Genomic DNA, 230686 nt, shown 5'->3' on the forward strand with positions numbered 1-230686 from the left:
GGGGGGCCGGCGGGGTGCGGGCCCCCCTCTTAAGCTTGCGTTTTACCATACCCCGTTGTCCCCGGGGTTGGGGGGGGGGCGGGGGGGGGCGCGCCCCCCCCCCCCCCCCCGCCACCGACCTTTTCCGCGAACATCCACTGCGCGCCCCGGCGTTGTGCCACCATGAGGACCCCTGAGGGGCAGGCCACCGCCGATCTCGGCCGTGCCGCCCTGCGCCGAACACGTCGAGCTGGGGGCGAGAAGTGACCGGGGGCTCGAACAGACCGGACCAGGCGTGCCCGGTCTGCCACCGACCGGACGAGGACGCCGAGTTCTGCCCGGACTGCCGGTGGCGGATCACGGGCGAGGTGTTCCTCGGCGAACCCGGACCGGACGACCTGCGCCGGGAGCAGGAGGCGCTCGCCGCGGGCCGCGCCGCCTGGGACGAACGGGCCGAGGCCATCGCGGCCGCCGGGCCCGAACCGGGCCCCGAACCGGGCGGGGCCTGGGACCGCCTGCTCGAGGAACTCGTCGAACTCCCCGGAGCCGTCCTCTGGTTCGTCGAACTCAGCGACGAGCGGGTCGGGCTGATCAGGGCCGAGGCGGACGCCAACGGCATCCCCCTGGTCACCGAGGCCGGCGGCGCCGCCTGGACCGACCTCCTCCCGGCCTTCGCCGAGGACCCCGAGCGGCGCGCCTTCCAGCTCGCCGGCGGGATCGGCGACCTCCCGCCGGTCGACCGCACCGCCCTCGACACCGCCGTCCGACGACTGCTGACCACCCTGCTGCCCACCGGCCCGCGCCAGCGCACCGTGCTGCTCGACCAGCGCCCCGACTGGCCGCTGCTGGCCAGGGCCGCCGCCACGGCCCGCACCCTGCGCGCCCCCGACGCCGAACTCGCCCCCGCCCCCGGCGGCGTCGCCGGGGTGCGCCGGCTGCTCCGGGGCGCACCGCTGCGCCGGGACCACGCGCTGGTGCTGGCCGGCGTGGACGCGATCAGCGGAGCCGTCCGGCCGGAGGCCACTCTGCTGTTCCCGGCCGGCGCCCGGCTGAGACCCGGGGAGACCGTCGCCGTGCCCGTCACCGTGTACGGCTCCATCGAGGCGGACACCCTGCTCACCCTGCCGGTGGTGACCGCCGGCCACGGCACCCGGCACGACGCCGTGTCCGCCCACGGCGTGCGCCTGCCCGCGCTGCGCGCCGCCAACCTCACCTTCGTCCTGCACGGCCCCGGCGAGGTGGAGGTGCTGCTGCCCGACGGCACCGCGGCCGAGCGGATCCGCGCCGACCTCGACACCCTGATCGAGGGTCTCCCGCGCAGCCTCGCCCGGCCGCCCCGGCTGCAACTCCTGCTCGCCGTCGAACTCTGCTACGCCACCTCCCCCGACGAGGTCGCGGCCCGCGTCCGCCACGCGCGGGAGCTCGTCACCGCCCTCGCCGACCCGGCCGCCTCCGCGGCCGGCGTGGACGTCGCCCTCGTCGGCTACTACGACCACCACATCCGCGAGAACCGCTACACGCCCCGGCCCACCCTGCTGGAGACCCTGCCGCTCGGCCCGCCGGCCGCCGCGCTCGCCGCACTCGACCGGTGGGAGCCGGTGCGCCGCGGCCAGGACACCGTCTCCGCCCTGGAGGACGCCCTGAAGGCGATCCGGCTGCAGGCGGCCACGCCGGCCTGGGCGGCCTCCGGCCGGCTCCGCCCGCAGCGCACCGTGCTCGTCCTGGGCGCCCGTCCCCCCGGCGAGCCCGCCCAGCAGGGCCGGGTGCCGGCCTGCCCGCTCGGGGTGGACTGGCGCACCGAGTTCACCGCCCTGCGCGACGCCGGCGTCCGGGTGCTGACCCGGCGCGACGGACCGGTCGGCCCCCGGCCCACCGACCGGTCCCGCCAGACGGTCTGGGACTACACCGAACTGAGCTGGTGCGCGCTCGGCGCCGACGGCGCCCTCCCGCCCGACCGGCCGCCCGCCGCCACCGCCCACGACCTGGTCCCGACCTGGCACGTCGACGGACCGCCCTGCCGGCTGGCCCTGGCCCGCTCGCTGCTCTGACCGACCGTCCCGCCGAGGAGACCGCCGATGTCCGACCACCCCACCGACCCCGTGCCCGGAAAGGGCCCGGTGCCCGACCGGGACGCCCCCGCCTGGGAGAGCCCGCGCGCCGCGGGCGCGCCCGGCCTGCGCTACGGTCCGCCTGCCCCGGCGCCGCAGCCGACCGTCGTCGACGGCCACGCCGCCGCCCACGGCGCCTTCCCCGACGGCTACCTGCCCCCGCTCGAGGTGCCGGTACCGCCCGGCCAGATCGGCCCCGACGGCCCCGGCGCCGTCCGGATCGGCCTCTGGGGGGCGCCACGCTCGGGCAAGACCACCTACCTCTCCGCGCTGCCCATCGCCGCCCTGCAGCACGCCCGGCACGGCAAGGGCCGCTGGGTCATCAGCGGCATGACCCCGGAGGCCGGCGACTTCCTCAACCGCGGGGTCCGCCTGCTCGCCGTGGACCGCGGCTTCCCCGGCGCCACCACCGGTGCGCAGGGCATGAGCTGGGCCTTCCAGGGCGAGGAGCCCCGGATGATCGGCGGCACCCGGCAGGTCGGCTTCGTCCTCGACATCCACGACGTCAGCGGCGAGTACTTCCGCCCGGAGCACCCCCAGCACGCCGCCATCGTCGACCGACTGGCGAACTCCAGCGGCCTGATCTACCTCTTCGACCCCCTGCTCGACCGCGAACGCGGCACCCAGAGCCTGGAGTTCTTCTACGCGACCCTGAACGCGATCACCAGCCGGGTCCGCGACCGGCGCGGCATGGCCGGCGGCCGGCTGCCGCACCACGTCGCGGTCTGCGTCGCCAAGTTCGACGACCCGGAGCTCTTCCGGCCCTCCGTGGACGCCCGCTGGGTCACCCAGGACGGCGTCGGCGCCAGGATCCCCCGGGTACCGGCCGAACAGGCCGCCGGCTACTTCGCCTGGATCTGCGACACCTTCCGCGGCTCGACCGCCACCCTGGTGCGCGACGCCCTGCACACCTACTTCCACCCGAACCGCATCACCTACTACGCCACCTCCGCCATCGGCTTCCGGCTCAACCCCGACGGCATCTTCGACTACCGCTTCTTCGCCAACGTCCAGGACGTCAACGGGCAGCCGCAGATCGCCACCTCGCCCAACCCGATCAACGTGCTGGAGCCGCTGGTCGACCTGGAGCGGCGGATCCGCACTCGCCGGGTCAAGCTGCGGTGACCGGAACGCAGCGGCCCGGCGCCGCCCCCGTGACCGTGCACTGGGCCGTCCTCGGCAAGTACCCCGGGCGGCCGATGGGCTACGAGATCCTCGGCACCAGCCTCGATCCGGACCGCGCCGGGCGCTACCTGTGGGGCGCCCAGACCGGCACCCCGGACGTCCGCCACCCCGAGGAGACCGGCGGCCTGCCCTGGCGGATCTTCCTCAGCGGCGTCGAGGGCGAACGGACCGCGGCCTGCGCCATGGTGGAACAGGACTGGGACCGCAGCAGCCGGGACGGCACCGGGGCGCCGATCATCACCTCCCGCCTGCTCCTGCTCGAATGGCCGCAGGCCGCGGGGGCCGGCGTCAGCTGGTCCGGCCTCGCCTCGGCCGCCGCCGGCGTGCGCTGGCCGCAGCCCGGCGACCCCCCGACCGGGCCGCCGCTGCAGCTCGGCCTCCACCCCGCCTCCGCCACCGAACTCGCCGCCGTCATCGAGGACGTGGGCTTCGACTGGGCCGCGTGCGTGGCCGCCCTGCTCACCGACGGGCACCACGTCACCCTCACCGGCGAGAGCCGCAACCTGCCCGGCCCGGAGCGGCGGGTGCGGATCGTCGACGCGATCGCCGCCCTGCTGCCCTACGGCTGCCGCAGCTGGCTCAGCGCCGCGAACTGGACCGGCGAGGCCGAGCACTGGGTCCAGCTCACCTTCGCCGAGACCGCGCGCACCGGCCGCACCGCCGTGCGCTACGGCCACCCCGCCACCCCGCCGACCGGCCACGGCGCCGCCGCCTACCTCGCCGAGCTGAAGCGCCTGCGCGCCAAGGGGCTGACGACGGCCGACCTGATCCGCCACCTGCTGGCCGCCACCACCCCGTTGCGGCGCGGCGACGGCCCCGAGATGCTGCGGGCCCTGCGCGAGCTGGACCTCGCCGAGGCCGTGCTCGCCGAGGTCCGCGAGGGCCGCGGCCGGATCGAGGACGTCGCGCGGGCCCTCGGCCTCGGCGGAGCCGCCCGGCTCGAACCCGAACACCGCCGGGAGCTCTTCCTCTTCCTCGCCCGTGCCGCCGCCCCCGTCGGCAAGACCCCGCGCGACGAACGGGCCGTCGACCTGCTGCACGCGCACCGGGCGCCGGAGCTCCCCGGGTGGCTGGCCCGGGCGGTGCTCGCCGACGCCGCCCACGGGTTCGAGCGGTGCTTCGCCTGGCTCGACCTGCTCCGCGAGCTGTACGGGCCCGGCTCGGCCGAGTTCGCGTCCATGTTCACCACCGTGATCGACCCGAGCGGGCCCGCGCCCGCCGCCGTGTCGCACTCGGCCTGGATCGCCACCGTCGTCCAACGGGCCCAGAAGGCCTACCGCGCCGAGGCCGAACCCGCCGCCCACGTCCTGGTCCGGTACCCGGAGCTCGGGCGGGCCTGGGCGCACACGACGATCGGCCACGGCGGCCCCGACCCGGACGTCCTCGTCCACCTGCTGCACGCCGCCGAGGGCGAACGGCTCCGGACCACGACCGGCTGGCTGCGCTTCACCGCCTACCTGTGCGGCATCCTCGACGAGCAGGGCCTGATGGGCCCCAACGACGCCGCGGACTTCGCCCGGGGGCTGCCCGCCACGCTCTGGCCGGCGATCCTCGAACTGGCCGTGCGGCACCACCGCCCGCTGACGCTGCTGCACCTGTGGGGCCCGTACTGGGAGGTGGCGCTCGGCCCCCGCGGCCAGGAGCTCGCCACCCTGCTGGCCCGGTACGCCGAGAGCCTGGAGGAGGACGCCGGGTCCTCGCGCGCCGTCTGCGCGGCGGACCTGGACCTGCTGCGGCTCGCCGCCTCCGACCACGAGGTCCCGCTCGGCGGGCTGGAACGGCTGCTCGCGCGGGAGCCCGTGCAGCCCGTCCCCCGCACCGGCGCCCTCGGCCGCGACGCCGGCTGGGCCGGCCGCTACGCCGGACGGCTGGCGGACCGGCTGTCCAACGCCGCCTCCGACCTGCTGTGGCAGCGGGTGGTGGAACAGGTGCTCGGCAACTGGCCCGACCCGGCCCGCTCCCCGGTGCTGCGGCGGCTGGTGGAGCGCCAGGCGCGGGGCGAGGAGGCCGTGGTGAAGGCCCTGGACAAGCGGCTCCTCACCGGCGACGCGGCCTGGTTCGACCTGGACCTGCCGCCCGCGGTGGTCACCGCGCTCGAACAGCGGCCCGGCAGCCGCTGGATCGTCCTCCTGACGAGGATCCGCCACGCCGCCCGCGGCCCGGCCGACCCGGACGTCCTCGCCGCCGCCCTGGTCGAGGCCCACCACGGCAGGTTCCCCGTCGACCTCACCGCCGAGGTGGTGCCCGCCCTGGGCGGCTGGAGCGCCCGGCAGGTGGACCGCCTCGCCGCCGAACTGTGGCGCCAGGCGCAGCCCCTGGCCGAGCAGCTGTACCAGGGCATGCTGCACACCACGGCGGCCGCGCGGCTGCGCGTCGGCCTCCTCGACCACGGCCACCAGGAGCTGCGGCGCCTGGAGTACGCGCAGGAGGTGCTGGCCTACGACGGCTACCGGCCGAAGGACCCGCCCGCCGGCCCGCCGCCCCAGCCCTCGCGGCCGCCCACCGACCGCCGCGGCCTCCTGCCCTGGAGGTTCCGCAGATGACCCGCAGCCCCGCCCCGACGCGCCGCCGGCCCCGCCGCTCTCCCCCGGGGTGCGCCGGATGACCCTCGCCATCGACGTCGGCACGCGGTTCGTCCGGCTGGCCCACCCGGGGCCGGACGGGCTGCCCGCGCTCGCCGACCTGCCCGGTACGGTGCCCGGCGAGGGCCTGCCCGTGCCGGTCGGCCAGGACCCGGCGCAGGTCCTGGCCGCCGCCTGCGCGGCCTTCCGGGAACGGCACGGCCCGCCCGCACAGGTCGTCCTGGTGGCGGCCGAGGCGATGCCGCCCGGCCACCTGCACCAGGTCACCGCGGCCTTCGGTGCCACCGCCCCGGTCCGCGAACTGCGGCCCGCCACGGCCGTCCTGGCGCTGCTGCGCCACCACGGGCCGGCGCCGGACGGCACCTGGGCGGTCTGCGTGCTCGGCACCGCGGCCGTCGAGGTCAGCGTGTGCGTCGTCGCCCCGCGCAGCGTGGGGGTGCGGCGCTTCGTCCGGCACACCCCGGACGGCGGGCTGGGCTCGGCCTTCGACGCCGCCCTGCTGGACGCCGCCGCCCCGGACGACGGGCCCGGCGGCGCCTCCGACGGCGGCGCCGGGCTGGAGGCCCTGCGGGTGGCCCGGTCCGTGCCCGGCGCCGCCGCCCGCTGGGACCGCACCGTCGCCCGGGCCGAGCGGCAGCCGGCGCGCTACGACGACACGCCCGTCCTGTGGATCGGCACCCGGGAGGTCCCGGCCGGGGCGGCCCGGCGGGCCCTGGCCGTCCTGCGCGAGCAGGTCGGCCACGCGGCGGCCGAGTCCGGGCTGGACGACCTGCCGGTGGTCGCGGTGGGCGGCCCGGCCCGGATCCCGGCGATCCGCCGCGCGGCCGCCGGGGCCGGCCGGGAGGCCGCGCTGCCCGCCGGGACGGATCCGGCCCTGGCCGCGGTGCTGGGCGCCGCCCTGGTGGCCGCCGGCCGCGTCGACCCCGCCGACCGCTACCCGTACGAGGTGCTGCTGGGGGCCCGGCTGGTCCGCCACGGCCGGCTCGCCGCGACCGAGGTGGTGCTCTGCGGCCCGGGCCGCCTCGTCCCCGGCGGCGCGACGGTCTTCGCCGAGCGGGACGGCCGCCGGCTGGCCGTCGGGGGCGCGGGCGCGCACGCCCGGGAGGCCGAGGTCCGGGTCCGCGACGCCACGGGCGGCCGGGCCGTCCGGGTCGGCGCCGTGACGCTGCCGGCGAGCGCGGAGGGCGAGCGGTTCCACGTCGGCATCGCGATGGCCGCGGGCGGCCGGACCCGGCTCGTGCTGCGCCCGGTGGGCGGCCACGGCGAACCGCACGAACACCCGCTCGGCGAACTGCCGGGCGTCGTCGAGGGAGAGTCCCGGTGAAGCGATCCGCACCCCTGGCCCTGCTGGCCGCCCTCCTGCTGGCCCTGCTGCCGGCGCTCGGCGCGCGGGCCGACGCCGCGGGCGGCAACCCGACGCGCGGCGAGATCTACCGGTCACTCGGCCTGCAGCACCAGCCGGCCGACCACATCGTCCTCGTCGACACCTCCCCGTCGATGGCCCAGCAGGGCCGCTACGAGACCGTCCGGCAGACGCTGCGCACCTTCCTGTCCGGACTGACGTCCGCCGACCACGTCGCCCTCTACACCTTCGACAGCACCGTGGTGCCCCGCTACATCGGCGCCGCCGACGACCCGGCCGCCATCCTGGCCCGGCTGCCCGCCGCCCCACCGGCGAAGGGCGACACCGACATCGGGGCGGCGCTCGACGCCGCCCTCGCCGAGCTCGAACGCGGCGACGCCCTGCCGGTCGCCTCCGTGGTGCTGATGACGGACGGCGAGAACGCTCCGCCGACCGGCACCCGCTACCCGACCGCCGGCACCACCGCCTGGACGGCCGCCCTGCACGAGCGCGCCGCCAAGCTCGCCGGCCGCACCGACCTGGTCGGCTACGCCCTCCCGCTGGCCACCGGGGCCACCGGCGCCGGGCTGCTGCGGCAGGTCGTCACGGACACCCGGGAGCTCGTCCCCGGCAGCATCCAGGACCTCGGCGCCTACCTGCAGCGGGCGGGCGACGACACCCGGCTGCGCCAGGCCCGCGCGATCCTGGCCGCCGACCTGGGCCAGGGCGTCGACGCCGCCTGGACCGGGCCCGACACCCTCGACCTCACGCACGGCGAGGTGGCCGGCGCGATCACCTTCACCTCGCACACCGGCCACCTCCCGCTCACCGTCGAGGGCCTGGGCGCCACCGTGTCCGGCGGGCGCTTCCGGGTGTCCGGCCTGCCGACGTCGCTCGCCCTGGAACCCGGCGCCGGCACCACCGTTCCGGTGCGGATCGGCGGCGGCTTCGACGACGGCCCGCTGACGCCGCGGCACGTCGCGCACGCCGACGCCGTCCTGCACCTGACCGGGGCGGTCGGCTCGCCCTGGCAGCCCGCCCTCGCCCCGGACCTCCCGCTCAAGGTGCCCGCCGCCCTGCTGCACCCGGACCTCCCGGTGCGGGTCTCCGCGCAGGTCGGCTCGGCCGCGGCGCTGCCGCTGACGGTCGGCGTGCCCCTGCTGGTCCTGCTGCTGCTCGGCCTCGCGTGGCTGCGGGTGCACCGGCCCCCGCTCGACGGCGTCCTGCTCGTCGAACCGGCCTTCGGCGGGCGGATCCCGGAGCGCATCGCGCTCTCCGGCCGCCGGGTGCGGCTGCGCCCGGCGGTGGGCGGGTCCGGGCTGGTGCGCGGCCGGCGGCGGCGCACCGGGCTCGGCTCCCGGATCGACCTCAGGATCCGCTACACCCCGGACGGCGACCCGGCCCGCGCCGGCACCGTCACCTGTGCCCCCGACGGCCGGGTGGTGGTCGCCGGGACGGCCTTCCTCTACCGGCGCAACGGGGCGCAGGGCCCGACGGCCGTCACCGAGCCGGCCGGGTGGCGGCCGTGAGCGGCACCGCTGCGCGGGTGAACGTCGCCGCCACCCGGGTCGGCACCCGGGCGCTCGGCCCGGGGCTGCGCTCGGTGGTGTGGGTGCAGGGCTGCCCCTTCCGCTGCGCCGGCTGCATGTCCCCCGAGTGGATCCCGGACCGGCCGGCCCGTCGCGTCGCCCCCGGGGACCTGGCCGCCGAGCTGCTGGCGGACGACCGGGTGACCGGACTGACGCTCTCCGGCGGTGAGCCGATGGCGCAGGCCGCCGCCCTCGCCGAGACCGTCGACCGGGCGCGCGAGCGGCGCGACGTCTCGGTGCTCTGTTTCACCGGGTACCGCCTGGAACGGCTGCGCGAGGCCCCGCCGAACCCGGGGGTGCCCCGGCTGCTCGACCGGCTGGACGTCCTGGTGGACGGGCTGTACGTGGCCGGGCGCAACGAGGGCCGCGGCCTGCGCGGCAGCGCCAACCAGCGGGTCCACCGGCTGCGCGGCCGGCCGGAGGAGGAGCCCTACGACTACGAGAACGGCCCGCGCAGCGCCGAGATCGCCGTCGAGGGGCCGTCGGCGCTGCTGGTCGGCGTCCCGCCGGAGGGCCTGCTGGCGGCCTTCGACACGGCGGTCGCGGTGGTGCGCCGGCGACTGCGGACGGCGGACGGCCGGCACGACGGGCACGACGGGAACGGGCACGACGCACGGCACGACGGGAACGGCAGGAGAGGGACGGGAGAGGGACGTGAGCGGTAGGAAGCAGATCCAGGTGGACGAGTCCCAGTGGTACCGGCTGCTGCGCAGCGCGGACGAGCTGAAGGTGGTCCGCCGGGACCTCCCCAAGCTGCTGCAGGGCGTGCGCGACCAGACCCGGGCCGACCTCGCGGGCGAGTTCGACGCGGTGCGGCGGCGGCAGGACCAGAGCGAGCAGGCCGTCCGCACGCTCAGCGCCCGCAACCGCGCGCTGGAGGAGGACACCAACCGGCGGCTGCGCGAACAGGCCGCCCGGACGCAGCAGCGGATCACCGAGACGGCCGGCCGGCTGCGGGCCGAGGCCCACGAGCAGCTCGAACGGCAGCGCCTCGCGTTCGCCGCCGAGCTCGACGGGGAACGCCGCGAGCGCCGCGCCGAGATCGCCGGACTCGCCTCCCGGGTCGAGGTGATGACGCAGGACCGGGAGCACGCCCGGGAGCTGTCGGCGGGCTGGCTGACCGACGCCGAGGCGATCGCGGCGCTCGTCGCGGACACCCTTCCGCACGAGCGCCACGCCCCCGGCGAGCTGGCCTCGCTCCGGGCCCGCCTCGACCAGGCCCGCGGCAACCACGACCTCGGCCGCTACGACGCCGCCCTGGCCGTGGCCCAGGAGAACTACCTCGGGCTCAGCGAACTGCGGGTCCGGGTCGAGCAGGCCGACCTGCACCGCCGGTCCTGGCAGGCCGAGGCCGTCCAGGCGGTGCTGCTGGTCGAGCAGCAGGTCCGGCGCAGCGCTCAGCTGCCCGTCCTCGGCCCGGACCAGCAGGAGATCCCGGACGTGGCGCTGGACGTCGACTACTGGTCCGCCGGCGGGCTGGCGGAGCTGCGCGAACGGCTCGACGCGCTGCTGGAGCGGGCCCGCGCCGAGGAGACCGCCGCCGAGGAGGCCGAACGGATCTGCCGGGAGGAGGCACCGGCCCTGGAGATGCAGCTGGCCGACACCGTCCGACGGGCGCGCCTGAGCCAGCTCGCCTCCCAGATCCGGGTCAACCTCGCCGACGAGGTGATCCAGGCGCTGGCCGAGACGGCCTTCTACAGCTACGTGGACGACGCCTTCGTCGACGCCGACGCCCGCGGGGCCCACATCACCCGGCTCCGGCACGAGAACGGCAACGAGATCGTCCTCGACATCGAGACCGCCGACCCCGCGTCCGGGCGCAACGTGATCCGGGTGATCTCCTCCGACCGCGACACCGAGTCGGAGGCCGACCAGCGCGCCCGGGCCGACGCGGTGCACCGGCTGCTCGCCGAGAACGGGCACCAGGCGCACGCCCCCGCGCCGCTGCCGCTGCCCCAGCCCGGCGCCCCCGACCTCAGGACCGACGACCCCCGCTACGACCTGACGGCGCAGCGGGAGCCCGGCCGCCGGCAGCCCGGACCGGGCGCATGACCGCAACCCCGCGCGGCGAGCGCTTCCGGGACCTGCGGCTGAGCACCGACGAGCCGTTCACCGTGCTCTACGGGCCCGGCGTCGACGACGTGTTCGTCGACCCGGACTACGGGGTGCGCGCCCTGGAGGAGACCCTGTGGGGGCTGCTCCGGTCCGAGGGATACCGGCGCATCGTCTTCTCCTCGCTCAGCCGCCCGCTGTACTTCCGCGATCCGGAGTCGCGTCGGCTGAGCCGCCCGGGCTGGGAACGGGCGGAACCGGACGGGCGGGGCGGCGCCGCCGAGAACGGGGCGGCGACCGGGAAGGGCGGGAGCACCGCGGGTGGGACCGGCGCCGCCCCCGCCACCGGCCGGATGCGCCGGCTCCGCGGCCCGCTCGGGACCGTCCGGCTGCCCACCGGACCCGGCGCCGGACCCGGCTCGGCGGACGCCGCGACCGCCCCGCAGGCCCGGCCGGCGAGCGCCGTCGCCGATCCGTTCGCCGTGATGACGCACCTGGGCCTGCTGCGCCGGCCCGAGCCCCGCACCGCCGTCGTCTACACCCAGGCCGAGGAGATCCTGCTGCACAACCAGGCCTCGCGGCAGCTGGCCGCGGCGCTGGCCGACCGGGCCCAGGACCGGCTCGGCCACAACCGGTGGATCTTCGTCTTCCGCGCGTCGACGCTCGAGGGGGTCGAACGGACCGTCGCCGACCGCCGGGTCTACCCCGCGCTCGCCGCCTTCCTGCGGGCCGAGCTCGACCACCCCGGCCGCGGCGGCGCCTTCCGGATCGGCTACCCGGACGAGGCCGAACTCGGCCGCCTCGTCCAGCACCTGCGCCTGCGGGACCGGCTGCGGATCGGCGACTGGCGGGAGCTGGCACCGCTGCTGCGCTCCTTCGCCGACCGCCCACGGCGGGCCTCCGCCTGGCGCGAGGACCTGCGCCGGCTGGCCGCCGACGGCACCCCGCTGGAGCGCCGGGCCGCCCTCGACCGCGGTCTGGTGACCTCGGTGACGACGGACGGCGAGAGCCCCTGGACCCGGCTCGACGCCATGCCCGGCCTGGCGCCGGTCAAGCGGCACCTGCGCCTGCTGGCCAACCGCATCGAAGCCGAACGGGCGCTCCCGGCGCGCCGCGACGCGGCCACCCAGCACCTGGTCTTCAGCGGCAACCCGGGCACCGGCAAGACGACGGTGGCGCGGCTGGTCGGCGAGATCTACCGCGACCTCGGCCTGCTGCGCCGCGGCCACCTGGTCGAGGCGGACGCGTCCGCCCTGGTGGCCGGGTTCGTCGGCCAGACCGCCGAACGCACCAACGCCCTGGTGGACCGGGCGCTCGACGGCGTGCTGTTCCTCGACGAGGCCTACGCGCTCCACGACCAGCGCGAGGGCTTCGGCCGGGAGGCGGTCACGGCGCTGCTGGCCAGGATGGAGAACGACCGCGGCCGACTGGTCGTGGTGCTGGCCGGGTACCCGGAACGGATGCGCGAGTTCATCGCGTCGGACCCGGGCCTCGACCGCCGGATCCGGGCGTGGATCGACTTCCCCGACTACGACCCGGCGACCCTGCACACCATCCTGCTCGGCATGCTGGCCGACCGCCGGATCCACCCGGCCCCGGAGACCGGGGAGTTGCTGTCCCAGGTCGTCACCGGCCTGCGCCGGGTCGCCGGCGAGGGGTTCGGCAACGCCGGCACGATGCGCCTGCTCGCCGACGACCTGTTCGACACCTGGGCCGGCCGGGTCCAGCGGCAGGTGCACCTGCCGCTGCTGCCGGCCGACCTGCCCGAACGCTACCGGGCGCACCTCCCCCGGCCCGTCCCCACCACCGGGGAACTGCTGGCCGAACTGGACCACCTGGTCGGCCTGCGCGACGTGCGCGAGTTCCTGACCGGGCTCACCGAACGGCTGGCGATGCGCCAGGCCCGCGGCCTGCCCGACACCACCGCCCCGCACCTGCTCTTCCTGGGCCCGCCCGGCACCGGCAAGACGACGGTGGCCCGCCTGGTCGGCCGGATCTGCCACACCCTGGGGCTGCTGCACACCGACGAGGTGGTCGAGGTGACCAGGGCCGACCTGGTGGGGCGCTACCAGGGCCACACCGCGGTGCGGACCAGGGAGGTGGTGCGCTCCGCCCTGGACAAGGTGCTGTTCATCGACGAGGCCTACAGCCTCGCCTCCGGGACGGACCAGGACGACTTCGGCCAGGAGGCGGTCGACACCCTGCTGCGCGAGATGATGGAGAACCCGGGACGGCTGGTGGTGATCGCGGCCGGCTACCCGCTGGAGATGCGGCGCTTCCTGGACGCCAACAGCGGGCTGCGCTCCCGCTTCGGCCAGACCCTGCACTTCGACCACTACCCGACCGCCGACCTGGTGGAGATCCTGCGCCGGCAGGCCGCGACGGAGCGCTACCTCCTGTCGGACGGGGCCGCGCAGCGCGCCGCCGCGTGGTTCGACGCCCAGCGCGCCGCCAGCCCGAGGGACTTCGGCAACGCCCGGGCGGTAGCCGGGCTGCTCCGGGAGATGGAGACCCGGCTGGCACGCCGGCTGGGGCCGGACGGCTGGGACGGCGCCGTCGGGGAGCCGATCACCTTCCTCGGCGAGGACGTGCCGCCGCCCCGCTGACCCCGCCGCGGGTGATCAGGCGTCGGTCCAGGGCAGGGCGGCGCGCTCCCGCCCGTCCTGCCGGTCGCGCTGATCCAGGAGGCCGGCGAGGATCCCGTCCACCCGGTCGAGCCTGGCGTCCAGCAAAGCCACCAGCGCCTCGGCCTCGGCCAGCGCCGTCCGGGCCTCCCCGGACCCGTCCGGGGCCGGGGAGGCCGGGTCGGGCCCGGCCGGGGCGAGCGCCCGCGCCAGCTCCACGTCGGCGCGGGCGTGCAGCCGCAGTGCCGCCAACTGTTCGACCCGCTGGGCGCGCAGCGCGTCCAGGCGGTCCCGCAACCCGGCCAGGCGAGCCTCGCCCTCGTCGAACCTCCGCTGTTCGACGGCCAGTTGCTCGTCCACCGCGCTCGCGCGGGCCAGCCCCTCGCGGGTCTGCGGGGCGAGCGCGGCCAACTGTTCCTCGGTCAGCCGGACCAGCCGGTCGGCGCTGGTGCGCAGGGCGTCCTCGACACCGGTGTCCTTGCCGCGCAGCACCAGCAGCCGGGCGGTGATCGCCTCCTGCTGGCGCGCCAGTGCGTCCAGCGCCGAGACGATCCGCTCCAGCCGCCGCAACTCGTCGACCTGGCGCCGGAGTCCGGCCAGTTCGGCGAGCCTGCGGCGCAGCTCCGCCTCGCGCCCGGCCAGCTCGTCGAGGGCCGTCCGCTCGGCGCGCACCGCGCGTCCGGCCTCGGCCAGCCGGTCGGCCAGCTCGCCGACGTCCCGGCGGACGGCCGCCCCGGCGAGGGCCGCGTCGAACAGCCCGGCGACGGCGTCCCCCAGCCCGGCCCCGGCGGTCAGCGCGTCGTCGAGCGCGTACACCGCCTCGAGCGCGGACACCCCGCCGGGGCCGGGCTCGATCCCGCCCAGCTCGGCGCAGACCCAGGTCAGCGCCGCCCCGAGGGCGTGCAGCGAGGCCGTGCCCGTGTCGCCCCCGGCCGCCTCCAGGGCCTCCGCGATGTCCCGCCTGGCCCGTTCCACTGCCACCCCCGACACCACGCCCACCCCCGAAGTCACGCCCTCCACCGGCCCGCACCCGGGCCCCGCCGGGCCCGATGGTAGCGGCGATCGCGCCCGGGGCACCCCGGTCGGGCCGCCGCGCGCCCGCGCCGCCCCCGCCGCCGCCTGCGGCCCCGGAAGCCGGGGCGGCGAGCTCTGCGAACAGCCGCCGCCGCTCCCCGCCCGGCGCTATCCTGCGGTCGTCGAGCCGACACACCGTATCGTCAACCGGGGGTCACCATGCCGGAGTTGCTTCGCTTCCAGGGTCCGGACGACTCCTCCCTGATCGTCGAGGTCGAGGACGACTCGCCCGGCATCGAGCTGGTCTCGCGGTCCGCGGAGGGCATCGCCGAGGCCGCGCACCAGCTCGACGACGCGCTCACCGCCTGCCGGCCCACCATCGAGTCCGTCCTGGCCGCGCTCAAGCACCTCAGGCCCGAGCAGATCGAGGTCTCCTTCGGCATCAAGCTGAACGCCGAGGCCGGCGTCGTCATCGCCAAGACCGCCGCCGAGGGCCACTTCGACGTCACCATGAGCTGGCGGTCCGCGCCGGCCGCCGACGAGAGCTGAGGGGCGGGAGCCGGGGGCGGGCGGGGTCGCGGCATGGCGCTCAACCCGGCCCGCGCGCCCTGGGTGGTCAGCATCCAGCCGCACGGGCGGAACCTCCCGGAGGGCGGCGGCACCCTGATCACCGACCGCCTGCTGCTCACCTGCGCGCACGTCGTCGACCCGGGCACCCCCGCGGCCGCCCCGACCGCACCGGTGCTCGTCCGCTTCCCGTTCCTGCCGCCGCACGAGCCGATCCCGGCCCGGGTGATCCCCGACGGCTGGCACCCGCCCCGGGAGTGGACCGGCGACATCGCGGTGCTGCGGCTCGACTCCCCCGCCCCGCCCGGTGCCGAGCCCGCGCCACTGCGCCGCACCGACGCCGACGTCTTCGGCCACACCTTCCGCTCGTACGGGTTCCCCGCCGAGCACAAGGTCGGCGGGGTGCCGATCCGCGGCGAGATCGTCGGCTACGCCGAGGGCGACTGGCTCCAGCTGGAGTCGACCGCGCAGACCGGCTGGGCCACCGAACCCGGCTTCTCCGGCGCCCCGTTGTGGAACCACACCCTGCAGGGCGTGATCGGCGTGATCGGCCGGCGGCAGAAGCCCGGCCGGGCCGACCGCCGGGTGGGCTTCGCGCTCTCCCTGGACCCGGTCGTCCGGCTCTGGCCCCCGCTGGGCCCGCTCGTCCGGGACGTCTCCGCGCAGGAGCGGCGCGAACGCCTCGCCCGGCTGCTCGCCGTCCCGCTCGCACCCAGCGGCGAACTGCCCCGGCTCGACCAGGTCGACCGGCACGACCTCGGCGTCAGCGAGTCCGTCTACACCGCCAACGGCTACGAGCCCTACGTGCAGCGCCCCACCGCGGACCGGGAGCTGGACGCGGCCCTCGCCGCCGGCGGCTTCGTGCTCGTCGTCGGACGGTCCAAGGCGGGCAAGTCCCGCACCCTGCACGAGCGGCTCGCCCGCGCCCACGGCGAGGCCCGGATCGTCGTGCCCAGGCGCGGCCGGCGGGACCTGGAGGCGCTCACCCGGGGCGCCCTGCCGCAGTCCGCCGGCCGGGTCGTCGTCTGGCTCGACGACCTGCACCACTACCTGCTCTCCGGGGCGCTCGACGCCCACGGGCTGGAGCTGCTGCTCCGCCACGACCCGCCCTGCCTGGTCGTCGGCACCCTCACCCACCGCCACCGCGAGGAACTGACCGGCCTGGACAACGAGGTCGGGCGGGCGACCCGCGAGGTGCTGCGCCGGGCCAGGGTGGTCCACCTGCCGCACGAACTGTCCGAGGAGGAACGGCGCAACGCCTCCGAGCTCTACCCGCAGGAGGACTTCTCGCTGCGCGGCATCGGCGAGATGCTGGTCGCCGCACCCGCGCTGGAGGCCCGCTTCGAGGCGGGCCTGGACAGCTGCCCGGAGGGCTGGCTGCTGGTCCGCGCCGCCACCGACTGGGCGCGCATCGGCGCACCCGTCCCACTCGACGAGCCCGCCCTGCGCGAACTCTTCGACCGGTACCTGCCGCACTTCCCCGCGCTCGACCTGGACCCGGGCGAGGAGCGGTTCCGCAACGCGCTCGCGTGGTCCCGCGACCGCGCCCAGGCGGGCATCGCGCTGCTCGTGCGGGCCCGGCTGGACGGCGGTCAGGGCGGATACCAGGTCTTCCCGTACCTCGCCGAGTACGCCGACGCCGCGCCCGGCGACGCCGCCGTCGCCGACCCGGCCTGGGAGACCGCCGCCCGGCTGCTCACCGCCCCCGAGGACCTGCTCACCCTCGGCATGGTGGCCGCCGTGCGCAACCGCCCGGACGTCACCGAGGCGCAGCTGCGCCGGGTCGTCCGGGAGGACCAGGACGAGGAGCTCACCGGCGCCGCGGCCCTGCTGCTCGGCACCACCCTGATCTACCGTCGGGAGTTCACCGAGGCCGAGACGGTGCTGTGGCACGCCGCGGACTCGGGGCTGCCCAGCATCTCCGAGCTGGCCCAGGGCGAACTGGCCACCCTCCTCTCGGCCCGCGGCGAGCACGAGGCGGCCCGGGCACTGCTGGAGCGGGCCGTGACCGCCCAGGACCCGGACGTCTCGCTGCTCGCCCAGATCGGACTCGCCGGCGCGCTCTGGCAGTCGGGGGAGGTCGAGCAGGCCGAGCGGATGCTGACGGCCGTGCTCGCCCACGGCGTCGAGGAGATCCCGCCGCAGGCCACGGCCCGGCTCGGGCAGGCACTGGTCGGCCAGGGCAGCGCGGCCGTGCTGACCGACGCGCCGGGCGTCGGCACGCCCGAGTACGGGAAGCGGACCCCGGCGCTGCGCGGCACCCCCGCCGGTGAGCCGCCCGCCGACCAGCCGTGGAGCCTGTCACGGGCCGTCGGGTCCTCCGTCGGCTCGTCGATCAGCGGCATGGCGCGGGCCGGCCTCGGCGGCATGCTGGTCCTGCGCGGCGAGCTGGACCGCGCCGAGGAGCTGCTGCGCTCGGTGCTCGCGGACGGCAATCCGGAGGCCCGGCCGATCGCCCGGGCCGCCCTGGGCGAACTGCTGATCGTGCGCGGCGACCACCGGGGTGCGGCGGAGCTGCTGGAGGTCGCCGTGGCGAACGGCGGCCCGTGGCTGGAGCCCGGGGCCCGGGTCTGCCTCGGCATCGCCCGCGTCCTGCTGGGCGAGACCGAGGAGGGCCTCGCGCACCTGCGGCAGGTGGCCGGCTCCGGCCACCCCGACCGGGGCCCGGAGGCGATGGCCGTCCTCGGCCACTGCCGGCTGGCGGACGACCCCGACGACGCCGCGCACTGGCTGCGCCGGGCCGTCGCCAGCGGCCACCGGGACTGGAGCCTGATGGGCCGGGCCGGGCTGGCCTGCCTGCTGTACACCCGGGACGGGGACGACGAGACCGCCTGCGAGCTGCTGGCCGACGTGGTCGCCACCGGCCACCGCGACCACGCGCCGCACGCGGCCGACCTGCTCGGGGACGTCCACGCGCAGGAGGGCCGTCGGTCGCCGGCCGCCCGGGCCTACCGGACCGCGATCGCCTCCGGTCACCACGCGTGGTCCTGGCAGGCCCGGGTGGACCTGGCGCTGCTGCTCGTCTCCGGGATCGGCGACGCCGGGCCCCCGGCCGTCGACGGGGGCGACGGCGGGGCCGACGAGGGCGAGGCGGACGGCTCGGGCCTTTCCGGTGGCCTCGAACTCCCCTACGGCGCGGGGGAGTCCGCCGTGCCGGAGGGCCTGGTGACCGACGCGGACGTCGCGGAGGCCCTGGCCCTGCTCGCCGAGACGGCCCGCTGCCCCCACCCCCACCTCGGCCCGCAGGCCGCCGACCTGCTCGGCGACCTCCTGACCGCCCAGGAGCGCTGGGAGGAGGCCGTCGACGCCTACCGGCGGGCCGTCGCGACGGACCACCCGGAGTGGTCCCTCGTCGCCCGCATCGACCTCGCCGTCCTGCTGGTGGACCTCGACCGCCCCGAGGAGGCGGAGCCGCTGCTGGTCGAACTGGTCGCCTCCGGCCACCCGGTGGCCGCCGGGATCGGCACGGCGCTGCTGGGCGTGCTCCTGGTGCTCACCCCCGGCCGCACCGCGGAGGGCGTCGCCCACCTGCAGAGCGCCGTCGACACCGCCGTCGGCCCGGCCCTGCAGCTCGCCCGCTTCCACCTGTCGATCCGGCGGATCGGGGCCGGGGACGACGCCGGTGCCGAGGAGTTGCTGCGCGCGGTGGTCGAGGACGAGCCCTCCGACGTCACCGGGTTCGCGCGGGCCCGACTCGCCGCGCTGCTGCTGGCACGCGGCGACGGGCCCGCGGCGGCGGACCTCCTGGTCGACCCGGAAAGCCCGGACGGCCCGGACGGAGCCGACGGCCCTGACGGTGCGGGCGGTGCGGGCGGTGCGGGCGGCACGGGCGACCCGGTCTCCGCCCACGTCGCGGCCGGGGAGCTGCTGCTGGAGGTCGGCGAGACGGAGCCCGCCGTCCTGCTGCTGGAGGCGGCACGGGCCCTGCCGCCGGGCCCCGACACCCCCCGCGCGACGGCCCTGCTCGGCATCGCGTTCCGCGCGCTGAACGACACCGTCCGCGCCCGGGACGTCCTGACCGAGGCCCTGGAGACCGCCGATCCGCCGCTCCACGACCTGGTCCGCCGGTACCTGGGCAGCACGCTGTTCCGCCTGCGCGAGTTCGCCCGCGCCGAGGAGGTGCTGCTCCCGGTCGCCGGGTCCCTGGACAGCCCGCACCTCCCGGAGGCGCTGCTGCTGCTCGCCCGGGTCGTCGACAGCGTGCCCGGCCGGGAGGAGGACGCCGCCGGCTGGTTCGAGGCCGCGATCCGCTGCGGCGACCCCGACGCCGCCGGGCGCGCCCGCGCGGACTACGCGGTGCAGCTGCAGCGCCGGGGCGAGGACGCCCGCGCCCTGGAGGTGCTCGCCGCGGCCGCCCCGGAGCCTGCCGCGGTGCCCGCGGAGCCTGCGCCGGCCGTCGGCTCCGGAGCGGCCCCCGGGGGCGCCCCCCTCGCCGCAATCGCGAAGCCGACGCCGGTGCCGGCCCGTGGGCGCCCCGCCCTGCCCGGTGGCGACCTCCCACCGGACGACGCGCTCCCGCCGGCCGTCCTGCTGCTCCTGGCCGAGCTGGCCGACGCCGAGGACGAACCGCTCGAAGCCGCCTACTGGCGCACTCGCGCCGAACCCGGCCGCTGAGCCGGCCCGTCCGGACCCGAACGACCGCCTGCCACCTGGACGTTCACCGGCCGCGGCCACCCGGGAGGGCGCTCCGCGGGCGCCGCCGCACGGCCGGGGGGAGCCCGAAGAAGGGCCCGCCATCAAGAAGATGATGGATTGTCATGACTGAAACAGCGCCCGGATGGGCATAACGCCGTCAGCCCACCGATGGGCCCGGCTGGCACTCCCCCACGAGGCCAACCGGACCCTGGCCGGCGACCGGGCCTGGACGTGACTCCCCCCACGGAGTGGCGACCAGGCCCGCATGCTGTTCAACCAGCGACACGCAGCGTACATGCCATATCAACGTACCGCTACTGCGCGGTGCCCCGACCGGGACCTCCGACCCCACCCGACGGACGGTTTCGGGACACACCACCGGTGCCCCGCCCGGGCGGCCCCGGGCACGGAACCGCAGGTGACGGCGGAGTCCGGGCACCCCGGCCGACGGGTTCAGCCGGTCGCGCCGCCGTCCGGATCCGGACGGCGGCGCCCACCGGCGCGCGCCCGTCCGGCCGGGCGCTCCGACGGCAGGTGACGGGTGAACAGCAGCGCGCCCGCCGTGATGCAGGTGCACCCGAGGATGGCCGCCTTGAGCCCCTGGATCTGTGCGTCCTGGTAGTGCTCGACCAGGACGGCCGCCTCCTCGGGCGGCAGCCCCGGCTGCTCCGCCAGCGCCGCCGCCACGTCGTCGGCCGGGACGAAGGACAGCCCCGCCTCGACCTTGATCCCGACCTGCTCGGCCACGGCCGTCGAGACCCGCGGGTCCTCGGCGATCAGCGTGGTGACGGAACTCGCGACCGCACCGACCAGGATCGCGCCGATCAGGGCCGTCCCCAGCGAGGACCCAAGGTTCTGCGCCGTGTACTGCAGGCCGCCGGCCTCGCTCCGCTCCTCCGACTCCACGCTGGACTGCACCGTGTTGCCCAACTGGGAGGCGAGCATCCCCATACCGAGGCCCAACAGGGCCATCGACGCGGCGAACGAGGCCCCGTGCAGCTCCGGCCCGATGGTGGTGATCAGCCACAGGGTGGCGGCGAACAGGACCAGCAGCCCCGCCCGGACGACGGTGCGCGGCGAGGCGATCCGCAGCAGCAGGGTGCCGCACATCGAGGCGACGAGCATCGCGGCGGACACCGGCAGCAGCTTCAGCCCCGTCTCGAAGGCGTCCAGGCCCTGGACGACCTGGAGGTAGAGCGGGATCACGAAGAACAGGCCCAGCAGGACGGTGTTCTGGTTGAACAGGGTCGCCAGGCCCGAACGCAGCGTCCGGTTGCGGAAGAGATCCAGCGAGACCAGCGGGCTGAGGCCCCGGCGCTCGCGCCGTCGTTCGTACCGGCCGAAGGCGTACACCAGCACGCCGCCGAAGCCGATGACGAACAGCGTCGGCGCGAACCCCAGGACGGTGAACGGCGGATTGCGGGGTTCCACCCAGCCCCAGGTGCCGCTCTGCAGCACCGCGAGGACCATCAGGGCCAGGCCCCCGGCGGACAGCACCACGCCGCCCGCGTCGAGCCGGGGCCGCTCGGCCGGGTCCGGCTCGTTCGTCGGCTGCGGCACCCAGCCCATCAGCAGCAGGATCACCACCACCAGCACCACCTCGCCGGCGAACACCAGCCGCCACGTCAGGTAGGTGGTGACCCAGCCGCCGAGCAGCGGGCCCACCGCGATGCCCGCGCCGGCGAGCCCGCCGATGACGCCGTACGCCACGGCCCGGTCGCGCCCGGTGTACGAGCCGGCCACCAGCGCGGCCAGGGCGGGCAGGACCAGGGCCGCGCCGAGGCCCTCGATCACGGACCAGCCCAGCGCGAGCACGCCCACCGTGGGCGCCACCGCCGTCAGGCCCGAGCCGATCCCGTAGACGACCATGCCGACCACGAAGACCCGCCGCCGCCCGAACATGTCGCCGATCTTGCCGCCGGTCAGCATGAAGGCCGCCATCACCAGCGTGTACAGGGTGATGACGGCCTGGATGGCGGTCACCTCGGTGTCGAAGTCCTCGACCAGCTGGCTGATCGACACGTTCATCACCGAGGCGTCGAGCACCATCAGGAACTGGGCGATCCCGAGCACGATCAGGGTCTTCCACCGGTTCACTGCGCCTCCCGGCCGTCCGGTGCGGCAACCGGGGCAGAGCGCCGGACCGCATGCCGCCGATGCTGCCAGCTACCGGGCGTCCGCGCCTTCCGGGCGGTGGACGCCTCCGGGTGCGGGAGCCGGCGCGCACCCGCGCAGCGGTGAGGCCCCCCGTACCGGGGTCACCCCAGTGGGGTAGCCCTGCTCGCCGAACGCCGCGCACCGTCCTTGGCTGGTGCAGTGGCGCCTCCTCTCCCGGCGCCGCCGTACCACCCGGGCCGTCCAGGACGAGGAGCACCGCCCATGCCGCCGACCGAGCCGGACCAGCCGCCGTCCGACGAGCCCCAGCCGGGCCGACCGCAGGCCGGCGAGCCCCAGCCGGGTCAGCCCCAGCCCGGCCAACCCCAGCCGGACCAGCCGCAGGCCGACCGACCGCAGCCGGGCGAGACCGTGCCCGGCGGGCCGCAGCCGGGGCAACCGGCACCGGGCCGGCCCCAGCCGGGCCGGCCGCAACCAGCACAGCCCCAGCCGGGCGGCGCCGAGACCGAGGAGCTGGCGACGCTGCACCGCCGCGTCGCCCAGCTGGAGGCCGACGCCCGGGCCAGGCCCCAGCACCACCGGCTGCGCACCACCGGTTCGGTCGTCCTGGCGATCGTCGCCTCCCTGCTGGCCCTGCTCTCCGTGATCGCCGTCTGGGCGCACGACGAGATCACCGACACCAACCGGTTCGTCTCGACGATGGCACCCCTGGCCAAGAACCCGGACGTGCAGAACGCGCTCGCCAACCGCATCACCACCGCCGCGACCGACCAGATCGACGTCAAGGCCCTCGTCAACGACCTCTCCCAGGCCGCCGCCGAACAGGGCGTGCCGCCCAAGCTCGCCCAGCTGCTGGGCGGACTGACCGGGCCGCTGGAGGGCGCGCTGACCAACCTCGTCCACAGCGCCGCCGAGAAGGTGGTCACCAGCGACGCCTTCGCCACCGTGTGGCAGGAGGCGGTGCGCGCCGGGCACGCCACCATGGTCAAGGCGCTCACCGGCCAGGGCGGCGGCGCGGTGCAGCTCAAGAACGACGAGGTGGTGATCGACATCGGGCCGATGGTCGACCGGGTCAAGACCTCCCTGGTCGACGCCGGCTTCGCGCCCGCGAGCAAGATCCCGCAGGTGCACACCGACTTCGTGGTCTTCTCCTCCCCCGACCTCGCCAAGATCAAGGGCGGCTTCCGGCTGCTGGAGATCCTCGGCCGCTGGATGCCGGTCATCACGGCGCTGGTCGCCGCCGCGGCCGTGCTCACCGCCTTCAACCGGCGCCGCGCCCTCGTCGGCACCGCCCTGGGCATCGCCGCGGCCATGCTGCTGCTCGGCATCGCCCTGACCGTCTTCCGCTCGTACTTCCTCGACCACCTGCCGTCCGACGCCTCCCCGTCCGCGGCGGCCGCCGTCTACGACGCCCTGGTGACCTACCTGCGGACCGGGGTCCGGGTGGTCGGCTTCCTGGCCCTCGTCGTCGCTCTCGGGGCGTTCTTCATCGGCCCCTCCCGCGCCGCCGCGACCGTCCGCTCGGTGTCCGGGCACGGCGTCGCGGCGCTGCGCTCCTCCGCCGACTCGGTGGGCTTCCGGGGCGGCCCGGTGGAGCGCTTCGTCCGCCGCTACAAGCGCTGGACGGGCGTCGCGATCCTGGTCGTCGCCGCCGTGATCTTCGCCTTCTGGGACCACCCGACCGCCATGGTGGTGTTCTGGTTCGCCGTGGTGGTGCTGCTGGCCTTCGCGATCCGCGAGTTCCTCGCCCCGGCCTACCCCGTCACCCCGGCGCCGCCGAAGGCCTCCGCACCGCCCGCGCCCCCGGCGCCGCCCGCTCCCCCGTCCGGTCCCGCCGGTCCGGTCGGTCCCGCCGGGAGCGCCTCCGCCTGACCGGGGGGACGGGTCCACCGTCCGGCGCCGGCCGCGCTCCGTCGACCGGCCGGCGCCGGTGGCACTCCGTCGACCGTCCGCGCAACCGCACGCGCACCGCGCGCGTCTACGGCGCTGTAGACGTTCACTCCCCAGCCGACTGCCGTTAACCTGAACGACCGGCCGGGGAGAGGACCCGTTCGCCACGGCGGCCCGCCAGCCGCCCGCACCCTTCGGAGAACAGCGCACCCATGACCACTCCCGCCCAGCTCGCCGCCCTCGACGGCGCGGGCATCGACGGCAGCCTCTACACGACGGTCACCGACTTCGCCCGGCACACCGCGTGGCTGAACGGCCCGATGACCGCCTACACCAGCTACGGCATCGGCCTGTTCGCGCTGTTCATGCTGGCCGGCTGGTGGACCGCCCGCCGCGGGAGCGACCGCGTCATGGCCGCCGCGCTCGCCGCACCCGTCGCCGCCGTCCTCGCCTACCTCGCGAACGACGCCATCAAGAGCGTCTTCACCGAGCCCCGCCCGTGTCGCGCCCTGCCGCACGACTTCCTCCTGGAGGCCTGCCCCGCCCCCGACGACTGGGCCTTCCCGTCCAACCACACCACCGTCGCGGCCGCCGTCGCCGCGGCGCTCGTGCTGGTCGACCGCCGGCTCGCCGCCGTCGCCGCGCTCGCCGCACTGCTGATGGCCTTCTCCCGGGTCTACGTCGGCGCCCACTACCCGCACGACGTCGGCGTCGCGCTCGTCACCGGCGCCCTCGTCTCGCTCGCGGTGACCGCCGCGGCCCGCAGCCTCGCCGCACCGGCGGTCGGCCGGCTGCGCGGCGGGGCGCTGCGCCCGCTCCTGCGGGCGGCCTGACGCCCGGCCCGCCCCCGCCGTCCGCACGCCGGTGCCCGGCCTGCTCCCCGTCGGGAGCGGCCGGGCACCGGCGTGCGCGGCCCCGCTACGAGGTGTCGCCGCGCCGGGGCGCGGGTGGCCGCCGCGCGGGTGCCTGCCGCGCGGGCGCCTCCGCCACCGGGAGGCGGGGCAGCGCGTAGGGGTGGTGGTCGCGCAGGTAGCCGATGAGGTGCTCGCGCAGACGGCAGCGGAGCTCGAACGCGTCGTCGGCGTCGGCCGCCGTGGCCAGCGCCCGGACGACGATCGTGGTGGGGGTGGTGTCGACGACCTGGAGGGCGCTGCCCCGGCCGTCCCACAGCTCGCTCTTGGCCAGGAACTCCTCGAACTCCTCCCGCAGCAGGCCCACCGGGGCGTGGTGGTCCAGGTGCAGCAGCGCCGTCCCGGTGATCCGGCTGGAGCGGCGGGACCAGTTCTCGAACGGCCGGCCGACGAAGTAGGACATCGGCATCACCAGCCGGCGCTGGTCCCAGGTCGCGATCACCACGGCCGTCAGGGTGATCTCCTCCACCGTCCCCCACTCGCCGGCCACCACCACGACGTCGCCGATCCGGGCCAGGTCCCCGAAGGCCATCTGGACCCCGGCGAAGACGTTGGCGAGCGTGCTCTGCGCGGCCACGCCCGCCGCCACGCCGACCAGCCCCGCCGAGGCCAGCAGGCTCGTCCCGACGACGCGGACCACCGGGAAGGTCATCAGGACGGCGCCCAGGGTCGCGACGGCGACGATCGCCTGGCCGATCCGGCCGAGCAGGCTGGCCTGCGTCCGGGCGCGGCCCGCCCAGGCCGGGTCGCGCCGGTGCACGGCGAGCCGGACGGCGCCGTCCACGAGGAGCACCACCAGCCGGGCGCACAGCCACCCGCCCGAGGCGATGGCGAGGATCACGCTCAGGTGCCGCAGGCCCTCGCGGGCGGCGGGCGGCGCGTCGATCCAGGGCTGCGCGGCGGCGAGCAGCAGGCACCCGGTGAGCGCCAGGACGGGCCGGCGGCACCTGCGCACCGTACTCAACACGCCGGTGGCGCTCCCCGGAGCCTCCAGGCGCCGCGCCACCACCCGCGCCAGCCGGTCGAGGCCGTAGGTGACGAGGGCGGCTGCGACGCCGACGACGGCGAGGCGGAGCAGACTCCACCACATCTCTCCTGCTCTCCTTCCCGCTCTGGTTCCCGCTCCGGTTCCCACGTCGGCGGTGCGGGCGGCTCGCCCGGCTCGGGCGGCTCGGGCGGGCGGCTCAGTCGGGCGGCTCGGGCACCCGGGGACGGACCGGTTGCGGCGTGTCCGGGCCACCGGGCCCCGGGGCCGGATCCGGCGGCGGCACCGGCGAGCCGGGCGGCGCCGGGGGGTCGGGCACCACCGGAGGGCCGGGCGGCCGGGTCGGTGCCGGGGGCTCCGGGGGCGGCGGCGGGAGGCCGGGCTGGGCGGGTGCGACGGTCATCGGGTGTTCCTCTCGGTGGTGCGGCGGGTCAGGCGGCCAGCAGGTCCGCCAGGCCCTGGTCCCAGTCGATCCGGGTGTGTTCCGACCCGGGCGGGACGACCCGGGCGGTCGCGGCCAGGAACCCGTCGACCGCGTCGACGGAGGCGGCGAGCAGGGCGATGCCCTCGGCGCCGGCGAGCGCGATCAGCACGCGGGTGTCGTCGAACAGCTCGATGTGCACGTCCCCCTCACCCGCGGGCGCCCGCAGGCCGGCGATGAGCAGGTCGCGGGAGAGCGTCCACACCGAGCTCGCCTGGTAGGAGCCGAAGTCCAGGTCCACGGTGTGCGGGGCGTCGGCCCGGAAGGACCAGTCGACGTCCAGGTCCCGGCTGCGTTCGTCGCCGGTCATCAACCGCATCGTGATCCGGGCCGTAAGACGTTCCATGGAGTGGGTTCCCCTTTCCCGGGTTCCGCCGGTCCGGGGCGGCCACGGACTCCCGTGACCGTCCCGGACCGGCCTTTCATTTCCGGCGCGTCCGGCGGGCCGCGCCGGGCGGGTGTGGCTCGTGGGCTGTGCATGCGGTCGTTCCGCGCGCCCGGCGCGCGTCACCGCTCCTCGATCACATGATCCGACCGCCGTAGAAGGGGTCGTAGTAGGCCCCGAAGCGTGCGCGGCTGTCGGCCTCCTGCTCGGGGCCGTCCTCGTCGATGTCCGGGCTGTTCTTGATCTCGTCCTTGGACCGGTCGACGTAGACCCGCTGCTCCGCGATCTCGATGCGCGTCACCGTGCCGGCCGGGAGCAGCACCCGCCGACCGAAGATCCACGGGCCGGTGTCGACCACCAGGTACTGCTCACCGACCACCTCGGACAGCTTGTCGACCTTGCCGATCGAGCCGTCGGTGGCCTCGACGTGGAAGCCGATGAGGTCGGTGCCGGCGGTGTGCCCGGCGGCGGTGCGGAACTCCCAGATGTCACGGCGCTCGGTCATGACTGCCTCCGTTCGTCTCCTCGCGGACCGGGCCGCCCTCGGCGGGCCCGGTGTGTCGTGACGGCTCGGCTGCCCCCGATCCCGCACTTCATGCCACCCGACTTCCGACGGCCCGGCCTCAGTCGCCCTGCGGCCCGGCCGCGGCCCGCTCGACGTGGTGCTTGAAGTCGTTCAGGTCGTCGATGACCCGGCGGTCGACGAAGCCCAGCGCTTCCGCCAGGTGCTCCCAGATCCCGTGCGGCTCGATCTCCAGCTGGAGCATCACCCGGGTCGTCCGGTCGTCCACGTGGTGGAAGGTCACCACGCCGCTGTGCCGCACCTCCCCGGCGCCGCCGTCCCAGGCCACCCGCTCGCCCTCCACCACCTCCGTCGTCACGGCCTCGAACTCCCGCCGGCCGGCCGCCGTCCCGACCACCCAGCTGCTGCTCCCGGGGCCGGACACGTCGACGCTCACCACGCCCCGCATGAACTGCGGGAAGTCCTCGCACCGGACCCACTGCCCGTAGACCTCGTCGAGCGGCGCCGCCACCTCGACCGACTCCTCGATCCGCCCCATCGTCGTCTCCTCCTCATCGGGAAACCGCTCCCCGCGGCCGCCGCCGACGCGACGGCCCGCGCGGGTCCGGGTGCCCCGATCCCCGCCCGGCATGCACGGAGCGCAGCGACTCCGTCACGCCCGCGACCGCCCGGCGCCCACCGCCCGCCCGGGCGCCCCGCCATGCACCCGCCCGATCGTCCACACACAATCCTCACACCCGGAAGACGCATGCCTCCGGCCTCGGCGGGTACCCAGGGACGGACCGTACGCCGAGGGGAAAGGACCGACATGGCCACGACCAGTGACGAACTCCTCCACCGCGTGACAGCCCCGGCCGGGAACGAGGCCCCCGCGGTCGACGTGCCCGGCGTCGCCGGATCCGGCGCCCGGGAACTCGCCGTCGCGCCGGAGCTCGCCGGGATCGAGGACCCGCGCAAGGTCGCACCCGCCGACGCGCGCGAACTGACCCGGGTCCTGCTGGCCCGGCTCGCCACGCTCGAGGAGGGCACCCGCGAGTACTCCTACGTGCGCGGCACCCTGATCGAGCTCAACCTGTCCCTGGTCCGGTTCGCGATCCGGCGCCTGGGCAACCGTCAGGAGCCTGACGAGGACCTGCTGCAGGTCGGCTCGGTCGGCCTGATCAAGGCGATCGACCGCTTCGACCCCGACTACGGCGCGGAGTTCACCACCTTCGCCCTGCCGACCATCCTCGGCGAGATCCGCCGGCACTTCCGCGACACCACCTGGGCCGTGCACGTGCCGCGCCGCCTGCAGGAGCTGCGCATCGACCTCGCCAAGGCGCGCGACGTGCTGGTCCAGCGCCTCGGCCGCGCACCGACGGTCCGTGAACTCTCCGAACACCTCGACCTGACCGAGGACGAGGTGATCGAGGGGCTCGCCGCCGCCAACGGCCACACCGCCGGCTCGCTCGACTCCCCCGCCATCGAGGGCGAGGAGGAGGCCAGCCCGCTCGCCCAGCGCCTCGGCCTGGAGGACACGCGGTTCGCCACGATCGAGAACCTGGTCGTCCTCAAGCCCCTCATCGCCGCCCTCCCGGAACGCGACCGGCTCATCCTGTCCATGCGCTTCGGCGAGGAACTCACCCAGTCCCAGATCGGCGCCCGCCTCGGACTGTCCCAGATGCACGTCTCGCGCCTCCTCAGCCGCACGCTGAGGAAACTGCGCGAGGACCTCACCACCAGCGCCTGAGCCGGAACGCGGTGCGAGAAGCACGCCCGACGCTGCGCACGTCACCCGGGGCCTGGCCGAGCCCCGGGTGACGTGCGTAGGCTCGTGGAGCACACCCGTGGAGGGGACACGACGACGATGCCAGCCGAGATGACGATGCCTGCAGAGAACGAGTCCACGACCGTGCCGGTCGCCGGCCACTACCAGCCGAAGGCCCTGTCCGAACCCGACCTGGACGTCCGGACCTGGCACACCGACGACCGGGCGGCCGTGTGCGCCCTCGCGGGCGACCTCGACATCGAGACCCTGGCGCCCGCCAGGGCGGCGCTCGACGACCTGCTGCGCGGCCACCCGCCGCTGCTCGTCGTCGACCTCGGACGGGTCGACTTCTGCGACTCCTCCGGCCTGAACCTGCTGCTGCAGTCCAGGATGGCGGCCACCACCGCGGAGGTGGAGTTCCGCCTCGCGGCCCCCTCGGCCACGGTGCTCCGGCTGCTCGAACTGACCTGCGCCGACACGGTGTTCTCCATCCACCCGACCCTCGACACCGCACTCACCGCACCGCTCTGACCGGCCCGCTCCCGATCGACACCGGCCCCCCCGGGGACGGAACCGGCCCACGACACGCATAATCCGTCAGTGACCGGGAAACCGAGCAGGCAACACGGACCACAGCGCCGACTCCGAAGGGGCCCCCGCACATGACGACGAGCCGGGCAACCCTGGACGACGACCGTCCGGACGCCGGCCCCACGCTGCCACCCGGCGGACAACGCCGGCGACTGCACCTGGCCGGGCTGCCCAAACCCGTCGCCCGCGCCAGGGCGTTCACGGCCCAGGCCATCGCCGACTGGTCGTGGCCGACGGACGCCGATGGCGCCGACGACATCGTCCTGCTCGTGGCCGAACTGGTCGCCAACGCCATGCTGCACGCCGGCGGCCCCGTGTTCCTGCTCCTCGACGCCTCCGAGACCCGTCTGCGCATCGAGGTCGCCGACGGCTCGACGACCCTGCCGGAGCCCCGCGTGCCCCACCGCCCCGGCCTGCCCGGCGGCCACGGGCTCTTCATCGTCCAGAAGGCCGCCACCCGCTGGGGCGCCGTCCCCCACGCCGACGGCAAGTCCGTCTGGGCCGAGATCGACGCCCTCCCCACCCCCTGACCCACCCGCCCCCCACCGGCGGGTCGCGGCGGGGGCTAGAGGTCCTCGCCCAGCAGGCGGTCGAAGACCATGCTCCACCAGCTGTCCGGTTCGGCGAACGCGCGAGGGTCCTGGGCGGAGAGATAGGTGCGGAGCTCCCGGGTGTACTCGTCCATCTGCTCGTCGGTGACCTTCCTGATGTGCTCCAGACGCAGGCCGACGCGGTACAGGAACTCCACGAAGTCCGCGAGCGTGCTGTTCACGACCTCGGCGGCGGGCTCCTCCCCGAGCGTCAGGAGGATGACGTAGCCGTCCTCGAGGTCGAGGCAGTACCGCATGTCCGTCGCCCCGGTGGGACCACCGAGGCACAGGACCTGCACCACCTGGTCGCCGGTGTCGATGGGCACCATGGAGAACGCCGACGGCTCCCCGGGCACGTCGAGGCCGAAGATCACGTCGAGCCGCGCCGGCAGACCCGTCCCGGCCAGCGTCTCCACGTCCGCGCCCGCGATCCCGTGCCGGACGGCCTCCCGCCGGTCGAGCCTGATCACCCCCTGCGGGCTGAACAGCTCGGCGAGTTCGGCATGCGTGGCCACGGGGCTCCTCGGTGGGTGGGAACGGTTCTGACAGGGGCGGTTGTGAAGACTACGCGGTGAGTCCGCCGAGCCTGAGCACCTGGTACCAGGGACACCGGGAGGTGGGGAGGTGGTTCTCGCCGCCCCTACGGGGTGGCGGGGGTGGACGCGGTCGACGGGGTGGAGGGGGGTGTCGGGGAGGGGCTGGTGGGGGTGGGGGCGACTTGGAGGCCGGTGATGTGGCCGTCGGCGGTGAGGAAGTACTGGAGGCCCGCGTAGCCCGGGGTGACGAGGATGCCCTGGGTCATCTTCGGCAGCTGGCTGGAGCGGGCGAGTTCGGCGCCGCTGCCGGCGTCGCGCCACACGACCTGTTCGGTGGTGTACTTCTTGAGGCCCTGGAAGAACTTGACGGGGATGTCGGTGCCGATCAGGACGCGCTGGTTCGTGGGGCCGAGCAGGGTGGTGAAGCTGAGCGTCGTCTGGTCCTGCGTCCAGGCGACCGACAGCATGCCGTTCGTGAGGTCGAGTCCGGCGAGCTTGCCCGCGCCCGCGTCCATCGCGTAGACCCGGTTGTTCTCGGGGTCGACCGAGACCATCGACGGGATGAAGCTGTTCTTGGTGCCGCTGTCGGCGAAGGGCTGGACGTTCGCCACCTTGGTCGAGTCGCTCCGGGAGACGGCGACCACGCTCATCGGGGTCGACGTCGGTTTGCCGCCGTTGGTCATCGCGACGACGTAGTCGTTGATGACGGCCATGGCGGAGGCGGCCGTCTGGCCGTCCTTGAGGTAGGACACCGGCCCCCAGCTGGGGTCGGGGGCGAAGGCGGCGTTCTGGTAGGTGTAGCGGTAGAGCTTGGTGGCGCCGGGCAGGTAGATCTCCTGGGTGCCGTTGAGCGTCGCGGTGGTGATCCGCCCGCCCATCATCTCGGGCAGGGTGACCTGGGAGACCACCTGGAGGCTCTTCGGGTCGATCGCCACCATGACCGAGGGCGGTGCGGACGTCGGGTCGGGGCAGTTCAGGAAGGCGCTGAACCCCTGTTCCGTGCAGCCGGGTTGGCGGTTCACGGTCTTGGCGACGATGGTGCCGTCGGGGAGCGCGTCGTAGCCGTTGTAGGCGGTGTCGCGGGGGGCCGACTGCCCGGTGGGGAGGGTGGTGCGGGCGAGGACGTCGCCGGTCGCCGGGTCGATCCGGGCGATGTGGTAGCCGTAGATCACCACCAGGCTGCCGTCGGCGAGGACGTTCAGGACGCCGGGGTAGTTCCATTCGTCGGTCGCGTTGGTGTTGATGAGGACGCTGCGCCAGACCTCGTTGTAGGTGCCGGGTTCGACCCGGGAGACGAAGGAGCCGGAGGCGCCCGGGTCGTCGCCGTAGCCGCCGCCGTAGACGTAGAGCTCGTCGGGGCCGCGGTCGACGATGTTGTACGGCGTGGCGTAGACCTGCTGCGAACTGTACGCGTACACCTGGTTCCCGGACGGCGCGCCGGTGTAGTGCGCACAGCCGTAGCGGTGCGTCCGGTTGGAGTCGTGCACCTCGAAGGCGGCGATGGTCGGGTACCAGGGGGCGTTGCCCTCCTGGGCGGCGCAGGACCGCTCGTCCTGGACGAGGGCGGGGTCGCCGACCAGCGGGCCGCCGGCGGCGGTCTCGTCGGCGGGCGGGGAGCTCCCGTGCGATCCGGCCGGGCGCGGCGCGGAGCCGGAACTGGAGCATCCGGAGAGCCCGAGGAGCACGGCCATGACGGCGGCGGCCAGCCGCGGGAGGGACGACCGGATGCGCAAGGGGGCTCCTGGAGTCGGATCGGGGTGCCGGTGTGCGGCCCGTCCGACACCTGGCCGCGGACCAGGCTCGCAGCGCGTCCGCGGTCGGCCGCACCGACACGCCGGGCCGCTCACCCGTGCGGGCGCGACGGCTGGCGCGGCGGCGGCGGTCGCGCGGAGGGCGCGCGGAGGGCCCGGGACGGCACGGGGCCGGGGCCGCCACCGGGTGGTGGCGGCCCCGGCCGTACCGGGCTCCTCGTCCGGGCCGACCGACGGCAGCCCGACCGACGGTGCGGGTGCCGGCCCTACGGGTAGGCCACCACGGTCGACGGCGTGGTGGAGGTCCCGGAGGTGGCGGCGCCGGTGCCGTCGATGACGTGGTTGTACTGGCCCTTGCCGCCGAGGGAGACGACCAGCAGGTCGTGGAACCGGACGCCGGCACGGGTCGGCGCCTCGAAGCCGTGGTCCATGCGGATGGTCGGGTCCACGTTGAAGTAGCAGTAGCTGCCGAGGCCCCAGCCCTCGTGGACGGTCACGTTGTCGTCGACCTTGTAGGCGGCGTAGCCGAGGGTGGAGCCGTTCTGGATCGAGGCCTGGTCGGGGGCGTCGTAGGCCTTCTCGTTCTGGAAGAAGACGGTGCGCCCGCGTTCGCCGGACCACTCGACGTCGTACTTCTTGAAGTGTTCGACGAACAGCCCGGTGCCGAGCACGTCGGCGCCGCGGACGACCAGGCCGTAGTCGGCGGGGTTGACGTCCCAGCCGACGCCGGTGCCGTGGTCGGCCCGCCAGATCCAGGTGTGGTCGACGATCACGTTGTTGCTGTTGACGACGATGCCGGTGGTGGTGGCACCGGCGCCGGCGCCGCCGACCCGGACGAACACGTCCTGGAGGGTGGTCGGGTCGGTGGCGTGGTTGCCCTTGGCCCCGTCGGGTCCGACCTGGACCAGGACGGAGGAGCGGACCGGGCCGGCGTCGACCAGCAGGCCGGCGAGCCGTACGCCGTCGACGTCGCCGACCTGGACGGCCGTCACCCCGTTGTCGGGCACCAGGGTGGCCAGGCCGAGGCCGAGCACCACGGTGTCGGGCCGGGTGACGGCGATCGGCCGGTCGAGGTGGTAGACGCCGGGGGTGAACAGCAGGTCGAGGCCCTGGGCGAGGGCCGCGTTGACGGTCGCCGCGGTGGCGCCCGGCTTCACGACGTAGAAGTGGCTGAGCGGGCGCGACTCGCCCTGGGGGGTGCCGTCCCAGGAGACGCCGCGGGCGTCGGTGCGCTTGGCCGGGACGAACACCTTGTAGTCGGCGCCGTCCAGGTAGAGGAAGGGCTTCTCGCGGGAGATGGGTGTGGTGTCCAGCGTGGTGTAGGGCGGGTCGGGGAAGCTCTGGGCGGGCGCGCCCTGGACGCCGGAGAACACCTGGTTCCAGACGCCGTTGGTGAATCCGCCGATCGCGCTGTCGCGGGTGTACCACTGCTGCTGGGAGTAGTTGCCGACGCTGCCGTCGATGCGGCTGTCGGCGATGTAGCCGCCGCTGGCCCAGCCGTAGCCGGCGGGCGAGAGGTCGAGGCCGCCCTTGACGTGCATCCGGCGGAACGGGGCCGCCTGGGCGACGGCCCAGCGGTCGGTGCCGTTGACCGGGTTGAGGGCGAGGTTCTCGGCGGAGCGCCAGAAGTTCTGGGTGGCGTTGCCGTTGAACCAGCCGGCGTCGACGGTGACGTCCCCGTTGACGGTGGTGTCGTCGGGTCGCAGGCCCAGGCCGGCGATGGAGGTGTAGAACCCGAGCTGGACGTTGAGGTTGCCGCCGTAGGTGCCGGGCTTGAACAGCAGTGCGTAGCGCTCGGAGCCGAACTGGTTGGACTCCTGCTGCTTGAAGACCCGGTCGACGGTGGCCTGGATGCCGGGCGTCGACGGGTCGAAGACGAGCACGTTGGGCCCGAGGTCCCCACCGCCCTGGACCGGCGGCACGTCGGAGGTGCCGACCTGGAGCTCCCACAGCGAGTAGCCCCAACCGGTGCCCCGGGCCTGGCCGTTCAGGCGGAGGTAGCGGCCGCTGCCGGTGACCGGGATGGTCTCGGTGCCGCCCTTGCCGCTGGTGGTGCCGTACAGGGTGCGCCAGGAGGAGCCGTCGTCCGACACCTGGATCTGGTACGAACTCCCGTACGCCGTCTCCCAGGCGAGGACGACCCGGCAGACCTGGCGGACCGCGCCGAGGTCGACCTGGAGCCACTGGGGGTCGGCGAAGGCGGAGGACCACCGGGTGCCGGGGTCGCCGTCGACGGCCGCGCCGGCCGGCGTGCCCGCGTTCTCGGTGCTGGAGGCGGTGGCGGGCCGGCCCTTGGCCGCGTTGTCGGTGCCGCAGTCCGCGCCCGCGGCAACGGGGGCGGCGGCGGAGGCGGCACCGGCGGCCGGGGAAACGGCGGCGGCCGGGTGGGCGGGGGTGGCGGCGGCCGGGGAGGGCACCGCCAGGGCTGACGCGAGGAACACGAGCAGGCCCAGGACGGCGCCCGGCAACGGGCGCCGGCGTGCTGAAGAATGCCTCATCGGCATGTCCCTTGGTGAGGTGGGTGGGGGTGGCCGGTGGCGCGCGGCCGCGGCACCGGCCCTTGGGCGGGCTCACCGGGCCACGGCGATGGGGGTCCACCGGCGGGACGGGTCGGGGGATCGCCCGGGCCTCTGGTCCGGGGACCGTCCCTGACGGGGAGTCTCCGGCCGCCGCAGCGCACTGTCAACCCGTCCCGCCCCACTTTCGTCATGGCGTGAACTATGCGCTGGCATCGGAGAGATGCGAACGATCCGGGGTCCGCCCGCCGGAATCCAGGAAGTCCGACAGCGGCAGGGTGGCGGCCCCCATGGTCACGGCCTCCGGCCCAAGGGTCCCGAGCACGATCAGGGCGTGCTCGTACGGGAAGCGCAGCGCGTACCCGGTGGCGGCGGCGCGGATGCCGGGGAGCAGCCGGGGCCCGAGCAGCAGTCCGGCCCAGCCGCCGATCACGATCCGCTCCGGGTTGAACAGGTTGACCAGGTCGGCGATCCCCGCCCCGAGGTACTCGGCGGCCTCGTCCAGCAGTCCGACGGCCGCCGGCTCCCCGGCCTCGGCCGCCGCGAGCAGCGCCGCCAGCCCGGCCTTCTCGTCGCCCGGCGGGGCCGCGCCCCAGCGTTCGACGAGGGCCTCGGCGCCGACGTAGGCCTCCAGGCAGCCGCGGGCGCCGCAGCGGCAGCGCCGCCCGCCGACGTGCACCTTGGTGTGCCCCCACTCCCCCGCGCTGCTGCTCGCCCCGCGGTAGCGCGCGCCGTCGGCGATGACGCAGGCCCCGACGCCGGAGCCGAAGAGCGCCACCACCGCGTGCCGGGCGCCGCGCCCGGCGCCGAACCACATCTCGGCCTGCCCGAGCGTCTTGGCGCCGTTGTCGACGAACAGCGGCAGCGCGGTGCCGGCGCGCAGCAGGCGGCCGAGCGGGACGGCGTCCCAGCCGACGGTCTGGCCGTGCACGACGACGCCCAGCCCGTCCGTGCCGGGGGCGCCCTGGTCGACGATGCCGGGCACGCCGACGCCGACGCCGAGCACCGCCCCGGGGGCGGTGCCGGTGCGTTCGAGCACGTCGGCGAGGCCGGCGAGGATCAGCTCCGCCACGTGGCCGGCGTCGCGGCCCCGGTCGGTGAGCGGCCGGTCGCTGGCGGCCAGTTCGGTGCGGGTCAGGTCGAACAGGCCGACCCGGACCTGGGTCTCGCCCACGTCGACGCCCACCAGTCTGGCCCGGCCGGCGGCGACCCGCAGCATGGTCCGCGGACGGCCGCCGTCGGAACCCACCGAGCCGCACTCCTCGATCAGGCCGTCGGCCAGCAGCTCACCGGTCACGTTGCTGACGGAGCCCGCGCTGAGCCCGGTGAGGGCGCCCAGCTCCTGCCGGCTGAGCGGCCCGTCGAAGTACAGCCTCCGCAGCACGGTGGACCGGCTGCCCCTGCGCAGGTCGCGCACCGTGTTCCAGCCTCGCCCGGTCACGGGCACCCCTCCTGACGATCAGTCACCGATTGTCCGATCCCTTGACGCGTGGCGACCCACGGCCTTTAAATCACGCCGTGAAGTAAGCCGCTGCACAGCGTACTTCCCTTCGTCTCCGGATCGCATTCCCTCCCCCGAACCCGTCCGAGAGGGGCGCCACCATCATGCCCATCAGCCGCACGGCCGCGGCCGCCTCGCTGGCCGCCGCACTGGTCCTCACCGCCACCGCCTGCGGCGGCCAGGGCGCCGGCGACAACAGCAGCCCCACCGCGCTCACCTACTGGGCGTCCAACCAGGGCACCAGCCTGGACGACGACCGCCGGGTCCTGGAACCCGAGTTGAAGAAGTTCGAGCAGCAGACGGGGATCAAGGTCAAGCTGGAGGTCGTCCCCTGGTCCGACCTGCTGAACCGGATCCTCGCCGCGACCACCTCCGGCCAGGGGCCCGACGTCCTCAACATCGGCAACACCTGGTCCGCCTCCCTGCAGGCGACCGGCGCCCTGCTGCCCTTCGACGCCGCCGCCCTCGACCGGACCGGCGGCAAGGACCGCTTCCTGCCCTCCGCACTCGCCTCCACTGGCGCCGCCGGGCAGGACCCGGCGGCCCTGCCGCTCTACTCGATGGCCTACGGCCTGTACTGGAACAAGCGGCTCTTCGCCGAGGCGGGCATCGACCACCCGCCCGCGACCTGGGAGGAGCTGGTGGCCGACGGGCACCGGCTCACCTCCGGGGACCGCTACGGCCTCGCCCTCGAGGGCGGCAACGTCTCCGAGAACGTCCACCACGCCTTCACCCTCGCCAAGCAGCAGGGCACCGACTTCTTCGACGCGTCCGGCCGGCCCGCCTTCGACAGCCCCGGCGCGGTGGCCGCGGTCAAGCAGTACGTCGGACTGCTCGGTACCGAGAAGATCGCCGCCCCGGGCAACGCCGAGTACGGCAACAACCAGTCCGTCACCGACTTCGCCACCGGCCGGGCCGCCATGCTGCTGTGGCAGTCCGCCGGGGCGAACCTCGCCTCGCACGGGATGAAGCCCGAGGAGTACGCCGTCGCCCCCGTCCCCGCGCCCGCCGGCGCCGCCGGGGCCCGGGCCACCACCTCCATGGTCGCCGGCATCAACCTCGCCGTCTTCCGCAACAGCCACAACGCCGACGGCGCGCTGAAGTTCGTGAAGTTCCTGACCGGCACCGAGGAGCAGGTCCAGCTCAACCGGGCCTACGGCTCGATCCCGCCGGTCAAGGAGGCCCAGGCCGACCCGGCCTTCGCCACGCCCGAGCTCAGGACCCTCGCCGACGTGCTCAGGACCAGCTCCGCGCCGCTGCCCCAGGTCACCGAGGAGAGCCAGTTCGAGACCCTGGTCGGCACCGCGGTGAAGAACCTGATGGGTGCCGCCGCCGCGGGCCGGCCCGTCACCGACGACACGGTGCGGGCCGAGCTCGGCAAGGCCCAGCAGCAGATGCCGGCCCGCTGACGTGTCCGGACCCGCCACCGCCCGCCCGTCCGCCACGCCGGCCGCCTCCCCCGCGCCCGCGCCGCCGCCGGCGGCCGGCCCCCAGCGCCCCGACCGGCGCGCCCGCCGCCGCGCCGCGCTGCCCTACCTGCTGCTCCTGCCGGCCCTGCTCCTCGAACTGCTCGTCCACCTGACCCCGATGGTGGTCGGCGCGGCGATGAGCTTCAAGCAGCTCACCCAGTTCACCCTCCGCGACTGGTCCGCCGCGCCCTGGTCCGGGTTCACCAACTACCGTGTGGCCGTGGACTTCCACGCCCCGGTCGGCCGGGCGCTGCTGCACTCCTTCTGGGTCACCTGCGCGTTCACCGTCCTGGCCGTCGGCCTCTCCTGGCTGCTCGGCACGGTGGCCGCCGTCCTGCTGCAGGACGCGTTCCGCGGCCGCGCCCTGCTGCGCGCCCTGTTCCTGCTGCCGTACGCGCTGCCGGTGTACGCGGCGGTCATCACCTGGTCGTTCGTGTTCCAGCGGGACACCGGCCTGCTCAACCACGTCCTCCACGACCAGCTCCACCTGGTCGACGACAAGCCGTTCTGGCTGCTCGGCGACAACAGCTTCACCGCCCTGGTCACCGTCTCGGTCTGGCGCAGCTGGCCGTTCGCCTTCCTGACCGTGACGGCCGGACTGCAGAACATCCCGCGCGAGCTCTACGAGGCGGCCGCCCTCGACGGCGCCGGCATCCGGCAGCAGATCCGCCGGATCACCCTGCCGTCGCTGCGGCCGGTCAACCTCGTCCTGGTGCTCGTGCTGTTCCTCTGGACCTTCAACGACTTCAACACGCCCTACCTGCTGTTCGGCAGGTCCGCCCCGGAGGCGGCCGACCTGGTGTCCGTCCACATCTACCAGTCCTCGTTCGTCACCTGGAACTTCGGCGCGGGCTCCGCCATGTCGGTGCTCCTGCTGCTCTTCCTGCTGCTGGTGACGGCCGGCTACCTGCGGCTCACCTCCCGGCGGGCGGCCCCACGACGGAGGAGTGCGCGATGATCGGGGCGTCCGCGTCCTTCCGGTGGCTGCGCCGGATCCTGCTCACCGTGCTGGCGGTGTTCGCCGCCACCCCGGTGCTGGTGATGCTCTCCAGCTCGCTCAAACCGCTCCGGGACGTCCAGGGCCCGTTCCGCTGGATCCCGAGCACGGTGACGCTCCGGCCGTACCTGGACATCTGGCACACCGTGCCGCTCGGCAGGTACCTCGTCAACTCCCTGATCGTGGCCGCCGGTTCGACCGTCTGCTCGGTGCTGGTCGCGATCCTCGCCGGGTACGCGGTGAGCCGGTACCGGTTCCGCGGGCGCCGGCTGTTCACCGTGACGGTGCTGTCCACCCAGATGTTCCCCGGGATCCTGTTCCTGCTGCCGCTGTTCCTGATCTTCGTCAACGTCGGCAACGCGACCGGGCTGCCGCTGTACGGCAGCCGCGGCGGACTGATCCTCACCTACCTGACCTTCTCGCTGCCGTTCTCGATCTGGATGCTGGTCGGCTACTTCGACTCCATCCCCCGCGACCTGGACGAGGCCGCCCTCGTCGACGGGTGCGGGCCGGTGCGGGCGCTGGTGCGGATCATCGTCCCGGCGGCGCGCCCGGGCATCGTGGCGGTCGCCGTGTACGCCTTCATGACCGCGTGGGGCGAGGTGCTGTTCGCCTCCGTCCTCACCGACGACTCGACCCGCACGCTGGCCGTCGGCCTCCAGGGCTACGCGACGCTCAGCGACGTCTACTGGAACCAGGTGATGGCCGCTTCCCTCGTGGTGAGCGTGCCCGTCGTCGCCGGGTTCCTGCTGCTCCAGCGCTTCCTGGTCGCCGGGCTGACCGCCGGAGCCGTCAAGTGACCGGAACCAGCCCCCGCCCCGGAGCCTCCTCCCGCCAGCCCGCCGACCCGCCGAAAGGCCGCCCCGTGACCGACCTCAGCGCCCTGCCCGCCGACTTCCTGTTCGGGGCCGCCACCGCCGCGTACCAGATCGAGGGCGCGGTGGACGCCGACGGCCGCGCACCGTCCATCTGGGACACCTTCTCGCACACCCCCGGCCGGGTCGCCGGGGGCGACACGGGCGACACCGCCTGCGACCACTACCGCCGCTGGCCCGAGGACGTCGCCCTGATGGGCTCCCTCGGGCTGGACGCCTACCGCTTCTCGATCGCCTGGCCGCGCGTGGTGCCGCTCGCGGACGGCCGGGTCAACCAGGCCGGCCTGGACTTCTACGACCGGCTGGTCGACGGCCTGCTCGCCGCCGGCATCGAACCCTTCCCGACCCTCTACCACTGGGACCTCCCGCAGGCCCAGCAGGACCGCGGGGGCTGGCCGGTCCGCTCCACCGCCGAACGCTTCGCCGAGTACGCGACGGCGGTCGGCGAGCGGCTCGGGGACCGCGTCACGCACTGGGCCACCCTCAACGAACCGCTCTGCTCCGCCTGGATCGGGCACCTGGAGGGCACCATGGCCCCCGGGCTGACCGACCTCACCGCGGCCGTCCGGGCCTCCTGCCACCTCCACCTCGCGCACGGCCTGGCGGTCCGGGCCCTGCGGGCGACGGCGCCCGGCGCGCGGATCGGCATCGTCAACAACCTCAGCCCGATCGAGCCCGCGACCGACGCGCCGGCCGACCTCGCGGCCGCCGTCCGCGCCGACGGCCACGTCAACCGCTGGTGGCTCGACCCCGTGCTCGGCCGCGGCTACCCGGCGGACATGCGGGCCGAGTACGGCGTCGACCTGCCGCTGCGGGACGGGGACCTGGAGCTGATCGCGGCGCCGCTGGACTGGCTGGGCCTCAACTACTACTTCCGCCAGATCGTCGCCGACGACCCGCACGGCCCGGCCCCCCGGTTCCGCCAGCTGCCCGGCCCCAACCCGCGCCACACCGCGATGCCCTGGGAGGTCCACGCCCCGGGCCTGGAGGAGCTGCTGGTGCGGCTGGCGCACGACTACGGGGTGCGGCGGATCTTCGTCACCGAGAACGGCTCCGCCTACCCGGACACCGTCGCCCCCGACGGCGCCGTGCACGACCCCGAGCGCGCCGACTACCTCCAGGAGCACCTGGCGGCCTGCGCCCGGGCGGCCGCCCGGGGGGCCGCGCCGGCGGGGTACTTCGCGTGGTCGCTGCTGGACAACTTCGAGTGGGCGTACGGCTACGACAAGCGCTTCGGCCTGGTCCACGTCGACTACCCGACCCAGCGGCGCACGGTGAAGACCAGCGGCCGCCGGTACGCCGACCTGATCGCCACCCGCCGCACCGGCGCGGGCCGGTCCGGCTGACGGCACCGGTGGACCCGCCGGTTCCCGGCACTCGCGGAGCCGGTCCCGCGAGGAGGACGCCCCGGGGGGCTGCGCCCCGGGTCCGCACCCGTGCTCAGCCCTCCCCGGAGCCGGCGCGGGTGCGGTGCTTGGCCAGCGCGGTGAGCGCGAGCACCACGGCGGCCCCGACCCCCACCGCGCCCCAGGCCGGCAGCAGGACGGCGGCCGGGGCCAGCGCCCCCAGGACGAGGACCAGGGCCGGCGCGTACCAGCCGAGGACGGTACGGGCCCGGTCCCCGTAGCGCAGCGAGATGGCCGCGTTGGCGGTGTAGAAGGCGAGGATCCCGCCGCACAGGGCCCAGCGGGCGCCCGGCGGCAGGGGGTGCCGGGGTTCGGCGACGGCCGTGCCGAGCGCGCCCGAGAGCACCGTGACACCGGCGACCAGCACGAACGGCAGGTACATCACGGTGTCCCGGATCGTCGTGTTGGCACCGCCCGCCTGGGCCCGGTCGAGCCCGCGGACGGCGGCCGACGTCCCCCAGCGGAAGAACGCCTGGGCCAGCTCGGCCACCACCACGAAGCCCAGCAGCGCGGCGGCGGCCGAGGCGGCGGTGAAGTGGTCGGCGAGCGTGGAGACCACGGTGAAGACGCTCTCGCCGAGCACGATCACCACGAAGAGGCCGATCCGCTCGACGAGGTGCTCGATCGACATCCGCTCGTAGAACTCCGGCGACACCCCGGCCCGGACGGCCAGCAGCACCGCCTCCAGGGCGATCCCGACACCCCACAGCACGAACCGCTCCGGGCTCGGCAACACCGCCGAGACCCCCCAGATCACGGCCGGCAGCAGGCAGTACGCCAGCGGGCGCCACAGCGGCAGCGGGGTGTCCCGGCGCCGGGCGTGGCCCCACCAGATGCCGAACAGGGCCAGCCGGACCCAGGCCGCGCCCAGCGCGTACGCCCACGCCCGCGCGCCGAGCCCCTCGGGTGCGGCGGCCGCCATCAGGCCGAGTCCGGGCATCGCCACGAGGAGGACGGCCTGCATCCGCGGCGTCGCCGAGCCGAACACGTTGACGGTCACCGTCAGGTTCGCCCAGGCCCACCAGGCCGGGAAGAACAGGACGAGGAACCTGCCGAAGTCCGCGGCGCCCGGGTCGCCGTGCAGGCCGTGGGCGAGCACGGCGACGGTGACCACGAACACCAGGTCGAAGAACAGCTCGAACCAGCCGGCCCGGTGCTCCTCGCCGTCGACCGGCACAGCGTTCTCACTCACGGGGCCACTCTGCCCCCGGGCGGCGGCTACTCCGCGGTTCCGGGGCCGCCGTGTCGCGCCCGGCGTCCGGCCGCCGGGCGGGGGCCGTTCGGGTCGGATCGGGGCGGTGGGCGGTTGGGGACGGCCGCGGGTGGGACGGTGACAGGTCGTCGACCGCTGTCCGGGCGACGGGCGGGCGCCGGGCCGCGCCGCCCCGTTTCGGTGTTTCGGTGAGGAGCTCCCGTGGATGACCGACCCTTGGACGAACAGCCCCGGAACGACGGGCCCGAGGGTGGCCGGGCCGGGGCCGCCCGGTCCTCGGCTGCCGCAGCCCCGGACGAGGGGCACTACGGCACGGACCTCTTCCCCCCGGAGGAGACCGGCGAGGGCGAGCGCATCGACTACGGCGCCCTCGCCTACGACGCGGTGACCCGGGCCAGGCTCACCGCCCTGGGTGTCGGGCCGGGGTGGCGCTGCCTCGACGTGGGCGCCGGCACCGGGACGATCAGCCGCTGGCTGGCCGGGGAGGCCGGCGTCGACGAGGTGCTGGCGCTCGACCGCGACCCGCGGTTCGTGAACGCCCGCCCGGTCGGCCGCCTGCACACGATGGCCGCCGACGTCACCGATCCGGCGCTGGCACCGGGCCGCTTCGACCTGGTGCACTGCCGCTTCGTCCTGATGCACCTGCCCCAGCACGCGGAGGTGCTGGCGCGCCTGGCCGACTGGGTGGCCCCGGGCGGCTGGCTGGTCGTCGGCGACGCCGTCGACCTGACGACGGCGGACTCCCCGCAGCTCGCCTACCGGCACACCATGGCGGCCATGTGGCAGGCCCTGCGCGAGCGGATCGGCACCGACGTCACCTGGGTGACCCGCTACCCGCAGGTGCTGCGGGGCCTGGGCCTGCGCGAGGTCGGCGCGGAAGTCCACGTGCCGCCGCTGACCCCCGACGCGCCGGTCACCGCCTTCTGGCGGAGCACCTGGCTCAGCATGCGCGACGCCCTGGAGGCCGGCACCGCCCTGGAACCGGGCGAGCTCGACCGGGCGCTCGCCTACCTGGCCTCCCCGGAGCTGGCCGACCTCTCCCCCGGCATGATCACCGCCTGGGGCCGCCGTCCGGCCGCGGACGGGGCGGACCGGCTCTGACCCCGAGGGGCCCGACGCCGCCGCGCCCGCCGTCAGGGCGCGCCGGCTCCGGCCGTCAGGGCGCGCCGGACTCCGTGGTCAGCGCCGTCAACAGCGGCTCCAGGAAGCGCTGTTCGAGCCTGCCCGGCGGCAGTTCACCGGGTTCGACGTAGCTCTGGGCCAGTCCGCCCTCGCGGATCGCGACCAGCAGGCGGGCGACCTCGTCCGGGTCCGCGGTGAGGGTGCGCCCGGCCCGCGCCAGGTGGTGCGTGAGGGCCCGGGCCAGCTGGGCGCGCAGCCGGGCGTCGTGCTGGGCGAGCACCCAGGCGGCCTGCGGGTCGCGGATGGCGTGCAGGGTGAACTCGGTGGTGACGAGGTACCAGTCGCGTTCGGCCGGTTCGACCTCGCAGAGGACGTCGACCAGTGCCTGCACGGTGAGGTCCTCGGTGGCGATCGAGTCGACCAGGTCGGTCATCCGCCGGACGATGCGGTCGCTGTGCTCGTCGAACAGCGCGAGGAACAGCTCCTCCTTGCTGCTGAAGTTGGAGTAGAACGCGCCGCGGGTGTAGCCGGCCCGCTCGCAGATCTGCTCGATGGTGGCGGCCCGGAACCCCTGTTCGGCGAAGGTCTCCAGCGCGGCCCGGAGCAGTGCGGCGCGGGTGCGCGGACGTCGTTTGGTCTCACCCTTGGGCATCGGTGGCGTCCCGGTTCACTCGGAGCCGGCAGATCCGGTCCCACGCCGGTCGCGTCGCCGCCGGTCGGGTCCGCCGGCAGATCGGATCCATTGTCGTATCGGATACATCATTGTATCTTCTGGGCCCATGAGCACCCCACCGCCCTCCGGCGCGGGCACCCCGCTGCCCGCCGCGCTCGCCGCCGCCGTCGGACCACTGCCCGCCGGTGTCACCCTGCCGCTCCCGCCGAGCTTCGACTCGGTGGCCGCGGAACGCCAGTACCGGAAGGAACAACTCGCCGCCGGGTTCCGGCTGTTCGGCCGGTTCGGCTTCTCCGAGGGGGTGGCCGGGCACATCACCGTGCGCGACCCGGAACACCCCGACCGCTTCTGGGTGAACCCGTTCGGGATGCCCTTCAGCATGATCAAGGCCTCGGACCTGATCCTCGTGGACCACGAGGGCACCCTGCTGCACGGCGGCCGGCCGGTGAACCGGGCCGCGTTCGTGATCCACTCCCAGGTGCACGCGGCCCGCCCGGACGCGATCGCGGCGGCCCACGCGCACTCGCTGCACGGCAAGGCCTTCTCCAGCCTCGGCATCACCCTCGACCCGCTCACCCAGGACGCGTGCGCGTTCTTCGAGGACCACGGGCTGTACAGCGACTACCGCGGCGTGGTGAACGAGGTCGACGAGGGCAAGCGGATCGCGGCCGCCCTGGGCGCGTACAAGGCCGTGATCCTGCAGAACCACGGCCTGCTGACGGTCGGCGGGTCCGTCGCCGAGGCGGTCTGGTGGTTCGTCACGATGGAGCGCTCCTGCCAGGCCCAGCTGCTCGCGATGGCGGCCGGCAGCCCGAAGTCGATCGACCGGGAGACCGCGCTGATCACCCGCGGGCAGGTCGGCGGGCAGCTGGCCGGCTGGTTCCAGGCGCAGCCGCTGTTCGAGCAGATCCGCGCGACCGACCCGGACCTGGCCGGCTGACCGGGCGTCGGCGGACCGTTCCCGGAAAGGAGCTACGGGTGGGGCTGCGAGTGGAGCGGAGAGCGCGGATCGCGGTGCTCGGCGCCGGCAGCATCGGCTGCCACCTCGGAGGCATGCTCGCCGCGGTCGCGGACGTCACGCTGATCGGCCGGCCGGCCGCGATGGCGGCCGTCGGGCGGGACGGGCTGACGCTGACCGGGCCCGGCAGCGCGCGGCGGGAGGTGCGCGGGCTGACCGTCGCCACCGACGCGGACGCCGCCGCGACGGCGGACTACGTGCTGGTGACCGTCAAGTCCGCCGACACCCGGGCGGCCGCCCGCGAGCTGGCCGGCCGGCTGGCCCCCGGCGCGGCCGTGATCAGCTTCCAGAACGGCCTGCACAACACCGCGGAACTGCGGGCCGGGCTACCGGGACACCGGGTGCTCGCCGGGATGGTCCCGTACAACGTGCTGCGCAGCGGGCCGGCCGCCGTCCACCAGGGCAGCGGCGGTGCGCTGATGCTGGAGGACGCCCCTGAGGCGCGGCCGTTCGCGGCGGCGGCCCGGGCCGGCGGCCTCCGGCTGGTGCTGCGCGCGGACATGCCCGCGGTGCAGGCCGCGAAGCTGCTGATGAACCTGAACAACGCGGTGAACGCCCTCTCCGGCCTGCCGCTGCGCGAGCAGCTGGGCACCCGGGCGTACCGGGCCTGCCTGGCCCGGTGCCAGCGGGAGGCGCTGGCCGCCTTCCGGGCGGCCCGGGTCGCGCCCGCCCGCCTCGGCCCGGTGCCGCCGCGCTGGACGCCCGGGCTGCTGGGGCTGCCCGACGCGCTCTTCCGGCGGGTGGCGGCGGCCGGTCTGCGGATCGACGAGCGGGCCCGCTCGTCCATGTGGGAGGACCTGGAGCGCGGCCGCCCCACCGAGATCGACTCGCTCCAGGGCGAGGTGATCGCCCTCGCCCGGCGCCACGGTCTGCCGGCGCCGGCCAACGCCCGGCTGGTCGAGCTGGTCCGCGAGGCCGAGCGGGCCGGTCCGGGCGCGGCGCGGCGGTGGTCGGGCCCGGAGCTGCTGGCGGCGCTCGGCCCCGGCTGAGGGTCCGGCTCCGACCGGCAGGTTGACGGCCCCCACCGCGGCCCCTACTGCGGCCCCATCGCGGCCCCGTCGCCGCCCGGCCCCGGGCTCGCCCGGCTCAGGCGGTCGCGGCGAGGGTCCCGTCGAAGGTGGCCGCCGCCAGGCCGAAGGACAGCGTCATCCCGATGCCCGAGGTGACGGAGACGGCGCGCACGCCCGGCGCCAGGTCGCGCACCAGCAGCGGGCCACGCGGGCTGCTGGCGTAGACGCCCTGCCAGCGCTCGAGGATCCGCAGGCGCGGCACGCCGAGGACCCCGGCGACCGCGGCGGTGAGCAGTTCGAAGGTGCGCTCGTCGATGAACGGCGGGGTGGTGGCGTCGTAGTGGTGCGAGTCGCCGACCAGCAGGGTGCCGTCCGGGAGCCGGGTGAACATCACGTTGGCGCCGATCTCCAGCAGTTCGGCGCTGTGCCCCAGCACCTCGGCCTTCAGCCCGGCGGCGGACGGCCGGGCGGTGAAGGCGTCGTAGCGGAGCATGGAGGTCGCCGTGAGCACCGCGGAGTCGGTGCGGAAGGCCGCCGGGGCCTCGGCCCGCGCCATGGTGAGGCGGCAGCGCTCGATGCCGTGGCCCTCGGCGACGTCGGGGAACAGGTAGTCCAGGTCGTGGCCGACGCAGACCAGGATGCGGTCGCCGTGGACGGGGCCGCGGGTGGTGTGCACCGTGCCGGTCTCGACGCCGGTGACGGCGGTGCCCCACAGGATCCGGCCCCGCGGCTGCCCGGCCACCCAGCGGGCCAGGCCGGGCGCCGCCTCGCGCGGGTTCACCCGCAGGTCGGCGGGCAGGACGGCGCCGCCCACCAGGTCGCCGTCGGCGCCGGGGGCGCGGCCGAGTGCCGCGGCGGTCTCCGCGGCGGTGCGCAGCCGGACGGCGTCGCCGCCGCGCTCGGCGTGCAGCTCCTCCAGGACGGCCGCCTCGGTCGCCGACCGGGCCACCACCAGGGTGCCGGCCTCCTCGGCCCAGATGCCGGCGGCCGCGGTGGCGCGCAGCCAGCCGGGCCGGGAGCGCTGGGCGAGCGCGAGCAGCTCGCCGTCCTGGGCGCTGATGCAGCAGTGGCCGAAGTTGCGGACGGAGGCGCCGACCGGCTGCCGGTCACGGTCGACGACCGTCACGGACAGCCCGTTGCGCAGCGCCTCGAAGGCGTGGGCCAGGCCGATGATGCCGGCGCCGACGATCACCACGTCGCTGCGGCCGGGCGTGCCGGGCGCGGTCGCGCGGGGGGCGGTCGGGCGGGGGGCGGCGGGGGCGGCGGTGGGTGGGGTGCTGCTGCTCATGGCTCCAGATTCCGGTCTCATCGGCGTCGACGTCAAGAGATGTCTGTACAAGTTACCGCCTGTTCACCCGTTCTTCGACCAGCGGAGACAGCTGTCCACCCGGCGAACATCCAGGTGGGCCTGCCTTGAGAAGTTCCGGGCCGAGTGCCATAGTCAACTTGTGAAGACAAGTGAGGAACTCCCCCTCCACCAGCGGCTCGGCGCCGAGTTCCGGCGCCGCATCGAGTCCGGCGAGTGGCCGGAGGGCGAGCCGGTGCCCAGCGAGTCGCAGCTCTGCGCCGAGTTCGGCACCTCCCGGGGGCCGGTCCGCCAGGCCCTGGCCATGCTGCGCAGCGAGGGCGGCCTCGTCGGCGGGCGCGGGAAACCGCCCGTCGCCCGGCGCACCGCCCCCTCCCAGCCGTTCGCCACCTTCCTGTCCTTCACCCAGTGGGCCCACGGCATCGGCCGCGAGCCGGGGCAGAGCACCGTCGAGGTCGCCCGCCGCCGGGCCTCCCCGGAGACGGCGGCCCGGCTCGGCCTCGCCGAGGGCGCACCCGTCGTCGAACTCGTCCGGCTCCGGCTCCTGGACGGCGTCCCGGCCATGCTGGAGCGCTCCGCCTTCGTCCACGAGGTGGGCCGCGTCCTGTTCGACTTCGACCCGGACTCCGGATCCGTCTACGCGGAACTGCTGCGCCGCGGCGTCGACCTGCACCACGCCCGGCACACCATCGACGCCGTCGCGGCCGAGCCGCAGGACGCCGAGCTCCTGCGGATCCCCACGGGCGCCCCGCTGCTGCGGGTGCGGCGGCTCACCACGTCGAGCAGCGGTGTGCCGCTGGAGGACGCCGACGACCGCTACCTGCCCGCCATGGCCACCTTCACCATCGAGAACACCATCGAAGGCCGCACCGTCGTCGGCCGCTACCGCACCGAAGAGGACTGACACCGTGATCGAGCTCGCCGCACTGGACATGGCCGGCACCACCGTCAACGAGTCCGGCGCCGTCTACCGGGCGCTGCGCACCGCCGTCGAGCGGACCGGCGTGGCCGTCGCCGAGACCGACCTCCAGACCTGGATGGGCACCGACAAGCGCGAGGCCATCGCCGCCCTGGTCCGCCTCGGCGGCGGCACCCCCACCCCGGAGCTCGTGGAGGAGAGCTACGCCGCCTTCGCGGAGTACCTGCGCGAGGCCTACCGGGCCACTCCCCCGCAGGCGATACCGGGCGTCGAGGCCGCGCTGGCCGAGCTGCGCCGACGCGGCATCAAGGTCGCCCTCACCACCGGTTTCAGCGACGACGTGGCGTACCCGCTGCTGGAGTCGCTCGGCTGGTCCACCGGCGAGGGCGGCAACCTCGACGCGGTCGTGACCTCGGACGAGGTCCCGCGCGGGCGCCCTGCGCCGTACATGATCCACCGTGCGATGGAGAAGACCGGGGTCGTCGCCACCAGCCGGGTGCTGGCCGCCGGCGACACCGTCGTCGACGTCGAGGCCGGCAGCAACGCCGGGGCCGGCGTGGTCGTCGGCGTCCTCACCGGGGAGCTCACCCGCGCCGACTTCGAGGGGCACCCGCACACCCACGTCCTGGCCAGCGCCGCCGACATCCCCGGCCTCCCCGAGACCCGGCCCACGGCCTGACCCCCGCGCCACCGCTGCCCGGTGCCGCCGGCCCACCACCGGGCAGCGGCACCGGCCACGGGAGCCGGCCCCGTGATACGTTCCGGGGCCGGGGGGCCGACATGGACGAGACTTCGACGGCGCGTGCCGAACTGGACCGGCTGGGCCGGTCGCTGCGCGGACAACTGGTCGCGCTGATCACCGATCTGACCGTTCGCGTCCACCTCCGCCGGCTGACCCTCGACGAACCGAAGGTCGCCGACGGGGGCGAGCCGCCGCGCCACCACTACGCGACGGACTACCAGGGCAAGCGTCCGACGACCAGTACCGCCGCCGGGACGGCCGCCCGTGCGACCTTCCTGCTCCGCACGGCCGGTTGGGACGTCACGGAGTCGGAGGAGGACGACGACGGGAGGCTGTGGACCGTACTCCTCGCCCGGCGGGACGGCAGCGTCATCCGCATCCTGACGAGCGAGGACACCCTCGCCGTGGTCTTCCGCGGCCGGACGCCCGCACTGGCGCTGTGCCCGCCGCAGCCGGACCCGCCACAGCCGGACCCGCCGCAACCCGTCCAGGACCCGGAGCCGATCGGGGAGCCGGAGCCGTTCCGGGCCCCGGAGCCGATCCGCGACCCGGAGCCGTTCCAGGACCCGGAGCCGGTTCGGCAGCCACAACCGGTCCGGGAGTCGGAGCCGGTCCGGGGGTCGGAGCCGGTCCGGGGGTCGGAGCCGGTGGAGCAGCGGGAACCCCTGCGGACGCAGGAGACCCTCACACCCGGCTACGTCCTCTGCTACGAGTGCGACGGCCACTGCCGGTGCCCCCGGTGCGGTGGCCGCGGGTGGTTACCCGGCGAAGCCGGCCGGAAGCGGCGGTGCGGGGAATGCCGCACGACGAAGGTGTGCCCGATCTGCTGGGGTGCGGGTGAACTGGCCGTCTCCGACCTGTCGACGTACCAGCGCGGCTACTACCCGGAGCTGGGCGGGCGCTGACGGCGTGTTCCGCCGAGCCCGTACGCCTCCCACCGGCCGCTCCTGCCACCGGCCACGCCGCCCGGCGGCCGCAGGCCGGGACGGATCGAGCCGGCGCCCCGTCCGGGGCGGCCCCGGTCATCATCCGACGCGGGTCGCGGGCGGGTCGGCCCGTTGGGCGTCCAGGTACTCCTCCCGGATCTCCCTGGGCCCGAACGGCCAGGCGCCCTCGACCCTCGACCAGACCAGGTAGGCGAGACCGCCGAGGGCGACCCAGGCCAGCGACCACTCGACGGGGTGGACGCCCTCGTTGGCCTTGTCCGCGTATCCGTAGATGACCAGCCAGCCGACGGCGGCGACGATGCTCGGCAGCGGGTAGAGCACCATCCGGTAGGGGCGGGCGAGTTCCGGCTGCCGTCTGCGGAGCACGGTGACCGCGGCGATCTGGGCGAGCGCCTGGACGATCACCATGACGCTGGTCAGCAGGGCGATCAGGACGCTCAGCGGCGGGTGTTCGGCGCTGCTGCCGATGTGCCGCGCGAAGAGGAAGCCGGCGGCGGTGACGGTGCCCATGGCGACCAGGCCGAGCACCGGGAAGCCGTGCCGGGGGTGCAGTCGGGCGAAGGAGCGGAAGAACATCCCGTCCCGGGCCGCGTCGTAGGGCACCCGGGAGCCGCCGAGCAGGCCGGTGAGGACGGAGGCGAAGGCGGTGATCAGGATCAGGACCGTCACGGTGTCGGCCGCGCCCTTGCCCCAGGTCCGTTCGAGGACCGCGGAGGCGACCGACTTGGCGGCCGCGTTGTCCGGGTCCAGCATGTCCCGCCAGTCGACGACGCCGAGGACGCCGATCTGCATCAGCAGGTAGATGCCCATGATGGCGGTGATCGAGTAGATGATCGCGCGCGGCATGACGCGGCCGGGGTCCCGGATCTCGGCGCCCAGGTAGGAGGCGGTGTTGTAGCCGAGGTAGTCGTAGATGCCGATGGTCAGGCCGGCGGCGAAGCCGGTCCAGAACTGGCCGTGGGTGACCTCGACGGCGTGGGCGGGCCAGGTGAAGGCCCGTGCGGGGTCGAAGTCGGTGAAGGATGCGGTGATCACCGCACCGACCGAGACGATCATCACGACCCACATGGCGACGGTGATCGTGCCGATGGCCTCGACCCGGCGCCACAGCAGCAGCACGACCAGGGCGAGCACCGCGACGCCGACGACGTCCCCCTGGAGGGTCGACATGCCGGGCCACAGGTAGGCCAGGTACTGCACCAGGCCCTGCACGCCGGTGGACATGATCAGCGGGATGAAGAGCATCGCCGTCCAGACGAACAGGAACGGCATCAGCCGCCCGGTGCGGTACTGGAAGGCCTCGCGCAGGTAGACGTAGGTGCCGCCGGCGCCGGGCAGGGAGGCGCCGAGTTCGGCCCAGACCAGGCCGTCGACGAGGGCCAGCAGCGCGCCGGCGATCCAGCCGATGACGGCCTGCGGACCGCCGAAGGCCACGACCATCAGCGGGATCGTCACGAACGGCCCGATGCCGCACATCTGGCTCATGTTGATCGTGACGGCCCGGAAGAGGCCGATTCTTCGGGTGAAGCCTGAGGACACGGACGGCTCCGAGGGGGCGTGGGGGGCGAACCGGGGAGTGGGGCGCGAGGATGAAGTTAAGTATCATTACTTAATCCGTCAAGGGACTGCGCACGACCTCCGCGGAAAGATCCCCGGCCCCCGGGGCCGCCCCGGCGCCACCTCCGGGGGCTCGTCCCGCTACCGCCGCCCTCCCGCCCGCAGCCGTTCGAGCCCGTCCAGCAACAGGTCGAGCGCGAACTCGAACTCCGCCTGGTCGTCGCAACCCCCGACCGCCGAACCGGCGTCGTGCTCGGCCGACCCCGCCAGCTCGGCGATGTGCGGGTAGGCGCGGGCGAGCTGCGCCAGCACCTCCGGGTCCGGCGGGGCCGCGGTGTCGTCGAACAGCTCCTGACTGAAGCCCAGCAGCCGGCTGCCCATCGCGTGCATCGCGTGGTGCGTGAGGTCGACGGAGAAGCCGCCAGCCCGGAACAGGCCGGCCATGGAGTCGAGGTAGCCGAGCAGCGCGGGGGTCGGGGCGGGCCGCGACTCGACCACCCGGGCCACCCACGGATGCCCGCGCAGGGTGCGGCGCGCGGAGAGGATCCGCTCGCGCACCACGTGCTGCCAGCCGCCCTCGCCGGGCGGGCCGATCTCGCCGACCACCAGGTCCACCATGCCGTCGAGGAGTTCGTCCTTGTTGGCGACGTGCTTGTAGAGCGCCATCGGCACCACACCCAGTTCCTGGGCGAGCCTGCGCATGCTCAGTGCGTCCGTGCCCTCGGCGTCGGCGAAGGCCACCGCCGCGCGCAGGACCCGCTCCCGGCTGAGCGGCGTGCGCCGCGTTCCGTCTGCTGGCTTGTTCACCTTGACGAGTGTACGGCGTACGCCTACCCTGAGCGACAGGTGTACGCCGTACACCTCAGAGGAGCAGGGGAGGATCCGGATGACTACGGACCGGCCGATGGCGAGCGCGGACCGGCGCGACGGCGTGGCGGCGGGGGTGCTGTTCCTGGTGACCGAGGTGGCCGCCGTCGCCGGAGTCCTGCTGTACCGGCCGGTGCTCGGCAGCGCCGACTACGTCCTGGGCGCGGGCGCCGACGGCCGGGTGCTGCTCGGGGCGCTGTGCGAGGTGGTCCTGGTCCTCGCCGTGGCGGGCACCGGGTTCATGCTCTTCCCGGTGATCCGACGGCAGCACGAGGGCCTCGCCCTCGGCTACGTCTGCGTCCGGCTGCTGGAGGCCGCGTTCATCCTCCTCGGCCTGGTCAGCCTGCTCGCCGTGGTGACGCTCCGTCGGGACGCCTCGGCGGCCCACGGCGAGGGAGCCGCGTCCTACGCCGCGGCGGCCAGAGCGCTCGTCGCGGTCCACGACTGGACCTTCCTGCTCGGCCCCAACCTGATCCTCGGCGTCAACACCCTGCTGCTGGCGGCGCTCCTGCACCGCAGCGGAGCCGTGCCCCGCGCGATCACCCTGCTGGGGATGGTCGGCGGGCCGCTGATCACCGCCTCCGCCGTCGCCGTCCAGTTCGGCCTCTACGGACAGCTCTCCACCGCAGGGAAGCTGGCGGCGTTCCCGGTCTTCGCCTGGGAGGTCTCGTTCGCCGTCTGGCTCCTCGCCCGGGGCTTCCGCGGCACCGCACCGGCCGCCGTCCTCCCCCGCCCCGCCCAGACCCATCTCCGCCCCGGCCCGCGGGCCACCGCCGGGCTGACGGACTGAACGCACAGCCGGCCTGAGCCCGGGGCCGGGCCCGGGGTCCGTCCCGGGCCGGCGGCCGGCGGGCCGGCCGCCGGGCGGATCCTCCGTCAGGTGTCAGGACGGGCTGGTGGCCAGCAGCGCGGTGGTGGTCACCTTGTTGTCGCACTCGGCGAAGAGGCCGTCGTCCAGGGCGACCTGGTGCGCGCCGGCGCCCGGCAGGCCCAGCACGAGCGTGGGGTAGACGACCGGCGTGGCGCCCGAGGTGCAGTAGCCGTCGGCCTCGCCCTGGACCTGGACGAAGGTCAGCTTCACCCAGGCCTTCCCGCCCGGCGCCAGCCGGACGGGTGCGGCGGTGCCGCTGTGCGTCACCGCGAGCGGGGCGTTGCGGTCCGGGGAGCCGTTGGCCGCACCGGCCACCGTCGGAAAACCCTGCAGGATGCACGGCTGCGCGGAGGAGTTGGTGAACGCGACGACCGCCGCCCCGATACCCGTGCCCGGGGGGCGCTGCTTCGCCTGGTGGGCCTCGCCCTTCAGGTCTCCGGCCGCGCAGGCCGGCGCCGTCGCACCGGCGGAGGTGGCGGAGGTCGCGGAGGCGGTGCCGCCGGACGGCGCGCCGCCCTTGGTCGGGGCCGGGGCCGGGGTCGCCGCACCCGACGCGGCCGGGGAGGCCGGGGCCGCCGTGACCGGGACCGCCGCGGACGGGGCCGCGGAGCCCGCGGGCTCGTCGTTCCCGGGCCCGCAGGCCGTGATCACCAGGGCTGCCGCGGCAGCCGAGACCACGGCGGCCGCGGCTCTTCGGGCCTTCTTCCCGTGCTGCGTGACCTGCATGACGCCTCCTTGAGGGACGGAGCGGTGCCGGTCCGACGCCGGCACCCGCCCCGTACACACCGCCGTTGCACGGCCGGTTCCCCGGGCGGCCGGGTGTGACAGGACGGTGACGAGATCGGGAGGCGCCCGTCGCACGGTCACGACCCGCCGGGGGCCGGGAGGCTCGGGTCGGCGGGCCGCCGGCCCCCTCAGCCCGTCAGCCCGTCGACCCGTCCGCGATCCGGGGGCGAGGCCTCGCCGGTCAGAACCACTCCGGACGGCAGTCCGCCGCGGTCCGGTCAAGGCTGTCCAGCAGGTCGAACTGAGGCCCGGTCCGCGGGAGTTCGTACCGGAAGAAGTACCGGGCCGCCTGCCGCTTGCCCTCGTGGAAGGCGTCCGTGCCCTCGCCCAGCGCGAGGAACTGCTCCAGCCAGATCCAGGCCAGCACGACGTGGCCGACGGCCTCCAGGTAGACGGTGGCGTTGGCCAGCGCCGTCCCCGGGTCCCCCGTCGACCAGAGGGTGGCGGTGGTCCGCGCGATCCGCTCCGCGGCGGCGTCCAGGAGGGCGGCCAGCCCGGCCGCCTCGCCGCCGGCGGCCGTCGCCCTGCGGGTGGTCGCGGCCAGCGTGTCGAGGAGCAGCCGCAGTCCCGCGCCGCCGTCCATGACGACCTTGCGGCCGAGCAGGTCCAGGCCGTGGATGCCGTGGGTGCCCTCGTGGATGGGGTTGAGCCGGTTGTCCCGGTAGAACTGCTCGACGTCGTACTCGCGGGTGTAGCCGTAGCCGCCGTGCACCTGGATGGCGAGGTCGTTGGCGGCCAGGCACCACTGCGAGGGCCAACTCTTGGCGACCGGCGTCAGCACGTCGAGCAGCAGGTGGGCGCGGGCCCGCTCGGCCTCGTCCTCGGCGGTGCCCTCCTCGTCGAGCAGACGACTGCAGTACAGGCCGAGCGCGAGCGCCCCCTCCACGTAGCTCTTCTGCGCGAGCAGCATCCGCCGCACGTCCGGGTGCTCGATGATCGGCACCTGCGGGGCGTTCGGGTCCCGGCCGGTGAGCGGGCGGCCCTGCGGGCGGGTGCGGGCGTAGTCGAGGGCGTGCAGGTAGCCGGTGTAGCCGAGCGCCGTGGCGCCCTGGCCGACGCCGACGCGGGCCTCGTTCATCATGTGGAACATGTAGGCCAGCCCGTGGTGCGCCTCGCCCACCAGGTGTCCCACGGCGCCGGGGGCGCCGCCGGGGGTGTACCGGCCCTCCCCGAAGTTGAGCATGGTGTTGGTGGTGCCGCGGTAGCCCATCTTGTGGTTGAGGCCGGCGAGCACCACGTCGTTGCGCTCCCCCGGGGTGCCGTCCGCCCGGACCAGGAACTTGGGCACGATGAACAGCGAGATGCCCTTCACGCCCGCCGGACCGCCGGGGATCTTCGCCAGCACCAGGTGGACGATGTTCTCGCTGAGCTCGTGGTCGCCGCCGGAGATCCACATCTTGGTGCCGGTGAGGCGGTACGTGCCGTCGGCCGCCGGCACCGCCCGGGTGGTGATGTCGGCGAGCGAGGACCCGGCCTGCGGCTCCGACAGGCACATGGTGCCGAAGAACCGGCCTTCGACCATGGGCGGCACGTAGGTGTCGACCTGCTCCCGACTGCCGTGCGCCATGATCAGGTTGGCGTTGCCGACGGTGAGCAGCGGGTACGAGGCGGTGGCGATGTTGGCGGCCTGGAACCAGGCCCGGCAGGCGTTGGCGACGACGACGGGCAGCTGCTGACCGCCGACCTCGTGGTCCATCGACGCCCCGACCAGGCCCGCCTCGGCGTAGACCCGCAGGGCCTCCTTCACCTCCGGGATGAGGTGCACCCGCTCCCCGTCGAAGCGGGGCTCCTCGGCGTCGCCCTTCTTGTTGTGCGGGGCGAAGTGCCGGGTGGCGACGGCCTCGCTGAGCTCCAGCACGGCGTCGAAGGTGTCCCGGTCGTGCTCGGCGAACCGGGCGCGACGGGTGAGGGCCGTGACGTCCAGCCAGTCGTGGAGCAGGAAGTCGAGGTCGCGGCGGGAGAGGAGGAGAGAGTCCACGTAGGGCCATCCGATCGGACGAGGCGGTCGCGCTGCTGCCGGCGGGGCGGGCAGCGGGAGCCTTCCCCCGTCCGCCCCGGCACCACACTCCCACCACGGCCGCCGGAGGCCGGCGCCGGGGGCCCGGCCGGGAGTTCGACCGGCACCGGGGGCCTCGACCGGTGCCCGGCCCGGTGTCGGCCGGCGCCGGCCCGCTCACCGCCGGCACCCCGCCGGCCCCTCCGACGGTCAGAGCTGCGGCGTGCGGTGGAGGGAGATCAGCAGCCGCCAGACCTGGTGGGCGATCCGCTCCGGGTCCGCCTCGATCCGGCCGTGCAGCCAGTCGGCGAGGACGCCGGTGAAGGTCCCGGCCACCGCGGAGGCCACCAGCTCCGGCTCCGGGGCGCCCGCGAGGGCCCGCTCGGTGCGGCTGCGCTCGCGCAGGTCGCGGGTGAGCACCAGACCGAGCGGGCCGCCGCCGCCCGGCGCCAGCAGGGCCCGGTAGAGCGGGGCCCGCGGGAGGAGTTCGGTGAAGAAGCCGGTCAGCGCGGGCGGCGGGGAGGCCGGGTCGGGCAGGCCGCGCCAGGCGTGCAGGGCGTCCACGGCCTCGCGGACGATGTCCGCGCAGGCGTCCACGGCGAGCGACTCCAGGTCGGCGTAGTGGACGTAGAAGGTGGCCCGGCCGACCCCGGCCCGGCGCACCAGCGCGGCGACGTTCAGCTCCGCGAGCGAGCGCTCGGCGCACTCCTCCAGCAGGGCCCGGCGCAGGGCGGCCCGGGTGCGCTCGGCCCTCGGGTCCTGGGCGGGCGCGGGGGCCGGGGCCGAGCCCTGCTCCTGGGCAGGGCCGTGCTCCTGGGCGGGGCCGTGCTCCTGGACGGGGCTCATCCGGCGAGCAGGACGGCGCCGAGCGCGAGCGCCCCGGGCAGCGCCTGGGCGGCCAGGATGCGGCGGTTGGCGGTGGCACCGCCGTACAGGCCCGCCACCACCACGCAGCACAGGAAGAAGACCTGCACCTGGTGCCCGGTCGAGCCCCCGGCGATGAGCCCCCAGACCAGTCCGGCGGCCAGGAAGCCGTTGTAGAGGCCTTGGTTGGCGGCGAGCGGTGCGGTGGTGCGGGCGAGTTCGGCGTCGAAGCCGGAGAGTTCCCGGCCCGGCCTCCGTTCCCACAGGAACATCTCCAGCACCAGGAAGTACCCGTGCAGGGCGGCCACCAGGGCCACCAGGACGTCGGCGGTCACGCGCATCATCAACTCCCGAACTTAATGGACAGGTGTCCATCATAGCTGGACAGGTGTCCATGAAGTCCAGGCCCCGACCTCCGGCCACCCCGGCGCTCAACCGCCCGACGAGGCCGTCCCGCCGGTCACCACGCGGGCCGCCCCGCCCACGCGCGCGGCCGACCCCCCGGCCGAGGTCCGCACCGCTCCGGGGACCGCCGAGGCCGCCGCCGCCCGGTGCGCGGCGGCCGTGGGCCGGGCGACGGGGGCAGCGGGTGCGACGGGGCGCTCGGCCGCACCCGCGCCGATCCGTTCGATCCGGAGCACCAGGTTGCGGTCCTGGCGGTCGCCGGGCACATCCCGGTTGCGGCTGAACACGACCTGCGTCAGCACACCCAGGGTCTCCTGCCAACGCCCCTGGACAGCGCGGATGTTGGGGCACCACTCACCCTGGTGGCGGTGCTCCAGATCCAGGTGCCAGCTCTCCGCGTCGACGACGTGCACGGCGCCCACGTCACCGGCGAGCTCCACCGGCGCGGCGCCCCGCACGGTCACCACCGCCCGCTGCGGCCACCGGCCGTCCACCGCCGTCACCGTGATCCGGCTCGGCCCCTGGCACCAGGCCATCCTCGTCCTCCCGCGTCCGTCCTCATGCGGCCGCCGACCGGCCTCAGCCGGTACCACGGCCGACGAGCCCCCACGGGTTCGGCCCGCACGCTTCAGGCACGGGGAAGCGCTCTGCCGACGGCGCGCGCAGTCCGCACCTGCCGCGGCCCCCGTGTGCAGGGAATCGGCCCGGCACATCGCCCAGCCCTTGAGACTCCGACGGGGAGCTTGGAACACCCTGACGCCCCGGCACCACCGGGACACGCCCGGACCCGTCAGAGCACGCCGAACTCCCCGCCCCGCACGGCCGAGACGAAGGCCGACCACGCCTCGACAGGAAAGACCAGGGCCGGGCCATTCGGGTTCTTCGAGTCTCGAACGGGCACAGCATCGGCGGCAGTCAGATTGCCCGCCACCTCAACACACTCTCCACCGTTGCTGCTGTAGGAGGAAGTGAACCAAACAGGATCGCTGGCAGTCACGTCAACCCATCTCCTTCGACAAAGGCCACGCGCACAGGAAGTCGACCACACCGACTTCCCGCGCGGAGCGGGGGCGATCAGCCGGCTTCAGCGGAAGCCAGCCATGCGCCGCCCCGGCCCGGGCGGGCCGGGGCGGCTCGTCACTGCGGTCAGAGCACGCCGAACTCCCCGCCCCGCACGGCCGACACGAAGGCCGACCACGCCTCCACGGGGAACACCAGGGCCGGGCCATGAGGGTCCTTGCTGTCACGGACGGGCACAGCGTCGACGGCAGTCAGATTGCCCGCCACCTCTACGCAGTCGCCACCGTTGCTGCTGTACGAAGACGTGAACCACGTAGGCTCGGCGGTCACGGCAATTCCTCCCTTAGCTGGCTGATCAGGGCCACAGACTCCGCCTGTGAGAGCGCGAGGGCCTGTAGTTGATAGTAGGCCGTGAGCGTCGGCCTCACTGCGTCACTGTCCCGCTCCAAGTGGCCCTGCTGTGCAGATTCTGCATACGACATCAGGGAACGGTTGGCCAGGGTGAGGATGTTCACCGGGAGGTCGAACGGCCGCGCCTCGCCTATGGCGTACGGAGCCACCTGAAGCACGCTGTGCGGCAACCTGGCGAATGCTGTCAGGGCGTCCAGTTGATCAGCCATGACCCTCCCACCGCCGACTGGCCGGCGGATACTGCTCTCGTCCAGCACTACGTGGATCACCGGCGATGGCTCACGGCGAAGGTTCACCTGCCGGCGGGCCAGGTACGCCACTCGCTCGTCAGCCTGCTGCTGCGTGATGCTGTCCCGCTCCACGGCGGCCGTCGCGATGGCTCGCGCGTAATCAACGGTCTGTAGCAGGCCCGGCACAATCCCGAGGGTGAACAACCGCACCTCGGCGGCCTTCGATTCCTGCATGACGTACTCGGGGAACCCTTCGAGCAGCGCCGAGTCCTTGACGTCGAGCGCCTTGCGGACGAACACGCGGTCCAGCCCGAACGCTTTGTCAAGTTCACGTGCGAGTCGAGGGGTTGGGGGTCGGCGACCGGTTTCCACGGCCGACACGTGGGTCGGCGAGTAGCCGATGGCGACTGCGAGATCTTCCTGCGTCCACCCCCGTTCCTCGCGCAGCCCACGCAGGAACACGCCGAACTTCGCCGCAGGGCCGGAGTCGGGGTTCAGCTCGACCTTGTTCACGGCACCTCTCCGAGCAGATCCGACAGTTTGAAGGACTTCCGAGCGTAGAGGACAGTGGGCGCTCCCGGTAGTCGTTTCACTACACAGAGGAGCGAACGTTGGTGCTGCACAGTGTTCCGTCGGCCGCGCAGGCCCGCGAAGGGATCGAGCGGTTCCGGGTGGTGATCTACCTGGCCAAGTCCACCGCCTCCTTCCCGGAGTTGGAGATGCGGAGCTGCGAGGACCACGCGCTCGCCTTCGGCTGGGAGGTGTCCCTGACCGTCGTGGACGACGAGACGGACCGGTGCCCGGAGCAGCGCCCCCTGCTGCTGGCCGCGCTGCAGACGGTCAGAGACGGCGGCGCCGGGGCGGTCCTGGTCCCGTCGAAGGCGGCCGTCTCCCCCATCGACGGCGAGTACGACGACTTCTCCGCTCTGGTCGAGAAGGCCGGCGGGTTCGTCCAGGTGGCGCGTCGATGAGCGACCGAGCCGAACCGGTCGGCCACGGCGTCCGGTTGGAGGTCCGTGCGATCGACGCCACGAGCCCGCACTTCCTCCTGCTGGAGTGCTGGGCCCTGTGGGACCTCGACCGGCACCAGTACGTCCGCGCGCCCGGCTCCTCGGGCCGGATCAGGCGCTTCTACACCCGCGCGGCCGCGGAGGCGCACCTCCGTTCCTCCGCCCGCGGTAGCACGGTCGGCTGACGCGCCGCCCCGACCCTCAGAGCAGTGCGACACCCACCGCCGCAGTCGCCGCCAGGACGACGACCGCCAGCACGTGGTACGCCAACTCCCGTCCCTCCGAGCGGCTTTCCGCCTCCACGTCGAGGGTGAACTCGGCCGGGTCGGCGAGGGTGTGATGGACGGTGACGTCGCGGCCGTACGCGCGGGCGGGGTCGGCGAGGTGGGAGGTGCAGTGGGCCGTGACGGCCGTGCCGCTGCGGGTGGTGAAGGACACCACCGGGGTGATGGTGGTCCTGGTGTGGCCGTCGTCCTCGTCGACGCTGACGTCCTTGAGGACGGCGACGACCCGGCCCGGCACGGCGTCCATCGCGGCCAGTCTGCGGAGGCGGGCGTTCTTGTCGCGTACCGCTCCCGGCAGGTGGGCGACCCCGACGGCCGCCAGCGGTGCGGCGAAGCCGATCAGTGCCCACGGCCACGCCCAGTCGACCGCGGCGAGGACGACGAGCCCGGCGTAGACCAGGAACACCGCGAACGCCGGCCAGCCCAGTCCTCGACCGGGCTCCTCGGGGCGGTTGGTGAACCGGTAGGCGTGCGGCCTGCCGCGCGGGTGGTTGATCCCGACCTCCCGGCCCTCCCAGGCCGCGGTGATCATCTCGCCGCGGTCGCCGTCGTTGGTCACGGTGACCTCCTGCCCGGTGGCCTCGTCACGGTAGGAGACGACGACGGATATCCCGCCGTCCCGGGATCCGCCGTGCCGGGGTTCCCGCACCCGGTCGATCCGCCCGGTGAGCCGGACCGTCCGCTGGGCCTTGGTCACTCCGGCCAGGGACCTGCCGTAGCCGACCAACGCGGCCACACCCCACACCCCGCACCACAGCTTCAGGAACTCGTCCCACCCCATGAGCGCCTTTCCTCCTTCCGTCGACTTCCTTCGTTTCAGCGCACGTTGCCCTGGCCGTCCGCCTCCAGCGTCGTCGATCCCCGGTCGCCGGTCGCCGTGATCCGGAGGGTGAGCCCGCCGGTGACGCCGTCGGCGGTCAGCTGCCAGCTCCGCGGGGCCCCGACGCCGGGGGTGCTCCTGGCCTTCTCGACGAGGCCGGGGATGCGATCGTAGGGCAGGGAGCGCGGGTCGAAGCCGGGGGTCGGCATTCCGGTGGGGGCGAAGACGACGGTCAGCAGGCGGTCCTGCACGACGAGGGTGAGCGCCTGCCCCTTGTCCGCACCCTGGGTCAACGACTCGACGGCCCTGCGGAGTTCGCCCTGGCCGAGCATCGACCGGCCCGGGCCGAGGCTGACCGTGCCGGTGGCCGACGTCACGGTGGTCGTGGACGTCGAGGTGGACGACGTGGACGTGATGTCGAACGACGTGGTGGAGACGGCCGGTTCGGAGGTGGCGCGCGCATCCTCGCGGGAGTCGAACAGGTCGGCGCGGAACGGCACGAGCACGGCGGCCACGCCGAGCAGCAGGCCGAGCAGGGTGAGGAGACCGCCCGCGCAGCCCGTCTGCTCCTCGGCCTTCAGCACCGGTCCTGGCACCGAGTCGAGGAGGGCCCCGGCCGCCCGTTCCTCCCACTGCGGCGTCGGCCGCCGCACGAGCCGTCCCTTCCACGGCCGGTCCGGCGGGTACTCGACGACCACGACGCCGCGCGGCCGGTAGTCGGCGAGCTCGACGCGATTGACGTCCTGCCGGAGCTCGACGCGGAACGCGGGCGCGTCGTCCGGCACGACGCTCAGCTCGAAGCGCACCGGTACGTCGCTGGCCTCGCTGCCGGAAACCTCCCGGTCCTCGATCAGCGCGAGCGCCGTGCGCGGCACGACGGCCGCCTCACGGGCGCGGCGGGGCTGCGTGGCGAGGACGAAGGCCAGACCGTAAGCCGTGGGCAAAGCGAGCCCCAGGACGATCAGCAGCGTCTTCCCGACGACGCAGCCGCTGATGAAAGCGGTCAGCGACGCCCCGATCACACCGCCCGTCAGGAAGCCCAGGGCGAGGTCGGCAGGCTTGTTGTGCGTGGGCGGCGCGCCTGCGGCAGTGGTCATGTGGCCGATTGTGCACGTCATGTGTGACGACCGACAGACCCGTGGACGTCCGCGAGGTGGTGCGCAGCCACGGCCGGACCCGGAACATCCTGAGCGCACTGACCAGGCCTGGGGCGATCGGGCGGAGACGTTCCACGTCACAGCCGGTGAGGGCGGGCCGCACCCGCCCTCACCGGCTCCGGAACCTCAGCCGTTGCCCAGGGTGCGGCCGAGGAGGGGCAGCAGGCGGTCCCAGTGCCGCTGCAGTGCGGCGGAGTCGAAGGCGTCGGTGTCCGACATGGTGAAGCCGTGGACGGTGCCGGGGTAGATCTCCGAGGTGCGGCCGACACCTGCGGCGTCCAGGGCCTGGTTGAGCTCGGCGAGTGCCTCGGGCGTCATGTCGCCTTCGGCGTGGCCGAGGTGGACCTGGGCGGTGAGCTCGGAGAAGAGGTCGGGCCCGGCGGCGCCCACCGGGCCGTGGAACGCGGCGACGGCGGCCACCCGGCCGGGGTGGGCGGCGGCGGTGCGCATCGCCAGCAGGCCGCCGATGCAGTAGCCGGTCACCGCGACCGGCCCGGCGCCGACCTCGGGCCGGGTGGTGAGGAACGCGACGTAGGCGTCGGCGTCGCTCAGGGTGCGCTCGGCGGTGTGCGCCTGCCGGGCTATGCGAGCGGACGCTCCGTCACCAGGAGGACGTCCAGGCGCCGCGGTCCGTGGACGCCCTCGACGCGGTCGAGTTCGATGTCGCTGGTGGCGGACGGTCCGGAGATCCAGGTCTGCGGCCGGGTCGGGTCGAGCCGTGGCAGGGCGCGCGGCAGCGAGGCGACGACCTGGTCCGCCCGGACCACGCAGAGGTGGTGGTCCGGGACGAGGGTCAGGGCGCGCCGCCCCTGGGCGGGCCCGGCGTCCAGCACGATGGTGCCGGTCTCGGCGACGGCCAGCGCGCAGCCGGTGAGGACGCTGTCCACGGCGTCCAGCCGTTCGGCCGTCAACTCTTCCGATTCGACGACGGGTCGGGTGGCGTCGAGGGCCGACAGCCAGGCGCCGGGCAGGTCGGCGGGGACGGCCACCGACCGGCTGCCGCGCTCGCGCAACAGCCGGGCGACCAGCTCCGGCAGGCCGTCGGCGGTGCTGTGGTGGACGTGGGCCCGGTAGTCGGTGAGGTTGCGGGCGAGCAGGTCGAGCAGGGCCGCGGGGTCCTCGGGGCCGTGTGCGGTGAGGTAGTCCCGGCGCACGGGGGCCTCGGGGACATCCGGGGCGGTATCGGGGCGGTCGGCGAGGGCGGCCCGGATCCGGGCCAGGACGCGTTCACGGGAGCCGGTCATCGCTGGTCTCCCCCCTCGGTACGGTCGTGCCCCTCCGGGCGGTCGTGCCCCTCCGGGCCGTCGTGCCCCTGCGCGCGGTCGCGCTGCTTCCACCAGTCGCGGAAGGTCTGGTCGGGCAGCTCGGGCAGGTCCCGGCTGTCACTCCAGGCCCCGACCGGGCCGGGCAGCGGCAACCGGTGCGGGTGCAGGCGCCTGGTCCGCACGGCGGCCCGGGTGACGGCGCTGTACGCGGCCGGGTGGTCGAGCAGCCAGGTCGCCGCCCTGACGGCGGCCCGTTCGGCACGGTGCCCGTGGCCCTGTGCGGCCACCCGCTCCCGGAGGTGGACCAGCACCTCGGGGATGTCGATGGCCACCGGGCACACCTGGTAGCACGCCCCGCAGAGCGAGGAGGCGTACGGCAGCGAGGCGTCCAACTCGGTCTGAATCCCTCGAAGTTGCGGCGTGAGGATGGCGCCGATCGGGCCGGGGTAGGGCGAGCCGTAGGCGTGGCCGCCGGCCCGCTCGTACACCGGGCACACGTTCAGACAGGCCGAGCAGCGGATGCAGCGCAGGGCCTGGCGGCCGATCTCGTCGGCGAGGGTGTCGGTGCGGCCGTTGTCGAGCAGGACGAGGTGGAAGTCGCGCGGCCCGTCGCCCTCGGTGGTGCCGGTCCAGATCGAGGTGTACGGGTTCATCCGCTCGGCGGTCGAGGAGCGCGGGAGCAGCTGCAGGAACACCTCCAGGTCCCGCCAGGTGGGGACGACCTTCTCGATGCCGACGACGGAGATCAGCGTCTCGGGCAGGGTCAGGCACATCCGGCCGTTGCCCTCCGACTCGACCACGACCAGGCTGCCGGTCTCGGCGACGAGGAAGTTGGCGCCGGAGACGGCCACCTTGGCCCGCAGGAACTTCTCCCGCAGGTGCAGTCTGGCCGCCTCCGCGAGATCCGCCGGCCGGTCGGTCAGCCCCTCGGGGGCGGGCCGCCCCCAGCGCCCCATCGCCTCCCGGAAGATGTCGCGGATCTCGGTGCGGTTGCGGTGGATGGCCGGGACGAGGATGTGCGAGGGCAGGTCGTCGCCCAACTGCACGATCAGTTCGGCGAGATCGGTCTCGTAGGCGGTGATGCCCTCGGCGGCCAGCGCCTCGTTGAGGCCGATCTCCTGGGTGGCCATCGACTTGACCTTGACCACCTCCCGCTCGCCCGTCGCCCTGACGAGGTCGGCGACGATCCGGTTGGCCTCGGCCGCGTCCTCCGCCCAGTGCACGGTGCCGCCGGCGGCGGTGACGGCGGCCTCCGCCTGGAGGAGGTAGTGGTCGAGCCGGAGCAGGGTGCGGTCCTTGATCTCCTTGCCGGCCTGCCGCAGCTGCGCCCAGTCGGACAGTTCGGCGACGGCCGCGGCCCGCTTGTCGCGGATGGTGTGCGTGGCCCGGGTCAGGTTGGCGCGCAGCCGGGTGTCCCGGGTGGAGACGGCGGCGGCCTTCGGGAAGGCGGGCATGCCCAGGTAGGTGCCGCTCATCGCGCCGCTCCGCTCGGGTCGGCCGTGGTCCCGGCCCCGGCCCCCGTGGCGTTCCCGGCGGCGGTCCCGGTCCCGACGGCCGTGGCGGGGTGCGGGTCGGCGTCGGGGTCGGCCTCGGTGGCGGCGAGGATCTCGGCGAGGTGGACGGTCCGCAGGGGGGAGCCCTGGCGCCGCAGCGTGCCGCCGAGGTGCAGCAGGCAGGAGTTGTCCGCCCCGCAGAGCACGTCGGCGCCGGTCGCGAGGGCGTTGCGGACCTTGTCCGCCCCCATGGCCGCGGAGACGGCGGGGTTCTTCACCGCGAACGTGCCGCCGAAGCCGCAGCACTCCTCGGCCCCGGGGAGCTCGACCAGGGTCAGGCCCCTCACCGCGCGCAGCAGCCGCAGCGGGCGGTCACCGAGGCCGAGCGTCCGCAGGCCGTGGCAGGACGGGTGGTAGGTGACGGTGTGCGGGTAGTACGCGCCGACGTCGGTGACGCCCAGCACGTCGACCAGGAACTCGGTGAGCTCGTACACCCGGGCCGGCAGGTCGCCGAGGCCGTCCACGCCAAGCCGGGGGTAACCCTCCCGGACCATCGCCGCGCAGGAGCCGGACGGGGTCACCACGTGGTCGTAGCCGGCGAAGGCGGCGGCGGTACGGCGGGCCAGCGGGACGGTCTCGGCGCGGTAGCCGGTGTTGAACTGCGGCTGGCCGCAGCAGGTCTGGGCGTCGGGGAAGTCCACGTCCACGCCGAGGCGCTCCAGCAGGGTCACGACGGCGCGCCCCGTCCCGGGGTTCAGGACGTCGTTGACGCAGGTGACGAAGAGTGCGACGCGCATCGCGCCTCCCTCGGGTCCGGGGGGTGGCCAGCCTACTAAAGCCCCGGGGGCGGCCCCGGTCCTCGCGGACCGTGGACCGCCGCCGGGCGCACCCCCGCTCAGGCGTGCCGCAGGGCCTCGCTCAGGCGGTTCGCCGCCTCGACGACGGCCTGGGAGACGTGCGTCCCGGGGTGGCGGGTGAGGCGTTCGATCGGGCCGGAGACGGAGACGGCGGCCACCACCCGGTTCGACGGGCCCCGGACGGGCGCGGAGACGGAGACGACTCCGGGCTCGCGCTCACCGGCGGACTGCGCCCAGCCCCGGCGCCGCACGCCGCTGAGGGCGGTGGCGGTGAACCGGGCGCCCTGCAGGCCGCGGTGGAGCCGCTCCGGCTCCTCCCAGGCGAGCAGGATCTGCGCGGCGGAGCCGGCCTTCATGGGGAGGGTGACGCCGACGGGGACGGTGTCGCGCAGGCCCGAGAGCCGCTCCGCGGCGGCCACGCAGATCCGGACCTCGCCCTGGCGGCGGTAGAGCTGCGCGCTCTCGCCGGTGACGTCGCGCAGGTGGATCAGGACGGAGCCGGCGGCGGCCAGCAGCCGGTCCTCGCCGGCGGCGGAGGAGAGCTCGCCGAGCCGGGGGCCGAGGACGAACCGGCCCTGCAGGTCCCGGCCGACCAGGCGGTGGTGCTCCAGCGCGACGGCGAGCCGGTGGGCGGTGGGCCTGGCCAGCCCCGTGGCGGCGACGAGTCCGCCGAGGGTGGTGGGGCCGGCCTCCAGGGTGCCGAGGATCGAGGTGACCTTGTCGAGCACGCCGACGCCGCTCGTGTTCTCCATGGGTGGGTACTCCAGTCTCGTGCCCCGTGAGCGGCGGGTGGGCGGGCTCACGGGGGCTCCCCGCGGGGAGCGGGGGGTGGTCAGCGCGGACGGGCCGGGGAAGTCGGCGGAGTGCCTGCGCCGGGCACGAGGGGGGTACGCGAAAGGGCCGGGGTGGGAAGCGCCCGGGCGAAGGACAGCACTGAGAGCACCGTGTCTCCTCATCTTTCCCGCGCCACGTTGGCGACAGGCCGGAGTTGGCACTGCCCCCGGACGGCACGGCGCGTACTTCGGACGCCGGGTCGAACGGGGAGTTGCCGGGGCTTCGTAGGGCCGGTCCCTCCACCCCTCTGGATGATTCGCCAGGAACCATACAAGATTCCCCGGCCCGCCCGCCAAACCTCCCCCGTTCCCCCACACGCCGGGGCGGCGGTGCCCCGCCCCGGCGGCCGGCTCAGTCGTTGATGACGTCCGAGGTCTTGAGCGCGTCGATCTGCTCCTGGTAGCCCGCCAGCTTGTCCGGGCAGTACACCTTGATCACCTCGGCGCCCGCCTGCAGGACCCGGCCGTCGACGACGACCGGCCGCATGCCGGGGCCGCCGGCGCCGTTGGCCAGGTGGACGCGCCACAGGCCCTGCTTCAGGGCCGAGTTGGGGTCCGTGCAGACGGGGCCGCCGTCGGTCCCGAGCACGAGGGCGGTGTTGCCGGTGTCGAGCGCGGGGTACCCGTCGGCGACCAGGGCGTCGCTCAGCTGGTTCGCCTTGCGGTGGGCCTCGTTGGTGGCCCGCTGCTGGGTGTAGGTCAGCAGTCCGGCGACCACGAGGCCGACGAGCACCACGATCGAGCCGATGTAGATCCAGCGGTGCTCGGACGCCATCCGGGTCGGGCTCATGCCACTCCCTCCTCGCCCACGCCGGTGCCGGCGTCGGGTTGGCGCCAGCTCGGCTTGCGAGCCTTCAGGAACGAGAACGGGATCACCACGCCGAGCAGCAGCAGGCCGCCGGCGACGATCCCGATGTAGGACCAGACGCTGCCGCCGCCGAACTGCGAGGACGGCACGAAGCCGATCACCATGGCCAGCGCCGAGGCGACGAACCCGACCACGCACAGCGTGGTGAGCAGCGGTGCCCGGTAGCCGCGCGGGTGGTCGGGCTGCTTGCGGCGCAGCTGGATCGCGGCCAGGAACATCAGGAGGTACATGATCAGGTAGACCTGGGTGGTGATCACCGAGAAGATCCAGTAGACGCTGGAGACGTTCGGGATCAGCGCGTACAGCAGGGCGATCGCGGTGGTGACGACGCCCTGGGTGACCAGGATGTTCTGCTGGACCCCCCGGGCGTTGAGCCGCTGCAGGAACGGCGGCAGGTAGCCCTCCTGCCGCGAGATCAGCAGCAGCCCCTTGGAGGGCCCGGCCAGCCAGGTGAGCATGCCGCCGACGGAGGCGGCGCACAGCCCGACCGCGACGATCGGCACCAGCCAGCCGATGTGGAAGTACTGGAAGAAGGCGTCGAAGGCCTGCATGACGCCGGCGGTCAGGCTGAGCTGGTCGGAGGGGATCACCCAGCTGATCGCCAGGGCCGGCAGGATGAAGATCAGCAGCACCAAGCCCATGGCCAGGAACATCGACTTGGGGAACTCCTGGGCCGGGTTCCGCAGCTTGTTGACGTGGACGGCGTTCATCTCCATGCCGGAGTAGCTGAGGAAGTTGTTGACGATCAGCACCAGGCTGGCCACGCCCGTCCACTGCGGGAAGAAGTGCGATCCGTCCATCGGCGCGGCGGAGGGGTTGCCCTGCCCGAGGAAGACCATTCCCAGCACCACCAGCAGCGTCCCGGGGACCAGGGTGCCGATGACCAGGCCCCAGGAGGCCAGCCCCGCAACGGCGTTGGTGCCGCGCGAGGAGACCCAGACCCCGGTCCAGTACACCACCACGATGACGATCGCGGTGTAGACGCCGCTGCTGGCCAGGCTCGGGTTGATCACGTAGGCGATGGTGCTCGCGACGTAGGCGAGCAGGCTGGGGTAGTAGAAGATCGTCATGGCGAACTGGCACCACACGGCCAGGAAGCCCAGCGGCTTCGAGAGGCCCTGCGCCACCCAGTTGTAGACCCCGCCGTTCCAGCCGGAGGCCAGCTCCGCCGACACCAGGGCGGTCGGCAGCAGGAACACCACGGCGGGCAGCAGGTAGAGGAAGACGCAGGCGAGGCCGTACACGGCCATGGTCGGTGCCGCGCGCAGGCTCGCGACCGAGCTGGTCGTCATCAGGGCCAGGGTCAACCAGGTGATCTTGTGCGCCCCGGTACCGGCCCTGACGGCGCCGGCCGTCCTGGTGCCGCCGGCCCGGCCGGCGGATCCACCCGGGGTGTCGACGCTGCTCAACGGACGCCTCCTCGATCGGCTCCTGACGCCCTGCGCGCCCGTCTCCGAGCCTGCTGGCCGGGCGCGCGTGCCGCACCTCGGCTTGGGCCGTTGGGTGCGGCGGCGGGCACGGCCGCGCATCCCCGATCCCGCTCCCCACCCGGACGGACGAGGCCGAACGGACGGGCTGGGGCGGCCGACGGGTTCGGTCGCGTGTCCATCCGGTGATCAGCAAGCGTCGTCATCGATCGACCGACCCGATCCCGTGGACGGGCACCGCTCCTTCCTGGCATAAAAGAGGTCGTCAACTACCGATCACCGCAACGACGTACGGGGAGAACCACGATGACCGGCACCACCGGCCAGAACGCCGACCAGAGGACCGAGCCGACCGCCGAGCAGGCCACCGACCGGGCCGCCGCCACGAACGGCCGGGTCTGGCTGATCACCGGCGCCAACTCCGGCTTCGGCCAGGCCCTCGCCGAGGCCGCGCTGGCCGCCGGCGACACCGTGGTGGCGGCCGCCCGCCGCCCCGAGACGCTGGACGACCTGGTCGCCGCCCACCCCGACCGGGTGCTCCCCGTCCGGCTGGACGTCACCGACCCCGCCCGGATCACGGCCGTGGTCGCCGACACCCTGCTCCGGTACGGGCGCATCGACGTCCTGGTGAACAACGCGGGGCGCGGCCTGGTCGGCGCCGTCGAGGAGTACACCGAGCGCGAGCTGCGCGACCTGATGGAGCTGCACTTCTTCGGCCCCGCCGCACTCACCGGCGCCGTCCTGCCGCACATGCGCGCCCGGGGCACCGGCGCCGTCGTCCAGATGAGCAGCATGGGCGGCCGCCTCAGCTTCCCCGGCGTCGGCGCCTACTCCGCCACCAAGTTCGCCCTGGAGGGGTACTCGGAGGCCCTCGCCCAGGAGGTCGCGCAGTTCGGCGTCAAGGTCCTGATCGTCGAGCCCGGCGCCTTCCGCACCTCCTTCGCCGGCCAGGGCGCCCTGGCGCACACCACCCCGATCGCCGCCTACGACTCGGTCGTCGGCCCCGTCCGGACCGGGCTGCCCGCGGCCGACGGAAAGCAGCCCGGCGACCCGGTCAAGGCCGCCGCCGCCATCCTCGCCGCCCTGGACGCCGAGCGGACCCCGCTGCGCCTCGCCCTCGGCAACGACGCCGTCGACGCGCTCCTCGACCACCACGACGCCGCCGTGAAGGAGCTCCGGGAGTGGGAGGCCACCGGCCGCGGCACCGACTTCGACGCCTGACACCCACCGGGGCCCGGTTCCGCTGAAGGGCCCGCCCCCACAGGGCACGGGAAACCCGGGGCGCACCGCCGACGGCGGTGCGCCCCGCTGTGCGTGCCGACCAGCTCCACGGGCGCCGCATCCTTCCGGCGACTCCTCCGAACCCACGGGGCGGGGAAATCACCGCACCCCGGGCAACCCCGCGCGGCGAGGGCGTGGTCTGGTGGGCTGAGGGGGTGCTGATGCACACAGAAGAAGAGGCCGAGTTCCAGGCCTTCACCCGTACCAGGTGGGCGCACCTGGTACGGACCGCCTATCTGCTCACCGGCGACTGGCACCACGCCGAGGACCTGACCCAGACCGCGCTGGCCAAGGCCTACCGGTCCTGGCGGCGGGTCAGCCGGGCGGACAACCCGGACGCCTACGTCCGGCGGGTGCTGGTGACCTGCAACAGCGACCGGTTCCGCAAGCGCCGGGTCGCCGAACGGCTCACCGACGCGCTGCCCGAGGTCGCCGTGCCCGGCGACGCGGCCGCCCGGATCGACCAGCGGCGGACCCTGATGGACGCCCTGGCCACGCTGCCGACCCGGCAGCGGGCCGTGGTGGTGCTGCGCTACTGGGACGACCGCACCGAGGCGGAGGTCGCCCAGACGATGGGCTGCTCGCTCGGCACCGTCAAGAGCCAGGCCGCCAAGGGGCTGGCCAAACTGCGGGCGCACCCTGGCCTGGCCGCCGCGCCCGCCGGCCCGGGCACCCCGCGCGACGACTCCGTTCCGGGCCGGACGACGCCCGGGCTCGACGCTCTGATCACCGCTGCTCCTGGAGGAAGACGATGACCGAACGGGAATTCGAGGCGGAGCTGCGCGAGCAGCTCGTCACCACCGTCCTTGACCGCACGCCCGGCGAACCGCCCTACGAGGCCATCCGGCGGCGGGGCCGCGCGGCCCGCCGGCGCCGCACCACCGCCCTCTCCGCCGGGCTGGTGGCCGTAACCGTGCTCTCGGGAGCCGGCGTCCTCGCCGCCCGCGGGCAGGAGGACGCCCGCCCGGCCGCGGAGGTGGCCCCGGCCGCGGGCGGCGCGGCGCTCTCGGCCGCCGCCTCACCCGCCGCGGTGTCCGCCCCGCCCGCCACGACGCCCGGCGGCGCGGCCGCACCCCGGCCCCCGGCGTCGGCCGCCCAGCTGACCGACGGCATCACCTTCGAGCAGGCCGCCACCGCGCTCGGGCAGTGCCTGGAGTACGACCGGCAGATGCAGGCCAGGTGGCAGGCCCAGGCGCCGACCGGCGCCCAGGGCACCCCGGGCGCGCAGAAGACCCTGCCGGCCCAGGACTACGGGTCCATCGCCGACTACCGCATCCTGCTGGCCGTCCGGAGCACCGGGGACGACAACTCCCCCGGGGACGGCATCTCCGTCGCCGCCGTCAGCCAGGGCGCGCACCCCACCCGGATCATCTGCCACCAGATCGACGGCAAGACCGCCGGCCTGCAGTCCGGCCCCGCCGACCCGCGCGCCGGCGGCCCGGACGGCCTGGTGAACCCGGACGTCAACGGCGGCAAGCTGTACCGGCAGGCCATGCTCGACGGCCACGCCTGGAAGCTGCCGTACCGCTGGGGCAGCATCGGCACCTTCGCCCCCTCCGTCACCCGGGTGACCGTCTCCTACGGCGACGGGCCGGCCGTGGACGCGGCGCTCGACCACGGCTGGTTCGCCGCCACCGGCGTCCTCGACCGGGCGGTGACCCGCACCCCGCACGTCAAGGGCTACGACGGCGCCGGGGAGCTGGTCTACGACTCCGACGACGACAAGGGGTACGACAAGGTGCTCTGACCGCGGCACCCCGCGGCCCTCACCGCGGACGGTGCCACGCCACGGCCCCCGCGGCGACCCCCGTCACGGGTCGCCACGGGGGCCGTGGCGGACGGCCTACAGGTGCTCGGCGAGCGCCTCGTGGACGCGGCGCCAGGCGTCCGCGGTGGCGGCCGCGTCGTGGTCGGCCGGGCGGTCGGCGGCGAAGCCGTGGCCGGCGCCCGGGTAGGTGACCAGCCGGTGGGCGACCCCGGCCTCCGTCAGCCGCTCCTCGACGGCCTTCCACTCCTCCAGCGGCAGGATGTGGTCCCGGTCGCCGTTGAAGCCCAGCAGGAACACGCCGTTGGCGGCGATGCGCCCGGCGGTCTCCAGCGGCGGGACCGGGCCGACCAGGGGGAAGCCCGCGGTGAGCATCCAGCCCGGGTAGAACACGGCGGCCAGTTCGAAGCGCAGCTCGGTGGCCGCCCGGACGGCGATGTGACCGCCCATGCTCGTCCCCACGAACGCGACCCCGCGCCCGCCCGCCAGCCCGCGGGCCGCGGCCAGGGCCACCGCGGAGTCCGCCACCAGCTCGTCGCGGTCCAGCGCCCGCATCAGCACGAGACCCTCCTCGCGCTCCTGCGCGCTGTAGCCCAGCTCGGTGCGCCGGGCGTTGCGCCAGTAGAAGTCGGGCGCCACCGCGACGTACCCGAGCGCCGCCAGCTCGGCGCAGATCCCGCGCAGGTAGCCGTTCACCCCGTACAGCTCCGAGCAGACCACCACCGCTCCGCGCACCTCCCCCGACGGGCGGTGCACGTACGCCTCGATCCCGCCCGGCGCCCCGATCTCCTGCCAGTCACCGATCTGATCGGTCATCAATTCCCCCGTGATCTCGTGCGGATGGATCCGGCGCAGATGCTAGCGCCTGTCCCCGGGCCCGCGTCCCCGCACCCGGGTCCGCGGGCCGCCGGGCCGCCGGACCGGGGTCAGGCCGGGCGCGGGAGGCGGTGGAGGTGGACCTCGGTGAGGCGGCCGTCGTCGAGGCGGGCGGTGAGGTAGGTCGCCACCGGCTGGCGGCGGCGGTCGGTGGGGGATCCGGGGTTGAGCAGCCGCAGGCCGCCCGGGGCGCTGGTGTCCCACGGGATGTGGCTGTGGCCGAAGACCAGGACGTCCGTGCCGGGGAAGCGGGCCTCGCAGCGCTGTTCGCGCCCCCTCGCGGGCCCGGTCTCGTGCACGACGGCGAAGCGCAGGCCCTGCAGTTCGACCCGCGCGACCTCGGGCAGGCGTTCGCGCAGCGCCCGGCCGTCGTTGTTGCCGTACACGGCGACCAGCCGGGCGGAACGGGCCTCGAACAGGTCGAGCGTGGCGGTGTCGACCCAGTCCCCGGCGTGGAACACCACGTCCGCCTCGGCGAGGTCGTCGAGCAGGGCCGCGGGCAGGTGACGCACCCGGGTGGGCAGATGGGTGTCCGAGGTCAGCAGCAGGCGCACGGCGGTCTCCGGCGGATGGTCTCCGGCAGGTGGTCTCCGGCAGGTGGGGATCGGGCCGATTCTCCTCCCGGAGGGCCGGGCCCGGCGACGGCGGCCGGGCAACCGGGCGACGGGCCTGCGGGTCAGGCCGCGCCCCGCCCGGCCAGGGGGCGGGCCAGCAGCGTGGACCGCTCGCGCTCGGTGAGTCCGCCCCAGACGCCGTACGGCTCGCGGGTCGACAGGGCGTGGCGACGGCACTCCACCCGCACCCGGCAACCGCCGCAGACCTCCTTCGCCGCGTCCTCCCGTTCCCTCGCCTCCGGTCCGGGCTCGTTGACCGGCCGGAGGAAGACCTCGCCGTCGTCGGCACGGCAGGCGGCGCGCGAGCTCCACGTCCGGGCGTGCTCGACGGGGGCGGGGAAGCGGGAGGTCTCGTCCATGGCCACGGTCCTTCTGCGTCGGCGTCACTCGAAGATCGGTGCGCCGCTCTTCTCACCCGGTTCGCGGAATCCATGCCTCCCGCACCGGATCACGGTCCGCGACGCCGCCCGCCGCCGCCCGCCCACCCGGCGCTACGGGGCGACGGCGACGGACGGCACCGGCGCGGGGTCGATCTCGAAGACGGCGTCCGTCCCGGTGATGTCCAGCAGCCGGACGACCTGCGGTCCGGGCGCGGCGAGGCGGAACGCGACGCCGGCCGCCTCGGCCGCCCGGCGGGCCCGGAGGAGCTCGTTGAGACCGGCGGAGGCGCAGAAGGTCAGGCGTGCGCAGTCCACGACCAGGACGTCGGGCCGGGGCGTGCCGGCCAGGGCCGCGGTCAGCGCCCGGGCCAGGACGGGCGCGGTGTCCATGTCGGCCTCCCCCGTCAGGGCGAGGACGCAGGTGCCGGCGGGCGCCGGCCGCCGGTCCGTGTGCAGGCCCGTCTCCATGGTCGGACGTCCTTCCTCCAGGAATGCCCGTGGGCCGTGCTTCGATGCTGGTCCCTGTTTCGTCCCCCGCGCTGCCCCCCTGAGCGAAGTACCGGCCCCCGGGTGGACTCCAGAGCGAAACGTACGGGCGGCGGCCCCGGCGGCTCAGGAGCCGCCGAGGGTCGTGGAGGGCGAGGCCCCGTACTGGCGGCGGTACGCCTCGGCGAAGCGGCCGGGGTGGGCGAAGCCCCAGCGCTGGGCGATCCCGGTGACGGTGGCGGTGTGCCGGTCCCCCGCGCACAGCTCCCGGTGGGCCCCGGCGAGGCGGGCCCGCTTGAGGTAGGCCAGCGGGGTGGTACCGGCGTGGCGGGCGAAGGCGTACTGCACGGCGCGCGGGGTGACGGGGACGGACGCGGCGATGTCGGCGAGGCCGATGTCCCGGTGGGCGTTGGCGTCGATGAAGGCCATGGCCCGGCGCAGGGTGGCGCTGGTGGCGTCCCGGCGGTCGACCGCCTCCGGTGCGTCGCCCCGGGTGGTGTTGGGCATGGTGGCCAGGGTGACGGCGGCGATGTGGCGGGCCGCGGTGGCCGCGACCAGCGGGTCCACCCCGGGCTCGGCGGCGGCCATGACGTGGTCGCGCAGGTAGGCGACGGCGGCGCCGAGACGCGCGTTGGCCGCCGCGTCGACGGGGCGTTGACCGGTCAGCTCCACCGGCCCGCGGGAGCGGGCACCGGTGCCCGCGACGTCGGTCAGCAGGGCCGGGTCGAACATGGTCAGGGTGTAGCGGGCCCCGCGGACCTCGCCGCGGTAGGGGCGGTCGTGCGGGGCGACCAGGAACGTCTCCCCCGGGCCGAACCGCTCCTCCCGGCCGCCGGTGGTGTCCGCGAATCCGCCGGAGTGCACGGTGACCAGGCAGACCCGGCCGAGGCTCTGCGCGTCGTAGCCCATCGTGTAGTCGAAGGCGAGCCGGTCCACCAGGAGGCCCCCGGCGGCCTGGCGGGTGATCCGCGCGCCCGAGTGCTCGGGCCGCCCGGCGATCCTCATCGGGGTGTACGCCGAGGACAGGAACGCCTCGGTCTCGTCGAGACTCGTGCTGTCGAAGACGAGCGTCTCCATCCACCTCTCCCCGGTGTCGACGGGCCGGCCGGTCGCCGGGCCTCGCCCGGTCCGACGGTACGCCCCGCCCGCCGGCCTGCGCACCTGTCCGGCCCGGGCCGGTCGGCCCTCGCGCGGATCGGCGGGCCGCCCTAGCGTGAGAACCGGGCCCCCTTCACCGGCCCCAGGAGGTTTCCATGACCACCGCGAGCTCCGCCGGCCCGCGCCGGCCCGTCGTCCTCGGTGTGGACGCGGACGACACCGGCCCGATGACCGCGCACTGGGCCGCCGACGAGGCCGACCGCCGGGGCCTGCCCCTCCGTCTGGTCCACGCCGTCCCGGCCCTGTACCGCGAGGCCCGGGTCTCCGACGACGGGCACTTCCGCAAGGACGTGCTCGAACGCGCCGAGCAGGCGCTCGAGCGGGCCACCGCCGCGGTGCGGGAGCGGCACCCCGGACTCGGCGTGACCGGCTTCGTGGCCGAGGACGTACCGGCCCCCGCGCTGTGCCGGGAGTCCCGTCACGCCGCGCTGGTCGTGCTCGGCTCCCGAAGGCTCGGCCGCGCCGCGGAGATGCTCAGCACGTTCTCGGTGGCCGTCCCGGTGAGCGCCCAGGCCCACTGCCCCGTCGTCGTCGTCCGCGCCCCCGAGCACACCACCCAGGACCCGCCCTACGTCGTGGTGGGCGTGGACGGAAGCCCGTCCTCGACCGCCGCCGTCGACTTCGCCGTCGAGCTCGCCGTCGAACGGGGCGCCGCGCTGCGCGTCCTGTGGGTCTGGCAGCGCCCGCCGGTGGCGAACCTCGACGAGAGCGCGGCCGAACAGGCGCTGCGCAGGATGCTCTTCGAGACCACGGCGGGCCACCGGGCGCGCCACCCCGATCTCGGCACGACCCACGAGCTGGTGCGCGGGCACCCGGTCGAGGAGCTCGCGCACGCCTCCGAACACGCCCTCGCCGTCGTCGTCGGCCGCCGCGGCCACGGCGGTTTCACCGGGATGCGGCTCGGCTCCGTGCCGCACGGCCTGCTGCACCGTGCGCACTGCCCGGTCGTGACGGTGCCGTCCGCGCCCGATTGAGCCCGGCGTCACGCGCGAAGCCTCCGATGGGGCGCCCGGGCGGTCCGTCCGGATGCGCCCGACCCCTCGACCCGGTCCCCGGGAGGTCCTGATGAACGCTGGTCCCGTCGTCGTCGGGTACGACGGCTCGCCCGAGAGCCGCGCCGCCTCCGAGTGGGCCGCGCGCGAGGCACGGCTGCGCGGGTGCCCCCTCGAACTCCTCCAGGCCTGGCCGTGGCCCGTGCGGGACGTCGTCGGCTCCGACGAGGTGCACGCCCGGAGCCGGGAGCAGCTCGCCGCCCGGGCCGCGGAGCTCCGCACCGTGGCCGTCGGCGTCGACGTCACCTGCCGCGAGGTCCGCACCGAGCCCGCCGAGGCGCTGGAGACCGCCGCCCGGGACGCCGCCCTGCTGGTGCTGGGCTCGCGCGGGCTCGGCACGGTGCACGGCTTCCTGGTCGGTTCGGTGGGCCGGGAGGTGCTGGGTCGTACCACCCGCCCGGTGGTGCTGGTCCGGGCCGAGGAGGACGGCCGGGGAGCGACGGGCGGCCCCGTGCTGGCGGGCCTCGACCTGGAACACCCGGCCGACGAGATGCTCGCCTTCGCCTTCTCGGCCGCGGCCCTGCGCCGCGCACCGGTGCGGGTGCTGCACGTGTGGTCGCCGCCGGCGGGCAGCGAGTACATGGCCTTCGACGCCATCGGCGGCCTGGAGGACGACCTCTCGGCGGCCGAGCGCACCGGCCTCGCCGAGGCCCTCCGGCCCTGGCGGGAGCGCTTCCCCGACCTGGACGTGACGGCCGACCTGGTCCGCGGCACGGCCACGATCGAACTCGTCGCCGCCGCGGCCGCGGCCCGGCTGGTGGTCCTCGGCCACCGGATCCGGCACCGGCCGCTCGGCGCCCACCTCGGCCCGGTGGCCCACGCCGCGATCCACCACGTCCACTGCCCGGTCGCGATCGTCCCGCACCGGTGACGGAGCCGTCCGGCCCTCCGACGCGGGCCGAACGGCCCCGGCCGGCCGGCGCCCTCCGCGCGAGCCTGGAGGTGACGAGAGGTGGACACCATGCACACCGTGATCGTGTACGAGAGCATGTACGGCAACACGCGCGAGATCGCCGAGGCCGTCGCCGAGGGCGTCCACCAGGCCGATCCCACGGCGTCCGTCCAGTGCCTCCCGCTGACGGAGGCCGGGCACGGGACGACCCGGACGGCCGACCTCCTGGTGGTCGGCGGACCGACCCACATGCACGGGATGTCGTCCGGGATCAGCCGCCGGATGGCCGCGGCCGCGGAGAGCCACAAACCGGGTGCCGACGCGGCCGCCGCCGAGGCCCGGGAGACCGCGGAGGGCCCAGGGCTGCGTCACTGGCTCCACGACCTGCCGCGGACCGGATCCGGCACCCACGCCGCCGCCTTCGACACCCGGGTCGACATGCCCCGCGCCGGCGGAGCCGCCGAGGGCATCGCGCGCCGGCTCTCCCACCACCACTACGACCTGGTCGTCGCACCCGAGGGCTTCATCGTCGACGGCAACGACGGTCCGCTGCGCGCCGGCGAACGCGAGCGCGCCCGCGCCTGGGGCGCCAGCCTGGTCTGACCCGCCCGGTGCCCCGGGCGGGGATCCCACGGGCGGTCCGGACGACGGCGGACGTGCCGCGGCGCGTTCCTCGGAGGATCATGAAAGTCAGCGGACCGGCCCCGGAACCCGCCGGGCGCCACCGGACCGCCGTAGGGCACCCGTCCGTCCTGGAGGTCGCCGTGAACACCACTCCCGCGTCAGGTCCCGCCGGTCCGGTCGTCGTCGGTACCGACGGGTCGGAGCCCGCCCACCGGGCCGTGCTCTTCGCCCTCCGCGAGGCGCAGCTGCGCGGGGTCGGCGTGCGGGCCGTCTGCGCCTACGGCGGCGGACACTCGGAGCCCGGGGGCCGGGCCGTGACGGGCTGGGGATCGGGCGGCGAGCCCGCGCCGCACGTGCAGGACGCGGTCGCCCGCGACGTGACGGACTCGGTCGAGCGCCTGCGGCAGCAGGTCGGCGAGCCGTACGTGGAGATCGAGGTGCGCTGCGAGCGCGGCCGGCCCGCGCAGGTCCTGCTGGACGAGAGCCGGGACGCCGGGCTGCTCGTGGTGGGTTCCCGCGGCGCCGGCCTCTGGGGGCGGCTGTCACTCGGCTCGACCAGCACCGAGATCGTCCACCACGCCCACATCCCCGTGGTCGTCGTGCCGCCCGGGCCGGGAGCCGCGTCGGGGTGAGGCGGGGCCCGCCACCGCGCCGACACCGACGCCACACTCCCGCGGCGCAACCACCCCGCAACCGCCGGACCGGTCCGCCACCCGCGTGCCGAGGAGATGCGGGAGCACCGGCCCGGGCAGACCCTGGGGAAGGACGACCCGACCTCGGAGGAGAGCCATGACCGGTGCCAGTGCCACACGGGAGCCGAGCGCCATCGTGCACATGTCGATCTCCGGCGGGACGGCCGGGGCGAACGTGGTCGCCGACACGGTGGGGCAGTCGTTCCGGCTGATCGTCGTCCCCGGTCTCGGCACCGCGGGGGACTACGTCTCGCCCGCCGACCAGGTCGTCCGCACCCGCTGGCAGGTGGACACGTCGACGCCGGCCGAGGAGGCCGCGCCACCGGTCGCGCGCGCGGCTGCCGGGGCCGAGCCGGTACGGGTGGAGCTCGGCGGCAGGGCCGACGCCGTGGTCAAGGTGGCGGCGCTGATCCGCGCCCGTTTCCGCGCCGGACCGCCGACGGGGATCGCGCAGGCCTTCGAGGTGTGGCCGGACAGTCCGCCGGACGCCACCGCCCGGCCCTGACGGAACCGCCCCCGGTCCCTGCCTCGACCCGACCGCCCCGGTCCGACCCGGGCGGGCCGGTACCGCCCGGACCGGCGCGGCGCCGGCCCGGGCGGGGTCTCACTGGTCGGAGTAGCTGAGGTCTCCCACCGTCCAACTGCTGATGTCGGCGATGGCGATGCGGTACATGCCCCCGGTGTGCGGCAGACCGTAACTTCCTTGCAGGATGCGGGCGACGTGCAGGTGCAGGTGGGTCGGCCGGGCTGCGGCGCCGTCGCCGGTGGCGGGCGCCGTGAACAGGGCCGCGAAGGGCTTCAGGAAGTCCGAGGCGGCGAGTACCTCGGCGACCCGCTCGTGCCACAGGCTCTCCGGAGCAAGCCGGCCGGTGATGACGGCACCCGGGACGACGACGGTCAGCGGCATCTGGTTGCTGCGCTCGGACTCCACCATCGTGGCGATGTCGACGAGCAGCTGATCAGGGTTCGACATGGGCCTGAGGATAGTGCCCCCGGGAACCCGCCCGCACGGACATCCCCGGGCACCCGCCACCCCACAGGGGCCGGGCGCCCACGACCGGCCACCGCTGGAGGAGTCCGCGCGCCGTCGCCGGGCCACCGGCCCTGCTGATCCCCTCTCCCGGGGAGGTGCCCGACCGGTCGCGGCTCGTCGTCCGCCGCCGTCGAGGTGGGCCGAACGGCCCACGACCGGCGGCCGAGCGGGCCCCTGCCGCAGGGCGAACGCCCCTGCGCAACCCGGGCCGCCCGGAGGGACAGTGGCAGGGACGGAGTGCTCGGCGTGTCCCGTGCCGAGCAGCACCCTGCGAGCGCGCCCGGAGGCAGCCATGCGCCGTGTCATCCGCTTCCACGACCTGCGCCGCGAGGACGTCGGCCTGGTCGGCGGGAAGAATGCCTCGCTGGGCGAACTGATCACCGCGCTGGGCCCCGCAGGGGTCCGGGTGCCGGACGGCTTCGCCACCACTGCCGACGCCTACCGCGAACTGGTCACGACCGGAGGCCTGCGGGAGCTGATCGCCGTCCAGGTCGACCGGCTGCACGGCGGAACCCCCCTGTCCGAGGTCGGCGCTGCCATCCGGTCCGCCGTCCTGGCCGCGCCCCTGCCGCCCGCGCTCGAGCACGAGGTGGTGGAGGCGTACGGGCGGCTCTCCCACGAGACCGGGAGGCAGGACCCGGACGTCGCCGTGCGCAGCAGCGCGACAGCGGAGGATCTGCCCGAGGCGAGCTTCGCGGGCCAGCAGGAGACCTTCCTGAACGTCCGGGGCGCCACCGCCCTCCTGGAGGCCTGCCGACGCTGCTACGCCTCGCTCTTCACCGACCGGGCCATCGATTACCGCGAGCGGATGGGCTTCGACCACCTGTCCCTGGCGCTGTCGGTCGGCATCCAGTCGATGGTGCGCTCCGACCTCGCGGGCGCGGGCGTGATCTTCACCCTCGACACCGAGAGCGGATTCCCGGGGGTGGTGGTCGTCAGCGCCGCGTGGGGGCTGGGCGAGACGGTGGTCAGCGGCCAGGTGGACCCGGACGAGTACACCGTGTTCAAACCGCTGCTCAAGGATCACCGCCTCGACCCGGTGCTGAACGTCCGGCTCGGCGCCAAGCGCTGCAAGGCGGTGTACGACGACCGGGGTTCGACCCGGACCGTCGACACCGACGCCGATGAGCAGGCGCGCCGGGTGCTCGGCCTCGGCGACATCCGCACACTGGCCGAGTGGGCGGTGGCGGTCGAGGAACACTACGGCTGCCCGATGGACCTGGAGTGGGCGAAGGACGGCATCAGCGGCGAGCTGTACCTCGTCCAGGCCCGGCCGGAGACGGTGCAGTCCCGCAGCGGCGGCGGGGTGCTGCGCCGGTTCCGGCTGACCGGGACGGGTGAGCGGCTGGTGGACGGCATCGCCGTCGGCGAGGCGATCGGTGCCGGGCCGGTGTGCGCGCTGGCCGAACCGGTCGGTCTGGAACGCTTCCCGCAGGGCGCCGTCCTGGTCACGGAGATCACCGACCCGGACTGGGAGCCGCTGATGAAGCGGGCCTCCGCCATCGTCACCGACCACGGCGGGCGCACCTCGCACGCGGCGATCGTCAGCCGCGAACTGGGCGTGCCGGCCGTCGTCGGCACCGGATCGGCCACCGCCGTCCTCGCCGACGGACAGGTGGTGACGGTCTCCTGCGCGGAGGGCGCCGACGGCCACGTCTACGGCGGTCCGGTCCCCTTCGAGGCGACCGAGACCGACCTCGGCTCGCTCCCGGCCACCCGGACCAAGGTCATGCTCAACCTGGCGGACCCCGGCGCGGCCTTCCGGTGGTGGCGGCTGCCCGCTGACGGCGTCGGGCTGGCCCGCACCGAGTTCGTGGTCGCCCACCAGGCGCGCGTCCACCCGATGGCCCTGGTGCACCCCGAGCGGCTCTCGGCCGAGGACCGCCGGCTGGTCGACGAGCTGACCTACGGCTACCCCGACCGGACCGAGTACTTCGTCGACCGCCTGGCGCACGGCGTCGCCCGGATCGCCGCCCCCCGCTGGCCGGACCCCGTCGTGGTGCGCACCAGCGACTTCAAGACGAACGAGTACGCCCGGCTGGTCGGCGGCACGGCCTTCGAACCGGTCGAGGCCAACCCGATGATCGGCTGGCGCGGCGCGAGCCGCTACTACGACCCCGGCTACCGGGAGGGGTTCGCCCTGGAGTGCCGGGCCCTGCGCCAGGCCCGGGACGAGCGAGGACTGACCAACATCGTGGTGATGATCCCGTTCTGCCGCACCCCTCAGGAGGCCGACCAGGTCCTCGCGGTGATGGCCGACAACGGTCTCACGCGCGGCGCGAACGGTCTGCGGGTGTACGTCATGGCCGAGATCCCGGCCAACATCCTGCTCGCCGGCCAGTTCGCCGAACGCTTCGACGGCTTCTCGATCGGCAGCAACGACCTCACCCAGCTCACCCTCGGCGTCGACCGCGACTCCGCCCGGCTCGCACACCTCTTCGACGAACGTGACCCGGCCGTCACCCGCAGCATCGAGTCCCTGGTCGCCACCGCCCACGCGGCCGGCCGCCACGTCGGCCTCTGCGGCCAACGCCCGAGCAACGACCCGGACTTCACCCGCTTCCTGGTGCAGGCCGGTGTCGACTCCATCTCCGTCACCCCGGACAGCTTCGCCGCTGTCAAACGCGCCGTGGCCGCCGCCGAGGCGGCGGCCTGATCGCCCGTGCCGCCGCCCGTCCGAACTGTCCCCCCGGGGGGGCCCGACCACGGAGGTCGTCATGAGGAACACCCACGAGAACCGGCCGGTCGACCCAGGCGACCTCTCACGCCGGGTCGCCCACCGCCGCACCGAACTCGGGCTGACCCGCAAGCAGGTGGCGGACCGGGCCCGGCTGGACCCGGGCTTCCTGGAGCATCTGGAGACGAACCCGGTCCCGGTCGGTGTCGGCACCCTCACACGGCTCGCCGACGCGCTCGACACCACGGTCACCGACCTGCTGGGCGGCGGCCGCGGCGTACCGGCCGGCGCGGCCCCGGCCAACGCCAGCGTGCAGGTGGAGGAGCTGGACCGCGCCGCCTGCTGGGCGAAGCTCGTTCCCGGCGGCGTCGGCCGGGTCGTGTTGAGGGCACCAGCCGGCCTGGCGGCACTGCCGGTCAACTACCGCGTGCTGGACGCGACCGTCGTCTGCCGCACCGCGGCCGGCGGCGCCCTCGCCGGAGCCGCGGGCGATGAGGTCGCCTTCGAGGTCGACCGGCTGGACGAGGCGTTCGCCACCGGCTGGAGCGTACTGCTCAACGGCACCCTCTCGGTCGTCTCCGACCAGGACGCCGCCCAGTGGTTCCGGCAGCACGCCGACCCCGATCCCTGGGCCGGCGGAAGGCGGGACGTCTGGATGCGCATCAAGCCCACCGTGATCACCGGCCGGATCATCCGCCCCGACGGCCCGTCGCTCGCCGGCTCGGTGGAGTAGCAGTGCACCTGACCGCTGTCCGCCCCAGCCGATCGCCCGGCCCGACGGGGCCCAGTGGCGGGCCGAACGGCCCTGCCCGTTCGGGTGCACCCGGCGGTCCCCTGGAAGCAGAGGCCCGGTGCAAGCGGCCGGGCCTGGACGGGCGGAGGGGCGGCCGTCCACCGCACGGTCAACGACGCGCTGGAAACGCCTGCCCGCGGTGACGAGTCCCGCTGCACGGCGCCGGAGAGGACTACCCGCCATGAAAGCCTCGGACCTGATGACCGCACCCCCCGTCACGGCCGACGTCACGGCGACGGCGTTCGAGGTGGCCCTGCGGATGGAGGAGGAGGGCGTCGACTGCGTCCTCGTCACCGACAGTGGCCGACTACAGGGCATCGTGACGGACCGCGACCTCGCGGTCCGCGGGCTGGCCCACGGCAAGCACCTCGGACGGCCGGTGGCCGAGCTGCTGACCACACCGGTGATCACCGTGAACACCACGGACGACCTCGACACCGTCTACCGAACGTTCCGCCGCACGTTCGTCCGTCGCCTCCCCGTCGTCCAGGACGGCCGCCCCGTCGGTGTCCTGACCGTCGACGACCTGTTGCGCGACATCGTCGAGCGGCTCTTCGACCTGGTGACGCCGTTCTCGCACAGCACGCTGCGGGAGTACGCCGTCCGACCGGCCGGCACGGGGGCGGACCCTCCGACCACCAGGGCCCGTCACCGCCCGCCGGCCGGTCATCACCTCGTCGACCAGGACGTGGACGGCACGGTCGAGGCCGCACGGGGCAGTTGATCACCATCCGCCGGTCCCGGGGCCGCCCCGGGACCACCCGACCCAGGAGGTTCGGACATGACCGCCAACGCCACGGTGCCGGTGCGCACCAAACAGTGGACCCTGCGAATCGACCTCTTCGAGGAGGGCGACGCCACGAAGGTGCACGCCGTGCTGAACACCGGTGAGAACGTCCTCGAGGCCCGTACCGCCTCCCGGCGCAGCCCTCACGACCCGCCCGTGCCGGAGATCGGCGACGAGTTCGCCGCCGCCCGCGCACTGATCGACCTCGGTCACCAGCTCCTCCGGGCCGGCCTCGCCGACTCCGCCGCCAACGACCGTACGGCGGCCGGCTGAGGCACCGCGCCGCAGACCGGCGTCGGAGCCGGAGCGGCGTCGGAATGTCCGGCAGGTTCGCGCGGGAGGCCGCGATGAGCACGTCAGAAGCAGTCCCCACCGACACCGGGGCCTGGGTGGTGGCCCGCCCGGGCCCGATCGGCGTGGCGCGGCCCGGGCCACTGCGGTGGGAGCGGCGTCCGCTCTCCCCTCCCGGGCCGGACGAGATCCTCGTCGAGGTGGAGGCCTGCGGGGTGTGCCGCACCGACCTGCACCTCGCGGAGGGGGACCTCGCCCCCAGGATCGCGGGGTGCACTCCCGGCCACGAGGTGGTCGGGGTCGTTCGCGCGGTCGGCACCGCGGTCGACGGGTTCACCGTCGGGAGCCGGGCCGGCGTCGCCTGGCTCGCCCGGACCTGTGGCTCCTGCCCCTACTGCCGCAGCGGCCGGGAGAACCTCTGCCCGGACTCGCGCTACACCGGCTGGGACCGGCACGGGGGCTACGCCGGCCACCTGACCGCTGCCGCACGATTCGCCTACCGTCTGCCCGAGGGCCCGCCGGCCGAGGAGCTGGCCCCGCTGTTGTGTGCCGGGATCATCGGCTACCGGGCCCTCGAACGGGCCGAGCTCCCCGCCGGCGGCCTGCTGGGCGTCTACGGTTTCGGGGCGTCCGCACACCTGACCGCCCAACTCGCCCTCGCCCGGGGCGCACGGGTGGCGGTGTTCACCCGTGCCGCACCAGCGCGACGCCTGGCCCTGGAGCTGGGCGCCGAATTCGCCGGCGACTCGTACGACCCGCCCCCGGAACCGCTGGACGCCGCCATCCTGTTCGCCCCGGTCGGCGAACTCGTGCCGGTCGCTCTGGCCGCGTTGGACCGTGGCGGCACGCTCTCCGTCGCCGGCATCCACCTCAGCGACATCCCGGCGATGAACTACCAGAGGCACCTGTTCCAGGAACGCACGCTGCGCAGCGTCACCGCCAACACCCGTGCCGACGGCTCGGCCTTCCTGGCGGAGGCTGCCCGGACCCGCCCGGTCGTCCGGGTGACCCGCTACCCGCTGCAGCGGGCGGACGCCGCCCTCGCGGACCTTGCCGCGGACCGGGTCACGGGGGTCGCCGTGCTCGTCACGGCGTAGCGAAGCCGCTGACCAGCGGCGCGGGGGCCCACCGCGTCACGCCATCTCGCTGGAACACGCCGCGACCGGCGCCGCGCAGATCATGCCCGACCACCCGGCGCTCCGTGAGATCTGGGGGCGGATCCGCCACCTTCGTGCGCTGTGCGGCGGGCGCCGTGGACGGCTACGGGCCCTCGACTGCCGCCGACCACGCGGCCGCTCTCGTCGCGGTGCTCACCGACGCCGCGTTCCGGGACCGTTCGACACATGCCGCCCGGCGGACCGCGACCTCCCCATCCTCCACCTGGGCGTCCATCGCGGAACGGTGGAAGGGCCTGCTCGCCGAACCCGGCTGACGCCGTGCCCGGCCGCGGCAGGCACGTCCCCTCACGAGCGTCCGTGCCCACCTCGGTCCGTACCACGTCCGGCCGCGCCGCGGTTAGCACGTCGTCCAGGCCCATCCCGCCACCGCCCTCCTCACCGCCGCCGCCGACGCGCAGTTGCTCGTCGTCGGCAACCGCGGGCACGGCGGCTTCACCGAAGCCCTCCTCGGCTCGGTCAGCCAGCACTGCGTCCACCACGCGCACTGTCCGGTCGTCGTCGTGCGCGGCGAGCCCGAGGATTCCCCGACTGTCTAGACCGTCCGTGGAAGCGGTGGCGGGAACACGTCCGCCGCCCGCCCTGCGCACGGTCAACCATCCTTCGGAGAAGGGAGGTTCGCCACCGGACGAGAGCAACCGCGAACACCTCGGCCCGGACGCCGCGCCGCCCCGCCGTCTCGTCCGCGGCCCGCCCCGCGGCCGACCCTAAGGTGTGCGCATGGTTATGGCATTCGCCGAGGGCCCCGAGCCGCCCGTGCCCGGACCGTGCGCCCCGAGCCGTGAACCCGGTCCCGCCCCGGTGAACGCCCGTCCGGGCGGCGCTCCGCTGCTCCCCCGACCCCATTCCCCGGAGCCCCGGCCCCCGTCCGAGCCCCCGTCCGCGCCCGAGCGCGAGCGCGGGGTCGAACGCCACCTGGACCGGCTCTACCCTCCCGTGCCAGGCGGCCTGGACGTGTGGCTGCCCGGCGGACACGCCGGCGACCTGTCCGCCGAGACCGAACAGGCCCTCGACCGACGCCTGCACCGGGCCCTGGCCGCACCCGTCCGGCACGTGGTCGAGGCCGGCGGGAAGCGCTGGCGCCCCGCACTGCTGACGCGGATCATCGAGCTGCTCGGCGGCGACGGCGAGCGCTTCGGCGTACTGGCGGCGGCCCTGGAACTCGCCCACACCGGCTCCCTGGTGGTGGACGACGTCCAGGACGGCTCGACGACGCGCCGCGCGAGGCCCGCCGCGCACGAGGTCTACGGTCTGCCGGCCGCCCTGACCGCGGGCACCTGCGCCTACTTCGCCTTCGACCACGCCATCGGCCTCTGCGCCCCCGACGATCCCGAACTGCGGGGGCGGACACGCGAGATCATCCTCGCCGCGCTGCGGGCGGCCCACGCCGGGCAGGCCCTCGACATCCAGGGCCACGGCCGCGAGCTGGAGCAGGCCGTCACCACCGGTGACAACCGCCCGCTGCTGGAACTGGTGCTGGCCACCCACCGGCTGAAGACCGGTGCCCTGGTCGGCGCCTGCTGCCGGATCGCCGCGCTCACCGCCGGCGCCGGTCCGGCTCTGGAACGGGCGCTGCTGCAGTGGGGGACGGCCCTCGGCACCGCCTACCAGATCACCGACGACGTGGCCGACCTGTGCGGCGTCACCGACCGGAACGGCACCCCGACGAAGCGGGTGGCGGAGGACCTGCGCAACGGCAAGGTCACCCTGCCGCTCGCCCACGCCGTCACGCTGCTCCCCCGCCCCACGGCCGAGGCCCTGTGGGCCGCCGTCCGCGGCGGCGACGCGACCGAGGCCGACGTCCGGGCGGCCCGCACCACCCTGCTCGACTGCGGCGCCGTCGCCGCGAGCGAGGACCACGCCGACCGCCTGCACACCGACGCCTGGCGCACCCTCGAACCGCTGCTCCCCCGCACCGTGGACGCCACCCGCCTCCGCACGGCGGGCCGGCGGGCCGTGTTCGACGGCCTCGGCTCCGAGGGTCGGCCGCCGGACGGGCCCTGATCGCCGCCGGGCTCCGCTCCGGCCGACCGGGGGCCGCGGAGCCCGGCGTCAGGCCGGCGCGGCGCCGGGCGAGCCCCCCCTCCTCGTGCCACAGCCCGGCCTCAGGCCAGGGCGGGGTGGACGAGCCGTCCGTGGTGGATGAGTGAGGCGGCCTGCTTCAGGCGGCGCACCCGGACGCTGATCTCGTACCCCCTGATGCCCTCGACGCCGGCGAATCCGGTGCTGAGGTACCGGTAGAAGTCCGCGGTGTCCTTGCAGATGACGACGACCATCAGGTTGTGCTTGCCGCTGACGGCCGCGGCGAAGGCGCACTCGTCGTGCCGGCTGAGCTCCTCGCCGATCCGGTGCAGCCGGGGCAGGTCGACCTGGAGCCAGAGCGTGGCGTTGAGCCCGTAGCCGAGCCGCTCCGGCAGCGTGTCGATGTCGTAGATCAGGGAGCCGCTGCCCTCCAGGGCCTCCAGGCGGCGGGCGACGCGCGGTTTGGACCAGCCGGTGACCTCGGCGAGCCGGGTGTGCGACACCCGGCCGTCCTCCGCCAGGGCCGCCAGCAGGGGCCCGTCCTCGTCGGTCGGGGGGATCGGCGGCCCGGCGGGCGTGGGGCGCTCCGCCGTGAGCCGGCGCACCTGCTCGTCGGTGAGCGAGCCCTCCCGGCCGGTCCAACCGTCCGCGCCCGGGGTGCCGAAGGCGTGGATGAGGAGGTCGACGCTCAGGTCGAGGACCGAGGCCGCCTTCGGGAGCTGGCGCAGCAGGACGTCGTCGCGGCCGGTGCCGGCCGGTGAGCGGATGATGCAGTTGATCTCCGATCCACCGGAGGCGATGCTGGCGTAGGCCACCTCGGGCCGGCGCGCGAGCGATTCCGCGAGGGGGTCGACGGCGTCCGGGCGGCAGCGCAGCCGGGCGATCCACTCGGACTGGCCGTGGGCGGCGGCACTGCTCAGTCCGACCACGCGCAGGACCCCGTCACGGCGCAGGGCGTTGTAGCGGCGCGCCACCGTCTGTTCGGACACCCCGACGATCTCGCCGAGGCGGCGGAAGGAGATCCGCGGGGCGCAGTGGAGGCCGTGGATGATTGTGCGGTCCAGATCGTCGGGCATGGGGGAATCCTCACACGGCCGGCGGCCGCGCTGGAGGTTCCGCGACGTCTACCGGGATCGCCTGGGGATTCGGCGCGGCCGGGGACGAAGCTGTACAGCGCTCCGCGGGTGATCGGCGGCGGCGCCGCTCCCGGCGGCGGTCCGCCGGCGGGCCCGCGCCGGGAGCGGGCGCGCCGGACGGCGGCGCCCATCCAGCCGACGGTGTCGTCCGACACCCTCCGCAGCCGAAGGAACGTCCTCGTGAATTCCGCAACGATGCAGGGCCCCAGGGCCGGGCGGGGCATCACCCTCGTCATGGCCTGCCTGGGCGTCTTCGTCGCCTACCTGCCCGTCACCACCGTGTCGGTGAGCCTTCCGGCGATCCAGCGGGCGCTGGGCGCGTCGACGTCCCAGCTGTCCTGGGTGTCGGACGCCTTCGTGCTGCCGATGGCCGCGCTGATCCTGACCACCGGCGTGTGGGGCGACGTCCACGGCCGCAAGCGGGTGTTCCGGACCGGCACGGCCCTCTGCGCGCTGGGGGCGACGGTCTCACTGACGTCGGGCTCGGTGCAGTGGCTCTGGGTCGGCCAGGTGTTCTCCGGCCTCGGGGCGGCGGCGCTGCTGCCCACGACGCTGGCCCTGATCGGCCACGCCGTCCCCGACCACCGGGAGCGGGGGAGGTTCATCGGCCTGTGGGCGATGTCCCTGCTGGCCTCGCTCGCCGTGGGGCCGCTGATCGCGGGCGTGCTGCTGGAGCACGTCGCGTGGCGCTGGATCTTCCTCCTGCCCGTGCCGGTGTCGCTGGTCGTCCTGGTCGTGGCCGCGTTCCGGCTGCCCGACTCTCGCGCACCGCACGGCCGCCGGCTTGACTGGCCGGGCCAGATCACCGCCGCGGTGACCGTCACCGCGGTCGTCTACGGCGTCATCGAGGGCGGTGCGAACGGCTTCGGCGAGCCCGCCGTGGTCGGGGCCCTGGTGCTCGGCGCACTCGGCGCGGCGGTGTTCGTCGCGGTCGAGCGCCGCAGCTCCAGCCCGATGCTCGACCCGGCGCTGTTCCGCAGTCCCGCCTTCACCGCCACCGCCCTGGTGGCCATGATCAGCTTCCTGGGGCTGATCGGCTTCTTCTTCGTGCTGAGCCTGTACTTCGGCGTGGTCCAGCACCTGACGACCCTCCAGGCGGCCTCGCGGATGGTGATGGTCTCCGGGGCGTCCCTCGTCGCCAGCGTGCCGGTCGGCCGCCTGATGCACCGGGTGTCCGCCCGGATCATGATCACCGGCGGGCTGGTGGTCACGGCGGGCTCGCTGCTGTCGCTCACCGGCCTCGACGCCCACACCTCCTTCGGTTCGATCGCCTGGCGGCTGGTCCTGCTCGGCCTGGGCCTGGGCGCCGTCCTCACCCCGATGACCGCCTCCGCCGTCTCCGCCGTCCCGCACCACCTGGCCGGGATGGCCGCGGCCGGCAACAACGCCTTTCGGCAGGTCGGCGCCGCCCTCGGCCCCGCCGTGCTCGGCAGCCTGCTGACCACCCGCGCCCTCCACGCGCTCCCCGGTCACCTCGCCGAGGCGGGCGTCCCCGCGCAGACCGGCGAACGCGTCCTCGCCACCGCCCGGGAACACGGACTGGCCGCCGTGGCCGGGCTGGATCTGGACACCGCCACCGGGCAGGCCCTCGCCGCCCTGGGCGGGTCCTTCCTCGACGGTCTCCGGCTGTGCCTGGTCGTGTCGGCCTCGCTCGCCCTGCTCGCGGCCCTGGCCTGCGCCGTGCTGCTGCGGCCGGCCTCCTCGGCGGGGCGCCCCTCGGCGGTCGCCGCCGGATCCGCCGCCGCGCCGGCCGGGGCGGGCCCGGCGGCCCGGACCACCGACGGAGCCGCGTCCGGCCCGGAGCCGGTGCGCACGCCGTGACACCACGTCCCGTGCCCCGGACCGGATCCGGGGCACGGGACGTCAGCGGGTGCCGGGCAGGAGGCGTCCGGGAGGCCGCCGGGAGGTCAACGGCCCTGGAGGGCCTTGACGTTGTCGCCGAAGCTCCAGCCCTTCGAACCGTCCCAGTTGATCGACCAGGTCATCAGCCCCTTCAGCGAGCCGCTGAAGGCGTTCCACGACTGGCTGACCAGGCCCGGCGCCATGTAGCCGCCACCGGCGCCGGGTTGGGCCGGCAGGCCGGGAACCTGCTTGTCGTAGGGCACCTTGACGGTGGTGCCCTGGATGGTGAGGCCGTTGTTCAGGCAGGTGGTCTGCACGGTGAAGCCCTGCACGGTGCCGGCCTGGTAGGAGTCGCCGGAGCAGCCGTACATGCTGCCGTTGTAGTACTGCATGTTCAGCCACCACAGCTGCCCGTTGTCGGCGTACTTCTTGATGATCGGCAGGTAGGCGCCCCAGATCGAGCCGTAGGTGACGCTGCCGCCGGTGACGTAGGCCGTCTCGGGGGCCATCGTCAGGCCGAAGCCCGCCGGCATCTGGGCGAGCACGCCGTCGATGATGCGCACCAGGTTGGCCTGGGAGGCGGAGAGCGTGTTGATGTTGCCGCTCCCGGACAGGCCGGTCTCGATGTCGATGTCGATGCCGTCGAAGTTGTACTTCTTCAGGATCGGGACGACGGTCGCCACGAACCTGTCGGCGACGGTGCTGGAGCTCAGGTCGATGCCCGCGGCGGCTCCGCCGATCGACATCAGGACGGTCGCCCCGGCCGCCTTGGCCTGGCACATCTCGGCGGGGGTCGAGACCTTGACGTTGGCGTCCATGCCGTCCTGCCACAGGACGGTGCCGTCGGAGAGGATCACCGGGAAGGCGGCGTTGATGACGTTGTAGCCGTGCGCGGCCATCCGGCTGTCCGTGATGGGGACCCAGCCCATGCCGGGGTGGACGCCGTTCGCGGCGCCGTCCCAGTTCTCCCAGTACCCCTGCAGGACCTTGCCGGACGGCTTGGGCTTGGTCGGGCAGGTGTCACCACCGGGCGGGGCGGTGGTGGGCGGCGCCGTGGTGGGCGGGGCGGTGGTCGGCGGCGCCGTGGTGGGCGGCGCCGTGGTCGGTGTGGCGGTCGGCGTGGGGGTGCTGCCGCCGGGGCCGGTGAGCGACACGTCGTCCGCGTAGTACGCGGGCTGCCCGTACCAGCCGTGCAGGTAGACGGTGACGGAGGTGGTGCTCGGCCCGGTGCTGAAGCCGACGCTGAGCTGGCCGTACGTCGCGCTGTTCGGCGTCCAGGTCGACTGGGCGCCCGACAGGCCGGTGCCGGTGGCGCCCAGGTAGACGTAGCTGCCCTGGACGTAGGCGCTCAGCGTGTACTGGGAGTTGGGCTGCACGCTGACGGTCTGGGTGCACTGGGCGCTGTCCTGGCCGGACGGCGTGGCCCTGAGCGCGGAGGCCCCGGAGTGGACGGGTGACGTGACGGCCGCGCCGGACCCGCCGGTGCAGGTCCAGTCGGAGAGTCCGGTCTCGAAGCCGGGGTTGGCCAGCAGGTTGGGGGTGGCGGCACCGGCCGTGACGGTACCGGCCACGGCGAGGCCCGCGGCGACGACGGCGGCGGCGCTCACCCCGGCGAGGGTGCGCCGGAGGACGGTCGGCCCGGGCCCGGTGCGGCCGGCGCTGTGGTTCGCCCGCGCGGCGTGCTCGACGCCCGCCCGGTGCGGGCGGGGAGCCCCGGGCGGCTCGGCGCCGGCCTGGGCGCCGTCGGGGCGGACGGGGTCCGGACCGGGGTGGAACCCGCCCGACGGGCGTGGAGTGCGCGACCTCCGACGGAACATGCTGTGCTCCCTTCCCGCCGAGCGTCATGGACATGACCGACGCGTGGGGGCGTGACGCCCGGCTCTGGGTGAGGTGGGGGGACATGTGGGGCTGTGCCGGACCGGATCGTAGGAGGGGTCGCAAGGCCGGGTCAATAGGTCTGGACCAATTGCGGGCAGGCTGGCCCGTTCCGGCGAACGACGCGCACACCGACGGGACCGTTGCCTCCGGCCAGTCCTGACGTCAGATCAGGTCTCCGCCGAGCCCCGGTGTCCCCTTGAGGCGCTGGTAGAGCACGTGGTGGGAGTGGCGCCTGCGGGTGACCAGCCCGGCCCGGTGCAGGATCTGCAGGTGGTAGGAGACCGTCGCCGGGCTCAGGTACAGCCGCTGGGCGAGCTCCGCGGTGGACCGGGGGTGGCCGAGCTCGGCCAGGATCCGCGCCCTCGTCGCGCCGATGAGCCTCGCCCCGCCCGACGGCGCCAGGCAGTCCGCGGGGGCCGCGGGATAGACGATCAGCGGGGTGCGGGGTGCGGGTGCGCCCGGCGGCTCACCCGCGCAGAAGATCGCCTGGTTGGCGAAGACGCTCGGCACCAGGATCACCGCGTCGGCCCGCAGCGTCAGGCCGTGCGGACTGCCCGGGCGGAGCCGGACCGTCAGTTCGCCGTCGCGCCACGCCAGGTTCGGGGCCAGCCGGTTGAGGGTGGCGGCGAGCCCGTGGTGCGCGATGTCGGTGGCCCGGGCGCTGACGTCCGCCTCCAGCCGGGTCCGGATGCCGGGCCAGGACGGCGCGAGGGCCGCGCGCCAGAACTGCGTCATCTCGTCCGCGAGGCGGTGCGCCAGGTACTGCTCCCCGCGTTCGAGGGCCCGGTGCAGCAGCCGCGGCGACGGCCGGTCCGAATCCGGGTCCCACGCATGGCCGTTGACGGCCAGCCCCAGCTCGTAGCCGATCCGTTCCGGCGGGGTGGTGACGACCCGGTGCAGGGCCGCGTCGAGGCTCGTCTCGAAGCCCTGCGACTCGGGCCGCAGGAAGTCCGGGGCGTAACCGCACGGCCCGCCGCCGCCCACCACGCCCAGCAACCCGAGCCGCTCCTGCGCCAGCGCCGCCCCGGCCCGGGCCCGCCACTCGGCGCTGAGCACCTTCGGCGTCCGCCCGAAGGCGTAGAGCAGGTCCTTCGCCGAATCCAGCGGGGACACCGCGAACCTGACGCTCCCCAGACCCTCGGCGCCCAGGCTGATCCGTATCACGGGCCGTACCCCCTCCGCACCGGCATCCGAAATCCATCGAATCACTCGACCGGCCCGAACGGCCCGGGATTCCCTGGATTCACCGCACCAGCCCGGCACCCCGACGAAGGGAACCACGACCATGACCACCCGCAGGACGCTCGCAGCGGCGGCCCTCGCCGCCAGCACCCTCGCCACCCTCGCGCTCGGCACCGGCAGCGCCCACGCCGTCACCTCAGGCATCTACTGCGGCGCGACCCAGCAGTTCGCCGGGGACGTCTACGCCCAGGCCTGCGTCAGCGTCAGCGGCACCTCCGTCTTCCCGCTCCTGCACGTCACCAACCACGGCAACCACGCGATCACCGGCGTGGTCTGGGTCAACCACCTCGGCAGCTACGAGGACTACAACACCTGTTACGGCATGACCGCGAGCGACCCGGGCTCCTGGTGCAACGCCGGCTGGGACCCGATCGGTGCGGGCGGCTACGCCCAGGCCCAGGGCCAGCTCGTCATCGACGGCTCCTGGTCCGGCAAGGTCTTCTCCCCCTCCGAGTACATCGGCTGACGCCGGTCCGGCGGGAGAACGGCTCCGCCCCGCGTGCCGGCCGGAGGCCTGCGCGCGGGGCGGAACACGATGCCGGGGTGCCGGGGCGGCGCCCCGGGCGGTGCGTCAGACGGCGGGACCGCCGGTGACCAGGGCCGTGATCGCGTCCCGGAGGTCCGGGCCGAGCTCGCCCCAGCCCTCCTTGTAGCCGTAGACGCCGGCCAGGGTGCGGGCCTCGTAGTCGCCGTTCATGATCTCGACGTCGTCCGGCGTGATGAGCGCCGGGTGGGCGACGCCGACGGCCCCCGAGACCTTCAGCAGCTCCTTGCGCAGGGTGCGCAGGTAGACGGCGGCCCGGGTGGCCTTGGAGGCCGGGTCGAGGCCGCGGGCCAGCCACGGGTTCTGGGTCGCGATGCCGGTGGGGCACTTGTCGGTGTGGCACTTCTGCGCCTGGATGCAGCCGATCGACAGCATCGCCTCACGGGCCACGTTGATCATGTCGACGCCCAGGGCGAAGGCCACGGCGGCGTTCTCGGGCAGGCCGAGCTTGCCGGAGCCGATGAAGGTCAGCTCGTCGGTGAGCCCCAGCTCGGCGAAGGTCCCGTAGACCCGGGAGAAGCCCATCCGGAAGGGCAGCGACACGGAGTCGGCGAACATCCGCGGCGCCGCGCCGGTGCCGCCCTCCCCGCCGTCGACCGTGACGAAGTCGACCCCGCGGTCACCGCGCGCCATCAGCGTGGCCAGCTCCTGCCAGAAACCCGCCTCGCCCACCGCGCTCTTGACGCCGACCGGCAGGCCGGTCTCGGTGGCGAGCAGCTCGACGAAGTCGAGCATCGAGTCGACGTCGCCGAAGGCGCTGTGCCGCGACGGGGAGGCGCAGTCCTCGCCGACGGGGATGCCGCGGATCGCGGCGATCTCCGGGGTCACCTTGGCACCCGGCAGCATCCCGCCGAGCCCCGGCTTGGCGCCCTGGGAGAGCTTGATCTCGATCGCCCTGACCGGGGCGCCGGCGACGACCTCCTTGAGCTTGTCGAGGTTGAAGCTGCCGTCCTCGTTGCGGCACCCGAAGTACGAGGTGCCGAGCTGGAGGACGAGGTCGCCGCCGTTGCGGTGGTACGGCGAGAGGCCGCCCTCGCCGGTGTTGTGCAGCGTGCCCGCGAGCGCCGCCCCCTTGTTGAGGGCCGTGACGGCCGCACCGGAGAGCGAGCCGAAGCTCATCGCCGAGATGTTCACCACGCTCGCCGGCCGGAACGCCCGGGCGCGGCCGCGCGGCCCGCCCAGCACCTTGGCCGAAGGCAGCGGGGCCTGCGGGTCGTGGGTGTCGGGCAGGGCGCCGGCGAAGGTCCGCTGCTTCAGGTAGGCGTGCCCCTGCACGTGCTCGACGTCGAGCTCCGTCCCGAAGCCGAAGTAGTTGTTCTGCTCCTTCGCCGACGCGTAGATCCAGGTGCGCTGGTCCCGGCTGAACGGGCGCTCCTCCTCGTTGGAGGTCACGATGTACTGCCGCAGCTCCGGCCCGATCCGCTCCAGCAGGTAGCGGGCGTGCCCGACCACCGGGAAGTTCCGGAGCAGCGCGTGCCTCCTCTGGGTGAGGTCGCGGGCGGCCAGCAGGGCCACCGCCGTCGCGGCGGCGGCAGCGCCGATCTTCCGGGCTTGCATGGACGGTCCTCCTCGGTGCACGACCCCGTCGCCGTGCGGTGGAGTCGCTGTGTCCTGTCGGGCGGTGGACGGCGGGCACGGGGCCGGGCAGGCGGCAGCGTCCGTCGAAGAATGCGACACGATGGTAAGAGGCCGACCGAACGGGCGTGCGGCCAGGGTCCGCTCCGGACCGCGGACCGCCCCCGGCGGGGCCCCGACCACCCCCGGTGGGGCCGCGGACGCCTGGCGTTCCGGTGCCCAGCAGACGGCATTCAGCCGGCGTACACGCCGTTTCAAGCTTGTGACATCAGAGTTCGGCCTCGTGCCTACCTCACACTCGCGTGCCGGCGTCGCCTCCGTGTGCGCCGCGGCTTTGACGTTCTCAGGACTGGTCGCCACCGGGCTCGTCGCCGCGCAGCCCGCGGCCGCCGCGGACCCGGCCGGCTACCAGAACGTTCGGATCAACGAGGTCACCTCGTCGAACAACGACACCGTGGAGCTCTTCAACACCGGCTCGACCGCCGTGAGCATCAGCGGCTGGAAGATGTCGGACGACGGCTTCTCCCCGCAGTCGTTCAGCCCGTCCTCCACCACCATCGCGGCCGGCGGCTTCGTCACCTTCAACTCCCCCAAGGGGCTGGGCGACTCGGACAAGCTGGTGATCTACACCGCCGACGGCACCGTGGTCGACCGCGTCGACTGGGCCTCCGGCGCGGCGAAGCCCGCGATGGCCCGCTGCGGCGGCGACGGCACCGGCGCGTGGGTGACCACGACCGCCGCGACGACCTTCGGCAGCGCCAACGCCCCGGGCTGCCCGTCCTCCCTCCCGGCGGCGAGCCGCATCCGGATCAACGAGGTCACCTCGGACGGCGCCGACACCGTCGAGCTGTACAACGGCGGCACCAGCGCCGTCGGCATCGGGTCGTGGAAGTACGTCGACAACGACACCACCCACGCCCCGGTCTCGATCTCGTCCTCCTCCCCGAGCGCCACCAGCATCCCCGCGGGCGGCTACGTCACCTTCAACTCCACCCTCGGGCTGGGCGACAACGACTCCGTCCTGCTCCTCGACGGCAACGGCACCACCGTGGACTCGGTGACCTGGGCGACGGGCGGCGCCAAGCCCTCGGACGAGCGCTGCGCCAACGGCACCGGCTGGTTCCGGACCGCCGTGACCGCGACGCCCGGCGGCGCCAACTCCTGCACGGGCGCCGGTGGCGGCGGTGGCGGCGGACAGACCGGCCACCTGCTCGGCGGCGGCGGCGCGCTCACCAGCGGCTGCACCCCCGAGGCCCCCGGCGGTACGGGTTCCACCCCGGCCGGCACCCTGGCCTGGCCGGGCGGCCTGGACGTCACGATCGCCGACAACGTCTGCGCGTTCACCACCTCCACCGGCCCCGAGGGCCGTGACCTGAGCGGCCTGGCCTTCGACCCGGCGAACCCGTCCGTGCTGTGGGCCGCGAAGAACAAGAACTGGCTGTACAAGCTGGTCAAGAGCAACGGCAAGTGGGTCCCGGACCCGTCGTGGAGCGCGACCGGCAAGCAGATCCGCTTCGCGGGCGGCACCGGCCAGCCCGACTCCGAGGGGCTGACCGTCGGCGCCAACGGCCACGTCTACGTGACCTCCGAGCGCGACAACGGCAACAACACCGTCCCCAAGGACACGATCATGGAGTTCGACCCGGCCGCGACCGGCTCGACGCTCACGCCGATCCACCAGTGGGACATGACCTCGCAGTTCCCGCAGCTCGACACCGGCAGCAAGGACGACGCCAACCTGGGCTTCGAGGGCGTCGGCTACGTGCCCGACAGCTGGCTGACCGCGAACGGCTGGGTCGACCCGCTCACCGGTGCCGCCTACAACCCGGCGAACTACCCGCTGCACGGCGCGGGCCTGTTCTTCGCCGGCCTCGAGTGGGACGGCACGCTGCACGTCTACGGCCTCAACTCCGACGGCACCTTCACCACCTTCGGCACGATCGCCACCGGCAAGGTCTCCGTGATGGACGTGACCTTCGACGCCGGGACCCAGCGCATCGTGGCGACCTGCGACAACACCTGCGGCGAGACGCACACCTTCCTGAAGGTCAACGCCTCGGGCGCGATCGTCCCGGACGTGACCTACACGAACCCCGCCGTCATGCCGGTCGACAACCTGGAGGGCTTCGCGCTCGCGCCGACCTCCACCTGCGTCAACGGCTTCCGCGAGGCGGTCTGGAGCGACGACGGCATCTACGGCTTCGGCTCCGGGACTTCCTCCTACGGGCACTCGCTCTACAGCGGCACCTTCCCCTGCTGAACCGTCCGACCGCCGAGTGAGCGGCGCGGGAGCCCGTCGGGCACCCGCGCCGCGCGCAGTTCCGGAGCTCCCGGCAGACGGGGTCACGACCGCGACCGTCCCCGTCCGGCGGGAGCTTCGTCGACGGGTTGACGGGCACCGGAACCGGCCCGGACCGCCTCCCGGCGGTCCGGGCCGACCGCTCCGCGCCGGGCCCCGCCGCCTCCGGCGCCTGTCGGCGGCGGCTCAGTGCGGCCGCACCGGCACGTGGCGCAGCGGCACCATCGTGGAGGTCCCGATGCTGGAGTTGGCCCGGCGGAACTGTTCCGCGACCCGCCCGCAGCCGGGGCACTCCTGCAGGTGCCGGGCCAGCTCACGGGCCCGGCGGCGGCCCGGGCGGCGGGCGGCTCCGGTCAGCACCGACGTGAAGTACAGGCACCCCTGCCCCGTGCCCTCGTCCAGGTGCGCGCTCAGGTACGCCTCGCGCAGGCCCCCGCGGGCGCGGGCCGCGAGGGAGCGCACCCCGCTCGGGGTCATGCTCATCCGCTGGGCGACGGTGGCGGCGGACTCGCCCTCGACCACGAAGAACCAGAGCAGCACCTGCCACCGTTCGGGGAGGGCGCGGTAGGCGCCGGCGATGAGCGCCGTCTCCTCGGCCGCGAGCAGCGCGTCCTCGGTCTCGGCCTCGTCGGCCAGGCACTCCGCCCAGGTGTGGAAGTCGGCCGCCAGGACGACGCGGTCCCTGGTCTGGGCGCTCCACTCCATGGCGGTCCGGCGGACGCAGGCCTTCAGGTAGGGGCGCCAGGCGTGCCGGGGGCCACGGCCGCGGGCCACGGACTGGTAGGTGCTGGCGTAGGCCTCGGCGGCGAGGTCCTGGGCCGTCTGCTGGTCCCGGCAGAAGTGGCGGGCGTAGGCGAGCACGGCGCCGTGGTGCCGGGTGAAGACCTCGGCCATGACCTCCCGGATGCGGGAGGCGCCGGTCGGGGTCGGTGTGGTGAGCACCTCCGCGAGTTCGGCGTCGCTCAGGGCGCTCAGTCCCGGTTCGCGGGTGCTGGTCAGAAGGGTCACCTTGTCCTCCTCGGCTATGGCCTTCGTCCGGCGGGGAGCTCGCGGGCCCGGCCGGTGGCACGGCCGCAAGGGCCGGAGTCGCCTGGACGAAGGTCGCGACGGCGGTCTGCTGCTGGGCCGTCGGGACGGTGTGGCGGGAAGGGCCTCAGCACACCAGTCCCACGGGTTTCGGGGCAACCGTCCGGGGGGAGCCGTGCGCCGGGTGATTCCGGATCCGAATGTGCGGAGTCGGTGTGCGGCCCGCCGGGCGGGTCCGGGGTGGTGCGGGAGGGGCCCGGGGGGTGGGCCTCGGCCCCGTCCCGGCCCGTGGCGAGGTCTCGTCAAGTGCCGGGGCCCCCGGATAACAGAAAAGGTCATACGGCATTCGCATGGTTGAACGACCCCCGCCGGCCGGGGCATGACACCGTGCCAGGCGTGTTCCGTAACAGCGTACTTGGGGCGGACACGCCGCCGGACGTACGCCGGCGAGGGCCCCCGCCGGCCCGACGCCGGTGGGGGCCCTCGCCCTTGTCGTCACTGCTCTCGCTGCCGCCCCGGGGCGTCACCCGCCTTCCGTGTGCGCGTGTCCGCCGGTGTGGTCGGCGCCGCCGACGACCGTCCCGCCGAGCAGCCCGTGCAGGAGGTCCGTGGTGGCGTCGGACAGCACCACCACCCATTCGTCGCCGACCAGGTACGACCCGCCGTAGGCCCGCGCCTCCTCGATCCAGGCCTGCTGGGCGCGCGGGGTGGGGAAGGTGGCGATCCAGGTCTCCTCACCGCCGACGGTGCACAGGCCCTGCCGGAGGTCCGCCGCGTCGGCGGTGATCTCCGCCGCACAGCCGATCCGCTGCGCCAGCTCCTCGACGGAGCTTCCGCCCGGTCTCCGTGCGGCCTGCGAGGTGCCGGCCTGCGAGGTGCCGACCAACCCGCCGGATCCCCAGAGCAGTTCGGTGGCCCCGAGGGCGAGCAGGACGGTCAGCGCGGCCCACTTGAGCGGGGCGCCGACGCGCCGGCCGGGGCCGGCCGGCGCGAGGGCGGGGCCGGGAAGCCTCACTTGCCCGTCGCCGGCTTGCCCTGCGGGTTGATGGCCGTCCACTGGTTCCCGGCCAGTCCGTTGCCGAGGGCGTCACCGTAGCCCTTGTCGCCCGAGTAGACGTACACCGGCGTGCAGTTGATGCTCAGCTGCCAGGTGCCGTCCGGGCGCTGCATCTTGCCGACGAGCTTCGGGTCGACGCCCTTGATCTTGGCCGGGTCCACCGGCGCCGCGGGCATCCAGGTCTTGAGGCAGTCCCCCTCGCAGTTGGAGCGCATGGGCCAGGCGGTGTCCTTCCCGTAGTGGTAGAGGGTCCGGCCGTGGGCGTCCACCATGATCGGGCCGAGCTGGGGGTGGTCGAAGATCGAGAGCTGCGCCCCGGCCGGGGGCTGCGGGGAGGACGGCGGCATCGGGGCGGCCGTCGCCGTGGGCGCGGCAGTGGGCGCGGCCGTGGCCGTCGCCGTGGCCGTCGCGGACGGCTGCGCACCGGCACCGGCGCTCGCGGCCTTGGACCCGTCCGGCGCCAGGGCGTGCCAGGTGCCGCCCACGCCCTCGCCCTTGGTGTCACCGGGCGCGGTGTCCTGCGCGTAGCGGTAGGCGGGCCAGCCACCCACCGTCAGCTGGTGGGAGCCGTCACCCCGGACGATCTCACCGAGCTTGGCCTGGTCGATGCCGGTGCCCGCCATGGTCATGGCGTCCTTGGTGACGGGCGGCCAGGTGGTGGCACAGGCGCCGGCGCAGTTGGACATCGGCGGCTTGGCCGTGTCCTTGTCGAACCGGTAGAGCGTGAAGCCCTGGCCGTCCGTCAGGACGGAGCCGAGCTTGTCGTCCACCCGGACGGCCAGCTGCCCGCCGGGTCGGCCGCCGCCGGCCGCCGGCGAGGCCGAGGCCGACGATCCGTAGTCGCCGTAGGAGCCGTAGCCACCGGCCGGGGCCGGCGCCGTCGCCCCGGCCAGCTGCCCGGGGTCGGTGCTCCCCTTGGCGGATTCGGCGCTGCTGCTGCCGTTGCCGAAGGCCGCCATCAGCACGAGGCCGGCCAACAGGAGGCAGACCGCCACCAGTCCGTAGCGTTTCGTGGTCGTCGTCAAGGTGTTCCTTGCCTTTCCATCGATGGAGCCAGGGATCCCACGGGCGGTACGAGCCCGGGATCCGAAGGGGTACGGGACCGGACCGGTCGGGTCCGGAGCGGGTGGAACGGTGGCGCGCGGGCCGCGGCGCGGCGGCTCACTGGATCCGCAGCGCCAGGGCCGGGCAGCGGTCGACCGCGCGGGCCGCCTGCTGGAGCAGCTGCGGCGGGACGGGCATCACACCGGCGGAGGGGAAGCCGTCCGCCTCCAGGCTGATGACCTCGGGCAGGACGCTGGTGCAGAGCCCGTGGGCCTCGCAGAGCGTCCAGTCCACGACGATGCTCCCGGCGCTCTCCACGGCCGGCATCGGGAGCACGCCCTGCACGGGCCGGCCGCAGCCGTAGCGCTGCCCGTGCAGGTGCAGGTCCTCGTCGAAGACCTCCAGGGCCGAGGCCACGAACCGGGAGGCCGCATCGGGGTGGCTGCACGCACCCCGGCCGGTGACCGCCCGCATCCTGGTCTCGACGACGTCCAGGGCGGCCCGGCCGCCGCCGCGCACCACCTCCTCCAGCGCCTTCACCAGGGCCGGCAGCCCGAGGTAGCACGGCCCGCACTGGCCCGCCGTCTCGTCGGCCAGCCAGCGGGCGACCCGGAGCACCTCGCCCAGCGGGCAGGTGGTGTACGGCAGCGGCAGGATCGCGCCGGCGCCCAGGGCCCCGCCGAGGCTGCGCAGGGACTGCCGGGACACCTCCGCGGTGGCGGCGGCCGCCGGGGTCAGCCACGTGCCGTGGTAGCCGCCGGTCAGCACGCCCTGCCCGGCGTCCAGGCCGAACATCGCCAGCAGCTCGCCGAGCGGGACGCCGGTGGGCGTCTCCACCACCCGGGAGCCGGCGAGGGTCAGCAGGACCGTCCCCGGCTCCGCGGGGGTGCCGACCTCGCGGTAGGGCAGCGCCCCGAGGCGGGCCGCGACCGCGAGCTGCGCGTAGGTCTCGGCGTTGGAGAGCAGGGTCGGCACTCCCCGGACCCCGCTGTCGCTGGTCCGCACGCCGCCGCCGCGCGGCAGGGCGATCCCGCTGGAGATGCCGCGGGCCAGCGCGCTCCCCTCCCCCGAGACGAACCGCTCGGGGAGCCGGACGACGGACACCGGCACCCGGGTGACCCTCCGCTCGGCCAGCGCCCTGCGCAGCGACTGCTCAGTGTCCCCGCGGGTGACCCCGAGCGTCACCTGCTCGGCGTCCAGGGCGTCCGCCGCCAGCAGGGCGCCGTCCAGGACGAGGTGCGGGGTGCGCAGCAGCAGGGCCGCGTCCTTCAGGCAACTCGGTTCTCCTTCGGTGCCGTTGACCACCACGACCGGGCGGGCCCGGCGCCGGGCGGCCGCCTTGACGACGGCCCGGAGCTTGCGGGCGAACGGGAAGCCCGCCCCGCCCCGCCCCCGCAGGTCGACGTTCTCGGCGAGGTCGGCCAGCTCGTCGGCCGGCAGCGTCGGCATCCCGCCGTGCACGACCAGGTGGGCGCGGTGGTCCAGGCGCTCGTCGCGTTCGAGGCCGGCGAACAGGACCGGCCGGCCGAGCCAGGCGATCGGTGCACCGCTCATCCGTCCCGTCGCCGCCGTCCGGTGCCGAGGCCGACCCGCGGCCGGTCGGCCGCCTGCGCGCGGCCCGGGGCCGCGGGGCGGATCGGGGCGGCCGGGCGGACGGGGGCGCCGGGCCGGCGTTTGCTGCCACCGTTGCGCAGGGCCATCCGCAGCCCGAGCACCACGATCACGCCGACCACGGCCGCTCCGTAGAGGACGGAGACCCAGGGGGCGGGCAGCCGGCCCGCGTGCAGGCCGTGGACCAGGGCGGCGCCCCACGCCGGGTAGGCGCAGATGTGGACGATCCGCCACCGGCGCGCCCCGCCGGTCCGGGCCAGCAGCCCGCGGGCCGCCCCGGCGAGGGCCACGGCGAGGAGCAGGTAGCCGGCCAGGACGCCCAGTCCCAGGACCACCGGCCGGTGCGGGTCCGCGAAGGGGACGAACGCCGCGAGTGCGCCGATCCGGTGCTGGATCAGGTTCATCCACACGTGCAGGACGAGGAAGACCACGCCGGCGACGCCCATCGCCCGGTGGATCGCCTGGGCGGCCAGCCGGTGGACGGGGTAGAGCAGCAGCCGGTCGGTCGCGGCGAGGCCCCACAGCACCGCGGAGGAGAAGGACACCAGGGTGATGACCCCGGCGGCCACCCCGAGGAACGCCTGCAGCGCGCCGTTCACCGCCACGGCTGTCAGACCGAGTGCCACCGCGAGCACCGGGAGCAGCGACCAGGCCCTGCGCGCACCCGGGCCGCCGGGTTCGGGGCGGTCCCCGGCGGTGCCGTCCGGCACCGGCTCCGCGCCGGCGACCCGGCGCACCTGGCGTCCGCGGCCCGCCCTGCGCGCCCGGCCGGCCCTCGCCGGCCCGGCGGCCGAGTGCCAGGCCAGGCGTCCGTCCTCCGTCACCATCGCAGAGCCCTCCGGGCTGGTCGGGGTCATCCGCAGCGACGCCCCTCGTTGATGCAGCTCGCCATCTGGTCCAGCAGGTTGCGGTTCATCACGTTGATGAAGTCCCCGTGGTCGGTGATCGGGTTGTGGAGCTGCTCGGGGAAGGTGTCGACGGCGAAGCGCACGCCGGACGGCACGTCGTAGGCGACGCGCTCGGTCAGCTGGGGGATCGCCCGGAAGTTCTTCGGGCAGCTGCCGTCCGCCCGGGAGAAGGCGGTGTGGGTGCGGTGGTTGGCGCTGTCGACGTTCCGGCCGTCCCAGCAGTCCGGGAACTTCAGGGTCCGCACCACCCGGCTGCCGTTGGGGCAGATCGGGTACTTGTCGGCGAGCTGGCGGTCCTCGAAGCCGGTGCAGCTCCAGGAGGCGTGGGCGTTGGCCGGGCCGTTGGTCAGCGCCTTGGCGTCGCCGGTGATGATCCGCAGGAAGCGGGTCATCGGCTGGACCTTGTTCCCGGCGGCGGAGGAGTAGGTGATCCCGACCTCGGCCGGCTGCAGGATGCGCCCCACGTTGCGGTCCTTCCCGCCGCCCGGCGCCTTGGCGTCCTTCTCGGCGACGCCGTCGAGGACTCGCAGCACCGGCCAGTAGTAGGCCGACTGGTCGCCGTTGGAGCAGGTGGTGCCGGCGCCGGCGAGCTTGCCGTTGGCGGAGAACGCGTCGGTGACGAGGTTGCCGACGTAGTCGTGCATGTGGTGGGCGCCGTTGCTCACCCCGGGCGCCACGATCACGTTGTCGGGGTTGAGGTGGCGGTTCTCGTTGCGCCCGCACTGCGAGGTGAAGGTGCCGGTGGCCGGGCCGGTGCGGCTCGGTTTGGCGGTGTTCGGATTGACGGTCCTGATGTCGACGAAACCGCGCCCGAGGCCCTGCTTCCCGCCGGCCGCCGCCGCGTTGCGGTCGGCCGCCGCGCTCTTGTCCTCGGGGGCGTAGTCCTGGGCCGAGGAGTCGACCACCAGGTCGTGCCGGATGGCGCAGGTGGCGAGCCCGGAGACGTCCTCGGGCAGACCGGAGTCGGGGCCGGCACTGGCCGCGAGCTTGCGCAGGGTCGCCGACCGCTTGTCGGCCAGCTCGCCCATCACGCGCTGCTCGCCGCCTCCGGCGCCGGGCTCGGAGAGGCTGCGGTACGCGTCCGCCACCTGGACGTCGAGGTCGGCGAGGTCCTGGCCGACCTCGGGCTGGGCGGCCTCCGGCACCGAGGCCAGCGCGTCGCCGACGTCCGCGCAGGCGACGGTGCCCGGCTGGGTGCCGGCCGCCTGGGAGGCGGACTGCGGGGAGCGCGACGGGCGCTGCCCGGCGAACGCGGCCGCGGCGAGCACCGAGGCGCCGCTGACCGCCAGTATCCCGGCCAGCAGAAGGGCGAGTGCCTTCCGCCTGGCCGTGTCACGTTTGTGAATCCTCATCTTGGCACCTTCGGAACGGGATCGGGCCTGTGGGACAGGCGGGGGAATTCCTCTTCGCCGCGGGCGTGGGGGCAGCCGCGCGACGGGCGTTCAAGACACTCCCTAGCGCTGGGTCGCCGGGCCGGACGTGGGGCCCTGGCTCGGGCTCGACGGCGGGGAGGCGGTGGTGGCCGGCGGCCCGGAAAGGTCCCCGAATTTCACCAGGCCGGTTTCCTCCAGGACCGTCATGTGGTCGAGCACGGTGGAGTTGGCCGTGGTCGCGAGATCGCGGACGGTGGAATTCTGGGTCCCGGCGCGCACTTGGGCGACCACCGCGAACACCTGGCCGTGGGCATTGCGCACGATGTTCGCGAACAGCCGGTCGAATTCGGGCCCCTGGGCGTCGTCCAGCTGTTTCAGCCACGCCTTCTGCTGGGCGGAGGGTTCTTCCGGGACGCCCAGGCCCAGGGTTCTGGCCGTGTCCAGCACGGCCCGGTCGAGGTCGGTGTGTCCGTCGATCAGGTGCTGGCCGGCGGTCCTCACCTCGGCCGTGCCACCCTTGGCGACGGCCATCCGACCTGCGGGGATCTCCCACAGACCGGCCAGCCGGACCCGTTTGACGAAGTCCCGGTCGAGCGGGGTCAACGGCCCGGTCGGCGTCTGCACCGTGCCCGGCGACGCCTCCGCCCGCGGCGCGGTGCGGTACGAGCCCGCCGACCGCAGGACCGGGATCGCCAGGGCCGTCACCGTGAACACCACGGCCACGACCACGAGCAGGGTGGCGAGCCACCGCGGGGGGCGGTTCGCGCGGGGAATCCCGTAGACGGCCTTTCCGGGTTCGCGTTTCTTCCTCGAAGTAGACATCGACTTCCTCATCACGCCGGGATTCCGTTCACCGCCACCGGGCGGAACGGTTCGACGGCGTGCGCGCCGCGAAACCTCCCGGGAACCACCGGCCACTGGCGGGCCGGTCACCGTGAAAAGAGGCCGGAACCGGGGTTTCGTCCCGCGACTTTGCCCATCCTTTACCGATGGCGTTCGACGACGCCACGGCGGAGGGCCTTTCCCGACGCTTGTTCGACAATCCGTCAGCATGTGCGAGACGCCGAGGGAAGGCCACTGTGGCGCGAAGCCCGACAGGCGGTACATTGCCCTACCGGTCGGTACCGCAAGGCGCCGCACCGGCCCCCCGTGCCCCCTACCGTCCGGACGCGAGCGAGGCCATGTGCGACTGAACCTCAATCAACTGGCGATATTCGCCCAGGTCATCGAGTGCGGCGGCTTCTCCGCGGCGGGCCAGGTGCTGTTCCTGAGCCAGTCCTCCGTGTCGAAACAGGTGCAGAACCTGGAAATAGCCCTGCGGACCCAGCTGGTCGACCGCTCGGGCCCGAAGATCCGCCCGACCCTGGCCGGCGAGGTCCTGCTCGCGCAGTCCAGGGAGGTGCTCGCGCTCGCCGACCAGGCCGTCGCGGCCGTCCAGGCCGCGACCCTCCTCGCCGAGGACCCGCTGGTGATCGGCAGCACCAGCACGATCAGCGGGCACTTCCTGCCCTCCGTCCTGCTCGAACTGCGGCAGCGGGCCCCCGAGGTCCGGTTCAGCCTAGTCGTCGACAGCGCGGACCGGCTGGCCCAGGCCCTGGAGGAGGGCCGGATCGGTGTGGCGCTCAGCGGCGGCCCGCTGCCGCCCGGGCGCTACCGGGCGGAACGCCTCGCCGGCGACGACATGCTGGTCGTCTGCCCGGCCGACCACCCCCTGGCGGGGCGCGAGGTCACCCCCGCCGAGCTGTCGAACGAAACGTTCCTGCTGCGCGAGGCCGGGTCCCAGACGCGCCGCCAGCTCACCGACCTCCTGCACGGCTGGGAGCTGTCCGGCGCCCGGACGCTCGACCTGTGGGGCACCGAGGGCGTCAAGGAGGCCGTGCGGATCGGCCTGGGGGTGGGCCTGGTGGCGCACCGGTCCGTCCGCCTCGAACTCCGGCACGGCGAGCTGGCCGAGCTCCGGATCCACCCGGCCCCCGAACGCCGCACGGTGACGGCCGGCTCCACCCTGGCCCGGCCCCTGACGGCCTGCGAGCAACTCCTGCTCCTCGCACTCCGGGACGTCACCCGCGCACCCGCGCCGGTGTGACCTGCTCCTCGAAGGTGCGGCCCCCGCGGAGGCGCCACCGGTCCGCCGCCCGGCGGTGGGCGGCGGACCGGTGGGCGGCGGGTTTCAGGAGAGCTGGGACACCACCGCACCGACCTTGCCGGTGATCTCCGCGGGCAGCGGGACGTATCCCTTCGCGCCGATCGCCTGCTGGGCGGCGTCACTGGCGGTGTAGGTCAGGAAGGACTTGAGGGCGGGCAGGGTGGCGGCCTTGTTGCCCTTGTCGCACACGATCTCGTAGGTGACCAGGACGATCGGGTACGCGCCCTCCTGCCTGGTGGCGTAGTCGAGGGTCAGGGCGAGGTCGTCGCCGGTACCGGCGACCTGGGCACCCGCGAAGGTGGTGGCCGCGTTGGCGGCGGTCGCGTCGACCGGCTGCGACGCCCCGGTGGCGACGGCCGCGCTCTTCAGACCGTTCGTCTGGGCGTAGGACAGCTCCACGTACCCGATGGAGTTCTTGTTCTGCTTCACCTGGGCCGCGACCCCGGCGCTGCCGTTGGCCGACTCGCCGCCCTTGCCCGCCCAGGTCTTGCTCGGCGGGTACGGCCAGGCCCCGCCGGAGGTGGCGGCGAGGTAGGAGGTGAGGTTGGCGGTGGTGCCGGAGTCGTCCGAGCGGTGGATCGCCTCGATCCCGGCGGTCGGCAGGGTGACGCCGGGGTTGAGCGCGACGATCGCGGGGTCGTTCCACTGGGTGATCTCCGAGTTGAAGATCTTGGCGATGGTCGGCCCGTCCAGGACCAGCTTGTCCACGCCCTCCGCGTTGAAGACGATCGAGACGAGGCCCGCCACCATCGGCAGGTCGATGCCCTGGCCACCGGTGCAGACCTGCTTCGTGGCGTCCACCTCGGCCGGCTTCAGCGCCGTGTCCGACCCGGCGAAGGCCACCTTCCCGACGGTGAACTGCTGGATGCCGGCGCCCGAGCCGCCACCGCCGTAGTTGATCGTGATGCCCTGGCAGGCGGCGCTGAAGGTGGTCTTCCAGATGTCGATCGCGTTCGCCTGCGCCGTCGAGCCGGCCCCCAGGACCTCACCCGACCCGTTGCAGGCGATCGGCGATCCGCTCGCCCGGGCGCTCGCCGGGCTGCTCGCCGCGTCGCTCGCCCGGACGACCGCGGGGCCGCTCGCCTGCCCGGTCGACGCCGAGGTCGGGGTGTTCGCATCGGATCCGCACGCCGCGACCGACACGAGGACGGCGGCCGCGGTGGCGGCGTGGCGGAGGGTACGGCCGGGGAGGGTGGCCCGTCGGGGCATGCGCGGTCTCCTGGACGACGGTCGGCGGGGGACGCGGCCATCCTCGGCCCGCCTACCGGGCACGCCCGGCGACGACATGCCGCACACACGCGCCGTAGGTGAGGTGTTCACCTGCTGTACACCCACGGCTCCCCCGCGTGGGCGTCAGTCCTCGGTCGGGCCCAGGTCGGGACGGTCGCGCAGCTCGACGGTGGGCGCGGTGCAGGCGTGGAGCTCCAGGACGGTGACGTCGTTGGCGCCGGGGCGGAGCACCGGCGCGGGAACGTACAGGGTGGCCTGCGGGCCGCGGGACCAGTAGCGGCCGAGGTTGAAGCCGTTGATCCACGCCTGGCCCTTGGTCCAGCCGGGCAGCGCCAGGTACCCGTCGGCGGGCCGCTCGACGTGCAGGCGGCCCCGGTGGAAGGCCGGACCGACGACGGGGGCGGCGGGCGCGAGGGCGAGGCCGTCGAGGCTGTCCAGGGGCAGCGCGCGGCTGGACCAGCCGGCCGGCTCCTCTCCGTTGACGGTGACCGGACCCAGCAGGCCCTTGCGGTCGTGGATGCCCGTCCCGTAGTTCACCCGGCCCTGGTTCTCCACCAGGACGGCCAGCCGCGCCCCGCGCCGGGGGGCGGTGAAGGCGATGGCGTGCTCGTGGTCCTCGCGCTCCAGGACGCCGACGGGCTGCCCGTCGACGAAGACCTGGGCGCGGTCGCGGACCTCGCCGACCCGCAGCACGGCGGGCCCGGCCGCCGGCAGGTCCGTCTCGTACAGCACGAAGCCGAAGGACCGGCCGAGCAGCTCCATGCTCAGCGGCCGGTCCGCGGCCACGGCCGGGCCGAACAGCTGGTCCTGGCCGAACAGGCCCGCGCAGGAGTCGAGTTCGACGGTGGCGGGGGCGAGCTTCGGGCCGGGGGCGGGCACCGGCTCGGCCGGGACGGGCGCGTGCCGGGCGATGACCTCGCGGAACGCCCGGTACTTCGGGGTGGGGTCGCCGGCCTCGTCGAGGAGCGAGTCGTAGTCGTAGGAGGTGACGGTGGGCCGGTAGGTGCCCTTGTCGTTGGCGCCGTTGGTGAAGCCGAAGTTGGTGCCGCCGTGGAACAGGTAGACGTTGACGGAGGCCCCGGCGGCGAGCAGCCGGTCCAGGTCCGCGGCGGCGTCGGCCGGATCGCGGGTGGTGTGGGTGGCGCCCCAGCGGTCGAACCAGCCGATCCAGAACTCCGAGCACATCAGCGGCCCGGTCGGCTGGTGCCGGCGCAGCTCGGCGAGGCCGGCCTCGACCCGGCTGCCGAAGTTGGCGGTGCGCAGCACCCCGTCCAGGCCGCCGCGCCCGAGGTCGGCGGGCTGGTCGCAGGTGAACAGGGGGACGTCGACGCCGTGGGCGCGCAGCAGTGCGGCGAGGTCGGCGAGGTAGCCGGTGTCCTCTCCGTACGCGCCGTACTCGTTCTCCAGCTGGACGGCGATGACCGGCCCGCCGCCGGTGGACAGGTACGGCTTCAGGGGCGGGAGGAGGTCGGCGAAGTAGTCGTCGACGGCGCGGAGGAAGCGGGGGTCGCGGCTACGCAGCCGGATGTCGTCCTCGGCGAGCAGCCAGGCGGGCAGGCCGCCGCCCTCCCACTCGGCGCAGATGTACGGGCCGGGCCGCAGCAGCACGTGCAGGCCCTCGGCGGCGGCCAGGTCGAGGAAGCGGGGCAGGTCGAGACCCCCGTCCCGCCGGAACTCGCCGCGCCGGGGCGCGTGGAGGTTCCAGGGGACGTAGGTCTCGACCGTGTTGAGCCCCAGCAGCCTCGCCTTGTGGAGCCGGTCGGCCCACTGCTCCGGGTGGACGCGGAAGTAGTGCAGTCCGCCGGAGAGGATGCGCAGCGGGCGGCCGTCGAGGCGGAAGCCCTCGTCGGCGATCTCCAGTCGAGGCATGCCGGGTGCTCCTGGCTTCGGGTGCGGGGCGGTCGGGGTGTGGGGCGGTCAGGGTGTGGGGGCGGATCAGCGGAGCGGTCGGCAGAGCAGGGCGTCGGGGGCGCCGCCGTGCATCCACCGCCAGGTGAAGGCAACGCCGGCGAGGTACTCGTCGTCGGCGCACTGGCCCTTGTAGTGGCCGGGTGCCCAGTCGCTGGCGTTCGATCCGCCGGTGGCGGGCCGGTTGTCTCCGTGGTCGAACCAGACGAGGCGGTTGGTGGCGGGCAGCGGTGTGGCGGAGGGCGCGCAGAGCAGGGTGGCCATGGCGTTGCCGTTGACGCTGTAGCCGACGGCGAAGCCGTTGTCGGGGCACTGGAGCTTGTTGTAGCCGCCGGCCCAGTCGTCCTTGACGTAGCGTTCGTCGGTGACGGCCGTCCAGGCGCCGGCGCTCTTGGCGGGTTGCCCGGCGTCGGTGCACAGACCGCGGTTGGAGCTGCGGGCGAGGCCGACGACGCGCTCGGTGTCGGGGCAGTTGCCCTTGCGGTAACCGACGGCCCAGTCGGCCGCGGGGCGCATGGTGCGGGAGAGGTTCTGGTCGCCGAAGTCGAGGTCGACCGTGTTCCAGTGGTCGACCGGCGGGACGGCGCCGGTCCTGGCGGGGGCGTCGACGAGCTTGTTCCAGTCGGCGGCGCGCCAGTCGCCGGGGTCCTCGACGCCGGTGCGCCGGCCGGTGGCGTCGTAACTGATCAGCGCCCAGGTGTCGTTCGGCTTTCCGGTGGCGTCGCTCCAGCCGACCAGCGGCCACTGGGCGAAGTCGGTGTCGTTCTTCACCAGGATGTCGGTGAAGCGGTCGAACCAGTCCTTCTCCTTGGCGTTGTCGGAGCCCCGGCCGCCGGCGCCGAACTCGCTGATCCACACGGGGGCGGTGAAGTGCTGTCCGGCCTGGGTGACGAACAGGGCCTCGTCGTCCACGGCCTGGACGAGCTGTTCGGGGGTGAGGTCCTGGTAGCGGGGGTCGTTGGTCTCGCCGTTCTGCCAGCCGCCGCTCGCACCGGTGTGGTGGGGCCCGGTGTAGCCGTAGAAGTGCGCGGAGTAGACCAGCTTGCCGGAGTCGATCAGAGTGTTGGAGAGGGTGCGGACCGGGGTGAGCATCGGGCGGCCGTGGCTGAACATCCCGGAGGGGATGCCCTGCCAGTTGATGCCCTCCATGATGATCAGCAGGTCGGGGTCGGCCTCGAGGATCCTGTTGCCGGCCTGTTCGAAGGCGGCGTAGAGGTCATGGTCGTCGCCCCACCCCCAGTTCGGGTCGTCCCAGGTGTCGCGGCGGACCTCGTTGCGCAGGTCGGCGCCGACCACGCGCTTGTTGTCCTTGTACCGCTCGGCCAGGAACACCCAGTCGTCGACCCACTGCTGGGTGGACTGGCCGCTGTTCCAGCGCTCGTTGCCGTCCAGCGCGCAGCAGAACCGGTAGCTGGTGGTGTGGTTGTTGAGGACGACGGCGAAGCCGTCGGCGGTGAGCGCGGCGACCACGGCGTCGTACACCTGGAGCGGGGTCTTCCCCCTGAGCTGCGGGTTGGCCGCGACGGCGGAGTCCGGGACGGGCGCCGTGTCGTGGATCATCGCGTTGGCGAACGGGAGCCGGATGCTGTTGACGCCCACCGCGTGGAAGTCGGCCGTGATCCGGCCGAGCGGGGTGCGGTCCAGGCCGAGCGGGATGTCGTGGGAGACCTGTCCGGCCTGGTTGTTCGCCGGGTCGTCGACGGCGCCGCTGCCCTCCCAGGTGCCCTGGGCGCCGGCCCAGTTGCCCGACTTGAGTTTGAAGCGCTGGCCGTTCGCGTCGACGACGTACCGGCCCCGGGTGGACAGCGGCCCGGTCCAGGAGGCGGCGAGTCGGTCCCCCGTCAGCGCGACGGGGGCGGCGGAGGCGGTGCCGGTGGTGGGCGCCGTGCCGGTGGCCGGCGCGGCGACGGCGCCGGGGGCGGACAGGACGAGCAGTGCCGCGGTGGCGAGTACCGCGGGCAGGCCGCGCGGGGCGGTTCCGACGGATCGCATGAGGGCGGATCGCACGGGGGCGGATCGCATGAGGGTTTCCCTCCGGTCTGGTGGGGTGAGGGAGGTGCTGGGTGGTGCGGGCCCCGGCTCACGGCGTCCGGGGAGACGGGGGCGGGCGGCTCAGCCCTTGAGGCCGCTGGTGGCGATGCCTTCGACGATGTACCGCTGGGCGATGAGGAACATCGCCACCAGCGGGGCGACGGTCACGACGGCGCCGGCGAACAGGCCCGGCAGGTTGATGGTCTGCGAGGTGAGGAAGGTGGACAGGGCGATCTGTGCGGTCCACGCGGACGGGTCCTGGCCGATGACCAGCGGCCACAGGAAGGAGTTCCAGCTGTCGATGAAGGCGAGCGCCCCGAGCGAGGCGAGCATGGCGCCCGAGGCGGGCAGGGCGATCCGGCGGTAGAGGCCGGTCCAGCCGAGGCCGTCGAGCCGCCCGGCCTCCTCGATCTCGGCGGGGAACCGCAGGTAGAAGTTGCGGAACAGCAGGACGGCGAAGGGGTTGAACAGGCCGGGGGCGATGACGCCCCACAGGGTGTTGACCCCGCCCATCGAGCCGACCACCACGAAGGTGGGCACGAAGGTGACCGAGCCGGGGATCATCAGGGTGGCCACCACCAGGGCCAGCAGGACGCCGCGTCCGGGCACCGGGATCCGCGCGAAGGCGTAGCCGGCGGCGGAGGCCAGGAGCGTCGAGACGGGCGCGGTGATCCCGGCGATCAGCAGGGAGTTCCCGAGGGCCTGCCCCATGTGCAGGGTCGGGTCGTCGAAGAGCGCCGTGAAGTTCTCCCAGTGCGGGTGGGCGGGCCACCAGGTCCACCGGGGCGAGGTGAGGCCCCTGGCGTCCATCAGCGCGTTGCGCAGGATCAGGTAGAACGGCGCCAGGAAGGCCGCCGTCAGCAGGCCCACCAGCAGGCCGCGCGCGCCGGGGCGCAGGCGCCTGAGCAGGTCGGTCGTCATGGTCGGTTCACTCCTCGCCCTTGCCGAAGCCGGTCAGCCGGCCCTGGATCAGGGTGGCGCCCACGATCAGCGCGGTGAGGACGAAGGCCCCCGCCGAGCCGAGGCCGTAGTCCTGGGCGCCCATCGCGGTGTTGTAGAGGTAGACCAGCGGGGTCTGCACGGGTGCGGTGGCGGTGCCCGAGAGGCCGCTGTTGAACAGGTTGTAGAACTCGTCGAAGGCCTGGAAGGCCGCGATGAACTGGAGCATCAGCACCGCGACGGAGGTGTTGCGCAGCAGCGGCAGGGTGATCAGCCGCAGCAGCCGCAGACCGGTGGCACCGTCCAGGGCGGCGGCCTCGTGCACGTCGCGGGGGACGGCCTGCAGGCCGGCCAGGAAGAGCACCATGTAGAAGCCGACCTGGAGCCAGAGCCGGACGCTGACCAGGACGATCCAGTACAGCGGGGGGTCGGTGGTCTGCAGCCAGGGCACGGCGGCCATCCCGAACCAGCCCCCGACGGTGTTGGCGATGCCCGCGGGCAGGCCGTTGAACAGGCACATCTTCCAGAGCAGCGAGGCCGCGACGTAGGAGACGGCGGCCGGGATCAGGAAGGCCGTGCGCACCACGGCCCTCCCGCGCCGGACGCGGTGCACGAGCAGGGCGAGGCCGAGCGAGGCGGCGAAGGTGACCGGCACGACGGCGAGGGTGAACAGCACGATCTGGACGAGCGAGGAGCGGAAGGCCGGGTCGGCGAGCAGGTGCCGGTAGTTGTCCAGGCCGACCCAGTGGCCGAGGGCGATGCTGCCGTGGGCGTCGCTGAGGCTGAGCAACAGGCTCCAGCCGATGGCGACGTACTTGAAGATCCCGAGGCCGATCAGCATCGGGCCGGTGAGCAGGGCGAACGCCGCCCAGGCGCGCCGGTCGGCACGCCCGGGGCGGCGGGCCGGGGCGGGGCCCCGCGGTGGGGCCGCGGGGCGCCCGGTACGTGCGGTGCGTGCGGGGCGCGGCACGGTGTCCGGGGTGGTGTCCGGGGTGGCGTTCATCAGCCGCGCTGCTTGTCCACGGCGGTCTGGGCCTGCGCGGCCGCGTCGGCCAGCAGCTGTGCGGGGTCGCCCTGCCCGGCGGCGATCCTGGCGGCGGCCGCGTTGAAGGGCGTGGCGACGGCGGTGTCCCAGGTGCTGGGATTGCTCCTGCCGTACCGGGCGGCGAGTTCGACGGTCTCCTTGGCGGCGCCCCGGGAGAGCTTGTCGGCGCTGGCGGCCACCGAGGTGCGCGGCGGTATGTGGAGGCCGTAGCTCTCCGCGAAATCCTTCTGGAGGTCGGTCTGTTCGATCCAGAGCCACTGGACGAACCGCTTGGCCGCGTCCACGTGCCGGCCCTTGGCGTTGACGCAGCTGGTCCAGCCGCCGACGCGCAGCACGGGGCTGCCGCCCGGCTTGAAGGCCGGCCAGGGCAGGACGCCGAAGTCGTCGCCGAGCGCGGTGCCGATCGCGGGCATCGCCCACAGGCCGCACCACTGGATCGGGACGACGTCCTGGGTGAGGGCGGACGGGTCCCACCAGTCGGTGGTGAAGCCGAGCAGCAGGGACTGGTCGTCGTGCAGCCGCTTGAGGCCGGCGATCGCCTCGACGGCCTGCGGCGAGGCGAAGCCCACCTTGCCGTCGGTCACCAGGTCGCCGCCGTTCGAGCGGACCGCCAGCAGGGGCGTGTCGCCGATGCCGTCGTTGCCGACGAACAGGCCCTTGCCGCTCCTGGTGGTGAGCGCCCTGGCCGCGGCGACCAGTTCGTCGAAGGTGGCGGGCGGGCGGATCCCGGCCTTGTCGAGGGCGCTCCTGCGGTAGTAGAGCATCATGACGTCGTCGATCATCTTGACGCCGTGGGGCTTGCCGTCGACGGTCACGTAGGCGAGGTCGCCCGGGTTGAAGTCGGAGCGTGCCGCGCCGTACAGGTCGTCGAGCGGGGCGATCTGGCCGCGCCGGGCCATGCCCTCGCTGAAGTCGCCGATCTCGAAGACGTCCGGGGCGCCGTCGGTGAGCAGGGTCGCGTTGATCTTGCTGGTGTAGTCGCCCGGCACCCAGGTGACCTTGACCGCGATGTCGGGGTGGGCCTTGGTGAAGGACTCGGCGTAGCGGGTGGCGGCCTGCTGGCTGCCGGCCTCGCCGTAGGCGTGGAACCAGACGTTCAGCGTGGTCCTGGCGCCGGAGGAGCCGCCGGTCGGGTCGGTACTGCAGCCGACGGCCGCGCCGGCGACGAAGAGCAGCGAGCCGCTGAGGAATCCACGTCGGCTGAGCTGCGGTCCGTGTGCGCTCATTTCGCATCCTCGGGGGTGGGGGTGTGGGTGTGTCCGTCCCGGCCGGTGTCCGCTACGGGGAACGGCGCCTGGCGCTAGGGGAAGAGCGCCTGGATGCCGAGCACCGCGGCTCCTCTGGCCCACTCCTCCCAGGGGAGCGGACGCAGCGTCAGCGGGCACTTCGCAGCGGCCTTGAAGCAGTGGGCGGCGTACGCTTCCCTGATGTGCGTGCCGAACAGGTCGTAGGTGTCGAGGCCCTCCCCGGTGACGACGACCCGTTCGGGGCCGAGCAGGTTGACCAGGGTGGCGATGCCGGTGCCGATCGCCCGGCCGGCCCGGGCGAAGGCCGCGCGGGCGGCGGGATCACCGCCGCGGGCGAGGTGGACGGCGCCGTCGAAGTCGAGGTCCGGGTCCGCGGTGGCGTGCCGGACCGCGGCCAGGATGGCGTCGCTGGAGGCGATCGCCTCCACGCAGCCGGTCTGGCCGCAGTGGCAGACCGGTCCGGCCGGGTCGATGGAGACGTGCCCCATCTCGCCGGCCACCCCGTACGCCCCGGCGATCAGCTGCCCGTTGACGACCAGTCCGGAGCCGATGCCCGCCCCGATGGTGACGAGCGCGAAGTACTCGGTGCCGATGCCCTCCCCGTACCAGTGCTCGGCGGAGGTGAGGGCCTTGACGTCGTTCTCGACGGTGACGCTCAGGCCGGTCGCCCGCGCCACCGTCGCGGCCAGCGGGACGTCCCGCCAGCCGGGGAGGACGGAGTAGCGGACCCGCCCGGCGGCGCGGTCCACGTCCCCGGAGACGGAGATCCCGAGGTGGCGGGTGCGCTCGCGGAACGCCGGGTCCGCGTCGAGCAGTCGCTCGACGAGCGCGCCGACCAGGGCGCACACGGCCTCCGGGCCGCGGTCCTCGCCCAGCCGGACGTCGGCGGTGGCCCGCATGCCGGCCCGCAGGTCGCAGACCGCGCCGAACAGTGCCTCGGCGCTGATCTTGACCCCGACGAAGTACTCGCGGTCCACCGTGACGGCCAGCGGGTTGACGGGCCGTCCGGCGCCGGGGGCGGTGCGCTCCGGGGGGAGTTCGTGCAGGTAGCCGTCGTCAATGAGCGGCCGGGCGGCCTTGGTGACGGCGGTGGAGGACAGACCGGTGCGGCGGGCCAACTCGACCCGGCTGAGCGGTCCTTCGGTGAGCAGCAGCGCGAGCATCGAGGTCTCGGCCGGTGCGGTGACCAACGGCTGGGCATGGATGGGGAACACGGCTGCAACCTACGACAAATAAATAACTTCTTCCAGTATTGATTTTGACGATCCGACAGATCTAACCTCGGGGCCACCCGTGTGCCCCGCCACCACACCAAGGACCCTTCCCCGGAGGGCCGTTCACAGCTCCGGCTCCCGGTCCGACCACCGCTCTCCTCCCTGGGGGACACCCGTGCCTTCCGTCCCTTCCGCCGTCACCTTCGACGCCGCCCTCGGCCTCGCCGTGCTCCGCACCCCGAACAGCGTCTACGCCCTGCGCATCGGCGCCGACGGCAGCCCCCGCCACGTCCACTGGGGCCCCGTGCTCGACCCCCGCGGACTCCCGCACCCCCACTCCCCCGCGGACAGCAGCTTCGAGGACGAGGCCGCCGCCGACGAACTGGGCGTCCAGAGCGGCGCCCGCTTCGGCCCGGCCGGCCTCCAGGTGCGCTTCCCCGACGGCACCTCCGGCGCCCAGTGGCGCTTCCTCGGCCACCGCGTCGACGGCGGCGAACTGCGCCTGCGCCTGGCCGACCGCGGCTACCCGCTGACCGCCGAATTCTGCTACCGGGTGCACCCCGACAGCGACGTCATCGAGCGCTGGACCGAACTCACCCACACCGCCGCCCCCGGAGACGACTTCGGCCCGATCACCGTCCACCGCCTCGACTCCGCCTCCTGGACGGCCCCGCCGCTGCCCGACGCCCGGCTCAGCCACCTCGTGGGCGGCTGGTCCAGCGAGTTCCAGCTGCACCGCGACCGGCTCCCCGTCGCCGAGACGGTGCTCACCAGCCGCCGGGGCCTCACCGGCCACCACGCGAGCCCCTGGCTGGCCCTGGACGACGGCACCGCCACCGAGGAGCGGGGCGACGTGTGGAGCACCGCCCTCGCCTGGAGCGGGAGTTGGCGGATCACCGTGCACCGGGACCCGGTCGGCCGCACCACCTGGACGGGCGGCTTCGGCCACGAGGGGCTCAGCTGGTCCCTGCGGCCGGGCGAGACGCTCCGCACCCCGGTCTTCGCCGGCCTGCACACCCCGGACGGCTTCGGCGGGGCGAGCCGCGCCTGGCACCACCACGTCCGCACCCGCGTCCTGCCGGAGCCCGACCGCGACCGGCCCGTCCTCTACAACTCCTGGGAGGCCACCGGCTTCGACGTCGACCAGGAGGGCCAGTGCCGCCTCGCCGAGCTCGCCGCCGGGCTCGGCGCCGAACTCTTCGTCCTGGACGACGGCTGGTTCGGCGCCCGCACCGGTGACCACGCCGGCCTCGGCGACTGGACCCCCCGCCCGGAGGCCTTCCCCGACGGCCTGCGGCCCCTCGCCGACCACGTCCACGGCCTCGGCATGGCCTTCGGCCTCTGGGTCGAGCCGGAGATGGTCAACGCCGACAGCGACCTCTACCGCGCCCACCCCGACTGGGTGCTCCACTCCCCCACCCGGGACGCGACCGAACTGCGCCACCAGCTCGTCCTCGACCTCTCCCGACCCGAGGTCGAGGACCTGGTCCGCACCACCCTCGACCGGCTGGTCGGCGAGAACGCCGTGGACTGGCTCAAGTGGGACGCCAACCGCCCCTTCACCGAGGCCGGGCGGGCCGGCCACCCGGATCCCGACCGGGTGTGGATCGACCACACCCGGGCCGTCCACCGGATCATGGACCGGCTGCGCGCCGACCACCCCGGTCTGCGGATCGAGGCCTGCGCGGGCGGCGGCGGCCGCGTAGACCTCGCCGTCCTCGCCCGCACCGACCAGGCGTGGACCTCCGACAACACCGACCCCGTCGACCGGATCGCCATCCAGCACGGCTTCGGCCAGCTCCTCCCCGCGCAGTCCATGGCCGCCTGGGTCACCGACTCGCCGAACGGCCTCACCGGCCGCGCCACCCCGCTGCGCTTCCGCTTCCACGTCGCCATGGCCGGGGCGCTCGGCCTCGGCGGGGACCTCACCCGGTGGACACCGGACGAACTCGCCGAGGCCGCCCGCCTGGTGGCCGAGTACAAGCGGATCCGGCCACTCGTGCAGCACGGCCTCCAGCACCGGCTCACCGGCCCCGACGGGCTCACCGCCGTCCACTACGCCGCCGCGGACGACACCGAGCACGCCGTCCTCGTCTGGCGCCCCACCACCCGGTTCGGCCACCGGCCCGCCCCGCTGCGCCTGCCCGCCCTGCACCCCGCCGCGCGCTACCGCGACCCGGAGACCGGCCGGGTGTACGACGGCGCCCTGCTCCGGCACCGCGGCCTCGATCCGGACCTGCCCGCCGGCGACTACGCCAGCCGCCTGATCCGGCTGCACCGGGCCGACTGAGGCACCCCCGTCCCGGTGGGCCGGGCGTCCGCCCGGCCCACCGCGCACCCGGGCGGGCCCGGACCTCCCCCACGGCCCGGGCCCGCGCGCGCTGCGGCGACCCTAGTGGTCGTTGAGGCTGGTGCCGTTCCACCACCCCTGGCGTCCGACGGTGAACGTGACGGTCCGGGCGCCGATCTGCCCCTCGTAGCTCTGGCCCTTCGTCAGCAGGCTCCGGTCGATGACGCCCTTGGGGTCCTTGATGCCGAGGAAGGTGACGGCGCCGGCGTGGTCCAGGTTGCTCTGCTGGAAGCCGGAGGGCCGGACGGTGGTGATGACCTCGTCCCAGTTCCTGGGTGCGGCGAGCTGGTGGGCCAGGTGGACCTCGGTGCCCTGGCCGAAGGCGAGGTAGGTGAGGAAGTCGGGGTAGTCGGTGGCGTCGAGCGGCCGGTAGTGGACGACGTCCTCCTTCCGGCAGGTGGCGATGGTCGCGTCGAGGATCGTGGTGAAGGTGCGCCGCCCCTCGCCGTCGACCGTCACCCGCTCCAGTTCCACCGGCAGCGAGGTGCGGGTGCCGTCGACGATCTCCGCGAGCGGCCAGTGGCCCTCGGTGAACAGGGAGTAGTAGACCTGCTCGTTCTGGTACCGGGAGAGGTCCTTGAGGTACGTCTGGCGCAGCTGCGCGTCCAGCCCGAACTTGTTGATCATCTGGAAGGCGTGGACGGGCACGAAGTAGAGCGGCAGGTGGTAGGCGAAGATCGTGCCGGTGCCGATCAGCAGGAAGCGGTGGCCGTGCCGCGGGGCGGCGGATCCGTCGGTGGAGGCGGCGTCGGGGGTGGTCATGCGGGCGCTCCTGTGGGTGCGGGGGGAACGGGTCGGGTGCTCCCCCGGCCGGCGGCGGGGCGCGCGGCCCCGGCGACGCGGCGGCGGTGCCAGAAGGGGTGCTCGGGCCACCGGCCTTCGAGGGAGTAGTAGGCGCGCCGGTTGCGCAGGTGGACGGCACTGATCGTGTCGAGCTCGCTCGCGTACCCGGCGAGGGCCGTCCGGTCGCCCCCGAGGTGGCGGTGGACGGCCTGGCCGGCCCGCAGGCCCGTGTACAGGGCGGTGAGGATGCCCTGGGAGGAGAGCGGGTCGAACGCGGCGGCGGCGTCCCCCGCCGCGGTCCAGCCGTCCCCGGTGACGACGTCCAGCCGGGCCGTGTGGGCGGGCGCGCGCCGCACCGGGGCGCCGGCCGGCCACGGGTGCGCGGCCGCCCACCGGGCGGTGTGCCGGGTCGCCCCAAGCCCGGGGAGGGGTTCGGCGCCCCCGGTCCGGGCGCTCGGCAGGTCGGCGTCGGTGTAGCGGGCGAGCAGCCGGCGGCCGCCGGGCAGCAGGGCCGTGTACCACCAGCCGTCGGGCACCGCCTCCACCAGGGTCGAGGCGTCGGCCACGGGTTCGGCCGGTGCGGGCAGGGTGAGGTGGAGCGCGACGAGCCGGTCGTCGACCGTGCGGCGGGCCCCCGCGGCCGTGGCCAGGGCGGCCCGGCGGCCGGTGGCGTCGACCAGCCAGCGGCAGCGCACGGCAGGGCGCGCGTGCCGGCCGCGCAGCTCGACCGTCCAGCCGCCGTCGCCGTGGCGCTCGGCCGGGCGGACCAGGGTGCGCTCGGCCACCACCGCGCCGCCGCCGCGCGCGCGGTCGCGCAGCCCCCGGTCGAAGCGGGCCCGGTCCAGGTGCCAGCCGTGGCCGTGCGGGTCGTGGATGCTGTCCTGCGCGGCGAGCTCCGCCGAGCCCCAGGCCGACAGGTTGGCGCGGCAGGGCAGGTGGTGGCGTCCGTCGAGCAGGTCCTCGGCACCGAGGTCCCGCAGCAGGACCCGGGCGGCGGCCGGGAGCGCCTCGCCGACGGACGGCGCGCCGGTGGCGGCGTCGGCCAGCAGGACGCTGCGGCCGGCCCCGGCGAGCGCCAGCGCGGCCGCCGCGCCGGCCGGGCCGCCGCCCGCGACCACCACGTCGTACCTCGCGGGGTGGATCCCGGCGCGGGCGATGTCGTCGTCCACGGGGTCGCGCACTCCTTCCGAAGGGGGAGCTCGGAGGTTCGTCGGACGGTGGCGGCCGGGTGACCGTGCGCGGGACTGCGGGACCGTCGACGGACGGTTCACGGACGGTTCACGGACGGGGTTCGGCCACCGGGGGAACCTCTGACGGTGCCCCCAGACTGACAGATCGACCACGATCCACCGGTGGGGCTGCGGGCCGGATCGCGCACTTCACCCGGACGGCTGGACGGGGCGGGCACGCCGGCGGGCGCCGGGCGGCCGACCGGGTGGTTCCGCCGATCGGCCTGCACCCGCCGGAGCGAACCGCGGCGGTGGCACCCAGCCGGCCCCGCGGTCGCGTGGTTGACTGAGGCCGAGCGTCCGGCGATGGGGAACCACATTGAGTCAACTCGACCTGGCCAGGCTGCAGTTCGCCATGACGTCGGTCTACCACTTCCTGTTCGTGCCGGTCACCATCGGCCTGGGTTTCCTGACCGCCCTGCTGCAGACCGGCTGGCACCGCACCAGCCGGACCGAACTGCTGCGGCTCACCCGGTTCTTCGGCGTCCTCCTGGTGATCAACATCGCCGTGGGCGTGGTCACCGGCCTGGTGCAGGAGTTCCAGTTCGGCATGGACTGGTCGGAGTACTCGCGCACCGTCGGCGACGTCTTCGGCGCCCCGCTGGCCATGGAGGGGCTGGCCGCGTTCTTCCTGGAGTCGACCTTCCTCGGCCTGTGGCTGTTCGGCTGGGACCGCCTGCCGCCGCGGGTGCACCTGGCGACGATCTGGGCCGTGGCCGTGGGCGGCGCCCTGTCCGCGGCCTTCATCATGATGGCCAACTCCTGGATGCAGCACCCGGTCGGCTACACCATCGACCCGTCCAGCGGCCGGCCCCGGCTCGACGACGTGTGGGCGCTGTTCACCAACCCGGTGTTCCTCCGCGGGTACCTGCACGCGGTCCTCGCCTCGGTGGTCACCGGGTGCGCGGTGATGCTCGCCGTCTCCGCCTGGCAGCTGCGCAGGGGCTCCTCCCCGACCGCCTTCCACGCGACCGCCCGGCTGGCGCTGGTCGTGCTGGTCCCGGTGCTCCTGGTCGCGATGCTGGTCGGCAGCGAACTCGGCGTCACCGAGGGGAAGTACCAGCCGATGAAGATCGCCGGCGCCGAGGCCCAGTGGGACACCTGCCAGCCCTGCTCCTTCTCGCTCTTCCAGGTCGGCGGCGGCAAGAACGACATGACCCCGACCCGGATCGTCTCCGTCCCGCACCTGCTCTCGCTGCTCGCCACCAACCACTGGAACGGCCAGGTGCTGGGGCTCAACGCCGTCCAGGCCCAGTACGAGCAGCAGTACGGGCCCGGCGACTACGTCCCGAACATCTTCGTCCAGTACTGGGCGATGCGGGTGATGGCGTACCTCGCCGTCGTCCTGCTGCTGGTCGGGCTGTGGGGCCTGTGGCTGCTGTGGCGCAAGCGGCTCGGCACCGCGCGCCGGTTCCTGCGGGTGGCGGTCTGGGCCTCGGTGCTGCCGTTCCTGATGAACACGGCGGGCTGGCTGCTCACCGAGAGCGGGCGCCAGCCGTGGATCGTCCAGGGGATCCAGCTCACCCGCAACGGCGTCTCGCCCTCGGTGGGCACCACCACCGTCGCCATCAGCATCCTGGTGTTCTTCCTGCTCTACGCCGCGCTCGCGGTGGTCGAGGTCGTCCTGATCGCCCGGTACGCCCGCAAGGAGCTGTCCCCGCCGCCCGCCGAGGACGCCCCGGTCCCGGCCCTGAGCTACTGAGGCCCCCGATGGCGCTCGCCACCTTCTGGTTCATCGTCACCGCCGTGCTGTGGACGGGCTTCTTCGTCCTGGAGGGCTTCGACCTGGGCGTCGGCATGCTGCACACCGTCGTCGCCCGCGACGAAGCCGGCCGGCGGGCGGCGATCAACACCATCGGCCCGCTCTGGGACGGCAACGAGGTCTGGCTGATCGTCGCCGCCGCGGCGATGTTCGCCGCGTTCCCCGACTGGTACGCCACCGTGTTCTCCGCGCTCTACCTCGCCCTGATCCTGCTGCTGGCCGCACTCATCGTGCGCGGCGTCTCCTTCGAGTTCCGCGGCAAGGGCGAGGGCGCCCGCTGGCGCCGCACCTGGGACACCCTGCTCACCGGCGGCAGCCTGCTGGTGCCCCTGCTGATCGGGATCGCCCTCGGCGACCTGCTGCACGGCCTGCCGATCGACGGCGACCGGGAGTTCACCGGCTCCTTCGCCGACCTGTTCTCCTGGTACTCGGTGTTCGCCGGCATCACCCTCGTCCTGCTCTGCCTGCTGCACGGCGCGACGTTCATCGCCCTCAGGACCACCGGCGCGGTGCGGGCCCGCGCCAAATTGCTGGCCCGCCGCATCGCACCGGCGGCCGTCCTCGCCGTGCTGGCCTTCCTGCCGTGGACCCACTCCACCGCGGGCAAGGGCGTGCTGCCGGACATCCTCGAACTCGTCGCCGTGCTCGCCGTCCTCGCCGCCGGCTGGCTCGTCACCGGGCGGCGCGAGGGCTGGGCGTTCGTGGCCACCGCGGTCACGATCGGGACGACCGTCCTGTCGATGTTCGTCGACCTCTACCCCCGGCTGGTCGTCTCCAGCACCGACCCCGCCTTCGACCTGACCGTCCACAACAGCGCCTCGGGCGGGTACGCGCTGAAGGTCATCAGCGTCGTCGCGGTGGTCTTCCTCCCGCTGGTGCTCGCCTACCAGGGCTGGACGTACCACGTCTTCCGCCTGCGCGTCTCCGCCGAGGACTTCGCGCCGTCCCGCACGGCGGAGTGACGGGCCGGGGCCGTCGCGGGACCGGACGACCGAGGGTCCTCGCCCGGGTGGGGCGAGGACCCTCGGGGTGCGGGGCCTGCTGAGCCGTCAGGCCTTCGGGGCGGTCGGGGCCGTGCGGGCCGGCTAGGAGGGGAAGGGCCAGACCGGGCACCACGGCCAGACGATCTGGCCGGGGATCGGCGGGCCCCACGGCGGGCAGGGCGGGAGGGGCTGCGGGGCGGGCGGGGCGGAGGTCCACAGGACCTTGCCGTCCAGGGCGACCGCGATCGCGCCCTCGTTGTAGATGTCCAGCTCGGCGCCCCAGCGGCCGCCCGTCTGGCTGTTCCACAGCGGCGCGTTGGCGGCCGAGTAGACGACGAGATTGCCGTCGCCCTGCATGACCAGCACGTTGCCGTTGGGCATGGCGCCGGGCGCCACCCAGACCGGCTTGTTGTCGCGGTAGAGCACGACGTTGCCGTCGCCCTGCATGGCGAGCATCACCCGGCCGTCCGGCGAGTACCAGGCCTGGTTGCGGGAGATCGACGTGTTGCCCGGGATGCGGGTGGGCGTGGACAGCGCCGCGAGCGCGGTGGCGGACGCCTGGACGGGTGCCTGGGCGGACGCCTTCGCGGTCGAGGGCGCCGCCGGGGCGGCGTGGGCGGATCCTGCGGTCAGGGTGGCGAACCCGACGGCGGCGACGGCCGCCAGGGCGGCGGCCCGGGTGCGGAAAGTGGTCATGGCAGGGCTACGGGTCCTTTCGAACGGGGACGGCGGTGGGGCCGCTGGGGCCCGTCCCGCCGACGGCGCGTCAGCTGGGTTCCGCGCGCCGGGCGCTCAGGCTATGGCCGTCACCCGTGGGGGCTGCGGCAGTTGGACCGGCAGCTGACCGGCACCCGCGCGGGCGCCGGCGAGCCGCCCGCTAGCTCCGGGCGACGAGGTCCGCGAGACGGGTGAGCGAGGTCTCGACCACCTCGGTCTGGGTGCCGAGGCGGTGCGCCTCCTGCGGGGGAAGGTCGACGCGGGCGGTGATCCGGGTGGCGCGGCCGTCGTCCAGGGGCTCCAGCCGCCACCTCAGGCCGTCGGCACGTGGATCGAGGACGTCACGTCCCGGGACATGACCCACCGGATCGAGAACGAGGTCCTCCAGGCGAACCGGGCGGCCTTCACCGAGGCCTGCCGCTACCCGGACGGGACCAACGTGCTCTGCACGGCGGTGCTCGACCTCGACGACGACGGCCGGATCGTCCGCGAGCTCGGCCTCCAGGCCTGGGACGGCTGACCCGGCCCGCCCCGGGCCCGGCCCGCCGGCCCGGGGCACCGACCCTGCCGCTCGCGCCCGGGCGCCGGGCCGGGTCAGGGCGCGGTGGCGGCCGCCTCCGCCTCCTTCTCGCGGCGCAGCCGGTGCTCGGTGCGGATGCCGCACCAGGCGGTGCAGGTCAGGCTGGCGGCGATGATCCCCTCGGCCCAGAAGAAGGCGACGTAGTCCATCAGCGAGCCGATCGGCGGCGAGCCCGGCGCGGCGTTGCGCATGCCGATCAGGGCGAACAGGCTCGCCGCCATCCAGCCCAGCGAGGGCCAGACCAGGCCCTCCCGCTTGCGGTACAGCACCTCGGCCGCACCGAGGACGGCCAGGGCCAGCGCCCACATCGCCGCGATCATGAACCAGGAGAGGATGAAGGTGCTGCGGGAGCGGGTGATCCGCGCGTCCAGGGTCACGACGCCGGCGCTCGCGGGCGCCGCCTGCGGGCCGGGCGCGGCCTGCGGGCCTGCCGCGACCTGTGGGCGCAGGACGAAGAACGGGTCGGTGTCGGTGAAGACGATGCCGACCGGGACGGCCGCGCCCCCGCTGGTGGCGCCGAAACCGACGTCCATCCGGTAACGGTCGAAGGGGTAGTCGGTCTTGGTGCCGTCGTACATCCCCACCTGGACGAGCTGGGACGGCGCGTTCTCCCCCTCGGCCGCCCTGATGGTCACCTTGGGGGTGCCGGTGACGGAGATCTCGACCGGCCGACCGAAGGTCTGGGAGTCCGGCGCGGCGGCGAACCGGCCGTGCGGGACGGGTGTGACGTAAAGCGTCAGCTGTTGGGCCACCGGGTCCACGTCCTGCGCGGTGACGTCGAGTTCGATCCAGTCCGGCGCCGACGGGACCGCCAGCTCGCGGGTCTGCTCACGGGTGTTGCGCTCGTTCAGGTAGAGCCCGATCCCCCCGCCGCACAGGGCGGTGACCATCGCCAGGACGACGATGAACCGCCAACGGCGGCGGCGCGGGCGCCGGTGGGGTGCGGTGCGGGGCGCGCTGGTGACATCGGTGCTGACCTGCACGGTCGTCCTTCCTGCAGTGCTGGTGCTGCCCCACATCCTGCATTTAACTGAAAATTCAGTCAAACCCCTCGAAAGACCGCCGTCGCCGTCCCGGTCCGTGGCCGGGAACCGGGCTCGGCACCGGGATCGACGCCGCCCGGGGCCGCCGCCGCGGACCCGGCACCCCGTCCGAGCGGGCGATCCGGGCGCTATGGGACCATACGCGCCATGTTCAGCACGTTTCCGCCGGATCGGGGCCCCCACGCCCCGGCCGGCCCCCCGACCGACCCCCGCCGCCGCCTCCTGCTCGAACTGGGCGCGGCCCTGCTGAGCGGGGGCCTGCCGGTCCACGACGTGGAGGAGGAGCTGCGCGGGCTCGGGCGGGCGCTGGGTGCGCCCGAGGTGCGGGTCGCGGCCTTCACCACCGGCCTGTTCGTCGCGCTCGGCCCGGACGACGCGACCGTCCTCGAGCCCGTCGGCCCCGCCCTGCGGTTCGAGCAGACGGCCGACCTCCTCGATCTGGTCCACCGGCTGCGCGCGGGCGCGGTCGACGGACACCGGGCGCTGAGCGATCTGGACGCGATCCGCCGGGCACCGGCCCGCTGGCCCACCTGGGTCGCCGACCTCGGGATGCTGCCGGTCGGGGTGGGGCTCTGCCTCTTCCTGCAACCGGTGGCGGTGAACGTCCTCGCGTCGGCGATCGGCTCACTGATCGTCGTGGGCCTCACCATGACGGCCCGCCGGCTGCCGCTGCTGCGGCCCCTGCTGCCCGTCACCGCCGGCTTCCTCGTCTCCGTCCTCGTGCTGGCGGCCGCCCGGGCCGCACTGCTGGACGGGCCGCTGCGCACGATCGTCGCCACCCTGGCGATCCTGCTGCCGGGCGCCCTCCTGGTCACCGGGCTGTCCGAGATCGCCGCGGGTGCGGCCAGTGCGGGGACGGCCAGACTGGTGTCCGGCTCCGTCCAGCTGGCCCTCTTCCTCGCCGGCGTGGTGGCCGCCACCGCCGCCACCGGCGTCCCCGCCTCCGCGCTGGCCGACACCAGGGTGGCGGAGCCGAGCTGGTGGGTGATCTGCCTGGGGCTGGCGCTCGCAGTGGCCGGGCTGGTCGTCAACGTCTACACCCCGCCACCGGCCATCCCCTGGATCGTCGCGGTGATCGCGGTGACGGCCGCCGTCCAGATCCCGGTGACCTCCGCCAACGGCGCGGCGCTCGGCGGGCTGGCCGGCGCGGTCACCGCCGCCGCCGCGGCCACCGTCGCGCACTGGCTGCCGGGCGGTCCGTCCTGGCAGGTGCTCTACCTCCCCGCGTTCTGGGTCGTGGTGCCCGGCTCCTTCGGCCTGCTCAACACCGCGCAGATCGAGGTCGGCAACGGGGCGCACGCCGTCCTCGCCGCGGTGTCGGCGCTGTTCGGGGTCAGCGTCGGCACGCTGATCGGCTCGGTCATCAGCCGGATCCCCCGGCCCGCGCCCGCCCCGCTGCGGCCGGGCGCCTGAGCGGAGGCACCGCGGCCGGGCCCGCGGGCGGGGCCGGTAGGGCCGGGCGGGCCGCTCCACCTGCCCTCACCCCGCCCTCACCCCGTCGGGAGCGACGGGACCGGCGGAGCCGGCGGGACCGGCAGCGGAGTGCGCTTGGCGGCGTGACCGACGATGGCCGTCTCGACGTGGGTGATGCCCAGGCCGACCAGGTCACGGGAGAGGAAGCCGTAGAGGGCCGTCAGGTCCGGGAAGTACGCGGCCGCGTGCAGGTTGGAAGGGCCCGAGGTCGCGAACGCCCCATGCACCGAGGGGTGGTCGGCCAGCGCCTGCCCGGCCGAGGCCAGGTGGTCCGGAGCCACCTGCAGCAGGAACTTGGCCTCGATGGACAGCCCGAGGCGGCGGGGGTCGACCAGCACCTGGGTGACCAGCCGGCCCTGGGCCGCCATGTGGGCGAGGCGCCTGCGCACCGTGCTCTCCGGGTGGCCGGTGCGCGCCGCCAGGGCCACCGCGCTCAGCCGTGCGTCCGGCGTGAGGGCGTCGATCAGCGAGCACTCCACGGCGTCCGTCTCGACGCCGTACGGCCCCGGGGCACCGGAGGCGGCCGGCCCGGGGGCCGGCTCGGCCGCGCGCAGGGCCTCCCGTTCGGCCGCGGTCAGCACCTGGTGGCGCCACTCGGAGGTGAGCCGGAAGACGTGCAGGATGGTGGCGCTCTCCAGGGACGTCACCGCCTGGGTCGAGGGCAGCCGGCGGAAGACCAGGTGGTCGCGCGAGCCCGGCTCGGTACGGGCGACCGCGAAGACCTCGTCGCCCGACGTGGTGACGTCGATGAACGGGATGTCCTCGCGCGCCGCGAGCGCCGCCACGATGGTGTCGAGCTTGCCCCGCAGGACCCGGATGCGCAGGAAGAGGGCCCCGGCCGAGCCCCCGTTGCGCGGCCGCGCCACCGGCGAGATCACCACCCGCACGGTGCCGTCGGCGCCGAGCGCCTGCAGACGGCGGCGGACGGCCGCGGCACCGAGCCCCAGCACCTGGGCCGCCCGCTCCGCCGTGAGGCGGCCGTCGCACTGCAACGCGGCCACCAGCCGCTGGTCCGGGAGGCTCAGGACGGAACTCGCCGATTCACGCGCCATGCGTGCGAGTTTCGCCCATTCCGGGGCCTCGCGGCGCATCTTCCGGGGAGCCCGCCCCGAGGATGGAGGTCATCCGTTCCGCCCGTCCCCGACGCAGGTCGGCGGACCCCGAGCCCCGGAAAGGAGCGACCAGTGATCCTCGACCCGCGCATCTGGTTCCCCGGCCTCACCGACTGATCGTCAGCACCACCGGCGCCGCGCCGACGGCACGGGGGTCCGCCGGCGCGGCACCCATCGGAAATCCCGGACAGGAGAACGCACATGATCATGGTCACTGGCGCGACCGGGACGGTCGGTCGCGAAGTGGTGGAGCTGCTGGCGGCGCAGGGCCGCGAGACGGCGGCCGTCACCCGCGGTCCCGCCGCCGGCGGGTTCGCCGACGGCGTCCGGCCGGTCGTCGCCGATCCGTCCCGGCCGCGGTCGCTGGCACCGGCGCTGGACGGCGTGGAAGCCCTCCTGCTCAGTCCGCGCGCCGTCGACGGCGCCGCTGCCGAGCTGCTGGCGCTGGCGGCCGAGCACGGCGTGCGACGCGTCGTGGTGCTGTCGGCCGTCACCGTCGAGTACGGCGGCGGGTACCGGCGCTTCGCCGAGGAGTTCGCGCTGGTGGAGGCCGCGGCCGCGGCCTCCGGGCTCCAGTGGACCTTCCTCCGGTGCGCCGACTTCGCCGCCAACGCGCTCGCCTGGGCACCGCAGATCCGTGCGAACGGCACCGCCCGCGGTGTGCACGGCGCTGCGGCCACCTCCCCCGTCCACCAGCGGGACGTCGCCGAGATCGCCGTACGGGCACTGCTGGACCCCGCCCACGCGGGCCGCGCCCACCCGATCACCGGGCCGGAGTCGCTCACCCAGCACGACAAGGCCCGGATCATCGGCGAGGCGATCGGCAGGGACCTGTCCTTCGAGGAGGTGCCCCCCGAGCAGCTGCGCCGGGCGATGCTCGCCCAGGGGCTGCCCGAGGACGTGCCCGACCGGCTGATCGGCTACGCGGCCGCGTGCCTGACCGACCCCGGACCGACCACGGACACCGTCGCGCGCCTCCTGGGGCGCCCCGCCCTCACCTTCGCCACCTGGGCCGCCGAACACGCGGCCGCCTTCCGGAACTGAGGCCGCCATGGACGTCACCACCGGGAACGACCGCACCGCGCCCGACCGCAGTGCCGTCATGAAGCGGATCGAGCTGTCGGCCGGGACGATCGAGTACCGGGACACCGGTGGCGACGGCCCCGTCCTGGTCCTGCTGCACGGTCTGCTGATGGACGCCACGCTGTGGGACGACACGATCGCCCGTCTGGCCGCCGACCACCGCTGCCTGGCACCGACCCTGCCGCTCGGGGCGCACCGGCTCCCGATGCGCCCCGACGCCGACCTGTCGCTGCCCGGTGCGGCGCGACTGGTCGCCGAGTTCCTCGACCGTCTCGGGCTGCACGACGCCACGCTCGTCGGCAACGACACCGGCGGGGCGCTCCTCCAGCTCCTCATGAGCGACGGCGCCACCCGGATCGGGCGGGCCGTCCTCGTCTCCTGCGACGCCTTCGACAACTTCCCGCCCGGGCTGACCGGCAGGACGCTGCTGCTCACCGGACGGCTCCCGCCCCGGCTGTTCGGGCTGTTCATGCAGCAGATGCGGCTGCGCGCCGTCCGACGGCTGCCGGTCGCGTTCGGGTGGCTGACCAAGCGCGGCGACGCCGCCACCGCCCGGTGGATGACACCGGTCCTGCGGCAGTCCGGCATCCGCCGCGACACCGTGCGCCTGCTCCGGGCGGCGGCGGCCGACACCCGCCTCCTGCTCGAAGCGGCCGAGGGCCTGCCGGGCTTCGACCGCCCCACCCTCGTGGTCTGGGCGGCCGAGGACCGCGTGATGCCACCCGAGCACGCCCGCCGCCTCGTCGAGCTCGTCCCCCGTGCACGGCTGGCCGTGGTGGACGACAGCTACACGCTCGTCCCGCTGGACCAGCCCGGACGACTCGCCGACCTCCTCCGCGAGTTCGCCCGTGCACCCGACCCGTCAGGTGCCGGCCGAGCCGGCTGACCCGGGGGCCTTCGGCCGGTCGTCCGCGCCTGCGAGCGGCACCCGACGCGCCGGGCGCCGGGGACCGGCGCGCGGGCCGGGACGTTGACAGTGCCGCGACGGGCTCCTAGCGTGGCGCAGCCGACTACCCGCGAGTAGGGACCCTTGATGGCCGAGCCCCGCCCGTACGACCTCGTCCTGTTCGGTGCCACCGGGTTCACCGGCGGACTCACCGCCGAGTACCTGGCCCGGACCGTGCCCGAGGGCTGCCGCTGGGCACTCGCCGGACGCGACGAGCGCAGGCTCGCCGCCGTCCGGACCAGGCTGGCGCGGATCGACCCGCGCTGCGCCGACCTCCCCCTGCTGACCGCGGACGCCGCCGACCGCGAGGCGCTGCGCGCCGTGGCCGCCGGGGCCCGGGTGGTGGTCTCCACCGTCGGCCCGTACCTGCAGCACGGCGAACCCCTGGTGGCGGCCTGCGCGGACGCCGGCACCGACTACGTGGACCTCACCGGCGAACCCGAGTTCGTCGACCGGATGTACCTCCGGCACCACGAGCGCGCGGTGGCGACCGGCGCACGGCTGGTGCACGCCTGCGGCTTCGACTCCGTCCCGCACGACCTCGGCGTGCTGTTCACCGTCGAGGAACTGCTGCGCCGCGGCGGCCCGGCGACCGCGCTCAGGGTGGAGGGCTTCGTCCGCGCCGGCGGCACCATCTCCGGCGGCACCTTCGCCTCGGCGATGACGGCCTTCTCCCGACCGCGCGCGATGGCCCGGGCCGCCCGGGCGCGCCGCGCCGTGGAACCCCGGCCGAAGGGACGGCTGGTCCGCACCCCGACCGGCCGTCCGCACCGCTCCCGGGTGGCCCGGGCCTGGGCGGTGCCGATGCCCACGATCGACCCGCAGGTGGTGTCCCGCTCGGCGGCCGCACTGGGCGCGTACGGCCCCGACTTCGGGTACGCGCACTACGCCGCGGTGCGACGGCTGCCGATCGCCCTCGCTGGTGTCGCCGCGGTGGCCTCGATCGCCCTCGCCGCCCAACTGCCGGTACTGCGACGGGCCCTGGGGCGGCTGCGCAAGCCCGGAGACGGCCCGGGAGAGGACCAGCGGGCCCGCTCCTGGTTCGCCGTCCGGTTCGTGGCCCGGGAGCGTGGCGGACGGACCGTCCTCACCGAGGTGTCCGGGGGCGACCCGGGCTACCAGGAGACCGCGAAGATGCTCGCCGAGGCGGCTCTCTGCCTCGCGTACGACGACCTGCCGCCCGTCGCGGGACAGCTGACCACGGCGGTGGCCATGGGCCGACCGCTGATCGACCGGCTGATCGCGGCGGGCATCTCCTTCCGGGTCCTGGACACGCCGCCGACGGCCGCCCCGGGCCGCTGACGGGCGGACGGGTCGGCAGCGGGCGGCCGGCGCCGCGCCGATCAGAAGACTGGTCCCGGTGGCACCCCGGCACGTCATCGGGCCCGGTCGACGAGGGCGTCCTGCACCTGCTGCGGAGGTGGGGGGACTCCGCCGAGGCCGCCGAGGCCGTCTACGAGCTCCTCAGCGCGTAGGGCCGGATGCCCCGTCATCGACGCCGGCCTGCGCTGGTCGAAGGTCAGGCCGAGCCGGTCGCCCCCTCCACCGTCCACCAGGACCGGGGGTCGTCGCAGCCCTCGACGGCCACCCGCTCGCCGTAGCCGTGCTCGGCGAGGCAGCCGCCCCCGTTGGTGTGGAGCCTCAGCCGGGTGGCGGTGCGCCCGTCGGACGCCTCCCGGCCCGGCGGCCCCAAGGGGGTGTGGGCGTCCACGACGCCCCACCGCTGGCCGCCGTCCTGCTGCCGCTCGTCGGCCAGTTCGTACGCGAGGTAGACCGAACCGTCGGGGTCGGCGGTGAGTACGAGGGGCTGAGGCGCCTCCTCGTCCGTGCTCACCAGCAGCGACTGGAGGACCACCTCGCCGTCGGCAACGGGCCGGACGAGCCATTCCTGGTCCCCGCCCGCGCTCTCCGGCATGGCGATCACGCCGGCCCCGTCGGCCGCGCGGGAGCCGTCGACCCCGGCCGCCGCCATCCTCAGCGCCGCCGGTCGGGCCGTCAGGGTGCCGAGCCCGCCGAGCTGTCGGGGTGCGGCCACCGGCGCGTCGGCCGGCCACAGCGGCGACGTGCCCGTCCGGTCGGTCTGCTCCTGCGGGAGGAGTCCGCCCCGGGCATCCGGCTGGTCCGGTCCGATGACCGCGGCGGGCGGCCGTGCATCCGTCGTCGGCTCCGCCGGTCTCTCCTGACGGACCATCAGGACACAGGTGAGCAGGGTGAGCGCGGTGGTGGTCTGCGCGGCGACGCGCACGGCCATGTGAGGCAACTTGACTTTCCTCCCGAGCGGTTGGGGGTGTCGAAGGATGCGGCGGGGGTCCCGGGCCGCCGGGTCAGGAACCGCCCGGCACGGCGGCCGGCGTGACCCGGACCGGCGCCACGACGGTGGCGGCCACGGCCGGCAGGGCGAAACGCCGCTCCTCCTTGCGCAGGTCGGCCGGGCTCTCGTTGCTCAACGAATCCCTCCTCGTGGTGGTGCGGACCCGGCCGGGGCCGGAGTGGCGCGGTGGTTCACGGCGCGGTGCCCGGCGCTTGGGTGGTCTCACGGTTCGGTGTCCGGCGCTTCGGTGGTTCACGGTGCGGTGGTCGACGGGCTTGCGCTCGACGGTTCAACGATTCACCCGGCGAGGGTTGACGGTTCGGCGGCGACGGACGGCGGGCGACCGGTGCACGCGCGCCGCCCGGTCGGCGAAGGCGCCGCCCGGTGCGCGATGCCAGGGCGGTTCACCACCGTCGGAGCGACCGCGCCCTGCCGTTCGGTACCGTGGTCCAGGGTGTCGCGCCGACCCTGCGGGGCACCGGCCCGCCCGCTGGATCGTCAGGACCGGGCAGCGCGGCCTGACCGAATCCGACCGGGCGATGCTGGTCGGCTGGCGCGACCCGGTCGAGGGTGTCTTCGAGGTCCGGCGCAAGGACGGGGACGCCGTCATCCTGCTGAACCTGGTGGACGACCAGCGACGAGCTGCTCCTCCCCCCTGGCGAAGCGGGGGAACGCCTCGCCGCCTGGCCGCCGCCCACCCGGACACGGTCGACGCGGTGTTCCGGGGGCTGCTGCGGAAACCCGGGTTCACCTGGAGCGAGCACGGCGAGGACCTGCTGCACCGGCGCAAGCCCTGGTACTTCGAGCGGGAGCCCCGCCCGGGCGTCTCCGTGATCGGCGAGCGCCTCGGCGAACTGGCCGCCGGCACCCGACCGCGCTTCACCAGGGCACGGCGGGCCTGACCGGGCTGCTCCCCCATGAGTGAGGGGAGGCGGCGGACCGGTTCGCCGGCGCGGCGCTGAGCCGGGCCCGGGGCGAGCCGGGCCCGGCGGGGGGCTCAGGCCCGGCGGGGGGCTCAGGCGTCCGTGTCGGGGGTGACGAGGTGCTCGGCCAGGAACCAGACCTGCGTCTCGCCGGTGCGGATGACCTGGGAGACCAGGAGGTCCTGGGTGCCGTCGTCGCCGAGGCCGGCCGTCCGGGTCGCCGCGTCGCGGGTGTCGGCGAGGATGCCCTCGTGCGCGTCGAGGAGGCGCGAGAGCATCGACTGCACGTCCTCGATGCCGTCCGGCGGGCGGTGGACGCCCGTGATCAGCGCGGCGTGCCGGGGGTCGCCGACGGCGACGCCGCCGAGGCTCTGCACCCGTTCGGCGAGCGCGTCGACCAGCTCCAGCTGCTCCTGGGCGTGCTTGTCGAAGAGCAGGTGCAGTTGGTAGGCCGTCGGCCCGCGCATGCCCCAGTGGCACTTCTTGTAGAGGGAGTACAGGAACTGGGTGTCCGCGAGGACGCGGTTGAGCCGCTGGCACGAGTACTGCCGGGCGTCGTGGGAGAGGGCGATCGGCAACTGCGTGACGGTGCCGAACTCCTGGATCTCGGGGCGGTGCTGGTGGAGGCGGGGCTGGCTGGGCACGGTGGTCCTGGGCTCCTCGGTGGGGTCGGGTGAAGGGTGCGCATCGAGTCGGCGCGTCCTGCCGGCGGTGGCGCGCCGATCCGGTGGCCGGGCACGCGGCCCGCGGCGGCATCAGACTAGGAGCGCGCGGACCGCGGACTGTTCCGACGGCGCACCGCTCACCGCCGGTGCGCGCACGGCGTCGACGGACCGCCCCTCGGGCGGCACCTGCGGCCAGGGCACGCCTCCGTGACGCCGGAACACCCTCAGGCGTGCGGCGGCAGGACCTCGATGATCTCGGCGATGCCGCCGGCGGTCCGGGTCTCGTACATGACGATCACGTCACCGGGCTTCAGGTGCCGCCACTGCTCCACCTGCAGGGGTTCGAGGCGGACGTCGGCCGTCTCGCCCGGGCCGAGCCGCGGCGCGAACTCCACCCAGAGCCGCGCGACGTTCAGATCCTGTTCCCCGGCCGCGGTGCGGTGACCGATGTCCCACAGCGGTCTGAGCCGGCCGTCCCCGTCGAAGGCGTTCCGGCGTCCGCTCTCCTCCGTTCCCAGCAGGGTCAGGCCGGCCCGGATCGTGCCGTGCCCGACCTCCCAGGCCCGCCACTGGCACCAGCGGCGGGTCCGGTCGAGCATCATCTGCCGAGCGGCTTCGGCGAGCTTCTCCCAGAAGGCGGTGGACACCGGGCGGACGTCCGCGATCTCGATGAGCATGTCGAGCACCGTCTCCCACTCCTGGAGCTCGATGTCCCGGCGGACGTCCGCGATCGTCAGGCCGTTCTCGGCCGTGGCGTTCCCGGGCAGCAGGTCGACGGCCTGCCGGAGGAGGGTGAACGCGTCGTCCGTGCCGTTGGTCGTCACCTGGCACCGTCCGCCCGGTCGTGCCCCGGGATCACGTTGGCCGGCGGGAGGCCCTCGAAGAAGGCGACGGCCTCCTCCCGCCAGTGCGGGCGCCAGCCCGCGGCCTCGGCGCGGGCCGCGTCGGCGCAGCGGCGCATGTCCGCGCGGAGCTTGCCGTCCACGCCCAGCTGCCGGGCCAGCCCGCGGACGTGTTCGACGGTGGCGGCCGGGCAGTGCGGGTCGCCGAGCGCGGACTCGACGACGGCCCGCTGCGACGCGTCCGCGCGGGCGAGCAGGGCGCTCACGGCGTAGCTGCGGCGCCCCGCGCGGAGGTCGGCGCCGGTGGACTTGCCGGTGGCGCCCTCGTCGCCGAAGAGGTCGAGGTAGTCGTCGCGCAGCTGGCCGCCGATGCCGACCAGGGTCGCGTACCGGCGCAGCCGTGCGTCGTGGCCGGCCAGGTCCGCGCCGGCGGCCAGCAGGCCCAGGCGCAGCGGGGCGAGCACGGAGTAGCGGGTGGACTTGTACTCGCAGACGGTGTGCAGGAACTCCTCGTCCGGGATCGGGAGGAAGTCGCGTTCGAGGTCGACGATCTGGCCGGTGACCGTCTCGGCGGCCGCGTCCAGCTGCACCTCCAGCATGGCCTGGCGCAGCTCGGCGGGGACGTCGGCCTCCAGCAGGACCCGCATCGAGAGGAAGGCGGCGAGGTCCCCGGCCAGGACGGTCAGGCCGAGCGCGGTGCGGTCCGCGTCCGGGAACTCCCGGCGGTAGGCCTCGTGGGTGGAGGGCCCGCCGCGGCGGGCGGACGCGTCGTCGATGAGGTCGTCGTGGACGAGCCCGTGCGTCTGGAGCAGTTCGATGCTCAGCGCGGCCTCGGCCAGGCCGGGCACCGGCTCGGTGGTCACCAGCCGGGCGGCCTCGTACAGCAGGGCGACCCGCAGCCGCTTGCCGCCACGCAGTGAGAGGTCCCGCAGCAGCTCCAGGCAGCGCGGGGTGAAGCGGCTGAGCGGCGGTGTGTCGAGGCGCTCCGGCAGGGCCGCGAAGTAGGCCTCGAAGCGGAGGTCGAACCGGCGGCGGTGTTCGGCGGCTCGTGCGCGGGCGGCTGCCATGATCGTCTCGTTCACGGGGCCCACCCTCGCATCCGCCCGGGTCGGCCCGCGCCTCCGGGGTCGGGGCGGGCGGTTCGCCCGGACGGCCGGGGCAGACCTTTCGGCCAGTCGTGCGAAAGGTCTGTTCATGACCACGACACCCCCCTAGAGTGGCCGCGATCCTCCACAAGTGGCCTTTTCTTCACGTCGGTTCACCGGCTCTTCACGGCCGGTTCGCTGACCTCGGGACGTTCAGCGCAGCCTGTTCCCATCATCGAGCCGGAAGGGCCGGGTCCGTGACGCAGGCGTTCCAGTCCCCCGGCTTCGCCGCGTTGGCGGCCGACCGCGCGGTCGAGACCCGGCTCGTCGACGAGCGCTGGCAGGCGGTGGCCTGGGACCTCCGGACGGGCCGGCGCCGGGTGGTCACCGACCGGCCGGAGGGCGTCCACCTCAGCGAGATCGAACCGCACGGCGACGCCGTCTGGTGGTTCGACGCCGACCACGCGGGGGAAGGGCGGTGGCGGCGCGAGCCCTTCGCCGGCGGTCCGGCCGGCGAGGCGCTGCACGGCGTGCCGCGCGGACGGGCCTACGGCGTCGCCTTCGACCGGACGGGTGCGCTCGCGGCGGTGGCCGTCGGCGTCGACGGCGCCTCGCACTGCTACGTCGGGCCGCCCGCGGGCGAGGCCCGGCTGATCGGCTCGGCGCCGGGGTACCTCGGCCTGGCCGACCTGTCGCCGGACGGTCGGCTGCTCGCGCTCGCCGGGCAGCCCGACGGGGACGACGCGGTGGTCCTGTGGCCGACGGCGGCGCAGGCGGACGACGAGACGGACGGCAGCACGGACGGCACGGCGAACGGCACGGCGAACGGCACGGCGAACGGCAGCGCGCACGGACTGCCGGGCGCCCGGCCGGACGGCCCGCTGCGGATCGCCGGGAACCGTGGACTGCGGCTCTGGCCGATCGAGTTCAACCCGCTCGCGGTACCCGAGCCGGAGCTGCTGCTGGTGGTCGAGGAGGAGGACCGGTACGCCCTCGCGACCTGGAGCGCGGACGCGGGGCTGCGCCGGCACCCGGGGCTCTCCTTCGACGCGCAGATCACGGCCGGCTGGTACCAGGGGCCGCGCGGAGTGCTGATCCAGCACGAGCGGGCCGGACGGAGCCGCCTGCTGCTCGCCGACCTCGACCCGCCGGACGGACCGGGGGCGACGGCACGGAGGGCGGCCCGGCAGCAGGAGGGAACGCGGCAGGAGACGGCCTGGCAGGGGACGAGGGACCAGGAACCGGAGCCGGCCCGACGGACCCCGTCCGTCCGGGAGATCAGCACCCCGGGCGGCACGATCCACGACCTCTCCTGCGCCCCCGACGGCACCCTGCACTGCGTCTGGAGCCGGGAGTCGACACCGCCCCGCCCGCTGGTGCTGCGCCCCGGCACGGAGGTCGCCCACCACCCCGGCCCGGACCACGACGGCACCTCCCGCACCCGGCGCTGGACGACCCGGCCGTACGGGCGCATCCACAGCTTCGTCAGCGCCCCGGCCGGCCCCGGCCCGTGGCCGACGCTCTTCCTGGTGCACGGCGGCCCCGCCACCCACGACCGGGACTCCTACGACCCGCGGGTGAACGTCCTGGTGGAGCAGGGCTACGCGGTGGTGCGCACCAACTACCGGGGCTCCACCGGCTACGGCGCCCGCTGGCAGCACGAGTACGGCCACCGGGTCGGGCTGGCCCAGATCGAGGACCTGGCCGCCGTCCGCGCGGACCTGGTCGCCGACGGTACGGCGCTCGCGGAGCGCACCGGCCTGTGCGGGTTCTCGTGGGGCGGCTACCTGGCCCTGCTGGCGATGGGCGCGCAGCCGGACCTGTGGTCGCTCGGCATGGCCGCCCAGCCGATCGCGGACTACCCGGCCGCCTACCGCACCACCACCCCCGCCCTGCGCGCGCTGGACCGGCAGCTCTTCGGCGGGTCACCGGACGAGGTCCCGGAGCGCTACCGCGCGGCCGACCCGCGGTCGTACGTGCACCAGGTCCGCTCGCCCGTCCTGCTGGTCGCCTCGCGGACCGACGAGCGCTGCCCGCCCGACCAGGTGGCCCGCTACGCCGCCGACCTGGGCCGGCTGGCGGTGCCGCACGAGCTGCTCTGGGTGGACGGCGGCCACTACAGCCGCCGGACCGCCGACCACCGATCGGTGCTGACCGCGATGGTCCGGTTCGCCGGGCGGTCCTGGCCCGCACCACTCCCCCGGCCACCCCGGGGCGATCGCCCCGGGGTCCCCGCCGAGTCGATGGAAGGAGGTGAACAGCCATGAAGCGACGCAGCATCCAGAACGACCCGATCAGCACCCCGGAGCGTGACCGGGGCGCCGTGGTGGTCCAGAACTTCGCGCTCGACATCACCAAGGCCGCGCCGGTCGCGCCTGCCCTCAAGGGGCAGCCGAAGCCGAAGCCGGAAGCGAAGAAGTGACCCTCCGTCGCTCCGGGGCGCCCACGGTGCCCCGGAGCGACACCTCACCGACCGTCTGCGGACAACAGAAGTGGCCACCATGCGTATCGTCCTGCTGCACATGCCCTGGGGCGCGATCGACGTGCCGTCGCTGGCGCTCGGGATCCTGCACACCGCCGCCGTCCGTGCGGGCCACCGGGTCGACGTGCGCTACGCCAACCTGGACTTCGTGGACTGGGCGGCCGGGACCACGGGTTTCGGCGCGGACGACTACCAGTACTTCTCCGAGAAGTCCTACTTCCAGGGCGCGGGGGACTGGGCGTTCGCCGGCGCGCTGTACGGCGACGACGAGCCGGCCCCGGGCCGCGACGGCGACAGTCACGGCGACGGCGACAGTCACGACCACGATTTCGCGGGCTACTTCGAGTACCTCGCCGCCAACGGCGCGAGCGAGCAGGAGATCGCGCTGACCCGGGCCACCCGCGCGATCGCCCCCGCGTTCATCACCCGCCTGGTCGAGGAACTCGCCGCCGACCCACCGGACCTGGTCGGCTTCACCACCACCTTCCAGCAGAACACGGCGAGCCTGGCCGCCGCGAGGCTGCTCAAGCAGCGCTGCCCGCAGGTGCGGACGGTGTTCGGCGGCGCGAACTGCGACGGTCCGCAGGGCGCCGCGCTGCACCGCAACTTCCCATTCCTGGACTACGTGGTGCGCGGCGAGGGCGAGGCCGCCCTCCCGGCGCTGCTGGCCGGCGGCGACCTCTCCGCGGTCCCCGGGCTGTGCTGGCGCGACGGCTCCGGGAGCTCGACGGCCAACGCGATGTCGACGCGCCCGCTGCCGCCCGCGGCGATCCTGGCGCCCCGCTACGACGGCTTCTTCGAGCGGCTCGACGCCTCCGTCGCGGCCGGCTGGGTCGACCCCAAGCTGGTCGTCGAGGGCTCCCGGGGCTGCTGGTGGGGCGAGAAGCACCACTGCACCTTCTGCGGGCTCAACGGCTCCTCGATGGAGTTCCGTTCCAAGCCCCCGGCGGACTTCCTCGCCGAGGTGCTCGCGCTCGCCGAACGCCACCAGCTGCTGGACGTCTACGTGGTCGACAACATCCTGGACATGGGCTACTTCGACACCGTCCTGAAGTCGCTGACGGAGCTCCCCGTCGACCTGCGGCTGCACTTCGAGATCAAGGCCAACCTGCGCCGCCACCAGTTCCAGCTGCTCGGCGACTCGGGCGCGGCCCAGGTGCAGCCCGGCATCGAGAACCTGAGCACCCGGGTCCTGCGGATCATGGACAAGGGGGTGACGGGCTGCCAGAACGTCCGTGCGCTGCGGGACGCGCAGAGCGCCGGGGTCTCGGTGACCTGGAACTACCTCTACGGCTTCCCGGGCGAGCAGCCGGACGACTACGAGTCGGTGATCCGCCAGCTGCCCGTGCTGCACCACCTGGACCCGCCGACCGGCGCGGGGCGGATCGCGATCGAGCGGTTCAGCCCGTACTTCGACCGCCCCGAGCTCGGCTTCGCGATCACCCGGCCGGCCTTCCAGTACCGCGCGACCTACCGCCTCCCGGAGAGCGAACTGAACGAACTGGCCTACGTGTTCACCGCGCCGCCGCGCGGGATCGGCGGCGGGCTCGCGGAGCGGCTGGGCGCGGCCGTGGACACCTGGCTCGCCCGGTTCCCCGACAGCCGGCTCACCCACCGGGACGCCGGCGACCGGATCGTGCTCGTCAACACCCGTCCCGGGTTCGACTGGCGGGTGGTCGAGCTGACCGATCCGGTGGAGCTCGCCGTCTTCCGGCTGCTCTCCCAGCCCCGGTCGGCCGCCGCGCTGGCCGCCAAGACCCCCGGCGGCGCAGCGGCGGTCGGGCCGGTGCTGGAGCGCTTCACCGCCCTGGGCCTGCTGTTCCACGACGGGGACAGCTTCCTGCAGGTCGCCGTCGAGTCCGACAACCAGGTGCTGATGCGGATGCAGCACCGGCACGGCCCCGTCGCCGTCCACCCCCACGCCGAGGAGGTGCTCGATGCCGTCGCGATCGGCTGAAGCGGCCGACGCCGCCGCCTGGCGTGCGGCCGACCCCGAGGTCGAGCTGTGGCTCGACTACGACCCCGCCGCACGGGAGTTGCCGGGCTACGCGCTCGGTCGCCGCAGGCTGCGCGGCCCGGTGCAGCAGGAGGTCACCGAGCTGCACCGCGCCGGGGTCCGCTGCCTGCGGCTGACCGGGCCGGTGCACCTGTGCGCGGACGCGCCGGCGGCCTCCGCGCGGGCGCTGACGCTGCTGCGCGAGGCGACCGGGCAGGGGCTGGCCGTGCTCTGGCAGGCGGTCTGCACGGACGGCTGCGCCGCGCGGCGCCGGTTCCACCACCTCTACCCGCCCGAGCGGGTGACCGGGTGCGCGCCGGAGGTCGCCGACGGGTGGCGCGCCACGTACTACCCGAGCAAGTGCGTCTTCCGGCGCGGCCCCGGCTTCGTCGAGGTGCGCGACCGCCGGTTCGGGACGCTGGAGCTGTTCACCATCGACGAGCCGGGCCACCTGGCGCAGGTGGAGGCGCTGTCCGAGGGCGTCGACCTCGAGCTGCTGCCGCACGCCGTCCACCGGGACTTCGCCGACGCCGGTCTGATCGCCGAACAGGCCGGCCGCGCCTGGTTCCTGCCCATGCGGGTGCGGCGCTGGCCCTTCCCGTCGCTGACGGTGTAGCCGCACACGGCCGCCCGTCCGCGAGAGCTTCGATGCCGAGGAGAGATCCATGACCACCGCGGTCGACGACGCCGCCGCGCGGATGTCCGCGTTCATCCGCGACCCCTACCCCACGCTCGCCCGGATCCGCGAGGGCGGCGCGGTCTCCGTCGTGGAGTTCGGCGAGGGCCTGCCGGTCTACCTGGTGACGCGCTACCAGGACGTCCGGGCGGCGCTGATGGACCCGAGCTTCGGGCAGGACGTCCGGCGCAGCCAGGCCATCGCGAGCGGGCGGGGCTCCGGACTGACACTCGGTTCGGAGGTGGTCCACATGCTCAACAGCGACCCGCCGGACCACACCCGGCTGCGCCGGCTGATCCAGGGCGTCTTCACCCGCCGGCGGGTGGACCTGATGCGACCGCTGGTCGAGCGCATCGCCGGCGGCCTGCTGGACGGGCTGCGCGGCCGGGAGACCGCCGACCTGGTGACGGACTTCGCCTTCCCGCTGCCGATCATGGTCATCTGCGATCTGCTGGGCTTCCCCCCGGAGGACATGCAGGCCTTCCGCACCTGGTCGACGGCGATCCTCACCCAGGGCGGCGACCTGACCTTCGCCCAGGCGACCACCGAACTGAACGACTACCTCAGGGAGTTGATGACCGCCCGACGGTCCTCGCCGAGCACGGACATCCTCACCGACCTGGTGCAGGCCTGCGACGCCGGCGAACTCACCGAACAGGAGGTGTTCTCGATGGTCTTCCTGCTGCTGATCGGCGGCCACGAGACCACCGTCAACCTGCTCGGCACCGCCACCCTCGCCCTGCTCCACCACCCCGACCAGCTCGCCTGGCTGCGCGCCAACCCGGCGGCGATGCCGGTCGCGATCGACGAGTTCCTGCGCTACGAGTCCCCGGTGAGCATGGCCACGCTGCGGTTCACCAACGCCGACGTGACGGTCGACGGCGTGGAGATCCCCGCGGACGAGCTGGTGCTGCTCTCGCTCGGCGCGGCCAACCGGGACCCGGCCCGCTTCACCGACCCGGACCGGCTGATCCTGGACCGCGGCGATCCGGGCCACCTGGCCTTCGGGCAGGGCCTGCACCGGTGCCTCGGCTCCTTCCTCGGCAAGCTGGAGAGCGAGGTGGCGCTGACCGGCCTGCTGGAGCGCTTCACGCGGATCGAACTGGCCGCCGCGGAGGAGACGCTGCCCTGGCGCAACACGATCATGCTGCGCGGCCTGGAGTCGCTGCCGGTCTCGCTCGATGGCTAGCCGCTCGGGAGCGGGCGACGCACCGGCGGGCGGCACCGCGGCGGGCGACGCACCGACGGACGGCGCGCCGGCGGGCGACGCACCGACGGACGGCGCGCCGGCGGGCGACACCGCCCGGACGGACGCCGCCCGGACGGGAGGCCCGGGAGCGCGCACCGCGACGGGCCCGGGGCGGTTCCGCCCCCGGATCGGCGCCGCGCCCCTGCGGGCACGCGGCTACCGGCTGCTGGTGATCGGGCAGGGCACCTCGGAGTTCGGCAACGCGTTCCAGCTGGTCGCCCTGCCGCTGCTGGTGTACTCCCTCGCCGGGGGCGCCCGCCAGTTGAGCCTGGTGGTCGCCGCCTACGGCGCGGGGCGGCTGGCCGCCACCCCGCTCGGCGGGATCCTCGCCGACCGGTTCGGGGCCCGGCGGGTGATGCTGACCGCCGACCTCGGCCGGCTGCTCGCCACCGCCGGGCTGTGCGGGATCGCCGCGGCCGGGGTGGCCCGGTTCTGGCTGATCGGCGGGCTCGCGCTGCTGGTCGGCCTCGGGGCGGGGGTGTTCCTGCCGGCCGCCTGGGCGATCACGCCGACCCTGCTGCCCGCCGAGGACCTGCACGCGGGCAACGCGCTGAACAGCACGGTCACCTTCGGGGCCGGACTGCTCGGTCCGGCGCTGGCCGGCCCGTTGGTCGCCTGGCTGGACCCGGCCGCCGCCCTGGGCGTGGACGCGGCGACCTTCGCCGTGTCGGCGGTGACGCTGCTGCTGATCGGCCGCGGCACCCCCGTCGCACCGCCCGGCCCGGTGTCCGAACGGGCCTCCGTGCCGCGGAACTTCCGTGCCCTGCTGCGGGAGTCCCCGTTGCTGCGGGCGGTGCTGACGGTGACGGTGATCGCCAACCTGACGGTGGGCGGTGCCACCCGGGTCGCCCTGCCGACCCTGGCCACCCACGGCTTCGGCGCCGGTGCCGTCGGGCTGGGCCTGCTGCTGGCCGCGTTCACCGGCGGCGCGCTGGTCGGCGGCCTGTTCGCGGCCGGGCTCACCGAGGTGCGCTCGCGGGGCCGTACGGCGATGCGCTCCGGTCTGGTGATGGGTGCGGCGATCGGCCTGGTGCCGTTCACCGGCCTGGTCGGCGCCGTGCTGCTGCTCTGCCTGGCCGGCGGCGCCAGCACGGTGACCAACGTCCTGGTCGTCACCGGCGTGCAGAGGAGCACTCCGCCCGCGCTGCTGGCCCGGGTCATGGCGGCCGTCACCTTCTGCGCGCTGGGGGTCTTCCCGCTCTCGGTGATCGCGGCCGGCGCGGCGGTGGACGCGTTCGGGAGCCGGAGCGTGTTCGCGGCCACGGGGCTCTGCCTCCTGGGCGCCTTCGGGTACGCGTTGACCAGGCCTGCGATCCGCGGACTGTGAGGGCACCGCCCGCCCGGTGGCAGGGGTGGCAGATGCCAGGTCAGACGGCTGTTCGGTCGGGCCAATGCGATCCGAATGTCCCCTCGGGGCCATCGGGGGTCAGGAGACGGGTTCGAGGAGGTCCCCGAAAGCGTCGGGCAGGGCCTTCCAGCTCCGCTCCCCCGCCATCAGCTCGGCGTCGGTGAGCAGGCAGGAGTCGAGGAGTCCGACGATCCCGTGGGTGTCCAGCCCCTCGGCGGTGAAGACGAGTTGCTGGACGCGGTCACCATGGGCGGCGTGCCATCAGACCTTCCCTCCTCGGGCGCGGATGCGGGCGACGGCCGCCTCGACGCCGATCGCGTCGACGGTGCGGATGCCCTTGGCGCTGAGCGTGAGCCGGACGTACCGGCCCTCTCCGGGCAGCCAGTAGCGCTTGTGCTGGATGTTGGGGTCGAACCGGCGGGGGGTGCGGCGGTGCGAGTGCGAGATCGCGTTGCCGAAACCCGGTCGGCGGCCGGTCAGTTGGCAGTGGGCGGACATCGGGGCTCCGTCCTGGGGTGGGTCGATGCGAGGGGGTCGGGCGGTCGGTGCGGCCACTCTACATGAAAATGGATGTCATTTCACAAGCCCTCGCTCACCCGCCCGGCGGCCACCAGCCCGCCCGGGCAAGCCCGTTCGACCGGCGGCAGGCGTTCAGCCGCCCGTAACCCCGGCCTTGACACGACGTCGACAGGGCTTCTCGTCACCGTGTCACCGTGCGACGGCCCGGAGCTACCGACCGGTAGACCGATCCGACCCGAAGGGCCGCCGTGAAGCGCACCGCCCCCCTGTCCGCCGTCATGGCCGTCTCCCTCGCCGCCGGCGTGCTGTTCACCGCCGGCACCGCGTCCGCGCGGGAACGGCCCGCCACGTCGCACACCGGGCACGACCTCTACGGGACCAAGACCCCCTACGCCCCGCAGGGCGGGCCGGGCCACTACCAGAAGCCGCCGAAGGGCTTCGTGCCGGTCTTCACCGAGAACGTCGCCCGCCACGGCTCCCGCGCCATGACCGACAGCGGCGACGGCGACGCCGTCCTCGCCGTCCTGCGCCGGGCGCAGGACCGGGGCGCGCTCACCGGCCTCGGTGCGCGACTGGGCCCGCAGGTGCAGTCGCTGCTGTTCGCGGCCGCCGCCCTCGGCTACGGCAACCTCTCCGCCCGCGGCGCCGAGGAGCACCGGCAGACCGCGCTGCGCATGGAGCAGCGGCTGCCGTCCCTGTTCGCGGGCATCGCCGCCCGGCACGAGCCGATCGTGGTGGAGACCTCGGGGGTGCCGCGGGCGGTGGCCAGCGCCGGTGCGTTCACGGGCGGTCTGACCTCCGGCGATCCGGCGCTCACGGGCCTGATCAAGGAGCCGGTCACCGACAAGGACCTGCTGTACTTCCACAAGCAGCCGCAGAACGCCGACTACCAGGCGTACGTGAAGGGCGATCCGGCGCTGGCCGCGGTCCTCGCGCGGATCGACGGTGACCCGCGCACGGCCGAAACGGCGCACCGGGTCGTCGCGCGCCTGTTCCGGGCGGACTTCACCGCGACGATGTCCGCCGCGGACCAGGTCTCCTTCGCCCGCTCGCTGTACCAGCTCTACGGTGCGGCGCCCGACCTCCGCACCGAGGCGCCGGACGTCGACCTCGCCCCGTTCCTGACCGACCGCGACGCCCGGTGGCTCGCCTACCTCGACGACGCCGAGGAGTTCTACCAGAAGGGCCCCGCGTTCAGCGGACGCACCATCACCTACCGGATGGCCGGGGTCCTGCTGGACGACCTCCTCGCCCGGGCCGGGGCCAAGGCCGCCGGCACCGACGGCGACGGCGCGGTGCTGCGCTTCACCCACGCCGAGGAGATCGAGCCGCTCGCCGCCCTGATGGGCCTGCCGGGCAGCACCGCGCCCGCCGACCCGGGGCAGCCCTACACCTACCGGAACAACCCCTGGCGCGGTGCGGAGGTCTCGCCGATGGCGGCCAACATCCAGTGGGACCTCTTCGCGAACACGCCCTCCGACGGCCGGCCGGCCACGCACCTGGTGCGCATGCTCTACAACGAGAAGGAGACCGCCTTCAAGGCGTCCTGCAAGCCCGTGGCCAAGGGCAGCTACTTCTACGCGCTCGACGAGCTCGAGCACTGCCTGGCCCACGGCTGACGCCCGCCCGCCGCGGGCGGCGGGCCCGGGTGAGCGCCTGGTGGGCGCCCACCCGGGGCGGGGTCAGGACCGGCGGCCGTCGCGCCGGCGCAGGCCGAGGACGCCGAAGGCCGTCCCGGCGACGCCGACGAGGATGCCGACGACGCCGAGGGTGCGGGCCGTGGTGTCGGAGGAGGACGAGGACGACGCGGCGGCCGCGGGTGCCGCCTGCGGGGCGGCCGCCGGGTGGTCGGTGTCGCCGTCGGCGGCGGCCTTGGTGAGGGTGAGGGTCGGGGCCGGGTGCTGGGGCTCGGGCTGGCCGGCCGCGCTCTCGTCGATCCAGCGGACCACGGTGCCGTCGTCGTAGGTCTGCAGGGCCTTGAAGACCACCTTGTCGGTGTCGGTGGGCAGCGCGCCGAGGGAGATCCGGAAGTCCTGGAACTGGCCGGGGGCGATCTTGGTCCCGGCGGCCGCGGTCCAGGTGACCTTCGAGACGGCCTCGGTGATCTCGTCGCCGTCGTCGGTCTTGATCGGGGTGGACAGCTTGGTCTTCTCGGTCGTGGCGGTCCAGCCGGGCAGCGGCTCGGTGGCGACCGAGGCGATCGGGTGGTCGGCCGGCAGGGTGACCTCCAGCTCGGTCGTCGCGGCGGTGTCGCTCTCGTCCGGGACGCGGAAGGCGATGGCGGTGTAACCGCCCTGGGAGGCGGTGCCGGGCTGGACGGTCACGTGCGCGAACGCGGGGGCGGCGGTGGCGAGCACGGCGGCGGTGGCCAGCGCGGCCGCGGTGGCGACGCGTCGGGAAGCGGTGGAGCGCATGGGGCGGGGTTCTCCGTCCGGGAGATGGGCACGGCGTGCACCGGCGCGGCGGAAGCCGGGCCGGGGCCGTGCGGGGAGGGGGATCGTGACGGTCGGTGCGGCGCCCTGGGCCATGAGCCGGCGGCCCTAGACACGCCCTAGACGCCGACCGTCCGTGGAGGCCCCCGGAGGACCAGGCTGTGCCGCAGGACCGCCGGCCTCGGGAGCACCTCGTCGGCGCGGCCGACCGGAGCGGCGCGGGGCGCGGTCCGCGGGCGGACGGGAGCGGCCCGACCGGCCAGCCGGGCCACGGTGTCGGAGAACCGTCGGCGCCAGCCGCGGGCCGACTCCGGCAGGGCCCGCGCCAGGTCCATCAGCCGCCACAGGAGGACCTCGACCCGGTGCAGCAGCCACCCCGTGGCGAGCGCCGCACCGGCGTGGGCGGCGAGCATGGCCGGCGAGTGCCCGAGCATCCCGGAATGGGCCGCCGTGTGCGCGGCGCCGCCGCCGGTCACCGCGGCCGGGTGGTGGACGTGCACGTGCCCGCCCGGAGCGGCGACCCTCCTGGTCCGGTCGGGCAGGGGCGCTTCCGGGGCCGCCTGCAGCCACAGGTGCAGGCCCAGCTGGCCGACCGAGAAGGCGCCCGTGATCGTGGGCAACGACCGTCGCCGCCCCGACCCGGCGGCACCGGCGAGGGCCGTGACCAGCCAGCCGAGGAGCAGCAGGCCCGGCTCCACCCGGCCACCGGCCGCGGTGTGGGCGGCCGCGGCCAGCGCGACGCTCACCGAGGCCAGCACGACCGCCCGCACCAGCCGCACATCGGCGGCGGCGGTGCGGGAGCGCGGGAGGGACGGCGGCGCGGGCATGGCCGCCCCATCATGGCAGCCCGGCCCGGGCCGGGCGGCCGTCCCCCCGAAACCCTCCCGGGGCCCCCGCAACGGCGTGCGGCATCACCACGCGGCATGGCGCCGGGGAGCGGCCCGGGAAAATCCCGGACGCACCTGGGAACTACTCCGGCGCCGGGCCCGACTACCAGAGCCGGGCCCGCAACCGTCGGCCCACTGCACCCGGATGTTCCCAGGAGAGTTCCATGCGTTCTCGTGTGTTGTGCGGCATGGCCGCCGCCGTCGCCGTCCTCGTGACGGGATGCAGCAGTGACGGAGGTGCCGGGGCCGGCGACGCGGGAGCGGCGACGTCCGCAGCTGCTTCCGGCGCCCCGTCGGCAGCGGCGTTCCCGGTCACGGCCACGGACTGTGCCGGCAGGGAGACGGTGTTCGACGCGGCGCCGAAGAGGATCGTCACCAGCAACGCCTCCGGCCTGGAGATGCTGCTGCAGCTCGGTGCGGGCGACCGGGTGATCGGCACGGGCTTCCCGCCCGGCAAGGGCACCCTGCCGGCCGGGATCGCCGACGCCGGCGCCAAGGTGCCGGTGCTCGGGGACATGGTGATCCCCAAGGAGAAGCTGCTCGGCTCCGGCGCCGACCTGTACGTGGAGACCTTCGCCGACATGGGCGGCATGGGCGGCGGGATGGGCACCACGCCGACCGACCAGGAGTATCGGGCCGCCGGGATCAAGCGGGTCTTCCTGCACTCCACCTCCTGCGCGGCCACGGCCCCGGCCGCCGTGCAGGACCTCGCCGGTGTCGAGACCGACATCAGGAGCCTCGGCAAGGTCACCGGCACCTCGGCCAAGGCCGAAGCCCTGGTCGCGGACATGGAGAAGAAGGTCGCAACGGTGCGGACCGCGCTGGCCGGGGTGCCGGCGGACAAGCGCCCCGGCTACTTCTTCTTCGACTTCGACGCCGGCACCAAGCAGCCGATGGCGGTGGGCAACCGGCAGGTCGGCAACGCCGTGATCGGCCTCGCCGGTGCCCGCAACGTGTTCGGCGACCTCGACGGCGACTTCAAGCCCGTCTCCTGGGAGGACGTCGTCGCGAAGAACCCCGACTGGATCCAGCTCGGCGTGCGCAACCGCGGCAGCGAGGCCGAGAACGGGAAGGCGTTCGACGAGGCGGAGAAGTTCCTGCGCGAGTTCCCCGCCACCAAGGGGCTCAAGGCCGTCCAGGAGGGCCGCTTCGTGCGGATCGGCTCCGAGGTGACCACCATCGCCGGCACCCGCAACGCCGACACCGTCGAGCAGATCGCACACGCCCTCTTCCCCGACCTGGTCAAGGACGCCCGGTAGATGACGGCCGCACCCGCTGCGGCGCCCGTCCGCCGGCCCGCGCGCACCGCGCGGGCCGGCGCCGTCGCGTCCGCCCTCGTCGCCGCACTGGTCCTCGCGCTCACCCTGGCCGTCTCGTTCGGTTCCGTGGACATCCCGGTCCACGAGGTGTGGACGGTGGTGGCGCACCGGATCACCGGGACGGCGCCCGAGGCCGGCACCCGGGACCTGATCGTCTGGCAGCTGCGCGTCCCCCGCGCCCTGCTCGCGGCACTCGTCGGTGCCGGACTGGGACTGGTCGGCACCGCCGTCCAGGCCCTGGTGCGCAATCCGCTGGCCGACCCCTACCTGCTGGGCATCTCCTCCGGTGCGTCGCTGGGCGCCGTCGCCGTCATCGTCCTCGGTGCCGGCACCGGCTTCGCGTTCGGCTTCGGCGTCTCCGCCGCCGCGTTCGCGGGGGCCCTGGGCTCCTTCGCCCTGGTGTGGGCGATCGCCCGGCGCGGCGGCGGCTTCGCCCCGATGCGCCTGGTGCTGGCCGGGGTGGCCATCGGGCAGTTCCTCTCCGGGTTCACCAGCTTCCTCGTCCTCCAGGCCGGGGACGACCAGCAGACCCGGGGCGTGCTGTTCTGGCTCATGGGCAGTCTCGGCGCGGCGACCTGGGACCAGCTCGCCGCCCCGGCCGCCGCCGTCGCCCTGGGCTGGCTGGCCCTCCAGGCCCGGGCCCGGCACCTCAACGCCCTGCTGATGGGCGACGAGACCGCCGCCGGACTCGGCGTCGACACCGCCCGGCTGCGCCGCGAGCTGTTCGCCGTCACCAGCCTGCTGACCGGGGTGCTGGTCGCGGTCTCGGGCGCGATCGGCTTCGTCGGCCTGCTGGTCCCGCACGTGTGCCGGCTCGTCGTGGGCGGCGACCACCGCCGGCTGCTGCCGCTGTCCGCGCTGACCGGTGCCGTCCTGCTGGTCGCGGTGGACACCGTCGCCCGCAACGCCCTGGACACCCAGGAGCTGCCGATCGGCGTCGTCACCGCGGTCGTCGGCGCGCCCGTCCTGCTGTACCTGCTCGACCGACGGCTGGAGCGCGGATGAGGATCACCATCGAGCAGGTCACCGTCGCCCTCGGGGGCCGGGACGTGCTCTCCGACGTCGGACTGATCGCCGCCGAGGGCGAGATCGCGGGGCTGGTCGGGCCGAACGGCAGCGGCAAGTCCACCCTGCTGCGCACCGTCTACCGGCACCTGCGTCCGCGGGCCGGCCGGGTGCTGCTGGCCTCGCGCGACGTGCGCTCACTGGCCCCGGCCGAGGCCGCCCGGCACGTCGCGGCGCTGCCCCAGGAGCGCGGCTCGGACTTCGAGTTCAGCGTCCGCGAGGTCGTGGCGATGGGCCGGACCCCGTACAAGCGGGCCTTCGCCGGGGACGACGAGCGGGACCGGGCCGCGGTCGCCGAGGCGCTGGAGCAGGTCGGCCTCGGGGCGTACGCGGACCGCCGGTTCGCGCAGCTGTCCGGCGGGGAGCGGCAGCGGGTGCTGCTGGCGCGGGCGTTCGCGCAGCAGCCGGACGTGCTGGTGCTGGACGAACCGACCAACCACCTCGACGTCCGGCACCAGGTGGAGCTGCTGGCCGTGCTGCGCGCGCAGCGCCGCACCACGCTGATCTCGCTGCACGACCTGAACGCCGCGGCCTCGCTCTGCGACCGGCTGCACGTCCTGCACCGGGGTGCGCTGGTGGCCTCCGGCACGCCGCGGGAGGTGCTGACGCCCGAGCTGCTGGCGGAGGTGTTCGGCGTGCGGGCGGCCGTGGTGGAGCATCCGCTGACCGGTGATCCGCTGATCGCCTTCGACCACCGGCAGCCCGCCCCGGCGACGCGCGCGGAGGCGTCCACCGGTGGGACCGCCGGGGAGACGTCCACCGGTGGGACCGCCGGGGAGACGTCCACCGGTGGGACCGCCGGGGAGGCCTCCGCCGGGGAGCGGACCGTCCCCGTGTAGTGTCGCCGGACCGCCGCCCCCGGGCTCCCGTCGGGAGCCCGGGGGCGGTCGTGCGTCGGGCGCCGGCCGCGCCCGGCCGACGGATGGTCAGGACTCCTCGAAGTGGCTGGGCCGCCCGGCCCGCAGCACCAGGCTGCCCTGCTGCTCGGCGTCGGCCCGGCGCATCAACCGCCAGCTGCCGTCCGCGCGGTGCAGGACGGTGGAGTGCCACGGGGTGGTCCAGGCGTCCGGGGCGTCGAGCAGACGGATGCCGAACTTGGCGGCACCGCGCGGCTGCGGGTGGATGGACAGGCGGACGGTGCGGGGGTGGTGCTCGGCGATGAGGTCGCCCCAGGCGCGGCTGCGCTGGATGACCCCGTACGCGCGGCGGCGGCACTCCCGTTGGAGGGCCGATCTGGTGCCGGTGAAGTCCACGGTGTCCTCGGTGAGGAAGCGGGTGATGCCCCGGTAGAGGGCGAGGGTGTGTCCGTCGCGCTTCACCTCGGCGCGCAGGTCCTCGACGGTGGGCGCGTACGCGGCGTGCACCCGGGCGCGCTTCTCGTCGTACGGGAGGTCGCCGAGCACGTCGCGCAGGTCGAAGACGGAGAGGCTGGTCAGTCCCTCGCGGCGGATCATGGCGGCGAGTTCGTCGGAGTAGGCGTCGATGTGCGGATCGGGGACGCGGATCAGGTCGCCGAAGATGTGCCCGTCGGAGCAGATCTCCATCCGGGCGCCGGGCTCGTACACCTCGCCGACCGCCCGGCAGAGGTCGTCGAGGAAGGTGAGCGAGAGCCGCTCGCCCTCGTCGGGGAGGTGTCCGAGGACCTTGGCGGGGCTGGGCGACTTGCAGGGGAAGCCGGGCAGGGTGAAGACGATCCGGTCCCCCGCCTCGACGAACTCGGCCAGTTGCCGGAGCTGTTCGGGGAAGTCGTCGGCTCCGGCCGCAGCGGCGGTGTCGGTGGCTCGGCGGTGGGGCAGCAGCAGGTCCAGGACGGCGGCGCAGGTCTGCCGGACGGATCTGGAGGTACCCAGAACGGACGGGGTGGGCATGCGTCTCCTCCGTGAGGGCATGGCGGGGCGGCGGCCCGGCGCCCGTTCCCCCGGTGGGGCGGGTGCCGGGCCGCCCTGGCGGGCGGGGCGGGAGCGGGGTGTCAGGTGGTCGGGCGGGTGTGGAGCGGGGTGCGCCGGTCGTAGGCGACCGGGAGCCGGTTGACGCCGCGGGCGAGGACGGCCGGGATCCAGGTGAGGTCGTCGAGGGGTTCGGCGGGCCGCAGTCCGGGCAGCCGGGCGAGCAGGGTGGCGAGGGCGGTCTGCAGTTCGGCCCGGGCCAGCGCGGCACCGGGGCAGAAGTGGACGCCGTGGCCGAAGGCCAGGTGGGAGTTCGGGCTGCGTTCGAGGTCGAGCGTGTCGGCGTCGGGGAACTGCCCGCCGTCCCGGTTGGCCGCGCAGAGCGAGACGATCACCGAGTCGCCGGCCGGGATGCGGGTGCCGTGCAGGTCGCTGTCCTCGGCGAAGAACCGCCAGGTGGTGAGCTCGAAGGCGCTGTCGTAGCGCAGCAGTTCCTCGACCGCGCGGGGCAGCAGGGCGGGGTCGTCGCGCAGCCGCTCCAGCTGGTCGGGGTGGCGGAGCAGGGTGATCAGCATGGTGGTGATCTGGTTGGTGACGGGCTCCTGGCCGGCGACCAGGAGCTGGAAGATCATCGAGTCCAGTTCCTCCCGGGTGAGCTCCCCCTCGTCCCGGGCGGTGACCAGGCGGGAGAGCAGGTCCTCCTCCCGGTGCGCGCGCTTGTGGGCGACGACCTCGGCGATGTACGTCTGCAGGCCGAGCAGCCGCGCCTCGTAGGCGGGCCGGCCCGGGTCCTGGGGCCCGACGGGCTGGACGACCTTGCCCCAGTCCCGGTCGAAGCGGGCGGCCAGCTCCGGCGGGAGGCCGATGACCTCCGCCAGGACCCGGAAGGGGAAGTGCGCCGCGAAGCCGGCCACCAGGTCCGCACCGCCCTCGGCGGGCAGCCCGTCCACGAGGGCGTCGGCGAGCTCCTGGAACCGCGGGCGCAGCGACTCCACCCGGCGCGGCGCGAAGGCGTCCAGGACGAGGCGGCGCATCCGGGTGTGCTCCGGCGGGTCCTGGTGCAGCAGGTGGGCCTGGAGCTGGGAGTGCTGGGGCTCGGGCATGATCGAGGCGAGGGCGCGCCAGTCGTCGTTGCCGAGCGCGTGGTTCTTTCCCAGGCGCGGGTCGTTGAGCGCCTGGTGGGCGGCCTCGTAGCCGGTGACCAGCCAGGCGGCGATGCCGGAGGGGAAGCGGACCCGGTGGACGGGGGCGGTGTCGCGCATCCGGCGGTAGAGGTCGTACGGGTCGGTCTTGTAGGCGGAGCCGTACAGCGGGATCGGCTCGCCGGCGGTGGCTCCGGTGACGGGGCAGCGGGCCCCGGTGCGGTCGGGGGTGGTCATGTCCGGTTCCTTCGGGCACATGGCGGTCGGGGTGGGGCGACGGGGGTGCGGCGGAGGTGGGGCCGCCGGGTCAGAGGGCCAGGGCGGGGCGGTGGTGGTCGAGCCAGAGCGCGAGGTCCACGACCCGTTCCAGCCGGAGCCGGTGGCCCCACTGCAGGCGGTCGGCCGGGGTGTCGAGGGTGGCCCTGACGACCGTCTCGTCCGCGATCTCCCGCACGTGGGGTGCGTCCAGCGCCTCCAGGGCGAGCCGCTGGAGGCCGGCGTTGTAGTCGGCGTGGTGGGTGGCCGGGTAGTGGTTCTTGGGCCGCCACAGCACGGAGTCCGGGGCGATGCCCCGGCCGGCGTCGCGCAGCAGGCTCTTCTCGCGCCCGTCGTGGTTCTTCATCGCCCAGGGGGTGTTGAAGGCGTACTCGACGAGGCGGTGGTCGCAGTACGGCACCCGGACCTCCAGGCCCCGGGCCATCGAGAGGCGGTCCTTGCGGTGCAGCAGCTGGCGCAGCCACCGGGTGAGCGAGAGGTGCTGCATCTCGCGCTGCCGGTGCTCGACGGGCGTCTCGTCGTCGAGGTGCGGGACGCCCGCCAGGGCGGTGCGGTAGGTGTCCTCGCGGAAGTCGCGGATGCGCAGGTCGGCGGCGAGCTCGGGGTGGAGCGGCATGGCGGCCTCGTCGCCGGTGACGAGCAGCCAGGGGAAGGTCCGCGCGGCGAGGGCCTTCGGGTCGTGGAACCACGGGTAGCCGCCGAAGACCTCGTCCGCGGCCTCACCGGACAGGGCGACGGTGGAGTGCCTGCGGATCTCGCCGAACAGCAGGTGGAGCGAGGTGTCCATGTCGCCGACGCCGATCGGCGAGTCCCGGGCGACGACGACGGCCCGCCGGTTCTCCGGGTCGAGCAGGGTCCGCGGGTCGAGGACCACGGTGGAGTGGTCCGTGCCGATGAAGGCGCCGGCCTCGGTGGCGAAGGGCGTGTCGTGGCCGGTGCGCAGCACGTCGCCGGTGAACCGCTCGGCCTGGTCGCTGTAGTCGACGGCGTAGGAGCGGAGCCTCGCCCCGGGGCCGTCGGTGCGGCGGAGTTCGTCGGCGATCAGGGCGGTGACGACGGTGGAGTCCAGGCCGCCGGAGAGCAGGCTGCAGAGCGGGACGTCCGCCTCCAGCTGGGTGCGGGCGGCGCGGTCGACCAGCTCGCCGACGCGCTCCTGCGTGGCGGCCAGGTCGTCGGTGTGCGGGCGTGCGGTCAGCTGCCAGTAGCGGCGCTCGCGGACGCCGTCCCGGTCGAGGACGAGCAGTCCGCCGGGCTCCACCTCCCGGACCCCGGCCCAGACGGTGGGGCCGGTGTTGAACAGCAGGCTGTACGCCTCGCGCAGGCCGTCGGCGTCCACGGTGGGGGTGAGCTCGGGATGGGCGAACAGGGCCTTGGGCTCCGAGCCGAAGGCCAGCCCGCCGTCGACGGCCGCCCAGAACAGCGGCTTCACGCCGAGCCGGTCACGGACCAGCAGCAGGCGCTGCTCGCGTTCGTCCCAGACGGCGAAGGCGTACATGCCCTCCAGGTGGTCGACCAGGGCGTCGCCCCACTCCAGGTAGGCGCGCAGCACCACCTCGGTGTCGCTGCGCGTCCCGAATCGGTGGCCCCTGCTTCTGAGCCGCTCGCGCAGCTCGTGGTGGTTGTAGACCTCGCCGCTGTAGGTGAGCACCACCCGCGGCCGGTCGGGCCGGTCCGCCATCGGCTGGGCGCCGCCCTCGGGGTCGAGCACGGCGAGGCGCCGGTGGCCGAGCGCGGCGTGGGCGCCGAGCCAGACACCCCCGGCGTCCGGCCCGCGCAGGGCCATGGTCTCGGTCATCGCCTCGATGACGGGGGCACTGTGCCGAACGTCCTGGTGGAAGGACGCCCAGCCGGTGATTCCGCACATGCGCATGCTCCAGTGGTGTGAACGGTGGTGGCGGGAGGGGGAGGTGGGGCGGGATCAGGCCGCCCGGGCGACGGCGGGGCGGCCGTGCCGCGCCAGCAGCGGCACGGCGAGGCAGCTGCCGGCGGCGGCGAGGCCGAGGCCGAGGTGCAGGCCGCCCGCACCGGAGCCGCCGAGGCTCCAGGCGGCGGTGGCCAGGGCCGGGCCGAGGGTGAAGCCGAGGCTGCGGGCGAGCTGCACGGTGGAGGCGGCGGTGGCCACCGTCGCCGGGGTGGCGGAGGTCATCACCATGGCCTGGGTCGGGCCGCCGTACAGGCCCATGCCGGTTCCGGCGAGGGCGAGGCGCCAGGCGACGTCCGGCAGGGTCCAGGTGTCACCGAGCGGGGCGAGCAGCAGGAAGCCGAGCGCGGTGAGCGCGGCGCCGGCGGTCGCGGTGGGCCGGGCGCCGTAGCGGTCGGCGAGCCGGCCGCCGAGCGGTCCGGCGATCCCCATGGCGAGGGGGAAGCACAGGATGGTCAGGCCGGTGGCGGTGGCGCCGGCGGCCTCGTCGCGCTGCAGGTGCAGGGCGAGCAGGTAGTGCACGGCGGCGAAGGCCCCGGCGACGGCCAGCACCGCGGTGTTGAGGCCGGCCGTCCGGTTCTCCCGCAGCACCGACCTGACGGGCTGTCCGCCGGCCCGCCGCAGCCACAGCGCGGTCAGCGGGACGGCCGGGGCGCCCAGCAGCAGCCAGCCGGGGGCGTCCGCGGTCAGGGTGAGCCCGAGGAGGACGGCGCAGACGGCGCCGCCGATGAGCGCCGCGTCGGTGACCTCCGCCCGGTCCGGCCGCGCCAGGGCGCCTCCCCGGGGCAGGTGCCGGCGGGCGACGAGCCAGGCGGCCAGGCAGACCGGCAGCTTCACCAGGAAGACCGCCCGCCAGCCAAGGTGGTCGACGATCAGCCCGCCCAGGGCCGGGCCGGTGACCGCACCGAGCGGCCCCAGCGTGGCCGGCACGCTCATCGCACGGCCCCGCAGCCCGGGCCGCACCGACCGCATCGCCAGCACCGGCATCAGGACGAACAGCACCGCACCGAAGGCCCCCTGGACCATCCGGGCCGCGATCAGCGCACCCGCCCACGGCGCGGCCGCGGCCGCGGCGCTGCCCAGCGCGAACCCGCCGAGGGCGGTCAGCAGCGCCGGGCGGGTGCCGACCGCGCCCAGCCACCGACCGGCCGGCAGGAGCAGCGCCACCAGGGGGAGCTGGTACCCGAGGGCGGCCCACTGGGCGGTCTGCGCGGACACCCGCAAGCCCCCGGCGATGTCCGCGAGGGCGATGTTGACGATGTTCATGTCGAGCATCGCCACGAACGACAGCATCCCCGCGACCGCCACCAGGCTCCAGCGGTCCGTGACCGCCGCCGGCGCCTCCCGGCCCGTCACCGCGCTCACAGCGCGCACCCCCGGCCGACGCGTCCCGGCCGACGCGACGAGCAGCTCCTGGGCCGCATGCTCCGCCCTCCTCCCGTAGCGGACACCGTCGGCGACGGCACCCGGCACAGGAGTCGGGCCGGAACCCCGGGAAGTTCCGAACACCTGGATGAATCTTCGCCGGGCGGGCGCAGGGCCCCTGAGCTGCGCGTCCCACCCCCGGCACGGTGGTCGCCGGCGGGCGCTCGCCTATCCTTGTTGCCAGTTATTCGCAAATACTGAACTTAGGCAACAAGGAGTCGTGGGTGATGGCGGGATCGCCGGTGGTGCTCGGGATCGAATCGTCGTGCGACGAGACCGGCGCCGGGCTGGTGCGCGACGGCGTCCTGCTGGGGCACGCGGTGGCGTCCAGCATGGACGAACACGCGCGGTTCGGCGGCGTGGTGCCCGAGATCGCCGCCCGGGCCCACGTCCACGCCATGGCCCCGGTCGTCGACGAGGCCCTGACCCGGGCCGGACTCACCCTGGCCGACGTCGGCGCCGTCGCCGTGACCGCCGGCCCGGGCCTGTCCGGCGCCCTGCAGGTCGGCGTCGCCGCCGCCAAGGGCTACGCCTTCTCGCTCGGCGTCCCGCTGTACGGCGTCCACCACCTCGCCGGCCACGTCGCCGCCGCCACCCTCGACGGCGGGCCGCTGCCCGACCCGTGCATCGTCCTGATCGTCTCCGGCGGGCACACCTCGCTGCTGCTGGTGCGCGACCTGGCGCGCGACCCGATCGTCCACCTCGGCGACACCCTGGACGACGCCGCCGGCGAGTGCTTCGACAAGGTCGCCCGCATCCTCCACCTGCCCTACCCCGGCGGGCCCGCCATCGACCGGGCCGCCCGCGACGGCGACCCGAAGGCCGTCCGCCTGCCCCGCCCGCTGAGCGGGCCGAACGACCCCCCGTACGCGTTCTCCTTCTCCGGCCTCAAGACCGCCGCCGCCCGCTGGGTGGAGGCCCAGCGTGCCGCCGGCACCGAGCCGCACGTCCCCGACGCCGCCGCCGCACTGCAGGAGGCGATCGCCGACACCCTCACCCGCAAGGCCGTCCGGGCCTGCACCGACCACGGCATCGACACCCTGGTCGTGGTCGGCGGGGTCGCCGCCAACTCCCGGATCCGCGCCCTGACCGAACGGCGCTGCGCCTCCGCCGGCATCACGCTGCGCGTCCCGGCGCTGCGGCTCTGCACCGACAACGGCGCCATGATCGCCGCCATCGGCGACCTGCTCGTCCGCGCGGGTGCCGCACCCGCCCCGATGAACCTCTCCGTCGACCCCTCGGCTCCGCTGGAGTACGCCGCCCTCACCCCCGTCGCCGCCACCCGCGCGGCCTGAGGGGCGCCGAGGCCCGCATCGACGACGCCGGAGGCCGCAGGAGCACGCACTGCGACCTGCGCCGCCGCGCCAGGATGTGAGATGCTCGCGCCAAGGCAGGCAACAGGGGCGCGTACGCCCGGAGTTGCCACATACGTCGGAGGGGGCCGATGGAGCCGTTGGGGGACGCGGACCGGCTCACCGTCGGTCCGTACCGGGTCGTGGCAGAGTTGGGGCGCGGCGGCATGGGGCGCGTGCTGCTGGGCGTCGCACCGGACGGGCGCCTGGTCGCGGTCAAGGTCGTGCGCTCACAGTTCGTGGAGGACGGCGGATTCCGTGCGCGCTTCCGCCGCGAGGTGGAGACGTCCCGGCGGGTGTCCGGCGCGTACACGGCGGCCGTGCTCGATGCCGACGCGGACGCGCCGCTGCCGTGGCTGGCCTCGGTCTTCGTGCCCGGCCCGGCCCTGAGCGACTCCGTGGAGCGGGCCGGTCCGCTGCCGGCCGAGGCGGTGGTGCGCCTGGCCGCCGGGCTGGCCGCCGCGCTGGGCGGGATCCACCGGGCCGGGCTCATCCACCGCGACCTCAAGCCGTCCAACGTCCTGCTCGCCGCCGACGGGCCCCGGGTCATCGACTTCGGGATCGCCCGGGCCACCGACAGCGAGGGCGGCACCGAGATCACCCACACCGGCTGGCTCGTCGGTTCCCCCGCCTTCATGTCCCCCGAGCAGGCCGAAGGAGGTGAACTCACCCCGGCCAGCGACGTGTTCTCGCTCGGTGCGGTGCTGGTCCAGGCGTGCACCGGCCGCAGCCCGTTCACCGGCACCTCCGCACCGCAGACGCTCTACAACGTGGTCCACACCCGACCCGACCTCTCCGCCGTCCCGGAGGAGCTGCGCGAGCTCGTCGCGCGGTGCCTGTCCAAGGACCCGAAGCTGCGGCCCACGCCCGCGGGGATCGCGCACGAACTCGGGCCGCTGGCCCCGGCCGTACGGCCGTGGCCGGCCGCCGTGCACGCCCTGATCGACGAGCAGCAGGCCGCCGTCACCCGCCTCCTCGGCCTGACCGAGGGCGCCGGCCGGCTGGTGGCGTCCGACACCGGGACGATCGTCCTGACCGGACACGTCGCGAACGAGGACCTGCCGACCAGGACCGCGCTCCCGGTGCCGACCGGGCCCGCCGGGCCGGAACGACCGGTCCCGACGCCCGGTGCGGCGGATCCACCGGCGGCCGAGGGATCCGACGTGGATCCGGCGCGGCGCCGGCGCCCGAGTCGGCGAACGGTGCTGTTCGCCGTGCTCGGCGCGGGTGCCGCCGCGGCGACGGCCGTGCCGCTCGCACTCGACCGGACCTCGGGCTCCCCGACCGCGGGCGGTCCGCAGACGCTCCCGCCGCCGACGACCTCGCCGAACACGTCGTCGGCGGCCCCGGTCGGACCGAGCCCGTCGCCCACGCCCGCGGCCACCCCGACGTCTCCCGGTACTCCGTCGGAACCCGCCTTCAGGGTCTCCCCCAAGTGGCGCACCCGGCAGACCGCCCTGGACTACAGCCCGGACGGCACGCTCCTCGCGGTGGGCGACCACGGCAGCGGCCTGACGTTGTGGAACAGCCCCGGCCTGGACGTCGCGGCCGACCTCGGCACCTCGGCCGTGCCGGGCATCGACGGCAACCTCACCTTCGCCGTGAAGTTCAGCCCGGACGGCTCGCTGCTCGCCAGCGTCGACGACTTCGCGACGATCACGCTGTGGGACACGGCGTCCCGGAAGAAGGCGGCCACCCTCCAGGGCGACCGGAACCAGAAGAAGGCCGGATACGCGAACCTCGCGTACAGCCCGGACGGCAGGACCCTGGCGTACAGCGCCAACCGCGTGATCACCGTGTGGGACGTCGGGAGCCGCACCCTGGTCACCACCATCACCAATCCGATCGAGCACCCGGCGTTCGAGGCGGACGGGGAAGTGTTGTGCATGGCCTTCGCCCGGGACGGCCGCACCGTCGTCGCCACGACCGGCCAGGACCGGCAGAGCCTGCTGCGCTTCTGGGACGCCCGCCAGGGAAGGCTCCTCGCAACGGTGGAGAACGCCGGGGACGGTGCGATCGCCCTCGCGGTCAGTCCGGACGGCAAGGTCCTCGCCACCGCCTCCCGGGGAGAGGTGAAGGTGTGGGACATCACCACCCGCGCGGTGGTCGAGACGCTACCCTTCCCCTCCAACCCGGTGTCCGCCCTGGCGTTCAGCCCGGACGGCGGCCTGCTCGCGGGCGCCGAGCAGGACGGACGGGTGCGGGTCTGGTCCACGGCCACCTGGAACCCCGTCCGCGGACTCGACGAGGCGAACGCCCTCACCCCCAGGCCCTTCATGCCGGAGCACCTCGTCTTCAGCCCCGACAGCAGGTTCCTGGTGGGATGCTTCGACGCCTACCTGGCGCTCTGGAAGGTCGGTTGAGCCTGCGGGACGGGTAACCGCGGGCCCGGTACCCGCGGGACGCCCTACCGGTGCGGGTGGCCGAGCCGGCGGGTCGCGGCCCGCTCCACAGCTGCCGCGCCCCCACGGCCCGGCGGACCGCGATGCCGCCCTTCTCCACGGGCGGCATCGCCGCTCCCCCGTGGCCGGGAGCAGCCCGCTCGCGCCCGTCCGGACGGACGGCGATGATGGGTGGATGCGACGGGATCTCGTCGTGGTCGGCGCACCGACCAGTGCGGGCAGCTACGCGCCCGGCCAGGAGGCCGCACCACGGGTGTTGCGCGAGCTGGGCCTGGTCGAACGCCTGAGCGCGGCGGGCCGCCGGGTGCGGGACGCCGGGGACGGGCCGCTGCACGTGTGGGCCCCGGACCGGCAGCACCCGCGGGCCCAGAACCTCGCGGCGGTGGTCCGGGCCGTCGAGGCCGTCGCCGACCACGTCGCCGCGGCGCTGGACGAGGACGCGGACGTCCTGGTCATCGGCGGCAACTGCACCGTCGCCCTGGGCGTGATGGCCGCTCTCACGGCACGCGACCCGGACGCCGGCCTGCTCTACATCGACCGGCACTTCGACCTCAACACCCCGGCGAGCACCCGCGAGGGCGCCCTCGACTGGATGGGCCTCGCCCACGGGCTGGACCTGCCCGGAGCCGCGGAGCCGCTGGCGGCCGCGTTCGCCCGTCGCCCCCTGCTCACCCCGGACCGGCTCCACCTCCTCGGCATCGACCCCCAGGCCGCGACCTCCTGGGAACGCGAGCAGGCACGGGCCCTGGGCCTGCGCTGGGGCTCGCACACCGACCTCGCCACCGCGCCGGGCACCGAGGTGACCCGGGCCCTCGGTACGCTCCCCGCCGGCCCCCTGGCCGTGCACGTCGACGTCGACGTCCTGGACTTCACCGACGCGCCGCTCGCCGAGAGCACCGACGGCCGCAACAGCGGCCCGACGCTCGACGCCCTGTCCGAAGCACTGGACACCGCCTGCCGGGACCCGCGCTTCCGGGCGCTGTCGATCTGCGAGCTCAACCCCTCCCGCGCCGCCGGAGACCCCGCCGTCCTCGACCGGTTCACGGAGTGCCTCCGACGCGCCCTGCGCGCGACCCCGTGAACCGCGGCCGGGACATCGGGTACCGCCTCCGGGCCCCCGCGGCCCCGGCACCGTAGGGTCCTCTCCGAGGAGACGGGCCCGACCGGTCACCCGGACCGGGGCGCCGGAAGGCGCCGGGCCCCGGGACGATCGAGACGAAGGGCTGGCACGCCACATGCAACAGCGCAGTCTGCGGGACCTCCAGGTATCGGCCATCGGCCTCGGATGCATGGGGATGTCCGCCTTCTACGGCACCACCGACCAGGCCGAGGGCGTCGCGACCATCCGGCGCGCCCTGGACCTGGGCATCACGTTCCTCGACACGGCGCAGGTCTACGGGCCGCTCACCAACGAGTCCCTGGTCGGCGAGGCCGTCCGGGGGCACCGCGACGAGTACGTGATCGCCACGAAGTTCAACTACCGCATGGACGGCGCCGTTCCCGGCGACATGTCGACCGTGGGCCGCCAGGACGGCTCGGCCGAGCACGTCCGCGGTTCCGTGCACGGCTCGCTGAAGCGGCTCGGCACCGACCGCATCGACCTGTACTACCAGCACCGGGTCGACCCGGCCGTGCCCATCGAGGAGACCGTCGGCGCGCTCGGCGAACTCGTCGCCGAGGGGAAGGTGCGGCACATCGGGCTGAGCGAGGCGAGCGGCGACACCATCCGCCGCGCCCACGCCGTCCACCCGATCACCGCCGTCCAGAGCGAGTACTCGCTCTGGACCCGGGACGTGGAGGCCGAGGTGCTCCCCACCTGCCGGGAGCTGGGAATCGGCTTCGTGCCGTACTCCCCGCTCGGCCGCGGCTTCCTCGCGGGCCGCTTCAGCTCCCCGGACGAACTCGACGAGGGCGACTTCCGCCGCACCAACCCGCGCTTCACGGAGGCCAATCTGGCGGCCAACCTCCGGCTCGCCGGGAAGGTGAAGGAGATCGCCGCGGAGAAGGACGTGACACCGGCCCAGCTGGCGATCGCCTGGGTGCTGGCCCGCGGCGAGCACCTCGTGCCGATCCCGGGCACCAAGCGCCGCACCTACCTGGAGCAGAACGCGGGCGCCGTCGACGTCGAGTTGACCGATCAGGACCTGGCCCGCATCGAGGCCGAACTGCCCGAGGTGTCCGGCGAGCGCTACGACGAGGACGGGATGCGGGCGGTGAACCGCTGAACGACCGCCGCCGACCGACCGCGGACGACCCGCGGGACGGCGTTTCGACGCGCTGAGGGCCGCTGCCCGTCACGCGAAATTCACAGGCGGGGGTCTACTCGCATAGACACCGGTCGGGCATCCTGGGGCGGTGCCGGCGCCCGGCGGCGCCGCGCTGATCGGCCGGCCCTCGCGCCGGAGCACCACCGCGTCACAGCACTGCGTACGACCCACTCGTCCGGGCCGGTTTCCGCGGGCCCGGCACCGGCTTCCCGTCCTGCCGCCGAGGCCTGACGGCACGGCGGGGAGCCGAGTCCGAGGCACACCATCCTCACCGGGAGATGCAGTTGAAGCCACGCACCGCAGCCACCCTCGTCGCCCTGACCGTGGCCGGCCTCGCCGTCTCGGCCCCCACGGCCGGTGCCAGCGGCACCAAGCTGTCCCAGTCGGCGGCCGCCGCCCAGCTCAGCGGCGCCGGCGTCACGTGGAGCTCCAGCGGGGGCTGCACCACCAGGTCCAACTCCACCTGCACCTCGTTCGAGCAGATCAACTCGGGCACGGTGAGCGCCGTCATCACCCTCAAGCGGGCCAGCGGCTGCGCCATCAACATCACCGGCGGGACGGAGGTGGGCCACGCCTCCGGCACCTACAGCCACTACAACGGCTACAAGGTCGACATCGCCCGCAACTCCTGCATCGACGGCTACGTCCAGAACAGCTTCACCTACATCGGCCTCCGGGGTGACGGCTACCCGCAGTGGAAGGCCGCATCCGGCAACCTGTACTGCAACGAGGGCACCCACTGGGACGTCCTCGTCTACTGACGCCCGCCGGGTGCCGGCTCCCCGACGGGGCGCCGGCACCGGGGCGGCCGAGCCGGCTCGCGAGCCGCACGGGGCGGCGGCCCCGCACCCCCCGACGAGGGTGCGGGGCCGCGGACATGACGCACGATCAGCCGTAGAACCGCCAGATGTGGTCGTCGTAGCCCTCGTACACGCCACCTTGCCACGAGCTGTCGTAGCAGGGGTACGCCGTCAGGGGCAGGTCGTCGGCCCGGTCGCTCCCGTCTCCGGCCCAGCCGGCGACGTCCAGGCAGAGGCCGCTCTTGTAGTTGACGATCTCGTAGCCCCCGTTGCCGACGACGTCGACGAGGTACCACTCCTGGTTGTCGGTCGCGGGGTCGGAGGCGCAGGTGTAGACGGCCACCGGGGCACCGGCCGGGGCCGCGCCGTAGTCGGGCAGGTCGAGGCAGTAGCCGCTCTTGTCGTTGGCGAACTGGTACAGGGCGCGGCCGTCGACGGTCCGGGTCCGCTCCAGCCGCCACATCTGGTTGTCGTCGCGGCCGGGCCGGCAGGGGTACTGACTGACGCGGGTGTCCACCGGGTTCCAGCCGTAACCCGGCAGGTCGGCGCACTTCATCGTGGTGACGTTCATGAGCGAGATCGTCTGCAGGTACGTGGCCGCGTGTGCGTCGGACGCGAAGGACAGCGGGAGCAGCGCCGCGACACCGGCGGCGGCCAGGAAGCGGGCGATTCTGGGCCTGGGCATGAGGACTCCCCCATCATGGGTGGTTCGGGCGGGAATTCCGTGCGTGGGTCGCCCGGCTCCGACGGAGCCGCGATCGGGCACGAGGATAGGGGGACCGGATCCCGTGCGAACCGTCGATGGTCCGACTACGGCCGAAAATGACCGCGCGGCCGAAATGCGTCCAATGGTCCAGACCACCCGGGTCGGGGGTCGGGGCGGTGGCCACTGCCCCGACCCCCGACCCGGGCCGGCCGGATCAGTACGCGGTGTCGTACGTGTAGAACTTGGTGTGGTCCAGCAGGTCGGCCGGGGTGACGTCGTTCCACGGCTTCATGCTGTCGTTCAGGGCGACCACGTTCCTGGTGCGGCGGACGGGCTGGTAGCCCTCGCCCGGGTGGCGGCTCTGCCAGCCGGCCCAGAGGCGGTCGATCATGCAGTGGTGCATCCAGAACACCGGGTCGTTGGGCGACATCCCGGTGCTCATGGTGCCGCCGACCCAGACGTGCACCCGGTTGTGCACGTTGACGCCCGTCCAGCCCTCCAGGTTGTTGCGGAAGCCGGCGCTGGAGCTGTTGAACGGCGCGGCGTCGTACGTGGCCATCCCCAGCACGGCGTCCACGTCGGCCCTGGTCGGCAGGCCCTGACCGCTCTGGCCCAGCCGGCGGATCAGGTAGTTGCGGGAGTCGGGCCTGACGGTGAGCGTCCAGTTGCCGGAGCTCTGCGCGAACGGGCCCGTGGTCACCCGGCCGTCGGTGGCGCCGCCGCCCCCGCCGAGGAAGTCCGGGCCCCAGAGGGAGGAGTCCGGGGTGCGGTCGGTGGTCCAGTCCCAGTACGGCAGCGTGACGGTGGCGTCGATCGCCTGCAGCGCCCGCTCGAAGCGCAGCAGGAAGCTGCGGTGCCAGGGCAGGAAGGACGGCGAGCGGTGACCGGTGCGCTCGGTGGTGTCGGTGTCACTCATGATGAAGTCGTTGTGCGTGCTGACGAACGCGTCGTAGGCGCCGCGGCGCTTGAGTTCCAGGACGGCGTTGACGAAGGCGCGCTTCTCCGCGGCCGTCATGGTCGCCTGGTTCTTGCGGACTGCCATGGTTCTTCCTTCGAGGGTGGTCTGTGCGGAGGCCGTTGTGCGGTCCGGAGTCAGGCGGCGATCGGGGCCAGGTCGGCGCCGTCCAGGGAGTTCACGGCGGCCCGGACCAGCGCCCGCGGCGTGGTGAAGGTCTCGTAGTGGTTGATGACGCTGATCCAGGTGCCGTCCGCGTTGCGCATCATGTGCAGCTCCCGGCCGTCGATCAGCACCATGTAGCCGCTCATCGCGTGGTGGCCGTCGCCGGACATCGGCATGCCCTGGATGCGGCGGCCGCGGAAGACCTCGTCGAAGCTCTCGCCGCCCGCCGTGTCGGCGCCGACGGCGGGGGTCGCGGTGGGGCCGGTGAGGCCCAGGACGACCGTGCCCGCGGCGACGGCGGTCGCGACGACGGCGCCTTGCAGCATCCGTCGGCGGGTGAGGTCGGTGGTGGTGCTTTCGGACATGGCAATGCCCCCCAGGTGGAATGTGTGAAGACCTTTCGGTGCCCCCCGTTCTTCGCGGACCGGTCGGCGACGTCGACTGCCCGGCGCGTCGTCGGCGCTGGTCAGGACGTCCGGTGGCGATCGGCCCGCTCGGAATCATTCCTACCAGTCGTGGGCGAACAGCCCCGATTCGTGATCGGAATGAGGAGCGAAAGTGATCGGTTCAAGCCGGTCACGTGAAAGTCGTTGCATCTTCTACATCAGCCAGAGATTCGGTCCGCCGGGATTCCTGCACGCGGAAACCGAAGATCCTTCGCCCGGACGACCCCGCGCCGCAGAACCTGCGGCCTTGACGCGCCCTTTGTGACCGTCGCTACACGAACAGGATGACGCGATGCCGACAGGTGGTCACACCGCCTCCGCGGCGGTGACGACGGGGAGCCCGGAGTGGTCGCTGATCCCGCCGGTCCGCGGGTCCATCCACATCCGCTGCTGTTCACCGTCCTGGAAGGCGGCCCTGGAATCGTGCCGCTCGGATCGCTCACGACCCTCGAACGTCCGGTGGTACGGGCACGAGGTGGTCCACGGGCACGCAGGGCGGGTCAGGCCGGCCTGCCGCCGTCCGGGTCGTCGCCGTGGACCGGGGCCGGTGAGCCGGGCGGGGGCGGGATGCGGGCCAGGAGTTCACCGGCGGCCCGGGTCAGGTGTGCGGCGATCTCCTCCGCGGGCGCCTGCGATCCGGCCCGGCCCAGGTGGACCGCCACCGCGTCGACCACGGGTGCCAGCTCCTCGCACGACCCGTAGACCTCGGCCACGTTCTCGACGATGAGCAAGGCCCCCTCGACGGGGTCGAGCCACCCGCCGGCGATCTCGGCGGCCCACCACCGGGCGAGCGCCAGCCGGCCCTGCCAGTAGTCCCCGGCGCCCTCGGGCGGCCGGAAGCCGAACCCGAGCTCGTCCATCACCCGGTCGAACAGCCCCGGGGCCTGGTCCTCCTCACCGCTGAGCAGCCAGGCGAGCAACCACAGCGACGGGGTGTCCACGCCCGCGGACAGGGCGCGGACAGCGGCCTGGATCAGCGACTCCGGCTCGGCGTACCGGCCGTCGACCCACGCGTGGGCGATCCCCCGCAGCTCCTGCACCGCCCCGGCCGCCGTCCCGGGGGTTCCGCTCGTCGTCATGGCGGCATCCTGCCCGCCACCGCCCGCCGCCCACCAGCGGACATCCCCGGCCGCGGCGCGTGCAAAGCGCACCGGCCGTGGCCGGGCCGTCCCGTCGGCGGCCCCGAGGCGCCGAGACGGGCCCGGCTCCGCCCGGAGCCGGGCCCCATCGGGCGTCCGGGGTTACGGCTACTTGCGGGTGTTCTTGACGTTGGGTTGGGTCTTCTGGTTGTAGATCTCCTTGCCGTTGGCGTCGTAGGCGTGGACGTAGGGGGCCGGGGGGAAGGACTTGCGGTCGGGGCCGGTGGTGACGGCCGCCGCGTAGGCGAACGCGCCGCCCGCCATGACGGCCGGGTACTGCTTCGGGTCGTCGCCGTAGCTGATGGTGACCTTGGCGACGTCGGGCGTGTAGTGCCCGGCGCCCAGCGAGAGGTGCTGCCCGGCGCCGGTCGGTGTGCTGAAGCTGTCGAAGAACTCGATCAGGTGGCCGGCGCCCCACAGGCGGTCGTTGATGAACGTCGCGGGGACGGACATGCTGGTGCCCTTGTTGCCCTTCGACTCGCACTGCACGTACTGGCCGGCGGAGTCGACGGCGATCACGACACCGTCGGTGTCCGTCGAGGCGACGGGAGTGCGCACCGCGATCACCGCGTGGTACTTCGACGCCTCCGAGCCCAGGCACGAACCCAGGATCCGGGCGACGGCCCCGGCATCGATCGGAGTCGTCGCCGTACTGGTGACGGCGGGCGCAGCCGGGGCGGCCGTCGCGCCGGTTGCGGCTGAGGCGCCGGCCGAGGGGCTACCGGAGACCGAAGGGCCGGCCGAGGGGCTGCCGGAGACCGAGGCGCCGGCGGAGGGGCTGCCGGAGGCAGTGGGGGCCGCGGAGGCCGGCGCGCCGGAGGGCTCGATGTGCGCCGTGGAGGTGGGCGCGGGGGTACCGGTTGCGGCGGTGGCCATTCCCCCCGCGGTCGCGATGACTGCGGCGGTGACTACTGCGGCGGTGGCTGCGATAGGCACGATCGGGCGGATGCGCATGAATCCGTGTCCTTTCCTGCGGGCGTCCGGTTGATGCCCGGCACCCCTGTACGCCTCCTGACGCCCGGCAGGTCGCACTCCGCACACGTGATCCAGGTCATAGTTCGTGGGCGCAACCCCGCAACGGCGCTCGTGCGTACAGGGCGGGAGGCTCCACCCAGGACGCACGGCTCCACCGCCGCGGCCGAGGACCGCCTCCTCGCGGACCGGCCGTGCCGCGAGCTGACGGACACTCCGGAGGAGAGGCCCTTGATGACGCCACAGGAGTTCGACGCGTTCTACGCGGCGTCCTTCTCCCGCCTGACCGGGCAGCTCTACGCGATCACCGGCAACTGGTCCGAAGCGCAGGACGTGGTCCAGGAGGCCTTCATCCGTGCGTGGGACCGGCGGCGCACCCTCGACCCGGACGACGCCCCGGAGGCGTGGATCCGGACCACGGCCCGGCGGCTGGCCCACTCCCGCTGGCGGCGTCTGGCCCGGGGCCTACACCTGGCCGGACGCCACCACCGCCAGGAACCACCCACCGTCGAGCCGCCCACCGAGGAGCACCTCGTGCTGGTCACCGCGCTCCGCGACCTGCCCGAGGCACAACGGAGCGCCCTGGTCCTGCACCACATGTGCGACCTCTCCGTCGAGCAGGTCGCGGTCGAGACCGGTGCCAGCGTCAGCGCCGTCAAGAGCCGCCTCGCCCGCGGCCGGACCGCGCTCGCGACCAGACTCGCCGACCAGGCCCCGATCAGCGAGGAAGGAAAGCTCCGTGTCTGACCCCGTCCACGACACCCTCGGCGACCGGCTGCGGCTGCTCGGCACGCAGTTGTCCGCGCCGTCCCTGCCCGCCGCGGAGATCCGCAGACGCGCCGACCGGCGCCGCTACCGCCGGCACGCCCTGGCCGCGACCGCGGCCTGCACCGCAGCGGTCCTGTGCCTGGCGCTCCCGTCCGCGTTGCACTCACCGGAACCACGAAGGTCACCGGAACCACAACAGGGGGCAGCCCCCACCGGCACCCCCTCCGTGTCGGCGTCCCCTTCCGCCCCGGCTGCTTCCGGCGTGACCAGTACGGCGACGACTCCGATCGATGCCGGGGCCGTCGCCCGGATCCTGGGTTCGTGCCTGGGCTCGGAGGCGTCGAAGTACCACGCGGTGATCGCGGTGCGCACTCCCGTCGCCGCGACGGACACCGACGGTGTCGTGATCGCCGTCGACTCCGCCGGCCAGTACGTGCAGTGCGAGTCGAAGGGCAACAAGGGCACGAGCATGTCCGTCCCCGCGACGTTCATCAACGACCGTCTGTGGGGCGCCGGCCACCTGATCGAGTTCTTCGACAGCTTCAGCACACCGACCGGCGCCGGGCAGCACCTCTCGCTGGGCGCCGGGCACTACACCCCCGACGTCGCCAAGGTCACCATCAGCTACGGCGAGGACCCGACGCAGTACCCGGCCGTCATGGCGGGCGGCGCGTTCGCCTACGCGGCGGCCGTCACCACCGGCCCCGACCGCAAGTCCTTCCCCCCGGCCCCCTACGTCCACGCCTACGACGCCAACGGCAAGGAGATCTACAACCAGAAGACCCAACCCAACGTCAAGAACACCCGCAGGTAAGTCGGGTCGCCACGGTGTGCGGGCCCGGCGCCGGGCGGATCCCCGCCCGGCGCGCGTTGGGCCGCTACGGCTTGCGGGACAGTGCGCAGGAGATCATCCGCTCCCACACCGTCAGCTCCCGTTCCCCCGCCCCGGCTCGGGCGGCCGAACAGCTCCCGCAGTCCTCGGCGTTCGGTCGTCCCTGTGAGCGCGCGGCGCCGAGCGGCCGGCCGATCGTCCAGGAGCGCCAGCACGGCGGTGAGGAAGCCGGACAGCCCCGGTTCCGTGCGACCGAGGTCGAGGTGGCCGCTCCGCGGTCGGACGGCCACCCGGGGCTCAGGCCCCCTCCTCTCCGGTCGCCCCGGTCGGGGGCGGGGCGAGCACGTCCGGGTCGAGGTCGAGCAGAACGGCGAAGTCCCGCAGGATACGGCGCGGGCCGAAGTCGCCGTCCGTCCCGGCGAAGGTGCTGATCTCCGCGGAGAGGCGCTGCGCCACGCCGGGGAGCAGCGCGAGCGCGTTCGCCAGCACGCTCGCCTCGTCCCCGGCGAAGGAGTGGTGGTAGGGGAGGGAGTACGCCAGGTCGTCGTCGAGCATGGACGTGTACGCGGCCTCGTCGAAGGTCCAGCCGCGGAAGGCGAAGCGGTCCCGGGCGGCCACCATGACGCCCTTGAAGAGCTCGCCGACCCCGGCCTCCGTGGCGGAACCGGCGCCGGCGGCGGCCGACGTCGAGGCGGTCGGGGTCGGGTCCGAGGTCGAGGCCGACGTCGAGGCCGGGGCAGCGGCCGGTTCGGCGGGCCGGTCGGTCCGGGTGCGGAGCCGCAGGTCCTGGTAGCCGCTCCACTTCGGGTCGCCGACGCCCAGCCGCTCCGCCGGCGCCTGCGTGAACCGGGCGTCGGCCGGCGCGCCGAGCTCCGTCCCGCCGATCCAGCTGCCGCCCTCCGCCAGCAGGCCGTGGACCGCGTCCGCCACCCCCTGCTCCGAACGCCACTCCAGCAGCCAGGAGTCCTTGTCCATCACCACCTCGAACCGCTCGGCGGGGTTGGCGTGCAGGTACTCGTCGTAGGTGACCGCGTGGTAGTCGACGGTCAGCACCGGTCCGTCCGGGCCCTCGACGGTCAGTCTGGTCACCCGGCCGGGTTCGGTCTCCGCCCGCACGACCGTGTGGCCCGGCGTCGCGTAGCCGCGCAGGTTCCGCTCCATGACGCCGACCACCTGGTCCAGGTGGGCCTTGCGGGTCACCGCGTCCAGGTTCTCCGGGTCGACACCGATGAGGGTCATCCGGGTCGCCCGGGTGGTGAAGAGCGGGTGCTCGACGTCCGCGTTCGCACCGAGGTAGAGCAGCGAGTCGCCCTGCGGCCCCTCACCGGAGCGGGTCAGCCGGTTGAGCGCGACGAGGGTCTCGTACTTGGGGGTCATCGCGACCCCGGCCGCCCAGCGGCCGAGCGCGCGGTCCTCGACCCAGGACGGGTGCTCGCCGATAGCGGCGACCGTCTGTGCGGGCCGGGGGCCGTCGCCGAACAGGTAGTCGACCGTCTCCGCGCCGAGACCGTGACGGACGGCGTTGGCCCGCGCCTCCACCGTGCCTCCGGTGCCCCCGTCGGGGAGGTCCGCCGGGGCCGCGGCGGCGGGTTCCGGCTCCGGGTGGTCGAGGGTGACCACGGCCTGACGCCGCTCCTCGGCGGTGAGGTGGGCCGGGTCCGTGCCCAGCGGGGCGAGTTGGCCGCGGGAGCGCGTGCGGACCTCGAGGTCCGCCGTCGTGAGCCGGGTGTCGTGTCCGCCCAGGTGCGTGGCGATCCGCTCGACGAGGAGATCGGCGAGCGCCTCGGCGCGCTCCTTGCCGATCTGCATGGCCCGGCCGAAGTGCGGCTGGCCCGCGACCGTTCCGTTGCCGTGGCCGGTGACCGTGATCCTCGGCAGTGGCAGCCCCGACTCCGCGCGCCCGACCGCGGCGCGGACCAACTCGGCGGCCAGGGCGTCGGCGCGGGCGAAGTGGACGGCGTCGGGCTCGACGGCGCCTTCCGCGTAGCGGAACGCGTGGCCCTCGGTGGCGGGCCCGGCGGCGGGACCGGCGGGCTGGCCCGAGTGTGCGGTGTGGGCGGTCTGCTGGCCGCCGGACTGGTCGTGCTCGCCGGTCGTCATCGGAGCGCGCGGGGCCACCTCGGCGGGGTCGGCCATGCCGGCGGGCGGACCGTCCGACGCCGGGTGCTCCGGCCGCTCCGCGGCGTGGACCAGCTCGGCCCGGTCGGAGTCGGGGCGGAAGCGCACCAGCGGCTCGCCGCCCGGCAGGTGGGAGGCGTTGATCTTGGCGAAGATGCTCTTGCTGAACGGCGACTGCGGTGACCAGTAGCTGTGCGCGCCGTGCATGACGGCCATGTCGTTGGCCATCATCTCCCCGACCACGCCGTCGTACCGGGTCGGTGTCAGTCGGGAACCGCCCGGGGTCGAGATGTCGAACACGTCGTGGTCGCCGGTGATGGCCCTCCAGCCGCCGTGCCCGTCCTCCCCCAGCACCAGGCCGTGCTCCACCCGGAACCGGCCCTCGGACTCCAAACGGCGCATCACCGGGGCCAGCTCGGCGAACTCGTGGGCGCGCTGGCGGTACCGGGCCTCGACGCGCCCCCAGGTCGCCTCGTCCAGGCCCTCGCGTGCGGGCCGCACAGGCTCGAAGTACCCGACCAGGCCGACGTGTTCACGGTCGGCCCCCAGGTGGACGTCCAGCTCGTTGACCGTCTTGGCCTTGATGTCCTTCGGCTTCGGGAGCATCCCCCGGTCGAGCCATTTCGGGGCCTCGGTGTTGGTCGGCCGGACGTCGATCACCAGGTTCCGCTCCCGCGCGAGCTGCCGGAACTTGCCGAAGTTCTTCTCCGGCAGGCCGTACCGCTCCCGGGCGAGGTCCGGCCCGACGGACCGGACGTCGTTCACGGACCGGACGTCGCCGGCGGGCGTCGGGCCCTCCGGCCCGGGGGTGGCATGGGCCGCCGAGGGACCCGCCGGGGACTCGACGACCGTCCCGGCGGCGTGGCCGGTGGCGTGAGGGGTGGTCGGCACGGCTGCCTGGCCGGTGGCCGCGCCGGTGCTGTCGGACGCCGGCGCCCGCGGGGCCAGCCCGTCGCCCCCCGGGTGGCCCCCGGAGGAGGGCTGCCCGTGCGCGGTCGCCTGCTGGGCGTACGCCTGGTACGCGAGGTTGCGCGAGTACTGCCAGAGCTGCGGCAGGTGAGGCAGGCCGTGCTCGACGAGGTCGTGGTAGAGCTGCTCCGGCCCGGCGTGGTACTGGTCCGGTGCCGTCCTGAAGTACCGGTCGTAGCCGGACAGGTACGCCTCGACCTGCGGTCCCCCTCCGGAGAGGCGCACCACCTCGGCGCGCACCGTCTCGTACTTGCGCCGGAGGTGCTGCACCCGGTCGATGAAGAACCCGGCCCGGTCACGCGCCCCGGAGGCGTCCGGCAGACCCAGCTGGGCCCGGATATCGTCCAGTTCACGCGTACCGAAGCCCCGCTCCTGGCCGTACACCTCGGCGGGCTTGCGCCACCAGGCGTTCGGGTCCGGGCGCTGGTAGCCGCGGCCGTCCTGCGCGAAGCCGTCGACGTCGAACTGCTGCGCGTACCGACCGGAGGCGGTGGGCGGCTCGGGGACGATCACTCGCTCGTAGCCCGGCGCCAGGCCGCCGCCCCGGGTCAGGCCATTGCCGGAGTCGTGCCACTGCGCCATCCGGGCGGCACCGCCGGCGCCCGCCTCCTCCAGGTAGGAGACCCGGTGGCCGAGCAGGGCGACCGCCTCCAGGTTTCCGGAGCGGAAGCCGAGGTGGTCGAGCCGGTAGTGACGGTGCAGGGCGTCGTACAGCAGGAACTGCCCGGTGCGGGTGTCACCGCCCCAGGAGGTGAGCTCCTCCCCCCTCCCCTTCCAGAAGCCGGTGATGTGGTGGACGGTGTCGGTGCCCAGCTCGGAGCGCATCTGCACGACGAGGTCGTCCCACTTGTCGCTCTTCGCCGGGTTCGGGTGCGGGTCCCCGGTAATGATCACCGCGTCGTACTCGCGGCCGACGTCGCGCACGATCTGCCGGATGCCCTGGAAGCTGGTGTCGTGCTCCATCCGGCTGCGCAGGTCGTCCCACCGGGTGGCCTTCCCGGTGAAGCGGGACCAGAGCACCAGGACCTTGCCGTCCTTCGGGGGCAGGTGGATCCCGCGCCCCTCCAGCCAGGAACCGATCCGTCCGTCGTGCGCGTCGGTCATGCCCCAGGCCGCGCGGACGGTGCTCCGCAGCCCGTCGGAGAAGACCTGCCCGACGTACGCGGTCCCGTCGGTGACGCCCCAGATCTCCCCCTGCTGGTACATCTCGTCATAGCTCTTCTCGATCCCCCAGTCCTGCTGGGCGATCCGGGTGGCCTCGCCGTTCAGGGCCCGCCAGACGGTGCGCTTCTCCATCGAGGGGACGTCGACGAAGTGGATCCGGCCCGCGTCGATCCCGGCGGAGCGGTAGAACCGCGCGATCGCCCGGGACTTGTCCTGGACGGGGTCGTGGCCGGGGGTGCCGGGCTCCGGGCCACGTGCGATCAGCACGTGCATGTTGGGGTCGTGCAGCAGCGAGACCGAGATGCCGAACTGGTCGCCGGAGGCGTAACCGGGCTGCATCAGAACCGAGTTGTGGGATGCATCCGGCTGGGCCGTGGATCCGCTGCCGCTCGCGGCGGCGGGGTCTCCGGCGGCGGGGACGGGAGCGGCGGACCCGTCGGCGCCATGACCCTGGCCGGCGTCGCCCGGCGAGGCGTGGGTGCGCGGCGCCACGGCGGACGAACCGGTCGGCCGCCCCCGGTGCAGCGGGTCGGAGACCGGGTCCGCCCACGCGTGAGCGCGGGAGTGCGGGGTCGCGGCGGCCCGAGCGGCGTCCCAGCTCAGGTGGTGCCCTTCGGCGGGACCCGAGACGTCCAGGTCGGCGACCACGGCGGAGATGAGCCGGAGGTGGCGCTCGCGGAGACCGGCCTGCGGCAGGCCCCCGGGCGCCGGGCGGTGGTAGTCGCCCATCATGCTGCCCTCGACGGCGGGCCGGTGCGGGAGGTCCGGCGCCCGGTACTCGTCGCGCAGGCCCAGCTGATGACCCAACTCGTGTGCGTAATCCACAGGTTCGGCGTCCGGCCACCACGACCGCTGGTCCATGCCCCGGTCCCGGCCGACCAGGTCGACCGTCAGGTGGGCATGCTCGCCGGGGCGCGCGGGCACCACGGTGACGTGCAGCCGGTCGCCTCCGGCAAGTTGGTGGCCGGGCCGGTTGAAGTGCTCCTCGACGCCTTGGACCAGCCTGGACCAGATCGAGGCGGTGTCGTGCCCCCGGCCGCCGTCCCGGAAGGCGATCCGGACCGTCAGGTCGGTGACCGGGGCGCCGGCGTACACGAACCGGCGGGCCTCGAAGCCGGAGCGGACGACGAAGCCCGGGGTGCGGTCCAGCACCATCCGGGGCGCCGGTGGGCGAGGACGGTCACGGGGGAGCGCCCCGGCGGCGGGGGCCGTGGAGGCGGTGGGGTGCTTCGGGCCGGCAGCGGCGGGGGCCGTGGAGGCGGTGGCCGAAGCGGGGGCGGGCGAGGAGGTGCCGGCCGAAGCGGTGGCCACCGTCGGCTCCGCCTCCCGTGCGGGGCCGTACTCCGGGCGCGGACCGGGACCGGCCGCCGTGCGTACCGGCTCCGCGGGGGCGGACGCCTTGGCGGCCGCGAGCTCGGCGGCGGACCGGACGGGCCCGGGGGTGGCCGCCGCGCCCGGTCCGCCGGGAGCGGATGGTCCTGCGGAGGTCGCGGGCCGCCCGACGCCCGTGGGGTCGGCGGTGCGGCCGGTGCCCACCGCCGGCGCAGCGACCCGGGCCTCCGATCCTCGGGATTCCAGCCGGGCCGGGGTTCCTGCGACCGGGGCACCCGCGCCCGGGGTGCCCGCCGGCGCGGCGGCCGGCGGGCGCCCCGTCGCCCTGGCGTGGCCAGCCGATGAGGGGGCTTCCGCCGTCCGACCGGCGCCACCCGACGACCCGGCGGCGCCCACCACGCGCACCCCGCCGGCGGCCTGCGCGTGGGCGGACGCGCCCGTGCCCGCCTGGGCCGACCGACCCGCGGACCCGGCCGCCGTCCCCCTCGCCATGGCCGTCCCGCCCTGCGAAGCCGTCCGGCCGGTGTCGGCGACGGCCGTCGCGAAGCCCGGCAGGACGGCGGCGGCGCGCCCGTTCGCCCCTTCGCCGGCCGTCCGCGCGGCGGTCGAGGTCGCGTGCACGACGGCCGACCGCTCCTCTTCCGGGGCCCCGGGTGTGCCTCCGGGGTGACCGGGCCCGCCCGCCGCGGGCCGGGGCCGATCGGTCCCGGCCCGCTGGCCGCCGCCCGCCGGCCCCTCGGACGCGGTCACGGGCACGGGTACCGGGGCCCTCTCCACCACTCCCTCGCCGGACAGGTCGAGCACGGGCCGGTCCGGCAGGTCGAGACGGACCTGGTCCACCGCGACGGTGTCGCCCTTGCCGCCGAACCTCCGCCGGCCGCCGCCGCCGAGCGAGCCGACGATGCCGGCCGCGACGGAGGCCCCGAGCAGCTCCTCGCCGCCGAAGGCGCCCAGCATGATCCCCGCCGTGGTCACTCCGGTGGCCGCGCCGAGCACGCCCTTGCCGATCAGCGAGCCGGCGAACCTCGGCGCGACGACGCCGCCGACTCCGAAGAACACCCCGCCGACCGCACCCCCGATCGCCCCGGAGATCGCGGCCGACCTGGTGTTGTCGAGGCTCCACTCGGTCCGGTCGCCCTTGAGGATCTGGATGGTCTGGACGGCGGCGTCCAGACCGAGGTTGAGCGCCACCCCCGCGGCGACGGAGATCAGCAAGCGGCGCAGGATCATCCGGACCGCCACCCGCGCCGAGGTGATCGCCGCCGGGATGACCTCGGGCGCGAAGAAGGCCCACTGCGCGATCTGACCGGCCAGCAGCACGAGCTGGCCGAGGATCATGTACTTCGAGTACTCGATCTGCACGCCGGTGTGACGGCCGAGCTTGCCCATCTGCTGCGATGACTCCGCCATCTGCGGCACGGCGGCCTCCAGCTGGGTCACGAAGGCCCGGAACTCGTCGGCGACCCGGCCGCCCACCGCCTCCAGGACACCGTTGCCGGTCGAGCCCAGCTGCTCGCTGATGCCCTTGAGTTCCCGCGCCGCGTCGTCCCAGGCCGCACCAAGCCCGCGCAGTCGGTCCTCGTCGCCCTTGGGCCAGGACTGGCCGACCGCCAGCTTGGCGACCCAGTCGAGGGCGGGGGGCATCTCGACGCTCATGCGTTCACTCTTCCTCGGTCACAGGGGTGGCGGCCGGTCGTGCGGTCGCGGCGAGCCGGCGGAACGGCGGGCCGAGCGGACAGCGGGTCAGCGACGGCCTGTGTGGGGCCCTCCGGTGTGCGGCCCGTGCGCGCCGTCGCCGCCGGCCGGCAGGTCGGGGGTGGCCGCGGTGAGCGTGCGCAGGGCCTCGACGTTCTGCTCCTCGGTGCGCCGGAAGCCCTTCGCCATGGTCCCGATGCCGTCCACCGTGCTGTCCAGGACCTCGGCGGTGCCGGAGATCCCCTCGGTGAGCTGCTCCTTCGGCCGGAGGTACTGGTCGCGGAACTCCCGGCCGGTGTAGTCCTCGCCCCAGCACTCGCCGAGCTCGCCGAGGCGGGCCTCCAGCCGGGTGCCGACCGCCCTGATCTGCGCGGCCAGCTCCTGGACCGGCCCGGTGGCGGCCGCCAGGGCCTCGGTGTCGACGGAGAAGTGCTCAGCCACGCGACGGCACCCCGTCGAAGCCGTGGTCCACGTACGCGCGGACGGCCTCCGGCATGGCCGGCTCCTCGGGGATCAGCGCAGCCGGGTCGACGCGCCCCTGGAGCAGGTCGCCCAGGACCACGCCCGGCGGCAGTTCCGCGGTGACCACCGCGGACACCGCCTCCAGCGCCTGCGCCCGGGCCTGCCCGACGGTGGCGAGCAGCAGGTCGGCCAGCTCCTTCGGAGCCATCCTGCGGTAGGCGCCGGTGGGGAACTCCAGGGCCGTGAGCTCGCCCTGGGCCCCCACGGTGGCTTTGACGGCCTGCCGCGGGTCGGTGGCGGTCGCCGTGGTGGCGGCGATCCGGCGGCGGGTCTCGGCGGCCTCCTCGCGCTGGCGGGCGTACTGCGCGAGGAGGTCCTCGATCTGCTGGTCGTACGGGCTGGGCACGGCGTTCCTCTCGTGGTCCGGTGGGACGGGGTTCAGTAGGTGGCGGCGGGACCGTCCGACGCGCCGCCCCAGGTGCTCTCGTCCAGGAGGAGCAGGTCGGCGACGCCGCGCGGGGCGGTCTCCTCCTCGGCCTCGACGGTCTCCGCCTCGGGCTCCGGCGCCTCCGGTCCGCCGTCGCCGCAGCCGAACACCGCCGCGCCGAGGGCCTGTCCGGCGCCGCCCGCTGCGCCGCCGGTGCGGTCCGGCTGCCAGGTGGACCATGGCTCGGCCGGCTCGGCGGCGACGGCCGGTCCCTCGGCGGGCCGCTCCTCGCCCTGTCCCTGCCGGGCGGGCGCGGCCGCCCACAGCAGTGGGACGAATGCGCCGGCGCCGCGCTCCCACAGCGCGGTGTCCTCCTCGGGGCCGCCCGCCACGGGCCGGGGCAGGACGGCCGTCCGGCCCTCGGGCTCACCGGGTTCCGTCGCGGGGGCCGGCCCGGCGACGGCGGCCCCCGCCTCCGCGACGGTCTCCTGGGGCGCCGCGGCGGCCTTCGCCGCGGTCCCCGCGGCCGTCCCCTTCGGCGTCCCCGTCCCCACGGCCGGGGCCGTGACCGGCCCGCCGAAGCCCGGCAGCACGGCCGCCTCCCGGGCGACGCCGGCCGTCCACGGCTCGGTGCCCGCGTCCAGCAGGCCCGCGGCCTCGGAGCGGGCGCCGCTGCCCTCCTCGGTCCGGCCGGCCGCCCCCGCCACTCCCGCGGCCGGCAGCAGCGGTACCCCGCCCGCGGTCAGCCCCTCGCCGCCGGCGGCCGCGCCGGCGGCGGATCCGGCCTCCGGCTCGCCGGACTCCGCCCCGGCCTCCCAGGGTTCCGTACTCGGCGTCAGCAGGCCCGAGGCGTCGGACCGCTCGCCCGACCCGTCCCCCCGGCCCGCGGGTGCGCCGCCACCCATGCCCGGCATGAAGGGCATCCCGGCGCCGCCCATGCCCGCCGGCAGGCCCGACTCGGTGGCCGCGCCGGCCGGGAGTCCGGTGGCCGTGCCGGCGCCGTCCTGGAGCTCCTCGCCGGCCGCCTCCTCCCCGGTCCGGTCGGCCCGGCCGCCCAGACCGAGGCCGCGCGGGAACCCGGCGAGGCCCGAGACCGTGCCGCGGCCGGCGGCCAGGCCCTTGCCGGCCGCGCCCGGACCGCCGAGGCCCGCGAGGCCGCCGAGCCCGAGTGCGCCCAGCGTGCCCAGCGCGGGCAGGCCGCCGAGGTCGGTCCCGTCGAGCCCGCCCAGCTTGTCGAGGCCTCCGTGACCACCGAGGCCGCCCGGGCCGGGGAAGGTGCCGGGGTCGAGCGCGGCGAGTCCGCCGGGGCCTGGGCCGAGCCCGCCGGGGAAGGACAGCCCGGGCAGGTCCGGCAGCCCGGCACCGTCGAGGCCGCTCAGCCCACCGGGGCCGCTCAGTCCGGCGAGGTCGTCGAGGCCGTCCGCGCCACCGGGGCCGGCAGCGAGGTCCGCCGGCCCGCCGAGCCCGTCGAGCCCGGGCCCGGCGGCGAGGCTCGCGAGGTCGCCCCCGCCCGGGAGGTCCCCGCCGACGCCCTGCGGATCCGGCAGCGGGCCGGGGCCGCCGCCCGGACCGTCGCCGCCGGGCCCCTGGTGCTCGTCGGGGGTGTTGATCGGTGAGGGAACCGGCTGCGGGGAGACGATCGTGTCGGAGGTGAACTGGTAGTGCGAGGCGAGGCTCTTCAGCACCGTCCGCATGTCCTCGGTCATGTTGCGGACCAGCTCCGGCTTCTGGCTGATCGGGATGAGACCGTTGGACATCGGTGTCAGGCCCAGCTGCTGCGCCCGGTTGGCGTACCAGGTGTCGATCTCGGCGAGCTTGAGCCTGGCGTTCCTCAGCGTGACGGCGTTGTTCGCCAGCTGCTGGGGGACGGAGTGCCGGCCGGTCGAACCGCCGGACAGCACCTTGGCGTTGGCCGCGACCTGGCGGGAGAAGGTGGTCATGGTGTCGAGGAAGGAGTCCGCCGCCGGACCCTTCCAGGGGCCGTCCTCCCCGGCCAGCGCCTTGGCCTGGTCGACCAGGCTCTTCGCCACCGCCTCCAGCGACTTCTGCACCCGGTAGTAGGTGTTGGCGGCGTCCTGGAGCGACCGGGGATCGGAGACCGACCGGGCGTGGGACAGGTTGACGTCGTCCCCGACCCCGGCGGACATGCCGCTGACGGCCGCCATGATCTGCTTCCAGTCCCAGAGGTCGTAGTCCCCCTCGGAGCCGGTGGCCGAGCCGTCGGTGGTGCCGAAGACGGCTCCGTCGTCGCCCTGGTGGAAGCCGTGGCCGTTGTAGTCGGGCACGTCCCGTTCTCCTCTCGATCCGCCCGGCCGGCCGCCTCGGTCAGGCCGGGGCGGGGGTGTTGCCGCCGGTCCCGTTGCCGGTGCCGCCACCGGTGTTGGTGGTGGTGTTCGCCGTGCCGGTGCCGCCGTTCGCGGTGACGACGGCGTTGAAGTCGCCGACTGCGTCGGCCATCGCCTGCTGGAAGTCCCTGGCCGTCATCCCGTTGACCTCCTCCACCGTGCGGTACTTGGCGCTCAGCGCCCTGACGCCGTCCCGCAGGTCGGTCAGCCCGGTGATCAGCGAGGAGAGCGACTCGCCGAAGTCCTTCTTCAGCCCGGCGTCGCCGTTCGGCCCGTTCACCCGGTTCCGCATGACGTTGGCGTGGTAGAAGGAGCCCGGCGCCACGCGGACGCCGTCCAGGGCGGTGGCGACCTCGCTCATCGGCCGGATCAGCCGGTCGATGTTGGCCGCGAACACGTCCAGGGAGGGCGTGCTCACCGCGACGGTGCCCGGGCCGGTCGCGCCGTGCCGCGGCACGACCGGGACGGCGAAGGGGTTGGTGTCGCTGAACGTCCCGTGCCCGGCGCCGATGTGAGGGTCACCGGTCCAGTGGTCCCCGCCGCCGGAGCCGCCGCCGCTGCTGCCGGAGCCGCCGCCGGAACCGCCCCCGTAGTCGTTGGGGTTGATGTTCGGGTCGGAGGACTGGTGGGAGTCGTCGCGCGCGGCGAGGGACTCGTCGGTCGCCGACACGTCACTGGTCCCAGAGGCTCACGCCGTGCCGCTCGCCCTGGTGGTAGGACTCGTGGATCTGCCCGAGCGCGGTGGTCGCGTTCTGTGCCTGGAGCACCATGTCGCCGGCGGCGGCGTCCCACTTGGCCTTGGCGGTGTCGTAGGTGGTGCGGGCGTCGCTGCTCCACTCGCTGAGGTGCTGCGCGGTGCCGTCGTCCAGCTGGCTCAGGGTCTGCTGGAGCTTGTTGCTGATCGCGGCCATCTCGCCGACGATGTACTCGACCTGGGTCATGTTGACCGCGTACGTACTCATGCGGGTGACTCCTCCTGGGGGTTCCGGGGGCGGGCGGCGCTGGCGGGGCGGGGCCCGTGGACCGGCCCGCGCCCGGCCTGGTCCACGGGGGTGCTCCTAGAAGCCGGGCAGCGGGGTGGCCATGCCCTTGCTGAGTTGCGAGGCCATGTCCGTGGTGGCCTGGTGGGTCGTCCCGTACGACCCGGTGTTGGCCTGGAGCTTCTCCAGCATCAGGCCGAGCTGCGTGCGGACGGTGCCGAAGTCCTGGAGCCAGGTGTTCATCGCCCCGAGGTAGGTGGTGGAGGCGTCGCCGGTCCAGCTGGACTGGAGCGTCTCGATCTGGCCGGCCATCTGGGTGTAGGTGCGGTTCGCCTCGTCCAGCGCGGTCTGGAAGTTGCTCTGGGCGGCCAGCATCCCCTCGATGCTGACGGAGGTCGTCTGGTTGGCCATCAACCGGTCCTTTCGGTCGTGCGGTCAGGAGTGCTGCCGTGCTGAGCCTCTGTCGTTCATGCTGCTCCACCCGGTGCCGGCCGGGCCGCGGATCACCCCTGCACTGCCCCGCCGACCCCGGATCGCTGCACCGGCCGCCCGTCGGCAGCGGCGCGGAGCGGGGCGGGCAGGTCCGCCGGGGTGACGGTGCGCGCGCGGGCGGAACCGGCGATCCGCAGCGCCAGCAGGTGCGCCCCGCGCGCGCCCTGCGAGCCGTCCTGTCCGGCAAGCTCCGCGGACACCTCGTCGGTGACGGCGAGACCCAGCGACTCCAGCCGCCGGACGGTCAGTGCGGCCAGCTCGGCGCCGGTGTACGGGGGCAGCGGCAGGTACTCCGCGAAGACGCCTGCGAGGTCCGTCCGCGCTGCGAGCAGTCCCATCAGGAACGGCGCGCGCCCGGAGAGCACCAGGGCGGCGCCGTGCGCGTCCCGCCCCGCCGCACCGGCAGCCAACGCGTCCACCACCGCCGCCTGTTCGACGGCGGGCCGGCGCTCGAACAGCGGGTCCGCCTCGACCAGCAGCACGCCGCCCGCGGCCCGCCGGAAGGCGTCGGCGACACGGCTGCGCGGCTGCTCCGTCCACCGGGCCGGGACGTCCGACAACGGCAACCGGTCCAGTGTGCCGAGCGGGACGAGGCCGAGCTCTGCCAGGGACCGCGCGTAGGCGGCGGCCAGCGCCTGCCGGCCGCTGCCGGGCGGGCCCTCCAGGACGACGTCCGCCAGGCCCGCGGCGCCGCGTCCGGACGCGGCGAGGGCGTCCAGCCGGGCCGCCAGCGCCTGCCGGACCGGGGCCAGGCCGACCAGCCCGGCCAGGTGACGGCCCGCCGCCGGACGAGCTGCGGCCCGCGGCCCGTGGGGGGTCGCGGGGGCGGGGGAAGCTGCTGCGGGGACCGCCGCGGGCGGCCGATCCGCCTCGGGACGTACGGCTTCGGCGCGGACGGGCTCCGCGCGGACGGTGGTGACGTCGGCGGCCGTGAGCATGCTGAGCTCGCCGTCGTCCGCGGGCGGCCGGACGGCCAGCCGGGACGCCTGGTTGCTGATCATCGACTCGAAGACCTGCCGGGCGACCCGGCCGTTGCCGAAGGTCGGCCCCTTCGGGACGTCCTCGAAGTGACGGGTCAACGCCTCCACCGCACCGCCGGTCAGTTCGTAGCAGTGCCTGGCGCACAGGCCCCGGACGATGGTCACCAGCTCGCCTGGCGCGTAGTTGGGGAACTCCACCGTGCGCGAGAAGCGGGACGCCATCCCCGGGTTGGAGGCCAGGAACTGGTCCATCTGCTCGGAGTAGCCCGCCACGATGACGACGATCTCGTCACGGTGGTCCTCCATCAGCTTCATCAGCGTCTCCACCGCCTCCTGCCCGAAGTCCGGCCCGGTGCCCCGGGACTGGTTGGTCAGGGTGTAGGCCTCGTCGACGAAGAGCACCCCGCCGAGCGCCCTGGTGAAGACCTCCGTGGTCTTGATGGCGGTGCCGCCGATGATCTGGGCGACCAGGTCGGCGCGGGCCACCTCCACGATGTGGCCCTGGCCGAGGATGCCCAGTTCGGCGAGGACGGCGCCGTAGAGCCGGGCCACGGTGGTCTTGCCGGTGCCGGGCGGGCCGGCGAACACCAGGTGCCGGCTCATCGGGGGCATCGGCAGGCCCATCTCGCTGCGCCGCTTGGTCATCCGGTTGAGGTTGATCAGCCCGGTGACCTCCCGCTTGACGCTCTCCAGGCCCACCAGCGCGTCCAGTTCGGCCAGCGGTCCGGTCCCGCTGTGCGCGGGCGGGCCGTCCGACACCGGGCCGGGCTCCGAGCCGGTGGAGGCCCCGGCCCGCGCGGCGACGCCGTCGTGCGCTCCCCATGTGCCTCCGGCCTGCGCGTCCCTGGCCTGCGCACCCCGGACCGCCGTGTCCTGGACGTCGCAGTCGTGGAGGCGGACGGAGCCCTCCGGACCGGCGGACCTCACCCCGCCGCCCGCGTTCTCCACGACCGTGCAGTTGCCGAGGTCGGCCCGGGCGCCCGCCCGGACGTCGACACCGTGACCGCGGGCCCCGCTGACCCGGCACCCCACGGCGGTGAACGAGCCGCCCGCCAGCACCCGCACGCCCTCGGCGCCGGAGCCGGTGAACTCGCTCTCGCGAGCGGTCAGTTCGCCGTCCTCACCGACGACCGCCGGGCAGCCGTCCAGCAGCGAGGCGGTGAGCCGGACGTTCGCCCCGTCCGCCACGCCCAGGCCCCGCCCCGGGCCGGTGGTGCTGATCCGCGCGCCGGTCAGCAGGCCGGTGGCGCGGCCCGTCAGCTCGACGGCCGTCCCGCCCGCCAGGGTGATCACCGCCGCGCGCAGCGAGACCTCCGCACCGCCGTCGGCCCGGACGCCGTGGCCGGCCGCCCCGGTGACGGTCAGCCGGTCGAGTTCGCCGCCGGCCCGGTCGGTGACCAGGACGGCGGCGGTGGCGGCGTCCCGCACGGTCAGCCCGTCGGCCGCGGCGGCGCTGCCGGGGCCGCTCACCCGGAGCCCGACCGGCGTCCCGGTGATCTCGCAGTTCCGGAGCACCGGTCGCCCGCCGCCGGTCACCTCCACCCCGCTGCCCGCCGCCCCGGTGACCGTGCAACCGTGCAGCACCGGCGCCGCACCCTCGGCGACGTGCACCGCCTGTCCGGCCGATCCGGAGAGGACGCAGTCGGTCAAGGTGGTCTCGCCCCGGCTGGTGAGGTAGGCGTCGACGGCTGCGCTGCCGCTCACCGTCACCCGGTGCAGGGCCGCCCGGCCCTCCTGCTCCACGGCGAGGCCCGGCTTCCCGCTGCCGGTGATCCTGACGCCCTCGGCCAGCACCGATCCGCTGCCGTTGACGCAGATCCCGTTGCCCCGCGGCCGGTCCAGCCGGCAGTCCCGGACCTCCAGTCGGCCGCGCTCGGCGACCACCACCGCCGAGGAGCCGGCGTCCGCCACCTCGGTGTCCTCCAGGACGCTGGCCGCGGTGGAGGTGACCACCACCCCGGCGCCGTACGGGTTGGCCACCCGGCAGCCGCGCGCCGCGAGGGTGGCGTCCTGACGCACCAGCACGGCGGCCCACGCCTCGCCGGTGATCCGGCAGCCGTCGAGCGCGGACTGCCCGCGGCGGAGGTCCAGGACGGCGGCCTGCCGGTCGGCACCGGAGAGCACCAGGCCGGACAGCTGCACCGCCTCGGCGTCAACCACCACGGTGCTGCCGGCGGCGGCGTGCACTTCGACGCTCCCGGCCTCCCCGGCGACGGCCACGGTGACCGGGCGCGTGATGCCGAGCGCCTCCTCGTAGCGGCCCGGGGCGACGGTGATCAGCGCGCCCTCGGGGGCCTCGGCGAGGGCGCCGGAAATCGAGCGGTGGGCGCCCGGACGGTCCGGGGAGACGAGCAGCACCTGCCTTCTCACAGGCCGGTTCCTTCCGTGCGGGGGGTGGGTGTCCGGGGGCCGGACGGCGAGGGGCCGGGCACCCGGGTGCCCGGCGGCCGGGAGCCGGACGCGGGGGGAACGGGCATCAGCCCGGGCGCGTCGGCGCCTTCGAGGGTCTCGTCCGTCCCGGCCGCCGCCAGTGCGGCCGGGATCCGTTCCAGGCCGGCCAGCGCCATCGCGTCCAGCTTCACCGGCCTCAGGTCCACCCGGCCGTCGGCGGCGATCTCGGACGGCGAGAGCTCGCGCAGCATGACCGTCCGGCCGTCCACCCGCAGCACCTTGAAGCCGGTACCCGGCAGGAAGAGCACCCGGTCGGGCGCGGCCGGGTCCAGCATGGCCGTCCGACGGGCCGTCATCGACCAGACCAGCACGTCCGTCCCGCCCGGCGGCCCGGCGTGGAGGGTGGTACGGGCGTGGCAGAAGGCCCACTCGGTGAGCAGCCCGCCCTCGCGGTAGAGCCCCCGCTCCGCCTCACCCAGTCCGCTCCGGAGCAGGGCCGGCCCGCGGTACGAAGGCAGTCTGCGCAGCCCTGCCGCCACGCACCGGGCCAGCGGCACGTGCGGACCCGGGTCGGCGCTCCGGACGGCGGCGTCCGCCCGGCGGCTGTCCCCGGACAGGTAGAGCCGGACGGAGACCAGTTCGGTGAGCGCGGCCGCCGCCTCCGCGCGATCCGTGCCGCGCAGACCCGGGGACTCCGACATCACCCGGGAGACCGATCCGGCGATCGCGTTGAACTGCTCGCTGAAGGTGCGGCGCACCCAGCCGCGCTCCTGCTCGATTCCCCGCTCGGGCGGGACGGCGCAGGCCGCGGCCTCGGGGACGGGCTGCACCCGCGCGCGGAGACCGGCGGACGCCGGGGCGGCGGCGGACGCGGCAGGGGTACCGGGCACAGCGGGAGCGGCCGGGGACGGCGAGGGAGACGGCGCCGGATCCGGCACGGTCTCCGGTGCGGGCGGGGGCGGCGGCCCTCCGGACTCCAGCCGGAACCGCGGGACGGGCGCCGAGGCCGGGGCGGGTGTCCCGGGGGCGGGCGCGTCGGGGCTCGGTTCGACGGGACCGACTGCGGTGGGCTCAGGCACGGTCGGCTCGGGCACCAGGGGCCCGGGCGGGACCGGGCCGCGCGGAACGGACGCGACGGGTGCGGGCTCGGCCGTGGTCGGCCCGGGCGGGTCCGGCGGACGGACGGCCACCGGCCGGGGCGTCGCCGCTCCGGCCACCGCCGCTGCCACGGCCACCGCGCCGACGTCGGCCGACGGCCTCACCCCGCCGGCCACGACCGGCCGTGCCTGCTCCTGTACCTGTATCGCCGGCTGCACCTGTACCGGCGCCTTCGACTGCGGCTGCACCTGCGACTGCGCCTGCGCCTGCGCCGGGAGGTGCACCACCGCCCGCCGGTCCTGCCCGTACCCCGGCGCGCCGAACGTCCGGGCCGCTCCCGGCTCCCCCGCACCCGGCACCGCGACCGGCAGCGCCGGGTACCGCACCACCCGGTGCCCCAGCGCGTCGGCGAGCGCCTGCCCGGGCTCGGCCGTCCCCGGCGTCTCCAGGGTTCCGTGCAGCACGAACCTGACGGCCGGCCGGACGCTGGGCAGCACCGTGCCCCAGAACCGCGCCACCGCGTCCAGGGCGACCGCCGGGGCGCCGGGGCTGCCGATCACGACGAGCAGCAGGTCGAGGTCGGCCGGGACCGCCTCGACCAGCTGCCGGCGGTGGGCGGCCGGGGGCTCCTCGCGCGTGCTGCGCACCCAGACCCCGCTCGGCAGCGGTTCGGCGACGGTGTCCGGCCCGAGCGGCCGGGGCCCGGTGGGGCTGGTGAACTCCCAGGCCGGCTTGGGGAAGCGCTGCGAGTCCCGCTCCGCCGGACGGCCGGGGGTGAAGCGCAGCCACCCCTCACCGCGGTCCGCGGGGACGAAGAGGCCGCCGCTGATCGTCGGCGTCGGTTCGCCGTCGGCCGCGACGACCTCGCGGCCGAGCCGCTCGGCGATCCGGGCACCGGCCCGGCGGATCTCCTCGCGGGGGCCGCGGCCGAAGACCAGGCGCAGGCTGCGGTAGCGGGCGGGCGCCAGCAGGCGGGCCACCGCCTGCCATTCGCGCTCGACGGCCTCCGCGGGCAGGTCGACGACGACCAGGGTGTGCCGGTCGTCTGGGGCGAGGCAGCGGGCGAACTCCACGGCCCGGTGGTCGGGTTCGCCCTTGGGGTGGATGAGGAGGGCGCCGCTCGCGGCGGCGCGCAGGCGCAGTCTCACGGCCGTTCCCCCGTCACCGTCGCGCCGCGGCGCGGCTGAGGACGGGGCCCTCGGGCAGCAACCCGAGGACGTCGGCGGGCAGCACGACGGGGCGGTGCGAGTCGCCGAGGCCGAGCGCGCGGGCGGCGTCGCCGTCGGCGACCGGGTAGCGCGCGCCCTGCTCGGTGAGCAGGTAGGACTGCCCGCCGCCCGGGGCTGTGGCCAGCGCGCCGGTGCCGGGCGGCATGACGACGGGCCGGTCGGTGGCCGGGCCGAGCACGAGACGCTTGTCGTCGCCGGGGCCGGTGCGCAGGCAGAGTTCCCCGGCCGCGGGGGCGCGCAGGCCGATGACCTCGGGGAGCCGGGTGAGCAGGCCGTGCTCGGCGGAGACCGGGGCCGCCGCGACGTCCGCCTGGGTGACGGTCCTCGGGGCCGGTGTACCGGGCACGGCGGCGAGCAGGGCGTACTCGGTCGCGCCGACGGGGGCGAGGCCGTCGGCGCGCTGGAGGTAGTGGTGGGCGTCGCTGCCGGTGCCGGTGCGGAACAGCTGGCCGGTCACGGTGGCCTGTCCGGCGACGGTGCCGGCCGGGTTCCCGGCGCCGGGTGGCACGCCGGGGGCGAGCGGCGTGCCGGTGGGCACGGCGGCGAGCCATTCGGCGGGGGCGGCGAGGGCGGGCCGATCGTCGAGGCCGAGGGCGACCAGCGCGGAGTCCGCGGGGACGAGGTACTTGGTGTCGTGCAGCAGCAGGTAGCGGGAGCCGTCGGGCCCGGCGGCCAGGGCCGCCCGGTCGGCGGGCAGCGGGGGCAGCGCGTCCGCGGCGGGACCGAACACGAGGGTCTGGCCAGCGCCGCCCGCCGTACCCGGCCCGCCCGCCGCGCCCGGGGTTGCCGTCCGTAGGCAGCGGGCCCAGGCGCCGGTGAGCAGCCCGGAGGCGTCCGGCACCGTGTCGGGGGCGTCCGGGATGCCGATCGGGACTCCGCGCGGGGTGCCCGCCAGGGTCTTGGCGGGGACGGCCTCGGGCGCGGCCGGGCCGCCGGCGAGCAGCAGGGCCGAGGCCCGGTTGCGGGCCGGTCGCAGCTCGCCGTCCAGGTAGACGTAGCGGTTGCCGGTCTCCTTCTCCACCAGAACGGTGCCGTTCTTGCGCCACGCGGTGCCGGGCGCCGGTGCGAGCAGGCCGTAGCCGGCCGCTCCGCCGCAGAGCAGCACGGCGACTCCGGCGCCGAGGACGGTACCGAGCGCGGAGCGGCGGGTGGGGCTGTCGCCCTGGCCCGGGTCTCCCCCGACGAGGGCGGAGGCCAGGCGGCCCATCGCGAACCGGTGGGACTGGACGTGGTCGCGTCGTGTCTGCATGCCCGTTCCCCCTAACCGGCCAGCGCGCGCAGGCGGGCGTACGCACCGAGGACGTGGAGCAGCAGCGGCAGCAGGGCGATCGCGGTGGCGGTCTCGGCGAGGTCGCCGAGGTGTCCCCAGATCGGCAGCAGCCGGGCCTTCGGCAGCCGTCCGGCGGCGAGCAGCAGGAAGACGGCGGCGGTGAGCAGCAGCGTGGCGGCCGCCACCGCCCCGGCCGGCCCGGTGGGGGCGACGCGCAGGACGAGGAGCAGCGCCGGCGGGTAGGCGCCGGCGAGCAGCGCGGGGATCCGCTGGAGAGTGCCGTCGGTGTCGCGGGCGCGCAGCAGGACGGCCGCGCCGAGGGTGAGCGGGAGCAGCCACCCGGTCCAGCCGTCGTCGAGGACGACGAGCAGGGTGACGGCGGCGCTCTGCACGAGCGCGGAGGCGGCGGCGATGCTGTCGAGGCAGGCGGTGGCGACGGTGACCCGGCGGGCCAGCCGGTCGCCGGGCTCGGGGTCGAGGTCGCGCTGGAGTTCCTCGGCGTCATGCGGCAGGTGGGGCACGCGCAGGCGGGCGACGCGCAGGGCGAGGCGCGGTGCCAGGTGGCCGAGGACGAAGGACGCGACGGCGAGCAGGGCGGCGGCCCGGGCCGGGTCCGTCCAGCCGGCTCGGACCAGGACGGCACCGCAGGCGGCGGCGACGGCGGTGAGCACGGCCGTGCCGGGGACGGCCAGTGGCAGGGCGCCGACGCCGAGCAGCACGGCGGCGAGCGCCACGACGCCGGCGGCGGCGCCCGGGACGCCGAGGACGGTGTCCGGGAGGTGCCCGGGGCCGGGGGCGGCACGCAGGGTGAGCCCGGCCAGTGCGGCGAAGAGGAGGGCGCCGGTGCCGGCGAGCAGGACGCCGCCCCGGACGGCGCCGGTGCGGGCCGCGACGGCGCAGCAGACGGTGAGGACCGCGGCGACGGCGGCGCAGCGCGCGGCCGTGGCCGGTCCCGCGCCGGCGGTGAGCAGGGCGGCGGCGAGCGCGGTGAGGGCGGCGCCGGCCAGGAGCAGGGCGAGTCCCCGGGTGAGGCCGGGGTGCCAGCGGCCGGGGCCGCGACCGACGCGGTCGGCGACGCCGTCGGCGATGTCGTCGAAGTGCAGGGCGGGCAGCGGGTCATCGGCGGGGCGCAGCCGCAGCACGTCGCCGTGGCGCAGGCCGGCGGTGGCCGGGGTGGCCCCGGGGTCGAGGGGGTCCTCGCCGAGGCGTTGCAGGACCCAGGCGGGGGTGGCCTGGCCGGGGGTGGTGGGGAGGTCCCGGGTCAGGACCGGCAGCAGGGCCGCGACGGTGGTGGTGACGGGGACGGCGAGGTCGGCCCGGCCGGCGGGGCCGTCGACGGTGATGCGGCAGACCTCGGTGGCCTCCACCGGGGGCGGTGCGGTGGTCATGGTGCTCCAGTCGGGGCGGGGGGTGCGGATACGAGGCCGGTCTGGACGAGCGTGACGGTGCGCCGGGTGACCAGCTGGGCGCGGCCGGGGGGCAGGGTGCGGGGCCTGGCCTCGCCGAGGAACCTGCCCTCCTCCTTGGGGTAGGAGAGCAGCAGGGCGGGGTTGCCGAGCTCCCACATCCTGCGCAGCAGCGGGTCCATGACGGCGCGCATGGCGCCGGAGGTGCTGCGGGCGACGACCAGGTGGAGGCCGATGTGGACGCCCTGGGCGAGCAGCGGGACGAGCGGGGCGGTCGGGGAGGGTGCGCCGGGCGGGCCGGTGAGCAGGTCGTGGTCGTCGACGAGGACGAAGAGCCTGGGCCCCTGCCACCAGTCGCGCCGGGCGAGCTGCTCGGGCGTGATGTCGGTGCCGGGCAGCCGGCTGCCGACGGAGACGGCGGCGCTCTCGGCGAGGCGGCCGAGGCCGTCGGTGTCGACGGCGAGGCCGACCCGGTAGGCCTCGGGGACGTCGTTGAGGAGTCCGCGGCCGGGGTCGGCCAGCAGGATGCGGGCCTCCTCGGGCCGGTAGCGGGCGGTGATGGCGCGGACGGCGAGGCGCAGGGCGTTCGTCTTGCCGGTCTCGCCGTCGCCGAAGACGGTCAGGTGCGGTGTGGTGCCGAAGTCGTGCCAGACCGGGGCGAGCCGCTGTTCGTCGAGGCCGAGGCAGAACCGCAGGTCGGGGGTTTCGGCCGGGCCGGGGAGCCGGTGGGCGTCCAGGCGGGTGGGAAGCAGGCGCACGCCGGGGGCGGCGCCGCCGGGGGCGAAGGCGTCGATCTCGGCGACGGCGGCCTTGGTGGCGGCGGTGAGGTCGTCGGTGCGGGGGGAGCCGTCGAGCCGGGGCAGTGCGGAGAGGAAGTGGTGCCCGGTGGCGGTGAGTCCGTGGCCGGGCCGGTGCGGCACGGCGGCGGCGGCCTTGGCGCCGACCTCGGACTCCATGGAGTCGCCGAGGCGTAGTTCGAGCTTGGTGCCGAGCAGGTCGCGCAGTCGGGAGCGGAGTTCGGACCAGCGCACGGCGGAGGCGACGACGTGGATGCCGAAGGAGAGCCCGCGGGCGGCGAGGTCCATCACGCGCTGTTCCAGGTCCTCGTACTCCTGGCGGAGCGTGGCCCAGCCGTCGACGACCAGGAACACGTCGCCGTACGGGTCGTCGACGGCGCCGCGGGCGCGCAGGGCGCGGTAGGCGGCGACGGACTCCAGGCCGCGGGAGGTGAAGAGCTGTTCGCGGTGTTCGAGGAGCTGGTGGAGTTCCTCGACGGTGCGCAGCACGCGGTCGCGTTCCAGCCGGGTGGCGACGGAGCCGACGTGCGGGAGGCCTGCGGTGGAGACCAGGCCGCCACCGCCGAAGTCGAGGCAGTAGAACTGGACCTCCTCGGGGGTGTGGGCGAGCGCCAGGGCGAGGATGAGGGTGCGGAGCAGGGTGGACTTGCCGGTCTGCGGTGCTCCGACGACGCCGATGTGGCCGTCGGCCCCGGAGAGGTCGGCGACGAGCAGGTCGCGCAGCTGCTCGAAGGGGCGGTCGACCAGGCCGAGCGGGACGCGCAGGGCGCCGCGCAGGCGCGGGTCGGAGGTGGCGAGGCCGCGGTCCGGGTCGGGCACGATGCCGGGCAGCAGCTGGTCCAGGCTGGGTGGGGCGGTGAGCGGGGGAAGCCAGACCTGGCGGGCCGGCGGTCCGGCGTCCTCCAGTCGGGCGACCAGGACCTCGGAGAGGCTGTCGCCGCCCTCCTCGGCCGGCCGGTCCTCGGTGGGGCGCCGGAGCAGGGCCTGTTCGGCGAGGGAGAGCAGGGCCGACTCCTCGTCCATGCGGGCGGAGGCGAACGGACCGCGCTGTTCCAGGCCGAAGGCGGTGACCTCCCGGGCGGGCAGGCCGGTGCGCACCTGGTCGGGGTGGGGCGCGGCCGGCGCGGGGCCGGAGACGTAGGCGGCCTTGAAGCGGACCAGGTTGGTGGTGTCGACCTTGAGGTAGCCGTTGCCGGGGGCGGAGGGCAGCTCGTAGGCGCTGGCGGTGCCGATGACGCTGCGGGACTCCATGGAGGAGAAGGTCCGCAGCGCGATGCGGTAGGAGAGGTGGCCCTCGACGCGGTGGATCCGGGACTCGTCCAGGCGCTGGGAGGCGAGCAGCAGGTGCACGCCGAGGCTGCGGCCGAGCCGGCCGACGGAGACGAAGAGGTCGACGAACTCCGGCTTGCTGGCGAGGAGTTCGGAGAACTCGTCGACGACGATCAGCAGTGCGGGCAACGGGGCGAGGGTGGCCCCGGCGGCACGCGCCTTCTCGTACTCGTAGAGCGAGGCGTGCCCGGCCTCGCGCAACAGCTCCTGGCGGCGGATCATCTCGCCGCTGATGGAGTCGCGCATCCGGTCGACGAGGTGGAGCTCGTCCGCGAGGTTGGTGATGACGGCGGAGGTGTGCGGCAGCCGGTCCAGGTGGAGGAAGGTGGCGCCGCCCTTGAAGTCGACCAGGACCAGGTTGAGGAGTTCGGAGGAGTGGGTGGCGGCCAGGCCGATCACGAGGGTGCGCAGCAGCTCGCTCTTCCCGGAGCCGGTGGCACCGATCAGCAGGCCGTGCGGGCCCATCCCGCCCTGGGCGGACTCCTTGAGGTCCAGCTCGACCACCTCGCCGTCCTCGGTGACGCCGATCGGCACCTTCAGACGGGCGTCCTGGGCCTGCCGGGGGCGCCACTTGGCGGCGGTGTCGTAGCCGCGGACGTCGCGGATGCCGAGCAGCGTGGCCAGGTCGACGTCGGACTCCAGCGGACGGTCCCGCAGGTCGGCGCCGCCGCCGGTGCGCAGCGGAGCCAGAGCCCGGGCGAGGGTGTCGGCCTCGGCGGCGCCGAGCCGGTCGGCGCGGGCGGTGACGGTGGCGCTCCCGGCAGGAAGGGTGACCCGGTGGCCACGGACGGAGAGCCGCAGCACCCGGGGGCCGCCGGGGACGGTGCCCGTGAGGTCGAGGAGGACGACGCCGCGCAGTCCGGCGCCGAGCAGGCGGGAGGTCTCCGGCAGGCGGACGCCCTGGGCGACGACCACCACGAAGGGCTCGGCCACGCCGGGGGCGGAGCCGGTGTCGTGGTCGGGCCGGTCGCGGACGCCCGCGCCGAGGAGGTCGAGCAGGGCGTCGTGGTCGCCGGCGGCCAGTCGGGCGGGGCCCGCGGCGTCCTCCTCCTGCGGGTGGGCGTTGTGCGGCAGCCACTTCAGCCAGTCCCACTCCCGGCGGCCGGCCTCGTCGGCGAGCACCGCGACGCGCAGTTCGTCGGGCGAGTGGAACACCGCGAGCCGGCCGACCATGGCGCGGGCCAGGGCGAGGGCGTCCTCCTGCTCGCCGACCAACTCGACGGCGGTGAAGCGCTGGAGGGAGACCGGGACGGGAAGGTCCGGCACCGTCCGGTGCGCGTGGGTGAAGCGGCGCAGCGAGATCGCGCAGAGCGGTTCGAGGTCCTCGACCGGCTTGGTCCTGGGGGGCAGGAACTCCAGGGCGGCGCGGCGGGGGCCGGTGCCGATCCGGATCCGGGCGAAGTCCTCGTGGCCGGGCCGGCGCTCCCAGAGACGGGGGCCGCCGGCCAGGGCCCACAGGCCGGCGGGGTCGGGCTCGTCCCAGAGCAGGGCGGCGCGCTGCCCTGCGGCGGCCTGCCGGGCCTGGCGGCGCTTCTGGGCGAGGTAGCGCAGGTAGTCGCGGCGCTCGGCCCGGACGCGGCGGCGGCGCTCGGCGCCGGGGCGGCCGATCTGGACCAGGGTCATGCTGACCATGGCGACGCCCATCATCCCGGACATCGCGTACATCGCGGTGCCGCCGTTGCCGACGGAGAACATCAGCACCATCGCGCCGGTGCCGAGGCCCATCGGCAGGTACGTCAGCACGGAACCGAAGTCCGCGGTGGCGGGTTCGCCCAGGACCGGCGGCTCGGCCAGTTCGACCTGTTCCTCCGGTAGGCCCGGTCCCTCGGCGCGGGGCGGACGTCTGACGACCACGGTGCTCACGTCGCTCACGTCCGGTTCTCTCCCGTTTTTCTCTGCTGTGCCGTGCCATCGTGTTGTGTCGGCGTGCTGTGCCGGCGTGCTCGGCTGCCGGTCCGGGCACCGCGGGGCCGGTCGGCGGGTTCGCTCCGGTCGCTCCGGTCGGAGCCTAGGAACCGCCGGCGGGGGGCTCCCGTCGTCCGGGCGGTTCTCTGTCCCGGCGGCCCAGGAAGCGTGTCCCTTGGTGCATCCGGCGGTGCGTCAGGTGGTGGATCCGGCCTGTGCCGGGCGCGGTCTGCACCTTGATGCACGGAAGCGGGTGCGAAGGGTCAAGGTCAGCGGCGGAACCGGGTCTGCCGGCCGGGGCGGGGGTTGAATGACGCGGGCCCGGGGCCCGTCCCCCGGACCGGTGCCGCCCGGGCCCGACAGCCGGTGCGACCTCCGCACGGCCGGGCCGGACCCGACGACGAGGAGCAGAGACGTATGGAACGCGTGACGCCGTCCACGGACACCTCCGGCGCACCGGCGGGTGCGCTCTGGGACCGGACCTTGCCCTGGGAGACCGGCCCGGACGGGGTGCTGGAGGCGGCCGAAGCCACTCCCGGTGCGACGGGGCCCGGCGCCGCCGATCCCCGCTCCTCCGAGGCCGGCACCTCCGAGGCCTCCGCCTCCGAGGCCGGTACCTCCGAGGCGGAGGCTCCAGGAGCCGACGCACCCCAGCCCGCCGCCGCCCCGACCGCTCCGGCCGCCCCTGCGCCCCCCGCAGCTCCGGCGGCCGCGTCCCCACGGCAGGAGAAGCGCCCGGGCGGGCGCCGGACCGGTGACGGGAAGCCGGCGGACGGCGAGGAGCAGCCGGAGCGGACCGCCCGGATCGCCGGGGCCCTGGTCGCCGCCGGCGTGCTGGCGGCCCTGGCGGTCACCGCCCTGTCGGTCACCGCCGGTCCCGGCGAGGCCGACACGACTGCCGCCGACCCCGCGACCGGCCCGGCGCTGGGCGCGGCCCGGGTGCCGGGGACCACCGTGCGCGCCGACGTGGCGGCGACTCCGGAGGCCTCCCCCACCGCCACCACCCCGACCGCCGGGGGCCCGACGGAGACTCCGCCCGTCGCGGCGGACCCGCCCGCCCCGGCGCCCGGCGCGAGCACGCAGGGCGCCCCCGCCGCACCGGACGGTCGCACCGCGCCGGCGCCCGGAGCCGCACCGCCGCCGGCGCGGGCAGGAGCAACCGCGGCACCGAAGAGCCAGGCACCCTCCGCGGGTTCGGCCGCGCAGCCGGTTCAGCCCCCGGCCGCGGTGGCCGACCAGCCCGCGGCCGCCGCGGCCAACCAGCCGCCCGCCGCGGCCCAGCCTGCGCCGCCCGCCGCCCAGCCGGCCCCGGCCGCGCCACCGGCCCCGGCCCCGGCCGCCGCGCCGTCACCGGCCGGCCGGATGATCGCGGGCTACGGGTCCGAGCGCTGCGCGGAGGTGTCCGCGCACGCCGCCGTGGACGGCTCCGCGCTGCGCCTGTGGGACTGCGCCGGTTCCGCCTGGCAGAGCTGGGAGTTCCGGCCGGACGGCAGCGTCCGCTCGATGGGGCTGTGCCTGGACGTGGCCGGCGCCTCGGCCGCCGACGGCACGGCGATCCAGCTCGCCCGCTGCAACGGCGGCTGGGCACAGCAGTTCGCGCTCAACCCGGCGCACGACCTGGTCAACACCCACCTGGGCAAGTGCGTCGACGCCAGGGACCAGGGCACCGCCAACGGGACGGCCCTCCAACTGTGGGACTGCGTCGGCGCCTCGAACCAGAAGTGGTACCTGCGCTGAGCACCGGCCCGGCCCCGGTCGGCCCGGTGGGCCGCGCGCTCAGAGCACCCCGGACCTGATCGCGTGGACCACCGCGTGGGTGCGGTTGCGGAAGCCGAGCCTGGTCATCATGCCGCTGACGATGTTCTTGATGGTCCGTTCGGAGTAGCTGAGCTCGCGGGAGATGTCGGCGGTGTCCAGGCCATCGGCCAGCAGGCGCAGCACGGCCACCTCGCGGGTCTCCAGCCCGGCGGCCGTGAGCCCGCGCGGCCCCAGCACGTCGCGCTGGACCGACCGGAAGCCGTCGACCACCCAGCCCTGGACCGTCGGGGGCAGGTCGGTGCCGCCGACGGCCACCCGGCGGACGACCTCCAGGATCTTTTCGAAGTCGCACTGCTGACGCCAGAGCACGCCGCGCAGCCCGAGCTCGACCGCCCGCAGCACCTGGTGCTCCCGGATGCCCTCGGCGACCAGGACGATACCCAGGGCGGGGTTGTCGGACCGGTCCGCGAAGTCCTCCAGCCGGGTCATCGTCTCCTCCGTGACGGCGCTGGTCAGCACGAGCGCGACGTCCGCGGACGGGAACTCCTCGGGCGCGAGCAGCCGGAGCCCGGGGTGGCGGCGCAGCCCGAGCGCCGTCCCCTCCCCCGTGATCGGGTCGCTGGCCAGCACGGCGATGGTGGTCGTCCTGATCACCCCGACCGCGCCGGTGCCGCCGCGGACCGCGGACGGCCGCGCGACCGGTGCCGCGAACCGGGTCGCCCCGGGGGCCGCGAGCGGCGTGGCGAACTGGGTCGCGGTCGATGCGGTGGAGGTCTTCGCCCCCGGGTTGAGCTGGGTCGTCATGCGATCGGGCTGCCTGTCCTCGACTGGTTCGGAACTCGTCCGTTCGGACTGCGAGGACGCTAGACCGCCCCTCTTGTCAGGGACTTGGCGGCCGTGGGGCCCCCCCCCCGGGGGGGCGGGGGGGCCCCCCGCCCCCCGGGGCCCCCCCCGGGGGGGCCCCCGGGGCTGCGGGGGTTTGGAACCCGGGCTTTGGGCCGGGCGGGGCGGGGCCCCCCCCCGGTGGGGGGGGGGGGGGGGGGGGGGCCCCCCCCGCCGGGGGGGCGGGGGGGGGCCCGGGCGCGCCCTGGTCACCGACGGTGGGTCACCGACGGTGGGTCATGGGGGCGGGGGTCACGGGCGACAGGCGAGGGGGCGAGGGGGGACAGTCCCGGAGGAGCCGGGGACTCGGGGGCGACCGCCCGCCGGCGCCGGGTCACCAGCGGTAGTAGCCCGTGGACCACGCGTTCCCGGTCGTGGAGACGCCGGTGCCCGCCGCGTCGTCGTACGAGAAGCTGCCGACGATCGCGCCGTTGCCCTGGTGCAGGACGACGAACTCCTTGCTCTCCCCGGAGAGGTTGAGCGTGCTGCAGGTGCCGGGCTCCACGATCCTGGTGGCGAAGTGGCGGTTCGGGAACTCCGCGTAGGAGGAGTAGTAGCCGTCCGAGCAGAGGGTGAACTGGCCGGGCGTCGCCGCCTGGGCCGCCCCTGCCGGGACGAGGACGACGGTCAGGGCGGCGGCTGCGCAGCCGGCCGCGGCGGCCGCGCGGCGCAGGACGGTTCGGTCGAGGGTCATCGAGGTCTCCCAGGTGTGGCTGTCGGTGCGTGGTCGTCACATCGGACATCCGCCCGTCCCGACGGTCGCCGGAGCGGACCCCACCGAGGAAACCCGTGCCGCGCCCCCGCCGTCACCGCCCGCCGGGAAGCCCTGCCCCGGCGGCCACCGTTCACTGCCCCGGCGCCACCGGTCGCGCGCCACAGCCCGGCCGACGAGCCGTCACCGGGCCTGCGGCACGGCCACCGGGCCGAGCAGCCCTGCCGCGGTCAGTGCCGGGGCGAGGGCGGGTGGCCCGGCGACGCCGAGCTTCGCGAGCGCCTTGGCCAGCCCGGCCTCCGCCACCTGCGGACCGGTGCCGAGCCGCTCGCCGATCTCGGCGGGGCCGAGCCCGGTGGCGGCCAGTCGCGCGATCCGCACCTCCTGACCGGTCAGCGGCCGGCTGCCGGGGCCGCCCCGCAGTCCGCCGGAGGGGGATGCGGCCGCCCCCGGCGGCGCGGCGCAGCGAGCCGCCCACGGTGCCGCGCCCAGCTCCTCGAAGGTACGACGCGCCTCATCCAGCAGGGCGTCCGCGTCCCGGCATCCCCTGGCGCGCAACCGGAGGCCGTGCGCGAGCTGCAGCCGGGCGAACGTGAAGACCCAGCGCCGGGCCCCGGGGACGGCGCAGGCGGCCTCGAACAGGGCGGCGGCGTGCCTGTCGTCGGCGGCGATCGCCTCCGCCGCGGCCAGCAGGAAGGCGTGGTGGCCGGAGATCTCGTCCATCCGCGCGGCCCGGCCGGCCGCGACGTGCGCCGCCGCCTTCGCCCGGCGCCCGGTCCGCACGGCGGCCTCCACCAGGTCGAGGAACGGCAGGTGGAACCAGGGCAGGCCGGCCGGCAGCTCACCGGGCCGCATCAGGGCGCTGAGCCGGCCGTAGGCGTCCTCGTCACGCCCGTGGGCGAGGGACGCCAGCGCGTGCAGGTGGTCGAGCTGGTCGGTGACGAAGCGCATGCCGGCCCGTTCGGCGACCGGGCGGATCCGCCGGTCGGCCTCGCGCAGGCCCTCCTCGTCGCCGCGCCCGGCCAGGAAGTGCGCGTGGTAGTGCCGGAACAGCAGGGCGTTGCAGTGGTAGCCGAGCTCCTCGGCCGCCTCGGCCTCGTGCAGGCAGGTGGCGTCCTCGTTCCAGCGGCCCCGCAGGTAGGCCCGGTAGACCTCGGCCTTCGCCACTGAGCCGCGGGTCGCGTAGCCGTGCTGGCCCGCGAAGCGGCGCCGCAGCGGACCGTCGGCGGCGTCCACCGCCGCGGCCGTCCAGAGCAGCAGCCACGCGGCGCCCGCCTCCTGGCCGCGGTCCAGGCCGTCCAGCAGGGCGGTAAGGAGCCCGGGCACGCCGTGCGCGGTGCGGGCCGGGTCCGACCAGGCCCGGTGGCAGAGCCGGGCGAGCGGGGACACCTGGCCCCGGTACTCGGCGAGCACCTGCCAGGCCCGGGCGTCGCCGGTGTACACGGCGGCGAGCAGCAGCTTGAAGTACGCCTGCTCGGCGAGCCCGCCGAAACCCTCCGCGCCGGGCCGGGAGAGCGCCTCGATCGTCCCCGGCAGCAGCTCGACGGACGACTCGAACTCCACCCGGTGGCTCTGGTCCACGTAGACGACGGCGTACGAGAACAGCGGGGCGATGTCCGCGGGCACCGGCCCGCGGCCGATCTCCTCGACCAGCCGTGCGGTGTGCCGCAACTGGCCGCCCCGGGCCGCCGCGACGGCGGCCCAGGTCAGCCGGCGCGCCCGGTCGCCCGGGTCGGCGGTGAGCGCCGCCGAGCGGTCGAGCAGCAGAGCCGCCTCGGCGTCACCGCCGCGCCGCACCAGCCGGTGGCCGGCCTCCTGGAGGCGGGCCGCGAGGTCGTCGTCGGGGAGCAGCGCCGCGCTCGACTCGTGCACCAGCCGCCTCGGGTCGTCGGCGGTCAGGCCCTCGGCGAGCAACCGGTGCGCCTCGCGCTGCCGGGCGCCGGAGGCCCGGGAGATGACGGCCCGGCGCACCAGCGGGTGCCGGAAGCCGAGGCGGCCCGCCGAGTCGAGCCGGGCCAGCCCGCTGGCCTCCAGCGACTCCAGGACCGACTCCACGTCCTCGCCCACCGCGCGCAGCCAGGCAGCCGAGCCCTCGGCCGCGCCCGGCCCGGCCAGGGCGGCCAGCAGCAGGACACGTTCGGCGGCCCGGGTCAGGCCGGCCAGGCGGTCCGCGAACAGCCGCTCCAGCCGCCGTCCGAGCGGCAGCTGCTCCGGCAGCGGGACGATCCCGCGCAGCTGGCCGCGGCGCAGCTGGCGCGGCAGCTCCACGAGTGCCAGCGGATTGCCGCCCGCCTCGTCCAGCAGACGGGCCGTCGTGGTGCCGGCCAGGCCCGGGTGGCGCAGGTCGAGCAGTTCCCCGGCCTCCGCGGACGAGAGCGCGCCGACCTCGACCGGGTGCACCGACCAGGCCTCCACCGTCGAGTCCTCGGGCCGGCTGGCGCTGACGATGACAACCGGCAGGGCCGCGATCCGCCGGTGCAGGAAGGCGAGGACCGCGATGCTGGAGGAGTCCACCCAGTGCAGGTCGTCCACCAGCAGGAGCAGCGGCCTGCTGCGGGCCGCCGCGGCGAGCAGGGCGAGGGCCGAGGCCCCCACGGTGAAGCCGCCCGGCGGCAGACCGGGGCGCACGCCGAGTGCGTGCTCCAGGACGTCCCGCTGATGCGGCGGCAGGTCCCCGACCTGTTCGAGGAGGGGCCACAGGACCTGGTGGAGGCCGCTGAACGCGTACTCCCGCTCGGCCTCGGAGCCGACCGCCCGCAGCACGGTGAACCCGGCCTCCGCCGCCCGGCCGGCGGTCCACTCCAGCAGGGCCGTCTTGCCGATGCCGGCCTCGCCGCGCAGCAGCACCGCCGCCCCGCCGCCACCGGTCCGCGCGCTCTCCAGAGCCTCGCTCAGCCGCGCGGTCTGCCCGCTGCGCCCGACCAGCCGTGCCGGCTCCGGTCCCGGATCCCGGCCCTGGTCCGGGCTGTCCTGCCCCTGGCCGTGCGTGCTCTCCACCTGCGTCCTGCCTCCCCGGGGACCCGTCCCCCGGGCCCGTCGTCCTCGTCGGGACCGGACCCGCGAGTGGCAGCGGCCGCCGACCGTCACACGGCCGCCCGGGTGCCCGGCGGCAGCGCGCGGGCCAGACTACCGGTCGCCCGGCCGGGTCGCGGCCACGAGCGTCGGGCCCGCGACTTGGGGCGGACTTGGCGCCCACTTGGCGCCCGCCGTCCGGCGTCCGTTCCGGCCGCGCGGGGCGGCGATACTGGCGTTCCCGGCGCCTTTCGCCGGTGGTTCCCCCTGACGCTCCTTCCTGCGTCGCGTCTCCCGTGTCCCCCCTGCTTCCTCGCCCTGGGTGCCGCCCCTGCGGCCGCACCCCCGCCTCCGCCCTTTCATCCACCTCTTCTGACGGGCTCTTCTCCCATGACTCCTCCTGACCGCATCCTCACGACCGTCCTGCGCTCCTACCGGACCTGCGAGTTCGCCACCCTCGGCCGGGACGGCACTCCGCTGGCCTGGCCCACCGCGGCCTGGATCCGGCCGGACGGCACCGTCCTGGTGACCACCTCCCCGGCGTTCGCGCAGAAGGCGCTCAACGTCCGGCGCGACGGCCGGGTCGCCCTGCTCTTCTCCGACCCGACCGGCCACGACGACGCCCGCGCCCCGCAGGTGCTGATCAGCGGGACGGCCGTCTGCCCGGAGGAGGTCCGCGCCGGGGTCGCCGACGCCGAGGAGTACTGGCGGCAGATGTTCGTCCGCCAACCGCACAGCCGGGCATTCCTCACCCGCCCCACCCGCTGGTTGATGGACTGGTACTACCTGCGGCTGCACATCACCGTCACCCCCGGCCAGGTGCTGACCCGGAGCCCGCTCGCGGACCTGCCGCCCGCTGCCGCACCCGGGGCTTCGCCCTCCGGACCGGGGATTCCGGAGACCGGGCTTCCCGGGGCAGCGCCTCTCGGGGCCGGCCTGCTGGCGGAGTTCCCGACCGCCGTCCTGGGCGCGACCGCGCCGGGCGGCGCCCCCGTTCTCGCCCGCACCCGCGTCGTCGCCCGGCCGGACGGCTACCAGGTCTTCCCCGCGCCCGACGCCCCGGTGCTCCCGGGCCCGGCGTCCCTGCTGGTGCACCGTCACGACGACCGGCTGAACGGCCTTCGCAACGTCCTGGTCAAGGGCCGCCTGTCGCTCGAGGGCGGCACCTGGCTATTCGCACCGACCGCCGTCGTCGACCCGGCCGGCGCCGGCCGCCCCGGCGACCAGCTCCGCACCCTGCGCACGGCGCGCGCCGCGACCGCCCGCTACCTGAGCCGCCGCGGGCTGCCGCGGCCCCGGGTCGCCTGGGCCGAGTTCGCCACGCTCGCCCGCCCGGTCGAGTGACGCCCGGCGTCGGGGCCGCGCCCACCGCGGGCGCCGCCCCGACGGCAGGCGTTCCGACGGTTCGCCGTCCGACGGCCCACGTGCCGGCGGCAAGTGGGTGCCAAGGGGTACCGTCGACACTCGTCCACGTGACACTGATCGATCAGGCCCAGGCCGACATCCACCCCTACACCCGCGAGATGGCGATGATCCACCGGATCTTCCGCCGGGAGTCGCGGCTGATGACCACCCTCGTCGCCGCCGTCCCCGCGGGTGACACCGACCGCGCCGCCGTCCTCTCCGGCGCCTGGCACCTCTACGTGCTGGGGCTGCACGTCCACCACACCGGCGAGGACGAACTGCTCTGGCCCCCGCTGCGCCCGCGGCTGACCCCCGACGAGGCCGGGCGACTGGCCCTGATGGAGGCCCAGCACCAGGCCCTCGACGAAGGGCTGACCTGGATCACCGCACTGATGGAGCGCTGGACGGCCGACCCCTCCGAGGCGACCCGCAGCGCGCTGGTGGCCGCCCTGCGCGACCACCACGACCTGCTCTGCGCCCACCTGGACGCCGAGGAGTCGACCGTGATGCCCCTGGTGGCCGCCTACATCGGACCGGAGCAGTGGCGTGCGGTCGGCGAGCGCGGCCTCGCCGAGACCCCGCGCCACCGGTTGATGATCGCCTTGGGCGCGATCCTGGAGGACGCCTCCGCGAGCGAGCGGGCGGAGTTCCTCGGCCGGCTGCCACTGCCCGCCCGGCTGCTCTGGCGCCTGGCCGGGCGGCGCCAGTACTGCCGGGAGATGCACCGGGTCCGCGGCGCTCTGGCCGAGGCTCCTCCGACGGGCGTCGCGGCGGGCCCGGCCGCGGACGCCGTCGCGAGTGCGCCGGCGGGCTCGGCGCAGCGTCCGGGGGCGTCCGGGCCGTGCTGACCGGCGACCAGCCGGTCGTCCGGACCGGACCGGTGCGGACGACGGTGTGGACCGGGCCTGCCGACGTGACCTTCGGGCGTCACCCCGAGCACGGCATCGTGGCGGCCGATCGCAGCGCCGGGGCCAACGCGTCCTGGATGCTCGAGCGGCTCGGCTTCCACGAAGTCCCCGGCCGCTCCGGCCTCTACGCCCTCGGCGACCCGTCCCGCGACGGCGTCGCCCGCACCACGGCCGCGGTCACCCTGATGCGCCGGGCCGGGTACCGGGTCGCCGGTGACGGCGCCTTCGACGGCTCGCACTGACCGCGGCCCGCCCGTGCCCCCGGTCCGCACTACCGGTCCGCGAAGGTCTGTGCGCTACGGGGGGCAGGTATCACCGGCCGGTCGGCGGACAGCCCCGCCGCCCCGGCCCGGGCGTCCGCGGCAAGGTGCTCGGCACCCCACTGCAGGGCGACCTCCTCCGCCCGGGCGTAGGCCAGGCGGGCGGCCGGAAGGTCGCCGAGCAGGACGTGCACCTCGGCCAGCGCCAGCGCGAGCGGCCGGGTGCAGAAGCCCCCCGTGGCGGCCGAGCCGAGCTGGTCCTGCAACGGCGCCAGGTAGGGGACGAGTTCGGCTGCCGCCCGCCGGTCACCCAGCAGACAGGCCAGCTTGGCCCGGGCGCCGAGCCGGACCCCGAAGAAGTGGTCGGCGGTCGGCACCGGGGCGAGCCGGACCGCCCGGGCCTCGTCCAGCTTGCCCTGCAGCGCCAAGACGACCGCGAACGCCTCACCGCCGAGCACGCCCCAGGTGTCGTAGAGCACCCGCATGTGCGGCTCCAGCTCCTCGACGCGGCCCTGGCCCAGCCGGACGGCGACCAGCCCGCGGTCGTAGAGGTCGGCGCCGTGCCAGGCGTTCCCGCCGTGCAGCCGCGTCCGGACCCACCCGTACAGCCGCTCCGCCTCGTCGAACTCGCCGCGCGCGTGGGCGAGCATCGCCAGGGTGGCGGTGCTCGTGACCTCCGCCTCGGGCATCCCGTAGCGCCGGGCGATCTCCACCCCGCGCTCGGCGTGCTCGCGTACGGCCTCGGCGTCGTTGCAGACGGCGGCGATCCGCGCGTCGACGTGCTCGCACACCCACCGATAGGCCGGCAGTTCGTGCTCCTCCGTCAAGTCCCGCAGCTCCGCGACGGCCAGGCCGCGACGCTCGCCCTGGAGCTCGTGGGGCATCAGCCGCGTCATCGTGGTGAGCGCCGCGGCGAGCAGCCCCGGGTCGCCCACGGCACGCGCGATCCGCAGCTGGCGTTCGGCTGCTTCCAATGCCGGGCCGGGGTCGGTGCCGGCCAGCTCCTCGACCATCCGCTGCAACAGCCTGGCGGTCACCGCGGGCTCCAGATCCTCCCGGGCGGCCAGCCGTTCGAGGGTCTCCACGGTCTTGCGGTCGGTCTCCCGGTGGGGCCGGGTGAACCAGGGGGTCGGCTCGGTCCAGGCCGCGTGGGCGACGGCCAGCAGGTCGTCCCGCCCGACGAAGCGGGCAACCGACACGGCCCGCTCCCTGGTCCGCAGGGCCGCCTCGGCCGCACCGGCCCTGACCTGGAGCCGCAGCAGCCGACCGAGCTGGCCGACGAGCCGCCCGGCCCGCTCGGCGTCCGGCCCGGGGAGCACGTCCGCCGCGTCGATCGCCCACTGGACCAGTTCGGCCGCCACGTCGTACGCCAACCGGTGCTCCGCCAGCTCGGCGGCGCGCAGCGCACAGTCGACGGCCTGCCGGGCACGGGCCTCCTCCCCGGAGCGCGCGGCGTGCCGGGCCAGGCCGGCCCGGTCCTCGGGGCGCAGCCGTTCGAGGGCCGTGGCGAGACGGCCGTGCAGGGCCCGGCGGTCCGCGGACGCGAGCTCGCCGTCCAGGATCTCGCGCAGCAGGGGGTGGGCGAGGCGGACCCGGCCCGGAGCGCTCTCCGCCAGGAGCCCGGCGGCCAGCAGCCCGGCCGCAACGGCGCTCGGAGGTACGGCGCCCGACGGCACGGCGGCCGGCGCGACGGCAGTCGGCAGCACGGCGCCCGCAGGTGTGGAGGGCTCCGACGACGAGTCGAAGGCCGCGGCCGCGACGAGGAGCGCCGTCTCCTCGTCCCCACCGCAGAGCGCCGCGAGGTCCAGCAGCCGCCGTTCGAACGCCGACCTGCGCGCCAGCCTGCGGAGCAGCACCGCCCGCAGCCCCGGGGGCAGATCACCGACCGCGGCGGGCACGCCCGCCTCGCCCCACAGCCGGGCGGCCTGCACCAGGTGGTGCGGGTTGCCGCCGCTCTGCCCGGTCAGGGCCGCGACCACGTCGTCGGCGACGGGGACGCCCGCCACCGCCCGGACCAGCGTGGCGGCCTCCGCCGCGGGCAGCCCCCGCAGGTCGAGCCGGTGGGGGTCGTGCGCGGCCAGCTCGTCGAGCAGCGGGGTCAGCCGTTGCCCACCGTCGTCCGGGCGGAAGGCGGCGACGACGAGCACGGGCACGCCGCGCAGCGAGGCGGCGAGGCCGAGGAGCGCCAGGCTCTGCGAGTCGGCCCGGCCGAGGTCGTCGATCACGACGGCGAGCGGGCCGCGCGCAGCGGCCCTGGTGAGCCGGTCCCGGACATCGGTGTGCAGACGGGCCCGGGCCGCGGTCGCGTCCGCGGTCGCCGCGGCGCCGCCTGCGGGCGGGGCGAGCAGAGTGTCCACCGGGCCCGGGGCGGCCGGTGGGGCGAGCCGTGCGAGTGCGGTGAGGGCCTGGACCCATGCGCCGACGGGTGCCGTCGCGGCTTCGTCGGGGCAACGCCCGGTCACGACCGTCCAGCCGTCCGCGCGGAGCAGCGCGGTGTACCGGTCGAGCAGAGCGGTCTTGCCGACACCGGCGCTCCCGCTCACCAGCACCACTCCCCCGGTACGGGTGGCGGCCCGGGCCACCGCCCGGAGCCCGTCCAACTCGTCCTCCCGGCCGAGGAAGCGGGCCTCCGGGCACGTCCGGCCCTCCCCGTCGGCCCGGTCGGCCCGGTCGGCCCGGTCGGCCCGGTCGGCCGCGGGCGGTGCCCCGTCAGCGGGTGCCCTACCCGCGGGTGCCACGACGGCGGGCGCCGCGGCCGCGAGGACCGCCTCGGCCACGGCCGGTCCGCTACGGGCGTGCTCGGGCACGGCCTGCCGCAGCACGTCGAACCGCCGGTTCAGGATGGCCGGTTCGAGCTCGGCGAGGGCCGGTCCCGGGTCGAGGCCGAGTTCCTCGACGATCGCCGTCCGCGCCCGGCGCAGGGTCAGCAGGGCGTCCGCCTGCCGGCCGGTCGCCCACTGGGCGAGGGCGAGCAGCCGCCACCCCTCCTCCCGGAGCGGGTCCGCGCGCACCAGTTCCTCGGCGGTCGGCACGACCTCCGCCGGCCGCCCGGCCCGCAACCCCGCCGTGACGGCCAGTTCCTGTGCAGCGAGCCGGAGTTCGCCGAGCCGGGCCACCTCCGCGAGGGCCCACTCCTGATCCGCCCACTCCTGGTACGCGGGGCCGCGCCACCAGCCGAGTGCCTCCGTCAGCCGCCGGTGGGCCGCTGCCGGTTCGGTGTCCCGCGCCTCGCGCACCACGGCCTCGAACCGCCACGCGTCGACGGCCTCCGCCGGCAGCCGCACCGCGTAGCCGCGCGGGGCGCTGACCAGCAGTTCGGAGGCCGACCGGGGCGGGCGATCGGGCTCCAGCACCCGGCGCAGGTTGGAGATGTAGGGGTGCAGGGAGGCCAAGGCCTGGCGGGGAGGAGTACTCGGCCACAGCGTGTCGACGATCCGGTCGACGGACACCACCTGGCCCCGGCCGATCAGCAACAGCGCCAGCACGGACCGCTGTTGGGGCCGGCCGAGCGCCAGTCGTTCCCCGCCGACGGCTGCCTCCATCGGTCCCAGCACGTGCACACCAAGCATGACGAATCAACCTACCGAACAGCTGTCTGACGATCGGGGAGGCCGCTCCCGGATCCCCGGCGTGTCGCACCCGGCCGCCCGGATCGCGCCGACACCCCGTGGACGCCCCACGGAGACGGTCACGCCCATCCCCGAAGCCCCGGTTCTCGCTGCACGGACGCCGCCACACCGATCCGGATCCCCCTCGAGGGGCTATGAAACCACGGATCCGGCGTTCCCCCTCAATCCCCGCCACACCCCGACTGACCTGCGCCTCAGCCACCCGAACCGACCGGACGCGAACGGCCCGCCGGAGCCAAGGTCCACCCCCGCACGTGCAGGGGAGGGTGGTGGAGTCCACGCCGACCGGGGACAGCTCCACCTCACCGCGCTTCGCGGATTCCGCGGTCGGACCCTACGTGCCGGCAGTCGCAGCAGCCGGGCCGGCGGCCGGGGGCCGGGCCATCGCCCCCGCCCCCGGGAGGGCGGCCTGCACGCTGACCGGGGCCGGACCGGGCGGGCGCCGCCCCGTAGCCTCCGGCTGTGCTCGGTGCGGCCGAGGCGTCCGCTTCCAAGGCGCGGTGCCCGTCAGTAGAGGCCGAGGTTCTTGGCGATGTCCTCGCGGTGCTGCATGTGCTGATGCCCTTGGTCGCCGAGGGCGGTCAGGAGGCCGGCGACGACGGTTTCGGTGACGGCGAGGGTGGGGGCGAGGCTGTCGTACGGGGAGGGGGAGGTCACCTGCGCGGGGAGGACGACTTCGGCGTGGGCGGCGACGGGTGAGAGCCAGGTGTCGGTGAACAGGATGACGCGGCCGCCGTGTTCCTGGGTGAGCTGAGCCATGGTGACCTTGTCGGGCTCGTAGCGGCGGTGGTCGAAGACGACCAGGACGTCGCGGCGGCCGAGGGCGGCGAGGGCGGCGGTGCGTTCGACGTCCCGGTCGGGCAGGAAGCGGACGTCGTCGCGCAGTTGCATCACGTGCAGGCCGAGGTACTGGGCAATGAGGTGGGTGAAGCGGCCACCAGCGAGGGTGATGCGGCGCTTGGGGTCGGCCAGCAGCTCGACGGCGCGGTCGAGGTCGTGTTGGGGCAACTCGCTCAGAGTGCGGGCGACGGCGGTGGTGAAGGCGGTGGAGGCGCGCTGGAGCAGGCCTCCCCGGCCGTTGGGGTCGTCGGTGTCCGCGGCGTTGTAGAGGGTGAGGGGGGAGGCGTTGCGCTCGTCGAGTTCGGTGCGCAGGGCGGCCTGGAAGTCGGGGAAGCCGCGATAGCCGAGGCGGGTGACCAGACGCAGGACGGTGGGGGCACTGACGGTGGCACGCTCCGCGAGGGTGGCGACGGTCTCGAAGCCGGCAGCGGGCCAGTTGGCGAGCAGGACGCGGGCGACCTTGCGTTCAGCGGGGCTGCATTCGCCGAGCCGGGTGCGGATCTGCTCGGCGATCGGGGCTGCGGCCGGCATGGTGGCTGGTCCTTTCGGGTGGGTCCTGCGGAAACGATAGCGCCCGGGGTCGGCGGTACCCGGCACTCCGGGGTGGGGAGTGCCGGGCGGAGCCGGTCAGTTCGGGGTGATGTCGACCCGCAGGTCGGTCAGGGCGGCGGCCTTCGCGCCGTCGGTGCTGTAGGCGCGGGTGGTGCCGGTCTTGGCGAAGGTGATCTGGAAGCGCGGGGTGTTCTCCCAGGTGGCGGCGGTCGCCGTGCGCTGGGCGGCCGCGGCGGTCAGGGCCTTCGCGGTGGTGGCGAAGGAGTAGGGGGTGCCAGCTGGGTTGGCCTCGGAGTGGAAGACGTCATCGTTGGCCGGCACCGGTGCGGTGCCGGCCGGAGTGAGCGGCCTCTTTCCGGGGGCCGGAGTGGCACGCCAGGTGCGGGGGTCGTACCGGTCACCGTCGGTGAGGTAGCTGTAGCCAACGCCTCGGATGCTCCAGGCCGTCCCTCCGGCCCGGGCACGGGCGTGGCGCAGATCGAGGACGCCGACCCCGTGGCTGCCGAGGATGCGGATCGTCTCCGCGTGGGTTCCGGGGTTCCCGACCTCGATGGCGGTGTCCTCGTCGAGGGCGAACACCCGGTCGTGGTGGGTGTCGGCGGCCAGGCGGACGGCCCGGCCTTCGCGTCCGTAGGTTCCGGTGTGGGTGTCGACGAGGCCGGAGGCCAGCAGGCCGAAGCCGCCGGCGGGCAGGTAGCCGAGGCGGGTGGGGTCCTCGAAGTGACCGGGTGCGCTGCCGTCGCGCAGCGCCTGGTAGCTGTCGCCTCCGGTGACCATGTCGGGTCCGGAGGCGATCTGCGCGCCGGCGCTGGTGCCCGCGACGACGGCTCCGGCTGCGAGCTTGGCCCGGATGGCGGCCAGCACCTTGGAGTCGGTGTGGGCGTCGCCGTGCAGGAGGCTGGTGACGTAGCGGTACTGGTCGCCGCCCCCGAAGAAGAATCCCGTCATTCCGTTGACCTGGGCGACGACGGCGTCGTCGTCGGCCGCGCCGGTGTGTTCGATGTCGACGGGGATCCACTGGGCGTCGGCCGCACCGTACTGCTTGAACAGGTCGGCGTAGTAGAGGCCGTTGCAGCGGGAGTTGGAGCAGGTGTCGGGGTCGCTGGCGTGGGGGTCCTGGCTCTCGGGGACGGAGGCTGCGGTCAGGACGCCGATGCGGGCGGTGGCGGTGCCGCCGGCCTTGGCGATGATCTCGTGGTAGACCCGGGTGTCCTTGAGGCCGCCGCCGACGAGGATCAGCGTTCCTGACTGCCGGTGGGCAGCGGTGGCGGAGGCGCTCGGCGCGGCGGCGGCGAGCAGGCAGGCCGTGGCCAGGACGGTGGTGGCTCTCAGGGCTCTGTTGCCGGACAAGCTGGACTCCTGATGAGACGTGGGAGAGGTGCAGGGGAAGGGGCCGGGTGCGGCTGTCAGGGCTCACCCGGCCCCCGTTCGGGGACCGCTGGACCGCTCGCTGGGGCGCCTGGCGGTGGGTCAGGTGGCGAGGGTGACCAGGGTGGACGCGAGGATGGCGATGCGGCTGGGCACGGTCGAGGTGTCGAGCCACTCCCGGGGTGAGTGGTCGGCGCCGCCGACCGGGCCGAGGCCGTCGAGGGTGGGGACGCCGATGCCGGCGATCAGGTTGGCGTCGCCCACCCCGCCGGTGGACGCGCCGCCGAGGTCCAGGCCGAGCTCGGCGGCGGCGGCCCGGGCGACCTCGTACATGGATCTCGACGTAGGGCCGTACTCCATCGGGAGGCACAGGTCCAGCTGCTCGACGGCGCTGGTGGTGCCGGGGACGACCGGGTGCCGGGCCAGGCTACGGACAGCTTCGGCAGCGCGGCGGATTCCGTCCGCGGTGGTGGCGCGGACCTCGACGCGCAGCTCTGCCTCGGGGCAGACGATGTTGGCGCGGGTTCCGGCCCTGACGACGCCGACGTTGACGGTCACTCCTTCCCAGCGGTCGTTGAGGGCCTGTAGGCCGACGACCAGGTGGGCGGCGGCGAGTGCGGCATTGGCCCCGCGTTCGGGTTCGACACCGGCGTGTGCGGCGCGTCCGGTCACGGTGAGTGCGAAGTCGGCGACGCCCTTGCGTTCGAGGACGAGGTCGCCGTTCTCGCGGGCGCACTCCAGGGCGAGGGCGTAGTCCATGCCGCTGGCGACCGCTTCGGTGACCGGGCGGCTGGCCGGGGATCCGATCTCCTCGTCCGGCGTGGCCAGCAGGACGATCTCGCCGAAGTCCTCCCAGCCCGCGCGGAGGAGCACCTCGAGTGCGGTGATGCCCGCCAGCAGGCCGCCCTTGTCGTCGCTGACCCCGGGACCGTGGGCGAGGGTGCCGTCGATCTTGAAGGGTCGGGCGGCGGCGGTGCCGTCGTCGAAGACGGTGTCCATGTGGCCGGCGAGCAGGATTCGCCGACCGTCGGGGAGGCGTCCGGTGCGGCGGGCGACCACCACGTCGCCGATGTGCGGGTGGGCGGCTCCGGCGCTGACCCTCTGGAGCTCGAAGCCGAGGCCGTCGAGGCGGGCCTGGACCCAGTCGGCGACGCGGTTGACGCCGTCGGGGCTGTAGGAGCCGGAGTCGATGGACACGAGGTCGGCGAGGTCCGTCAGGTACTGGTCCATCAGGGCGTGTGCGAGAGGCAGGAGCCGGGTGGCGGTGAACGGGCCGGCCTGGGCGGGGGCGGTCACAGGACCTTGGAGAGGAACGCCTTGGTGCGTTCCTGGTCGGGGTCGGTGAGGACCTTGCGGGGATCTCCTGCTTCGACCACCACGCCTTCGTCCATGAAGACGGCGGTGTCGGCGACCTCGCGGGCGAAGCCGATCTCGTGGGTGACCACCACCATGGTCATGCCGTCGGCGGCGAGGTCGCGCATGACGTCCAGGACGTCGCCGACCAGCTCGGGGTCGAGGGCGGAGGTCGGCTCGTCGAAGAGCATCAGCTTGGGCTTCATGGCAAGCGCGCGGGCGATGGCGACGCGCTGCTGCTGGCCGCCGGAGAGCTGGGCCGGGTAGTGGCCGGACCGGTCGGCGAGGCCGACGCGCTCCAGGAGCAGCTCCGCCTCCGCCCGGGCGGTGGACGCCGGCACCCGTGCGACTCGTACCGGGGCCTCGATGACGTTCTCCAGCGCGGTCAGGTGAGGGAAGAGATTGAAGCGCTGGAAGACCATGCCGATGTCGCGCCGGCGCTGGGCGACCTCGCTCTCGCGCAGTTCGTGCAGGCGGCTGCCCACCTGCCGGTACCCGACGAGGTCGCCGTCGACGGTGAGGCGGCCGGCGTCGACCTTCTCCAGGTGGTTGATGCAGCGCAGGAAGGTTGACTTGCCGGAGCCGGAGGGGCCCAGCAGGCAGCACACCTGGCCTTGTTCGACGGTCAGGTCGATGCCCTTGAGGACCTCGAGGCGGCCGAAGTGCTTGCGCACGCCCTGGGCGTGCACCATGGGCCGGGACATGCGCGGTCAGCCCTTCCGGTTGCGGGTGGCGGGCAGCACGGTGGTGATGCCGGTGAACAGGCGGCGCAGCGGGGAGACGTGCGCCGAGCGGGTGGTGCCGCGGCCGTAGCGGCGCTCCAGCCAGGCCTGCGGGACGGACAGCACGGTGGTCAGGGCCAGGTACCAGAGGGCGGCGACCACGAGCATCGGGATGACCTGGTAGTTCTGGGCGTAGACGTCCTGGATGTTGGACATCAGGTCGTGGGCGGCGATGACGGAGACGTAGGCGGTGGTCTTGAGCATGTTGATGGTCTCGTTGCCCATCGGCGGGATGATGACCTTCATCGCCTGGGGAAGGACGATGCGACGCATCGTCAGGGCGGGCTTCATGCCGAGGGAGTGGGCGGCTTCGGCCTGTCCGGGGTCGACGGACTGGATGCCGGCCCGGACGATCTCGGACGCGTAGGCGGCTTCGTTGAGGCCGAGGGCCAGCAACGCGGCGATCGAGGGCGTGAGCAGGCTGTTGGTGTCGAACTCGGCGAAGGTGACGGTGGTGAACGGGATGCCGATCATCACGTGCTTGTAGAGGGCGGCGGCGTAGGCCCAGAAGATGATCTGGACCAGCAGTGGGGTGCCCCGGAAGAGCCAGACGAACAGGGTGGACAGGCCGTACAGCACGGGGTTGGCGGACAGGCGCATCACGGCGACCAGGATGCCGAGGGCCAGACCGGTGGCCATGGCGGCGGCGGTCAGCCACAGGGTGGTGACCAGGCCGTCGAAGATCAGGTCGGCGAACAGGTAGTGGCCGACGACGTCCCAGTGCAGGTTGGGGTTCTTGGCGAGCGAGCCGAGCAGCCCGGCCAGCGAGACCAGGGCGATGGCCGCGGCGGCCCAGCGGCCCCAGTGCCGGACGGGGACGGCGATCAGCTGGTCGGCCGAGGTGTCGTACGAGGTGCCGCGGTCGGCGCCTGCTGCAAGCTTCGGGGTGGCGCTCATGGGTCAGTCCACCGCGCCGTTCTTGACGGCCTTGGTGACGGCGATGGAGGAGACGCCGTAGGTGTCGTAGATCTTGGCGAGGGAGCCGTCGTCGATCAGCTGCTGCAGGGCCTTCTGTACGGCGTCGGTCAGCTCGGGCAGGCTCTTGGAGATCGCGATGCCGTTGGGCGAGGCGTTGTAACCGCCGGTGGCGGCCGGGTCGTCGACGAGCTCGAAGGCGGTGCCGTTCTCGGCGGTCTTGGCGGTCCAGCCGGCCGCGGGCTTGGTGAGGACGTCGGCCGCCACTTTGCCGGAGCGCAGCGCGAGTTGGGCGTCGGAGTCCTTGGGGAAGGCCTGGACGTCGATGGCGGGCTTGCCGGCGGCCTTGCACGCGTCCTGGTGCTTGGTCAGGAGCTTCTGCTGGTTGGTGCCGGTCTGGACGGCGGCCTTCCTGCCGCACAGGTCGTCGAGGGTGACGATCGTGTCCGGGTCGCCCTTGGCGACCATGATGCCGGTGCCGGATTCGGAGTAGGTGACGAAGTCGACGACCTGCTCGCGCTCCTTGTTGTCGGTGATGGCGCTGATCGCGGCGTCGTACTTGCCGGCCTGGATCGCGGGGACGATGCCGTCGAACTTCTGTGCCTGGAACTCGAACGTCACGCCGAGCTTGGCGCCGAGGGCTTGACCGAGGTCGTAGTCGAGGCCGGTCATCTCGCTCTTGCCCTCGGCGACGTACATCTCGAACGGGGGGTAGGGGATGTCGGTGGCGACGCGGACCTTGCCGGCCTTCCTCACCGAGGCCGGGAGCGCGTCGTGCAGGGCGGCGTTCCGGGCGATGGTGACGCCGCCGACGGTGACGGACGCACCGGAGGCGCCGGCGGGTGCGGCGGAGTCGCCGGACGATCCGCAGGCGCCGAGCGCGAGCGAGGCGCACACGACGACGGCGGCCAGCAGGGCGGGTCTGCGGGAGTTGAGGGAGTTCACGTCGCAACCTTTCGAGGACCTGGTGCGGCGCCAGTGGGGGCCGCGCCGCTCGCCAGGACGTTACATGCAGAGCAGCATGAAAGCTATATGTAACGAGAGATACAAATCGATAACAGCAGCCACCTGGCGCCAAATTCGCCGATGGACCGCCAGAAGATCAAGCTTTCCCGCGGATCTCGCGTTACATCTTTCCAACTGAAAGGTGCGTATGTATCTTCCGTTTCTACACCCTGCGAGTCATCGTCCTCGCCGGGGTGTCCTTGTGCGGCCCTGCCCCCACGCCGGGCCGTCCTCCTTCGCCGCAGCCCGCCCCCAACGGGCGTGGCCTCCCCCACAGGAGCCCGCATGAGCATCTCCACGCGCACCCTCCGGCGGCACGCCGCCCTGCTCGGCACCGCCCTCCTCGCAGCCTCCCTCGTCGCACCGGCGCACACCGCGCACGCGGCCGGCACCACCTCGGGCACCCTCGTCCTGGCAGGCGGGGCGGTGGCCGCCACCAACAGCGCCGTCTACGGCACCTTCGTCGCCAAGGCCGGCGGTGCGTCGGCCCGGATCGGCATCGTCACCGCCGCCTCCGACGTCCCCGCCAACGACCCCGCCGCGAACGACCCCGCGACCTGCTCCAACTCCGTCTGCAACGGCGCCTACTACGCCGACCTGCTCAAGAACAGCTACGGCGCGGCCGACGCCCAGTGGATCCCCATCGACCTCGACCACCTCGCCAACAGCTCCAGCCAGGCCGTCGTCGACCAGATCAACGGCCTGAGCGGCTTCTTCTTCGGCGGCGGCGACCAGAGCCGCCTGGTCACCACCCTCATGAAGAGCGACAACACCGACACCCCCGCCCTGGCCGCGATCCGTGCCAAGTGGGCGGCCGGCGCGGCCGTCATGGGTACCAGCGCCGGCACCACCATCGCCAACGGCCGCGACATGGTCACCGGCGGGGAGAGCTGGGACGCCGTGCGCTACGGCTCCCACACCACCATCAGCACCAGCTACCCCGACGACCTCACCTACCGCCCCGCCGGAGGCTTCACCTTCTTCACCAGCGGCCTGCTCGACACCCACGTCGCCGCCCGCGGCCGCCAGGGCCGCATGGTCCGCCTCGCCGCCGACACCGGCCACAACCGCGCCTTCGGCATCGACGAGGACACCGCCCTCGTCGTCACCAGCCCCGGCACCGCCGCCGAGACCAGCACCGTGGTCGGCACCAACGGCGTCTCCATCCTCGACCTGCGCACCGCGGTCGTCTCCACTCGCAACGGCTACTGGTCCGCCGACAACGTCAAGTGGTCCTACCTGACCAGCGGTGACACCTACGACCCCGCCAGCTGGACCACCGCCAGCACCAAGCCCGCCTACGCGCCCGCCACCGGCACCGTCGGCACCCGCTGGAGTGATGTGTTCTCCTCCCCCAAGCCGAACACCGCCCACCCGTACCGGATGGTCGAGATGGCCACCGAGCTGGTGAACTCCGGACGCAGCACCACCCAGTACGGCATCAGCTACGAGAGCGGCCCCACGTTCGAGGCCGATCTCACCAAGGGCACCGACACCAAGGCCTGGAAGAGCGGCGCCACCGTGTCGTTCGCCAACCTCACCACCCACCTGTACGTCTACTGACGGCTCGTCCTGCACGTAGCGCTTACCGCGAGACCCTCGAGGCCCACCACCCACGTCCCCGGGCACCGCGGTCCCGACCGCCACGGTCGAACGCGCCTTGGACTCCCCCCTCGGGAGCGCCGCCGGCTCCGACCCGTGCGCACGGCGCGGCGGCGCCGGCGGGAGCCCCTCACCGGCCGAGGACCGGTGTGCTCGGCCGCGGGCCGCCGGGCGGCGGCAGAACCCGGCCGCCGAGCCGCCGCCGGGCGGCGCCGAGGGCCGGGGTCTTTCCACCTCCGTCTCCCACCGTCGCCTCCGGTACCGCCCGGAGCTCGTTGCAGCGTTCTCGCAGCGGTCTTCGGGTGGCACGGCGGGGCGGGCGGGGCCTGCCGAACCGCGGGACGGCCCTGGCGGCCCTGGCGGACGGCGGCCGGTTCATCGTGCTTGCGCCGTGGGGCGTGGTGCCGGCCGGGTTCCGCCCTTTCCCGCACGCTCGGTGATGTTGCGGGCCATGCCCGAGAAGACGAACGTGTGGAACGGCGCGACCGACCACCAGTAGGCGTGCCCGGCGAGTCCGTGCGGATGGAACAGCGCCCGCTGGCGGTAGTGGGCCCCGTGATCGCCGTCCGCCGTCACCGACAGCTCCAGCCAGGCCAGGCCCGGCAGGCGCATCTCGGCCCGCAGGCGCAGCAGGCGACCGGGTTCGATCTCCTCGACGCGCCAGAAGTCGAGGGAGTCGCCGACGCGCAGCCTCGCCGGGTCGCGGCGGCCGCGCCGCAGGCCGACACCGCCGGCCGCGCGGTCGAGCCAGCCGCGCAGGGCCCAGGCGAGGGGGAAGGAGTACCAGCCGTTGTCGCCGCCGATGCCTTCGATCACCTGCCAGACGGCGGCGGGCGGGACGCTGACGGTGAGTTCCTGGACGTCCTGGTAGAGGCTGCCGCCGGCCCAGTCGGGGTCGCTGGGAAGCGGGTCGCTCGGGGCTCCGGGCAGCGAGGCGGACGACCAGCGGGTGGCGACGTCGGCGTCCTTGATCCGGCGCAGGGCCAGTTCGACGGCCCGGTCGAAGCCGGTCAGTCCACCCTCCGGGTCGGGCACCCAGCGGGCGATGTCGTGCTCGCCGCAGACCACCTCGTGGCGCAGCGACTCGACCAGGGGGCGGGCGATGGAGTTCGGCACCGGGGTCACCAGGCCGATCCAGTGGCTGGACAGGTACGGCGTGAGGACGGGGACCGGGACGATGAGGCGCCGGTGCAGGCCGGCGGTGCGGGCGTAGCGCTGCATCATCTGCTCGTAGGTGAGGACGTCGGGGCCGCCGATGTCGAAGCTGCGGTTGATCCCGGGCGGCAGGTGGGCGGCGCCGGCCAGGTAGTGCAGGACGTCGCGGACCGCGATGGGCTGGATCCGGGTGGAGACCCAGCGCGGGGTGACCATCGCGGGCAGGCGTTCGGTGAGGTGGCGCAGCATCTCGAAGGAGGCGCTGCCGGAGCCGATGATGACGGCGGCGCGCAGTTCGGCGGTGGGCACGCCGCTGTCGCGCAGGATGCGGCCGACCTCGGCGCGCGAGCGCAGGTGCGGTGAGAGGCCGTCGGGGGTGTGTGCGGGGACGAGGCCGCCGAGGTAGACGATGCGGCGCACCCCTGCGGCCGCGGCGGCGGCTCCGAAGGTGCGGGCGGCCGCCCGGTCGGTGGCTTCGAAGGCGGGTCCGGTGCCGAGTGAGTGGATCAGGTAGTAGGCGACGTCGATGCCGTCGAAGGCTCCGGCGAGGCTGTCGGGCCGGGTGACGTCGCCGGTGGCGGTCTCCACCGTGGCCCGCCAGGGCTGGTCGCGCAGGCGGCTCGGGTCGCGGACCAGGCAGCGGACGGCGTGGCCGCGCGCGAGGAGTTCGGGGACCAGCCGGCCCCCGATGTAGCCGGTGGCGCCGGTGACCAGGCAGCGCAGCGGCCGGGACGTGGTGAGGTCCATCGCGGTTCCTCCTTCAGGGGCACTGGTTCGTGGCGGGTACCCGGGCGGAGCGAGGCGACGGGCTTCGTCCGGTCCGCCCGGTCGTGCCTGCTCGGCCTCCAGCTAGCGAGGCGCGCGGTGGCCCGGATTCCTCGCGGCATCCTCGAGCAGGTCGACGGCCGCCTGCAGGGTGCGGGGGCAGGACGCGCCCGGGGGTGGTCCCTGGCGGAGCCAGCCGGGCCCGGCCGTCACCACGAGAGAGCTGGCGCGGGAGCCGCGCGGCCCCCAGGTCGCGGCGGCGGCCTGGCGGGCGAGCTCCCGATCTGCGGTGCGGTGGTCCTGGGACCAGATCATCACGACGCCGGGGCCGAGACGGTGGACGGCGTCGAGCAGGGCGCGGGGCGGGACGGCGCCGCCCAGCATGCGGAACGGGACGGCACGTTCGGTCAGCGCCGCCGCCGTGGCCTCCAGCGGAAGGGTGTGCTGCTCGCCCGGCCCCGCGGCCAGCAGCACCGGGTGCACGGACCCGGCCGGGACGGCGGCGATGGCCGCCTCGCGCAGGACGCTGGACACGTGCCAGGACAGCAGGTGCTCGACCTCGACGTACTGCTCGCCGTCCACGGCCCACTTGCGGCCCGCAGCGCGCAGGGCCGGCATCATCACCTCGGTCCAGGCCTCGATGACGCCGAGCGCCGCGACGGCCTCGCGCAGGATCCTGACGGTCTCCGCAGCGTCGAGGCGCACCGCCGCACGGGCCAGCCCTCGGCATTCGGGGCGCACCGTCCCCACTCTCAGGGCCCGGCCGCCGCTGGCGCCGGCGCCAGGGTGATCCACCGCGGGTGCGGGCCCTCGGCCCGACGTGGGGGAGTCGCGGTCTTCCGCGTCACGGCCGGCCAGCGCGGCCCTGGCGGCTTCGGCGGGCGGGACTCCACGGGCGGTGAGGTGGCACATCGTCTCCAGGACGGCGATGTCGCGAGGGCTCCATCGGCGATGGTGGCCCGCTTCGCGGTGGGCAGGGCCGATGCCGTAACGGCGCTCCCAGGAACGCACGGTGGTCGGTGACACGCCGAGCGTCCGCGCGACTGCGCCTGTCGGCAGGCCCGCCTCCTCCGCTGCGTCGGGCACAGCCGAGAGGGCGGGGGTTTCATGGACGGGCGGTGGTGTCACCATCGCGGGTACCTCCTCGGCGCAGTGCCGGATGCAGGCTCGGGTGCCGGTAGCCGGCCTCTCCCACGGTGCATCGTTTCGGGCCCCCGGGCGCACTTGCAGCGTTAATGCAACGCCTTGCGGTTCGGGGCACGAGTCCCGCGCAACCGCCGCCCATGCGCCACGTCAGCCGACCGCACCGCCCGCGGGCACGGTGGTGCACCACCGATGCACATCCCACTCGCCACGCCGGCGGGGGCAACCTGGCAGTCCACTGGCGAGCGGGAGGAACGATGATCATCGAGCCGGTCACGGTGCGGACCACGAGACCCGTGCGCCGCCCCGTGCTGTCGCAGTTCTGGCGCCACCTGCTGTTCGTCCACTGGCCCGTGAACCCGGCGTCCGTCGCACCGCTGCTGCCACCGCGGGTGATGCCCGATGTGTGGAACGGAACCAGCTGGGTCGGTCTCGTGCCGTTCCAGATGGAGCGTCTGGGCCTCGGCCGGGGCCCGGGCCTGCCCTACTTCGGGACGTTCCCCGAGGTGAACGTCAGGCTCTACTCCGTCGACCGGCAGGGACGGCGCGGCGTCGTCTTCCGGTCCTTGGAGTGCCCCCGGCTGGCGGCCGTCCTGGCCGCCCGCGCGACGCTGTCACTGCCGTACCGCTGGTCCTCCACACACCTGAGGGTCGACGGCGACTCCTACGTCATGGCCACCCGGGCACACCGTCCGGCGCCCGCCGGTACCGGTTGTGTGCTGACCGCGCGCACCGGGAGGCAGCTCCTCACCCCCGGCCCGCTGGCCGACTTCCTGACCGCGCGATGGGGCCTGCACACCCAGGTCGGCGGCCGGACCGTCTACCTCCCCACCGACCATCCTCCGTGGCCGCTGTACGAAGCACGCCTCGGGGACCTCTCCGACGGCCTGGTCCGTGCGGCGGGCGTCACGGTACGAGGAGCACCCACCAGCGTGCTCTACTCACCGGGCGTACCCGTGCGCTTCGGCAGGTGGCAGAACGTCGACGGCCCCACCTGATCCGCCGAAGCCCGGTACGAGGCGGCGCCGAGCGACGCAATCCGCGGACACCCTCCGTTCCGAAGCTACAGCGGACCGGCAGCCAGCCGCCCGGCAACGGTGGGAGACGCTCATGATCAGAGTGCAGCGCACGCTGACCCTCGACCGGCCGCGACAGGAGGTGTTGCGCTACCTGGCGGACTTCACCAACACCCGGCAGTGGGACCCGGGAACGGTTCGATGCGAGCGCCTGGACAGCGGTCCGGTCGCCGAGGGCTCGACCTGGCGCAACGTCTCCCGCTTCCGGGGCCGGGAGAGCGAACTGCTGTACCGGCTGGAGCACCTCTCCCCCGACCGCCTGGTGTTCGTCGGTCGCAACCGCACCGTCACGGCGACCGACGACATCACGCTGGCGACGACCGGTACCGGCACGGTCCTCACCTATCGGGCCCAGCTGCAGTTCAACGGCCTCGCCCGGCTCGCCGCACCACTGCTGCGGCGGGAATTCGAGCGCCTGGCCGACGCCGTCGCAGCACGCCTGCCCGTCGTCCTCGCCGGCACGTGACGCCGACGAGCCGAGCAGGCCTGCCGCTGATCGGCGCCGAACGCGTCCGAGCGGCTCGGCGGCCTGGACGCCGGCCTGGACGCCATCGGCGCGGTGGCGTTCGGCCCCTGCAGGCAGCTGGGCCCGGAGACGGCGGAACACCGGACGGCCATCGACACCCTCGTACCCGTGGCGGTGCTCCAGGGCGCGCTCCCCTGCTCGGCCCGGGCCGCTCCGCCGGGGCGATCACCGGCGGCGTCGACCGCCCACTCGTCGGCGCCGCCGCCCACCGGGCGTCCAGAACCACGCTGTCCGCCTGGCTGGACACCGCACGCGCCGAACACGCGGCCCGGGGTGTCAGCGGTGCTCGGGGTTCTCGAAGTCGAAGCGGCAGCCCGCGTCCCACTCCGAACGCTGGTTGCCGTACGCGGGGATGCCGCCGGCGTCCTTGAGCATGCGGGCCAGGTGGAGCTGGTTCCAGGTCATGAAGGTGGTGTTGCGGTTGGTGAAGTCGTTGTCCGGGCCGCCGGAGCCCTCGTCGAGGTAGGACGGGCCGGGGCCGGCCTCGCCGACCCAGCCGGCGTCGGCCTGCGGGGGGATCGTGTAGCCGAGGTGCTGGAGGCTGTAGAGCACGTTCATCGCGCAGTGCTTGGCGCCGTCCTCGTTGCCGGTGATCAGACAGCCGCCGACCCGGCCGTAGTAGGCGTACTGGCCCTCGGAGTTGAGGATCGACGAGCAGGCGTACAGCCGCTCGATGACCTGCTTCATCACGGAGGAGTTGTCCCCCAGCCAGACCGGCCCGGCGAGGGTGAGGATGTCGGCGGACATCACCTTGGAGTAGATGACGGGCCACTCGTCGGTGTCCCAGCCGTGTTCGGTCATGTCGGGCCAGACGCCGGTGGCGATGTCGAGGTCGACGGCCCGGAGGACCTCGACCTCGACGCCCTGGCGTTCGAGGATGCCGGTGCTGACGTCGATCAGGCCCTGGGTGTGGCTGCGTTCCGGGGAGCGCTTGAGGGTGCAGTTGATCACCAGGGCGCGAAGGTCGGCGTACGACGTCGTCGGGTCCGGCACGGGTTCCTCCCAGATGGTCCGGGAGCCGGGCGGGTCGCGGACTCCCCGTACAGCTGACCAGCCCGGCGGCGCGGGCGCGCGCCGGGCTGGTCCGGTCGCCTGACGGTCGACCGGGTCAGGCGGACGGGCCGGCCAGGGTGACGGGCAGGCCGGCCTCGATGCGGCTCAGCAGGCGGCCGCCGTGGACGCCGGGGGCGTCGAAGCCGCGCAGCTCGTCCGGGTCCTCCCCGGTGCCGGTGGTGAGGACCTCGGGTACGAGCACCGTCGCGGCGTCGACCGGCGGCCCGCCGGCGGAGGGGGCGAGGTAGGCGGGCGCGAGCACCGGACCGTGCAGGGTGCCCTCGACCAGGTCGGGGGCGAACTCGGCGGACAGCACGGTGACCCGGGCGTGCAGGTCGCCGTGGAGCATCACGAGCTTGTCGGTCATGTTGCCGACGAAGGCCTCGACGTGGACGTCCCCGCGGACGAGGAGCTTGGCGTCGCCCTCCAGGTAGACGGCGGCGGCCCTGAGGTCCCCGAGGACGATCAGCGCCGGGCAGCCGTCGTCGGTGTTGAGGACGGCACCGGTGACGGCGAGGTCGCCGTCGACGACGTAGCCGGTGCCGTCCGGCTCCGCGGCGTCGAGGTCGAGGTGACCGTCGACCGTAAGATCGCCGGTGTGGACGTCGTACTCCTCCTCGTAGAGGTTCTCGTAGGAGGAGACGGGCAGGCCGCGGCGCTCGAAGAGGGCGACCGCCTCGTCCCAACTGTGGCTCGTGGTGGTGATGTTCATGGGCCGCACTGTGTCATGCGGCACTGTCAGCCAGGACCGCGGGAGTGCCGCCGGCGACCGGCCGGCACGACGCGCGTCCGGCCCTCCGGGTGCCGGTGGAGGAGCCGGCCGCGGCTGGGGTGGCGAGCCGGGAACTCACACCTGTCCCGGGCCGACCCGACCCGTGGCCCCGGCCTCCGAGGGCCGCCAGGGTGAGGGGCGTCAGCCGCCGACCAGCGGGAGGGCGGCGAAGTCGTGGTCCTGCCAGAGCAGTCGGGAGGCCTCCTCCGGGTAGGGGGCGACGGCCGGGTGCGCGTCGAGGAGCTGGACGAGGCGCCGCCCGGGCTCGTGGGCGGGCCAGCCCGGGTCCCCGTCGGTCGCGAAGGCCGTCCAGGCGGTGCGCATCCGTGCGGAGAGCTCCTCCGCCTCCGGCGAGGGGGTGTCGCCGATCAGCAGCGCGGGTTGGCCGCTGCTCAGGTTGCCGAAGACGAGCGGGACGTCGAGGCCGTGGCAGGCGCCGAGGATCCCGCCGAGTCCGGGGGCGGGCCAGGTGAGCTCGTAGAGGAACGTCCGGCCCCCGGCGGCGGCGTGCGCCCGGGCGAGGTGGAGGGTCGGCATGCGGAACAGCCAGTCGGCGTTGACCAGTTCGTAGAGTTCCTCGGGGCCGGCCGCCGGGTGGGCGGCCCGGTGGCGGCGGGCGCCGTCCGGGCCGGGGGCGAGCATCCGCAGGGCGGTCTCGGCCTGTTCCTCGGTGACCTGGCCGAGCACGCCGTCGATCAGGCTGAACAGCCGGTGTTCGTCGCGGGTGTGGCCGACGAGGAGGTCGACGTCCGCGGCGGTGCCGGTGGCGAGCGCCTGCCAGGGGGTGGCGGGCAGGACGTCGCCGTCGACGACGGGGGCGAACGGGATCGGCCGGTGGGTGATCGGGCCCCAGCGGTCCGCCCACCGGCCGATCTTCGCGGAGACGGCGTCGCCCGCGGCGGGCAGCCGGGCCGGGTCGACGGTGGACAGGTCGGCCACCGTGGGCCGCAGTCCCAGTTCGGCGGCGCAGGCGGCGGCGACGTCGGCGGCCAGCTCGGGCGTGAGGAACGTCCCCGGCATGCTCTGCGCGACGGCCCGGCGGAAGAGTCCGGCCGCCCGCGGCATCGCCAGCAGGGCGGCGACCGAGCCGCCGCCCGCCGACTGGCCGGCGACCGTGACCCGCGACGGGTCGCCACCGAAGGCCCGGACGTTGTCGTGGACCCAGCGCAGGGCGGCGAGCTGGTCGAGCAGACCGCGGTTGGCGGGGGCGCCCTCGATCTGCGCGAAGCCCTCCAGGCCCAGCCGGTAGTTGAGCGTGACCACGACGAGGCCGCCCGCAGCCAGCCGGCCGCCGTCGAACTCGGGCAGCGCGGAGGAGCCGATCACGTAGCCGCCGCCGGGGATCCACACCAGCACCGGGAGGCCCGCGCCCGGGCCCGGGTCGGGCGACCAGACGTTGACCGTCAGCCAGTCACCGCCCGCGGCCGGATCGGCGGGGCCGTCCGTGCCGAGCACTCCGGCCTGGGGCGGTGGCGGGCCGTACGCTCCGGCCGCCCGCACACCGGCCCACCCGCGGACGGGCTGCGGTGCGGCGAAGCGCAGCGCCCCGACCGGCGGTTCGGCGAACGGGACGCCGCGGAAGACCGCGAGCCCCGCCTCCCAGGTGCCGCGCAGCGCACCCGCGGTGGTGCGGGCCTCCGGTGCGGGCGTGGACTCGGACGGGCTGGCTGTGGAGGCGGTCACGACGACGTCCCTTCCGGCGGATCCGGCTGGTGCGGCCGATCCGGACCGAGACGCGCCGGTCCGGTCCGGTTCGGTCTGGTTCGGGCAACCGGGTCGGCACCGGACGGCGAAGGGCCCGGCCGCCCGCTCCGCGGATCATCGCACCGGATCGGGGGTCGGGCCACTGGTTTTGGGGACGGCCGCGGGCGGCGGGGCGGGCGGGCTTCGGCGGGCGCCGCGGGTCCGGTCAGGCCGCGGCCGTGGTGGGCGTGCGGCGGGCCAGCGCGTCGGAGGCCTTGGCCGTGGCGTAGAGCGAGACGGCCAGGGCGACGACCAGGGCGGCCCCGCTGGCGAACACCGTGGTGGAGGAGACGGCCTTGGCGCTGCCGGCCTCGGTGCGGGCCGAGCCCGAGATGAAGGGCATGACGGCGAGCACGGCGACGCCGAGCGCGACCTCGCCCCACACGACCAGCGGGAAGTGCCGCAAAGTCAGGTGCAGCAGCGAGCTCTGGTCGTCGGCCCGGCGGGCGTGGACGATCCGCGGCATCAGGCGGAACTGGTTGAAGGCTCCGGCGGCGACGAGGCCGAGGACCAGCAGGACCTTGACGGACAGGGCGATGCCGTAGCCGGTGGTCCACAGCTGGGAGACCGCACCGACGTGCTTCCAGCTCAGCCAGAGGCCCGACACGGTGACCGCGCCGACGCAGACCATGGCGACCAGGCTGAACCGGCGCCACACGTCGGCCCAGAGCAGTCCGGCGCCGTCGCCGAGCCGGCCGCGGGTGCCGGCCAGGGCGACCAGGAGGGCGAGGCCGCCGAGCCAGACCGTGCCGGAGACGATGTGGGTCTGGTCGAAGACGAGGTCCAGCCAGCGGTCGAGGTCGGCGGGCTTGGTGGCCGGCACGGCGCCGATCAGGGTGACGGCGAGCGAGAGCGGCAGCGCGAGGAGGGCGACGGCGTCGACGTGCCGGCGGACGGCCGGGACGAACAGGGACGTCAGGGCGGCGGCCGTCACCACCAGGACCGCGTTCTGCACCAGGTAGACGGTGCCCTGGGCGATCCAGGCGCCCTTGGCGGCGGGGGCCTGCAGGAAGTCCAGGATCCGGTCGGGCGCGAGGGCGTCGCCGAAGGGCGTCCCCTTGCCGGCGCGTGCCACCCGGGCCGCGAGCTGGAAGTACCCGGCGACCAGCAGCACCACGCCCGCCCAGGCGAGGTAGGCCGCGGTTCTTCTTCGCAGCACCACCGTGTCCTCGGGGCTTGTCTGCGGCGCGCGCAGCGCGGGGCGGACGGTGGTGGCGTAGGTGACGGTGGCACCGATGGCCCCGCTGAGGCCGAGGAAGTAGCCGGTCTTGCTGAGGATCCGCCAGGCCTGGGGCATGACGTATCCGGCCGTGGTCGCGGCCAGGGAGGCAGTGTGCATGAGGTAAGGCTAACCTAAATATCCGCCCTCGAGAACACCCCGTCGACCACGGTGAGCAACCACGGCCGCCTCGCGAGCTCCCCGCCACGCCACCCGCGATCCCGACATTTCGGCTGGTGAGACAGCCGGGGCGACTGTGACACCAGCGCGCCGGGCGGGCGTGACGGCGGGGACGGCCCTACCCCATCGCCACGCTCCGTACACGAAACGGCGATGGCACCGGACCGGCCGTCCGGCGCCGCCACCGCTCGCGTCAGGCCTGCGGAGTGCGCCCCGCGCCGGAGGCCGGGCGGCCGGAATAGCGGGCGGTGGCCCCGTCGTTCCCAACAGTCGATCAGAACCACGGCGAACCACGCTCCCTGTCGGCCCCGTGCCGCAGACTGAGGCCGAACACTCGGCAGACCGAAGGATGAGCCCCATGACTGACCGGCCCTTGACCCTGATGGCCGTGCACGCCCACCCCGACGACGAGGCCACCGGCACGGGCGGTGTGCTCGCCCGCTACGCGGCCGAGGGCATCCGCACGGTGCTCGTCACCTGTACCGACGGCGCCTGCGGAGACGGTCCGGGGGGCGTCAAGCCCGGCGAGGCCGGGCACGACCCGGCGGCCGTAGCCGCGATGCGCCGTCAGGAGCTGGAGGCCAGCTGCGAGGTCCTCGAGGTCGGCCACCTCGAACTGCTCGAGTACGGCGACTCCGGGATGATGGGCTGGCCCGCCAACGACGCGCCCGGCTCGTTCTGGACAACGCCGGTGGACGAGGCGGCGGCCCGCCTGGCCGACCTGATGCGGAAGTACCAGCCCGACGTGGTCGTGACGTACGACGAGAACGGCTTCTACGGCCACCCCGACCACATCCAGGCCAACCGCATCACGACGAGGGCGCTGGAGCTGGTCGGCACGGCTCCGAAGGTGTACTGGACGACGGCGCCGCGCTCGATGATGGCGAAGTTCGGGGAGGTCATGCGCGAGCTCGGCGGGGAGTGGGAGGAGCCGGGCAGCGAGGGGTCGGAGCTGCCCGAGATCGGCCTCCCCGACGAGGAGATCACCACCTGGGTGGACGCCACCGGGTTCGGCGGCCAGAAGTACGACGCGCTGGCCGCGCACGCCAGCCAGGGCGAGAACATCTTCTTCCTGAAGATGGGCAAGGAGAAGTTCACCCAGCTGATGGGTGTGGAGACCTTCGTCCGGGTGCACGACACCACCGACGCGGAACTGCCCGAGAACGACCTCTTCGCCGGCCTGCGCTGAACGACCCGCCACCCGGGCCACGGCGCCGCTCTCCGGTCACGGCCAGCCCGTCGGCCTCGCCGTCGCCGTGGCCCGGGCGGCGGCGATCGCGGCACAGGAGCGCCGGACCTCCTCCGCCGCCCAGCCGGCGGGCAACGGCCCCCTGGGCCCGGAGGGCGGCGGCCCGCCGCTGGAGGTCGCGGAGCGCCCCGCCCTGGGCGCTGGACAGACCCATCTCCTGGTAGTCGCCGAGGTCGGTGCCGCCGTCGAGGGCGGTCTGCAGCCAGGGCCCGATGCTCAGCACGCAGTCCGCCACGGGGTCGGCCGACGGGACCGCCCCTGCGGCGGACGGCGACGCCGTGGCGGGCGACACGGTGGCGCGTGCGGCGGTCGGCGGTCCGCCGCACGCCGCGGCCATGGCCAGCCCCACCACCAGCCCCGTCAGGCCCGTCAGGCCTGTCAGGCCTGTCAGCCCCAGGCCCCGCAGGCCGACCAGCCCCGTAGCACCCGGCAGGCCCGTCGGACCCGCGCCCGTCGAGCCCGCCCCGAGCCGTCTCCCCATGCGCGCATTGTGGCGCCCGCCGGCCGGCCGCGCCAGGGAGCCGACCGTGCCCGCCACCCCGCCCACCCGGCCGGCCGACCGGCCGTCACCCCGCCCACCTGCGCCGTTGGCCCGTTAATCGGTGGCCGGGCGTTCTCCCCCGCTCCTAGAGTGTCGGCGGATCAACCACCTTCCAAGGAGCCGGGCATGCGCGTGCACTACCCTCGGACGCCGCACCTGCCCTGGTCCCCGGGGGCGGCGGCGGACGACGTCCGCAGCGGCGACCTCTCCGGGCTGACGGGCGCGGAGGTCGTCGTCACCGAGAAGCTCGACGGCGAGAACACCACGCTCTACCGGGACGGCCTGCACGCCCGTTCGCTGGACTCGGCGCACCACCCCTCCCGTGCCTGGGTGAAGGGCCTGCAGGGCCGGATCGGCGCGCGGATCCCGGCCGGCTGGCGGATCTGCGGGGAGAACCTGTTCGCCCGGCACTCGATCCCGTACACCGACCTGGAGAGCTGGTTCCACGGCTTCTCGGTCTGGACCGACCGGGACGTCTGCCTCGGCTGGGACGACACCGTCCGCTTCCTGCGCCGCCTCGGCGTGCCGGCACCGCGGGTGCTCTGGCGCGGCCGGTACGACGAACGGGCCCTGCGGGCGCTGCGGTTGGACCTCGACCGCCAGGAGGGCTACGTGGTGCGGACCGCCGCGGGCTTCCCCCGGGCGGAGTTCGGTCGGCGGGTCGCCAAGTGGGTGCGGCCGCAGCACGTGCGGACCGACACGCACTGGATGCACACCGCCGTCGTGGAGAACGGGCTGGGCCCGGGCGCCGCCCTCTGGTCGGTGCGCTCCGGGGCGCTGCCGGAACTCCCCGCACTGGCCGCCGCACTGCAGCTACCCGAGGACGGACTGCTCGGGGCGGGACTGCTCGAGGACGGACCACGCGAGGCCGGACTGCCCGCCACCGGCGACCGGTTGGCCGAGGTGTCCGCCCGGCTGGACGAGCTCGGCCGCGGCGGGGACGCGCGACTGGCCGGAGTGCTCGCCACCGCGCTGGGCGCGGCCCGCCGGGAGGGCCTGGCACCCCGGCTGGCCGGTGTGCTCGGCCTGCCGCTGGCCCGACGGGTCGCCGACCTGGTCGGACTGCACCCCGGCCTGCAGCAGCCCTATCCGGACGAGGACCGCCGCACCGGGCTGGTCCGGCTCTCCTGCGCCGCCGACCTCGGCGTCCTGCACGCCGTCGCCGCGACGGCCGCGCCCGGAGCGTCGGAACGCGACCAGGTGGCCTGGTCCGCGCTGCACGCCGAGGACGCCGGGCTGCTCGCCGAGGCGCCGCTGCGCCCGCTGCGGGAGGGCCTGCGCGAGGCGCTCGCGGGCCTCGACCGGGACGCCGCCGACCGCTGCTGGGCGCAGGCCCGCGAGGCGTACGCGCTGGGCCGGATCCACACCGTCGAGGAGGCCGTGGCGGCCGCCTGGCGGTGGCGGGACGGCCGCTTCCCGCGGCTGGTGCACCTCGCCGGCCCGGCGGGCAGCGGCAAGAGCACCTTCGCGGCCGCCCTGCCCGGGGTCGGCGCCCGGATCTCGCTGGACGACCTGCGCGAGGCCCGCGGCTCCCGCGCGGACCAGCGCGACAACGCCGCCGTGCTCCGGGAGGGCCTGGACCGGCTGGACGCCGCCCTCGCCCGGACCGACCCCGCCCATCCGAGCGACCCGGCCGGCCCGCCCGACCCGGCCCGCCCGGCCACCGTCGTCTGGGACGCCACCTCGCTCAACCGGCATCAGCGCGCGGCCGTGCACGCCGTGGCGCAGCGCCGCGACGCCCTGGTCACCCAGGTGGTGCTGCTGGTCGACGAGGCCGAGCTGGCGCGCCGCAACGCCGCCCGGCCGCACCCGGTGCCGCCGGAGGTGCTCGCGGCCCAGCTGCGCCGGTTCAGCCCGCCCTACCCCGGCCAGGCCCACCGCACCTGGTACGTCGGCCCGAGTGGCACCGTGGAGGACACGGCCGGCACCCTCGACGGAGAGGACGACTGATGCGCCCCATCGAACAGGTCTGTCAGCGGGTCCGCTGGGACTCCCGCTTCGACCCCGCACGGTTCTCGGTGGGCGTGCGCCAGCGCGACGACCGCACCGAGCTCGTCCCGCTGGAGGCCTTCGCCGACGCGGGCGACATCCCCTGGCACCGGGTGCGCTTCGTCGAGGCCGACGGCGTCCGGGTCTGGGACCGCGACTCGGGTGTGGACGTCCTGGACAGCACCGCGGCCGGCCGGCGCACCGCACCGCGCCGCCTTCCGGCACCGTTCTTCACCGCCCTCACCCCGTACGACTGGCGGCCGGACGGCGGCTGGCGGCCCGCCGAACCGGCCTCCGGCACCACCCGCGGCGACACCGGCGGCGGCGACACCGGCGACACCACCGGCGCCGCCCCCGTGCGGGTGGTCACCTGGAACACCCTGTGGGACCGCTACGACGCCGACCGGATCGACACCGCCCGGCGACGGCCGCTGCTGCTCGCCGCGCTGGAGGCGGCGGACGCGGACGTCATCGCGCTGCAGGAGGTCGAACCGGCCCTGGTCGCCCTGCTGCTGGACGCCCCCTGGGTACGGGCCGGCTACACCCTCGGCGCCGACCCGCTCGGTCCCGACGTCGACGCGTACGGGCTGCTGCTGCTCAGCCGGCTGCCGGTGCTGGAGGCGGGCCGGCACGTGCTGGGCCCGCACAAGGCCGTCACCGCCGTCACGCTGGGCGCCGCCGTCACGCTGGGCGCCGCCGACGCACCGCTGACCGTCGCCGCCGTCCACCTGACCAGCGACCACACCGCGGGCGGCCCGGCCCGCCGGGAGGCCGAACTGGCCCAACTCGCCGAGGGCCTGGCCGGCGTCCAGGGCGACCTGCTGCTGCTCGGGGACTTCAACGACGGCCGCTCCGGCGCCGAGGGCCCGGCCGCCGCGCTCGGCCTGCGGGACGCCTGGACGCAGGTGCACGGGCCCGCCGACGCGACCGCCACCTTCGACCCGACCGCCAACCCGCTGGCCGCGGTCTCCTCGCTCAGCGGCCGGGCCGCCCGGCTGGACCGCGTCCTGCACCGCACCGAGCGGGCCCGGGTGGCGGCCGCGGCCCTGCTCGGCGACCGGCCGGACGCCTCGGGGCTGTACCCGTCCGACCACTACGGCGTGCTGGTGGACCTCGACCTGGCCGGGACCGGGGCGACCGCGCTGCTCGACGTGGCGCCGACCGCCCGCACCGCCGTCGCCTGGATCCCGCCCGAGGAGCTGTGGCCCCCGATCCAGCGCCTGCGCGGCCGGTACGACCCTCAGCTGCGGCGCTGGCCGCCGCACGTCAACCTGCTGTTCGGCTTCGTCCCGGAGTCCGCCTTCGACCGGGCGCTGCCCCTGCTGGGCGCGGCCGCCGCCGAGCAGGCGCCGTTCACCGCCCGGCTGGACGGCGTGCACACCTTCGGACACCGCGAGGACGCCACCCTGTGGCTGGACCCGGCGGCCTCCTCCCCCGCGCCCTGGGCCGCGCTGCGGCACGCCCTGGAGCGGCGCTTCCCGCGCTGCCGCGGCCGGGCGGAGGGCTTCACCCCGCACCTGACGCTCGGGCGCAGCGCCGATCCGCAGCAGGCCGCCGCCGACTGCGCGGCGCTGCTCGAGGCCGTCACGGCCCGGGTGGGCGAGCTGGTGGTGCTGTCCCGCCGGGGCGGTGAGCCGATGCGTCCGCGCGCGGTGGTCGCGCTGGGCACCGGCGAGGTGCGGTGGCTGGCCGAGCAGCGGACGGCCACCGGGCACGGGGGCTCGGCGCACGAGGTCGCCGGGCACGGAACGGCCGGGGCGGAGCCGGCTCCGCGGCCCGG

At 74.9% G+C, this 230686-nt stretch carries 190 protein-coding genes, 4 pseudogenes and 1 riboswitch (1 of these 195 cut by a window edge); of the genes and pseudogenes, 85 read left to right on the forward strand and 109 right to left on the reverse strand.

Going from position 1 to position 230686, the window contains the following annotated elements; all coding sequences use genetic code 11:
• The first annotated feature begins 242 nt into the window (after positions 1-242).
• From ACFYUY_RS07990 to ACFYUY_RS08025, 8 genes are read left to right on the forward strand one after another with little or no spacing between them, the layout of a single operon-like run.
• Positions 243-2027 (forward strand): hypothetical protein, encoded by a 1785-nt coding sequence (locus ACFYUY_RS07990; RefSeq protein WP_387899080.1) that lies wholly within the window; start codon positions 243-245, stop codon positions 2025-2027.
• A 27-nt stretch (positions 2028-2054) separates the two neighbouring features.
• A complete protein-coding gene (locus tag ACFYUY_RS07995) occupies positions 2055-3212 on the forward strand; it encodes a hypothetical protein (protein ID WP_360214753.1) in 1158 nt (385 codons plus the stop codon).
• The gene (locus tag ACFYUY_RS08000) at positions 3209-5815 is read left to right on the forward strand and encodes a hypothetical protein (RefSeq protein ID WP_387899083.1); all 2607 of its coding nucleotides are present in this window, start codon (positions 3209-3211) and stop codon (positions 5813-5815) included. Before ACFYUY_RS07995 ends, ACFYUY_RS08000 begins: the two co-directional genes overlap by 4 nt.
• Positions 5816-5873: 58 nt before the next feature.
• Positions 5874-7178, forward strand: coding sequence for a hypothetical protein (locus tag ACFYUY_RS08005; RefSeq protein WP_387899085.1), 1305 nt, complete (start codon positions 5874-5876; stop codon positions 7176-7178).
• Positions 7175-8725, forward strand: a complete 1551-nt coding sequence (locus tag ACFYUY_RS08010) for a VWA domain-containing protein (RefSeq protein ID WP_387899088.1) — start codon at positions 7175-7177, stop codon at positions 8723-8725. The genes ACFYUY_RS08005 and ACFYUY_RS08010 overlap by 4 nt, the downstream gene beginning before the upstream one ends.
• Positions 8722-9450, forward strand: a complete 729-nt coding sequence (locus ACFYUY_RS08015) for a 4Fe-4S single cluster domain-containing protein (RefSeq protein WP_387899091.1) — start codon at positions 8722-8724, stop codon at positions 9448-9450. Before ACFYUY_RS08010 ends, ACFYUY_RS08015 begins: the two co-directional genes overlap by 4 nt.
• Positions 9440-10837, forward strand: a complete 1398-nt coding sequence (locus ACFYUY_RS08020) for a hypothetical protein (RefSeq protein WP_360214743.1) — start codon at positions 9440-9442, stop codon at positions 10835-10837. The genes ACFYUY_RS08015 and ACFYUY_RS08020 overlap by 11 nt, the downstream gene beginning before the upstream one ends.
• A complete protein-coding gene (locus ACFYUY_RS08025; protein WP_360214741.1) occupies positions 10834-13443 on the forward strand; it encodes an AAA family ATPase in 2610 nt (869 codons plus the stop codon). The genes ACFYUY_RS08020 and ACFYUY_RS08025 overlap by 4 nt, the downstream gene beginning before the upstream one ends.
• 15 nt (positions 13444-13458) lie before the next feature.
• Here ACFYUY_RS08025 and ACFYUY_RS08030 read toward each other — a convergent pair whose 3' ends face one another.
• Positions 13459-14442 (reverse strand): hypothetical protein, encoded by a 984-nt coding sequence (locus ACFYUY_RS08030; protein ID WP_387899095.1) that lies wholly within the window; start codon positions 14440-14442, stop codon positions 13459-13461.
• A 252-nt stretch (positions 14443-14694) separates the two neighbouring features.
• On the opposite strand from ACFYUY_RS08030, the gene ACFYUY_RS08035 reads away from it, so the two are divergent.
• Positions 14695-15024, forward strand: a complete 330-nt coding sequence (locus tag ACFYUY_RS08035; protein WP_360214737.1) for a CU044_2847 family protein — start codon at positions 14695-14697, stop codon at positions 15022-15024.
• A 33-nt stretch (positions 15025-15057) separates the two neighbouring features.
• Positions 15058-19656, forward strand: a complete 4599-nt coding sequence (locus ACFYUY_RS08040; protein WP_387899098.1) for a tetratricopeptide repeat protein — start codon at positions 15058-15060, stop codon at positions 19654-19656.
• 474 nt (positions 19657-20130) lie between these two features.
• On the opposite strand, the gene ACFYUY_RS08045 is transcribed toward ACFYUY_RS08040, so the two are convergent.
• Positions 20131-21774 carry an MFS transporter gene (locus tag ACFYUY_RS08045; protein ID WP_360214733.1) on the reverse strand — a complete coding sequence of 548 codons (1644 nt, stop codon included), beginning with the start codon at positions 21772-21774 and terminating at the stop codon, positions 20131-20133.
• Positions 21775-22056: 282 nt separating this feature from the next.
• Here ACFYUY_RS08045 and ACFYUY_RS08050 point away from each other — a divergent pair, with 282 nt between their 5' ends.
• Positions 22057-23664 carry a proline-rich domain-containing protein gene (locus ACFYUY_RS08050; protein WP_387899100.1) on the forward strand — a complete coding sequence of 536 codons (1608 nt, stop codon included), beginning with the start codon at positions 22057-22059 and terminating at the stop codon, positions 23662-23664.
• A 230-nt stretch (positions 23665-23894) separates the two neighbouring features.
• Positions 23895-24515 (forward strand): phosphatase PAP2 family protein, encoded by a 621-nt coding sequence (locus ACFYUY_RS08055; RefSeq protein WP_360214729.1) that lies wholly within the window; start codon positions 23895-23897, stop codon positions 24513-24515.
• An 85-nt stretch (positions 24516-24600) separates the two neighbouring features.
• Here ACFYUY_RS08055 and ACFYUY_RS08060 read toward each other — a convergent pair whose 3' ends face one another.
• The 4 genes from ACFYUY_RS08060 to ACFYUY_RS08075 form a co-directional block, all read right to left on the reverse strand.
• On the reverse strand, positions 24601-25683 hold the full coding sequence (locus tag ACFYUY_RS08060; protein WP_360214727.1) for a mechanosensitive ion channel domain-containing protein: 1083 nt from the start codon (positions 25681-25683) through the stop codon (positions 24601-24603).
• A 326-nt stretch (positions 25684-26009) separates the two neighbouring features.
• Positions 26010-26405: an SsgA family sporulation/cell division regulator gene (locus tag ACFYUY_RS08065; RefSeq protein ID WP_387899104.1), complete on the reverse strand. Its 396-nt coding sequence runs from the start codon at positions 26403-26405 to the stop codon at positions 26010-26012.
• 175 nt (positions 26406-26580) lie between these two features.
• On the reverse strand, positions 26581-26949 hold the full coding sequence (locus tag ACFYUY_RS08070; RefSeq protein ID WP_360214723.1) for a PRC-barrel domain-containing protein: 369 nt from the start codon (positions 26947-26949) through the stop codon (positions 26581-26583).
• A gap of 118 nt (positions 26950-27067) precedes the next feature.
• Positions 27068-27505, reverse strand: coding sequence for an SRPBCC family protein (locus tag ACFYUY_RS08075; RefSeq protein WP_387899107.1), 438 nt, complete (start codon positions 27503-27505; stop codon positions 27068-27070).
• A 270-nt stretch (positions 27506-27775) separates the two neighbouring features.
• On the opposite strand from ACFYUY_RS08075, the gene ACFYUY_RS08080 reads away from it, so the two are divergent.
• From ACFYUY_RS08080 to ACFYUY_RS08090, 3 genes are all read left to right on the forward strand, one after another.
• Positions 27776-28696 carry a SigB/SigF/SigG family RNA polymerase sigma factor gene (locus ACFYUY_RS08080; RefSeq protein WP_387899108.1) on the forward strand — a complete coding sequence of 307 codons (921 nt, stop codon included), beginning with the start codon at positions 27776-27778 and terminating at the stop codon, positions 28694-28696.
• Positions 28697-28825: 129 nt separating this feature from the next.
• Positions 28826-29245: an STAS domain-containing protein gene (locus tag ACFYUY_RS08085; protein WP_360214718.1), complete on the forward strand. Its 420-nt coding sequence runs from the start codon at positions 28826-28828 to the stop codon at positions 29243-29245.
• A 131-nt stretch (positions 29246-29376) separates the two neighbouring features.
• Positions 29377-29835, forward strand: coding sequence for an ATP-binding protein (locus ACFYUY_RS08090; RefSeq protein WP_360214716.1), 459 nt, complete (start codon positions 29377-29379; stop codon positions 29833-29835).
• Positions 29836-29870: 35 nt separating this feature from the next.
• Here ACFYUY_RS08090 and ACFYUY_RS08095 read toward each other — a convergent pair whose 3' ends face one another.
• The 4 genes from ACFYUY_RS08095 to ACFYUY_RS08110 all read right to left on the reverse strand — a co-directional run bounded on the left by ACFYUY_RS08095 (position 29871) and on the right by ACFYUY_RS08110 (position 36139).
• Positions 29871-30410 (reverse strand): SUKH-4 family immunity protein, encoded by a 540-nt coding sequence (locus ACFYUY_RS08095; protein WP_387899111.1) that lies wholly within the window; start codon positions 30408-30410, stop codon positions 29871-29873.
• 125 nt (positions 30411-30535) lie between these two features.
• On the reverse strand, positions 30536-32164 hold the full coding sequence (locus tag ACFYUY_RS08100; RefSeq protein ID WP_387899113.1) for a hypothetical protein: 1629 nt from the start codon (positions 32162-32164) through the stop codon (positions 30536-30538).
• A 284-nt stretch (positions 32165-32448) separates the two neighbouring features.
• Positions 32449-34680: a discoidin domain-containing protein gene (locus tag ACFYUY_RS08105; protein WP_387899115.1), complete on the reverse strand. Its 2232-nt coding sequence runs from the start codon at positions 34678-34680 to the stop codon at positions 32449-32451.
• Between the two features lie 220 nt (positions 34681-34900).
• On the reverse strand, positions 34901-36139 hold the full coding sequence (locus ACFYUY_RS08110; protein ID WP_360214708.1) for an ROK family transcriptional regulator: 1239 nt from the start codon (positions 36137-36139) through the stop codon (positions 34901-34903).
• 164 nt (positions 36140-36303) lie between these two features.
• Between ACFYUY_RS08110 and ACFYUY_RS08115 the strand changes: the two genes are divergently transcribed.
• From ACFYUY_RS08115 to ACFYUY_RS08130, 4 genes are all read left to right on the forward strand, one after another.
• Positions 36304-37608, forward strand: a complete 1305-nt coding sequence (locus tag ACFYUY_RS08115; RefSeq protein ID WP_387899118.1) for an ABC transporter substrate-binding protein — start codon at positions 36304-36306, stop codon at positions 37606-37608.
• A 1-nt stretch (position 37609) separates the two neighbouring features.
• Complete coding sequence (locus tag ACFYUY_RS08120; protein ID WP_387899121.1) at positions 37610-38626, forward strand: carbohydrate ABC transporter permease; 1017 nt, start codon at positions 37610-37612, stop codon at positions 38624-38626.
• Positions 38623-39465 carry a carbohydrate ABC transporter permease gene (locus ACFYUY_RS08125; protein ID WP_387899124.1) on the forward strand — a complete coding sequence of 281 codons (843 nt, stop codon included), beginning with the start codon at positions 38623-38625 and terminating at the stop codon, positions 39463-39465. The genes ACFYUY_RS08120 and ACFYUY_RS08125 overlap by 4 nt, the downstream gene beginning before the upstream one ends.
• A gap of 65 nt (positions 39466-39530) precedes the next feature.
• On the forward strand, positions 39531-40886 hold the full coding sequence (locus ACFYUY_RS08130) for a GH1 family beta-glucosidase (RefSeq protein WP_360214700.1): 1356 nt from the start codon (positions 39531-39533) through the stop codon (positions 40884-40886).
• 94 nt (positions 40887-40980) lie between these two features.
• On the opposite strand, the gene ACFYUY_RS08135 is transcribed toward ACFYUY_RS08130, so the two are convergent.
• Positions 40981-42138 carry a low temperature requirement protein A gene (locus tag ACFYUY_RS08135; RefSeq protein WP_360214698.1) on the reverse strand — a complete coding sequence of 386 codons (1158 nt, stop codon included), beginning with the start codon at positions 42136-42138 and terminating at the stop codon, positions 40981-40983.
• A 222-nt stretch (positions 42139-42360) separates the two neighbouring features.
• Here ACFYUY_RS08135 and ACFYUY_RS08140 point away from each other — a divergent pair, with 222 nt between their 5' ends.
• On the forward strand, positions 42361-43260 hold the full coding sequence (locus ACFYUY_RS08140; protein WP_360214696.1) for a methyltransferase domain-containing protein: 900 nt from the start codon (positions 42361-42363) through the stop codon (positions 43258-43260).
• 55 nt (positions 43261-43315) lie between these two features.
• Here ACFYUY_RS08140 and ACFYUY_RS08145 read toward each other — a convergent pair whose 3' ends face one another.
• Positions 43316-43933, reverse strand: a complete 618-nt coding sequence (locus ACFYUY_RS08145) for a TetR/AcrR family transcriptional regulator (RefSeq protein ID WP_387899127.1) — start codon at positions 43931-43933, stop codon at positions 43316-43318.
• 127 nt (positions 43934-44060) lie between these two features.
• On the opposite strand from ACFYUY_RS08145, the gene ACFYUY_RS08150 reads away from it, so the two are divergent.
• Together ACFYUY_RS08150 and ACFYUY_RS08155 are read left to right on the forward strand one after the other, a co-directional pair.
• A complete protein-coding gene (locus ACFYUY_RS08150; protein ID WP_387899129.1) occupies positions 44061-44894 on the forward strand; it encodes a class II aldolase/adducin family protein in 834 nt (277 codons plus the stop codon).
• 74 nt (positions 44895-44968) lie between these two features.
• On the forward strand, positions 44969-45961 hold the full coding sequence (locus ACFYUY_RS08155) for a 2-dehydropantoate 2-reductase (protein WP_387899542.1): 993 nt from the start codon (positions 44969-44971) through the stop codon (positions 45959-45961).
• Positions 45962-46058: 97 nt separating this feature from the next.
• Here the strand turns inward: ACFYUY_RS08155 and ACFYUY_RS08160 are convergent, their stop codons facing one another.
• Complete coding sequence (locus ACFYUY_RS08160) at positions 46059-47270, reverse strand: TIGR03364 family FAD-dependent oxidoreductase (protein WP_387899132.1); 1212 nt, start codon at positions 47268-47270, stop codon at positions 46059-46061.
• 160 nt (positions 47271-47430) lie between these two features.
• On the opposite strand from ACFYUY_RS08160, the gene ACFYUY_RS08165 reads away from it, so the two are divergent.
• From ACFYUY_RS08165 to ACFYUY_RS08175, 3 genes are all read left to right on the forward strand, one after another.
• The gene (locus ACFYUY_RS08165; RefSeq protein WP_387899135.1) at positions 47431-48192 is read left to right on the forward strand and encodes a GntR family transcriptional regulator; all 762 of its coding nucleotides are present in this window, start codon (positions 47431-47433) and stop codon (positions 48190-48192) included.
• Between the two features lie 4 nt (positions 48193-48196).
• Positions 48197-48886, forward strand: coding sequence for a phosphonatase-like hydrolase (locus tag ACFYUY_RS08170; RefSeq protein ID WP_387899138.1), 690 nt, complete (start codon positions 48197-48199; stop codon positions 48884-48886).
• A 101-nt stretch (positions 48887-48987) separates the two neighbouring features.
• Positions 48988-49854, forward strand: a complete 867-nt coding sequence (locus ACFYUY_RS08175; protein WP_387899140.1) for a hypothetical protein — start codon at positions 48988-48990, stop codon at positions 49852-49854.
• Between the two features lie 120 nt (positions 49855-49974).
• Here ACFYUY_RS08175 and ACFYUY_RS08180 read toward each other — a convergent pair whose 3' ends face one another.
• Both ACFYUY_RS08180 and ACFYUY_RS08185 read right to left on the reverse strand, forming a co-directional pair.
• Positions 49975-51381 carry an APC family permease gene (locus ACFYUY_RS08180; protein WP_387899545.1) on the reverse strand — a complete coding sequence of 469 codons (1407 nt, stop codon included), beginning with the start codon at positions 51379-51381 and terminating at the stop codon, positions 49975-49977.
• A 213-nt stretch (positions 51382-51594) separates the two neighbouring features.
• Positions 51595-52260 carry a TetR/AcrR family transcriptional regulator gene (locus ACFYUY_RS08185; RefSeq protein WP_387899143.1) on the reverse strand — a complete coding sequence of 222 codons (666 nt, stop codon included), beginning with the start codon at positions 52258-52260 and terminating at the stop codon, positions 51595-51597.
• Between the two features lie 79 nt (positions 52261-52339).
• On the opposite strand from ACFYUY_RS08185, the gene ACFYUY_RS08190 reads away from it, so the two are divergent.
• Positions 52340-53110 (forward strand): DUF4386 domain-containing protein, encoded by a 771-nt coding sequence (locus tag ACFYUY_RS08190; RefSeq protein ID WP_387899146.1) that lies wholly within the window; start codon positions 52340-52342, stop codon positions 53108-53110.
• A gap of 93 nt (positions 53111-53203) precedes the next feature.
• On the opposite strand, the gene ACFYUY_RS08195 is transcribed toward ACFYUY_RS08190, so the two are convergent.
• The 8 genes from ACFYUY_RS08195 to ACFYUY_RS08230 all read right to left on the reverse strand — a co-directional run bounded on the left by ACFYUY_RS08195 (position 53204) and on the right by ACFYUY_RS08230 (position 59416).
• A complete protein-coding gene (locus ACFYUY_RS08195; RefSeq protein ID WP_387899149.1) occupies positions 53204-53917 on the reverse strand; it encodes a DUF4232 domain-containing protein in 714 nt (237 codons plus the stop codon).
• Between the two features lie 241 nt (positions 53918-54158).
• Positions 54159-55955 (reverse strand): acyl-CoA dehydrogenase, encoded by a 1797-nt coding sequence (locus ACFYUY_RS08200; RefSeq protein WP_387899151.1) that lies wholly within the window; start codon positions 55953-55955, stop codon positions 54159-54161.
• A gap of 228 nt (positions 55956-56183) precedes the next feature.
• Entirely contained in the window at positions 56184-56819 is a 636-nt protein-coding gene (locus tag ACFYUY_RS08205; RefSeq protein ID WP_360214670.1) for a TetR/AcrR family transcriptional regulator, read from the reverse strand.
• The gene (locus tag ACFYUY_RS08210; RefSeq protein ID WP_360214760.1) at positions 56816-57178 is read right to left on the reverse strand and encodes a DUF1304 domain-containing protein; all 363 of its coding nucleotides are present in this window, start codon (positions 57176-57178) and stop codon (positions 56816-56818) included. Before ACFYUY_RS08210 ends, ACFYUY_RS08205 begins: the two co-directional genes overlap by 4 nt.
• Positions 57179-57268: 90 nt before the next feature.
• Positions 57269-57778 carry a hypothetical protein gene (locus ACFYUY_RS08215; RefSeq protein WP_387899155.1) on the reverse strand — a complete coding sequence of 170 codons (510 nt, stop codon included), beginning with the start codon at positions 57776-57778 and terminating at the stop codon, positions 57269-57271.
• Between the two features lie 254 nt (positions 57779-58032).
• A complete protein-coding gene (locus ACFYUY_RS08220; RefSeq protein ID WP_387899158.1) occupies positions 58033-58239 on the reverse strand; it encodes a DUF397 domain-containing protein in 207 nt (68 codons plus the stop codon).
• Positions 58240-58388: 149 nt separating this feature from the next.
• Positions 58389-58592 carry a DUF397 domain-containing protein gene (locus ACFYUY_RS08225; RefSeq protein WP_387899161.1) on the reverse strand — a complete coding sequence of 68 codons (204 nt, stop codon included), beginning with the start codon at positions 58590-58592 and terminating at the stop codon, positions 58389-58391.
• The gene (locus ACFYUY_RS08230; RefSeq protein WP_387899163.1) at positions 58589-59416 is read right to left on the reverse strand and encodes a Scr1 family TA system antitoxin-like transcriptional regulator; all 828 of its coding nucleotides are present in this window, start codon (positions 59414-59416) and stop codon (positions 58589-58591) included. The genes ACFYUY_RS08225 and ACFYUY_RS08230 overlap by 4 nt, the downstream gene beginning before the upstream one ends.
• 101 nt (positions 59417-59517) lie before the next feature.
• Between ACFYUY_RS08230 and ACFYUY_RS08235 the strand changes: the two genes are divergently transcribed.
• Both ACFYUY_RS08235 and ACFYUY_RS08240 read left to right on the forward strand, forming a co-directional pair.
• Positions 59518-59874, forward strand: coding sequence for a hypothetical protein (locus tag ACFYUY_RS08235; protein WP_360214656.1), 357 nt, complete (start codon positions 59518-59520; stop codon positions 59872-59874).
• Positions 59871-60098 (forward strand): hypothetical protein, encoded by a 228-nt coding sequence (locus ACFYUY_RS08240; protein ID WP_387899166.1) that lies wholly within the window; start codon positions 59871-59873, stop codon positions 60096-60098. The genes ACFYUY_RS08235 and ACFYUY_RS08240 overlap by 4 nt, the downstream gene beginning before the upstream one ends.
• Before the next feature lie 16 nt (positions 60099-60114).
• Here the strand turns inward: ACFYUY_RS08240 and ACFYUY_RS08245 are convergent, their stop codons facing one another.
• The 9 genes and pseudogenes from ACFYUY_RS08245 to ACFYUY_RS08285 form a co-directional block, all read right to left on the reverse strand.
• Positions 60115-60978, reverse strand: coding sequence for a DUF3592 domain-containing protein (locus tag ACFYUY_RS08245; RefSeq protein WP_387899168.1), 864 nt, complete (start codon positions 60976-60978; stop codon positions 60115-60117).
• A gap of 35 nt (positions 60979-61013) precedes the next feature.
• The gene (locus ACFYUY_RS08250) at positions 61014-62114 is read right to left on the reverse strand and encodes a hypothetical protein (RefSeq protein WP_360214650.1); all 1101 of its coding nucleotides are present in this window, start codon (positions 62112-62114) and stop codon (positions 61014-61016) included.
• A 186-nt stretch (positions 62115-62300) separates the two neighbouring features.
• Positions 62301-62750 (reverse strand): annotated as a pseudogene (locus ACFYUY_RS08255) (dienelactone hydrolase family protein); the annotation flags it as partial.
• 5 nt (positions 62751-62755) lie between these two features.
• Entirely contained in the window at positions 62756-63418 is a 663-nt protein-coding gene (locus ACFYUY_RS08260) for a lactate utilization protein C (RefSeq protein ID WP_360214648.1), read from the reverse strand.
• Positions 63415-64914, reverse strand: coding sequence for a lactate utilization protein B (locus ACFYUY_RS08265; protein ID WP_387899171.1), 1500 nt, complete (start codon positions 64912-64914; stop codon positions 63415-63417). The genes ACFYUY_RS08260 and ACFYUY_RS08265 overlap by 4 nt, the downstream gene beginning before the upstream one ends.
• Positions 64911-65729, reverse strand: a complete 819-nt coding sequence (locus ACFYUY_RS08270; protein WP_387899173.1) for a (Fe-S)-binding protein — start codon at positions 65727-65729, stop codon at positions 64911-64913. The genes ACFYUY_RS08265 and ACFYUY_RS08270 overlap by 4 nt, the downstream gene beginning before the upstream one ends.
• A gap of 98 nt (positions 65730-65827) precedes the next feature.
• Positions 65828-66541, reverse strand: a complete 714-nt coding sequence (locus tag ACFYUY_RS08275; protein WP_360214642.1) for an IclR family transcriptional regulator — start codon at positions 66539-66541, stop codon at positions 65828-65830.
• A gap of 197 nt (positions 66542-66738) precedes the next feature.
• Positions 66739-66881: riboswitch (SAM riboswitch) on the reverse strand.
• 93 nt (positions 66882-66974) lie between these two features.
• The gene (locus ACFYUY_RS08280) at positions 66975-67412 is read right to left on the reverse strand and encodes a hypothetical protein (protein ID WP_360214640.1); all 438 of its coding nucleotides are present in this window, start codon (positions 67410-67412) and stop codon (positions 66975-66977) included.
• The gene (locus ACFYUY_RS08285; protein WP_387899178.1) at positions 67409-68899 is read right to left on the reverse strand and encodes an APC family permease; all 1491 of its coding nucleotides are present in this window, start codon (positions 68897-68899) and stop codon (positions 67409-67411) included. Before ACFYUY_RS08285 ends, ACFYUY_RS08280 begins: the two co-directional genes overlap by 4 nt.
• A 324-nt stretch (positions 68900-69223) precedes the next feature.
• Between ACFYUY_RS08285 and ACFYUY_RS08290 the strand changes: the two genes are divergently transcribed.
• The 3 genes from ACFYUY_RS08290 (at position 69224) to ACFYUY_RS08300 (ending at position 71945) form a co-directional block, all read left to right on the forward strand.
• Positions 69224-70138 carry an oxidoreductase gene (locus ACFYUY_RS08290; RefSeq protein ID WP_387899181.1) on the forward strand — a complete coding sequence of 305 codons (915 nt, stop codon included), beginning with the start codon at positions 69224-69226 and terminating at the stop codon, positions 70136-70138.
• Positions 70139-70359: 221 nt separating this feature from the next.
• Positions 70360-70953 (forward strand): SigE family RNA polymerase sigma factor, encoded by a 594-nt coding sequence (locus ACFYUY_RS08295; protein WP_360214636.1) that lies wholly within the window; start codon positions 70360-70362, stop codon positions 70951-70953.
• On the forward strand, positions 70950-71945 hold the full coding sequence (locus ACFYUY_RS08300) for a hypothetical protein (RefSeq protein WP_387899184.1): 996 nt from the start codon (positions 70950-70952) through the stop codon (positions 71943-71945). Before ACFYUY_RS08295 ends, ACFYUY_RS08300 begins: the two co-directional genes overlap by 4 nt.
• A 96-nt stretch (positions 71946-72041) precedes the next feature.
• Here ACFYUY_RS08300 and ACFYUY_RS08305 read toward each other — a convergent pair whose 3' ends face one another.
• The 5 genes from ACFYUY_RS08305 to ACFYUY_RS08325 all read right to left on the reverse strand — a co-directional run bounded on the left by ACFYUY_RS08305 (position 72042) and on the right by ACFYUY_RS08325 (position 75396).
• Entirely contained in the window at positions 72042-72779 is a 738-nt protein-coding gene (locus ACFYUY_RS08305; protein WP_387899186.1) for a dienelactone hydrolase family protein, read from the reverse strand.
• A 110-nt stretch (positions 72780-72889) separates the two neighbouring features.
• Positions 72890-73393 carry a metallophosphoesterase family protein gene (locus ACFYUY_RS08310; protein WP_387899189.1) on the reverse strand — a complete coding sequence of 168 codons (504 nt, stop codon included), beginning with the start codon at positions 73391-73393 and terminating at the stop codon, positions 72890-72892.
• A 122-nt stretch (positions 73394-73515) separates the two neighbouring features.
• Positions 73516-73812, reverse strand: coding sequence for a WhiB family transcriptional regulator (locus ACFYUY_RS08315; RefSeq protein ID WP_360221193.1), 297 nt, complete (start codon positions 73810-73812; stop codon positions 73516-73518).
• 132 nt (positions 73813-73944) lie between these two features.
• Positions 73945-74301, reverse strand: a complete 357-nt coding sequence (locus ACFYUY_RS08320; protein WP_360221196.1) for an STAS domain-containing protein — start codon at positions 74299-74301, stop codon at positions 73945-73947.
• A 144-nt stretch (positions 74302-74445) separates the two neighbouring features.
• Complete coding sequence (locus tag ACFYUY_RS08325) at positions 74446-75396, reverse strand: AraC family transcriptional regulator (RefSeq protein ID WP_360221199.1); 951 nt, start codon at positions 75394-75396, stop codon at positions 74446-74448.
• Between the two features lie 176 nt (positions 75397-75572).
• Here ACFYUY_RS08325 and ACFYUY_RS08330 point away from each other — a divergent pair, with 176 nt between their 5' ends.
• From ACFYUY_RS08330 to ACFYUY_RS08350, 5 genes are all read left to right on the forward strand, one after another.
• Positions 75573-76451 (forward strand): universal stress protein, encoded by an 879-nt coding sequence (locus ACFYUY_RS08330; protein ID WP_360221202.1) that lies wholly within the window; start codon positions 75573-75575, stop codon positions 76449-76451.
• A 91-nt stretch (positions 76452-76542) separates the two neighbouring features.
• Positions 76543-77400 carry a universal stress protein gene (locus tag ACFYUY_RS08335; protein ID WP_360221205.1) on the forward strand — a complete coding sequence of 286 codons (858 nt, stop codon included), beginning with the start codon at positions 76543-76545 and terminating at the stop codon, positions 77398-77400.
• Positions 77401-77490: 90 nt separating this feature from the next.
• Positions 77491-78024 carry a flavodoxin family protein gene (locus ACFYUY_RS08340; RefSeq protein ID WP_387899194.1) on the forward strand — a complete coding sequence of 178 codons (534 nt, stop codon included), beginning with the start codon at positions 77491-77493 and terminating at the stop codon, positions 78022-78024.
• A 161-nt stretch (positions 78025-78185) separates the two neighbouring features.
• Positions 78186-78677 (forward strand): universal stress protein, encoded by a 492-nt coding sequence (locus ACFYUY_RS08345; protein ID WP_360221211.1) that lies wholly within the window; start codon positions 78186-78188, stop codon positions 78675-78677.
• Between the two features lie 157 nt (positions 78678-78834).
• Positions 78835-79242, forward strand: coding sequence for a hypothetical protein (locus ACFYUY_RS08350; protein ID WP_360221214.1), 408 nt, complete (start codon positions 78835-78837; stop codon positions 79240-79242).
• 99 nt (positions 79243-79341) lie between these two features.
• On the opposite strand, the gene ACFYUY_RS08355 is transcribed toward ACFYUY_RS08350, so the two are convergent.
• Positions 79342-79710 carry a hypothetical protein gene (locus ACFYUY_RS08355; RefSeq protein WP_360221217.1) on the reverse strand — a complete coding sequence of 123 codons (369 nt, stop codon included), beginning with the start codon at positions 79708-79710 and terminating at the stop codon, positions 79342-79344.
• 352 nt (positions 79711-80062) lie between these two features.
• Here ACFYUY_RS08355 and ppsA point away from each other — a divergent pair, with 352 nt between their 5' ends.
• The 8 genes and pseudogenes from ppsA (at position 80063) to ACFYUY_RS08395 (ending at position 87497) form a co-directional block, all read left to right on the forward strand.
• Entirely contained in the window at positions 80063-82426 is a 2364-nt protein-coding gene (ppsA, locus tag ACFYUY_RS08360; protein ID WP_387899199.1) for a phosphoenolpyruvate synthase, read from the forward strand.
• Positions 82427-82487: 61 nt separating this feature from the next.
• Positions 82488-83180, forward strand: a complete 693-nt coding sequence (locus ACFYUY_RS08365) for a pyridoxamine 5'-phosphate oxidase family protein (RefSeq protein ID WP_387899201.1) — start codon at positions 82488-82490, stop codon at positions 83178-83180.
• A gap of 259 nt (positions 83181-83439) precedes the next feature.
• Positions 83440-83964, forward strand: a complete 525-nt coding sequence (locus tag ACFYUY_RS08370) for a CBS domain-containing protein (protein WP_360221226.1) — start codon at positions 83440-83442, stop codon at positions 83962-83964.
• A gap of 57 nt (positions 83965-84021) precedes the next feature.
• Positions 84022-84300 (forward strand): dsRBD fold-containing protein, encoded by a 279-nt coding sequence (locus tag ACFYUY_RS08375; protein ID WP_360221229.1) that lies wholly within the window; start codon positions 84022-84024, stop codon positions 84298-84300.
• Positions 84301-84374: 74 nt separating this feature from the next.
• Positions 84375-85415, forward strand: coding sequence for a zinc-dependent alcohol dehydrogenase family protein (locus ACFYUY_RS08380; protein WP_360221232.1), 1041 nt, complete (start codon positions 84375-84377; stop codon positions 85413-85415).
• Between the two features lie 104 nt (positions 85416-85519).
• A complete protein-coding gene (locus tag ACFYUY_RS08385; protein WP_387899206.1) occupies positions 85520-85750 on the forward strand; it encodes a hypothetical protein in 231 nt (76 codons plus the stop codon).
• A gap of 105 nt (positions 85751-85855) precedes the next feature.
• Positions 85856-86032: pseudogene (locus ACFYUY_RS08390) on the forward strand (universal stress protein); the annotation flags it as partial.
• 397 nt (positions 86033-86429) lie between these two features.
• On the forward strand, positions 86430-87497 hold the full coding sequence (locus ACFYUY_RS08395; protein WP_387899208.1) for a polyprenyl synthetase family protein: 1068 nt from the start codon (positions 86430-86432) through the stop codon (positions 87495-87497).
• Between the two features lie 101 nt (positions 87498-87598).
• Here ACFYUY_RS08395 and ACFYUY_RS08400 read toward each other — a convergent pair whose 3' ends face one another.
• The gene (locus ACFYUY_RS08400; RefSeq protein ID WP_387899211.1) at positions 87599-88591 is read right to left on the reverse strand and encodes an Lrp/AsnC family transcriptional regulator; all 993 of its coding nucleotides are present in this window, start codon (positions 88589-88591) and stop codon (positions 87599-87601) included.
• A 255-nt stretch (positions 88592-88846) separates the two neighbouring features.
• On the opposite strand from ACFYUY_RS08400, the gene ACFYUY_RS08405 reads away from it, so the two are divergent.
• On the forward strand, positions 88847-90472 hold the full coding sequence (locus ACFYUY_RS08405) for an MFS transporter (RefSeq protein ID WP_387899548.1): 1626 nt from the start codon (positions 88847-88849) through the stop codon (positions 90470-90472).
• A gap of 86 nt (positions 90473-90558) precedes the next feature.
• Here the strand turns inward: ACFYUY_RS08405 and ACFYUY_RS08410 are convergent, their stop codons facing one another.
• The 3 genes and pseudogenes from ACFYUY_RS08410 to ACFYUY_RS08420 all read right to left on the reverse strand — a co-directional run bounded on the left by ACFYUY_RS08410 (position 90559) and on the right by ACFYUY_RS08420 (position 93535).
• The gene (locus ACFYUY_RS08410) at positions 90559-91647 is read right to left on the reverse strand and encodes a chitinase (protein ID WP_387899551.1); all 1089 of its coding nucleotides are present in this window, start codon (positions 91645-91647) and stop codon (positions 90559-90561) included.
• A gap of 42 nt (positions 91648-91689) precedes the next feature.
• Positions 91690-92310 (reverse strand): annotated as a pseudogene (locus ACFYUY_RS08415) (carbohydrate binding domain-containing protein); the annotation flags it as partial.
• A 223-nt stretch (positions 92311-92533) separates the two neighbouring features.
• Positions 92534-93535, reverse strand: coding sequence for a helix-turn-helix domain-containing protein (locus tag ACFYUY_RS08420; RefSeq protein WP_387899214.1), 1002 nt, complete (start codon positions 93533-93535; stop codon positions 92534-92536).
• 121 nt (positions 93536-93656) lie between these two features.
• Between ACFYUY_RS08420 and ACFYUY_RS08425 the strand changes: the two genes are divergently transcribed.
• Positions 93657-94079 (forward strand): hypothetical protein, encoded by a 423-nt coding sequence (locus ACFYUY_RS08425; protein WP_387899215.1) that lies wholly within the window; start codon positions 93657-93659, stop codon positions 94077-94079.
• Between the two features lie 105 nt (positions 94080-94184).
• Here the strand turns inward: ACFYUY_RS08425 and ACFYUY_RS08430 are convergent, their stop codons facing one another.
• Entirely contained in the window at positions 94185-95714 is a 1530-nt protein-coding gene (locus ACFYUY_RS08430; protein ID WP_387899217.1) for an FMN-binding glutamate synthase family protein, read from the reverse strand.
• A gap of 352 nt (positions 95715-96066) precedes the next feature.
• Between ACFYUY_RS08430 and ACFYUY_RS08435 the strand changes: the two genes are divergently transcribed.
• Positions 96067-97992, forward strand: coding sequence for a lamin tail domain-containing protein (locus ACFYUY_RS08435; RefSeq protein WP_387899219.1), 1926 nt, complete (start codon positions 96067-96069; stop codon positions 97990-97992).
• A 225-nt stretch (positions 97993-98217) separates the two neighbouring features.
• Here the strand turns inward: ACFYUY_RS08435 and ACFYUY_RS08440 are convergent, their stop codons facing one another.
• The 7 genes from ACFYUY_RS08440 to ACFYUY_RS08470 all read right to left on the reverse strand — a co-directional run bounded on the left by ACFYUY_RS08440 (position 98218) and on the right by ACFYUY_RS08470 (position 105872).
• On the reverse strand, positions 98218-99039 hold the full coding sequence (locus ACFYUY_RS08440) for a sigma-70 family RNA polymerase sigma factor (RefSeq protein WP_360222175.1): 822 nt from the start codon (positions 99037-99039) through the stop codon (positions 98218-98220).
• A gap of 541 nt (positions 99040-99580) precedes the next feature.
• Positions 99581-100072 carry a hypothetical protein gene (locus tag ACFYUY_RS08445; protein WP_387899221.1) on the reverse strand — a complete coding sequence of 164 codons (492 nt, stop codon included), beginning with the start codon at positions 100070-100072 and terminating at the stop codon, positions 99581-99583.
• The gene (locus ACFYUY_RS08450) at positions 100069-101139 is read right to left on the reverse strand and encodes an SCO0930 family lipoprotein (RefSeq protein WP_387899224.1); all 1071 of its coding nucleotides are present in this window, start codon (positions 101137-101139) and stop codon (positions 100069-100071) included. Before ACFYUY_RS08450 ends, ACFYUY_RS08445 begins: the two co-directional genes overlap by 4 nt.
• Before the next feature lie 136 nt (positions 101140-101275).
• Positions 101276-102712 (reverse strand): NADH-ubiquinone oxidoreductase-F iron-sulfur binding region domain-containing protein, encoded by a 1437-nt coding sequence (locus tag ACFYUY_RS08455; protein ID WP_387899227.1) that lies wholly within the window; start codon positions 102710-102712, stop codon positions 101276-101278.
• Positions 102709-103626 (reverse strand): hypothetical protein, encoded by a 918-nt coding sequence (locus tag ACFYUY_RS08460; RefSeq protein WP_360222163.1) that lies wholly within the window; start codon positions 103624-103626, stop codon positions 102709-102711. The genes ACFYUY_RS08455 and ACFYUY_RS08460 overlap by 4 nt, the downstream gene beginning before the upstream one ends.
• The gene (locus tag ACFYUY_RS08465) at positions 103623-105029 is read right to left on the reverse strand and encodes a DUF1996 domain-containing protein (protein WP_360222160.1); all 1407 of its coding nucleotides are present in this window, start codon (positions 105027-105029) and stop codon (positions 103623-103625) included. Before ACFYUY_RS08465 ends, ACFYUY_RS08460 begins: the two co-directional genes overlap by 4 nt.
• Before the next feature lie 102 nt (positions 105030-105131).
• Positions 105132-105872 carry a DUF4142 domain-containing protein gene (locus ACFYUY_RS08470; RefSeq protein WP_387899231.1) on the reverse strand — a complete coding sequence of 247 codons (741 nt, stop codon included), beginning with the start codon at positions 105870-105872 and terminating at the stop codon, positions 105132-105134.
• A gap of 361 nt (positions 105873-106233) precedes the next feature.
• On the opposite strand from ACFYUY_RS08470, the gene ACFYUY_RS08475 reads away from it, so the two are divergent.
• Positions 106234-107136, forward strand: a complete 903-nt coding sequence (locus ACFYUY_RS08475) for a LysR family transcriptional regulator (protein ID WP_387899234.1) — start codon at positions 106234-106236, stop codon at positions 107134-107136.
• Positions 107137-107220: 84 nt separating this feature from the next.
• Here ACFYUY_RS08475 and pstS read toward each other — a convergent pair whose 3' ends face one another.
• The 7 genes from pstS to ACFYUY_RS08510 all read right to left on the reverse strand — a co-directional run bounded on the left by pstS (position 107221) and on the right by ACFYUY_RS08510 (position 116810).
• Complete coding sequence (gene pstS / locus ACFYUY_RS08480) at positions 107221-108405, reverse strand: phosphate ABC transporter substrate-binding protein PstS (protein WP_387899237.1); 1185 nt, start codon at positions 108403-108405, stop codon at positions 107221-107223.
• Positions 108406-108549: 144 nt separating this feature from the next.
• Entirely contained in the window at positions 108550-110295 is a 1746-nt protein-coding gene (locus ACFYUY_RS08485; protein ID WP_387899239.1) for a beta-galactosidase, read from the reverse strand.
• Between the two features lie 66 nt (positions 110296-110361).
• On the reverse strand, positions 110362-112326 hold the full coding sequence (locus ACFYUY_RS08490) for a glycoside hydrolase family 5 protein (RefSeq protein WP_387899242.1): 1965 nt from the start codon (positions 112324-112326) through the stop codon (positions 110362-110364).
• 120 nt (positions 112327-112446) lie between these two features.
• Positions 112447-113286 carry a carbohydrate ABC transporter permease gene (locus ACFYUY_RS08495; RefSeq protein WP_360222142.1) on the reverse strand — a complete coding sequence of 280 codons (840 nt, stop codon included), beginning with the start codon at positions 113284-113286 and terminating at the stop codon, positions 112447-112449.
• 7 nt (positions 113287-113293) lie between these two features.
• The gene (locus ACFYUY_RS08500) at positions 113294-114307 is read right to left on the reverse strand and encodes a carbohydrate ABC transporter permease (RefSeq protein WP_387899244.1); all 1014 of its coding nucleotides are present in this window, start codon (positions 114305-114307) and stop codon (positions 113294-113296) included.
• Positions 114307-115575, reverse strand: coding sequence for an extracellular solute-binding protein (locus tag ACFYUY_RS08505; RefSeq protein ID WP_360222136.1), 1269 nt, complete (start codon positions 115573-115575; stop codon positions 114307-114309). Before ACFYUY_RS08505 ends, ACFYUY_RS08500 begins: the two co-directional genes overlap by 1 nt.
• A 74-nt stretch (positions 115576-115649) precedes the next feature.
• Positions 115650-116810, reverse strand: a complete 1161-nt coding sequence (locus ACFYUY_RS08510; protein ID WP_387899247.1) for an ROK family protein — start codon at positions 116808-116810, stop codon at positions 115650-115652.
• A gap of 175 nt (positions 116811-116985) precedes the next feature.
• On the opposite strand from ACFYUY_RS08510, the gene ACFYUY_RS08515 reads away from it, so the two are divergent.
• Entirely contained in the window at positions 116986-119100 is a 2115-nt protein-coding gene (locus ACFYUY_RS08515) for an alpha-galactosidase (RefSeq protein ID WP_387899250.1), read from the forward strand.
• Positions 119101-119202: 102 nt separating this feature from the next.
• On the opposite strand, the gene ACFYUY_RS08520 is transcribed toward ACFYUY_RS08515, so the two are convergent.
• Positions 119203-119922 carry a hypothetical protein gene (locus ACFYUY_RS08520; protein WP_360218052.1) on the reverse strand — a complete coding sequence of 240 codons (720 nt, stop codon included), beginning with the start codon at positions 119920-119922 and terminating at the stop codon, positions 119203-119205.
• Positions 119919-121112, reverse strand: a complete 1194-nt coding sequence (locus ACFYUY_RS08525) for a tryptophan 7-halogenase (RefSeq protein ID WP_387899252.1) — start codon at positions 121110-121112, stop codon at positions 119919-119921. The genes ACFYUY_RS08520 and ACFYUY_RS08525 overlap by 4 nt, the downstream gene beginning before the upstream one ends.
• 379 nt (positions 121113-121491) lie before the next feature.
• Between ACFYUY_RS08525 and ACFYUY_RS08530 the strand changes: the two genes are divergently transcribed.
• Both ACFYUY_RS08530 and cydB read left to right on the forward strand, forming a co-directional pair.
• Positions 121492-122874 (forward strand): cytochrome ubiquinol oxidase subunit I, encoded by a 1383-nt coding sequence (locus tag ACFYUY_RS08530; RefSeq protein WP_387899254.1) that lies wholly within the window; start codon positions 121492-121494, stop codon positions 122872-122874.
• A gap of 8 nt (positions 122875-122882) precedes the next feature.
• A complete protein-coding gene (gene cydB / locus ACFYUY_RS08535; RefSeq protein WP_360218044.1) occupies positions 122883-123896 on the forward strand; it encodes a cytochrome d ubiquinol oxidase subunit II in 1014 nt (337 codons plus the stop codon).
• A gap of 123 nt (positions 123897-124019) precedes the next feature.
• Here cydB and ACFYUY_RS08540 read toward each other — a convergent pair whose 3' ends face one another.
• A complete protein-coding gene (locus ACFYUY_RS08540; protein WP_360218041.1) occupies positions 124020-124613 on the reverse strand; it encodes a hypothetical protein in 594 nt (197 codons plus the stop codon).
• Positions 124614-124794: 181 nt separating this feature from the next.
• Positions 124795-124998 (reverse strand): hypothetical protein, encoded by a 204-nt coding sequence (locus ACFYUY_RS08545; protein ID WP_360218038.1) that lies wholly within the window; start codon positions 124996-124998, stop codon positions 124795-124797.
• On the opposite strand from ACFYUY_RS08545, the gene ACFYUY_RS08550 reads away from it, so the two are divergent.
• Positions 124990-125154 carry a hypothetical protein gene (locus ACFYUY_RS08550; protein WP_360218035.1) on the forward strand — a complete coding sequence of 55 codons (165 nt, stop codon included), beginning with the start codon at positions 124990-124992 and terminating at the stop codon, positions 125152-125154. The genes ACFYUY_RS08545 and ACFYUY_RS08550 overlap by 9 nt on opposite strands.
• Before the next feature lie 74 nt (positions 125155-125228).
• Here the strand turns inward: ACFYUY_RS08550 and ACFYUY_RS08555 are convergent, their stop codons facing one another.
• Entirely contained in the window at positions 125229-126197 is a 969-nt protein-coding gene (locus ACFYUY_RS08555) for a DUF4436 family protein (protein ID WP_360218032.1), read from the reverse strand.
• Between the two features lie 207 nt (positions 126198-126404).
• Between ACFYUY_RS08555 and ACFYUY_RS08560 the strand changes: the two genes are divergently transcribed.
• Positions 126405-127670 (forward strand): threonine/serine exporter family protein, encoded by a 1266-nt coding sequence (locus ACFYUY_RS08560; RefSeq protein ID WP_387899259.1) that lies wholly within the window; start codon positions 126405-126407, stop codon positions 127668-127670.
• 77 nt (positions 127671-127747) lie between these two features.
• Here ACFYUY_RS08560 and ACFYUY_RS08565 read toward each other — a convergent pair whose 3' ends face one another.
• Positions 127748-128782 carry an Lrp/AsnC family transcriptional regulator gene (locus tag ACFYUY_RS08565; RefSeq protein ID WP_387899262.1) on the reverse strand — a complete coding sequence of 345 codons (1035 nt, stop codon included), beginning with the start codon at positions 128780-128782 and terminating at the stop codon, positions 127748-127750.
• Between the two features lie 261 nt (positions 128783-129043).
• Here ACFYUY_RS08565 and ACFYUY_RS08570 point away from each other — a divergent pair, with 261 nt between their 5' ends.
• The 3 genes from ACFYUY_RS08570 (at position 129044) to ACFYUY_RS08580 (ending at position 132173) form a co-directional block, all read left to right on the forward strand.
• Entirely contained in the window at positions 129044-129886 is an 843-nt protein-coding gene (locus ACFYUY_RS08570) for an NAD(P)H-binding protein (RefSeq protein ID WP_387899265.1), read from the forward strand.
• A gap of 7 nt (positions 129887-129893) precedes the next feature.
• Positions 129894-130811 carry an alpha/beta hydrolase gene (locus tag ACFYUY_RS08575; protein WP_360218020.1) on the forward strand — a complete coding sequence of 306 codons (918 nt, stop codon included), beginning with the start codon at positions 129894-129896 and terminating at the stop codon, positions 130809-130811.
• Between the two features lie 147 nt (positions 130812-130958).
• Positions 130959-132173, forward strand: coding sequence for a saccharopine dehydrogenase family protein (locus tag ACFYUY_RS08580; protein WP_387899267.1), 1215 nt, complete (start codon positions 130959-130961; stop codon positions 132171-132173).
• 217 nt (positions 132174-132390) lie between these two features.
• Here the strand turns inward: ACFYUY_RS08580 and ACFYUY_RS08585 are convergent, their stop codons facing one another.
• Both ACFYUY_RS08585 and ACFYUY_RS08590 read right to left on the reverse strand, forming a co-directional pair.
• Entirely contained in the window at positions 132391-133122 is a 732-nt protein-coding gene (locus tag ACFYUY_RS08585; RefSeq protein WP_387899269.1) for a hypothetical protein, read from the reverse strand.
• Between the two features lie 73 nt (positions 133123-133195).
• Positions 133196-133318: a hypothetical protein gene (locus tag ACFYUY_RS08590; RefSeq protein ID WP_387899270.1), complete on the reverse strand. Its 123-nt coding sequence runs from the start codon at positions 133316-133318 to the stop codon at positions 133196-133198.
• A 403-nt stretch (positions 133319-133721) separates the two neighbouring features.
• On the opposite strand from ACFYUY_RS08590, the gene ACFYUY_RS08595 reads away from it, so the two are divergent.
• Complete coding sequence (locus ACFYUY_RS08595) at positions 133722-134084, forward strand: hypothetical protein (protein WP_387899273.1); 363 nt, start codon at positions 133722-133724, stop codon at positions 134082-134084.
• 113 nt (positions 134085-134197) lie between these two features.
• On the opposite strand, the gene ACFYUY_RS08600 is transcribed toward ACFYUY_RS08595, so the two are convergent.
• The 3 genes from ACFYUY_RS08600 to ACFYUY_RS08610 form a co-directional block, all read right to left on the reverse strand.
• Positions 134198-134749 carry a DNA starvation/stationary phase protection protein gene (locus ACFYUY_RS08600; protein ID WP_360218006.1) on the reverse strand — a complete coding sequence of 184 codons (552 nt, stop codon included), beginning with the start codon at positions 134747-134749 and terminating at the stop codon, positions 134198-134200.
• A gap of 245 nt (positions 134750-134994) precedes the next feature.
• Positions 134995-135594, reverse strand: coding sequence for a hypothetical protein (locus tag ACFYUY_RS08605; RefSeq protein WP_387899276.1), 600 nt, complete (start codon positions 135592-135594; stop codon positions 134995-134997).
• Positions 135591-136679 carry a polyprenyl synthetase family protein gene (locus ACFYUY_RS08610; protein ID WP_387899554.1) on the reverse strand — a complete coding sequence of 363 codons (1089 nt, stop codon included), beginning with the start codon at positions 136677-136679 and terminating at the stop codon, positions 135591-135593. The genes ACFYUY_RS08605 and ACFYUY_RS08610 overlap by 4 nt, the downstream gene beginning before the upstream one ends.
• A gap of 275 nt (positions 136680-136954) precedes the next feature.
• Between ACFYUY_RS08610 and ACFYUY_RS08615 the strand changes: the two genes are divergently transcribed.
• The 6 genes from ACFYUY_RS08615 to ACFYUY_RS08640 all read left to right on the forward strand — a co-directional run bounded on the left by ACFYUY_RS08615 (position 136955) and on the right by ACFYUY_RS08640 (position 144427).
• The gene (locus tag ACFYUY_RS08615) at positions 136955-138964 is read left to right on the forward strand and encodes an alpha/beta hydrolase family protein (RefSeq protein ID WP_387899279.1); all 2010 of its coding nucleotides are present in this window, start codon (positions 136955-136957) and stop codon (positions 138962-138964) included.
• Complete coding sequence (locus ACFYUY_RS08620; RefSeq protein ID WP_181970410.1) at positions 138961-139119, forward strand: hypothetical protein; 159 nt, start codon at positions 138961-138963, stop codon at positions 139117-139119. Before ACFYUY_RS08615 ends, ACFYUY_RS08620 begins: the two co-directional genes overlap by 4 nt.
• 79 nt (positions 139120-139198) lie before the next feature.
• On the forward strand, positions 139199-141136 hold the full coding sequence (locus ACFYUY_RS08625; RefSeq protein WP_387899282.1) for a RiPP maturation radical SAM C-methyltransferase: 1938 nt from the start codon (positions 139199-139201) through the stop codon (positions 141134-141136).
• A complete protein-coding gene (locus ACFYUY_RS08630; protein ID WP_387899284.1) occupies positions 141117-141791 on the forward strand; it encodes a DUF5825 family protein in 675 nt (224 codons plus the stop codon). The genes ACFYUY_RS08625 and ACFYUY_RS08630 overlap by 20 nt, the downstream gene beginning before the upstream one ends.
• A 49-nt stretch (positions 141792-141840) precedes the next feature.
• Positions 141841-143040, forward strand: a complete 1200-nt coding sequence (locus ACFYUY_RS08635) for a cytochrome P450 (protein ID WP_387899286.1) — start codon at positions 141841-141843, stop codon at positions 143038-143040.
• On the forward strand, positions 143033-144427 hold the full coding sequence (locus ACFYUY_RS08640) for an MFS transporter (protein ID WP_387899289.1): 1395 nt from the start codon (positions 143033-143035) through the stop codon (positions 144425-144427). The genes ACFYUY_RS08635 and ACFYUY_RS08640 overlap by 8 nt, the downstream gene beginning before the upstream one ends.
• A 282-nt stretch (positions 144428-144709) precedes the next feature.
• Here ACFYUY_RS08640 and rpmB read toward each other — a convergent pair whose 3' ends face one another.
• Positions 144710-144946, reverse strand: coding sequence for a 50S ribosomal protein L28 (gene rpmB, locus ACFYUY_RS08645; protein ID WP_387899292.1), 237 nt, complete (start codon positions 144944-144946; stop codon positions 144710-144712).
• 269 nt (positions 144947-145215) lie between these two features.
• On the opposite strand from rpmB, the gene ACFYUY_RS08650 reads away from it, so the two are divergent.
• On the forward strand, positions 145216-146586 hold the full coding sequence (locus ACFYUY_RS08650) for a histidine-type phosphatase (protein ID WP_387899295.1): 1371 nt from the start codon (positions 145216-145218) through the stop codon (positions 146584-146586).
• Between the two features lie 63 nt (positions 146587-146649).
• Here the strand turns inward: ACFYUY_RS08650 and ACFYUY_RS08655 are convergent, their stop codons facing one another.
• Positions 146650-147381 (reverse strand): YcnI family protein, encoded by a 732-nt coding sequence (locus ACFYUY_RS08655; protein WP_360217977.1) that lies wholly within the window; start codon positions 147379-147381, stop codon positions 146650-146652.
• Positions 147382-147518: 137 nt separating this feature from the next.
• Complete coding sequence (locus ACFYUY_RS08660; protein ID WP_387899298.1) at positions 147519-148226, reverse strand: hypothetical protein; 708 nt, start codon at positions 148224-148226, stop codon at positions 147519-147521.
• 224 nt (positions 148227-148450) lie between these two features.
• Here ACFYUY_RS08660 and ACFYUY_RS08665 point away from each other — a divergent pair, with 224 nt between their 5' ends.
• Genes ACFYUY_RS08665 through ACFYUY_RS08675 form a run of 3 tightly spaced genes read left to right on the forward strand, consistent with a single transcriptional unit; the run spans position 148451 to position 151509 of the window.
• On the forward strand, positions 148451-149545 hold the full coding sequence (locus ACFYUY_RS08665) for an ABC transporter substrate-binding protein (protein WP_387899301.1): 1095 nt from the start codon (positions 148451-148453) through the stop codon (positions 149543-149545).
• Positions 149546-150610: an iron ABC transporter permease gene (locus tag ACFYUY_RS08670; protein WP_360217968.1), complete on the forward strand. Its 1065-nt coding sequence runs from the start codon at positions 149546-149548 to the stop codon at positions 150608-150610.
• Positions 150607-151509 carry an ABC transporter ATP-binding protein gene (locus tag ACFYUY_RS08675; protein ID WP_387899304.1) on the forward strand — a complete coding sequence of 301 codons (903 nt, stop codon included), beginning with the start codon at positions 150607-150609 and terminating at the stop codon, positions 151507-151509. Before ACFYUY_RS08670 ends, ACFYUY_RS08675 begins: the two co-directional genes overlap by 4 nt.
• Positions 151510-151596: 87 nt before the next feature.
• Here the strand turns inward: ACFYUY_RS08675 and ACFYUY_RS08680 are convergent, their stop codons facing one another.
• The 4 genes from ACFYUY_RS08680 to ACFYUY_RS08695 form a co-directional block, all read right to left on the reverse strand.
• A complete protein-coding gene (locus ACFYUY_RS08680) occupies positions 151597-152538 on the reverse strand; it encodes an isocyanide synthase family protein (RefSeq protein ID WP_360217962.1) in 942 nt (313 codons plus the stop codon).
• A 101-nt stretch (positions 152539-152639) separates the two neighbouring features.
• The gene (locus tag ACFYUY_RS08685) at positions 152640-153935 is read right to left on the reverse strand and encodes a cytochrome P450 (protein WP_360217959.1); all 1296 of its coding nucleotides are present in this window, start codon (positions 153933-153935) and stop codon (positions 152640-152642) included.
• A gap of 70 nt (positions 153936-154005) precedes the next feature.
• On the reverse strand, positions 154006-155838 hold the full coding sequence (asnB, locus tag ACFYUY_RS08690; RefSeq protein WP_387899308.1) for an asparagine synthase (glutamine-hydrolyzing): 1833 nt from the start codon (positions 155836-155838) through the stop codon (positions 154006-154008).
• Positions 155839-155892: 54 nt separating this feature from the next.
• A complete protein-coding gene (locus tag ACFYUY_RS08695) occupies positions 155893-157260 on the reverse strand; it encodes an MFS transporter (RefSeq protein ID WP_387899311.1) in 1368 nt (455 codons plus the stop codon).
• A gap of 287 nt (positions 157261-157547) precedes the next feature.
• On the opposite strand from ACFYUY_RS08695, the gene tsaD reads away from it, so the two are divergent.
• The 5 genes from tsaD (at position 157548) to ACFYUY_RS08720 (ending at position 164102) form a co-directional block, all read left to right on the forward strand.
• Entirely contained in the window at positions 157548-158615 is a 1068-nt protein-coding gene (gene tsaD / locus ACFYUY_RS08700; protein ID WP_360217951.1) for a tRNA (adenosine(37)-N6)-threonylcarbamoyltransferase complex transferase subunit TsaD, read from the forward strand.
• Between the two features lie 149 nt (positions 158616-158764).
• Positions 158765-161035 carry a protein kinase gene (locus tag ACFYUY_RS08705; RefSeq protein ID WP_387899315.1) on the forward strand — a complete coding sequence of 757 codons (2271 nt, stop codon included), beginning with the start codon at positions 158765-158767 and terminating at the stop codon, positions 161033-161035.
• Positions 161036-161249: 214 nt separating this feature from the next.
• Positions 161250-162155 (forward strand): arginase family protein, encoded by a 906-nt coding sequence (locus ACFYUY_RS08710; RefSeq protein ID WP_360217945.1) that lies wholly within the window; start codon positions 161250-161252, stop codon positions 162153-162155.
• Between the two features lie 154 nt (positions 162156-162309).
• Positions 162310-163299, forward strand: coding sequence for an aldo/keto reductase (locus tag ACFYUY_RS08715; protein WP_387899320.1), 990 nt, complete (start codon positions 162310-162312; stop codon positions 163297-163299).
• A gap of 320 nt (positions 163300-163619) precedes the next feature.
• Positions 163620-164102 (forward strand): hypothetical protein, encoded by a 483-nt coding sequence (locus ACFYUY_RS08720; protein ID WP_387899323.1) that lies wholly within the window; start codon positions 163620-163622, stop codon positions 164100-164102.
• Positions 164103-164229: 127 nt separating this feature from the next.
• Here the strand turns inward: ACFYUY_RS08720 and ACFYUY_RS08725 are convergent, their stop codons facing one another.
• The 5 genes from ACFYUY_RS08725 to ACFYUY_RS08745 all read right to left on the reverse strand — a co-directional run bounded on the left by ACFYUY_RS08725 (position 164230) and on the right by ACFYUY_RS08745 (position 168110).
• Positions 164230-164826 (reverse strand): RICIN domain-containing protein, encoded by a 597-nt coding sequence (locus ACFYUY_RS08725; protein WP_387899326.1) that lies wholly within the window; start codon positions 164824-164826, stop codon positions 164230-164232.
• Between the two features lie 235 nt (positions 164827-165061).
• Positions 165062-165889, reverse strand: coding sequence for a tyrosinase family protein (locus ACFYUY_RS08730; RefSeq protein WP_360217937.1), 828 nt, complete (start codon positions 165887-165889; stop codon positions 165062-165064).
• Between the two features lie 50 nt (positions 165890-165939).
• On the reverse strand, positions 165940-166332 hold the full coding sequence (locus ACFYUY_RS08735; RefSeq protein ID WP_387899329.1) for a tyrosinase cofactor: 393 nt from the start codon (positions 166330-166332) through the stop codon (positions 165940-165942).
• 581 nt (positions 166333-166913) lie between these two features.
• Positions 166914-167492 (reverse strand): hypothetical protein, encoded by a 579-nt coding sequence (locus ACFYUY_RS08740; RefSeq protein ID WP_360217931.1) that lies wholly within the window; start codon positions 167490-167492, stop codon positions 166914-166916.
• Between the two features lie 168 nt (positions 167493-167660).
• Positions 167661-168110: a hypothetical protein gene (locus tag ACFYUY_RS08745; protein WP_387899332.1), complete on the reverse strand. Its 450-nt coding sequence runs from the start codon at positions 168108-168110 to the stop codon at positions 167661-167663.
• Here ACFYUY_RS08745 and ACFYUY_RS08750 point away from each other — a divergent pair.
• The 3 genes from ACFYUY_RS08750 (at position 168103) to ACFYUY_RS08760 (ending at position 170106) form a co-directional block, all read left to right on the forward strand.
• Positions 168103-168540: a hypothetical protein gene (locus ACFYUY_RS08750; RefSeq protein ID WP_387899335.1), complete on the forward strand. Its 438-nt coding sequence runs from the start codon at positions 168103-168105 to the stop codon at positions 168538-168540. The two genes, ACFYUY_RS08745 and ACFYUY_RS08750, sit on opposite strands and share 8 nt — an antisense overlap.
• A 218-nt stretch (positions 168541-168758) precedes the next feature.
• Complete coding sequence (locus ACFYUY_RS08755) at positions 168759-169271, forward strand: SigE family RNA polymerase sigma factor (protein ID WP_387899338.1); 513 nt, start codon at positions 168759-168761, stop codon at positions 169269-169271.
• Positions 169264-170106, forward strand: a complete 843-nt coding sequence (locus ACFYUY_RS08760) for a hypothetical protein (RefSeq protein ID WP_387899341.1) — start codon at positions 169264-169266, stop codon at positions 170104-170106. Before ACFYUY_RS08755 ends, ACFYUY_RS08760 begins: the two co-directional genes overlap by 8 nt.
• 315 nt (positions 170107-170421) lie before the next feature.
• Here ACFYUY_RS08760 and ACFYUY_RS08765 read toward each other — a convergent pair whose 3' ends face one another.
• From ACFYUY_RS08765 to eccCa, 12 genes are all read right to left on the reverse strand, one after another.
• The gene (locus tag ACFYUY_RS08765) at positions 170422-177363 is read right to left on the reverse strand and encodes a hypothetical protein (RefSeq protein WP_387899344.1); all 6942 of its coding nucleotides are present in this window, start codon (positions 177361-177363) and stop codon (positions 170422-170424) included.
• An 87-nt stretch (positions 177364-177450) separates the two neighbouring features.
• Positions 177451-177843, reverse strand: a complete 393-nt coding sequence (locus ACFYUY_RS08770; protein WP_387899347.1) for a WXG100 family type VII secretion target — start codon at positions 177841-177843, stop codon at positions 177451-177453.
• Entirely contained in the window at positions 177836-178270 is a 435-nt protein-coding gene (locus tag ACFYUY_RS08775; RefSeq protein ID WP_387899350.1) for a YbaB/EbfC family nucleoid-associated protein, read from the reverse strand. The genes ACFYUY_RS08770 and ACFYUY_RS08775 overlap by 8 nt, the downstream gene beginning before the upstream one ends.
• Positions 178271-178302: 32 nt before the next feature.
• Positions 178303-180576: a hypothetical protein gene (locus tag ACFYUY_RS08780; protein ID WP_387899353.1), complete on the reverse strand. Its 2274-nt coding sequence runs from the start codon at positions 180574-180576 to the stop codon at positions 178303-178305.
• Positions 180577-180616: 40 nt separating this feature from the next.
• Positions 180617-181306, reverse strand: coding sequence for a hypothetical protein (locus ACFYUY_RS08785; protein WP_387899356.1), 690 nt, complete (start codon positions 181304-181306; stop codon positions 180617-180619).
• Position 181307: 1 nt separating this feature from the next.
• Entirely contained in the window at positions 181308-181598 is a 291-nt protein-coding gene (locus ACFYUY_RS08790; RefSeq protein WP_387899359.1) for a WXG100 family type VII secretion target, read from the reverse strand.
• Positions 181599-181694: 96 nt separating this feature from the next.
• The gene (locus ACFYUY_RS08795; RefSeq protein WP_030396826.1) at positions 181695-182027 is read right to left on the reverse strand and encodes a WXG100 family type VII secretion target; all 333 of its coding nucleotides are present in this window, start codon (positions 182025-182027) and stop codon (positions 181695-181697) included.
• Positions 182028-182119: 92 nt separating this feature from the next.
• On the reverse strand, positions 182120-185458 hold the full coding sequence (locus ACFYUY_RS08800) for a right-handed parallel beta-helix repeat-containing protein (protein WP_387899363.1): 3339 nt from the start codon (positions 185456-185458) through the stop codon (positions 182120-182122).
• Positions 185455-187725, reverse strand: coding sequence for a hypothetical protein (locus ACFYUY_RS08805; protein ID WP_387899366.1), 2271 nt, complete (start codon positions 187723-187725; stop codon positions 185455-185457). Before ACFYUY_RS08805 ends, ACFYUY_RS08800 begins: the two co-directional genes overlap by 4 nt.
• A gap of 13 nt (positions 187726-187738) precedes the next feature.
• Positions 187739-189055, reverse strand: a complete 1317-nt coding sequence (gene eccB / locus ACFYUY_RS08810; RefSeq protein WP_387899369.1) for a type VII secretion protein EccB — start codon at positions 189053-189055, stop codon at positions 187739-187741.
• 11 nt (positions 189056-189066) lie between these two features.
• Entirely contained in the window at positions 189067-190464 is a 1398-nt protein-coding gene (gene eccD, locus ACFYUY_RS08815; RefSeq protein WP_387899372.1) for a type VII secretion integral membrane protein EccD, read from the reverse strand.
• The gene (gene eccCa, locus ACFYUY_RS08820; protein ID WP_387899557.1) at positions 190461-194471 is read right to left on the reverse strand and encodes a type VII secretion protein EccCa; all 4011 of its coding nucleotides are present in this window, start codon (positions 194469-194471) and stop codon (positions 190461-190463) included. The genes eccD and eccCa overlap by 4 nt, the downstream gene beginning before the upstream one ends.
• Before the next feature lie 459 nt (positions 194472-194930).
• On the opposite strand from eccCa, the gene ACFYUY_RS08825 reads away from it, so the two are divergent.
• On the forward strand, positions 194931-196250 hold the full coding sequence (locus tag ACFYUY_RS08825) for a ricin-type beta-trefoil lectin domain protein (RefSeq protein WP_387899375.1): 1320 nt from the start codon (positions 194931-194933) through the stop codon (positions 196248-196250).
• A 39-nt stretch (positions 196251-196289) separates the two neighbouring features.
• Here the strand turns inward: ACFYUY_RS08825 and ACFYUY_RS08830 are convergent, their stop codons facing one another.
• The 3 genes from ACFYUY_RS08830 to ACFYUY_RS08840 all read right to left on the reverse strand — a co-directional run bounded on the left by ACFYUY_RS08830 (position 196290) and on the right by ACFYUY_RS08840 (position 200862).
• Complete coding sequence (locus ACFYUY_RS08830; RefSeq protein WP_387899378.1) at positions 196290-197075, reverse strand: LuxR family transcriptional regulator; 786 nt, start codon at positions 197073-197075, stop codon at positions 196290-196292.
• 412 nt (positions 197076-197487) lie between these two features.
• The gene (locus ACFYUY_RS08835) at positions 197488-197847 is read right to left on the reverse strand and encodes a hypothetical protein (RefSeq protein WP_387899381.1); all 360 of its coding nucleotides are present in this window, start codon (positions 197845-197847) and stop codon (positions 197488-197490) included.
• Between the two features lie 201 nt (positions 197848-198048).
• On the reverse strand, positions 198049-200862 hold the full coding sequence (locus ACFYUY_RS08840; RefSeq protein ID WP_387899383.1) for an AAA family ATPase: 2814 nt from the start codon (positions 200860-200862) through the stop codon (positions 198049-198051).
• Between the two features lie 405 nt (positions 200863-201267).
• Between ACFYUY_RS08840 and ACFYUY_RS08845 the strand changes: the two genes are divergently transcribed.
• The 3 genes from ACFYUY_RS08845 to ACFYUY_RS08855 all read left to right on the forward strand — a co-directional run bounded on the left by ACFYUY_RS08845 (position 201268) and on the right by ACFYUY_RS08855 (position 203431).
• Complete coding sequence (locus ACFYUY_RS08845; RefSeq protein ID WP_387899386.1) at positions 201268-202221, forward strand: pyridoxamine 5'-phosphate oxidase family protein; 954 nt, start codon at positions 201268-201270, stop codon at positions 202219-202221.
• 128 nt (positions 202222-202349) lie between these two features.
• On the forward strand, positions 202350-203129 hold the full coding sequence (locus ACFYUY_RS08850) for a hemerythrin domain-containing protein (protein ID WP_387899389.1): 780 nt from the start codon (positions 202350-202352) through the stop codon (positions 203127-203129).
• The gene (locus tag ACFYUY_RS08855; protein WP_387899392.1) at positions 203123-203431 is read left to right on the forward strand and encodes a hypothetical protein; all 309 of its coding nucleotides are present in this window, start codon (positions 203123-203125) and stop codon (positions 203429-203431) included. Before ACFYUY_RS08850 ends, ACFYUY_RS08855 begins: the two co-directional genes overlap by 7 nt.
• Positions 203432-203460: 29 nt before the next feature.
• Here the strand turns inward: ACFYUY_RS08855 and ACFYUY_RS08860 are convergent, their stop codons facing one another.
• From ACFYUY_RS08860 to ACFYUY_RS08890, 7 genes are all read right to left on the reverse strand, one after another.
• Complete coding sequence (locus ACFYUY_RS08860; RefSeq protein ID WP_387899394.1) at positions 203461-207018, reverse strand: BTAD domain-containing putative transcriptional regulator; 3558 nt, start codon at positions 207016-207018, stop codon at positions 203461-203463.
• A gap of 567 nt (positions 207019-207585) precedes the next feature.
• Entirely contained in the window at positions 207586-208449 is an 864-nt protein-coding gene (locus ACFYUY_RS08865) for a MurR/RpiR family transcriptional regulator (RefSeq protein ID WP_387899397.1), read from the reverse strand.
• 96 nt (positions 208450-208545) lie between these two features.
• Positions 208546-209820 carry a cyanophycinase gene (locus ACFYUY_RS08870; protein WP_387899400.1) on the reverse strand — a complete coding sequence of 425 codons (1275 nt, stop codon included), beginning with the start codon at positions 209818-209820 and terminating at the stop codon, positions 208546-208548.
• 120 nt (positions 209821-209940) lie between these two features.
• Positions 209941-211134 (reverse strand): M20 family metallopeptidase, encoded by a 1194-nt coding sequence (locus ACFYUY_RS08875; protein ID WP_387899403.1) that lies wholly within the window; start codon positions 211132-211134, stop codon positions 209941-209943.
• Positions 211131-211895, reverse strand: coding sequence for an amino acid ABC transporter ATP-binding protein (locus tag ACFYUY_RS08880; RefSeq protein WP_387899405.1), 765 nt, complete (start codon positions 211893-211895; stop codon positions 211131-211133). Before ACFYUY_RS08880 ends, ACFYUY_RS08875 begins: the two co-directional genes overlap by 4 nt.
• Positions 211896-211901: 6 nt before the next feature.
• Positions 211902-212870 carry an amino acid ABC transporter permease gene (locus ACFYUY_RS08885; RefSeq protein ID WP_387899408.1) on the reverse strand — a complete coding sequence of 323 codons (969 nt, stop codon included), beginning with the start codon at positions 212868-212870 and terminating at the stop codon, positions 211902-211904.
• A gap of 3 nt (positions 212871-212873) precedes the next feature.
• Positions 212874-213833, reverse strand: coding sequence for an ABC transporter substrate-binding protein (locus ACFYUY_RS08890; RefSeq protein WP_387899410.1), 960 nt, complete (start codon positions 213831-213833; stop codon positions 212874-212876).
• Positions 213834-214178: 345 nt separating this feature from the next.
• Between ACFYUY_RS08890 and ACFYUY_RS08895 the strand changes: the two genes are divergently transcribed.
• Positions 214179-215456 carry a cyanophycinase gene (locus ACFYUY_RS08895; RefSeq protein ID WP_387899413.1) on the forward strand — a complete coding sequence of 426 codons (1278 nt, stop codon included), beginning with the start codon at positions 214179-214181 and terminating at the stop codon, positions 215454-215456.
• Positions 215457-215870: 414 nt separating this feature from the next.
• On the opposite strand, the gene ACFYUY_RS08900 is transcribed toward ACFYUY_RS08895, so the two are convergent.
• From ACFYUY_RS08900 to ACFYUY_RS08910, 3 genes and pseudogenes are all read right to left on the reverse strand, one after another.
• Positions 215871-217397, reverse strand: a complete 1527-nt coding sequence (locus tag ACFYUY_RS08900; protein ID WP_387899417.1) for an SDR family oxidoreductase — start codon at positions 217395-217397, stop codon at positions 215871-215873.
• A 102-nt stretch (positions 217398-217499) separates the two neighbouring features.
• Positions 217500-218120 carry a B12-binding domain-containing protein gene (locus ACFYUY_RS08905; protein WP_387899560.1) on the reverse strand — a complete coding sequence of 207 codons (621 nt, stop codon included), beginning with the start codon at positions 218118-218120 and terminating at the stop codon, positions 217500-217502.
• A 216-nt stretch (positions 218121-218336) separates the two neighbouring features.
• Positions 218337-218546: pseudogene (locus tag ACFYUY_RS08910) on the reverse strand (MerR family transcriptional regulator); the annotation flags it as partial.
• A gap of 269 nt (positions 218547-218815) precedes the next feature.
• Between ACFYUY_RS08910 and ACFYUY_RS08915 the strand changes: the two are divergent.
• The gene (locus tag ACFYUY_RS08915) at positions 218816-219556 is read left to right on the forward strand and encodes a YqjF family protein (protein WP_387899420.1); all 741 of its coding nucleotides are present in this window, start codon (positions 218816-218818) and stop codon (positions 219554-219556) included.
• Between the two features lie 112 nt (positions 219557-219668).
• Positions 219669-220100, forward strand: coding sequence for an SRPBCC family protein (locus ACFYUY_RS08920; RefSeq protein WP_387899422.1), 432 nt, complete (start codon positions 219669-219671; stop codon positions 220098-220100).
• Positions 220101-220436: 336 nt separating this feature from the next.
• Here ACFYUY_RS08920 and ACFYUY_RS08925 read toward each other — a convergent pair whose 3' ends face one another.
• The 4 genes from ACFYUY_RS08925 to ACFYUY_RS08940 form a co-directional block, all read right to left on the reverse strand.
• On the reverse strand, positions 220437-221153 hold the full coding sequence (locus ACFYUY_RS08925; protein ID WP_387899424.1) for a flavodoxin family protein: 717 nt from the start codon (positions 221151-221153) through the stop codon (positions 220437-220439).
• Positions 221154-221268: 115 nt separating this feature from the next.
• Positions 221269-221925: a hypothetical protein gene (locus tag ACFYUY_RS08930; protein ID WP_387899427.1), complete on the reverse strand. Its 657-nt coding sequence runs from the start codon at positions 221923-221925 to the stop codon at positions 221269-221271.
• 201 nt (positions 221926-222126) lie between these two features.
• The gene (locus tag ACFYUY_RS08935) at positions 222127-223668 is read right to left on the reverse strand and encodes a carboxylesterase/lipase family protein (RefSeq protein WP_387899430.1); all 1542 of its coding nucleotides are present in this window, start codon (positions 223666-223668) and stop codon (positions 222127-222129) included.
• 226 nt (positions 223669-223894) lie between these two features.
• Positions 223895-225067 carry a CopD family protein gene (locus ACFYUY_RS08940; RefSeq protein WP_387899433.1) on the reverse strand — a complete coding sequence of 391 codons (1173 nt, stop codon included), beginning with the start codon at positions 225065-225067 and terminating at the stop codon, positions 223895-223897.
• A gap of 418 nt (positions 225068-225485) precedes the next feature.
• On the opposite strand from ACFYUY_RS08940, the gene ACFYUY_RS08945 reads away from it, so the two are divergent.
• From ACFYUY_RS08945 to ACFYUY_RS08955, 3 genes are all read left to right on the forward strand, one after another.
• On the forward strand, positions 225486-226316 hold the full coding sequence (locus tag ACFYUY_RS08945; protein WP_387899436.1) for a PIG-L family deacetylase: 831 nt from the start codon (positions 225486-225488) through the stop codon (positions 226314-226316).
• Positions 226317-227043: 727 nt separating this feature from the next.
• Positions 227044-228867, forward strand: a complete 1824-nt coding sequence (locus tag ACFYUY_RS08950; RefSeq protein WP_387899439.1) for an RNA ligase family protein — start codon at positions 227044-227046, stop codon at positions 228865-228867.
• Positions 228867-230686: the 5' portion of an RNA repair domain-containing protein gene (locus tag ACFYUY_RS08955; RefSeq protein WP_387899442.1), read on the forward strand. The gene runs 1123 nt beyond the window's last position; the window shows 1820 of its 2943 coding nt (coding positions 1-1820); it begins with the start codon at positions 228867-228869; its stop codon lies off the right edge, out of view. Before ACFYUY_RS08950 ends, ACFYUY_RS08955 begins: the two co-directional genes overlap by 1 nt.

Source organism: Kitasatospora sp. NPDC004745 (assembly GCF_042873275.1).
In the GTDB taxonomy this organism is placed as follows: Bacteria; Actinomycetota; Actinomycetes; order Streptomycetales; family Streptomycetaceae; genus Kitasatospora.

Excerpts from the sequence above, each read along its gene's own strand:
- ACFYUY_RS08105 (WP_387899115.1), bottom strand. The coding sequence starts at position 34,680 with ATGAGGCATTCTTCAGCACGCCGGCGCCCGTTGCCGGGCGCCGTCCTG.
- ACFYUY_RS08580 (WP_387899267.1), top strand. The coding sequence starts at position 130,959 with ATGGCCGAGCCCCGCCCGTACGACCTCGTCCTGTTCGGTGCCACCGGG.
- ACFYUY_RS08940 (WP_387899433.1), bottom strand. The coding sequence starts at position 225,067 with ATGCACACTGCCTCCCTGGCCGCGACCACGGCCGGATACGTCATGCCC.
- ACFYUY_RS08635 (WP_387899286.1), top strand. The coding sequence starts at position 141,841 with ATGACCACCGCGGTCGACGACGCCGCCGCGCGGATGTCCGCGTTCATC.
- ACFYUY_RS08730 (WP_360217937.1), bottom strand. The coding sequence starts at position 165,889 with ATGGCAGTCCGCAAGAACCAGGCGACCATGACGGCCGCGGAGAAGCGC.
- ACFYUY_RS08240 (WP_387899166.1), top strand. The coding sequence starts at position 59,871 with ATGAGCGACCGAGCCGAACCGGTCGGCCACGGCGTCCGGTTGGAGGTC.
- ACFYUY_RS08250 (WP_360214650.1), bottom strand. The coding sequence starts at position 62,114 with ATGACCACTGCCGCAGGCGCGCCGCCCACGCACAACAAGCCTGCCGAC.
- ACFYUY_RS08725 (WP_387899326.1), bottom strand. The coding sequence starts at position 164,826 with ATGCCCAGGCCCAGAATCGCCCGCTTCCTGGCCGCCGCCGGTGTCGCG.
- ACFYUY_RS08465 (WP_360222160.1), bottom strand. The coding sequence starts at position 105,029 with ATGAGGATTCACAAACGTGACACGGCCAGGCGGAAGGCACTCGCCCTT.
- rpmB (WP_387899292.1), bottom strand. The coding sequence starts at position 144,946 with ATGTCCGCCCACTGCCAACTGACCGGCCGCCGACCGGGTTTCGGCAAC.
- ACFYUY_RS08340 (WP_387899194.1), top strand. The coding sequence starts at position 77,491 with ATGCACACCGTGATCGTGTACGAGAGCATGTACGGCAACACGCGCGAG.
- ACFYUY_RS08160 (WP_387899132.1), bottom strand. The coding sequence starts at position 47,270 with ATGAGCAGCAGCACCCCACCCACCGCCGCCCCCGCCGCCCCCCGCCCG.
- ACFYUY_RS08050 (WP_387899100.1), top strand. The coding sequence starts at position 22,057 with ATGCCGCCGACCGAGCCGGACCAGCCGCCGTCCGACGAGCCCCAGCCG.
- ACFYUY_RS08195 (WP_387899149.1), bottom strand. The coding sequence starts at position 53,917 with ATGCAGGTCACGCAGCACGGGAAGAAGGCCCGAAGAGCCGCGGCCGCC.
- ACFYUY_RS08560 (WP_387899259.1), top strand. The coding sequence starts at position 126,405 with ATGTTCAGCACGTTTCCGCCGGATCGGGGCCCCCACGCCCCGGCCGGC.
- eccB (WP_387899369.1), bottom strand. The coding sequence starts at position 189,055 with ATGCAGACACGACGCGACCACGTCCAGTCCCACCGGTTCGCGATGGGC.
- ACFYUY_RS08830 (WP_387899378.1), bottom strand. The coding sequence starts at position 197,075 with ATGACGACCCAGCTCAACCCGGGGGCGAAGACCTCCACCGCATCGACC.
- ACFYUY_RS08900 (WP_387899417.1), bottom strand. The coding sequence starts at position 217,397 with ATGGACCTCACCACGTCCCGGCCGCTGCGCTGCCTGGTCACCGGCGCC.
- ACFYUY_RS08085 (WP_360214718.1), top strand. The coding sequence starts at position 28,826 with ATGACGATGCCTGCAGAGAACGAGTCCACGACCGTGCCGGTCGCCGGC.
- ACFYUY_RS08035 (WP_360214737.1), top strand. The coding sequence starts at position 14,695 with ATGCCGGAGTTGCTTCGCTTCCAGGGTCCGGACGACTCCTCCCTGATC.
- ACFYUY_RS08585 (WP_387899269.1), bottom strand. The coding sequence starts at position 133,122 with ATGGCCGTGCGCGTCGCCGCGCAGACCACCACCGCGCTCACCCTGCTC.
- ACFYUY_RS08430 (WP_387899217.1), bottom strand. The coding sequence starts at position 95,714 with ATGCAAGCCCGGAAGATCGGCGCTGCCGCCGCCGCGACGGCGGTGGCC.
- ACFYUY_RS08495 (WP_360222142.1), bottom strand. The coding sequence starts at position 113,286 with ATGACGACCGACCTGCTCAGGCGCCTGCGCCCCGGCGCGCGCGGCCTG.
- ACFYUY_RS08090 (WP_360214716.1), top strand. The coding sequence starts at position 29,377 with ATGACGACGAGCCGGGCAACCCTGGACGACGACCGTCCGGACGCCGGC.
- ACFYUY_RS08490 (WP_387899242.1), bottom strand. The coding sequence starts at position 112,326 with ATGCGATCCGTCGGAACCGCCCCGCGCGGCCTGCCCGCGGTACTCGCC.
- ACFYUY_RS08080 (WP_387899108.1), top strand. The coding sequence starts at position 27,776 with ATGGCCACGACCAGTGACGAACTCCTCCACCGCGTGACAGCCCCGGCC.
- ACFYUY_RS08755 (WP_387899338.1), top strand. The coding sequence starts at position 168,759 with ATGACGCCACAGGAGTTCGACGCGTTCTACGCGGCGTCCTTCTCCCGC.
- ACFYUY_RS08945 (WP_387899436.1), top strand. The coding sequence starts at position 225,486 with ATGACTGACCGGCCCTTGACCCTGATGGCCGTGCACGCCCACCCCGAC.
- ACFYUY_RS08655 (WP_360217977.1), bottom strand. The coding sequence starts at position 147,381 with ATGCGCTCCACCGCTTCCCGACGCGTCGCCACCGCGGCCGCGCTGGCC.
- ACFYUY_RS08625 (WP_387899282.1), top strand. The coding sequence starts at position 139,199 with ATGCGTATCGTCCTGCTGCACATGCCCTGGGGCGCGATCGACGTGCCG.
- ACFYUY_RS08265 (WP_387899171.1), bottom strand. The coding sequence starts at position 64,914 with ATGAGCGGCACCTACCTGGGCATGCCCGCCTTCCCGAAGGCCGCCGCC.
- ACFYUY_RS08320 (WP_360221196.1), bottom strand. The coding sequence starts at position 74,301 with ATGGAGACGGGCCTGCACACGGACCGGCGGCCGGCGCCCGCCGGCACC.
- ACFYUY_RS08640 (WP_387899289.1), top strand. The coding sequence starts at position 143,033 with ATGGCTAGCCGCTCGGGAGCGGGCGACGCACCGGCGGGCGGCACCGCG.
- ACFYUY_RS08025 (WP_360214741.1), top strand. The coding sequence starts at position 10,834 with ATGACCGCAACCCCGCGCGGCGAGCGCTTCCGGGACCTGCGGCTGAGC.
- ACFYUY_RS08665 (WP_387899301.1), top strand. The coding sequence starts at position 148,451 with ATGCGTTCTCGTGTGTTGTGCGGCATGGCCGCCGCCGTCGCCGTCCTC.
- ACFYUY_RS08860 (WP_387899394.1), bottom strand. The coding sequence starts at position 207,018 with ATGCTTGGTGTGCACGTGCTGGGACCGATGGAGGCAGCCGTCGGCGGG.
- ACFYUY_RS08355 (WP_360221217.1), bottom strand. The coding sequence starts at position 79,710 with ATGTCGAACCCTGATCAGCTGCTCGTCGACATCGCCACGATGGTGGAG.
- ACFYUY_RS08505 (WP_360222136.1), bottom strand. The coding sequence starts at position 115,575 with ATGAGCGCACACGGACCGCAGCTCAGCCGACGTGGATTCCTCAGCGGC.
- ACFYUY_RS08595 (WP_387899273.1), top strand. The coding sequence starts at position 133,722 with ATGCTGGTCGGCTGGCGCGACCCGGTCGAGGGTGTCTTCGAGGTCCGG.
- ACFYUY_RS08215 (WP_387899155.1), bottom strand. The coding sequence starts at position 57,778 with ATGGCCTGGTGCCAGGGGCCGAGCCGGATCACGGTGACGGCGGTGGAC.
- ACFYUY_RS08365 (WP_387899201.1), top strand. The coding sequence starts at position 82,488 with ATGAGGAACACCCACGAGAACCGGCCGGTCGACCCAGGCGACCTCTCA.
- ACFYUY_RS08660 (WP_387899298.1), bottom strand. The coding sequence starts at position 148,226 with ATGCCCGCGCCGCCGTCCCTCCCGCGCTCCCGCACCGCCGCCGCCGAT.
- ACFYUY_RS08425 (WP_387899215.1), top strand. The coding sequence starts at position 93,657 with ATGACCACCCGCAGGACGCTCGCAGCGGCGGCCCTCGCCGCCAGCACC.
- ACFYUY_RS08680 (WP_360217962.1), bottom strand. The coding sequence starts at position 152,538 with ATGCCCACCCCGTCCGTTCTGGGTACCTCCAGATCCGTCCGGCAGACC.
- ACFYUY_RS08835 (WP_387899381.1), bottom strand. The coding sequence starts at position 197,847 with ATGACCCTCGACCGAACCGTCCTGCGCCGCGCGGCCGCCGCGGCCGGC.
- ACFYUY_RS08570 (WP_387899265.1), top strand. The coding sequence starts at position 129,044 with ATGATCATGGTCACTGGCGCGACCGGGACGGTCGGTCGCGAAGTGGTG.
- ACFYUY_RS08370 (WP_360221226.1), top strand. The coding sequence starts at position 83,440 with ATGACCGCACCCCCCGTCACGGCCGACGTCACGGCGACGGCGTTCGAG.
- ACFYUY_RS08280 (WP_360214640.1), bottom strand. The coding sequence starts at position 67,412 with ATGAGCCCGACCCGGATGGCGTCCGAGCACCGCTGGATCTACATCGGC.
- ACFYUY_RS08670 (WP_360217968.1), top strand. The coding sequence starts at position 149,546 with ATGACGGCCGCACCCGCTGCGGCGCCCGTCCGCCGGCCCGCGCGCACC.
- ACFYUY_RS08720 (WP_387899323.1), top strand. The coding sequence starts at position 163,620 with ATGCAGTTGAAGCCACGCACCGCAGCCACCCTCGTCGCCCTGACCGTG.
- ACFYUY_RS08060 (WP_360214727.1), bottom strand. The coding sequence starts at position 25,683 with ATGTGGTGGAGTCTGCTCCGCCTCGCCGTCGTCGGCGTCGCAGCCGCC.
- eccD (WP_387899372.1), bottom strand. The coding sequence starts at position 190,464 with ATGACCACCGCACCGCCCCCGGTGGAGGCCACCGAGGTCTGCCGCATC.
- ACFYUY_RS08740 (WP_360217931.1), bottom strand. The coding sequence starts at position 167,492 with ATGACGACGAGCGGAACCCCCGGGACGGCGGCCGGGGCGGTGCAGGAG.
- tsaD (WP_360217951.1), top strand. The coding sequence starts at position 157,548 with ATGGCGGGATCGCCGGTGGTGCTCGGGATCGAATCGTCGTGCGACGAG.
- ACFYUY_RS08630 (WP_387899284.1), top strand. The coding sequence starts at position 141,117 with ATGCCGTCGCGATCGGCTGAAGCGGCCGACGCCGCCGCCTGGCGTGCG.
- ACFYUY_RS08330 (WP_360221202.1), top strand. The coding sequence starts at position 75,573 with ATGACCACCGCGAGCTCCGCCGGCCCGCGCCGGCCCGTCGTCCTCGGT.
- ACFYUY_RS08710 (WP_360217945.1), top strand. The coding sequence starts at position 161,250 with ATGCGACGGGATCTCGTCGTGGTCGGCGCACCGACCAGTGCGGGCAGC.
- ACFYUY_RS08040 (WP_387899098.1), top strand. The coding sequence starts at position 15,058 with ATGGCGCTCAACCCGGCCCGCGCGCCCTGGGTGGTCAGCATCCAGCCG.
- ACFYUY_RS08375 (WP_360221229.1), top strand. The coding sequence starts at position 84,022 with ATGACCGCCAACGCCACGGTGCCGGTGCGCACCAAACAGTGGACCCTG.
- ACFYUY_RS08275 (WP_360214642.1), bottom strand. The coding sequence starts at position 66,541 with ATGGAGAACACGAGCGGCGTCGGCGTGCTCGACAAGGTCACCTCGATC.
- pstS (WP_387899237.1), bottom strand. The coding sequence starts at position 108,405 with ATGCCCCGACGGGCCACCCTCCCCGGCCGTACCCTCCGCCACGCCGCC.
- ACFYUY_RS08685 (WP_360217959.1), bottom strand. The coding sequence starts at position 153,935 with ATGACCACCCCCGACCGCACCGGGGCCCGCTGCCCCGTCACCGGAGCC.
- ppsA (WP_387899199.1), top strand. The coding sequence starts at position 80,063 with ATGCGCCGTGTCATCCGCTTCCACGACCTGCGCCGCGAGGACGTCGGC.
- ACFYUY_RS08705 (WP_387899315.1), top strand. The coding sequence starts at position 158,765 with ATGGAGCCGTTGGGGGACGCGGACCGGCTCACCGTCGGTCCGTACCGG.
- ACFYUY_RS08950 (WP_387899439.1), top strand. The coding sequence starts at position 227,044 with ATGCGCGTGCACTACCCTCGGACGCCGCACCTGCCCTGGTCCCCGGGG.
- ACFYUY_RS08765 (WP_387899344.1), bottom strand. The coding sequence starts at position 177,363 with ATGAGCGTCGAGATGCCCCCCGCCCTCGACTGGGTCGCCAAGCTGGCG.
- ACFYUY_RS08460 (WP_360222163.1), bottom strand. The coding sequence starts at position 103,626 with ATGACCCCGACCAGCCCGGAGGGCTCTGCGATGGTGACGGAGGACGGA.
- ACFYUY_RS08920 (WP_387899422.1), top strand. The coding sequence starts at position 219,669 with ATGATCAGAGTGCAGCGCACGCTGACCCTCGACCGGCCGCGACAGGAG.
- ACFYUY_RS08500 (WP_387899244.1), bottom strand. The coding sequence starts at position 114,307 with ATGAACGCCACCCCGGACACCACCCCGGACACCGTGCCGCGCCCCGCA.
- ACFYUY_RS08115 (WP_387899118.1), top strand. The coding sequence starts at position 36,304 with ATGCCCATCAGCCGCACGGCCGCGGCCGCCTCGCTGGCCGCCGCACTG.
- ACFYUY_RS08550 (WP_360218035.1), top strand. The coding sequence starts at position 124,990 with ATGACCCACCGGATCGAGAACGAGGTCCTCCAGGCGAACCGGGCGGCC.
- ACFYUY_RS08930 (WP_387899427.1), bottom strand. The coding sequence starts at position 221,925 with ATGAACATCACCACCACGAGCCACAGTTGGGACGAGGCGGTCGCCCTC.
- ACFYUY_RS08790 (WP_387899359.1), bottom strand. The coding sequence starts at position 181,598 with ATGAGTACGTACGCGGTCAACATGACCCAGGTCGAGTACATCGTCGGC.
- ACFYUY_RS08210 (WP_360214760.1), bottom strand. The coding sequence starts at position 57,178 with ATGCGCGTGACCGCCGACGTCCTGGTGGCCCTGGTGGCCGCCCTGCAC.
- ACFYUY_RS08290 (WP_387899181.1), top strand. The coding sequence starts at position 69,224 with ATGACCGGCACCACCGGCCAGAACGCCGACCAGAGGACCGAGCCGACC.
- ACFYUY_RS08270 (WP_387899173.1), bottom strand. The coding sequence starts at position 65,729 with ATGCGCGTCGCACTCTTCGTCACCTGCGTCAACGACGTCCTGAACCCC.
- ACFYUY_RS08190 (WP_387899146.1), top strand. The coding sequence starts at position 52,340 with ATGACTACGGACCGGCCGATGGCGAGCGCGGACCGGCGCGACGGCGTG.
- ACFYUY_RS08175 (WP_387899140.1), top strand. The coding sequence starts at position 48,988 with ATGGACGAGACTTCGACGGCGCGTGCCGAACTGGACCGGCTGGGCCGG.
- ACFYUY_RS08540 (WP_360218041.1), bottom strand. The coding sequence starts at position 124,613 with ATGACCACTTTCCGCACCCGGGCCGCCGCCCTGGCGGCCGTCGCCGCC.
- ACFYUY_RS08470 (WP_387899231.1), bottom strand. The coding sequence starts at position 105,872 with ATGTCTACTTCGAGGAAGAAACGCGAACCCGGAAAGGCCGTCTACGGG.
- ACFYUY_RS08675 (WP_387899304.1), top strand. The coding sequence starts at position 150,607 with ATGAGGATCACCATCGAGCAGGTCACCGTCGCCCTCGGGGGCCGGGAC.
- ACFYUY_RS08205 (WP_360214670.1), bottom strand. The coding sequence starts at position 56,819 with ATGAGCCCCGTCCAGGAGCACGGCCCCGCCCAGGAGCACGGCCCTGCC.
- ACFYUY_RS08245 (WP_387899168.1), bottom strand. The coding sequence starts at position 60,978 with ATGGGGTGGGACGAGTTCCTGAAGCTGTGGTGCGGGGTGTGGGGTGTG.
- ACFYUY_RS08455 (WP_387899227.1), bottom strand. The coding sequence starts at position 102,712 with ATGAGCGGTGCACCGATCGCCTGGCTCGGCCGGCCGGTCCTGTTCGCC.
- ACFYUY_RS08075 (WP_387899107.1), bottom strand. The coding sequence starts at position 27,505 with ATGGGGCGGATCGAGGAGTCGGTCGAGGTGGCGGCGCCGCTCGACGAG.
- ACFYUY_RS08305 (WP_387899186.1), bottom strand. The coding sequence starts at position 72,779 with ATGACCGATCAGATCGGTGACTGGCAGGAGATCGGGGCGCCGGGCGGG.
- ACFYUY_RS08125 (WP_387899124.1), top strand. The coding sequence starts at position 38,623 with ATGATCGGGGCGTCCGCGTCCTTCCGGTGGCTGCGCCGGATCCTGCTC.
- ACFYUY_RS08575 (WP_360218020.1), top strand. The coding sequence starts at position 129,894 with ATGGACGTCACCACCGGGAACGACCGCACCGCGCCCGACCGCAGTGCC.
- ACFYUY_RS08845 (WP_387899386.1), top strand. The coding sequence starts at position 201,268 with ATGACTCCTCCTGACCGCATCCTCACGACCGTCCTGCGCTCCTACCGG.
- ACFYUY_RS08150 (WP_387899129.1), top strand. The coding sequence starts at position 44,061 with ATGAGCACCCCACCGCCCTCCGGCGCGGGCACCCCGCTGCCCGCCGCG.
- ACFYUY_RS08295 (WP_360214636.1), top strand. The coding sequence starts at position 70,360 with ATGCACACAGAAGAAGAGGCCGAGTTCCAGGCCTTCACCCGTACCAGG.
- ACFYUY_RS08795 (WP_030396826.1), bottom strand. The coding sequence starts at position 182,027 with ATGGCCAACCAGACGACCTCCGTCAGCATCGAGGGGATGCTGGCCGCC.
- ACFYUY_RS08825 (WP_387899375.1), top strand. The coding sequence starts at position 194,931 with ATGGAACGCGTGACGCCGTCCACGGACACCTCCGGCGCACCGGCGGGT.
- ACFYUY_RS08885 (WP_387899408.1), bottom strand. The coding sequence starts at position 212,870 with ATGAGCGCCACCCCGAAGCTTGCAGCAGGCGCCGACCGCGGCACCTCG.
- ACFYUY_RS07995 (WP_360214753.1), top strand. The coding sequence starts at position 2,055 with ATGTCCGACCACCCCACCGACCCCGTGCCCGGAAAGGGCCCGGTGCCC.
- ACFYUY_RS08405 (WP_387899548.1), top strand. The coding sequence starts at position 88,847 with ATGCAGGGCCCCAGGGCCGGGCGGGGCATCACCCTCGTCATGGCCTGC.
- ACFYUY_RS08055 (WP_360214729.1), top strand. The coding sequence starts at position 23,895 with ATGACCACTCCCGCCCAGCTCGCCGCCCTCGACGGCGCGGGCATCGAC.
- ACFYUY_RS08300 (WP_387899184.1), top strand. The coding sequence starts at position 70,950 with ATGACCGAACGGGAATTCGAGGCGGAGCTGCGCGAGCAGCTCGTCACC.
- asnB (WP_387899308.1), bottom strand. The coding sequence starts at position 155,838 with ATGTGCGGAATCACCGGCTGGGCGTCCTTCCACCAGGACGTTCGGCAC.
- ACFYUY_RS08715 (WP_387899320.1), top strand. The coding sequence starts at position 162,310 with ATGCAACAGCGCAGTCTGCGGGACCTCCAGGTATCGGCCATCGGCCTC.
- ACFYUY_RS08070 (WP_360214723.1), bottom strand. The coding sequence starts at position 26,949 with ATGACCGAGCGCCGTGACATCTGGGAGTTCCGCACCGCCGCCGGGCAC.
- ACFYUY_RS08520 (WP_360218052.1), bottom strand. The coding sequence starts at position 119,922 with ATGACCACCCCCGACGCCGCCTCCACCGACGGATCCGCCGCCCCGCGG.
- ACFYUY_RS08485 (WP_387899239.1), bottom strand. The coding sequence starts at position 110,295 with ATGCCTCGACTGGAGATCGCCGACGAGGGCTTCCGCCTCGACGGCCGC.
- ACFYUY_RS08915 (WP_387899420.1), top strand. The coding sequence starts at position 218,816 with ATGATCATCGAGCCGGTCACGGTGCGGACCACGAGACCCGTGCGCCGC.
- ACFYUY_RS08620 (WP_181970410.1), top strand. The coding sequence starts at position 138,961 with ATGAAGCGACGCAGCATCCAGAACGACCCGATCAGCACCCCGGAGCGT.
- ACFYUY_RS08260 (WP_360214648.1), bottom strand. The coding sequence starts at position 63,418 with ATGACCGGCTCCCGTGAACGCGTCCTGGCCCGGATCCGGGCCGCCCTC.
- ACFYUY_RS08315 (WP_360221193.1), bottom strand. The coding sequence starts at position 73,812 with ATGGACGAGACCTCCCGCTTCCCCGCCCCCGTCGAGCACGCCCGGACG.
- ACFYUY_RS08065 (WP_387899104.1), bottom strand. The coding sequence starts at position 26,405 with ATGGAACGTCTTACGGCCCGGATCACGATGCGGTTGATGACCGGCGAC.
- ACFYUY_RS08005 (WP_387899085.1), top strand. The coding sequence starts at position 5,874 with ATGACCCTCGCCATCGACGTCGGCACGCGGTTCGTCCGGCTGGCCCAC.
- ACFYUY_RS08610 (WP_387899554.1), bottom strand. The coding sequence starts at position 136,679 with ATGGCAGCCGCCCGCGCACGAGCCGCCGAACACCGCCGCCGGTTCGAC.
- ACFYUY_RS08145 (WP_387899127.1), bottom strand. The coding sequence starts at position 43,933 with ATGCCCAAGGGTGAGACCAAACGACGTCCGCGCACCCGCGCCGCACTG.
- ACFYUY_RS08880 (WP_387899405.1), bottom strand. The coding sequence starts at position 211,895 with ATGTCCCGGCCCATGGTGCACGCCCAGGGCGTGCGCAAGCACTTCGGC.
- ACFYUY_RS08735 (WP_387899329.1), bottom strand. The coding sequence starts at position 166,332 with ATGTCCGAAAGCACCACCACCGACCTCACCCGCCGACGGATGCTGCAA.
- ACFYUY_RS08895 (WP_387899413.1), top strand. The coding sequence starts at position 214,179 with ATGAGCATCTCCACGCGCACCCTCCGGCGGCACGCCGCCCTGCTCGGC.
- ACFYUY_RS08565 (WP_387899262.1), bottom strand. The coding sequence starts at position 128,782 with ATGGCGCGTGAATCGGCGAGTTCCGTCCTGAGCCTCCCGGACCAGCGG.
- cydB (WP_360218044.1), top strand. The coding sequence starts at position 122,883 with ATGGCGCTCGCCACCTTCTGGTTCATCGTCACCGCCGTGCTGTGGACG.
- ACFYUY_RS08350 (WP_360221214.1), top strand. The coding sequence starts at position 78,835 with ATGACCGGTGCCAGTGCCACACGGGAGCCGAGCGCCATCGTGCACATG.
- ACFYUY_RS08865 (WP_387899397.1), bottom strand. The coding sequence starts at position 208,449 with ATGCCGGCCGCAGCCCCGATCGCCGAGCAGATCCGCACCCGGCTCGGC.
- ACFYUY_RS08335 (WP_360221205.1), top strand. The coding sequence starts at position 76,543 with ATGAACGCTGGTCCCGTCGTCGTCGGGTACGACGGCTCGCCCGAGAGC.
- ACFYUY_RS08400 (WP_387899211.1), bottom strand. The coding sequence starts at position 88,591 with ATGCCCGACGATCTGGACCGCACAATCATCCACGGCCTCCACTGCGCC.
- ACFYUY_RS08180 (WP_387899545.1), bottom strand. The coding sequence starts at position 51,381 with ATGAGCCAGATGTGCGGCATCGGGCCGTTCGTGACGATCCCGCTGATG.
- ACFYUY_RS08380 (WP_360221232.1), top strand. The coding sequence starts at position 84,375 with ATGAGCACGTCAGAAGCAGTCCCCACCGACACCGGGGCCTGGGTGGTG.
- ACFYUY_RS08325 (WP_360221199.1), bottom strand. The coding sequence starts at position 75,396 with ATGGAGACGCTCGTCTTCGACAGCACGAGTCTCGACGAGACCGAGGCG.